At 51.5% G+C, this 230,686-nt stretch carries 177 protein-coding genes and 4 pseudogenes (2 of these 181 only partly in view); 61 read left to right on the top strand and 120 right to left on the bottom strand.

What is annotated here, in order from left to right; genetic code table 11:
• From ACX1C1_RS11000 to ACX1C1_RS10980, 5 genes are all read right to left on the bottom strand, one after another.
• Nucleotides 1–576, bottom strand: the start of a protein-coding gene (locus ACX1C1_RS11000; RefSeq protein WP_458957114.1) for an aryl-sulfate sulfotransferase. It extends 873 nt beyond the left edge of the window; the window shows 576 of its 1,449 coding nt (coding positions 1–576); the start codon lies at nt 574–576; its stop codon lies beyond the left edge, outside the window.
• A 244-nt stretch (nt 577–820) separates the two neighbouring features.
• Nucleotides 821–1,246, bottom strand: a complete 426-nt coding sequence (locus tag ACX1C1_RS10995; RefSeq protein ID WP_458957113.1) for a DUF6157 family protein — start codon at nt 1,244–1,246, stop codon at nt 821–823.
• Nucleotides 1,247–1,261: 15 nt separating this feature from the next.
• On the bottom strand, nt 1,262–1,570 hold the full coding sequence (locus ACX1C1_RS10990; RefSeq protein ID WP_458957112.1) for a putative quinol monooxygenase: 309 nt from the start codon (nt 1,568–1,570) through the stop codon (nt 1,262–1,264).
• Nucleotides 1,567–2,565, bottom strand: coding sequence for a helix-turn-helix transcriptional regulator (locus tag ACX1C1_RS10985; protein ID WP_458957111.1), 999 nt, complete (start codon nt 2,563–2,565; stop codon nt 1,567–1,569). Before ACX1C1_RS10985 ends, ACX1C1_RS10990 begins: the two co-directional genes overlap by 4 nt.
• Nucleotides 2,566–2,739: 174 nt before the next feature.
• The gene (locus tag ACX1C1_RS10980; protein ID WP_458957110.1) at nt 2,740–3,477 is read right to left on the bottom strand and encodes an SDR family NAD(P)-dependent oxidoreductase; all 738 of its coding nucleotides are present in this window, start codon (nt 3,475–3,477) and stop codon (nt 2,740–2,742) included.
• Nucleotides 3,478–3,648: 171 nt separating this feature from the next.
• Here ACX1C1_RS10980 and ACX1C1_RS10975 point away from each other — a divergent pair, with 171 nt between their 5' ends.
• Nucleotides 3,649–4,266, top strand: a complete 618-nt coding sequence (locus ACX1C1_RS10975; protein WP_458957109.1) for a TetR/AcrR family transcriptional regulator — start codon at nt 3,649–3,651, stop codon at nt 4,264–4,266.
• Between the two features lie 71 nt (nt 4,267–4,337).
• On the opposite strand, the gene ACX1C1_RS10970 is transcribed toward ACX1C1_RS10975, so the two are convergent.
• Nucleotides 4,338–6,077, bottom strand: a complete 1,740-nt coding sequence (locus tag ACX1C1_RS10970) for an ABC-F family ATP-binding cassette domain-containing protein (protein WP_458957108.1) — start codon at nt 6,075–6,077, stop codon at nt 4,338–4,340.
• A gap of 241 nt (nt 6,078–6,318) precedes the next feature.
• Nucleotides 6,319–7,185, bottom strand: a complete 867-nt coding sequence (locus ACX1C1_RS10965) for a helix-turn-helix transcriptional regulator (RefSeq protein WP_458957107.1) — start codon at nt 7,183–7,185, stop codon at nt 6,319–6,321.
• 171 nt (nt 7,186–7,356) lie between these two features.
• Between ACX1C1_RS10965 and ACX1C1_RS10960 the strand changes: the two genes are divergently transcribed.
• Nucleotides 7,357–9,030 (top strand): DUF4091 domain-containing protein, encoded by a 1,674-nt coding sequence (locus ACX1C1_RS10960; protein WP_458957106.1) that lies wholly within the window; start codon nt 7,357–7,359, stop codon nt 9,028–9,030.
• Between the two features lie 126 nt (nt 9,031–9,156).
• Here the strand turns inward: ACX1C1_RS10960 and ACX1C1_RS10955 are convergent, their stop codons facing one another.
• The 26 genes from ACX1C1_RS10955 to ACX1C1_RS10830 all read right to left on the bottom strand — a co-directional run bounded on the left by ACX1C1_RS10955 (nt 9,157) and on the right by ACX1C1_RS10830 (nt 59,901).
• Entirely contained in the window at nt 9,157–10,146 is a 990-nt protein-coding gene (locus tag ACX1C1_RS10955; RefSeq protein WP_458957105.1) for a hydroxyacid dehydrogenase, read from the bottom strand.
• Nucleotides 10,143–11,189 carry an alpha/beta hydrolase gene (locus ACX1C1_RS10950; protein ID WP_458957104.1) on the bottom strand — a complete coding sequence of 349 codons (1,047 nt, stop codon included), beginning with the start codon at nt 11,187–11,189 and terminating at the stop codon, nt 10,143–10,145. The genes ACX1C1_RS10955 and ACX1C1_RS10950 overlap by 4 nt, the downstream gene beginning before the upstream one ends.
• A gap of 83 nt (nt 11,190–11,272) precedes the next feature.
• Nucleotides 11,273–17,869, bottom strand: a complete 6,597-nt coding sequence (locus ACX1C1_RS10945; RefSeq protein WP_458957103.1) for a X2-like carbohydrate binding domain-containing protein — start codon at nt 17,867–17,869, stop codon at nt 11,273–11,275.
• Nucleotides 17,870–17,915: 46 nt separating this feature from the next.
• Complete coding sequence (locus ACX1C1_RS10940; RefSeq protein WP_458957102.1) at nt 17,916–19,226, bottom strand: Gfo/Idh/MocA family protein; 1,311 nt, start codon at nt 19,224–19,226, stop codon at nt 17,916–17,918.
• A gap of 28 nt (nt 19,227–19,254) precedes the next feature.
• A complete protein-coding gene (locus ACX1C1_RS10935; protein ID WP_458957101.1) occupies nt 19,255–20,127 on the bottom strand; it encodes a carbohydrate ABC transporter permease in 873 nt (290 codons plus the stop codon).
• Entirely contained in the window at nt 20,121–21,104 is a 984-nt protein-coding gene (locus ACX1C1_RS10930) for an ABC transporter permease (RefSeq protein ID WP_458957100.1), read from the bottom strand. The genes ACX1C1_RS10935 and ACX1C1_RS10930 overlap by 7 nt, the downstream gene beginning before the upstream one ends.
• Before the next feature lie 94 nt (nt 21,105–21,198).
• Nucleotides 21,199–22,734, bottom strand: a complete 1,536-nt coding sequence (locus tag ACX1C1_RS10925) for an extracellular solute-binding protein (RefSeq protein WP_458957099.1) — start codon at nt 22,732–22,734, stop codon at nt 21,199–21,201.
• Nucleotides 22,735–22,984: 250 nt separating this feature from the next.
• Complete coding sequence (locus ACX1C1_RS10920; protein WP_458957098.1) at nt 22,985–25,201, bottom strand: helix-turn-helix domain-containing protein; 2,217 nt, start codon at nt 25,199–25,201, stop codon at nt 22,985–22,987.
• Between the two features lie 220 nt (nt 25,202–25,421).
• Nucleotides 25,422–26,936 carry an S-layer homology domain-containing protein gene (locus ACX1C1_RS10915; RefSeq protein ID WP_458957097.1) on the bottom strand — a complete coding sequence of 505 codons (1,515 nt, stop codon included), beginning with the start codon at nt 26,934–26,936 and terminating at the stop codon, nt 25,422–25,424.
• A 191-nt stretch (nt 26,937–27,127) separates the two neighbouring features.
• Nucleotides 27,128–36,049 (bottom strand): S-layer homology domain-containing protein, encoded by an 8,922-nt coding sequence (locus ACX1C1_RS10910; RefSeq protein WP_458957096.1) that lies wholly within the window; start codon nt 36,047–36,049, stop codon nt 27,128–27,130.
• On the bottom strand, nt 36,046–39,930 hold the full coding sequence (locus tag ACX1C1_RS10905) for a cadherin-like beta sandwich domain-containing protein (protein ID WP_458957095.1): 3,885 nt from the start codon (nt 39,928–39,930) through the stop codon (nt 36,046–36,048). Before ACX1C1_RS10905 ends, ACX1C1_RS10910 begins: the two co-directional genes overlap by 4 nt.
• Before the next feature lie 179 nt (nt 39,931–40,109).
• On the bottom strand, nt 40,110–42,713 hold the full coding sequence (locus ACX1C1_RS10900; RefSeq protein ID WP_458957094.1) for a LuxR C-terminal-related transcriptional regulator: 2,604 nt from the start codon (nt 42,711–42,713) through the stop codon (nt 40,110–40,112).
• A gap of 230 nt (nt 42,714–42,943) precedes the next feature.
• A complete protein-coding gene (locus ACX1C1_RS10895; protein WP_458957093.1) occupies nt 42,944–43,339 on the bottom strand; it encodes a hypothetical protein in 396 nt (131 codons plus the stop codon).
• A gap of 15 nt (nt 43,340–43,354) precedes the next feature.
• Entirely contained in the window at nt 43,355–45,112 is a 1,758-nt protein-coding gene (locus ACX1C1_RS10890) for an ABC transporter ATP-binding protein (RefSeq protein WP_458957658.1), read from the bottom strand.
• Nucleotides 45,112–46,920: an ABC transporter ATP-binding protein gene (locus ACX1C1_RS10885; RefSeq protein WP_458957092.1), complete on the bottom strand. Its 1,809-nt coding sequence runs from the start codon at nt 46,918–46,920 to the stop codon at nt 45,112–45,114. The genes ACX1C1_RS10890 and ACX1C1_RS10885 overlap by 1 nt, the downstream gene beginning before the upstream one ends.
• Nucleotides 46,921–46,966: 46 nt before the next feature.
• Nucleotides 46,967–47,920 (bottom strand): ABC transporter substrate-binding protein, encoded by a 954-nt coding sequence (locus tag ACX1C1_RS10880; RefSeq protein ID WP_458957091.1) that lies wholly within the window; start codon nt 47,918–47,920, stop codon nt 46,967–46,969.
• A gap of 116 nt (nt 47,921–48,036) precedes the next feature.
• Nucleotides 48,037–49,017 (bottom strand): helix-turn-helix transcriptional regulator, encoded by a 981-nt coding sequence (locus tag ACX1C1_RS10875; RefSeq protein ID WP_458957090.1) that lies wholly within the window; start codon nt 49,015–49,017, stop codon nt 48,037–48,039.
• Between the two features lie 199 nt (nt 49,018–49,216).
• A complete protein-coding gene (locus tag ACX1C1_RS10870) occupies nt 49,217–49,954 on the bottom strand; it encodes a tyrosine-protein phosphatase (protein ID WP_458957089.1) in 738 nt (245 codons plus the stop codon).
• Complete coding sequence (locus ACX1C1_RS10865; RefSeq protein WP_458957088.1) at nt 49,954–50,790, bottom strand: carbohydrate ABC transporter permease; 837 nt, start codon at nt 50,788–50,790, stop codon at nt 49,954–49,956. Before ACX1C1_RS10865 ends, ACX1C1_RS10870 begins: the two co-directional genes overlap by 1 nt.
• A gap of 18 nt (nt 50,791–50,808) precedes the next feature.
• The gene (locus ACX1C1_RS10860) at nt 50,809–51,774 is read right to left on the bottom strand and encodes a carbohydrate ABC transporter permease (RefSeq protein WP_458957087.1); all 966 of its coding nucleotides are present in this window, start codon (nt 51,772–51,774) and stop codon (nt 50,809–50,811) included.
• Nucleotides 51,771–53,147, bottom strand: a complete 1,377-nt coding sequence (locus tag ACX1C1_RS10855; RefSeq protein ID WP_458957086.1) for an ABC transporter substrate-binding protein — start codon at nt 53,145–53,147, stop codon at nt 51,771–51,773. Before ACX1C1_RS10855 ends, ACX1C1_RS10860 begins: the two co-directional genes overlap by 4 nt.
• 79 nt (nt 53,148–53,226) lie before the next feature.
• Nucleotides 53,227–54,051 (bottom strand): metallophosphoesterase, encoded by an 825-nt coding sequence (locus ACX1C1_RS10850; RefSeq protein ID WP_458957085.1) that lies wholly within the window; start codon nt 54,049–54,051, stop codon nt 53,227–53,229.
• Complete coding sequence (locus tag ACX1C1_RS10845; protein ID WP_458957084.1) at nt 54,048–55,049, bottom strand: metallophosphoesterase family protein; 1,002 nt, start codon at nt 55,047–55,049, stop codon at nt 54,048–54,050. Before ACX1C1_RS10845 ends, ACX1C1_RS10850 begins: the two co-directional genes overlap by 4 nt.
• Before the next feature lie 257 nt (nt 55,050–55,306).
• The gene (locus ACX1C1_RS10840; RefSeq protein WP_458957083.1) at nt 55,307–55,954 is read right to left on the bottom strand and encodes a GntR family transcriptional regulator; all 648 of its coding nucleotides are present in this window, start codon (nt 55,952–55,954) and stop codon (nt 55,307–55,309) included.
• 295 nt (nt 55,955–56,249) lie between these two features.
• Complete coding sequence (locus ACX1C1_RS10835; RefSeq protein ID WP_458957082.1) at nt 56,250–56,918, bottom strand: DNA alkylation repair protein; 669 nt, start codon at nt 56,916–56,918, stop codon at nt 56,250–56,252.
• An 82-nt stretch (nt 56,919–57,000) separates the two neighbouring features.
• Nucleotides 57,001–59,901 (bottom strand): S8 family serine peptidase, encoded by a 2,901-nt coding sequence (locus ACX1C1_RS10830; protein WP_458957081.1) that lies wholly within the window; start codon nt 59,899–59,901, stop codon nt 57,001–57,003.
• A gap of 914 nt (nt 59,902–60,815) precedes the next feature.
• On the opposite strand from ACX1C1_RS10830, the gene ACX1C1_RS10825 reads away from it, so the two are divergent.
• Nucleotides 60,816–61,730: an immunoglobulin-like domain-containing protein gene (locus tag ACX1C1_RS10825; RefSeq protein ID WP_458957080.1), complete on the top strand. Its 915-nt coding sequence runs from the start codon at nt 60,816–60,818 to the stop codon at nt 61,728–61,730.
• 265 nt (nt 61,731–61,995) lie between these two features.
• On the opposite strand, the gene ACX1C1_RS10820 is transcribed toward ACX1C1_RS10825, so the two are convergent.
• The 3 genes from ACX1C1_RS10820 to ACX1C1_RS10810 form a co-directional block, all read right to left on the bottom strand.
• The gene (locus ACX1C1_RS10820; protein ID WP_458957079.1) at nt 61,996–62,409 is read right to left on the bottom strand and encodes a DUF1801 domain-containing protein; all 414 of its coding nucleotides are present in this window, start codon (nt 62,407–62,409) and stop codon (nt 61,996–61,998) included.
• Nucleotides 62,410–62,420: 11 nt separating this feature from the next.
• A complete protein-coding gene (locus ACX1C1_RS10815) occupies nt 62,421–63,002 on the bottom strand; it encodes a GyrI-like domain-containing protein (protein ID WP_458957078.1) in 582 nt (193 codons plus the stop codon).
• 64 nt (nt 63,003–63,066) lie between these two features.
• Nucleotides 63,067–64,020, bottom strand: coding sequence for a helix-turn-helix transcriptional regulator (locus ACX1C1_RS10810; protein ID WP_458957077.1), 954 nt, complete (start codon nt 64,018–64,020; stop codon nt 63,067–63,069).
• A 337-nt stretch (nt 64,021–64,357) separates the two neighbouring features.
• Between ACX1C1_RS10810 and ACX1C1_RS10805 the strand changes: the two genes are divergently transcribed.
• A complete protein-coding gene (locus ACX1C1_RS10805; RefSeq protein ID WP_458957076.1) occupies nt 64,358–65,815 on the top strand; it encodes an S-layer homology domain-containing protein in 1,458 nt (485 codons plus the stop codon).
• A gap of 157 nt (nt 65,816–65,972) precedes the next feature.
• Here the strand turns inward: ACX1C1_RS10805 and ACX1C1_RS10800 are convergent, their stop codons facing one another.
• A complete protein-coding gene (locus ACX1C1_RS10800; RefSeq protein ID WP_458957075.1) occupies nt 65,973–66,062 on the bottom strand; it encodes a putative holin-like toxin in 90 nt (29 codons plus the stop codon).
• 124 nt (nt 66,063–66,186) lie between these two features.
• On the opposite strand from ACX1C1_RS10800, the gene ACX1C1_RS10795 reads away from it, so the two are divergent.
• On the top strand, nt 66,187–67,203 hold the full coding sequence (locus tag ACX1C1_RS10795; protein WP_458957074.1) for a DUF4303 domain-containing protein: 1,017 nt from the start codon (nt 66,187–66,189) through the stop codon (nt 67,201–67,203).
• 990 nt (nt 67,204–68,193) lie between these two features.
• On the opposite strand, the gene ACX1C1_RS10790 is transcribed toward ACX1C1_RS10795, so the two are convergent.
• Complete coding sequence (locus ACX1C1_RS10790) at nt 68,194–68,301, bottom strand: putative holin-like toxin (RefSeq protein ID WP_262679856.1); 108 nt, start codon at nt 68,299–68,301, stop codon at nt 68,194–68,196.
• Nucleotides 68,302–68,524: 223 nt separating this feature from the next.
• Here ACX1C1_RS10790 and ACX1C1_RS10785 point away from each other — a divergent pair.
• Nucleotides 68,525–70,080 (top strand): annotated as a pseudogene (locus ACX1C1_RS10785) (IS3 family transposase).
• Nucleotides 70,081–70,585: 505 nt separating this feature from the next.
• On the opposite strand, the gene ACX1C1_RS10780 reads toward ACX1C1_RS10785, so the two are convergent.
• Nucleotides 70,586–72,085, bottom strand: coding sequence for a hypothetical protein (locus ACX1C1_RS10780; RefSeq protein ID WP_458957073.1), 1,500 nt, complete (start codon nt 72,083–72,085; stop codon nt 70,586–70,588).
• A gap of 5 nt (nt 72,086–72,090) precedes the next feature.
• Nucleotides 72,091–73,158 carry a nucleoid-associated protein gene (locus ACX1C1_RS10775; RefSeq protein WP_458957072.1) on the bottom strand — a complete coding sequence of 356 codons (1,068 nt, stop codon included), beginning with the start codon at nt 73,156–73,158 and terminating at the stop codon, nt 72,091–72,093.
• Nucleotides 73,159–73,257: 99 nt separating this feature from the next.
• Here ACX1C1_RS10775 and ACX1C1_RS10770 point away from each other — a divergent pair, with 99 nt between their 5' ends.
• The 4 genes and pseudogenes from ACX1C1_RS10770 (at nt 73,258) to ACX1C1_RS10755 (ending at nt 76,121) form a co-directional block, all read left to right on the top strand.
• A complete protein-coding gene (locus ACX1C1_RS10770) occupies nt 73,258–73,449 on the top strand; it encodes a hypothetical protein (RefSeq protein ID WP_458957071.1) in 192 nt (63 codons plus the stop codon).
• A 281-nt stretch (nt 73,450–73,730) separates the two neighbouring features.
• Nucleotides 73,731–73,875: pseudogene (locus tag ACX1C1_RS10765) on the top strand (tyrosine-type recombinase/integrase); the annotation flags it as partial.
• Between the two features lie 267 nt (nt 73,876–74,142).
• Nucleotides 74,143–74,994: a hypothetical protein gene (locus ACX1C1_RS10760; RefSeq protein WP_458957070.1), complete on the top strand. Its 852-nt coding sequence runs from the start codon at nt 74,143–74,145 to the stop codon at nt 74,992–74,994.
• 146 nt (nt 74,995–75,140) lie between these two features.
• On the top strand, nt 75,141–76,121 hold the full coding sequence (locus tag ACX1C1_RS10755) for a hypothetical protein (RefSeq protein WP_458957069.1): 981 nt from the start codon (nt 75,141–75,143) through the stop codon (nt 76,119–76,121).
• 306 nt (nt 76,122–76,427) lie between these two features.
• Here ACX1C1_RS10755 and ACX1C1_RS10750 read toward each other — a convergent pair whose 3' ends face one another.
• Nucleotides 76,428–77,288, bottom strand: coding sequence for a sulfurtransferase (locus ACX1C1_RS10750; RefSeq protein WP_458957068.1), 861 nt, complete (start codon nt 77,286–77,288; stop codon nt 76,428–76,430).
• 609 nt (nt 77,289–77,897) lie between these two features.
• On the opposite strand from ACX1C1_RS10750, the gene ACX1C1_RS10745 reads away from it, so the two are divergent.
• Nucleotides 77,898–79,397, top strand: a complete 1,500-nt coding sequence (locus ACX1C1_RS10745) for a lytic polysaccharide monooxygenase (RefSeq protein WP_458957067.1) — start codon at nt 77,898–77,900, stop codon at nt 79,395–79,397.
• A gap of 123 nt (nt 79,398–79,520) precedes the next feature.
• Here the strand turns inward: ACX1C1_RS10745 and ACX1C1_RS10740 are convergent, their stop codons facing one another.
• The 5 genes from ACX1C1_RS10740 to ACX1C1_RS10720 form a co-directional block, all read right to left on the bottom strand.
• Nucleotides 79,521–80,522, bottom strand: coding sequence for an ABC transporter substrate-binding protein (locus tag ACX1C1_RS10740; RefSeq protein WP_458957066.1), 1,002 nt, complete (start codon nt 80,520–80,522; stop codon nt 79,521–79,523).
• A gap of 100 nt (nt 80,523–80,622) precedes the next feature.
• The gene (locus ACX1C1_RS10735; RefSeq protein ID WP_458957065.1) at nt 80,623–81,564 is read right to left on the bottom strand and encodes an ABC transporter substrate-binding protein; all 942 of its coding nucleotides are present in this window, start codon (nt 81,562–81,564) and stop codon (nt 80,623–80,625) included.
• A gap of 6 nt (nt 81,565–81,570) precedes the next feature.
• On the bottom strand, nt 81,571–81,843 hold the full coding sequence (locus tag ACX1C1_RS10730; RefSeq protein WP_458957064.1) for a helix-turn-helix transcriptional regulator: 273 nt from the start codon (nt 81,841–81,843) through the stop codon (nt 81,571–81,573).
• 99 nt (nt 81,844–81,942) lie between these two features.
• On the bottom strand, nt 81,943–82,239 hold the full coding sequence (locus tag ACX1C1_RS10725) for a hypothetical protein (protein ID WP_458957063.1): 297 nt from the start codon (nt 82,237–82,239) through the stop codon (nt 81,943–81,945).
• A gap of 33 nt (nt 82,240–82,272) precedes the next feature.
• Nucleotides 82,273–82,914, bottom strand: coding sequence for a DUF2306 domain-containing protein (locus ACX1C1_RS10720; protein ID WP_458957062.1), 642 nt, complete (start codon nt 82,912–82,914; stop codon nt 82,273–82,275).
• Between the two features lie 159 nt (nt 82,915–83,073).
• On the opposite strand from ACX1C1_RS10720, the gene ACX1C1_RS10715 reads away from it, so the two are divergent.
• Nucleotides 83,074–83,667, top strand: a complete 594-nt coding sequence (locus tag ACX1C1_RS10715) for a Crp/Fnr family transcriptional regulator (protein ID WP_458957061.1) — start codon at nt 83,074–83,076, stop codon at nt 83,665–83,667.
• Between the two features lie 68 nt (nt 83,668–83,735).
• Here ACX1C1_RS10715 and ACX1C1_RS10710 read toward each other — a convergent pair whose 3' ends face one another.
• Genes ACX1C1_RS10710 through ACX1C1_RS10695 form a run of 4 tightly spaced genes read right to left on the bottom strand, consistent with a single transcriptional unit; the run spans nt 83,736 to nt 87,161 of the window.
• Entirely contained in the window at nt 83,736–84,974 is a 1,239-nt protein-coding gene (locus tag ACX1C1_RS10710) for a molybdopterin-dependent oxidoreductase (RefSeq protein ID WP_458957060.1), read from the bottom strand.
• Nucleotides 84,975–85,007: 33 nt separating this feature from the next.
• Nucleotides 85,008–86,102, bottom strand: a complete 1,095-nt coding sequence (locus ACX1C1_RS10705; RefSeq protein ID WP_458957059.1) for a sensor histidine kinase — start codon at nt 86,100–86,102, stop codon at nt 85,008–85,010.
• Nucleotides 86,099–86,818, bottom strand: a complete 720-nt coding sequence (locus ACX1C1_RS10700; protein WP_458957058.1) for a response regulator transcription factor — start codon at nt 86,816–86,818, stop codon at nt 86,099–86,101. The genes ACX1C1_RS10705 and ACX1C1_RS10700 overlap by 4 nt, the downstream gene beginning before the upstream one ends.
• A gap of 55 nt (nt 86,819–86,873) precedes the next feature.
• Complete coding sequence (locus tag ACX1C1_RS10695) at nt 86,874–87,161, bottom strand: hypothetical protein (protein ID WP_458957057.1); 288 nt, start codon at nt 87,159–87,161, stop codon at nt 86,874–86,876.
• Between the two features lie 266 nt (nt 87,162–87,427).
• Here ACX1C1_RS10695 and ACX1C1_RS10690 point away from each other — a divergent pair, with 266 nt between their 5' ends.
• The 3 genes from ACX1C1_RS10690 to ACX1C1_RS10680 all read left to right on the top strand — a co-directional run bounded on the left by ACX1C1_RS10690 (nt 87,428) and on the right by ACX1C1_RS10680 (nt 89,688).
• Nucleotides 87,428–87,634: a helix-turn-helix transcriptional regulator gene (locus ACX1C1_RS10690; protein ID WP_458957056.1), complete on the top strand. Its 207-nt coding sequence runs from the start codon at nt 87,428–87,430 to the stop codon at nt 87,632–87,634.
• A complete protein-coding gene (locus ACX1C1_RS10685; RefSeq protein ID WP_458957055.1) occupies nt 87,631–88,062 on the top strand; it encodes a hypothetical protein in 432 nt (143 codons plus the stop codon). Before ACX1C1_RS10690 ends, ACX1C1_RS10685 begins: the two co-directional genes overlap by 4 nt.
• Before the next feature lie 174 nt (nt 88,063–88,236).
• Entirely contained in the window at nt 88,237–89,688 is a 1,452-nt protein-coding gene (locus tag ACX1C1_RS10680) for an IS1182 family transposase (protein ID WP_458953948.1), read from the top strand.
• A gap of 182 nt (nt 89,689–89,870) precedes the next feature.
• Here ACX1C1_RS10680 and map read toward each other — a convergent pair whose 3' ends face one another.
• The 5 genes from map to ACX1C1_RS10655 all read right to left on the bottom strand — a co-directional run bounded on the left by map (nt 89,871) and on the right by ACX1C1_RS10655 (nt 94,972).
• Complete coding sequence (gene map / locus ACX1C1_RS10675; protein ID WP_458957054.1) at nt 89,871–90,623, bottom strand: type I methionyl aminopeptidase; 753 nt, start codon at nt 90,621–90,623, stop codon at nt 89,871–89,873.
• A 224-nt stretch (nt 90,624–90,847) separates the two neighbouring features.
• A complete protein-coding gene (locus ACX1C1_RS10670) occupies nt 90,848–91,882 on the bottom strand; it encodes an ABC transporter substrate-binding protein (RefSeq protein ID WP_458957053.1) in 1,035 nt (344 codons plus the stop codon).
• Nucleotides 91,883–92,062: 180 nt separating this feature from the next.
• Entirely contained in the window at nt 92,063–92,896 is an 834-nt protein-coding gene (locus ACX1C1_RS10665) for a helix-turn-helix transcriptional regulator (protein ID WP_458957052.1), read from the bottom strand.
• Nucleotides 92,897–92,911: 15 nt separating this feature from the next.
• Nucleotides 92,912–93,946, bottom strand: coding sequence for a FecCD family ABC transporter permease (locus ACX1C1_RS10660; RefSeq protein ID WP_458957051.1), 1,035 nt, complete (start codon nt 93,944–93,946; stop codon nt 92,912–92,914).
• Nucleotides 93,947–94,972: a FecCD family ABC transporter permease gene (locus ACX1C1_RS10655; protein ID WP_458957050.1), complete on the bottom strand. Its 1,026-nt coding sequence runs from the start codon at nt 94,970–94,972 to the stop codon at nt 93,947–93,949.
• Nucleotides 94,973–94,976: 4 nt separating this feature from the next.
• Between ACX1C1_RS10655 and ACX1C1_RS10650 the strand changes: the two genes are divergently transcribed.
• A complete protein-coding gene (locus ACX1C1_RS10650) occupies nt 94,977–95,240 on the top strand; it encodes a hypothetical protein (protein WP_458957049.1) in 264 nt (87 codons plus the stop codon).
• Nucleotides 95,241–95,607: 367 nt separating this feature from the next.
• Here ACX1C1_RS10650 and ACX1C1_RS10645 read toward each other — a convergent pair whose 3' ends face one another.
• The 8 genes from ACX1C1_RS10645 to ACX1C1_RS10610 all read right to left on the bottom strand — a co-directional run bounded on the left by ACX1C1_RS10645 (nt 95,608) and on the right by ACX1C1_RS10610 (nt 106,834).
• Nucleotides 95,608–95,796: a hypothetical protein gene (locus tag ACX1C1_RS10645; RefSeq protein WP_458957048.1), complete on the bottom strand. Its 189-nt coding sequence runs from the start codon at nt 95,794–95,796 to the stop codon at nt 95,608–95,610.
• Nucleotides 95,797–95,977: 181 nt separating this feature from the next.
• Nucleotides 95,978–96,154 (bottom strand): hypothetical protein, encoded by a 177-nt coding sequence (locus tag ACX1C1_RS10640; RefSeq protein ID WP_458957047.1) that lies wholly within the window; start codon nt 96,152–96,154, stop codon nt 95,978–95,980.
• A 171-nt stretch (nt 96,155–96,325) separates the two neighbouring features.
• Complete coding sequence (locus ACX1C1_RS10635) at nt 96,326–96,754, bottom strand: PaaI family thioesterase (protein WP_458957046.1); 429 nt, start codon at nt 96,752–96,754, stop codon at nt 96,326–96,328.
• A 6-nt stretch (nt 96,755–96,760) separates the two neighbouring features.
• Nucleotides 96,761–98,674, bottom strand: a complete 1,914-nt coding sequence (locus tag ACX1C1_RS10630; RefSeq protein ID WP_458957657.1) for a long-chain-fatty-acid--CoA ligase — start codon at nt 98,672–98,674, stop codon at nt 96,761–96,763.
• A 279-nt stretch (nt 98,675–98,953) separates the two neighbouring features.
• Nucleotides 98,954–100,756 (bottom strand): acyl-CoA dehydrogenase family protein, encoded by a 1,803-nt coding sequence (locus tag ACX1C1_RS10625; RefSeq protein ID WP_458957045.1) that lies wholly within the window; start codon nt 100,754–100,756, stop codon nt 98,954–98,956.
• A gap of 87 nt (nt 100,757–100,843) precedes the next feature.
• Nucleotides 100,844–102,073 (bottom strand): acetyl-CoA C-acyltransferase, encoded by a 1,230-nt coding sequence (locus ACX1C1_RS10620; protein WP_458957044.1) that lies wholly within the window; start codon nt 102,071–102,073, stop codon nt 100,844–100,846.
• 56 nt (nt 102,074–102,129) lie between these two features.
• Nucleotides 102,130–104,592 (bottom strand): 3-hydroxyacyl-CoA dehydrogenase/enoyl-CoA hydratase family protein, encoded by a 2,463-nt coding sequence (locus ACX1C1_RS10615; RefSeq protein ID WP_458957043.1) that lies wholly within the window; start codon nt 104,590–104,592, stop codon nt 102,130–102,132.
• Between the two features lie 37 nt (nt 104,593–104,629).
• Entirely contained in the window at nt 104,630–106,834 is a 2,205-nt protein-coding gene (locus ACX1C1_RS10610; protein WP_458957656.1) for a (Fe-S)-binding protein, read from the bottom strand.
• 458 nt (nt 106,835–107,292) lie between these two features.
• On the opposite strand from ACX1C1_RS10610, the gene ACX1C1_RS10605 reads away from it, so the two are divergent.
• Both ACX1C1_RS10605 and ACX1C1_RS10600 read left to right on the top strand, forming a co-directional pair.
• A complete protein-coding gene (locus ACX1C1_RS10605; protein WP_458957042.1) occupies nt 107,293–108,123 on the top strand; it encodes an electron transfer flavoprotein subunit beta/FixA family protein in 831 nt (276 codons plus the stop codon).
• A gap of 199 nt (nt 108,124–108,322) precedes the next feature.
• Nucleotides 108,323–109,318, top strand: a complete 996-nt coding sequence (locus ACX1C1_RS10600) for an electron transfer flavoprotein subunit alpha/FixB family protein (protein ID WP_458957041.1) — start codon at nt 108,323–108,325, stop codon at nt 109,316–109,318.
• Between the two features lie 272 nt (nt 109,319–109,590).
• Here ACX1C1_RS10600 and ACX1C1_RS10595 read toward each other — a convergent pair whose 3' ends face one another.
• Together ACX1C1_RS10595 and ACX1C1_RS10590 are read right to left on the bottom strand one after the other, a co-directional pair.
• Nucleotides 109,591–110,268, bottom strand: coding sequence for an SOS response-associated peptidase (locus tag ACX1C1_RS10595; protein ID WP_458957040.1), 678 nt, complete (start codon nt 110,266–110,268; stop codon nt 109,591–109,593).
• Between the two features lie 162 nt (nt 110,269–110,430).
• A complete protein-coding gene (locus ACX1C1_RS10590) occupies nt 110,431–111,282 on the bottom strand; it encodes an AraC family transcriptional regulator (protein WP_458957039.1) in 852 nt (283 codons plus the stop codon).
• 151 nt (nt 111,283–111,433) lie between these two features.
• On the opposite strand from ACX1C1_RS10590, the gene ACX1C1_RS10585 reads away from it, so the two are divergent.
• Entirely contained in the window at nt 111,434–111,808 is a 375-nt protein-coding gene (locus tag ACX1C1_RS10585) for a DMT family transporter (RefSeq protein ID WP_458957038.1), read from the top strand.
• Nucleotides 111,805–112,100: pseudogene (locus tag ACX1C1_RS10580) on the top strand (DMT family transporter). Before ACX1C1_RS10585 ends, ACX1C1_RS10580 begins: the two are co-directional and overlap by 4 nt.
• Nucleotides 112,101–112,126: 26 nt before the next feature.
• On the opposite strand, the gene ACX1C1_RS10575 reads toward ACX1C1_RS10580, so the two are convergent.
• The 3 genes from ACX1C1_RS10575 to ACX1C1_RS10565 are packed head-to-tail and all read right to left on the bottom strand — an operon-like array spanning nt 112,127 to nt 114,122.
• Nucleotides 112,127–112,849, bottom strand: coding sequence for a hypothetical protein (locus ACX1C1_RS10575; RefSeq protein ID WP_458957037.1), 723 nt, complete (start codon nt 112,847–112,849; stop codon nt 112,127–112,129).
• Nucleotides 112,837–113,286 carry a flavodoxin gene (locus ACX1C1_RS10570; protein ID WP_458957036.1) on the bottom strand — a complete coding sequence of 150 codons (450 nt, stop codon included), beginning with the start codon at nt 113,284–113,286 and terminating at the stop codon, nt 112,837–112,839. Before ACX1C1_RS10570 ends, ACX1C1_RS10575 begins: the two co-directional genes overlap by 13 nt.
• Nucleotides 113,287–113,321: 35 nt before the next feature.
• Nucleotides 113,322–114,122, bottom strand: a complete 801-nt coding sequence (locus tag ACX1C1_RS10565; RefSeq protein WP_458957035.1) for a hypothetical protein — start codon at nt 114,120–114,122, stop codon at nt 113,322–113,324.
• Between the two features lie 218 nt (nt 114,123–114,340).
• Between ACX1C1_RS10565 and ACX1C1_RS10560 the strand changes: the two genes are divergently transcribed.
• The 3 genes from ACX1C1_RS10560 (at nt 114,341) to ACX1C1_RS10550 (ending at nt 126,928) form a co-directional block, all read left to right on the top strand.
• Entirely contained in the window at nt 114,341–116,710 is a 2,370-nt protein-coding gene (locus ACX1C1_RS10560; protein WP_458957034.1) for an exosporium glycoprotein BclB-related protein, read from the top strand.
• A 555-nt stretch (nt 116,711–117,265) separates the two neighbouring features.
• Nucleotides 117,266–120,844, top strand: coding sequence for a beta strand repeat-containing protein (locus ACX1C1_RS10555; RefSeq protein ID WP_458957033.1), 3,579 nt, complete (start codon nt 117,266–117,268; stop codon nt 120,842–120,844).
• Between the two features lie 168 nt (nt 120,845–121,012).
• Nucleotides 121,013–126,928 (top strand): hypothetical protein, encoded by a 5,916-nt coding sequence (locus ACX1C1_RS10550; RefSeq protein WP_458957032.1) that lies wholly within the window; start codon nt 121,013–121,015, stop codon nt 126,926–126,928.
• A gap of 154 nt (nt 126,929–127,082) precedes the next feature.
• Here the strand turns inward: ACX1C1_RS10550 and ACX1C1_RS10545 are convergent, their stop codons facing one another.
• On the bottom strand, nt 127,083–127,631 hold the full coding sequence (locus ACX1C1_RS10545) for a hypothetical protein (protein ID WP_458957031.1): 549 nt from the start codon (nt 127,629–127,631) through the stop codon (nt 127,083–127,085).
• A 109-nt stretch (nt 127,632–127,740) separates the two neighbouring features.
• On the opposite strand from ACX1C1_RS10545, the gene ilvA reads away from it, so the two are divergent.
• Nucleotides 127,741–129,003: a threonine ammonia-lyase IlvA gene (gene ilvA / locus ACX1C1_RS10540; protein ID WP_458957030.1), complete on the top strand. Its 1,263-nt coding sequence runs from the start codon at nt 127,741–127,743 to the stop codon at nt 129,001–129,003.
• A 295-nt stretch (nt 129,004–129,298) separates the two neighbouring features.
• Here the strand turns inward: ilvA and ACX1C1_RS10535 are convergent, their stop codons facing one another.
• Complete coding sequence (locus ACX1C1_RS10535; RefSeq protein WP_458957029.1) at nt 129,299–130,276, bottom strand: aldo/keto reductase; 978 nt, start codon at nt 130,274–130,276, stop codon at nt 129,299–129,301.
• A gap of 128 nt (nt 130,277–130,404) precedes the next feature.
• Here ACX1C1_RS10535 and ACX1C1_RS10530 point away from each other — a divergent pair, with 128 nt between their 5' ends.
• The 6 genes from ACX1C1_RS10530 to ACX1C1_RS10505 all read left to right on the top strand — a co-directional run bounded on the left by ACX1C1_RS10530 (nt 130,405) and on the right by ACX1C1_RS10505 (nt 134,368).
• Nucleotides 130,405–131,622 (top strand): MGDG synthase family glycosyltransferase, encoded by a 1,218-nt coding sequence (locus ACX1C1_RS10530; RefSeq protein ID WP_458957028.1) that lies wholly within the window; start codon nt 130,405–130,407, stop codon nt 131,620–131,622.
• A 20-nt stretch (nt 131,623–131,642) separates the two neighbouring features.
• Nucleotides 131,643–132,818: an MFS transporter gene (locus ACX1C1_RS10525; RefSeq protein ID WP_458957027.1), complete on the top strand. Its 1,176-nt coding sequence runs from the start codon at nt 131,643–131,645 to the stop codon at nt 132,816–132,818.
• Nucleotides 132,815–133,432: a TVP38/TMEM64 family protein gene (locus ACX1C1_RS10520; RefSeq protein ID WP_458957026.1), complete on the top strand. Its 618-nt coding sequence runs from the start codon at nt 132,815–132,817 to the stop codon at nt 133,430–133,432. Before ACX1C1_RS10525 ends, ACX1C1_RS10520 begins: the two co-directional genes overlap by 4 nt.
• A 13-nt stretch (nt 133,433–133,445) precedes the next feature.
• Nucleotides 133,446–133,760: a zinc ribbon domain-containing protein gene (locus ACX1C1_RS10515; RefSeq protein WP_458957025.1), complete on the top strand. Its 315-nt coding sequence runs from the start codon at nt 133,446–133,448 to the stop codon at nt 133,758–133,760.
• Between the two features lie 110 nt (nt 133,761–133,870).
• The gene (locus tag ACX1C1_RS10510) at nt 133,871–134,014 is read left to right on the top strand and encodes a hypothetical protein (protein WP_458957024.1); all 144 of its coding nucleotides are present in this window, start codon (nt 133,871–133,873) and stop codon (nt 134,012–134,014) included.
• Between the two features lie 60 nt (nt 134,015–134,074).
• A complete protein-coding gene (locus ACX1C1_RS10505; RefSeq protein WP_458957023.1) occupies nt 134,075–134,368 on the top strand; it encodes a transposase in 294 nt (97 codons plus the stop codon).
• Between the two features lie 58 nt (nt 134,369–134,426).
• On the opposite strand, the gene ACX1C1_RS10500 is transcribed toward ACX1C1_RS10505, so the two are convergent.
• Together ACX1C1_RS10500 and ACX1C1_RS10495 are read right to left on the bottom strand one after the other, a co-directional pair.
• The gene (locus ACX1C1_RS10500; protein ID WP_458957022.1) at nt 134,427–135,554 is read right to left on the bottom strand and encodes a DNA alkylation repair protein; all 1,128 of its coding nucleotides are present in this window, start codon (nt 135,552–135,554) and stop codon (nt 134,427–134,429) included.
• A 113-nt stretch (nt 135,555–135,667) separates the two neighbouring features.
• A complete protein-coding gene (locus tag ACX1C1_RS10495; RefSeq protein WP_458957021.1) occupies nt 135,668–137,428 on the bottom strand; it encodes an ATP-binding protein in 1,761 nt (586 codons plus the stop codon).
• 201 nt (nt 137,429–137,629) lie between these two features.
• Between ACX1C1_RS10495 and mscL the strand changes: the two genes are divergently transcribed.
• Nucleotides 137,630–138,091: a large-conductance mechanosensitive channel protein MscL gene (mscL, locus tag ACX1C1_RS10490; protein WP_458957020.1), complete on the top strand. Its 462-nt coding sequence runs from the start codon at nt 137,630–137,632 to the stop codon at nt 138,089–138,091.
• Nucleotides 138,084–138,728, top strand: coding sequence for an NUDIX hydrolase (locus ACX1C1_RS10485; RefSeq protein WP_458957019.1), 645 nt, complete (start codon nt 138,084–138,086; stop codon nt 138,726–138,728). The genes mscL and ACX1C1_RS10485 overlap by 8 nt, the downstream gene beginning before the upstream one ends.
• A 92-nt stretch (nt 138,729–138,820) precedes the next feature.
• Here the strand turns inward: ACX1C1_RS10485 and ACX1C1_RS10480 are convergent, their stop codons facing one another.
• On the bottom strand, nt 138,821–139,222 hold the full coding sequence (locus ACX1C1_RS10480) for a hypothetical protein (RefSeq protein WP_458957018.1): 402 nt from the start codon (nt 139,220–139,222) through the stop codon (nt 138,821–138,823).
• Between the two features lie 189 nt (nt 139,223–139,411).
• The gene (locus tag ACX1C1_RS10475; protein WP_458957017.1) at nt 139,412–139,888 is read right to left on the bottom strand and encodes a hypothetical protein; all 477 of its coding nucleotides are present in this window, start codon (nt 139,886–139,888) and stop codon (nt 139,412–139,414) included.
• A gap of 442 nt (nt 139,889–140,330) precedes the next feature.
• On the opposite strand from ACX1C1_RS10475, the gene ACX1C1_RS10470 reads away from it, so the two are divergent.
• The 4 genes and pseudogenes from ACX1C1_RS10470 to ACX1C1_RS10455 all read left to right on the top strand — a co-directional run bounded on the left by ACX1C1_RS10470 (nt 140,331) and on the right by ACX1C1_RS10455 (nt 144,148).
• Nucleotides 140,331–141,098, top strand: a complete 768-nt coding sequence (locus ACX1C1_RS10470; protein WP_458957016.1) for a hypothetical protein — start codon at nt 140,331–140,333, stop codon at nt 141,096–141,098.
• A 159-nt stretch (nt 141,099–141,257) separates the two neighbouring features.
• Nucleotides 141,258–142,259 (top strand): annotated as a pseudogene (locus ACX1C1_RS10465) (ISNCY family transposase); the annotation flags it as partial.
• 233 nt (nt 142,260–142,492) lie between these two features.
• Nucleotides 142,493–143,389, top strand: coding sequence for a manganese catalase family protein (locus ACX1C1_RS10460; RefSeq protein WP_458957015.1), 897 nt, complete (start codon nt 142,493–142,495; stop codon nt 143,387–143,389).
• A gap of 129 nt (nt 143,390–143,518) precedes the next feature.
• A complete protein-coding gene (locus ACX1C1_RS10455) occupies nt 143,519–144,148 on the top strand; it encodes a TraX family protein (RefSeq protein WP_458957014.1) in 630 nt (209 codons plus the stop codon).
• A 29-nt stretch (nt 144,149–144,177) separates the two neighbouring features.
• Here the strand turns inward: ACX1C1_RS10455 and ACX1C1_RS10450 are convergent, their stop codons facing one another.
• A complete protein-coding gene (locus tag ACX1C1_RS10450) occupies nt 144,178–145,041 on the bottom strand; it encodes a serine/threonine protein kinase (RefSeq protein WP_458957013.1) in 864 nt (287 codons plus the stop codon).
• A 170-nt stretch (nt 145,042–145,211) separates the two neighbouring features.
• On the opposite strand from ACX1C1_RS10450, the gene ACX1C1_RS10445 reads away from it, so the two are divergent.
• Both ACX1C1_RS10445 and ACX1C1_RS10440 read left to right on the top strand, forming a co-directional pair.
• Nucleotides 145,212–145,565: a hypothetical protein gene (locus tag ACX1C1_RS10445; protein WP_458957012.1), complete on the top strand. Its 354-nt coding sequence runs from the start codon at nt 145,212–145,214 to the stop codon at nt 145,563–145,565.
• A gap of 161 nt (nt 145,566–145,726) precedes the next feature.
• A complete protein-coding gene (locus tag ACX1C1_RS10440) occupies nt 145,727–145,945 on the top strand; it encodes a hypothetical protein (protein WP_458957011.1) in 219 nt (72 codons plus the stop codon).
• A gap of 123 nt (nt 145,946–146,068) precedes the next feature.
• Here the strand turns inward: ACX1C1_RS10440 and ACX1C1_RS10435 are convergent, their stop codons facing one another.
• The 5 genes from ACX1C1_RS10435 to ACX1C1_RS10415 form a co-directional block, all read right to left on the bottom strand.
• Nucleotides 146,069–147,448, bottom strand: coding sequence for a putative bifunctional diguanylate cyclase/phosphodiesterase (locus tag ACX1C1_RS10435; protein ID WP_458957010.1), 1,380 nt, complete (start codon nt 147,446–147,448; stop codon nt 146,069–146,071).
• A 218-nt stretch (nt 147,449–147,666) separates the two neighbouring features.
• The gene (locus tag ACX1C1_RS10430) at nt 147,667–148,389 is read right to left on the bottom strand and encodes a response regulator transcription factor (RefSeq protein ID WP_458957009.1); all 723 of its coding nucleotides are present in this window, start codon (nt 148,387–148,389) and stop codon (nt 147,667–147,669) included.
• Between the two features lie 92 nt (nt 148,390–148,481).
• Entirely contained in the window at nt 148,482–152,348 is a 3,867-nt protein-coding gene (locus ACX1C1_RS10425) for a response regulator (RefSeq protein ID WP_458957655.1), read from the bottom strand.
• Between the two features lie 38 nt (nt 152,349–152,386).
• The gene (locus tag ACX1C1_RS10420) at nt 152,387–153,841 is read right to left on the bottom strand and encodes an HD-GYP domain-containing protein (RefSeq protein WP_458957008.1); all 1,455 of its coding nucleotides are present in this window, start codon (nt 153,839–153,841) and stop codon (nt 152,387–152,389) included.
• A 37-nt stretch (nt 153,842–153,878) separates the two neighbouring features.
• Entirely contained in the window at nt 153,879–155,897 is a 2,019-nt protein-coding gene (locus tag ACX1C1_RS10415) for a putative bifunctional diguanylate cyclase/phosphodiesterase (protein ID WP_458957007.1), read from the bottom strand.
• A 170-nt stretch (nt 155,898–156,067) separates the two neighbouring features.
• On the opposite strand from ACX1C1_RS10415, the gene ACX1C1_RS10410 reads away from it, so the two are divergent.
• Together ACX1C1_RS10410 and ACX1C1_RS10405 are read left to right on the top strand one after the other, a co-directional pair.
• Nucleotides 156,068–157,234, top strand: a complete 1,167-nt coding sequence (locus tag ACX1C1_RS10410; RefSeq protein ID WP_458957006.1) for a peptidylprolyl isomerase — start codon at nt 156,068–156,070, stop codon at nt 157,232–157,234.
• A gap of 191 nt (nt 157,235–157,425) precedes the next feature.
• Nucleotides 157,426–158,298 carry an aldose epimerase family protein gene (locus ACX1C1_RS10405; RefSeq protein ID WP_458957005.1) on the top strand — a complete coding sequence of 291 codons (873 nt, stop codon included), beginning with the start codon at nt 157,426–157,428 and terminating at the stop codon, nt 158,296–158,298.
• Between the two features lie 129 nt (nt 158,299–158,427).
• Here ACX1C1_RS10405 and deoC read toward each other — a convergent pair whose 3' ends face one another.
• Complete coding sequence (gene deoC, locus ACX1C1_RS10400) at nt 158,428–159,117, bottom strand: deoxyribose-phosphate aldolase (protein ID WP_458957004.1); 690 nt, start codon at nt 159,115–159,117, stop codon at nt 158,428–158,430.
• Between the two features lie 198 nt (nt 159,118–159,315).
• Here deoC and ACX1C1_RS10395 point away from each other — a divergent pair, with 198 nt between their 5' ends.
• Nucleotides 159,316–160,143, top strand: a complete 828-nt coding sequence (locus ACX1C1_RS10395) for a purine-nucleoside phosphorylase (protein WP_458957003.1) — start codon at nt 159,316–159,318, stop codon at nt 160,141–160,143.
• 95 nt (nt 160,144–160,238) lie between these two features.
• On the opposite strand, the gene ACX1C1_RS10390 is transcribed toward ACX1C1_RS10395, so the two are convergent.
• Together ACX1C1_RS10390 and ACX1C1_RS10385 are read right to left on the bottom strand one after the other, a co-directional pair.
• Entirely contained in the window at nt 160,239–161,306 is a 1,068-nt protein-coding gene (locus ACX1C1_RS10390) for a Gfo/Idh/MocA family protein (protein WP_458957002.1), read from the bottom strand.
• A 19-nt stretch (nt 161,307–161,325) separates the two neighbouring features.
• Nucleotides 161,326–162,102 (bottom strand): sugar phosphate isomerase/epimerase family protein, encoded by a 777-nt coding sequence (locus tag ACX1C1_RS10385; RefSeq protein WP_458957001.1) that lies wholly within the window; start codon nt 162,100–162,102, stop codon nt 161,326–161,328.
• 147 nt (nt 162,103–162,249) lie between these two features.
• On the opposite strand from ACX1C1_RS10385, the gene ACX1C1_RS10380 reads away from it, so the two are divergent.
• From ACX1C1_RS10380 to ACX1C1_RS10370, 3 genes are all read left to right on the top strand, one after another.
• Nucleotides 162,250–163,110: a helix-turn-helix transcriptional regulator gene (locus ACX1C1_RS10380; protein WP_458957000.1), complete on the top strand. Its 861-nt coding sequence runs from the start codon at nt 162,250–162,252 to the stop codon at nt 163,108–163,110.
• Between the two features lie 765 nt (nt 163,111–163,875).
• Nucleotides 163,876–164,367, top strand: a complete 492-nt coding sequence (locus tag ACX1C1_RS10375) for a cation:proton antiporter regulatory subunit (RefSeq protein ID WP_458956999.1) — start codon at nt 163,876–163,878, stop codon at nt 164,365–164,367.
• Nucleotides 164,368–164,369: 2 nt separating this feature from the next.
• Nucleotides 164,370–165,602: a cation:proton antiporter gene (locus tag ACX1C1_RS10370; protein WP_458956998.1), complete on the top strand. Its 1,233-nt coding sequence runs from the start codon at nt 164,370–164,372 to the stop codon at nt 165,600–165,602.
• 169 nt (nt 165,603–165,771) lie between these two features.
• Here ACX1C1_RS10370 and ACX1C1_RS10365 read toward each other — a convergent pair whose 3' ends face one another.
• From ACX1C1_RS10365 to ACX1C1_RS10345, 5 genes are all read right to left on the bottom strand, one after another.
• Nucleotides 165,772–167,487, bottom strand: coding sequence for an ABC transporter ATP-binding protein (locus tag ACX1C1_RS10365; protein ID WP_458956997.1), 1,716 nt, complete (start codon nt 167,485–167,487; stop codon nt 165,772–165,774).
• A gap of 104 nt (nt 167,488–167,591) precedes the next feature.
• Complete coding sequence (gene fdhD / locus ACX1C1_RS10360) at nt 167,592–168,359, bottom strand: formate dehydrogenase accessory sulfurtransferase FdhD (RefSeq protein WP_458957654.1); 768 nt, start codon at nt 168,357–168,359, stop codon at nt 167,592–167,594.
• A 111-nt stretch (nt 168,360–168,470) separates the two neighbouring features.
• Complete coding sequence (locus ACX1C1_RS10355; RefSeq protein ID WP_458956996.1) at nt 168,471–170,831, bottom strand: FdhF/YdeP family oxidoreductase; 2,361 nt, start codon at nt 170,829–170,831, stop codon at nt 168,471–168,473.
• Between the two features lie 138 nt (nt 170,832–170,969).
• Nucleotides 170,970–171,473, bottom strand: a complete 504-nt coding sequence (infC, locus tag ACX1C1_RS10350; protein ID WP_458956995.1) for a translation initiation factor IF-3 — start codon at nt 171,471–171,473, stop codon at nt 170,970–170,972.
• A gap of 35 nt (nt 171,474–171,508) precedes the next feature.
• The gene (locus ACX1C1_RS10345) at nt 171,509–172,897 is read right to left on the bottom strand and encodes an MATE family efflux transporter (protein WP_458956994.1); all 1,389 of its coding nucleotides are present in this window, start codon (nt 172,895–172,897) and stop codon (nt 171,509–171,511) included.
• Nucleotides 172,898–173,043: 146 nt separating this feature from the next.
• On the opposite strand from ACX1C1_RS10345, the gene ACX1C1_RS10340 reads away from it, so the two are divergent.
• Entirely contained in the window at nt 173,044–173,934 is an 891-nt protein-coding gene (locus ACX1C1_RS10340) for a helix-turn-helix transcriptional regulator (RefSeq protein WP_458956993.1), read from the top strand.
• Nucleotides 173,935–174,077: 143 nt separating this feature from the next.
• On the opposite strand, the gene nasC is transcribed toward ACX1C1_RS10340, so the two are convergent.
• From nasC to ACX1C1_RS10280, 12 genes are all read right to left on the bottom strand, one after another.
• Nucleotides 174,078–176,195: an assimilatory nitrate reductase catalytic subunit NasC gene (nasC, locus tag ACX1C1_RS10335; protein WP_458956992.1), complete on the bottom strand. Its 2,118-nt coding sequence runs from the start codon at nt 176,193–176,195 to the stop codon at nt 174,078–174,080.
• Nucleotides 176,188–178,389 (bottom strand): nitrite reductase large subunit NirB, encoded by a 2,202-nt coding sequence (gene nirB, locus ACX1C1_RS10330; protein ID WP_458956991.1) that lies wholly within the window; start codon nt 178,387–178,389, stop codon nt 176,188–176,190. Before nirB ends, nasC begins: the two co-directional genes overlap by 8 nt.
• Before the next feature lie 156 nt (nt 178,390–178,545).
• Nucleotides 178,546–179,715, bottom strand: a complete 1,170-nt coding sequence (locus ACX1C1_RS10325; RefSeq protein WP_458956990.1) for a mannitol-1-phosphate 5-dehydrogenase — start codon at nt 179,713–179,715, stop codon at nt 178,546–178,548.
• A 140-nt stretch (nt 179,716–179,855) separates the two neighbouring features.
• Complete coding sequence (locus tag ACX1C1_RS10320) at nt 179,856–180,521, bottom strand: HAD family hydrolase (RefSeq protein ID WP_458956989.1); 666 nt, start codon at nt 180,519–180,521, stop codon at nt 179,856–179,858.
• Between the two features lie 328 nt (nt 180,522–180,849).
• On the bottom strand, nt 180,850–182,316 hold the full coding sequence (locus ACX1C1_RS10315) for an MFS transporter (RefSeq protein ID WP_458957653.1): 1,467 nt from the start codon (nt 182,314–182,316) through the stop codon (nt 180,850–180,852).
• Nucleotides 182,317–182,444: 128 nt separating this feature from the next.
• A complete protein-coding gene (locus tag ACX1C1_RS10310; protein ID WP_458956988.1) occupies nt 182,445–183,125 on the bottom strand; it encodes a hypothetical protein in 681 nt (226 codons plus the stop codon).
• Nucleotides 183,118–184,275, bottom strand: a complete 1,158-nt coding sequence (locus ACX1C1_RS10305; protein ID WP_458956987.1) for a hypothetical protein — start codon at nt 184,273–184,275, stop codon at nt 183,118–183,120. The genes ACX1C1_RS10310 and ACX1C1_RS10305 overlap by 8 nt, the downstream gene beginning before the upstream one ends.
• A 15-nt stretch (nt 184,276–184,290) precedes the next feature.
• Nucleotides 184,291–184,917, bottom strand: coding sequence for a YhbD family protein (locus ACX1C1_RS10300; protein ID WP_458956986.1), 627 nt, complete (start codon nt 184,915–184,917; stop codon nt 184,291–184,293).
• A gap of 869 nt (nt 184,918–185,786) precedes the next feature.
• Nucleotides 185,787–186,860, bottom strand: coding sequence for an ABC transporter substrate-binding protein (locus tag ACX1C1_RS10295; protein WP_458956985.1), 1,074 nt, complete (start codon nt 186,858–186,860; stop codon nt 185,787–185,789).
• On the bottom strand, nt 186,857–187,663 hold the full coding sequence (locus tag ACX1C1_RS10290; protein WP_458956984.1) for an ABC transporter permease: 807 nt from the start codon (nt 187,661–187,663) through the stop codon (nt 186,857–186,859). The genes ACX1C1_RS10295 and ACX1C1_RS10290 overlap by 4 nt, the downstream gene beginning before the upstream one ends.
• The gene (locus ACX1C1_RS10285; protein ID WP_458956983.1) at nt 187,650–188,468 is read right to left on the bottom strand and encodes an ABC transporter permease; all 819 of its coding nucleotides are present in this window, start codon (nt 188,466–188,468) and stop codon (nt 187,650–187,652) included. Before ACX1C1_RS10285 ends, ACX1C1_RS10290 begins: the two co-directional genes overlap by 14 nt.
• Before the next feature lies 1 nt (nt 188,469).
• Nucleotides 188,470–189,636 (bottom strand): ABC transporter ATP-binding protein, encoded by a 1,167-nt coding sequence (locus ACX1C1_RS10280; RefSeq protein ID WP_458956982.1) that lies wholly within the window; start codon nt 189,634–189,636, stop codon nt 188,470–188,472.
• Between the two features lie 267 nt (nt 189,637–189,903).
• Here ACX1C1_RS10280 and ACX1C1_RS10275 point away from each other — a divergent pair, with 267 nt between their 5' ends.
• Nucleotides 189,904–190,611, top strand: coding sequence for a Dph6-related ATP pyrophosphatase (locus ACX1C1_RS10275; RefSeq protein WP_458956981.1), 708 nt, complete (start codon nt 189,904–189,906; stop codon nt 190,609–190,611).
• Nucleotides 190,612–190,728: 117 nt separating this feature from the next.
• Here the strand turns inward: ACX1C1_RS10275 and ACX1C1_RS10270 are convergent, their stop codons facing one another.
• Together ACX1C1_RS10270 and ACX1C1_RS10265 are read right to left on the bottom strand one after the other, a co-directional pair.
• Nucleotides 190,729–192,750, bottom strand: a complete 2,022-nt coding sequence (locus ACX1C1_RS10270; RefSeq protein WP_458956980.1) for a YhgE/Pip family protein — start codon at nt 192,748–192,750, stop codon at nt 190,729–190,731.
• A 151-nt stretch (nt 192,751–192,901) separates the two neighbouring features.
• Nucleotides 192,902–193,477 (bottom strand): TetR/AcrR family transcriptional regulator, encoded by a 576-nt coding sequence (locus ACX1C1_RS10265; protein WP_458956979.1) that lies wholly within the window; start codon nt 193,475–193,477, stop codon nt 192,902–192,904.
• A gap of 167 nt (nt 193,478–193,644) precedes the next feature.
• Here ACX1C1_RS10265 and ytxJ point away from each other — a divergent pair, with 167 nt between their 5' ends.
• Both ytxJ and ACX1C1_RS10255 read left to right on the top strand, forming a co-directional pair.
• Complete coding sequence (gene ytxJ, locus ACX1C1_RS10260) at nt 193,645–193,983, top strand: bacillithiol system redox-active protein YtxJ (protein WP_458956978.1); 339 nt, start codon at nt 193,645–193,647, stop codon at nt 193,981–193,983.
• A gap of 281 nt (nt 193,984–194,264) precedes the next feature.
• Nucleotides 194,265–195,515: an S-layer homology domain-containing protein gene (locus tag ACX1C1_RS10255; protein ID WP_458956977.1), complete on the top strand. Its 1,251-nt coding sequence runs from the start codon at nt 194,265–194,267 to the stop codon at nt 195,513–195,515.
• Between the two features lie 111 nt (nt 195,516–195,626).
• Here the strand turns inward: ACX1C1_RS10255 and ACX1C1_RS10250 are convergent, their stop codons facing one another.
• Nucleotides 195,627–196,424, bottom strand: coding sequence for a YheC/YheD family protein (locus ACX1C1_RS10250; protein WP_458956976.1), 798 nt, complete (start codon nt 196,422–196,424; stop codon nt 195,627–195,629).
• 180 nt (nt 196,425–196,604) lie between these two features.
• On the opposite strand from ACX1C1_RS10250, the gene ACX1C1_RS10245 reads away from it, so the two are divergent.
• From ACX1C1_RS10245 to ACX1C1_RS10225, 5 genes are all read left to right on the top strand, one after another.
• The gene (locus tag ACX1C1_RS10245; RefSeq protein ID WP_458956975.1) at nt 196,605–197,861 is read left to right on the top strand and encodes a phenylacetate--CoA ligase family protein; all 1,257 of its coding nucleotides are present in this window, start codon (nt 196,605–196,607) and stop codon (nt 197,859–197,861) included.
• Nucleotides 197,862–197,892: 31 nt separating this feature from the next.
• Nucleotides 197,893–198,846 (top strand): 2,3-diaminopropionate biosynthesis protein SbnA, encoded by a 954-nt coding sequence (gene sbnA / locus ACX1C1_RS10240; RefSeq protein WP_458956974.1) that lies wholly within the window; start codon nt 197,893–197,895, stop codon nt 198,844–198,846.
• 24 nt (nt 198,847–198,870) lie between these two features.
• Entirely contained in the window at nt 198,871–199,851 is a 981-nt protein-coding gene (locus tag ACX1C1_RS10235) for a 2,3-diaminopropionate biosynthesis protein SbnB (RefSeq protein WP_458956973.1), read from the top strand.
• Nucleotides 199,852–199,934: 83 nt separating this feature from the next.
• Nucleotides 199,935–200,399: a MarR family winged helix-turn-helix transcriptional regulator gene (locus tag ACX1C1_RS10230; RefSeq protein ID WP_458956972.1), complete on the top strand. Its 465-nt coding sequence runs from the start codon at nt 199,935–199,937 to the stop codon at nt 200,397–200,399.
• A gap of 90 nt (nt 200,400–200,489) precedes the next feature.
• Nucleotides 200,490–201,239: a peptidylprolyl isomerase gene (locus ACX1C1_RS10225; protein ID WP_458956971.1), complete on the top strand. Its 750-nt coding sequence runs from the start codon at nt 200,490–200,492 to the stop codon at nt 201,237–201,239.
• 238 nt (nt 201,240–201,477) lie between these two features.
• Here ACX1C1_RS10225 and ACX1C1_RS10220 read toward each other — a convergent pair whose 3' ends face one another.
• Nucleotides 201,478–202,251 (bottom strand): protein-glutamine gamma-glutamyltransferase, encoded by a 774-nt coding sequence (locus tag ACX1C1_RS10220; RefSeq protein WP_458956970.1) that lies wholly within the window; start codon nt 202,249–202,251, stop codon nt 201,478–201,480.
• A 466-nt stretch (nt 202,252–202,717) separates the two neighbouring features.
• Nucleotides 202,718–203,509: a Cof-type HAD-IIB family hydrolase gene (locus ACX1C1_RS10215; protein ID WP_458956969.1), complete on the bottom strand. Its 792-nt coding sequence runs from the start codon at nt 203,507–203,509 to the stop codon at nt 202,718–202,720.
• 315 nt (nt 203,510–203,824) lie between these two features.
• Here ACX1C1_RS10215 and ACX1C1_RS10210 point away from each other — a divergent pair, with 315 nt between their 5' ends.
• A complete protein-coding gene (locus tag ACX1C1_RS10210; RefSeq protein WP_458956968.1) occupies nt 203,825–204,652 on the top strand; it encodes a hypothetical protein in 828 nt (275 codons plus the stop codon).
• Nucleotides 204,653–204,734: 82 nt separating this feature from the next.
• On the opposite strand, the gene ACX1C1_RS10205 is transcribed toward ACX1C1_RS10210, so the two are convergent.
• Complete coding sequence (locus tag ACX1C1_RS10205; protein WP_458956967.1) at nt 204,735–205,133, bottom strand: hypothetical protein; 399 nt, start codon at nt 205,131–205,133, stop codon at nt 204,735–204,737.
• Nucleotides 205,134–205,430: 297 nt separating this feature from the next.
• On the opposite strand from ACX1C1_RS10205, the gene ACX1C1_RS10200 reads away from it, so the two are divergent.
• From ACX1C1_RS10200 to hflX, 3 genes are all read left to right on the top strand, one after another.
• Nucleotides 205,431–205,751 (top strand): winged helix-turn-helix transcriptional regulator, encoded by a 321-nt coding sequence (locus tag ACX1C1_RS10200; protein WP_458957652.1) that lies wholly within the window; start codon nt 205,431–205,433, stop codon nt 205,749–205,751.
• A gap of 180 nt (nt 205,752–205,931) precedes the next feature.
• Nucleotides 205,932–206,063, top strand: coding sequence for a hypothetical protein (locus tag ACX1C1_RS10195; RefSeq protein WP_458956966.1), 132 nt, complete (start codon nt 205,932–205,934; stop codon nt 206,061–206,063).
• Nucleotides 206,064–206,183: 120 nt separating this feature from the next.
• A complete protein-coding gene (gene hflX / locus ACX1C1_RS10190; protein WP_458956965.1) occupies nt 206,184–207,470 on the top strand; it encodes a GTPase HflX in 1,287 nt (428 codons plus the stop codon).
• Between the two features lie 110 nt (nt 207,471–207,580).
• On the opposite strand, the gene ACX1C1_RS10185 is transcribed toward hflX, so the two are convergent.
• The 3 genes from ACX1C1_RS10185 to ACX1C1_RS10175 form a co-directional block, all read right to left on the bottom strand.
• The gene (locus ACX1C1_RS10185) at nt 207,581–208,420 is read right to left on the bottom strand and encodes a carbohydrate ABC transporter permease (protein ID WP_458956964.1); all 840 of its coding nucleotides are present in this window, start codon (nt 208,418–208,420) and stop codon (nt 207,581–207,583) included.
• Entirely contained in the window at nt 208,417–209,304 is an 888-nt protein-coding gene (locus ACX1C1_RS10180) for a carbohydrate ABC transporter permease (RefSeq protein WP_458956963.1), read from the bottom strand. The genes ACX1C1_RS10185 and ACX1C1_RS10180 overlap by 4 nt, the downstream gene beginning before the upstream one ends.
• 65 nt (nt 209,305–209,369) lie before the next feature.
• Nucleotides 209,370–210,776 (bottom strand): ABC transporter substrate-binding protein, encoded by a 1,407-nt coding sequence (locus ACX1C1_RS10175; protein WP_458956962.1) that lies wholly within the window; start codon nt 210,774–210,776, stop codon nt 209,370–209,372.
• Nucleotides 210,777–210,985: 209 nt separating this feature from the next.
• On the opposite strand from ACX1C1_RS10175, the gene ACX1C1_RS10170 reads away from it, so the two are divergent.
• Nucleotides 210,986–212,728 carry a cache domain-containing sensor histidine kinase gene (locus ACX1C1_RS10170; RefSeq protein WP_458956961.1) on the top strand — a complete coding sequence of 581 codons (1,743 nt, stop codon included), beginning with the start codon at nt 210,986–210,988 and terminating at the stop codon, nt 212,726–212,728.
• Nucleotides 212,721–214,349, top strand: a complete 1,629-nt coding sequence (locus tag ACX1C1_RS10165; protein ID WP_458956960.1) for a response regulator — start codon at nt 212,721–212,723, stop codon at nt 214,347–214,349. Before ACX1C1_RS10170 ends, ACX1C1_RS10165 begins: the two co-directional genes overlap by 8 nt.
• A gap of 121 nt (nt 214,350–214,470) precedes the next feature.
• Here ACX1C1_RS10165 and ACX1C1_RS10160 read toward each other — a convergent pair whose 3' ends face one another.
• The 7 genes from ACX1C1_RS10160 to ACX1C1_RS10130 all read right to left on the bottom strand — a co-directional run bounded on the left by ACX1C1_RS10160 (nt 214,471) and on the right by ACX1C1_RS10130 (nt 223,671).
• Nucleotides 214,471–215,457: an ABC transporter permease gene (locus tag ACX1C1_RS10160; RefSeq protein ID WP_458956959.1), complete on the bottom strand. Its 987-nt coding sequence runs from the start codon at nt 215,455–215,457 to the stop codon at nt 214,471–214,473.
• Nucleotides 215,454–216,950 (bottom strand): sugar ABC transporter ATP-binding protein, encoded by a 1,497-nt coding sequence (locus tag ACX1C1_RS10155; protein ID WP_458957651.1) that lies wholly within the window; start codon nt 216,948–216,950, stop codon nt 215,454–215,456. The genes ACX1C1_RS10160 and ACX1C1_RS10155 overlap by 4 nt, the downstream gene beginning before the upstream one ends.
• 181 nt (nt 216,951–217,131) lie before the next feature.
• Nucleotides 217,132–218,238, bottom strand: a complete 1,107-nt coding sequence (locus tag ACX1C1_RS10150) for a sugar ABC transporter substrate-binding protein (RefSeq protein ID WP_458956958.1) — start codon at nt 218,236–218,238, stop codon at nt 217,132–217,134.
• A gap of 102 nt (nt 218,239–218,340) precedes the next feature.
• Nucleotides 218,341–219,603, bottom strand: a complete 1,263-nt coding sequence (locus tag ACX1C1_RS10145) for an ATP-binding protein (protein WP_458956957.1) — start codon at nt 219,601–219,603, stop codon at nt 218,341–218,343.
• 332 nt (nt 219,604–219,935) lie between these two features.
• On the bottom strand, nt 219,936–221,567 hold the full coding sequence (locus ACX1C1_RS10140) for a sensor domain-containing diguanylate cyclase (RefSeq protein ID WP_458956956.1): 1,632 nt from the start codon (nt 221,565–221,567) through the stop codon (nt 219,936–219,938).
• 277 nt (nt 221,568–221,844) lie between these two features.
• Nucleotides 221,845–222,765 (bottom strand): aldo/keto reductase, encoded by a 921-nt coding sequence (locus ACX1C1_RS10135; protein WP_458956955.1) that lies wholly within the window; start codon nt 222,763–222,765, stop codon nt 221,845–221,847.
• Between the two features lie 78 nt (nt 222,766–222,843).
• The gene (locus ACX1C1_RS10130) at nt 222,844–223,671 is read right to left on the bottom strand and encodes a helix-turn-helix domain-containing protein (RefSeq protein ID WP_458956954.1); all 828 of its coding nucleotides are present in this window, start codon (nt 223,669–223,671) and stop codon (nt 222,844–222,846) included.
• A gap of 177 nt (nt 223,672–223,848) precedes the next feature.
• Between ACX1C1_RS10130 and ACX1C1_RS10125 the strand changes: the two genes are divergently transcribed.
• Both ACX1C1_RS10125 and ACX1C1_RS10120 read left to right on the top strand, forming a co-directional pair.
• Nucleotides 223,849–225,171, top strand: coding sequence for an alpha-L-fucosidase (locus tag ACX1C1_RS10125; protein WP_458956953.1), 1,323 nt, complete (start codon nt 223,849–223,851; stop codon nt 225,169–225,171).
• Between the two features lie 109 nt (nt 225,172–225,280).
• Nucleotides 225,281–225,739 (top strand): CHRD domain-containing protein, encoded by a 459-nt coding sequence (locus ACX1C1_RS10120; RefSeq protein WP_458956952.1) that lies wholly within the window; start codon nt 225,281–225,283, stop codon nt 225,737–225,739.
• A gap of 150 nt (nt 225,740–225,889) precedes the next feature.
• Here the strand turns inward: ACX1C1_RS10120 and ACX1C1_RS10115 are convergent, their stop codons facing one another.
• The 4 genes from ACX1C1_RS10115 to glpK form a co-directional block, all read right to left on the bottom strand.
• Complete coding sequence (locus ACX1C1_RS10115; protein ID WP_458956951.1) at nt 225,890–226,579, bottom strand: AIM24 family protein; 690 nt, start codon at nt 226,577–226,579, stop codon at nt 225,890–225,892.
• Nucleotides 226,576–227,163 (bottom strand): hypothetical protein, encoded by a 588-nt coding sequence (locus tag ACX1C1_RS10110; RefSeq protein WP_458956950.1) that lies wholly within the window; start codon nt 227,161–227,163, stop codon nt 226,576–226,578. Before ACX1C1_RS10110 ends, ACX1C1_RS10115 begins: the two co-directional genes overlap by 4 nt.
• 114 nt (nt 227,164–227,277) lie before the next feature.
• Nucleotides 227,278–229,011 (bottom strand): glycerol-3-phosphate dehydrogenase/oxidase, encoded by a 1,734-nt coding sequence (locus ACX1C1_RS10105; RefSeq protein WP_458957650.1) that lies wholly within the window; start codon nt 229,009–229,011, stop codon nt 227,278–227,280.
• 206 nt (nt 229,012–229,217) lie between these two features.
• Nucleotides 229,218–230,686, bottom strand: partial view of a glycerol kinase GlpK gene (glpK, locus tag ACX1C1_RS10100; RefSeq protein ID WP_458956949.1) — the 3' portion only. 25 nt of this gene lie beyond the right edge of the window; only the last 1,469 of its 1,494 coding nucleotides appear in the window; its start codon lies off the right edge, out of view; its stop codon occupies nt 229,218–229,220.

The following is a 230,686-nucleotide window of genomic DNA, read 5'->3' as shown; positions in this document are numbered from 1 at the left end:
TTTTGCCGCTTCGTCGAAGCCTAGCTCCTCGAAGTGATCACTGACCGCCCACTCCCAAATGATGTTGCCTTCCCAATCCACCTCGATGATCGTATCGTCCAGCAGCACTTTATCCGAGATTTCCGGCTTGAGTACGTTTTTGTGCGCGAGGATCAGCGTTTTACCGCCATTTGTTTGGGGCTCCTGGCCAGGCGCATAATAGCCAACCGGATTGCCCTCTCGTTGATGATCATGATGCGCGCGCGCCATCCATTGCGGCTCATACCCGGGGTCATTCACAAGCTCGTATTGATTGAATCGCCATACGACGTTGCCATCCCAGTCGACCTGTACCACATCCGCTTCGTCCTGGAAGCCGTATCTCGGGTCACGCTCTTTGGTACTGCCTGTTACGAAGCCGCCAGGAAGAATTTTGCTCGGAAAGCCGCGGAGCCCTTCCCATAAATGAACCTCTTTGCCGTTCATGTCGATCAACAGCGAGCCTACATCGCTCACATTGAATATTGTGTAGCCGCTCCAAGCCTTTTCAGGCAAATATACCGTCGCTCCAGTTGGATAAATTGTCGGGTGTCCCATGTTCATGTCTCCTTTTTAGGCCGTTAACAAAAAAAGACCACAACGATCCCAAGAAACGGGATTACATTGCGGCCTTTGGTTTTCCAATCGGCTTATGAATTCCTTTAACGCTAATTGAATGAGCGCTAAGAAGATATAAACCGATATTAAACCCATTATTCCAACCTGTCAAGTATGATTTTAAAATTGACTAGTATATCCTACTTTCTCCTAAAGCCGTAGCACTCGGAAGCCATACGTGCACTCACTTCTTCTTGTTTCGCATGGCGGCAAGCAGCCTCAGGTTGCCGCTATATCCTTCCACGAAACGACTATATTCCGGGGACTCCATTGGCACGATCGCGAGTTTTCCCTCTGCATTGAAATGGATGCCCCATCCGTATTTTTTTGGGAGCATTGACGCTCTCAAACATGGCTTCGGCTTCATAAAAAACGCTTCTCGAATCAGAGTTCCCCTCTCGGCTAACTCCTTCTCCGGAATGTTTTTGTGCTGGATGTACACAGCGTACAGAAGCTCCTCTTGGGTATAGCCATACGGGTTATTCACAACTAAATCAAACTCGATGCCCGGCATCGTTTTCCCGTTTTTCTTGTCCGGGGGCCTTGTTCCGATCTCTGATGGGCAATCCGCGGCAACGGTAATAAACGTATCATAGTAATTCCATTCCATCTTCATCCCTCCCCATTAATTAAACCCTTTTCCTCCAAGCGGTCGAACCTTTATCGCGCTCGCCCCCGCGATCAAATGACGGCAGCGCCCGATCAGCTCAAGCACCTTTTCGTTTTTCAAAGATGCGGCATGCGCTTCCTTGCTTTCCCACAGCTCCGTAATCCAGAGATCGTTAGGCTCGTCCTCGGCCGCATGGAGGATATAATAAATGCAGCCCTCCATATCATTTAGTGTCGTGCTGGATTCCAGCATCATCTCCGCAAGCTCTTCCCTTTTTCCTTCATGCGCCGTTAATTTGCCGAACATGGCATATTTGCTCATCATTGATCTTCCTTTCTACTTGTGATCGTTGATAACATGGCTTCATAATGCGTTAACATTCGAGAGCTGGTCTCTACCATTCGCCCCACGAGCAGCTCTGACTCGATCTGCAAGGCTGTACTGTACGGCATCAATAAATAAGGGATGTAAGTCTGGAGCATAGAATGCTCTAAACGGAACACGGCCTCCTCAGGCTGACGCTCCACAAGTGCATGTCCTAACAACCAGTGCTGACACAACTCGTTTAGAACCCGCTCCTTCCCCTTGATCCTGACAGTCTCGAGCTTTGCCGATCCCATGGGATTGGGAAGCAGCTGCTGGAGCAAATAATCCTTGGCCGAGAACTCCACCGGACGAACAAACTGTCCATCGGTCTCCCGCAACGTACGAATGCGGTCCACTCGAAAATTCCGCAGTTCCTCCCGGTATCCGCAATATCCTACCGTGTACCAGCTCCCTTTCCAATACACAATGCCATAAGGGTTGAATAGCCGCAGCTTCGGGAGTTCTCCCTTGCCCCGGTCATATTCCATTTCCAGCGTTTTTCCCTGTCCGGCCGCAGCCTCCAGCGTTTGCAGATAGGTTTGTAACTTGCCGTTCACTTGCGGATAGATGACAGATAGGACAGTACGATGGCGCTTTAGCAGATCCAGTTGCTTCTCGTTTGTGTATCGCATTATTTTGTCCATCGCGCGGGTTAATTCATCGTCGTAAGGATACCCTGATTCCTTAGCAAATATCGTGGCATGAAGCAACGCCTTCTGTTCCTCCATATCGAAGAATAGCGGAGAATCGGCAAACCCGCTCAGGATGCTATAACCTCCGTTAGGCCCCGAATCGGCAATGATGGGAACTCCGCTGACGCAGAGAGAATCTATGCAGCGATAAACGGTCCGCACGTGTATCTCAAGCTCTTCCGCTAGCTGCTTAGCAGTCATTCGCTTGCCTGAGCGAAGCATCCAGAGTATGGATAACATGTTGTCCGATTTCGTCATCATCTAAGCCTTCTTTCCGAGAAACGTACCGAATAATTTCCAATCTCATATTGAGTATAATCCTATAACCCTGACAAATACAGTCAGTCATTTCAACTTTTTCGGAGATGCAAAAAAGCCCCCATTATTATTAGAATGGGGACCTTTATATTAAAGACCTGCTTGCAGCTAGCTAGCTTACTGAGCCGTATATCCACCGTCGACAATCAAGCTATTACCAGTCATAAACGAAGAATCCTCACAAGCCATAAATAGGACGGCTTTGGCCATTTCTTCTGCTTTGCCAAGGCGTTTCATCGGAGTCATTGTAGCAAGTACTTCTTTACTTTCTTCTGGAATAATTGGTGTATCGATGAATCCTGGGCATAATGAGTTCACGCGGATATTTTGTTCTGCATATTCCAGAGCAAGTGAACGAGTCAAATTAATGACGCCGCCTTTAGCTGCATTGTAAGCTGCTGAGCCTGGCGATCCTACCCAGCCGTACATAGATGCCGTGTTGACGATTGTTCCTCCGCCTGCCTTCAACATCTCGCGGATCGCTTCACGCGCTACCAAGAATACACCATCCAAATCAACGTTTACCGTATTGCGCCACTCGCTGTACGCCAAATCATGCGATGGATGAACCCTGCCAATGCCTGCATTGTTGAATACTACGTCAACTTTACCGAACGCTTCAATCGTTTGTTTGAAGATGTTTGCCACTTCTTCTTCACTTGTAATATTAGCTTTGACAAATAATGCTTCCGCATTAAGCTCTTTCAGTTCACGCTCGAAAGCTTTTCCCTTTTCTTCATTCAAATCAACAAGAACCACTTTGGCGCCTTCCGAAACAAATAATCGAGCAGTAGCTGCTCCGATTCCGGATGCTCCGCCAGTAATCACAGCTACCTTGTTCTCTAGTTTGCCCATCGTTATTTCCTCCAGTACATTATTTGTATAAGCTACAACCACTAGCGATTGTGCTATTATGTTCATAATTTAATTGTACAATTCTATGCCATGTTAACAATCATCAATAAAATATGAAATGTCTTTCTAGTAGACATTTGGGTTCAAAATGTCCTGTAAGGAGGTTAATCGATGAGTACCGACAACAACGACAAAGTCGCATCATCTCAAAGACGAGATCGAACCAATAATCATTTGAAAGCGGCACTGATTAAAATCATTAAAGAAAAGGGTTATCATTCGGTAACTGTAAAAGATATCGTTGATTGCGCCGCATATAACCGAAGCACCTTCTATGTACACTACCAAGATAAAATTAAACTCGCCGATGAGCTGCTGACTTCCATGCTTCAAGGATTGGAGGCTGCCGTAGGCGAACCCTATGTTCACGGGCAAAAAATGTACGCAGAAAAATTAAAGGCGCCATCCTTTAATATCATTAACTATATTTATGAACACCGGGATTTTTTCGAGCTTATCAAATACGAAGATACGTTACCTGGACTGCACAGGGAATTCCCGCAAACGATCCTAAAGATCTACAAGGAACAATTTATTTTCGAAACAATTAATAACATTCCCGTTAATATGGATTACTTTACACGATATACGGCGTACGGCTTTTATGGGCTTATTCTCAATTGGATCCGCAATGATTTCAAAGAATCTCAAGAGCAATTCATCCAAGAAGTAATCGATTTAACCAAAACGCACATGTACTCCTTTAAGTATGTAGGGAAATATAACTGAGGCTTGTACACGCAAAAAAAGCCTCGCAAATGGAGGCTTTTCATCCTTTTATAGGCTTGCAGCATTCTGCTCTAAAGTAACTTAATCAGCGCTTCCAGCTTCTCGACCCAGACCTTTGCTAGTTCAAAATTCGTTTCTTTTAAGGCTAATTCTATTTTCATTTCGAGCTCTTTTTTATATTGTTCCGTTTCCAAATAGTCTTTATTAAAATGACTTGCATAAATCATTTCTTTAAACGTATGCATGCTCATTTTTTTGATCTTCTTATCTCCGATGATCAACACATAATCCATACTATTTACTACGGTGTAGAAATCATGCGATATCATAATAATCGCACCTTTATATTCTTCGATCGCTTTTTCCAGTGCGATTTGGGAATAGGTGTCGAGATGGCTTGTCGGCTCATCAAGAAGCAATACGTTTGCTTTGCTGGCAGAAATTTTCGCCAATTGGAGCGTGTTTTTTTCTCCACCAGACAAAGAGCCAATCTTTTGATCAACGATTTCGCCTTCAAAGCCATAGTTCGATAGATAGGATCGAGCCTCATCATACGTTTTGAATCCCGCATCCATAAATTCTTCCAGGATGGTGTTCGAATCCTTCAACATTTCGCCTTGGAGCTGCGATAAATACGCCACTTTTGCATCTGGATGGATTGTAATGGAAGGGTGGTTATTTTTGTAAATGTCACGAAGTAAAGTCGTTTTCCCTGTGCCATTGGGCCCGATAATCGCTACTTTATCCATTGATTTAATCGTAAAGTTAACATTGTCCAGCAGTAGCTCGTCAAAGGCCACACGATAATTGCTTACTTTAACAACCGTGGTGTCCTGAAGCTCATTTTCACTGCCAAAACGAATATTAGGTTGTTTAATTGCCACAAAAGGTGCTTTGAGTCTACGCGCTTCCAATCTTTCTTGGAACCTCACTCTAGCCTTTAATGCTTTGCCTCTGGAAGCTTCTGAATTATAGGTGGCGATGACTCTAAGCTGATTAATGATCTGATCGTTTCGCTCAATTTCTTCTTCTTCGGCGACCGTAATTTCTTGCAGCTCAACCTTCGTCTGAAGCAAGGAGAAATTATAATCGATATATCGCCCGTCAAACTCTTGAATCTCCGTGTCTTCAAGATGGATGATTTTGTTGAAGCAATGATTCAATAGATAGCGGTTGTGCGTAACGACGAGCAGGATTCCTTTGTGCGCATTGATCAGGTTTTTAAGCGCATTAAGGTTTTCAAAGTCTAGGAATACATCCGGTTCGTCCATAATCAAGACGTCTGGGCTGCTTAGCATTTCCTTCATCACTTGAATAAGCTTGAATTCCCCGCCACTGAGGTCGGATAGCTTACTATCTCTTAGCTTCATGAGGTCTGCTACGTTTAGTTTCTTATTTATGCTGCTTTCGAAATCAGCCCCGCCGATTGTATCAAATGTGTCTAAAGCAACTTGATACTTCTCTAACAACTCATCCATGTCGGATGCAGTTTCCATTTCCGTGCAGATAGCTGTAATTTCATTTTGTACCTTTATAAATTCTTCCCCGATATATTCAAAAACGGTAGTATCCTTTGTTATATCGAATTGCGGGAACTGACTTACATGCCTGATGTTGCATGACGGCTCGATCTCTAACTTACCCTTGAACAAATATCGTTCGGGATCCATCAGTATATCAATCAATGTACTTTTCCCGCTGCCGCTTGTTCCTATAAAAGCACAATGCTGCCCCTCTTCAAGCGTAAATGAAATGTTCGTGTATAGATCCTTTTGCGGAAATCCGAAGGATAGATGATCAACTTTTATCATAGTTTGACCTTTCTGTATAACCATAATGGTGGGGAATTTGGATTGTTCAACAGCACATACAATTTGTGTATACCGATGTAAGATTAACACTGATTACTACCAACTTCAATGGGGTCAAATTTTCCATGGAAACTGCAGCAATTTAAGCGAAACAGGCCGGCAGTCCTCGCTATTAAAGCGGTAACTTCCGGCCTTCTATTGGTTACTCTCTTCAACCGACTAAGAAACGTATTTCCTGCACCTACTCCAAAAAAATCGTATCGAATGGATACGCCTGTTTATCCGTCCGGAATTCGCTCGGCGATAGCCCCAGGTACGACTTAAAGGTCTTGCCGAAATAACTAGGACTTTCGAAGCCACATTGCCGTCCGACCTCGCGTACATCCAGTCCCGTCGTCCTCAGCAGATTAACCGCTGTCTCGATTCGGCGTCGGCGCAAATATTCAAGCGGCGATATCGCCTCGTTCTTGCGGAATAATCGGCACAAATATTCGCCGGACACGCCGCAATGATCGGCAATTTCAGTCAGCGACACAGGCTGCGCCACATGCTCCTTCATGAACAGCTTCGCCTTGCCCGCGATGGAAACTGATTGGACCTGAGCGGGAAGGCCGGCATCCGGCAGTAGCAGCGCAAGGATGAAACGATATAACCGCACTGACAATTCAGTCGGCTCAGTTAGCTGCTCCTCGGATACTCCACGGTACAGCTCCCAGAAGCGATCAAGCGCGGGCGAAGAATCGCGAAGCGAGATAATCGGTCCTTTCCTCTCATGGATGCGATCCCACATTCGAATCGCATCTTCCCCTTTGGCGTTCAGCCAAATAAACTCCCAAGGCCGCTTGGTGGAGTCGTCGTAATAATAATGAAACGTACTCGGAACTTTGACGGCAAACCCCATGCCGGGCAACAATCGATGCGTCTGGCCGTCCAGGTCGATCCTACCCTCGCCGCTTAACGTGAACTGGAACACAACATGCCCGTTGTCGAGGCGCGAGTGCCCTTCGTGGCCATAATTCGGCGAATCGGTATACTGCCAGCCGATGGTATCCAGCAATAAGTCAGGTATGGCTTCTGTATAACGAAAGGCGTAGGCACCTTGCTTCATCGCCGTAACCTCCTCCATGATTCCTTCGATAATGCATAGTTCCGTCCATTATGATCCTTGCCGGGGGATAGGTCAATATCGTTATACTAAGGCTAATATATTTGGATTGTCGGCAGGCGCACACAGTTGATAAGATGAAGCCATTATAGAGCAAAAAGGAGACTGTCTATCATGCCCGTTGGTTCGCCCGCATTCGAAATTCGCAGCCTAAGCTCCCTCACCAAGGTGTTCATTGACCAAGAGCTGCACGATCCCGAGGTCAATAGCGGTACATCGTTATGGAACGAGGTCTATTCGTTCCAGATCGCCTACCGTTCCCACGAGACGCTCAAGAATATACGAATTTCCGTTCAGTCCGATTGGTCACCGTTTATAACATTGCGCACGGTAGGCCATGCTCCCTCGGAGCTTCCGACCTATCCGAATCCCGACGCGGGCTACCTCCGGACAACGCCAGGCCTCTACCCTGACATACTCGTTCCGCTAGAGGAAGGCGCTCACGCCGTTGCGGGACAGTGGCGATCCGTCTGGGTAACGGTCGACCTGCCGCCTATGGCGCAATCCGGCTCCGCGGGGGGGCGCGTTTCCTCTTCGATCACGCTTTCGTTTGCTGCTCAGGACGGCAGGGCGCTTGGCGAGGCGCTTCATACACTCAACGTGCTTCCTGCTGAGCTGCCGCCCCAGAAGCTGCTACATACGCAATGGTTTCATAGCGACTGCATCGCCACGCAATACGGCGTTGAGGTGTTCAGCGAGGAGCACTGGCGATTAATCGAAGCGTACGCGAGCAATGCATACCGCCACGGAATCAACCTGCTGCTCACGCCGCTGTTCACGCCCCCGCTGGATACCGCCATCGGCCATGAACGTCCGACCGTCCAGTTGGTCGCCGTGGAGCAGTTCGGAGACGGCGCGTACCGCTTCGATTTCAGCCTTCTCGACCGCTGGGTGGACATGTGCGGCAGAATCGGCATTCGCCATTTCGAATTCTCGCATCTGTTCACGCAATGGGGCGCCAAACACGCGCCCAAAATCATGGCCAAAGTAAACGGCGAAGACAAGCGGATTTTCGGCTGGGACACCGATGCGGCTGGCGGCGAGTACCGCTCTTTCCTGGATCAGTTCCTGCCCGAGCTTGTCACTTTCATTCGGACGCGCGGCATAGAAAAACAAGTGTACTTCCACATCTCCGACGAGCCGCTGATGGAGCATATGGACAACTATCGCCAAGCGAGCGAAATATTGAAAAAACACTTGCACGAGTTCCCGTTCCTCGACGCATTGTCGAATTACGAATTTTATAAGCATGGGCTTGTCGATATCGCGATCCCGTCCAATGACCATATCGAGGACTTTATCGAGCAGAAGATTGATCCGCTGTGGACCTATTACTGCTGCGCCCAGAGTGACAAAGTATCCAATCGTTTCTTCAGCTTGCCTTCCTATCGCAATCGAATCATCGGCCTGCAATTCTACAAATTCGGCGTGAAAGGCTTCTTGCATTGGGGCTTCAATTTCTGGTACAGCCAGTATTCGGCGAAGGCGATCAACCCGTACTTGGTGACCGATGCGGACGTCGCTTTCCCGTCTGGCGATGCCTTTGCCGTCTACCCGGGCGCTGACGGACCGGTAGATTCGCTGCGCTGGGAAGTGTTCCGCGAAGGCCTGCAAGACTTGAGAGCATTGGAGCTGCTAGAATCCCTGACGGGCAAGGAGCACGCGATGGCATTGATCGAAGAAGGTTTGGTAGAGCCGATCGCCTTCAATCGTTATCCCCACGGTGCCGATTGGCTGCTCGATCGCCGAGCACGCATCAACGCCGCGATCGCGGAAGCAATGGCTTAAGTAATAGGCGTATCCACGATCATACCGTCTGCACAAAGAAACCGTTCCCTGACGTCTGTGGCAAGCTTGCCGCCATAGACCAAGGAACGGTTTTCTGTTGCGCCCAATTGGTTGTCGCCCTGCTCTCTAAGCCATTCGGTGAAGCGCCGACAGATCGACCTCGCCTTGGAGTCGCTCTCCCTGAGTGAACAGCTCCAGCTCTCGCGTAATATAGCCGCCAATCCGGTACAAGCCGTTATTGACCGCGCCCGCGATATGCGGGATCAAGGTCAAGTTGGGGAGTGAGCGGAACGGATGATCCAAGGCTGGCGGTTCCGGCTCCGTCACGTCTAGGCACGCCCATAATCTGCCCAGCCGCAGCTCGGCGACCAGCGCGTCCTCGTCGATCAGCGAACCTCTCGCCGTATTGATGATGATGGCGTCGTCCTTCATGAGCCGCAGCGTCCGCTCGTTTATTAAGTGTTTGGTTTCGGGAATCGACGGAGCGTGTATGGAAACGACGTCGGATTCCTTTAGCAGCTCGTCTAACTCGACTTTAACAGCTCCGAGCTCCGATACCGACTCATCGGATAGGTAAGGATCGTAGACGAGAATACGAACGTCGAATTGCTTCAGCAGCCTGATCAGATGCCTGCCCGACAGTCCCGCTCCTATAATTCCGATATTCAGCCCGTACAGCTCGCGTATCGACTTGTTGTTGGGCTCCCACTCCCCCGCGCGCGTGTCGCGGGCGAGCTGCCAGATATTCTTGAGCGATACGATGGCAAGCCCCAGTGCGGTTTCGGCTACGCCTTGCGCTAGCGCATCGTTAGCGCTGCACACCCGTATCCCCCGCTCCTGCACGGCCGGGCTCAGCACGGGCTTGACCGAACCCGCCGCGTAAGCGACCAGCTTCAGGTCAGGACAACGATTGAGCAGACTCTCCTCCAGCCGGGGGCTCCCCCACGTGTTAATGACGATGTCTGCTCCCTCGATGATCGCTTCGGCGTCTTCGGCCGTGAGCCTATCGTAGCCCTCGAACACTCTCAGCGTGCCCAGCCGCTTCAGCCGTTCGATATGTTCGGGCTTGAATAGGCGGTCCGTAAGTCCCTTATCCTGCATCATGACGATGTTCATGACTGCCCTTCCCCCTTTGGCTTGAGCCAGCTATCCAGGAACGAATAGGCCAGCTCCCTCATTTCCACCGGGAAGTCGTGCCCGCCCGTCCCAATGTACGAACGGAATCGGTCTTCTTTGCCCAGCAGGCGATACAGCTTCGCTAGCTCCAGCATCCCTTCCGCGACGGACTTCCAATGCGGGAAAATGTGGTCTTGCTGTCCAGCATAATGAAAGGACGGAGTCGGCGCGCACAAGGCAACAATTTCATGAAACTCGAACGGTATCAGATCCAGCGCCAGGTCTTCCGACACTTTGGGGATATGCGTATAAGGATAACTGCGGTAACCCCAATGATCCGGCGAAGGATCTCCCGTGAACGGGCTGAAGCCGCAGCTGGAGACGAAAGCCTTGATTCTGTTATCCAGACCGGCCAGGAAATAAGCGTTGTACCCGCCGAACGAATGGCCGATCGCACCAATAGCCTCCGAATCGACTTCGTCAAGCGAGCACAGCACGTCGATTCCTTGCATATGGTCTAACGCGTTTTTGGCTACCGTGGACCATTCTGGATAAAGCTCGTAGAATGGCCCGCTATGGAAGGCGGGGCGGTCCGGATAGACTCGTTCTCCCGCCGTGAGCGCGTCAGGAGCCAGCACGACGTAACCGCGCTGCACGAGCTCCCATCCATATTGGCGATTCGGTCGACCTTCCTCCGTTGCGATGTCTTCCTTGCCTTCTTCGGTCGTCGGATGAAGCCCCATGACGGCCGGATATCCCCCGGACGGACGAGGAAACAGCGCGGCGTCCGGAATTAAGAGATACGCGGTTATCGTATCGTTGTAAGCCGAATCGTAGGAGACGTGAAGCCTCGTATGACCGGGCTGTTCGCTCCGGGACAAGATACGTAGATTCACAGGCTCACGCTCGGGAAGCTCCCCGATATAATTCAGCCAGACCCGGCGGATGCCGACCTGCTTCCGGTTCCATTCTTCCGCATTCTCTATTCCATCAAGCAACGGCGGGATTCCATCCCGGTTCAGTTGCGATAATGCGTAGCCCATATGGGATTTCCCTCCTCGTACAGAATCATGAAGGCCTTCTCCGAGGGAGAAAGCCTTCCTTGTGCTTCTATTAGATTCTTCTATTAGATTAAATCTGACTTGATCAGCAGATTTCTGACCATGACGGCAACTTCGGCCCGCGTGATATATGCTTTCGGATCCAGCATGTTGCCGTCCCGACCGTTCACGATACCTGCAAGCAGCGTATCGGCCACGGCCGCTTTCGCCCATTCGGCTACGCTATTCGCATCACCGTATTGGGCCAGCAGTCCGTCTCCGTCCTGCCCTTGCACGTTGTCCTTCAGGCCGCTTACGGCCATCGCCTTGGCGATAATCGTCATAGCCTGCTCGCGCGTAATCTTGTCGTTCGGACGGAAGGTGCCGTCGTCGAAGCCGTTGATCAGACCATAAGCCGACGCCGTTTGAACCTCCCGGTTAAACCAATCTTCCTCTCTCACGTCGCTGAACGGAGCTTTGCCGCTCTCCAGCCTCAGACCCAAGCCGCGAACCACGATCGCCGCGAATTGCGCGCGGGTCATGTCCAGGTTCGGTCTGAACGTTCCGTCCTCGAAGCCGTTCACGATCATTCTCGAGCCTATGTCGTTCACGGTATCCTTGGACCAATGCGTGGCCGCGTCGGCGAATTGGAGCGCATGGGACACGACGGAGTAGATGCTGTTCGTCCGGCTGTTGATGACGGCGAAATATTGTCCGTCAATCTCTACGACTTTGGTCGGTACGTGGCGCACCGTGCCATCCGGTTCAACGACGACGCCCGTCGTAATCCGGTTTGGATCGATGCCGTCCGGGATGGCGATTCTGCGCTCGACGTACGAGCCGAATGTGTTTACTTCCACCGTCCGATCGCCGCTTGTTGCCCGAACGGTAAACTCCAGAGCCGGAACAACCAGCGTGAAGTTCCCGTTCAAAGAGGCTTCGTCGACAAGCTGCAATGTTGCCGGCTTCGGCTTGGCGACTTCGATTTGGATATTCAGATCATTCAATTGCTTGACGCCCAATTGATCGGCGATGTCATCCAAATCGAGATCCTTAGCCGGCAGCGAGAAGACCGCGCCTCCGGATTGAAGCTCGATCACCGCTTGTCGGTCCGCCAGCTGTTGGAGCGTACGTCCATCAAGCTCCCCGATTTTCACGTCCGAGCTCTCTCCGAACGCCAGCGGAATGACGATTCCGTTGCCTGCGGACCCCAGAATTTGTTCCACGATCTCTTCATCAACGGTCAGAGTCGTAACCGACTGACCAGCCTGCTGGGAGTTCGTAACTTTGCCAGCATTCTGGATCTTGCCGTCCACCACGATTCCGGTCGTCGGAGCCGGTGTCGGTGTCGGTGTCGGTGTCGGTGTCGGTGTCGGTGTCGTGTCGCTCACCGTAATCGCCAGCATAGCAGGGCTGCCAGCGCTGAAGTTGAACGTCAGCGTCGTTGTGCCTACCGCCTGCGCAGCCAGGTACTCTTTCTTGATCGTGACCGTCTCGCCGTCAACTGTGTATTCGTTGCCTTCGGTCAGCGTCGTCGCCCCGTTGGCAATGCTGCTAAGCGTATTGCCATTCAGCTCTACCGTGGCGGATACGTCGGCCGAGTTAGCAACGTTCTTATCGAACGATTCCTCAACAGGGTCGATGACGCTATCTCTCAGTGTGGAGTCAATAACCGCGATCTTCAGCGTTTTTGCGCTTCTTTCGAAGTTAAGCGTCAACGTCGTCGTGCCTACCGGCAGCAATGCCAAGTACTCCTTAGCGATCGTCAACGTCGAGTCGTTCAACGAGTAGTCGGTGCCGGAGATCAATGTCTCCGCTCCGTTCTTGATGTTGACCAGCGAGTTGCTGTTCAGTGTCAATTCAGTCGCTACATCCTGATAATGCCCGGCGCTTGTATCTTCCGCGTTCTTATCGAAAGTAGCCGTATTCGCGCTAAGCGTCGGCGGCGTTTGATAAAATGTCATATAATCATACGTGAACTTGCCGGTAAACCGTTGCGAGATCATGCGGAACATCTCTAGTCCGTTCGAAGCGCTGTTAAGGAACGGAACATCAGTAGTCCGAATGGTGCCGGATGCATGATCGACCGTGGCACCGGCTTCAGAACCCGCATAGCCGCGCAGCGAATCCGCCTGCACCGTCAAGTCGTACTTCTTGGTCGCGAAATCGATATCGAAGCGAATCGATACCCATTCGTCCTCTGGCTGCGTATACATCCCGTATTCCGTCAACCTCGGAGTTCTCATAACTCCGCTTTCCATTCTCTGGAATCCCAGACCGCCATCCGAGAGTCCAACGAAGCCCGCGAACGCTGCGCCGTTGCCAGCAAGGTCGATCGTGTAGTTGCCGCTTGGGTGATCGACACGCGAGAACTTCATTTTCGTCTCAACGGTTACTTTTCCGCCTGTGCCGTATGGGGCCATTTCCCTCCAAATACGGGGGCCCGCGATATAAGCGTCATTCGGGTCTACCCAGTTATCCAAGGCTTCCAGGCCGTTGCCTCCCAAATCGGTTAGGGGCACGATCTTCACGGAGTTAATGTCGTTCCGCAGTTGAACGGTCCAACCGTTCCCGTTCCCAACATTTCCTTCCGCCCATTGGTCGAATCCTTCGTACACCGCTTTGGTATCTGCCGCTAGCGGCAGAGTGACCGTAATCTCAGGATTGTCGATCGAAACGTTGTCGTATTCGTCTACCGCCTCGATGCGGAACGTATAAGTGCTGCCCGCCGTCAGACCGGTTACGTCATACATAGCAACGTTTGACTTACCCGCCAGAACAGGCTCCGCGCCTCCTAGACGATGGATCCGGTATTCTTTGATTTGGCCGACATCCGTTGCGGGCTCCCAGGCCAAACGGGCCGCGTTCGTGAACAACAGCTCGGCACGCAAAGCAGGATTACCCCACTGTGGCGGCACTTGGTCAGCCAGACTGACTGTCAGGTGACTCGCCTGCGGCTGCGCGTTAGACATGTTGTCGCTCGTGTCTATCGCCCGTACGCTGATAGTATAGGCACCCCCCGTCGCAAGACCGGTAATCGTCGCAGAGTTAACCGGAGACGTCATCTTGCGCACGCCGTCGACATATACGACGTACTCCTTGATTGCCTCATTGTCAGTAGCAGGCAACCAGTTGACGGTCACCGAATCGTCGGTTTGCGATACCAGCGAGATTGATCCGGGTACTGAAGGACGAATCTCGTCGCTCTTCACCTCGACGAGACCGATCCAGTCGAGATTCATGCCGGCATTCTGATGCCACATCGTCAATTCAATCGGACCTGCTGGCAGCTGTTGACCCGTCTTGACCCGCACCGCTCGCCAGAGCGAGTGATCCGCTCCAAAGTCGGTCGTCGGAGCCGCCTCGAAGTAGTTCAGCTCGCTGCCGAGCTGGAGGTACCTGACGATCTTTTCACGAGGCCCTCCAGATGGAATCCAGCCCCCCACGTACTTGAGCACCAAATCGTACGTGCCGGTCTTCGGCACGTTCAGCTTCCACTTCATCCATTGGCCGACTTGATCCCAGTCAGATACGCCCGTGCCATTGGACAAGAACGGCCTTGTGGTATAGATGGTAGGAGCTTTGCCGCCCCATTGCGTGAAGGTTTCTGCTTCCTGCCATTCCATAGCCCACGTCGATTGGACTGCGCCATGATCGTCGATGACCTCGGATGCCAGCGGGTCACCGGTGCCGACGCTTTTGAGTTTCAATATACCCGAATTTCCCTTCAAAAGAATGGGCGCATTAGCTTCAAGAAGACCGCTGTTAATGCTGCCGTGCTTCCGGAACGAAAGGCCGGCCGGCGCCTCAAGCACCTGATAGAAATTCGATTCGTTCGTCAGACTTCCCCAAGCAACGCTGTCGCCTTCAAAATCGCGGTACGCCTTCAGCGTCACTTCCCCGGGAACGCCGTCGATTTCCGTCTCAAGCGTTACATCCGGGAGGGGGCCTGTAGCTGGAGCATCGTTCAGCTTGAAGTTACGCTGCCCCTTCTCCACTTGCAACGTTAGCGTGTTGCCCGAGGTCGTCCAATGGACCCCTTCATTGTTCATCGCAGTTGCCACATCGCCGCCAAGCGGGATGTCGACTTCGCTGTCGCTGTCACGCAACGCCGTAACGCCAGTCGCGTTCAGTACGACTTCTGCATCAGCTTGCGCCGATACGGACAGCAGCTTGTCGCCGAAGGCAACCGTCGCGCGCTGATCGCTCTCCACGACTGTTGTGCCGTTCTTCGCCAAGCTTACGCCGTCGACGAGCAACACGGAGTCGCCTTTGACCGCCGCGGCTGCACCGTCGAACGTAACTCCGTCCGCGGTAGTGATCGTGCCACTGTTCGCCGTACGGACATACACCTTCGTACCATCGTCGAACGTCAAACGTACGTAGGTGCCGAAGTCTTCGGATTCCACGTTCTCCGCTTCCGTGCCGCGTTTGTGCGGCTCCATCGTCGCGACCAGCTTGGCCGCGCTCGTCTTAGGAGTCACGAATGAAGCATGAAGCTGTTTTCTGCCCGTGAAGCTTCCGCCGGGAGCCACTTCCGTGCCTACCGCGTTCAGGTAACGGTTCTCAAGCGTCGTAGTGAGAGAGTCCGCCTGCGATCCGTGGAATCTGACCTCAAGCTCCCCGTCTCCCTTGGCGACTGTCGCTCCCTTGCCATCCTCGTGGAAGTCGAGCTGCTCGTCGGTGTGCAGGTTCCACTCGAAGGACGAACCGCCCGCGGCCGGCGATGCGAGATCGTCGATCACGACGTACATCGAAGGACGCACGTAGAGAATATGCCGCACCGCTTTACTCAGCCCGCCGTTATAAGCGGCCGTCGCGTCGCCGCTGACGGCGTCGAAGTCGGCATGGGTGACAAAGCCGAGAATGTTGCCGTCGGAGTCGATGCTGTTGGTTTGCTGGCCCTTGCGGCCGTCGTACGTAATCGCGTTAGCGGAGAACGTTTGTTTGGCAAACCCCGCGTGATGCACGCTGTCGTAGTAATCGTAATGTCCGGCCTTAACGGCCAGCGGCTCGCCAAAGGCATGGATGATAAAGCTGTTCTGGTCCGCGTTGCTGTGACTGTAACTGCCGTAAGGACTGGAGCGGAAATACAGAGATGTGCGGTCCGTATCCCATAGCTCCGAATGCATGGCAGTAACACCGGTCACGGGGAACCACTTGCCTTTGGCCAGATCGACCGGCGGCATGGATCCGAGCGTTTCGTCTCCGTAGAAGTATTCCGTCAAGCCGAACTGAGGCGATGCCCCGATCGCTTCCCCTTCCCACTTCAGTCTTTGGTCATCATACATCTGAGACAGACGGTTCAGCAGATTCACACTCGTCCAGCCCGGCGTGTAGTGGCTGTCGTTCCCGAAGACGCCCGTCGGGCTGCCGTGTGGGAACATATAAAGCGGATACATGCCCTCGTTCCGCGAGAATGCTTTCTGGTACAGGTCGATCGCGCCCGCGCTAAGCAGAACGTCCATCAGCTCCTTGTTGGAGCCGGACGACCACTGCCAGTAGCCCGTTCCCTGCGACCAGGATCCGTCCTCGCCGCCCCATGGCGGAAGCATGTTGATGTAGGCCGGCACCGTGGCCTCGAACCAATCTTCCGCTTCCGGAATCTCGTGCATCATGATGGTGGAGATAAGGCCGATGTAGCCGAAGATCGTCCAGCCATGGGAGTCGTACGGATGCCGGTTGATCGGCTGCGTAATGACGAATTTGTTGACCAGCGTCGTCGTACGGTCCTTGACCATCGTCTCGACCGCCTCTTTCTCGGTCTCGCTGAGCAGATCGTAGACCCAGTCGTAGACGATCGCCGATCGATACGCGATCGCGCGGTGAACCTGGTCCTGGATTTCGAATTTCGTCGATCCCATATCATCCCAGGAAGCTATGCTCAGCAGTTGAGTCTTGGCGCTTTGGCCGAAAATGTCTTCATCTGTGAGCAGGTAGATGAACGCCGTCTCCATCATGCGGGCCAGCGCCCCGTCGACATAGCCGCGAAGCACGCCTTGCGCGGCTACGAATTCCGGCGAGGTGGTCGGAACGCCGGATCCCTCCATGTACGGGAAGGTCGGCTCAGCCGCCGGCGGGTTCTGATAGGTGCCCATGACCGAGGTTCTAATCCGGTTGTAGACCGTCTGGCTGTTGCCCGACAGTTTCAAATCCCGGAAAGCCTGCAGATCGTCGGGGTTGGTCCATACACGCGGATGATCGACATCGATTTTATCCATCAAATCGTCTAACGCCGGTACCGGGAAAGGCACCGCATCCGTTGTAATCCGGAACTTGCGGGCCGTGCTCCAGCCCGACCAGCCCGAGCCATTCTCGTACCGGACCTGCCAGTACCAGATGCCCGAACCGAACACTTCCGGGAAGTTATAGAAGTTCTCCTTCACGTCCGTTTTTTCAAGCAAGCCATTCGTCATGGCCGCATCGCGGGCCACGCGAACATGATAGTTCGTGGCGCCGCTAATGTACGGCCAGCTGAAGTCCGGCGGATTCTGGGTCGTGACCAGCGAATCCGTAGGTCGGAAAGGCATTTGATCGCCTCGGAGCACTGCGGCCGGCCAGTCCGAATCAGCCGCTGCAGCCCGCTCAGTCGTTGCTCCGGGCCATATATTCAGGCATCCAATTAGCATAACCAGCGCCATAACGGCCGCCACCTGCTTGTTTACTCGTTTGAATCTAGTCATCGTATCATCCATCCCCTAATCCGCTTGAATTGGAATGCGCTTGCACTTAGACTTGACGAGCCAGTTGTAATAACTCCTCCATATACAATCCGATGTCCACGGTCGTTCCTTCCAGCCTGGACTTCTCGGCCGCGAACGCCATTACGTGGCTCTGGACGGATACGGAAGCCGAAGACAAGCTTTCCCCGCTGCCTTCCCCGCGCACGAGCTGAGAGAAGTCCCGCATGATGCCCCGGTCTCCTCCGCCGTGGCCGTGGCCGCTCGGTATCAGCTCGATCGTCTCCGTACGGCCGGACTTGAATTCCGTAATTTCGATAAGTCCTTTGCCCATATGCGCCCGAAGCTGGGCTTTCGTGCCCATCAGCTTGAGCGTCCGTCCTCCGTCCGTCGTGAAGGCGGACATGGTGAACGTGGCGGAGATGCCGCCCTCGAACTCCATGGCGATGACCTGATGGTCCACCACGTCGTTGTCGCAACGGTAGACGCAGCGTCCGTAAGGCCCTCGCTTCAGAGCTTCCAGCACGGCTTCATTGCTTGTATCGTTACTAACCGCTCCCCGCAGGACGGATGCGTCCCCGTTGCCGAGGTAGATGTCCGGCGCGTAATACGCGCACTCGTCCCGGACGGGACAACCGTCGAGGCAATAGAGCGGCGCCCCTTCCGGCGCGTTCGCCTCGTTAAAGTGGGTAAGCCCGCCGAAGGACGACAGCTTGACGCAATCCGCGCCAGCCATGAAGACCAGCATGTCGAGATCGTGGCAGCTCTTGGCCAGGATCATCGGGTTCGATTCCGCCGCCTTCCGCCAGTGGCCACGCACGAAGCTGTGCGCGTGATGCCAATAGCCTACGTTCTCGATCATGTCGATCGACATCAGCTTGCCGATTCTTCCATCGGTAAGCAACTTCTTGATTTCCGTGAAAAACGGGGTATACCGCAATACGTGGCAGATGGCGAACACGCGGTCATGCTTCGCCGCGTGCTCCGCAAGCAGCACGCATTCAAGCGGGTCGTGCGACATGGGCTTCTCCAGCAGGACGTGATAGCCTAGCTCAAGCGCCCGGATCGCAGGCTCGAAGTGCATACGGTCCTGCGTGCAGATGAGAACGGCGTCCGCTTGCTGCGGCAAGGAGAGGAAGTGTTCCCAATCCGTAAACCGGTTCTCGGCGCTTATGCCGTGAAGATCGGCGAATGCGTTCCTTCTGACGTCGTCCGGCTCCGCCACGGCTGTTATGCTCAGCTCATTGGGGAAGTCCAGGGCGTACTGGGCATATTCCTTGCCTCTTCCGCCCGCTCCGATCACGACGGCTGTAATTTGTTTCAATGTGATTGCCCCCTTGCAAATAAAATCCACAAACATTTATTTATCCTTGCATCTCTACGCGTGCTTAGCCTTTCAGAGAGCCCAACATAGCTCCTTGCTCGAAGTGCTTCTGAATGAACGGATACAGGATAATGACGGGCAGGCAGCCCAGTAGAATGACGGCGTACTTTAAAGATTCCAGAATAACCTTCTGCCCCGACCCGGTCGTTGTCTCCAGTACGTCACCGGCTTGACCGACGACGACGAGATTACGAATGACAAGTTGCAGCGGGAACAAATCCTGATCCCGTAGCAGCAACAGAGCTGAGGAGAAGCTATTCCAAATCTCCACCGTGTAGAAGAGACCGATCGTCATCAGCACCGGTTTGGACAGCGGAAGAACGATATTCGTGAGCACGCTGAAATCGTTTAAGCCGTCGACGCGGCCCGACTCCTCGATTTCCTTGGGTATATTTTGGAAGAAGGTGCGCATGACGATCAGATTGTACGTATTGATGGCATTAGGCAGCACCATGGCCCATATTGTATCCACGAGCCCGTATGACCGAGCGACCAGATAGAACGGGATCATGCCGCCGAAGAACATGATCGTGAAGACGATCATTAATGTAATCCCCTTGCCAAACACGAGTCCTCTTCTCGACAGCGAATAGGCGCCAAGGATCGTAAGAGTCATGGAGATGACTCCGCCTAGCAAGACGTACATAATCGTATTGCGGTAACCTCTCCACAACCGGTCATCCTCGAACACGGCGGTCATGGCGTCCCACTGCAATCCTCTCGGCCAGAAGCCAACTGCGTTGCGCACGACGTATTCGGGCGAGCTTAACGCAACCGAAGCCATATGCACGAACGGGAACAGACAGACAAAACCTACGAACGCTAACAGCAAAAAGTTAATGACGTCAAATATTCCGATTTTCCTTATGTTTACCATAGGCTTGTTTCACCTATCTTACGTGCGACTTTATTGGCGGACAATACGAAGATTAGGGCAATGATGGCCATGGAAAGGTCGATCGCGGAAGCGTAACTGAAGCCGCCTCCCAATATGCCGATCCGGTACACGTAGGTCGAGATGATATCAGCCGTTTCCAAGTTGGCGGAGTTGCCGAGCAGGAACGCCTTGTCGAAGCCTACCTCTAGGATGCCGCCGATCTGCAGAATGAACAGAATGACGATCGCCGGAATAATGCCTGGAATCGTGACGTGCAGCGTCTGCTTCCATCTGTTCGCTCCATCGATCTTAGCCGCTTCGTACAGCTGCGGGTCGATGGCCGAAAGAGCCGCGAGGAAAATAATCGTCCCGAAGCCGACCGATTGCCAGATATCCGACGCGATGAAGATGGTTCGGAACCATTCGGCCTTCTGCAAGAAGAAGACAGGCTCGAAGCCGAAGGATTGAATAACTTTGTTGATCCATCCCGTGCTCGGCGACAACAGCATGATCATAATGCTGGACACGACGACCGAGGATAGGAAATACGGCATGTAGCTCAAGGTCTGGATGAAACGTCTGTAGCGCTTCCAGCGCATCTCGTAGAACAGAATGGCCAAGATGATTGGCGCCGGGAACGCGAACAGGAACTTATAGAAACCAAGCAGTATTGTATTGCGGATGATGATCCAGGCGTCCGGATTCTCGATAAATACCTTGTAATGCTTCAGCCCAACCCAGTCGCTTTCCCACAAGCCTTTGAACAGATTGTAATCCTTGAAGGAAACGATGATACCGAACATCGGCACATACCTGAACAAGATATAGTGAAGCAGGACAGGGACGAGCAGCAGCAAGTACACCCGGTCTCGCTTGATCCGGCGCAGGATCGAGTGTTTATGGATGGCTGCTTCTCCCGGATGCAGCGTGTCTGCCCGGTCTTGTTTGTTCCGGGAGCTGACCGATTTTATTTTCATGGCTGCTTATTCCTCCTGAAGTCTGAGATTGTCCGTAAAGGTAGCGCAGGGCCTCACGCGCTTACCTTGCGTGCGGCCCTGCTGCTCCCCGCGATTACTTCGCGTTGGCGATTTGACGGTCAAGCGCCGTTTGGTACACCGCGCGGATTTTTTCCAGGTCGTGGCTCTCAAGCTCTTTCACGAAAGCTTCCCACTCGGTGAGCGGACGGTCGCCAAAGATAAATCTTGTAACTTCGCCCGTCCAGAATTTCCAGATCTGATCGTTGGACGTCGTGATGGAAGCCGCTTCGTCGGCTGTCAGTACCGGACGCGTATAAGCGATCGGGAACCGGTATTTCGGTGCTTCCACATACGCCTCTTGCTCCTCTTCTTTTACGAGAGCAAGCCAAGCTTCGAAGTCGAACCAACCGTAAGTAGCCGCCGTTTGAATACCGGAGAGGATGCGCATATCGTTTGGTTCTTTATAGTTGTCGTTGAATTTGCGTTTGCCGTCTACGATCGTATACGTTTCGCCTTCCTTGCCCCAGCTCTGGATGTCCTTGCCCTTCTCGGAGAAGATGTAATCCAGGTAACGGAGCGATGCGTCAAGGTTCTCCGTCGTTGATGCCACTGCAAGTCCGTAGCTTTCGGAACCGCCGCGTGGCAGGTATGGCTTGTCGCCGGCGCCGATCGGAGGAGCCATGAACTCGAGGTTTCCTTCCGGCAGTTGGCCGTTCATGATTTCGATTTGGCCGATAAATTGAGCCGTAACGAACGATTTGTTGGTCGCCATGAATTGCGTCCAAGCTTTATAGTCCATCGTCAGCCAGTCAGGTGGCATAAGGCCGTCCTTGAGGAACTTGTTCAGCCATTCCACCATCGTCTTGGCATTCGGATTCTGCAGGCCGAACGTGATTTTCGTAGGGTCGGCAGGGTCCGGGTAGAACTCCGGATAGAAGCCGAACGATGGACCGAACGTGTCAAGCGTGCTTAGTCCGTGGCGGAACATGAACGGATAGCTGTCCGGATACAGCTCTTTCAGCTGCTTGGACACATTATAGAGCTCTTCCCAAGTCGTTGGAGCTGTCAGATTATGTTCTTTAAAGATGTCTTCGCGGTAGAACCAGACCATCTGGCTGGACTCGCCCGCGCCATCGTTGATAATGCTGAAGATTTCGCCAGAAGGAGCAAGTACGCGCTCTTTCACTTCCGGCTTCGCGTCTAGGTAAGCCTTCACATTAGGCATTTTGTCCATGTGTTCGGAGAGATTGATAAAGGCGCCTTGCGGTCCGAACTTTTGAACATCGGCAGGGAATACGGACAGAATGTCGGGCATGTCCCCGGAGGATACGGCCAGTGCCAGCGATTCCGGGCCTGTCGCAAGCTCTTGCTCGACTGTGATGTTCGTTTCTTCTTTTACCCACTTCCATACGCCCCAATCGTCTTTCGGCGGCCATGCGGTGTTGTTCTCCGTCAGAATGCGGATCGTAGCCGCTTCCGCTTGAGGAGCTGCCGTCGCTTCTGCTGTCGCCGTTCCCTCCGCTCCCGTCGATGCGCTTGGTGACGTATTGTTGTTGCCCCCGTTGCCGCTGCATGCGCTAATCAATAGAGAGAGCGCTGCTAAAGTCCAGATAACCTTTTTTCTCTTCATGTCTGCTTCCCCGTCCTTTTTAATTAGGATGAAATGAAACCGGCGTCCGTTTCTGTGCTGCCGATAACACTTACTCACACTTTAGGCCCCGGCAATGGACAGCGTAAATAAGCGGATGTGGAGGAAACTTTACGATATCTCGAATAGTTGAAAAAACGTAAAGGTTTCCGTAAAAAAGCCAACTTTAAAGATTCGTAAATGCCGAAAACGGCGCCGTTACAGGGTTTGTAGCCCCGTCACGGCGCCGTCTTCAGTTCGGACGGTTATGCTCGCTCTTGCGATATTCGCTGGGACTCAGTCCCGTATACTTCTTGAACATCCGGTTAAAGGACGTAATATTCCGGTAGCCAACCGCTTCGGCCACCTCCTGAATCTTCGACCTTGTGTTCAGCAGAAGCTCTGACGCCTTCCGGATCCGCGTCTCGTTAACATACTCGATAAAGTTCGAGCCCGTCTTGTCTTTGAAGTAGGTGGACAGATAGCCGCTGCTTAGATTCAGCTTCTCGGCGAGAGCGTCCAAGTAGATTTCTTCAGCCAAATGATCGCCAACGTAATCCAATACGAAGGAAGTAATAGGATCCTTGGGCGCCTCGGACTTGGCCCGGACGGCGTCCGCGGCCCGCACTGTCCAATCGAGCAATAACGTTTCAAGCTCATGGACCGTTACACAGCCGGCGATGTGCTCCTCCGGCTTGTCCGGCAGCGCGTCCGCTCCGGCTTGCCCGGCGATCTCCGAAACGGTAATCCGCAGCTGGTCGACCACCGATTCGGCGAATCGGAACCAAGCAACTGCAGGTACATCCTTATCCTGAAAGTCCGAAAAGTGCCGCTCTAGCAATCCTTGGAGAACGTCGGCGTTTCCTTCACGAAGGTTCGCACGGAACTGAACCAGCTGTTCCTTGGGGAACGCGACGGTCGCCGTGCCGACGGGCAATGAAGTTACGATTTGGGTTTCGTCCGTCAATTTGCGGAGGAGACTCATCTCCTTCACTTCCTTGTAAGCCTCGCTGAACTGACCGGAGTGCTCGTACACCGACGTTACGGCAATCGTAATGGCGCCACTTTCCCGGTCGTGATCGAGCACGCTCTTAATCTCGTTCAACGAGTGCCGCAGCTCATGCTCCCCATCGATGAATACGAGACTCAGAATCTGATTGTACTCGATTTGGAACGTGATCGCGTCGGGAAACGTCCGGTTCAGCTTGTCCTCGATAAAGACCTTCATATAATAGAGCCAGCTCTGGAAGGACCCTTGCGGCCATGCCGCTTTGGGTCTTTCGACGACGTGGTGCAAGACGAATACGTAAGGCTTTCCTTGAAAATCGAGCTTGGCCAAATCCTGCTCCTTATTCCTGATATCTTTCAAATGGTTGATAAACGCCCATTGGCGGGTCAGGCGCTGCTTGTCCCTGAGCTGATTGCCGATCATGTCGAACTCCTGAATGCTGGAGCGGTAGATCTCCTCGTCCCCGGTTCCGCGAATCGATTCGACGAGTCGCTGGAACGGATTGTTAATCTTGGTCGCCAGCAAGAAGGCAATCATTACGCTGATCACAAGAACCGCCAATATGACTGCGATCATCGTGGCGTTCATTCTCGCCTGCGAGGCAAGTTCCGCTGCCGGCAGCCGGTGCAGATAAGTCATGCCGCTATCGTTCGCGCGCATATGGAAGTAATAGTGTCCGTCCTTGATGAACTCGTTCTCCCCGTCCTTGAGCAGCTTATCAACTGACGGGTAGGACGAAGACGCTATTCGGTTATACAGCAATTCCCCCTGATTCGAATAGACGACGAGGTCCTCGGTCGACGTCTGATGGTATGCCGCGAACATTTTTTTGGCATTAAGGAAGACGATCATATAGAAATCCTGGTTGGCCGACTGCTTGAACACGATGGGTATATATTCGCCGACAGAATCTTGCCTCCCTTGATACACGCTCATGTAGAACGTGTCCGCGGGCAATATCCGGTTAGTATACGATTCTTCGAACTGTCGATCCCAGAACGCTCTGGAATAACGATCGCTCGTCAGAAAGTAATCGAACATCGTATCGGGTTTCGTGCTTGTGCCCTTTTCGATGACGAATTGATTACTCTTGGAGTAAAAGACGATGTTATCGATAAACAAGTTAGGGTCTGACACCCAAGTCAGAATATCGCTGATGATGGCGGGAAAATCGGAGTATTGCGGCGCACGCTGCAGCTGCTGCACACGATCCGTATAATAGAACAAATACATTTGGGACTTGATGATGTCGAAGTGATTCTCGTAGTTTTCCATCGTATTGCGCAGCATGAGCGTATTGTACTTGACGATTTCCTGCCTGACGCTCTTCTGGGATTCGGAGACGGCATACATCGTCACCCCCGCGAGCAGCATAATGATGCACAGGAACCCCGCGACCAAACGGAGGAATAGTGAACCGGATTTTAATCGAAAGTATCGCAATGGATTAAACTTGTTCATACGAATCCTGTCCTTCTGTCCGAATAGCGGCCCCCGCATCGGTACTATAGTTTATATCTCTATGGTAGCGACTTTTGTCGACAATGACAATGTCATATAACTGTAAATCGGTTGTTTTTGCAATGCCAAAAAAGCCGCGGTAGGCGGCTTTGGCTAGGCAGTCATCGCTATTGAAGCGGTAACTGCCGATCTTCTACTAGATTATTTTTCCAGCCGATAATCAGTTCACTTTATTAATGACTCCGGGTGGGGATACAAAAGCTTCATAGGCTCGCTTGACCAGAACGATCGCCTGCTCGCGTGTCGTGCTGCCTAGCGGATCGATCCGATTGCCCCCGACGCCTCCCATAATCTTGGCATTAACGGCGAAGCGAACCCCCTCTTGAGCCCAAGCTGCAATCTGCTTGTCGTCGGCGAAGGCGGCGCCGGCGCTTGTGTCCAGCGCTTTGCCGGGCAAGGCTGCTTGTATGGCGCGCATAAGCATGACGCAAATCTGTTGACGGGAGATTGCCGCTGATGGGGAGAACTGGTTGGCCGAAGTCCCTTGAACAATACCAAGTGCGCTAGCTTTGAGCACATCGGCATTGGCCGTGTCGGTGAAGGGATTTGACGCGCTCGGGACCGCTGGAGACCCGCTCAGCTTCTCGTAGAGCTTAACCGCGACGGATGCGAAGTCCTCGCGCGTAATCTGCGCGGTATAACGTCCTATCACCGCCTCCGTTGTCAATTGCAACCGGTAAGCATCGGCGATCTCGGACTTGGCCCAGCTGCTTGCGCCTGCCAATTGTTCTTCGGTAATTCCAGGAGTCGACGGCGTCGTGATCGGAGGTGTTGTGATCGGAGGCGTCGGATTCTCGATCGTCTCGGCGTCTTTTATGATATTCAGTAAGTAAGGAGGCACATCCTTCAGCACGATAATATCCAGAAAAGGTAACGTACCTGTTGACTTTTTCGCGCTCTTGGCGAGTCGTGTTACGCTTCCTGGCTGTAATTCGACCGGAATACGGTATTGATCGATGACTGGTCTGATCGTATACACATAATACGTATCCGGTTCAGTCTCCTTATCCACATAACTTAACGGACCCACACTTTCCTTCGTATCTCTGACGTAGAAGAGGCGGTTACTGCCTTTCCCCCCCGCTCGTTCAATCTGATAATACGATTCCATATTGGAGTTATCGTTCCATGCCAGGGTGATTGAAGTATCCCTGTTAGCTGTAATCACGACATCGCTCGGCCCGCCCGGCTGCAAGACGGGGATCCCTTTGGAGACCGCGGAAGGATAACTTCTCGCCCCTATAAACGGATTATAGGTCGTTTCGATCTTAAAAATGGCAGACGTGATAAGAGGGTCAAGCGGTACCGTGAAGGAACCATAGTGCTCGGTAAAACTATTGTAACTGTAACTCTCTGAACTCGTAACACGGGCATCCGGCAATGGGATCCAAGTGACCCCATTATCGTTAGAATACGAGAGCGTGAACCGCTCAAGATCGGTCCCCACGGCGGAATCGTCGCGAATCGCAAACGTTGCGGTTTCTCCGCCAAGAACCGGACCTTTGTCGTTCCATGTATCAAGCGTGTTATCAAATACATTGCTGAAAATTTTGAGCAGCTGAAGATTTACGATAGCATGGGCATGCTGCGCCGGTATTGCGGCAAAGGTAAGAGCCAACGCCACAAAAATTACAATAAATCGATATGCCCCCGCAAGAGTTCGTTTTGGATTCACTGCGTAACTCCCCCATTTCCATCAGGATGAATGCAACAAAATCACATTCATTGTAAAAGCTTCGCGCTCGCAATGATAGTATACGAAAGGTGTATGTTCGTAAACGCAAGCGTACCTCGCAGCTCATCACACAAAAAACGGAGCAACGACGATTCGCTCGTCATGCTCCGTATATTGTACTTCCTTTATCATTACTTCCCGTCGCCTTGTCGATCAATCAACCGCATGAACATGACCACGAGTTCCGCGCGCGATGCACTAGAAGCCGGCTGGAACGTTGCATCCGGATACCCGTTGATTATGCCATTGGAAGAGAGGATCGCGACACTATTGCTGGCCCACGACGGAATTATATCCCCGAACGTCTTGTTGTTGCCTGCCTCCTCTATCAGCAGGTAAGCGTTCTGAAGCAATACAGCCAGTTCTGCACGCGTAATGAAGGATGCTCCGTTGACATAAAGCTTGCCTTGATGCTCCCTGCCCGCTATTAGCCCGTTCACATATGCAGCGGCAATGTACGGCCGACTCCACAGGGCAAGCTCGTTCCAATCGGCAAAGTGCGCGGCCGCCGCGGCCAAATCGGCTTGCTTGCCGACTGCCAGGTTCCGAGCTCTGACCAGCATCGCAATCGCTTCATCTCTTCTCGCAGGGCTGTTCGGATCGAATCGATCCGACGTCCGGCCGGATACAATGCCAAGCTTGTAGGCTCGATTGATGTCTGCTTCGGCCCAAGCCGCTTCGTCATGCACGTCCTTAAACGTCATATCCGTTCCAGTTCCGCCGTCCGTCGAGCCGCCGGTTTCGCCGCCATCCGTTGGTGGAGTACCTTCCGTTCCATCATCTGGATCCGTGCCTCCGTCCGTCGAGCCGTCGGTTTCGTCGCCATCTGTTGGCGGAGGGCCCTCCGTTCCATCATCCGGATCCGTGCTTGGTCCTGGGTCAGTAGGCTCGCTGACTTTGACAATCGAGACATCATCCTGCGCAACATTGCCCAAGGAATCGCTAGCTGTAACGGTACTGTAGGCTTGCGTAACGGAGTCAAGTACGGCGCTCAGCGTAAATCTGCCTTCATCGTCCGCCGTCGTACGATTCCCCAGATCATCCATCACAGACGCGTAAGGTATCGTGCTGCCCACGATTTGATACTGCCCTTCTGAGTTGGCGACAATCTTGCCATCCGTTCCCGTTTCAACGAACAAAGCAGGCGGGAGGCTGTTGTAGTGGACGGCCAAACTGCTCTCCGACTCGTCGCCTTGACCATTCTCTGCAACAATTCGCAGCATGGTCGACCCCGCGTCTCCATCTACGGTTATCGGTATGGAAACCTGGTTCTCATCTTCTTCGCTGGCATAGACCTGAACGAACCTTGGCATATTGGTCGTCTCATCGATGGTTCCATCGCTTTGCCATACGGTAAATCTGGTGTCCAAATCTTGCGTCTGTCCGTCCTCCGCGTTCAAGTAAGTCGTCGCGACGTCCAGCGTAAAGTCGCCGCCTACCGTAAGCACATTTCCAAGCATCGAATCACTGGTCATAATGCCCGTACTAGACTTGACGTGGATAACAGGAGACTTGATCATCGGAACGACGACAGTATCTGTCACCGTAGTCGGACCGTATATATACGTCGAGTTCCGCTCCGCATCATCACCATAGGCGAACGGGGTGAAGGCTAGCTTGTAGCTGCTGCCTGGCTCGATTCCGCCGAATTTGAGACGGAATCGTCCATCCACTTCGTCGTCAGCCGCGATTTGATATTCAATAGGTCTTCCTGCATGCGCAACGCTATTACCCGTCGGAATGCCGTCACTGCCGATCTCATCCGTATACGTCAATGGTGACATAACGGCATTGCCCTCTGCATCGTACAACCGAACGAGATAACCGTCCGCATCTGAGACAGCGCCCCACTCCGCTTGAATTGTTCCATTGCCGCCTGCAATTGCGGTTACGGCGCTTATGGAGCCAGGAGCGAGCGGATTCATGACATCCATCGCCTGCTTCGCATTCAGGCTTGCATACGGAATCGACTTGGATGCGTCTGACTTCGGCTTCCCGATCAATGTCACCCTTGCGTAATACTCACCGCTTTGCAAATTGTTCAAATTTTGCTCCGTCAACGTATAGCTGCCGGATGCCGCTTGGTCCGTCACATCCGTGGTATCCACAACTGAAGTATGAACGAGTACACCCGCGCTTCTGGCGTTCGGATCGTCGCCGTTGTCCGTCGATAGTCGGACTTCTACTTCATAGTCTTCCGTCGCAATATCCAGTCCCGACAGATCCCAGCTTACCTTGTGCGTTCCATCCTCGTAGGAAGTACCTGCAATTGTTGGAATTGGCGCAATGGCAATCACTGAACTGTCGAACGGTTCATCCGATGTTATCGTCCAATCGCCCTCCAAGTTTTCGAGTCGAAGCATAATGGTGTTCTCAGACATCACTGCTGCATTCGCGTTCGGGTCATTGTAATAAGGCGTTCCGTCTTCAAGCGTCTCCGGATACGTCAAGCCGTAAGGGTTGCCGCTCGGATCCAAAATGCGAAGATTGTCCGGATCTGCGGATACAAGCACGGCGTACTCCTCCGTCAAGCCCTCCAGGAACGTTACAGTATGCTCGGTTCCATCGATGTTCGTCGATATGGATGGCGTATTCGCAAGTGATCTGAGTCTATCATTGGAATCTCCGCTCGACGCGACGATCCGTATGTTGGAGAAGGCATTGATCTGTCCGACCGCCGCTCCATGCTCGTCGAACACGGTCTGTCCGGCTGGTCCCATCTGAGACGGAGCCAAGCTGCGGCGTCCAACGCCGATTGAACCGCTGCCGAACGAATAATTTACCTTTAATCCAAAGCCAAGAATGCTGAACGACGCGTAAGCGTTCGTATTGCTAAGCCCGACGTTTTGGTCCATCAGCGTGTACGGTCCGATCGAGAACACGCCCACATCGATCTCCGGCACCTGAAGTCTGCCGTACAACTGTCCATTGAGGTTAAAGCCGTCGTTTCTGTAATACGTCAAGTTGGCGCTGCCGCCAGCCAGTATAACCGAGAAGTTCTTCAAGATATTGGCCGCAATCTCCATCTGATACGAGACAGACGTGTTCGTCACATAAATGCCGGCTTGGAATTTATCGAAGATCTCCATCTTAAGCAGTGTAGGGTTGCCGGACAAAGTAATCCGGGAAGGCCCGATGGCGAGCTCCACATCATTAAATTCCAGCAGGCCGGCTCCCGGAATGAGACTTCCAACTTCGAAATCGCCCGTAAGCAGAATCAAGATCGGCGCAATGCCCTTATAGTTGCCGCTTATCGTATCCGCTAGACCAGAGACGCCCCCGCCGACCCTTGTCAGCTTCGCGATTGGCGTCATCGGCGTTACCGGAATCCCGCTCCCTAATCCGACAACGATCTTGATGGTGTCGGGGATGAATCGACCGGTCGAGCTGTCCGTCTTCAGGCTTAAGTTCGACGCAAAATTCGCTAGCTTGGCGTCTACATCAAACGCAACGCCATATTGGCCGTTGAACGTATCGATCGAGCCCTCCGCGTTGCCGTTAATGCCGAACCCGCCGAGCAGTTTCTTCGATAGCTCCGTGCCCGGTGTGAAGGAACCGTTCGCGACTACGCCTTGATAGCTTAAATTCCCTTGACCATCCATACCGTATTGAAGGCGATCGATATTGAGATCAATTCCTACCGTACTGCTGCCAGGCAATGCCATGCCGAAATATAATCTTCCATCGAAGATGACAGAGTTGCCTAGCAGTGTCGCCCCTGTAACGCCGGCCTGCATGCCGTTGCCGACAACCATCAGCTTGTTCTGGTTGTTAATAAAGATCTCAATGTTGCGTTTCGACGGATCCACTAGGTCCCCGTCCTCGTCCCTTGCATATTCGGGTATATACGCGATGCCTTTATCCAATCTAATCGAGCCGTCGGATGTCGTCATAATGTTGAAGGAGCCCGCGGTCATCCTGACTTGCACCATGGTCAACCTAACTGTGCCGTCCAGATCATCACGCACTTTGAGGGAGCTTCCCGTGTTAGGGAGATAGGCCGTCAGACCGCCATTCATGATCGACGTGCCTTCGAACACGTATTCACCTCTGTTGTCTACGTTCGCTTTGAAGTCGCCTTTGATCGTCAGACTCGGAATACGATCGCCCAATTGCTGCTTCAAGTCCTTCTCGCTATCGGACACCACGATAGAATGATTAAATGCGCTATCCGAAACAATCGCCATATAACCGAACTTGGTGTGCTTCAAGCTCTCCGTTGCCGGGATCGTAACGGATCGCTGAACACCGTTGCTGGATACGTAATACGTCACGTCCATCGTGCGGGACAACATATTATATGGCACTTGGATCGCCAGGGAGGTCGCAGTTACATCCGTTACGGTAGCGGCTACCGTCGGATTCGGCGATGTCCCGATGAATACTTGTCCCTGACCATTCATATTTGTTCCGTATACGTTAATCGTCTTAAATAGATCCTTCAATCTCGAGTTAGGCGAGATCGAAGCTATATTTCTGAGCTTTGCTCCACCTGCCGAGCCGCCTGCGGCAGGAGAGTTCGTATCGATCGCATCGTATAATAATTCGATTAGATCGATATTATTTTTCGTGACCGCCGGACAAGTATAGACGCTCTTCGTCTGATCCTGAGGGTCCGACTTCACATATGTGCATGCCTGTACGGTCTTATTGCCCAACCGATCTCGGAATCGGACAATCGGCTTGTAGATCTTGTTTGTATCGCTTGGCGGAGCGAAGCTGAACGTAATCGGCTCGTTCAAGCCCGCTCTGGCTGGATAGCTCGAGAATTGCTCCGTGTTTGCCGTCGTTATCGGTATTGAGAAACTCTCGAACAGTGCGATGACCTGCAGCGTCGCGTCGGCCGTCAGCACCGCATTAGATGCGTATGGCGTCAGTCCGACAAGCATTCTGGAGTCATAAGGATTAGCCGGCTGCACCTGTCTAACCAGGGAACGCGAGCCTCCAATCACGCGGTACACTTGTACGCTCGCCAAGTATTTCGCCTGATCCTTGTTCACAATCTCCGCGTTAATCGTATCACCAGGATAATACTCCTCGAGATCTACCTTCATTTCCGCATTTGCATTCGTAGAAATCGCAGTCTCAACCTTGTTTGACACAATCTTCTGTACCATTACCGTCACGTTAGCATCAGTGAATGGCATCACGAATGAATATGTGCCGTCGCCGACCGATGTTACCGGTAAAGAAACATTGAGCAGATCGGAACGAACAGCTACTCCGGTCACTTTGTACATTCGACGGTTATAATCGCCCGGATTGACGGTAATAATTGCTCCGGAATAGTCGCTCGCCTGCGTCCTTGCGGTCGCCTGCACGAACTGCGGTCCTCCCGTCAGCGTCGGCGTTATGACGCCAGGTATCGTCGCTTGCACCGCAATATGATGCGCGGCCTTCCCATCCGTTGAGGTCACCGACAAGAAGATCGGCTCGCTAGGCATAGCGAAGGTATAACCGAATTGGTAGTTGGTCGTGTCGAACAGCGTGTTCGTCACAGATGTCGTTTGGGATGTATCCTTGCCCACAATCTGCACGCCCGCCGGAATTAATCCGCTGGACGATGTCTGCAGCCGCAGCCAATCTCCCGTTCTGAAATAATAATAATTGCCGTATTCGTATGGATAACCGCTTCCCAGGTTGGTATACAAATATTCGATCGTTGGGTTGCTAAAGCCCAGTAGATTACGAATATCAATTCGCCGGGCGGTATCGGTGTTGACCGTAATTGTAATCCCTCTGTCCGACATCGATGCGTTGCGTTCGATATTAATCTTCAGACTCCAGGGATGATTCTGAGCAACGCCTGTCGATACTCGCTCCACGCTCATTGGCACAATGTTGCCTGCTCCGTCTCTAACCTGGATACCCGTCACCATCACGGCGGCAAGCGGCGCGGATGGATTGGCAGCATCGATGGATTCGTTAACGAGCGTAATGCTGTAATCATTTTCGGCGGAGACGATGAGCCCCTGCGTAGGAATCAGCGTATTGCCCGAATAGGCTTTGAGGTCGGTCCTGTTGCTCATGTTGATTTTGACCGTATCGATCTTGGCAGTCGCCGGCCAGCTTACGATGATCGTTAACGTATCGTTAGCGCGAACCGTTGTCGTTACTAGTGCCGAGAATGTGCCTGTACCCAGGTTCGCGATGGCAATTGAACTGTACGCCTCCGCCGTCGCATCGAATTGATAGTTTGTCGAGGCGGTCAGCACATACATCGTCTTATAACTCTTCCCAATACCGTAAACTCCGCTTGCCGGCTGGTACGTGTCGCCGTTATCGCCGGACCAGGTAATGCTCGAGGAAGCATGGTCGAACCTATTGGTTCCGTTCGATTGATCCGCCCCCGTAATAGGGGCCGATGTTCCGATGGAAATATCCGCCGGGACGATCTTCGCCGCTCCCGTAGCCGGCCATATGACCACGATTGTTAATGTATCGTTCGATGTAATTGTTGTAGTTACCGCCGCAGAGAATGTGCCAGCGCCGAGATTGACGATACGGCCTGACAGATCTCTTGCTCCGTTCTTCTCGTAAACGCCAGCAGCCGAATCGAATCTGTAGCCGGTCATGGCTGTCAACTCGTATTTGGTTCGATAGACAGCAGATGCTTCGTAAGTACCGCCTGCTGCCGCAAAGGAGGCACCGCCATCGCTGGACCAAGTGACGTTCCCTGTCGCATGCGCGAATGTATGGGTTCCGCTGACCTGAGCTTCACCAGTCACAGGCGCGATCGTGCCGATTGAGATGTCTGTCCCCGTGATTGTAGCCGCCTCAGTCGCCGCCCAAGTAACCTCGATCGTAAGCGTATCGTTAGCCTCTGTCTCCGCGGATACCTCCGCGCTTGTTACCACTCCGCCCTCGTTCTGCACGTTGATCGAATGGTACGCATTAATCGCGGAATCAAACGTATAACCGGCATTCGCTGTCAGCACGTATTTGGTTCTGTAGACCGTAATCGGTGCAAATGCGCCGCTTGCCGCTCCATATGTGAGACCGCCGTCGCCCGACCAAGCGACGCTAACGGTCGTATTCGGGAACGTATTGACTCCATCGACCATCATCGCATTCGTTACCGGAGCAGTCGTCCCGATCACGATGGAGCCCGCGGTAATCGTTGCCAGTGCAGTAGAAGACCAAGTAACGGTGATTGTCAATGTGTCTCCTGATGTACTCGTCGTCGTTGCTGCCGCATAGACGGTGCCGTCTCCCAGATTCGGGATCGTGATAGAGTCGTAGGCTCCAGCCGTTAGATCGAATACATATCCTTCATCCGCCGTCAGCACATACTTGGTCTTGTACACCTTGCCAGGCGCGAACGTTCCGCTTGCCGCAGCATAGGACAAGCCATTGTCACTGGACCATGTCACGTTAGCCGAGATATGCGCGAAACCGTTCGTTCCGTTCGCGATGCTCGCCCCTGTGACAGGAGCGACCGTGCCGATCGACAACGTAGACGCTTCAATCGTCGTGAACGGCTCTGCAGCGGTCTGCGGCCAAGAGATGATGATCGTCATCGTTTCATTTGACGTTCCCGATACGACCGCGGTATACGTTCCTGATCCGAGATTTGTAATGCGGCTCGCAAGCGACTTGGCTCCACCGGCTTCGTAAACGCCTGTGGCGGAATCGAAATAATAGCCTGTGCCCGCCGTAATGACATACTTCGTCTTGTAGCCCGTTTCAAAATCATAGGAGCCGCTCGCCGGATTAAAGGTCGCGCCACCGTCTGCAGACCAGCCGATTTCGGCCGACCCGTGGCCGAACATATTGACGCCGTTCGCCATCGCCGCCTCCGCGACTGGCGCCGGCGTGCCGATGGAGATGCCGCTTGGCAGGAGGAGCCCTGTTTGCGGCCAAGTGATCTTAACATACATCTCTTCGCCTTCGTAGCCGTCGTATACTTGGAACGTGCCCGATCCGAGATTCGTAATGCGGCTCGACAAATCTCTGGATCCGCCTTTGCTATAAGCGGTTCTAGAGTCGAATTTATAACCGTTCTCCGCCTGAAGGGCATATTCGACCGTATACGTCTTTCCTGAAACGAAAGAATCTCCTTCATCCATAAGTACATTAGGAGACACTTGGTACCACTCCGCATACATGACCGTCGCGTGGTTGAACACGTTTGTTCCGTTGGCAACGACGCCGGATGGCGTCGGGGCCAAAGTGCCGATCGTCAGATCGGAGGCTCCGATGATGGTCTGACCCGATCCCGCGCCGGTCATATCCCACCCTACCACAACGGTCAAGGTATCGCTCGGACGTGTTACCGTCGAGACCGACGCCCCGGCCAGCATGCCCGTACCCAGATTCGATATGCGTCCTGCTAACGACTTGGCACCGTCCTTGTAGATTCCAGGTGTCGTATCGAAGGCGTATCCCGCGTTCGAGGTAATTATATATTTCGTGTAATAATAGGTATTCGCCACGAATGTCCCGCCTGCCGGACCAAAAACAGCTCCATTGTCGGACCAGGTCATAACGGCCGTAGCTTTGTTGAACGTATTCGCGCCGTCCGCGATCGTCGCGCCCGTTGCCGGAGCGATTGTTCCGATCGAAATGTCGAGGGCCTCAATCGTCGCGTTCGGCCATGTGACCACAATCGTTAATGTATCGTTGAGCGTGAACCCTTGGCTTACGGTCGCGGTAAACGTTCCCGTCCCCAAGCCCGCGATTCTGCCTGTTATATCTTTTGCGCCGTTTCGCTCGTATACGCCGGAAGCCGGATCAAATACGTGACTGGAGCCAGCCATCAGCACATATTTGGTGCGATAGACCGTACTTTGCGCGAAAGCACCGCTCGCTGCGGCATATGTCGTTCCGTCCGTAGACCACTTGACGTCCGTAACCGTCCCTCCGCCGAATGTAACCGTCCCGTCCACGATATTCGCCCCATTGACTGGAGCCGCCGTGCCGATCGTAATATCCGTCGCTTCGACTACCGCCTCTGCCATCGCCATCGCCGGCATCATCGTCACGAGGAGGGCTATTGTCAGAATGACGGCTACGAGCTTGTGTGCCACTCTGTTACTGGAATCGGTTTTCATGTTCTCCCTCCTTCATTTGCCCATTGCAGATTGACGTTGCGGCATACGGACAGCATACGAAGAATCATGGCCACTGCCTGTTCGCGTGTCGTGTTCACCTCTGGAAGGAACTTGCCATTACCCTCGCCGTTCAACACATCTGCGCCAGCAAGCTGTTCGATCCACGGACGTGCCCAGCTCTCGGTCGTATCCGAGAATGGAGTATTGCCGGTAGACTCATCAAAGATGATGAGTCGTGCCAGAACCGCCGAAGCCTCAGCTCGGGAGATGGGCTGATCCGGCTCGAAGAGAAACCCGCCAATGCCCTCTACGACGCCAGCGGCGGTCAACGCTTGAATCGCTCCTTCTGCCCAGTGCCCCTTCGTATCCGAATAAGGCATGTCCACACCGCTACCCTCATCGAGATGCAAAGCATTTGCGACCATAACCGCGAACTCGGCGCGTGTAACCGCGTCGCTTCCATGGAATTTACCGTCGCCTCTTCCCTTTACGATCCCTAATCTCTGAGCAATTTGAATCGCTTGGAAGCTCCAATTACTTTCCTCAACATCCGCAAACGGCTTGTACACGGTTGTTTCAAGCGCGGCGAACGAAGCTTCTTTTACTTTAAGCGCATTCGCAATCTTCTCGTTTAACATGGGTCCCGGAGTTTGCGGAGCTGTTGCTTCCCCGTTTTCTCTCGTCACCGTTACCGTGTAAGTCTTGGTGGCTCCATCCTCAGCCGTTACCGTAACCGATAAGACATTGACTCCGTTCTTCAGACTAATTGCGCCTGAAGTCACGCCACTCGCCACGAAAGTGCCATTCACTCTCACTGTTGCCGCTTGATGGCTGACGAAAGGCTTGATCGATAGGCTGCCTACGCTGTTCTCCACGCTTACAGCGTAACTTGTCGTACCCGATGCGAATACCGGATTTAGGGTGCCGCTAGATAATGTCAGGCCGATCAAGTCGGCATTACCGCTCTTGCTGACGCCGCTAGTCGGAGCCGCAGCTCGCATTACCGTCACGGTGTAGCTTGCCGTTGTCGTGCCGTCTTGCGCCGTTACCACAACCGGGATCTCGTTCTCGCCTACGCTCAGGTTAATAGCTTCCGATTCAGTACCTCCCGTGACGGACGCTCCGTCTACCGTCACCGTCGAATGGCTGTCGGTGGTCGCCGGAGTTATCGTTAAACTACTTACGTTATTCGCCACTTGCGCCGTGTAATTGAACGTCCCGGATGCAAACGCAGGACTTAGGTCGCCGTCCGACAAGACCAGTCCGCTCAAGCTCGCATTGTCACTTGGCGCTCGCGTTACCGTCACGGTGTAGCTTGCCGTTGTCGCGCCGTCTTGCGCCGTTACCACAACCGGGATCTCGTTCTCGCCTACGCTCAGGTTAATAGCTTCCGATTCCGTACCTCCCGTGACGGACGCTCCGTCTACCGTCACCGTCGAATGGCTGTCGGTGGTCGTCGGAGTTATCGTTAAACTACTTACGTTATTCGCCACTTGCGCCGTGTAATTGAACGTCCCGGATGCAAACGCAGGACTTAGGTCGCCGTCCGACAAGACCAGTCCGCTCAAGCTCGCATTGTCACTTGGCGCTCGCGTTACCGTCACGGTGTAGCTTGCCGTTGTCGTGCCGTCTTGCGCCGTTACCACAACTGGGATCTCGATATCGCCTACGCTCAAGTTAATGGCTGCCGATGCCATGCCACTCGCGACGGACGCTCCGTCTACCGTCACCGTCGCATGACTCTCGCTGGTCGTCGGCGTAATCGTCAGACTGCTCACGTTATTCGCCACTTGCGCCGTGTAATTGAACGTCCCGGATGCAAACGCAGTATCCAGGCCGCCGTTCGACAAGATCAGTCCGCTCAAGCTCGCATTGTCACTTGGCGCTCGCGTTACCGTCACGGTGTAGCTTGCCGTTGTCGTGCCGTCTTGCGCCGTTGCCACAACCGGGATCTCGTTCTCGCCTACGCTCAAGTTAATGGCTGCCGATGCCGCACCTCTCGCGACAGTCGTTCCATTTACCTTAACCGTCGCATGGCTGTCGGTGGTCGTCGGAGTTATCGTTAAACTACTCACGTTATTCGCCACTTGCGCCGTGTAATTGAACGTCTCGGATGCAAACGCAGTATCCAGGCCGCCGCTCGACAAGGCCAGGCCGCTCAAGCTAGCATCGTCGTTCAACTCTCTTGTTACGAATAAGGTGTAACTGGTGTTCGTTATCGTGTCCGGGGCGATTATCTTAATATCGATGATATTGAGCCCCCTGATCAAGTCGATGGAATCCCCGGGATCATATCGCCCGAGTGCTCCATTTACCTCCAACTCGATCCAAACCTCCGCCTCTTCTTCGATAGGCGTCGGCGTCACCGTAATACTGCTCACATCACGCCCTACCGAAAACCAATATCCATGCTCGTTCGAATCGAAATCTATGCTCCCGCTTGAGAGCGTTATTCCGCTCAATAGCGTATTGTTAGAAGCTCTTATTATCGTCAATGAGTACGTCTTCGTTGTACCATCCGGCGCCGTCACCTCGATTTCAATCGGGGGATTGCTCCCTAAGCTCAAGTTAATCGCGCTCGATGCCGAACCGCTTGCCAGGGAAACGCCATCGACCGTTACAGTGGCATTAGAATCACTCACCGTCGGCGTAATCGTCACGCTGCTCGTGCTGAGCAAGGCGGCCACGCGAACATTTGTCGTTCTTATGTCTGCAAGGACCGAAACAATGCCATTGGAAATACTCAATTCCCCCAAATTCGCATTGTTTGACGGACCAATTCTACGAATTCGATTGTTACTGCTGTCCGCAATGTGCAGCCAACCGTCCGAATTGATTGCCAGACCTTGCGGGTTCGCTACGGCTGCCGAAACTGCCAATCCTCCGTCTCCCCCGTAGATAGGCGATGTAATTCCCGCAATTGTCGTAACTACACCCGACGTATCAATCTTTTTAATCGTAGAATACAAGTATTCCGATACGTACAGATTCCCGGCACTGTCGAATGCAAGACCCGTTGGGTAACCCATATAAGACGATGAGGCCAGTTCGCCCTCCATTGTATAGCCCTGCGACCCTTGGCCCAGCACCGTGCTAATTATTCCTGACGTATCGATCTTCCGAATGCTAAAGTTGCCCGTATCCGATATATATAGATTATCGCTGCCGTCAAAAGCCAGGTAGCTCGGGCGATTCAACCGAGCATTGATTGCTGCTCCCCCGTTTCCCGAATAGCCGTAGCTCCCCGTCCCGGCAATCGTTTCAATGATCCCCGAGTTATTTATTTTTCGTATCTTATGCGTTCCGCCTTCAGCGAAAAACAGATTTCCTGCGCTATCGAAAGCAAGCCCTGTTGGGTAGCTCAGTTCAGCCTCAGCAGCATCTCCTCCATCTCCTGAAGAACCGACGATTCCCGTACCTGCAAACGTAGTAATCGTCCCATGTGTATCTACTTTTCTAATTCGACTGTCCATCGTATCCGCAATATACAGATTGCCGCTGCTGTCTAAAGCCACGCTGGTCGGATATCTCAATTGGGCCGAAGTCGCAGCACCTCCGTCCCCGGAATACGACTCGACTCCATCCCCCGCCACCGTTGTTATTATCCCTGTAAGCTTATCCACCTTCCGAACCCTGCTGGCTGTCGGTTCCGCTATATATAGATTACCGGCGCTATCGATAGCGATTCCTTCCGGACCTTTTACAGCTGCCGCTGCAGCCGCCCCCCCGTCTCCGTTGGAAGCCGCATCACCCGTACCCGCCAATGTATAGATATAGTCGCCGCTTGCCGCATGCAGCGGTTCCGTCCCCCATACAAGCAAGGAAGTCGTCACCATCGCCAAAGTTAATATAGAAGCCGTAATCCGTTTCCAAACTCGCATTCCATTGCCCCCCCAATTGGATATACCAATCATAATTTTATAAAAAAGGCGATATGTACACATCTATAGAAAGTTATAGATTGGCAAAAAAACACCTTATTTGTCGAAAGAAACCTCACTCTTGACGCAAAAAAAGGCATGACTCTCTCGAAGAAGAGTCCATGCCTCATCGCTTACATTTAGTCAAACCATCGAAGCTCCCTTGCCTTGTTGATCGCTTGTACTCTCGTACGAACGTTCAGCTTCTCGTAGATATTGTTGGCATGACTCTTAACGGTTCCTTCCGTAATATCCCGATCCATAGCAATCTGCTTGTTGGACATCCCTTCTGCCATGAGCAAGACGATTTCCTTCTCGCGATTCGTCAGCCGTTCGATCTGCCGCTTTGTTATAGGCTGTGCCGCTTTCGGAATTGGCACTTCCATCTCCTGCTCTGCAGGCTGCAAAGCCAGTAGGAGACTACTCGCATAGTCCAGCAGCACAGCATCCTTGGTAGGTGAGTGGTTGCTTCGCCGCTCGTCCAGATATACGGCTAACATCTCCGCCATAACGCCGCCTTCGTCCACGAAGCTGCGAACGAACCTTTGCGGCCAAGCTAGGCGAAGAGCGTCTTCCAGCACATCCATCGCCGTTTTCCTTTGCCCAGTGCGATAATGCGTCACACTTTGCAGAATAACCATTCTGATGACATCCCGAAGACGGTCCTCCCTCCGGAAGAGCTCCGAGAGCCTTCCAGACAACAGCAACGCCTCATCCGTTCGCCCGCATGCGGCGAGCACTCTGGCAAAAGCCGCGTATTCGGTTGTCCCGTTCAACGATAATTCGTCCGACGTGGTCATGCCGCAGCGCTCCAGCCAATCTGCCGCCTCACGCAAGGAGCCTTGCCGTATGGCTAGGCAAGCTTGCTCCGCTTCGATTTTGCTCAGAAAAAGCACATAATCCGGAGATTCAATCCGCACCTTCAGCAGTTCCAGCAGCTCTGCGGCACGTCCAGAGTGACCCAATGCTTGCTGGATCCGCGAAGCGCTGACGTACATTTGCAGCATGCTGCGCGTATTCGGGGGCACTACATAGGGAAGAAGTACATGGCTGATGCAGCGCTCTGCTTCCTCCAGCCGATTCCATTCATACAGCAGCTTGCTGTAGGAAGCTTGAAGACGTCCGACAAAAGGATGCTCCTTTTTGTTACTCCATCGATTGATCCATTTCAACAAAAACTCGGCGGCGCCATGATAGTCGTTAATGAACGACAAATGATCATCGAACTCCTCATAGCCGTTATACCGGTTGTCCCCAATATTTTGCAAGAAGCTGCCTTCCGGCGCAAATCGCTCAACCAGCTCAAAGTATTCGGTAACCTTAGTGAGATCCTTTTTGAAATAACTCGAAGTCGCGCATAGGTAGTAGAAGTTGCCCATAAGCTCTTTCCACTCCGCTTCTTCCATCGTTGCTCGCAACGCTTCATAACGGGCTTTGGCCTCCTCGATCTTGACCGAGGCTTTGTCCCACTGCCGGATTCCGATCAGAAGAAGCAGATAGAACATTTCGACCATGGGACGCTTAGCCAGGAAGCTCTCCGGCATCTGCAGGATCCACCTGCTAAGCGCAGCAAATTTCTTATGCAAAAAAGCTTGCAGATTGTTTTCGATGACCCGAACAACGTCATCATACTGCTTTCCTTGCAGATAATGTTCGGCCGCTTCTTCTTCGAAGCCGTGGTTCTCCAGCCAGCGAGCCGCATGGACATGTGTTTGTTCCCAGTGCTTCGGCTTTGTTTGAAGGAACATACGACGCATAAAATCAGACATGAGGTGGTGATAACGGTACCACCGCCTTTGGTCGTCCAATGGAGTAATAAATAAGTTCAACTGTTCCAATCGCTCCAGCTGTTCCTGAGCGTTCGACTTTCCCGTCACAGCTTCACACAAGGAATGATCGAAACGGGATAAGATGGAGGTTTGAAGCATGAATGCTCGGAGATCCTCCTCCAAATGAAGATATACCTCTTCCAGCAGATAGTCGGAAATGCGATATTGGTGACCGCCGAATTGTCGGATAGTTGCTGCGATATTGTCACTCTGCTTCAGAGAGATGGCCGCGAGCTGAAGTCCGCTGATCCACCCTTCCGTCTGCTTATGCAGCTCTGAGAGCTGTTCTCTAGTCAGTGTTAAACCTGCCGTTTCCCGGAAGAATGCTAGCTCTTCTTCAGGACGAAACTGCATATCCTGAACCGTAATCAGCCACATTTCTCCTTTGGCCTGCAGTCTTGCGAATGGGATAGGCGGATCGGTACGGCTAGCGATGTACAAATGAATATGAGATGGCAAATAGTCTATCAAATAATGAAAGGAATTCTGTATCGCAGGCAGCTCGATACAATGAAAGTCGTCCAGTACGATCACGAGCTCGCCGGGCAGACGATTCAATTCGTTCAGGATGGCTGCAACCGCAGGCTCTGGACATACGAATGATGCCGTCGTCCCCTTACCTATAAGCGGCAAAACCTTCTGCGCGAAGCCAGGCGCCTTATCCTCGATGGAAGAGATCATATAGGTCCAGAACGACAACCATTCATCATCCCCCTTATCCAGCGATACCCAGGCTACTGGAGCGCCGCTCTCTCTGGCCCACTCGCTTAATAGTGTTGTCTTGCCGTAACCTGCCGATGCGGAGATCCATGTCAGCTTGGTATGAAGTCCCTCATCAAGCTTCTGTATCAACCTCGGCCTTGGCACAGAGGCATGTCGTTTATGTGGGATGTAAAGTTTCGTCTGTACAATCAATGGAAACCCTCCATAATCAGGACTGATTTCTTTTTCTCTTCATGGCTAAATTCGACAAAATTCTCTATAATCCTTCATTTATAGGGCTAATCTATTACTTAAGTCCTACAAAAAAAGAACCGCTGATCTTCAAAATGAGTTTCGAAGAGGTTCATACCGCACAAAAAACAGAGCAGCAGCTTATTTCTAGCCGCGCTCTGTATTCTGCTTCATATTCGTTTGCTTAAGAATTATGATTTCATCGCTAAATGCTTATTCAACCATACTTCCGCTTCGCCAACTTGCCCAAAAGCTTGACCTGGGCAGCCATACATTTTCTTAGTCGATACCGCTGTCACCGGCTTATACAGCAACAAGAGCTTAGTAGCGGGAAAAACAACAGCGATACCCGCGCAATAATCCGTGATCCTCCCCTTGTTCGCTTTGCACCAGTCCATATAATAACGAGCTGTCTCTTTATCCGGCCTTGAGGATTGCTCGGAGGGTTGGACTAGCACGATTCCAAAAGACGATTTGCGAGCGAGGTAGGATTCCCACTGACCAATATAGGCATCAACATCTGCCCGACCGAATGTTTCCCCCATCTCAATTTGGACAAGCGGCCAATTGCGGTCCGTGAATTTCATTGCTGTGAACTCCCTTCAATGATCAACTGCCTTATATAAAGATGAAATCTTCCAACCCTCGGCTTGCTGCTGTAGCCTCCATAATCGTGCGTATACCTTGTCGCTCGCTAGCAGCTCGTCATGCTGTCCCTGCTCTTCGACCGTATTCTTATCCAACACGATAATGTTCGTGGCATTCTTTATCGTTTTCAACCGATGAGCAATTGCAATAACCGTTCTTCCGTTAACTAACCGACTAATCGCCTGTTGAATTTGCTGCTCATTCTCTGGGTCCAACGAAGCCGTCGCTTCATCCAGCAGCACGATCGGAGCATCCTTGAGAATGGCTTGGGCAATCGATATACGCTGCTTCTCACCGCCCGACAACGTGCTTCCGCCCTCGCCAACCAAGGTTTCGTATCCGTTCGGGAGCTTCATAATAAAATCATGGCAGCATGCCTGCTTCGCCGCCTCCTCGATCTCCTGCTGTGTGGCCCCGCTTCTCCCGATGCGAATATTGTTCGCAATCGTATCCTGGAATAGATAGACATCCTGGAACACCATGGACACCTTCTGAAGCAAAGCATCCGGGTCCATTTCCTTCACATCCTCCCCGCCTAACAGCACTCTGCCTTGATCGGGATCATAGAACCGTGTAATGAGACGCAGGATGGTCGTCTTGCCGCTTCCGGACGGTCCAACTAGCGCGGTGAATGAACCAACAGGCATACGTACATTGATCTTTTTCAGCACCTCTTTGCTTTGATAGCCAAAGGAAACATCCTTGAACACAATATCATGAGCATTCGGGGGCTGTTTGTCTCCCGGCATGATCGGCTGCTCCATTAACGCTACGATCCGTTCTCCAGCCTGCTCGTTATATTTGAAGTTTGCATAGTTAACCAGCGCGCTCGTTAGCGGATCGAATATGCGCGTCCCGATCAGCAGGAACGTAAGAAGCACAAGCAGATCAAGGGTACCGCCAAGCAGCAATTGCACTCCGACCATGATCATGACGGTCAGTCCTGCACGGATAATAGCGATTGCGCTAATAACGATAGGTCCAAGCCTCCCCTCAATGCGGATGCTATGTTTCATCAGCTCCTTAAAGGAGCCTTCCAGCCGACTGAACTTCTCTCCGGTCAAATGATACGACTTGATAACCCGAATCCCGTTCAAATATTCTTGCAAACGATTGACCGCATTAAGCTTTGCCCGCATATGATCAGCGCCAAGCTTCCGCTGAATACCCGAAGTAAGCATTAGGAGCAGTACACCAATAGGGAATGCAACGAACAATGCCAACGCCATGCGCCAATCCAGCCAAGCTAATCCTGCCAGCGCAATCAACGGCATCACTAATGCGCCGAACATTTGCGGTACGAGGTGGGAAATCCCATGCTCGACTAACGTAAAGTCTCCCATCATCATACTGGCCAGGTCTCCCGGATCTCGTTTATTGAGAAAGCCTAATGGCAATCTGCGCAAATGCTCCGCAAGCCGAGCTCTTCCCGAAGCTGCTGCTTCGAATGCGCTTCGGTACTGTGCCCGAAAGGCCAGTCGTTCCAGGGCGAAGGACAACAGCAAGGAGGCTCCCATCCCACCGCATACCCACCACAGCCCAGCGGTATTTAGCGGTGTTCCCGGATGAAGAAATGGCTCGAATATGAATTGCGCCGCCAGCACTAATAAGGCGAATGGCAGGATGCCAGCAAGATTGGCAAACGACGTATACATGACCGGCTTAATCAGCATTCGTGGATTTCCCCCGGTAATATTGCGCAGCATTCTCATCATCTCTTCACTTCCTCTCGGTTGCTTAGAGCCATCTCCCATTGATCCGCATCCGTGTAGGCTCGCCACATTCTGGCATACAACCCGTTAAGCGCAAGCAGAGCTTGATGCTTCCCGGACTCTAGCAGCATTCCTTCGTTGAATACAAGGATTTGATTGGCGTCGGTAATAGTCTGCAGTCGATGGGCAATGACCAGCACCGTCTTACCTCTCATTAATTCCCCAATAGCAAGCTGCATTTCGTATTCATTCTCAGGATCAGCGAAGGCCGTAGCTTCGTCTAGCACCAGAATCGGACTATTCTTCAGAATCGCACGCGCAACGGCAATCCGTTGCTCTTCGCCACCGGATAAGTACACGCCGCCTTCCCCGATTAATGTTTCATAGCCATTCGGAAGCGCACTAATGAACCCATGGCATTGCGCTGCCCGCGCAGCTGCGATGACCTCTTCTTGAGAAGCATCCGGTCTACCTACGGCAATATTATGGTAGACCGAGTCATAGAACAGGAAGGTGTCTTGGAAGACAAAGGCTACCGTATTCATCAGCTCGTCAGTGGCAATGTCTCTCACATCCACTCCGCCAATCCGAATCGCCCCCTCTTGCACATCCCAGAAACGAGGAACGAGATTCGCAATAGTCGATTTTCCGGCGCCAGAAGGACCAACCATCGCAGTAACCTCCCCTTGTCTGGCGATAAACGATACAGCTGACAACGCTTTGCGATCGCTGCCTTCACCATCATAAGAAAAGGTAACTCCATCGAACGTCACTTCATATTGCTTAGGCTTCTGTGGCTTCGCCGCTTCCGCAACCGGCTGCTCGGCGAAAATCAGATCAATCCGTTTCACACCTTCATCAATATCGCGAATGGATGACAGCAAATGCATAATCTTATACATCGGAGCGGATATTCCGGGTGCCATAATCAAGAAGAAAAGCAATACAGATGCGAAAGCGATACTATCCGTATCGCGGCTTAGGAGAAAAACGCCGACAGGCAGGACGAAGGTCGCAATGGAACCAAGTACGATTTTGAATAGCAAATAGCCGTTCTGAAATTGATCGGTATTTTTGATGCAATAATCACGATAATCGACCATGTCGGCATAAAATTTCCGAAACGAATAAACCGATTGACCAAAAACTTTAACCGACGGCATGCCTCTTACATACTGCACGGCAGAGCTGTTCATCCGCTCTAAGGAATCATAGTACTTCTTGATGTTCTCCCCTCTCTCCGGCCCGCTAGTCATCATGATCTGCAGCACGAAGCCAAGCACATTCGGCACCATACAAGCGAGCGCGAGCCATACATTCAAATAGAGCATCACGCCGATCATAAGTACGACTTTAACCAATACCTGAATGAGATCGGGCAATTGATGAGCGATGAAGCTTTCTATTTTCTCGACGTTCTGCTCGAGCGTCTTCTTAACGGCACCTGTCGAGGTGCGATTGAGCCATCCGAGCGGAAGCTTGCCAATTCTCTCCGATAGCTTCACCCGCAAGCCGTACAATATGCGGAACGCCGCGATATGAGCCGTTAAGCCGCTGATGTACAGTAATAATAAAGCCGCAAGCATGGCAATAAGAGCGATAATCCCCCAGCGAATCATCAGTCCCTTGTCGACCTGGGTTAAATCAGCGGCATGAACTAATAATTCGCGCAGAATCATATAGACAGCTGTGTAAGGGACTAGCATCGCGACGGCGCTAATTGCTCCTGATAAACCTGCAGCAACAAGCAAACCGCGTTTCTCTCCGGCAATTTGCATCAATCGGGCGATACCTGTTTGCCGAGCCATCGACAACACTCCTTCTCTTGTCTGATCCAGGGTTCCTCCATCAAAGTTACGGTGTCCCTACAATTAGCTCGTAAAAGGTATCCAGTAGCTTCAGCTTACCTGACGTTGTGAAGGCCTCTGCATATTGCACCTCATTGGCCAAGCGATAAACATTGCCGTTACGCACAGCCTTCAAGCTTTTCCACACATCGCTGTTATCCAGTTCATCTACGATTAAGTCGGAGTAGAGCAAAATAATATGATCAGGATCAATCGTCGTAATACCCTCTAGCTGAATGCTGGTTCCCCAGCCCTCTTTCGGCGTTCCTTCAGCGATTGGCAATTTAACATCATTAAACAAAATATCGCCAACGCCTGCATTGGCGTAAATACGGTAGCCCATTGGACCTGTTTCGATCACGCCAAACGTTTCATCCTTCGTCTTGGCAACAATTTGATCATGCAGATCCGCAGCCTTTGCGTCGTATGCCGCAAACCATTTCTCTACGTCTGCTTCCCGATTGAAGATTTCTCCGATATGCTGGAACCTTACACGCCAATCGGTCGATAAAGCATCATCCTTCACAACAACTGTCGGAGCGATCTTGGCTACCTGCTCATTGATCGTGGCTTGGCGGCTGTTCGTTAGAATTAAGTCTGGATTAACCGAAGCCAGCTTCTCCAAATTAACTTTGCCTTCTATATAGTAGCCAACAGGGATCGCATCCTTGTTCAGTTGCTCTAGAATGATCGAATCAATCTGATTGTTGTCTTGTGGATTCGTATTTGCCGTCGCTACCGGCTGAATGTTAAGAATCAACAGCTCTGCCGTTGATCCAGAAATATCGGCAATGCGCAGCGGCTTGTTCGGAATGGTAATTGTTGCCCCGGTGGCATCCACCACATCTCGGGTTGCCGCTTCTTCCGCTGCGTTCCCATTGCCGTTGTTTACCGCGCATCCTGTCACCAATGCCATAACCACAATAAGTATTGTCATTACATATAACCTGCGTCTGTTCACTTGCTTCTCTCCTCTGATTTTTGCTTTTTGAATGATATTCATTCTCAATGAAAAGAATAACAAAAATCCGCCTCGGTTCGCTAACCGCAGACGGATAAAATTAACGTTATAAGGATTTATTCATACACGCGCATCCAATCACTTGGATTCATGCCATATTTTTGGCGGAAAGCCGTGCTGAAATGACTGAGATTCGAATAGCCGATCGTCCATGCGACTTGACTTACATTCCATTTACCTTCACGCAGCAGCTCCAATGCCCGCTCCATTCGCGCCTCGCGCAATACGCCGAATACCGTGTTGCCAAACAACTCCTTAAAGCCCCTCTTCAGTTTAAAATCATTAATCCCTACTATCTGAGCAAGCTCCAGCAAGGTAGGCGGTTTATCCATCCGATCCAATAAAATGCTCTTCGCTTGCTTAAGCCTTTCGATATCCCCCTTGCGTAATCCTGTCTTCTGCTTTCGGGTGACTAAGTCATGCATGAACATGGAGAATAGCTCCATTACTTTGCCTTCCATATATAAATTTTGCAACGCGCCATGATAGCGGCATTGCTGCATTTGCCCAATAATTTTGTTCATATCCGCATTCATTTGACCCTGATAGCTCTTGAAATGATCCGTTCCCAGAAAATGAGCATAGTTAAGCTCAGAATGGCCTTCGCCATGCATACCCATATAGCTGTCGAACATGGAGCTCGTCATCGTAATACTGCTGGAACGATAATGCTGATCGGGTGTGAACAGCGTCTCCACCTCTAACGTCTTAATAAAGGAGAGCGTGATCTGCTCAGGCAGAATCGACAGAGAGCTGCCATTAACGAGAGATTCCGTCACGCCTTGCGAGCAAACATTCAGCTCGATTACTGGCGCATTCGAGATATGCCGCTCGGTTCTTCTGGTATGTACCTGCCAATCGGAGGTGCAGTATCTCAATCCCGGCTGCAGCTTCTGAGTCGTAAAGCGTCCTCGCCCGATTTCATTAGAGAGCAGCATGAAATTTTCATTGGACAACGGGTTCCCCGCCTCCGTGGTTACTAACCCCCGGAGTTCACGATAACCGTCATGAAATTGTTCGAACTCGCTCTTCTGCATCGTCGCATCCCCCTGATATTTCAACAGATAATTGATAATAATTATCACTGAAATCTATTATAAACAAAACGCTGCGAGAATACAGTCTTCTAGTGAAATTCCAGAAAAAAACATCATCCTGTTGGCTCGTTCTCAGCCAACAAGATGATGTTTTCCTCAACACCTATATCGATACTTGCCGTCTTTTCACCGCCGATGCTTACGCATGCAGCAGCTTACGTTTAATCGAAGTCACCGCTTCGGCGCTTAAGCCGATATGAGCCAAATAGCTCTCCGCTCCGCCGAACTTGGCATGCAGGTGGTCGAGCATCTGCTCCATGTTGCTCGGCGCGCTGCCTAGGAACAGCTCGTAGGTCTCCGCCGGAACCTGCTCCGGACGGTCCCCGCGCAGCTCATGCATGATCGGCGCGAGATTGATCTCGGTCTCCGCGTAATCCGCTACGATCACCGAGCGCTCTACTCCCGCCAAGTCCAGCAGCAGCGCCGCAACCACGCCGGTGCGGTCTTTGCCCGCCGTGCAATGGAACAGCACGCTTCCCTCTGCTTGCGAGATTAATGCAAAAACTTCCTGAAGCAACGGACCACATTCATCCAGCATGTTGACATACATGTCGCCTAAGCTGCGAATATTGACTCTCGTTGTTGTTGCCGGATTAATCAAGCTAATATTGTAATAGCTGGCCCGCTCCGAGCTCTCGAACACGTTGCGTTTGGCTGCCAGCTCCATCGCATGACGCAAATCGATAATCATCGTTACGCCAGATGCGATGATGGTATCCTGATCGCTCTCCGTCAGGCGATGCAGTCCGTCGGCACGCAGGAAGCGACCCTTTTGAATAGTAAGTCCTTCGCCCGCCTCATAACCGCCGATATCTCTTACATTACATGCTCCGTCCAGCTTCAGAAGACGTATATGATTTTCGGTAGACATAGTCATTATTTGAGCCCGCCCTTTACAAAGGAATCGATAATTTGCCGTTGTAGAATAAGATAAATGATAAGAACAGGCAGACTTGCGATCGTCGTGGCTGCCATCAGCGCTCCCCACATATTGCCCTCTGACGAGATAAACATTTGCAATCCCTTTTGAATCGTCGTATTCTCAAGCTTCGTTGTGACAAGGAGCGGCCAGAAATAATCGTTCCAGGAGGTGATGAACAACAATATACCGATGGAAGCGACTGCAGCCTTCAAATTCGGCAATATCGTGCGCCATAACACGCCCCAGTCGGATGCCCCGTCCAGTCTCGCTGCCTCGATCAACGTTTTGGGATACGATTTGAATGCATTATATAGTTGCAGTACTGCGAATGCCGATGCAATATTAGGTACGATCAGCCCCGCCAAATGATCTCGCCACCCAAAACCGCTAATGGCTACATAGTTCGGGATCATAATGACCTGGAACGGCACCAGCCAGGTTAACGCAATTAACCCGTATATCAAGCTGCTGCCTTTAAACTCCCAACGCGTAAACGCATAAGCCGCCAGTATGCTCGTCCCAAGCTGCAGCACCGTTTGAAGAATGGCTACAAGCATGGAGTTCGCCAGCATACGATCCATCGGAATCGCGTTCCACGCCTGCACATAGTTGTCAAACGTAATGCGAAGCGGAACCAAGCTGGAGGAGAACACGTCGCTCTCCGGCTTGAGAGAGGTTGCAATCATCCAATAAATCGGGAATACTGCGAGAAGCGCGAGTGCAATCAATAACGTATGTTTTGCCCCTGCAGCCGCATAGGAGCCCGCTTTGCGTTGGATCAGCTTTTCCATTTCTGTTGCCCCTCCTTTCTAGTTGTCGAAGAACGACAGCTTCATCGTTAATCTCATAAATAACCATGCGAGTACGCCGAATCCAAGGAAAAAAACAACGGCCGCAGCTGAGCTCGCCCCGATGTTAAACGACTGGAAGCCGTATGTCCAAAGCAAGTAATAAATGTTTGTAGTCGTATTAAACGGGCCGCCTTGCGTAAGCACATTAATATACGAGAAGCTCCACTCGGATGCGAACAGCGTGCTCATCATAGCCATGAACAGGATCGTCGGAGACAATAACGGCAATATAATATGCCAGATGATCTGGAACCAGTTGGCGCGGTCGATCTTCGCAGCTTCGATATATTCTTTGTTAATGCCTGTGAGCGCCGCCGAAAAGATAAGCGTACTGAAGCCAATCAGCTTCCATCCGGTAATAAAGGTGATCGACCAAATCGCCCAGCTCTCATCTGTAAAAAACCGTATAGGCTCGGATAGATGGAACCAATCGACGAGCGTGTGGTTCAAGATGCCATTGGTTGGATGCATAATCCAGCGCCATACGGACGAGACGGCTACAGGCGCCATAATCATGGGCAAAAAGATCAGCGCCCGATAGAAGCCGCTTGCCCTTTTGCCGATATTATCGGTTGCGATTGCAATAATAAGCGGAATAATCAACGCGAACGGAATGACGCCCAGCGTGTAGATTAACGTATTCCACAGTGCAATGCCCATCTCCGGGAGTCCCGTCAAATTCGTGAAGTTATCAAAACCTACGAATTTCTTCGGTGATGTCGGAAGCAAATTCCATTGGTAGAAGCTTAGCTCAAACGTCTGCAGCAATGGCTTGTAAATCCAATAGCCGATTGAGATAAGCGCCGGCAGCAGATACATATAGGGCTTGACCCGGCCAAGCCGGAGCAGGAACGACCCCCGTTCCTTGCTCTTCGGCTTTGCTTTGGTGGCAGGCCGGGCTGCGCCTACCGCTTCGTAACTCATTGGACCAACGCCTGAGCGCGTTTTTGCGCATCCTGCATAATGGAAGCTACGTCACTATCGGTCACAATCGCTTTGGATACCGCATCATTTAAGATGGTTTCAATCTGCTTCCAATTCGCTCCCGGATACGATACCCATGGCTGCAGCGACTCGAGCTGCTCCAGATTCGGTTTGATAAGCGGGTTCTCATCGACCCATGCCTTCAAGTAGTTCGGGTCGTCTACAATTGCCGGACGAAGCGGCAAGTAGCCGATCTCCGAAGTAATGATCGTATAACCGCGCTCGCTCGTCACAAACTTCAGAAACTCCCATGCCGCTTGCTGCTTCGCCTTATCGTCCGTAAGAACAAACAGGGCGCTGCCGGAGTTGATCGGCGTCGTAGGTTTGTCGCCAAACGAAGGCATCTTGGCTGTCATCAGCTCCCAGCCTCCCGCTTCGGAAGCGGCGACAAACGAGCTTTGCAGGGCGCTTGTGAAGAGCAGCATACCAAGCTTGCCTTGGGAGAATGCCTCCATGGCTTCACCATCGTTAAGCTTGCTGTTCGCCCCGCTCTTAATCAGGTCTTGCCACATCTCGACGGCTCCGATCGCTTCGGGTTCGCCGAACTGAATCGTCTTGCGATCCTCGGACAACACCTTGCCGCCGTTGCTGCCGATCAATGCCTGAATAATCCAGTCGGCGCCGACCGCTCCGCCTACATGTGCGCCGATCTCACCGGTTTTCTCGCCGATTTTCAAGCCGTACTCCTTCACTTGCTCCCATGTCGTTGGAGGTGCTGCCGGGTCCAGCCCCGCTTCTTCGAACAGCTTGGCATTGTAGAACAGTACCGGCGTACTGAATGTGAACGGCAGTCCGTACGTTTTGCCATTTAATTGACCAAGCTTCAAGCCGTTAGGCGAGAACCCTTCGAAGTTGCTTGCGAATTCATCGGCTGGCACAATATCCTCCAGCGGCTTGGCTCCGAAATTGTTGACGGCAAAATCAAGACCGTCGAATGTCAGCTGCGCGATATCCGGCGCCGTGCCCGCTACGATGTCGGCCTGTACCTTGGCGTTAATATCGGCCGAAGAAATCGGCACCGCATCGATCTTAATGTTAGGATTCGCCGCCTCAAATTCCTGGATCAACTTTTCCGTGCCCGGAATTTGGCTTGCGATGGCTAAGTTGTAGCTATAGAAGCTCAGCGTCACTTGCTCGTTTGATCCAACTTTTTCCCCATTTGAGGAATTGGATGCTGAGCCAGCCGCCGCTCCCGTGCCAGAGCCGCTAGTATTTACTGCATTCCCATCATTGCCTGAGTTACCGCAAGCCGCTGCCAATACGGACATTGCAACTAGTGTTGCCGCTGCAGCCTTTTTCTTAATAAATGCCATTAACGATCTCTCCTTATAGCCTACTGGCTATGAATATATAGATAGTTGAAACACCATCGGCAAGCTGGCAGCTTGTCCGTTAGGCATGCGCGTGAGCCGCATCCATTTTCCATTCGAAAATAATCGTTTGTTCGCCTGCCATCGGCATCGGATGAACAATCATCTGGCCGCTCTTCACAAGCACCAAATTGAACCCGCTATTGTCGATAAACTTCATGCTGTCATTGCTAGTCGGCTCGATGCCGAAAGCCACTCCCGTTGCCGCTGCGCTCGGCACGCCTTGGAAAACGCCGATATTATTGCAGTGAATATGGCCCGACAACAAACCGATCACGTCGCTGCCCGCGATAACCTTGGCAAGATCCTGCGGATTTTCGAGCAGATGGCTGTCCATAAGAGGCGTTATCGTCGGAAGTACGGGGTGATGGTGGACGATAATTGTACCTAACGGAGCTGGCGTTGACAGCACGCCGCTAAGCCAATCCAACTGCTCTCTGTCGAGTCGTCCCGCATTGGTGCCTGGTACTTGCGTATTGAGCACGACCATTCGCAGCCCGTCTTCCATAACTTCATAATAGTAAGACTCTTCGGATGGCTGATCTCCCAGATACCCTTCGCGGAAGCACGGACGGGAGTCGTGATTGCCAAGCGCAACATGGATCGGCACGCCTAACTTCATCTGCTCCTCGTCCAAGATTTGGCGGAGATGGCGGTAATCCGCAGTGTCGCCGTCCTGTGTCAGATCACCGCTGATGACGACAAAAGCCGGTTTTTGGGTCAGCTTGCCAAGCTCGGCGAACGCTTCACGCAGCTTCTTCGTCGCATCCATGGAGAACAGCGGGTTTTTATCCGGAACGTTAATGTGTGTATCTGTCAGATGAGCGAATAAGATTGGGTTTGTCATACTTTTGCCTCCTCGACATGCGCTTTGGGTTTGTACGCTCCAATGTCTTGCACGCCATCCAAATGAATCACCCGATAAGTTGGTTTGCCGTCACGAACGTTTACCCACACGAACAGGTTGTCGCATTCGGGTCCGTTGCCATGCCCATGTCCACCCGTTCTGCCAAGCTGGATGCGCTCGCCGTTTCCTTCAACCGAGTACTCCATTGCGTGCAGATGTCCGGCGAATACGGTATGCGGACGTCCGTCCAACATATTCATCAGCTTCGCGTAACGCTCATCCGTCGATTTCCAGCCCGGCTTGTGCATGCTGACGAAAGTCCACTTGGCGTCTCGGTTTTCCGCAAGCACTCGCTCAGCGAAAGCAAGCTGCTCCTCGCCGAACGCAAGGTCGATGCGACCCATTTCCTTCAACTGCTCAGGCGACATGCGGGTAATGATGTCCTGGACAAATGTTTTCATATGATCATCCGCGTGATCCGGATCATTTTGTACGTTGAATGTCGCTTTTTTGATAATATCCACAAATTCATCGGACAGCTCGGTTGGCGGATCCTCCGAATTCAACATCAAGAAGAGAGCGTCTCCCGCGCGGAATGCGTAATACTCGAAGCCTTTACGATCGCGCCATACATCCAGCATGACACGGTTGCCGTAATCATGGTTGCCGACGACATGGAAGAAAGGAAGTCCTGTCGCCTCGATTTTTGTATCGATATCATCCCATTCGGCCACAGCGTCCTCGGCGTTTCTCCAATACCCTTCGATCAGATCACCGACCGATACAACGAAGTCCGGCTTCAAGTCCGCAACAACCTCGAGCGCCTTCTCGAACACGCCTGCCGTAGCCATTCCGCAGCGGTCACCTAGTACCACAAACGAAAAATCTCCCGTTTCCAGCTCCGGCAGCTTGCCGAACCATGGACGCTTGTCCGTTTCGAATATAGCATCGTCATACCAAATTTCACCTGATTTGCGGTTCCCTTGAACGTTAGACATAACTTTCTCTCCTCTCGCTATTTAAACTTGACTGTTCTGCTTGCCTACTTGGGCGAATCTCTTGGCTTACTTTCTCTGTTCGAGTTCAGTATGCAGGTTGTATGTAAGTGGATTGTTATCATGGTCTAAATGATATGTAAAAGAGCATGTTCGTTTTTACAATACGTAAATAGGATGGATTCCATCGCCAAATGACTCCGACAAAACAGAAAAACCTTCCAATCCACTGCGTGGTGGATGGAAGGTTCCTTGTTTGACTAGATGACGCCGATCAGCATCAGCTTCTGCGTCGTATACTGATAGTTCTCTTCGATTGCCGCTTTCGCGGCATCATAATCGCTCAGCAGCAGCGCTTGATGGATTTTGACATTCATGACGCTCGCCCACTGAGGCTTCAGCTGCGGGAACTGCTTGCGGAACGTCACCATCCGGCAGATGAACTTGCCCCGATAGGAATCCAGCACTTTCAGCATATGATCATTGCCGCCAGCCTTCAGAATCGTCTCTATGCACATGAGCGAATTATTGTAATAGGCTAGAAAATCGCCCTCCTCGCGGGCAACATCCTGACGCTTCAAGTAAAACGCTAGCGCGTTCAGGTCAAAGCTAATCTCGATTTGCTTAGCCCGCTCCAGAACGAACAGCTGCATCGAAACGAGCACTTCAAGCATTTGGCTAAATTGGCGAAACGATATCTCTTTGACCAACACGCCTCTGCCCTTAAAGCTCTCGACAAGTCCTTCTTGCTCCAGCATCCCAATCGCGGCGCGAATCGGGGTCCGGCTCATGCCAAGCTCCCCGGCCAGCTCATTCTCGGACAGCAGAACGCCCGGCATCACATCAGCACGCACAATTCTGTCCTTAATAATCGTATAAGCATCTGTTTCCAGTGATGACGCTCGCATACTCCCCATTCCTTTTCAATTCATATGGCATACATGCTAGCAAATTCCTCCTCTAATAGACAGTAAAGTTATTGTAAATTTCCGTGCGATTGAACAAATATTAACTCCTTATGGACCCTGTATTTCTTGCCTCGACGCGAAGAAGTACATCGCCGTAGAAGCGATGTACTCCCGTTTAGATACTACGCTGTTGCTTAATCCTCTTCGGCATTCGGCATCCCCACTGGAGGCTGCAATGATGCTGTCCGCATACCACGCCGAATCGTTGACGTCGTCGTGCACGACTCAGTCTGTACTATGAGTTATTTCGCTTATTAACTTCCATCTCAATGAATTCCGGCAAATAATTGGGCGTACAGCCCCTTGATACCATGTCACCTTTATAAAGACCCGTTTTCTCGCCAATTCTAATACAACGTGCTCGATTCTCTTGATCATAAACGCCAATCCAGCCTGCGGTGAAATTCATAGCCCACTGAACTTCCGGTTCTTCCTGGGCAATATTAGCTTCAATTGCAGCAAGTAAATCTGCGGTGTTATCAGGGGGAGTTTGTCCGGTCCATCTCAATCGCGCTTGATAATACCAGAAAACTCTCCTTTGAAGAGCAGAAGAGCTGTTTTCCCATGACTCCATCCATGCAATTGTTTTCTTGTCTTTGGTGAGCTGGTTAGCCATTAGCCAATCCATTATGTTATTTCGCTCGTCAAATGTATGAATCTGCATGTCCTTATCCAGCTTATCCAGCACTTCTTGTGAAAGAAGTTTTTTGTCCATAATTAACGTCGCTAACAGTCTGGGCAGAACTTCTTCCGTTGACCAAAGCTCCATAGCTAGTTCGTGATCTACTTTAATGTCCTTCGCGATCTTACGTAAATCGCCTAGTTTAGTATTATTATTAATCTGCGATAGAATGTGTTCTGCTTTCGAAGAGCGTTTCATTTCCGCGCTTTTATTCTTATCCATTAGACACAGCTCCTTTATTACAGCATTCTTTCCTTGGCGCGATCTAATTACGATCGAGCGTCCGAGTGTCAGCATACCGTCTCTAATTATTAATATACACCGAATTGAGGACGGGGTCCCACAGAACATCTGCCCCGAATGCTTCGCCTACGAATCGCAATGGCACAAACGTCCTATCCCCTTTGAGTTGGGCCGTTACATCCAAATTCACCTTTTGCCCATTAACGATTGCAACGGATTGGTCGATTATCAACTCAATGTCGCGACCGTTGCCAAACGCGTTAATTTTTCTCGCGGATGGGTCCCACTTGATGCTTGCTCCAAGCGCTTCGAAGATTGCCCTGAAAGGCACAAGCACCCTGCCTAATTCGTTAACAGGCGGCTGCTCATAGGATTGCAGCTCGCCGTTCAGAAACACCCGTATATCATCGACCTCTTCGATCTCGATTTTACCGTCCCAAACGACCAACTCCAGCTGATACTGGGCTGTCCCGCCAATTCGATCCGAAGCTCGAATGAGTATGGGATGGGTTCCCAATTTATCGGCGTCGTAGTATAAAGTGTCGTTGTAAATGTAACCATGGGAAGTTTCATAATACAAAGAGTCCCCATCCGAATCTTTAAATAACGTATTTAAATCGAGTGATACCTTATTGTATTGAAGCACCTTCTGGCGATCAGTTGCCTTTATCGCTTGAGGCGGATGATTGTTTCCTGCATGATGAACGAATTCCCCATTTTTCACCGTTACTTTATGTTCATTATTTATTAAGGGATATTCCTCAGCAAACTCGGGATCGTACAAGTCATCCACGTACAAAATATACTGCCCATCCGGAACGTTGCCATGAAACCGGAAACCGTTCTGACTATCGATCGCGGTACGAATTTCCACTCCCCCCGACACCGGCTTTAGCACGGCTTCCGGATTCTCGAATGTAATCTCGGACAGCGGCTGCTCTAAAGCATTATAAAGAGCCGCTTGTCCGAATGTGGGCGAATAATTCAGTTCTTCAACGGTTGGCGGGCCGAACTGATAGAAGTAGTCTCGCGCATTGGCAATCAAAGAGTTTCCATAACGATCGTTTATATTCAGGAATCCGGAGAGCTGTTGCGTGTAATCTAGCTTCACGTTGACATTCAGTTCGCCGCCGAATCGAAACTCGTAGTTTTGGCCGTTGTCGATATGAATATCACGATACATGTATACATCTTTACTTACGATATATTGATTATTTTGATCATATTTTTTAATCGATCTTTGAAACAATACTCTATAGTTATTGGCAATTAAGTATGTGGCGTTCTTTCCTTCGTTCAACATAATGCCGCTAGTCAGATGTTCAACTATATTTAGCTGTTGGAAGCTGATAGATGCTTGATCATCATCAAATCTCCCCTGGCTGACACCATTGCCGGCTGGATTGATGCCCTTAGGTCCATATGTATTCACAATTGCGGAATTGGATTGATTAATGGAAAGTTTATTGGATCCGATTCCCGCCAAGACATAATCTCCCTGAAAACCATATGATCCCATGACAACCTGATGCATCCCGCGATCAATATAAAAGGTTGCGGCAGCTCCTAGTTCGTGAGTTTTCCCGCCTGTTGTAATGACTCGTTCTCCATCAATAGATGCAATAACAATCGAGCCATAGTAGCCATTGTACTCGCCTGGCAAGTTATTAGAGAATTCTACGCTCTGCAGATCTTCTGGCCGAAGAATGATCTTTCCTGGATTCAGCACCTCTCTAATGTAGACAGGCATTTCCAGATTGTCCATATCATTGACGACTGCAATGATTTTATCGTATTTCTGGCTCAAATCCTGAAAATCCAGATTCGTGCGCACGCGGCTGTAATTTTTTGTATAGAGCCATCCGAGCTCAAAACTAATGTTTTGTTTGATGCCATATAACTCGACATGAAAATTCTCCACTTTATTGTTGCTGAGGTCGAAGGCTTCAAAGTGTGTATTAAACGTGACAACTTGCACCGATTGTTGTTGATACGCCTTTCGCCCACCTTTATCTGTAATTTCTACCGATAAATCGTAGACTCCCTCAGAGATACCCTCGAGACTAATGCTTTCTGTCTGGAAGCCGTCGCTTCGAATAGGTTTGCTCGAGATAACGCGATCGCCTAATTTAATGATCGCTTGGTTGCCGATCAAGCCCTTCGAATAATATTTAACGGATATTTGATCGGCAAGAGCGAATGTGGTCAGTGGGCTGATTAGTTTAAACGTTTCTTCATCATGTACATAACCGCCCAACTGAACGATTCCTTCACCGAATGACCGATCCCAGCCTTGCAGTCCCAAATCGTCGCTATATCTGCGAATCGTGCGTTCCATCTCAGAAGGAGACAACGTAGGTGACTCTAACTTTATTAATGCCGCGGCCGCGGATATATGCGGAGCAGCCATAGATGTACCGTTTAGCGCACCATATTCGTTGTCTGGCAAAGAACTGACAATGTTAACGCCAGGTGCAGCGATATCTACCGAGTCCCCATAATTAGAGAAAGATGCCAGATCGTCTTCTTGATTGGATGCCGATACGACAATGATTTCCTGTTTCATAGCAGGGAAATAATGAATAGTATCCGTACTATCGTTCCCGGCAGCGGCTACAACCAGCACATTGTGGGAGAGGGCGTAGTCAATTGCTTTATCCATAAAGCCTGAGTACCCAATCCCACCTAAGCTTAGGTTAATGATATCGGCACCATGCTCAACAGCGTACACAATTCCTCGGGCAATCGTAAAGTCCTCCCCCGTACCATCGTCATCAAGTACCCGAATAGGCATAATTTTAACCTGTTCAGGTGTGCCGTCGACAACAATTCCGCTTACATGAGTTCCATGTATATGAGCAGATTGAGGATTAGCTTGATCCGCAACGAAGTCGTATCCGGGAACAACACGGCCTGACAACATGGGATGATTAACGTCGACACCGGAATCTACCACTGCCACGATAACATTATCTTTCGATTGAGATAGACCCCCCTGCATCTCAAGGAGCCCAGATCTCGTCGTGCCCCAGGATTTCGGATTTTCTCCTGCTTTTATGGCCGTGGCATGACGCAAGTAATTGGGCTGAACAACAATCAACTCTTTAGCATCGTGATAATATTCAAGAACGGGGCGCTTGTGCAAATCAATTGCCTTAGCTGGCAGTCTAAATCCACTATCCACGTCTAAAGGATTTTCGGGAAGTTGAGGGTAAATGTCTCGTAGGATTCGAAGACTCACTGCCTCATAGGTATAAGTGCTTTGATTCGAATTCAGAAACTTAACAATGACTTCTCCATTTGTCAAAGGAGTCGGGGTCAGATGAGAAGATTCATTGCTCCCACCTGATTCGCTAGAAGCGTAATTCCCTCCTATTATAGAGGTTAAAAGAAAAACAACGAGGATGCTGACTCCAAATTTGCGCACAATGCACACCTTCTTACTATAGATATTGGTAACTAGAGACACTATATTATATTAAATTCACCTTCGAATTATATCATTTCTTGGATATTTTTCATATAATTAAATAATTTTTGGGATAAATGGACGGTTATCCTGAATTGCGAAAGTAACACATAAGTGCTTACAGAGTGCGAGAGTTGACTCCTTATTGACTTCCACGATACTGAACTCAACGAAAAGAAGTTCATACTGATATACAGCTCTTGGCTCTTACTCTTCGCCAGTTGCTACAGGGTTCTGCGGGTTAGAAATCCAATCACTCAAGCTATCAGCTATGTTCTTGACTCTAACCATTTCCTATTAATTAGGTTTCCTTTACCTAATCAGAATCACTTCCGTTATTTACCACGAAACCTATTCTAGCTTCCTTCCGTCTTTAGAGTAACACACAAAGATTGCGAGCTGATCGTATGAAACAGATAGCTGCCACGCTCTTCATTGGGCTGTGCCTAACAGGCTGCGCCCCCGGTGGGAGCTCCATTCACAACCCGCACAACTTCGAGGAAACGCATGATGCTGAAGGCATTTCGCTGCAGTTGCAGCCGTCGCCAGAAGGCAACTATGAGCTCCAATGGCCGACCCGGGAAGTCTTCGAGAGAATCGGACAGCCCTACCAATCAGGCGACACGCTACGGGCGTTGTCCCCTAGTCAGTTCGATAACCATGCTCCCGAAATCACTTATGCCTTCCATTCCGCGCCGATGGAAGACCAGGGGCTCTACTTCCAGCAGTTCCCGACGAACCAAAAGATTCGAACCACGCTGACCGAGGTTGACGCGGATCTTAAACCCCTTGGCGATCTTGCGCCCAATGTACTTATGTTGTCGGCCGATCCTAGAAATAACAAGGATATCGTTCGCAAGTTTCCTTTTCGCATGGAGACCGTCATGCCCGAGACATCAGATGCGCTGTTTATCCTGCTTACCGAACTGGTTGATCAGGATGGTTCCGTATCGGACTCCATCGCGCAGGTCTTTTACATACCGGGCAAAGTCATCCATGCGGAGCTTTCAACGGATAAGCGAGTCTATTCGCCCGGCGATGAGCTGCAGTTGAAGACAGTTAACCATGGACCGACGAACCTGTCTCATCACGGGAAGTTGTATGATCTGGAGAAGCAAAACCCTGATGGCTGGGAGCGGATAAACGAACCTCCAACAGCAATGACGCTTGAGGTGTATTTACCGATTCCGGTCGGCGAATACACGCAAAACATTACGCTCCCCGAGGATCTTCAACCCGGGGCTTATCGGATCATCAAACGCGTAGGAGCGGATCTCACCCAATACAGAACGGATCTATCGGCTGCTTTCGAGATCCAATAGTAAGAGGTAATATCCAAATCGAGATTACCAATCTTCGGCCTATTAAGGCTCCTTGTTGACTCTGTGGCATAAAAAAACATCACCATGGCGCACAGGTACCATGGCGATGTTTTCGTGTTTTGCTTACGATTAAGCCTTACTAGGCTCTTCTTCTTCCCCCACCGCAACCGAATTACCCTCATACGAGATCCAATCGCACCAGCTGTCGATTATGCACTGAAAGTGGTTGCATTAAATCCATAAGTACACTCCTTATGTACCTTCATTACAATCCAAGCATTGGAAGTTGTTTTCGGGAATGATAAGTAAGAGACAATAAAATGCATTGTTTTAATTCAGCTATCGGTATTTCCTCGTTATCACCGAAAACAATTGCCCGATTGCCGTCAAAGGTGAATATATCACTAAAAACTTCCTTGAATGTAGCAACAAGCTTTGTGTTGCAGTTGAAATACATTGCATACTGCTGTGGAGTTGACTCTTTCCAAGCTATTCTAATCGTGCTTCCACGTTTTGCTGCATAGCTAGGCTCCCCCCATTTCAGGGTCTCTTCCAGTTGATCAAGGCCTTCTATTTCTAATGCTGTGTCCAGAATCAATTGGCGTAGAAACAACAATCTATGCTGTATATGGTTTGGATAATGCGCGAACACGGCTGCTACTTTAGCATTTTCGATCATTCCAATGATGATCAGTCCTTTATTGCGATATATATTTCCGCTTGCCCGTCGTTCGGATCGATATTAGGGCCATAATACTCAAAATCACCTGTGAATGCTCTGACATTACCAAGCTGCTTGGACCATTGCCAAATATCGGACCAAGCCCGTTGCACTACCTCAATAATCGGTCCTCGTTCCGTGACGAATACCGCGTATTTCGCAGAGGGAACTGTGAATGTAGATATGGGTTCAGGATAGTGGCCCTGCATATTGTCCCCGACATGTAAGCCGACCATCACTTCATATTGTCCGGCATCGCCTGCTTCATAATCGAAGTAACAGCTATAATGGCCCGGTTGTTGCTGGTGAGGGGCCAGTTGCTCGCCAATATGTTGTGAGTAGAATTGTTCAAACAATTTGCCAATTTTGCCTTCGCCGCTTAATTCGGCCGCATTTGTCGTAACGATGCTAATTCCTGCGAGCGTGAACGATGGACGCTCCTCGAAACGGGTAGGCTCGATTGTTATGCGATTTGTCTCGTCAGCGGGCAACGAACTTTCAGATGGAGTCGCATTGTTCAGTGCCATCGACTTGATTTCGTTCTGTTTCATCCTTCATCATTCTCCTTATAGTTGAATGAGTTTAGTATAAAACATCTAACTAGACAACTATCTGTCATGTTTCCTTATCCAATCTATATATTTTTGCAGCTTGTTCTGCACGACTAGCGATGATCTGACGCAGACCAGGAGGCTCTAGCACTTCTGCATGATGGCCCAAGCCGAGAATGAATCTGTACAACCATTCATCTTCCGGATATGACTTTCTCACTTGGCAGCTACCGTCATCTAATGGCAATAGCTCCTCTATGCCGAACCATTCTTCTGCTAGATGACGAGAGTCAGCACGGAAACGCAATACGAATTCCGTCGACTTTGCCTGATTCCCTGGACTCTGACCAGTTACACCCTCTTGCATGAGGAAATCTCTTCGAACAAATGTCCTCTCCGGAACGATTACCAGCTCTTTCATTCTTTTGAGCTTGAACAGCCGAAATTGTTCTTTGGACTGGCAATAGGCCTTCAGATACCATTGTCTTCCTTTCATAATGAGCATATGCGGCTCTACAATTCTGTGCGTTACCTGACCTTCGGCATTGGAATAGTTGAATCCCGCTATTCGGCAGCTATCTACCGCTTCTTCTAACAGCTGTAGTTTAGGACGCAGCCTCTCGTTGCCATCCCAAGGAGAATAGTCAATCAGCACTCGGTTGGTCTTATGTTGGAATTCCTCCGAGTATTGGAGTGGAACAACGCTATTGATTTTCTCCATAAGCTGTCGATGCTGCTCGTTACCATATGAGGTGGATATACTTTTTAAGGCGGTGACTATGGCAGCGAGCTCATCGTTGGTCAGCACGTTGCGGTCCAATCGATATCCTTCTGCCAGTCCGATCCCTCCATTCGTTCCCTGATAGGTGACGATGGGGATACCAGCCACATTAATAGCATCGATATCCCGGTATATCGTCCGTACAGACACCTCGAACCGTTCTGCGAGCTCCTTGGCCTGCACCATACGACGATTCAGCAGTAAAATAATGATGGATAAAAGTCTTTCCAGTTTCATCGTATGTATCCTCCATCAATGTGATTGATTTTTATTGCGCACACTTATCGAATATATAATAAAACGAAATAAGGAGCCGTGCGACCAACACGACTCCTTGGCACAAGAGACCGCTTCAAGCGGTCGTCTTCGGGTACGAAATCTACATGACAGAAAGAGACCGTACTCCTCCTTGCAGCGGGGCGGTCAATTTTTGTTGGTTAATTAATGCAATGATGCCCTTCGTCGAGAGGTTGCCGAACACCCTTGCAAGCCGTTCTATGTACTTGTAAAATTATAGCATGATTATAAGAGGCGGCGTGGGAAACTTTGTACTCAAACGAGGATGGGTGTTGGAATGGTTAATAGATCGCGTCATTGGATGTTTGCACTGTTGCTGGCTGTCATGCTCATGATCCCCTTTAGTGGGGCGTCGGCAGCAGATGGACAACTGAAGTATGAATTTGATCGAATTGATGTTGTGTACGCCGCGGAGTTCACTGTCTATCCACAAATCGCTTATGCCGACCATTGGTTAACATCTCTAGCCGACGGCCCGGACAAGCCGATTCAGATCTTGTATGGTATTGTTCATTTGTACACCGGCGATCAATATATAGAAGAGCAATTCATCAGCATGACCGGAGAAGTCAGCTCAGAGCGCTTCTTAAGCGACACGATATACAACGAATTTTATGACGAGTCCTATATTACCAAAAAACAAACGTCTATTCGATTCTGGTCGGGCAAGAAGCTGGACGGCAATACGGTCGTAAAGGATTTAAATCAGTGGATGAAGGAGGTTACCCTCGTCCAATCCTTCAATCCGAACGGCGCATTGACGGGCTATCAACTTCGTGGTTTTTTCACACCTGACAATCTATCACCGCAGAACAACTACGGTATCCTGTACACCTCTGATCCCGCTTCCCTCCTCCATGCTGGAGAATTGAACGGAGTAGAGGTTGAAACTAAGCTGGAGGCGCCGACAGACGAGAATCCGATTGCAGAAGAAATGCAGCCAGGTGTGACTAATCCGGAAGAAACGAATCCAGACTCGGCAATGCCAGAAAGTACGAATGAACAACCGAAGCAACCACAAGTGGATAAGTCCGCCAAAGAAGTATCCATTCTGTCTGCCACTGCCTCCACGTATTCCAGCAATACGTTAAAAGCGGATATACTAAAGCAACTTGGCCTATTCACAGGAACAAATAACGGCTATCAGCTGGGAGATTCTTTTATTCGCTCGCAAGGAGTGGTCATGCTCCTTCGCCTCTCCGGTGAAGCTGATGAGGCCGCCAAAGCAAATCTGAAACCTACCTTCACCGATGTGAACAGCACGAACTGGGCTGCGAACGAGATCGCTTACGCCGTCAGCAAAGGTTATGTGAAGGGCATCGGGAATGGCGAATTTGCACCAGATAGAATAATGACAGGAAAAGAGTTTCTAACCCTGATTAATCGGTTGTTAGGTTATCCCCATGCTGCCCCTTCCAATGTAGAGGAGCTTTCGTGGAATAATGGGCTGCTCACCGCAGATTCAGCAGCGCGCCTAGCGAATGCGCAGCCTTTCTTGCGTGGTGATATGGTCGAAGTCGTATATGCAGCATTACAGACGAAGCTGTCTGGCAGCTCCAGCACACTGCTAAGTACGCTCGTTGAAGACAAAGGGGCCATCAGCGCCGAGCTTGCCGTTGCAAGCGGACTGTATACCAAATCAAACGAGCCTCTCTACTACATTCCGAAGCCAGGCAGCGATCCGATGGATTCGATCGAGCAGGCGATTCGGCAGAGGCTTGGACAGCACCTCTAAGAACCTTCTATTGTATGCATAAAACTCTGAAGCTATAATAAAACTGAAGAAGGAGTCGTGTGCTAACACGACTCCCGGCAGCACAGTAGACCGCTTCAAAGGCGGTCGGCTTCGGTGAAACGATCAGAAATAGACCGCTACCTTGCAGGGGGGTGGTCTATTTCTTTTGGTTAATCGCTGCGAGTATGGCGACAACCAGCGTCAGCAGCGCCACAATTAGCGCCTCAAAACCGATCATCAACGTCAAGGCATCTTTAACCTTCAGGGATATCCCCCCCCCTTCGTCGAGTGAGAACCACTTAAAAGAAGGAGATTCTATTAAAGACAAGGAATATTTTAGCATGTTAAATAGAATATAGGAGGATACAGAATTGAGCTCTTATGATGTGCATATTGGCAAGTTAATCAGTGAGAAACGTGAGTTGGAGGGAAATGGGATCTATCTGATCTGTACTCCCGAAAAGGAAATTTTAGAAGTAAGTACACACAGACCCGAAAATGGAGTATTTATCAGCTCCAAAGACATAGAGGACGCCCTGTACGACTTTTGCAGATCTGCTATAGAAGATTATATCCTGGAAGGCAACAACAAGGATGTCTACACCTTTTCCATTTATACAGACACCTATTACGGCAGCTATGTGATTTACATCAACAATATGGCCTCGTTAAACCAAAGTGTGGATGAAAACTATGCCAGCTACCAAAATAAATATCTAGAAACGGGTTATGAACATTATAACCAGAGCCGCGAGCAGCTCTATAATCAATATAAGTACGGTGAGGGCGACTACCACTTTATGTATGAAGAAATGCCGGAGCGTCTTGAAAAGTGGCTGAATATTTTCAGTCGCATCAGTCAGGAGGAACCAGAGTATCTGGATATCGATCAAAATTATATTTTCGAGAAAACAATCGTCGACTCCCAGCTTTTCCTGATTGCCATCGATGTTATTCATCGCTTGCAAGACGATTTGAAACAATTGGATCAGACAAGTGACTTTATTGCATATGTCTCCGCGGCTGATGGCGTCGGTGGTAACTTACTGACCGATAGCCAATTGATTCGGAGATGTGTAAGTGAGGATCAAATGTATCGCGCTATCCCGCAAATGAAAGATAAAGACATGGTTTATATGTCTGTCGTTGCAGCAGTCAAGCAGAAGGCCCTTCACGAACAAGTTCAGCATTGGATCAACGTTATTGAAGAAGGAGAATTTGGTAAGGACAATATACGTAGTTTCTGGAAAACTGATTATGAAGCTTATGAGCCATTAGTAGTGCTCGGCCAAATGGCAGTACCTTACATTCAAGAGAATATGAACAGAGACCTCAAGGCTGAAACGAAATATATTCTTGAGATGGTATTAGCTGATTTGAAAAACTAAATCAATTTCATATTTCCTATATTCTTATTGTAAAAACTCAATTGCCCGCTTTCATCATCATGCACAAATCGATCAAAGGTCGGTGAGAGGAAAAGGGACAGAGCCCCATGGTCGAATGCGGGATTACGCGATATTTCTTGTTAAACTGTTGATTCCATGTTGATTAATTGTCTAGAAGGTTCTAATCATTGAATCCGTGACATAAAAAATACATCGTCAGGGCGCGCAAGCGCCATGGCGATGTATTCCTAATGTACATCCTATTATGCCTTGTAAGGCTATTCTTCATCTCCGGTAGCGATAGGATTCTCGCCATACGAAATCCAATCGCTCTAGCTGTAATAGCTGCAAGTGGATGGATACCGAATACATTTAAAAATGGGACCCTGTAGTGTGTAAGTGATCCTTCTGCTTCTGTATACTTCCCAAGTGCACATGAAACTTCCCCGACAATCCGTCCGAACTCCTCAGCATGGTGCACCTCAGTTAATTCTGGAGCGTGACCTTTAAGAAAAGATACCATAGCACCTAATGTTCCATCTGAAAATCTTACATAATTATCCCCACTGCTTGTCCGGATCAATACAGGCACTTGAAATGAAAGGTTTTGATGACTCAAATACGTTGTGATTTTTGATTTGAGTTCAATACCAGAGATACTTTTGGTAAATCGATTATAGAATCAAATGATATATTTTCGTTCATAAATGTTAATAATCTTCGTCAAATTTGTCAGGCCAAAGGGAACTGGTGCATCATATCCTCCGTTCCTAAGTCAGTGGCAACATGTAAGTGATTTCTATTGCGCCACACTTATCGAATATGCGTATAAACGATCATCGTATTGCATGTATATATCCACGCCGTTATAATAAAACTAAAGAAGGAGCCGTGCGACCAACACGACTCCGACGGCACAGTAGACCGCTTCAAAGGCGGTCGGCTTCAGTTAACTAGTCGAGAGTAGACCGTAACCTTGCAGTGGGCGGTCTATTTTTGTTGATTAAATATTGCTATGATGGCAACAACCAACGTCAGCAGCGCTACAATTAACGCTCCAAAACCGATCATCAACGTCAAAGCATCTTTAACCTCCATGGGCATCCCTCCCTTCAACGAGAGGTAGCCGACCACCCTTGCAAGCCGTTCCACGTGCATGTCTAATTATAGCATAATTTGTAAGTGGTGAAGTGAAGAAAATGCTGCTCCTCATTTTCTAAACTGTTGATTTGATGTTGATTAATCACCCCCTCTGTCAGAATAGTTGTCGTAACCCCTATCTCAAAGTATAGTGGGAATAACGAGAACGAGGTGGATGAGAGTGAACCAGAAAAGTCAGGAATTAAAGCAGAGTATCTTACAACGGATGTTGCCACCCAATAATGAATCTGTTAGTAAGTTAGTCAGAGAGACGGGTATATCTGAAACCACGTTGTACAAGTGGAGGAACGCGGCGAAAGCCCAGGGAACAATTATGCCAGCAGGTGCATCTACAGAGCGATGGAGCACGATGGATAAGTTCACCATCGTGGTGGAAACAGCAGCATTAAGTGAGATTGAGATGGCCGAATACTGTCGTGCCAAAGGGTTATTCGTAGAACAAGTAGAAGCATGGCGCGATGCGTGTATGCAAGCTAACGGAGGAGTTACTGCTCACTCCAACCAGTTGCAGAAGGAACTACGTGCGAAAGAACAAGAGAACAAAGCGTTAAGCCGTGAGCTGAAGCGCAAAGAGGCAGCACTCGCCGAGACAGCCGCCTTATTGGTGTTGCGAAAAAAGGCCCAAGCGATTTGGGGGGACAACGAGGACGAATGATCCGTGCCTCAGATCGCGAGCAAGCTCTTACACTGATTGGGGAAGCCGTCGGTGCTGGTGCAAGAGAAGCAGCTGCTTGTCTAGAGCTCGGACTGACTCAGCGGACGTTGCAACGCTGGCGCAAGGAAGGCGGAACCGTAGACGGACGTCCTCAAGCCAAACGACCAATTCCCTCGAACAAGTTAAGCGAAGCGGAAGAACATCAGGTACTGGACGTTCTTCAGCAACCCCAGTACAGGAGCCTGCCGCCAAGCCAAATTGTGCCTGCGCTGGCCGACGAAGGGACATACATCGCCTCTGAATCTAGCTTTTATCGAATCATGCACAAGCATAACCAACAACACCATCGCGGGCGCAGCAAGAAGCGATCTCCTAAACCGATTACAAGCCATGCTGCATCTGGACCGAATGAGGTATGGATGTGGGATATTACGTGGTTGCCAGGACCTGTGAAGGGGTTGTTCTTCTACCTTTATCTCATACTAGATTTATACAGCCGTAAAATTGTAGGATGGGAGATTTGGGAAGAAGAGTCTGCGGAGCATGCCAGTCAACTGATTCGTCGCACGGTCATTCGTGAGCAATGCGTAATCCGACAACAGCCACTCGTGCTTCACTCGGATAACGGAAGCCCAATGAAGGGAGCCACGTTACTCGAGACGCTATACAGTTTAGGTATCACGCCTTCCCGTAGCCGACCGCGCGTTAGTAACGACAACCCTTATGCAGAATCGATTTTCCGCACCTGCAAGTACCGCCCTGATTATCCTACGAAGGGCTTCAGTGACCTAACAGAGACCCGTGTCTGGGTCAGACAGTTTGCTAGCTGGTACAACGATGAGCATCGTCATAGCGGACTGAATTTCATCACCCCGAGCCAGCGACATAAAGGACTGGCAGACGATGTGTTTAAAAAACGCAAAGAAGTATACGAAGCCGCAAAAGCCAAGAAGCCGAGTCGTTGGTCTGGCGAAGTGCGTGACTGGAGCTTGGAAGATGAAGTCTGGCTCAATCCTGAAAAAGCGACGCTTATTCAGGCTGCGCAAAAATCGCTATCTTGACAGCATACTGTTTTTTGAGAAATAGCGACAACTATCTTGACAAACACCGCCTTTTCCGCAAGCTCAATCATATCTCCTTCGCATCCAGCAAATCTATTTGGATATCTTCATATTCCTGGCTGTACAGAACCCAAGAGCAAATGCTTACAAAAAATGAAATGTAACAGGAGTGCTAACTATTCCGTGATGCGTAATGAAACCTTAAAGTCTTCGCTATTCAAAGTGGAACTAACTTTAATTGAGGCTTGACTTAAATCTTGACAATAATGAATGTCAGTTCTAATATAATACTAAGCAAATATTTGTTTACGGAAGCACCGTTCAAACGAGCATGATCACTATGCTCGTTTGAATGGTGCTTATTTTTTTGTGAAAGGAGACAATAAAAAAACAGTATACCTGTATCGTATGTGGACACCATATTCAGAAATGTAGGTTTCTCCATTAATGATTTTTTTGAGTAAAACTGCATAAGAGAAGCTGCTCATAAATTGAGAAGCTTCTCTTATGTGAAAATTTCTATTAACTTGTTGATATAAGGTTTGATTAGTGAATACAAACTGCCAAGCACACCATGTAGATTTAAGCCAAGAATAATTGTAGCTAAGCTAATTCCAATGCTCGGCCAGACAGTCCAGTGAAGGTATTTCCTGAAAATGCTGGTTTGTTTCTCAATACTTTTTCCTGTTATTTTATCGATACGATCTTCAAGGAAAATTTTTTTATAGTCTACAACTCGATTGTTATACACTTCTATAATTGCCTTCTTATTAGCATTAGCAAGTGAACTGTAGTAAATAGTAAGAGCTATCGAAAAGAAGCTGTAAGCATATAGAATCCAAGGGATAAATGCTTGGTTATCTGGTTTGTTAAAGCCAATAACGGCAGTGATTGCAGTTGCGAGCAATCCGAATAGGTTTTTTGTTACAATATCCGTTAGTCCAGTTATTTGCTTACTAATTTCATTTGAAGTTGCCCTGATGAAATCTTCAACCTGCTTTCTCTCGTCTAGATAGGATTTCACACTCTTTTGTATATAAACCCGATAATTCTCCATTATCATTTCATGAATTTCTGATATATTGCTTAACAGCGGTTCTAGGTCAGAATTATTTTCTTCCTTAATATGAAGATTGATTATATTTTGAGTTAATCCAATCTTATCTGCCGTTTTCTCGCTATACACCCATTCGTATAGAGAATACATTTTTTCCATTTGCTCTTTCTTTGTCGCCCCCGGTGCAAGTAAGTTGAATTTAGTTTGTTTTAGTCCAGAAAATGTTGATTGATAAATTTGTTTCTCATCCAAAAACTCAGTATTTAGAGCTGTGAAAGCAACACACAATGTGATAGCCTTTATATTCAATAAGTTGCTAATTTCGTTTTGAGGACCATCATTGAAAAAATATGAATTTGGCGGTGATTGCAAACTCAATTCACGATTCCACCGAATGTTTTCGTTGCGTTCTTTAATTATCTTTTTATTGGTTTTGAACTTATTTTCAGAATCCTCAAACGGAAATTCAAGAGTTCTCATATCACCTATTGCTATAAAATCGTTTTTCACTATTTCTGTAAATCCATCTTGATCATAAATTATAATGTAAGTAGGTTGCGTAGACTTATTAAATATCGTTTGTTCCAAAAGGGCAAAATTCATAGTTATAATAGCTTGTGTTAGTAAATTAGCTTTGGAAAAAATAAGTACATTGTATTGGTCAAAAATTTGAAACGGAATCAAATTCGTTTTTTTAATTTCAATTTTCACTTCAACAAATTCATTACATAAATCAAGTGTTCCAGATAGAAATGATTTCTCTGATGGCATTGACAAAATAGGCTGATCAGAAATATGGAGAGAGAAACCGCAATTTAATGCTAGAGAAATTTCAGTAATATCGGATTCAACCAACTCATTGTGGAGTTGGTTGGAATAAACCACATTATTGAAGGTTTCATCATAATGAATGAATCCTTTTGATTTGATTATTTGAAGCCATTCCATAAGAATCAGTCCATTTTTTTTATTTTCAGTCCCTTTATGGTAATATCGGCCACTTCTTCTCCTGAGGCATTTCTCCGTCTTGTTAATACAAATTTGTCAGAATCATTGTAAACAGCCGGGTCAATCTCAAGCTTAGCCCCTTCAAGAGATATCTGTCTTCTTCTTGCGTAAATCTGGGCAATATCTTGGGATTTAACAAACTCAGCACGTCTCACACCATTTCTTTCAAACTCTGCAATTAAAGAATCCATATACAGTTTTCTTTCAGCTTCAGGTAGATCTTCGCTAAATTGTGATTCAACAAATTGGGTAATGTTTATGTTTTCAGTATTAACGACTAAATTGACTGCATTATCGTATATAGATTGTTTTTTCTCAGGAGTTATTGCTGCCGTTTCAACAAACGCTCTAACACCTTTAATAAAGCCAGTGGTGTTAGTTTTGGAATCATCAATCAGTTCGACATTAAGGAACTTCTTTTGAAAGAATTGAGAAATGTCTGCTTCATCTGATTTGCTTTTCTGTCTATCTAAAATTATTAATTGGTACTCATCGCTAGTTCGTTTAATAAAAGCAGCTTTTTGCAATTTTGAGCCTAGCTGAGGCCAACCACTGCCTAACTTTTTTATACCGATGTATCTTCCATTAGGGGTATCAGTCGCCTCAGAGATGTAGTTATCCTTATAATCTAACTTAAGTAAACAAATGTACTCAGTACCATTGCAGTTAGCCAGGCAAATTGCAACATCAGCCGCTGATATTGTTTTATTACTCATTGCATTGAAGAGTAATCTCGCTAAGTTCTTCGACCCGGAGACAAATTGATGTTGTGTATCATCAAGAATTTTGTAGCTCTCCGTTAGTACTTGATTTATATCTGAATCAGAAAAATTAGCGTAACGAATTCTTCCGTCCTCAAAACCACTTTTTGTGTGGGTCTCAAGAACATTTCTTAATTCTTCGTCCATATTTAATGAAATATCGGAAAGATCTAATCCTGAGTTGAGTTCTTTTTGATTATCAAGACGGTGTATCATTGCTGAGTGAATTCGAAGTCGCTCCACCTTCAACATATATTTGAGTTTTCCCCTTTCTTTAGCAACATGCGCTGAGAATAAATTTTATGAATTGAAGTACAATAGAAAATGATTATAAAGGACGGTGAAAACGCCATGAGACTATTCAAAGTATTTATTGAGCATGATGATACTTGGAAAGAATTCGGGACATTTAAAGCCAGTGATGGCGAGATGGCTCTAGAACTTGCTCGCTCGTCAAAAAATGATCTTTTAAAAATCTATTCATTCACAGAGGAAGAATTACCATTTGTGAATATGGAGTATGAAGAGCTTGCCAATACCTAATATACCAGAATTTCCTACTTGGCACTATTGTTTTTTAGTACTTAAGACCTGCCAAATAACATAATGAATCCCCTCACTAAACTGTGAGGGGATTCATTATGTTGTCCGAGCTATATAAACGTACAGAGTAGACTTCTCATAACCCTGTTAAGGAAACACTGTTATAAAATTGCGCTAAATACAACGGAAGCCCACGGCTGTCTCAGGTCACGCAAACCAAGTTCGGATGCCCTGTAAACCCCTACTACTTTGAATCTCGTTGGCTAGACATGCTGCGTAAATCTGGATTGCCTCACATTCGCTACTATGATCTCCGTCATACCCACGCCAGCTTATTGATATTAAAGGGTATTAACCCTAAAATTGTGAGCGAGAGGCTTGGTCACTCCTCCGTTGGCATCACTTTGGATCGCTACTCGCATACGTATGGCGTGGACTATAGAGCAGCCGTTGAACTTAATAGTCTACTTGAGGAGAAGAAACTACCCGTGTTGAATACTTAAACATATTAATATCGTGTACAGACAAGAGCCGGAACCAATTATATTGTGGTTCCGTCTCTTTGTATTATTCTATATTCAATCGAAAAAAGCCATGCTATAGTAATAGAAAAATGTAGAAAACATGGGCATTATGGGATTCCATGTGTCTAGTACTTATAATCAAGAAAGCAATAAATTTAGGAGGATATGAATGTCATCGCCTGAGATAAAAAAACAAGTAGAAGATTATGTGGAATGGCAGTGTAGAGGTAAAGCAAAGGTCATACATTCGAAGCCAGAACAAACATACAATGAGTTGGGTTTTGAAGTCACCATATGGAATGTAAAGACCGATAATGATGGGGCATGGTGGGTTGCCCAAGGCGATCTTCCAATGAACCTATATCCTCAAGACCATGCATATTATTTCGTAACTGATGAAGTATTTTCTTTTCATCTAGGTATTATGCTCCGCATGATGAACGATGAAGCGAATAAACCTGAGAACACTATCCACAACATCGCAAGCGGGACTGAAATTTCTATTAATATAAAACGAAAACTGGTTATAGCTTCTCAAAAGCTTCAGGAAGCAGTGGAAATTGAAGAGATACAAGCTATAGGTGTAACATGTAGGGAGACACTTATTGAGCTTATTAATCATTTGTTTACATTGGATGATTTTGAAGGACAAGATGACTTCAAAAAGTCAGATGTGAAAAACAGAGGATCTTTGGTAATCGAGAAGTATCTTACTGGTTCTGAGAATTCTGATCTACGTAAGCATTTAAGAAACGTATTAAACGGGGCCTGGGACTTATCAAATTCTCTTACCCATTCTTCTTCAAAAACCGTTTATGACGCCTCCATCTGTTTAACTATGACAACGGCTGCGGTTTCTGTATTTGAAGACTTACTGAACAAACATGACGATATCTTTTCTGGAATTCGTTGTAATAACTGTGGCAGTAAGCAGTTGACTATAGCTGAAAATGACGAGACAAAGGATCATCTAATCATTTGTGATAATTGTAGGCATGCGCGTATTAAAGAAGATAAATAGCCACTGAATACGTTATTCGTCAACCTGTTTAGCGAATATTCCTTGCTTTGAGATTAAGTTTTAAAATATCCATACCGAGCCCAAAGCAATTATCCACGGAGGGGATTATCATCAACAAAATACGCAAATATTCAACAGAATTTGGTTTGAACGTTTATACCTCTTACAAAACTATCATTCCTGTTGAGCATCTAGATAAGGTATCAAACGATGCACGGTATCATTTATATTGCATTTTAAGTACAACACGGACCTTCTTTGATGTTCAGAGCCTGCAAATCGATGCTGACGGAATTGAATGCAGAATAAAACAGATTATCGATAATAAGGAAGTATACTATAAATCTGAAAAGTTCGTACTACTCAATGGGATTGATCATACATTGATTAGTTATAATCACAAATACCCTTATGATAAGATTGACTTTTCCATTCCATCGGATTTATTGGACGAATACTATGAAAAACATAAAGATTTTATCGGCGTGTCAAAAGAAGAAATGAAAGATTTTCTTAGCCACCCTTTTGATGCCCAATTCATACTGAATAATTATCTCCAAAAACATGGGATACCTCAAGAGATGGAAGTACTGTACGTCGGTAAGGCTTACGGTAAAAATGGGAATCGCTTAGCACAAGATCGTTTATCATCACACTCTACATTGCAAAAAATTTTAACTGATTATTATAGCAACCATCAAGATAAAAGGATCTACATATTATTACTGGAAATGGAACCTATTCTAAATACGTTTATGGATGGGATATCAGAAGAATTTGAAAAAAGTGAACAGGAAAGTGAGGCGCATTTACAAAATGTCCTGCAGAATCCCCCAATTTACGAACAAGTAATCAACATCACAGAGGCTGCCATTATAAACTTCTTTAAACCGCATTATAATGAAAAGTTTATTGATAATTTCCCTCTTGATAGTCACCAAAGTTATCGACAGTACTATGATCTGGACTACAATGCACTGACTGTTGAAATTGATATGGAGTTTAATTATTCCCCTCAAATGATTCTAATGTCAGAGCATAATAAAATCACTTGTGTCTGGGACTCTATAGAATTTAACCTTTTTAATGATCCTAACAGAAAAAGCATGTACGATATTTTCAATTAAATCAATCATAATCAACGTTGACCTTAAGTTGAATAACAAATGGTCATGATTTCCTTGTTGATTTACAACTGGTTGGCCGGTACGCCCTCTCCAGAAGAGAGGGCGTACCGGCCTTCTTTGTGTGTACAGCGGCGAGGACGTACGAGCGAGGGGGCTGTAAGACGGATGCAAACAGACGCTCGGTCCGAAGCTTTATGAAAATGTGTTCAGAGATCAAGCGTTGATTCCGTGTTGACTTCGAGCATAAAAAATACATCGCCTAAGGCACGGAGCCTACATGGCGATGTATTCATCAACAAACCACTATTATGCGTCTCTTTGTTCTTCCTCGTCCCCAACAGCGATCGGATTCTCGCTATACGAAATCCAATCGCTCCAGCTCCCCGCATACAGACGCACCTTGGTAAAGCCCGCTTCCTGCAGGGCGATCACGTTCGGCGTCGCCGTTACGCCTGAGCCGCAGTAGACGATCAGCTCGCGGTCGCGATCCAAGTCGGCGAAACGCGCCTCTTGTCCCGCCGCGCCCTTCCAGGCGCCGGACTCTCCGAGGCCGTCCTTCCAGAAGCGGTTAATCGCGCCTGAAATATGGCCTGCCGCCTTGTCGAGCGGCTCGACCTCGCCGCGATAGCGAGGCGCTTCGCGCGAGTCGATCAGTGTGACGCGTTCGTCGCCGAGCAGCTCCTTCACTTCGTCCATCTCAACCAGCATCGTATGCTGGACCTCCGCCAAATATTTCGACGGAATCAGCACCTTTTGGTCGGATGACACCGGGAAGCCCGCGTTCGCCCATGCCGTGAAGCCTTCGTCCATGACATACACTTGGTCGTGACCAAGATACTTGAGCAGCCACCACAGACGGGAGGCCATCGCCCCGCCTTGATCGTCGTAAGCGACAACGCGCGATTCGTTGCTGATGCCCACGCGGCTCAACGCGACCGTAAGATCGAAGATGTCCGGCAACGGATGCCGGCCGCCATGACCGCTCTCTTCGACCGGCGCGGACAAGTCCTTTTCCAAATCCAAATATACGGCCCCCGGGATATGCGACGCTTCGTACTGCTCGCGGCCCGCGTCGGGCTTTCCCATTACGAATCTGCAATCCACGATGACGACGTCCGCTTCGTACACGCGGGCCAGCACCCATTTGGTCGATACGATATTTTTCATGTTCCATTCCGCCTTCCCTAACGTTCATGCGTCTTATTATAACGGAAACAAGCTCATTGCCGAAAGTCCATTTCCTTAACATCGAACGCAGCGGACAATGAAGCATATCCATTTCCACTATTAAAAATGATTGCCCTCGACACATCCGTTAATTAGTTCATTTCTCCCGACGTCGATTAGTACAATAGAACCTCTTCCATCAGGGAATCGATATTTTTGCAAAGAATGCAAATGACGATCGAAATATTTTTACAGGCGTCCATGATCATAATATCCGAACGGCAATTCCCAAACTAAGCGGCTCTAACCTTCAAAATTAGGCATGCCTGCTCTATAGAATACGGTCATTAGATTAATTAGAACTATTTTATAACTATTTTGGAGTAACGTTTTTATTAACACATTTTTCTATATTAGGTTACTTATGTAGCGAAAAAAAAGATATTTTAGTATCATTGTCACATTTTACCCCTCATATATATCCTTAATTTTTACAAACAAACAGAGTTAGAGAAACATAATCACCAGTTCTTTTGCATCTGGCATCCATGAAATGGAATGATTATGATCGGTAAAGGTTACCAATTACAAAAAACGAGGAGAATCGACATGACGATGACGCACCAAACCTTGCGAGGCAAACTCGCGATGACGTTTTGTTTGATCGTGTTCGGCCTGATTTGCGCGCTAGCCATAGCGGACAAGGCATCCGCCCACGGCTACATGACATCTCCAGCCAGCCGCTCGCTGCTCTGCAGTCAAGCGGAGAACCAAAATTGCGGAGCCATTCAATACGAACCTCAGAGCGTAGAAGGAATCGGTGGCTTCCCCGCTTCGGGGCCTGCCGACGGCAAGCTTGCGGGAGCCGGCCATTATGCGGAATTGGATCAACAGTCCGCCAATCGTTGGAAGAAGGTCGATTTGAAGGGCGGCTCCAATACGTTTACTTGGACGCTCACGGCGAATCACATAACGGAGAAATGGGATTACTACATCACGAAGATCGGCTGGGACCCGAGTAAACCTCTGACCCGCGATCAGCTAGAATCGAAGCCCTTCTGCACGATCGACGGGGGCAATAAGCAGCCGAGCAAATCCGTCTCTCATACCTGCAACGTGCCGACGGACCGGACTGGCTATCATATTATTCTAGGCGTGTGGGAAATCGGCGATACCGTGAACGCCTTCTATCAGGCGGTGGACGTCAACCTGTCGCAAGGCGGGACTACCCCTCCACCCGTGGCGACGGAGCCGCCAAGTGTTCCCGACGACGTATGGTGCTCCGGACATACGGACAGCAGCATTACGATGTCTTGGTCAGCTTCCACATCTGCCGACGGCATTAACCATTACGAAGTAATCCGTGACGGCAAAGTGATCGGAACTTCGAAGGGCTTATCGTACACGGATAATGGACTACCGGCGAATACGACCTATTCGTATGCGGTGGCTGCGATCGATCAGAGCGGCAGACGTTCCGCGGCCAGCCTTCCGGTATCGGCCAACACGCTACCGGTCTTGACGCCGGCGCCGGATACTTCCGCTCCGACGAGACCTGCCGGCCTTCGAGCCGGCAACGTAACGGATAAGACCGCCGCGCTCTCATGGACGGCCGCTTCGGATAATATCGGCGTGACGAAGTACGAGGTTTATCGCGACGGCAAACTTATCGGGACGACGACCTCGACGGCCTATTCGGAAAGCGGGTTATCGGCCTCGACGTCTTATTCCTATACCGTCGTCGCCCTTGATGCGGCGAACAACCGCTCGGCGGCAAGCGCTGCGCTGGCCCTTACGACGAAGGCTGCACCGGTCGCGCCTCCAACGAATCCGACGACCGCGTGGGACGGGACGAAAGTGTATGTGGCCGGCGATATCGTCAGCTACAACGGCATCGAGTACAAAGCAAGCTGGTGGACGCAGAACGAACGACCGGACAGCTCAGACGTTTGGAAGCCAGTCTCCGGTTCGGCCGCGCAATCATGGAACGGCACGAAAGCCTATAACGGTGGCGATATCGTCGTCTACGAAGGACATACGTACAAGGCGAAGTGGTGGACCAAAGGTGACAAGCCCGGCCAAGCTGGCGTTTGGACGCTGATCGCTTAACCCTGCTTGTAGTCGGGCGGATGTAGTATGTGACTTGTAGTACATCCCCCGGTAGAAAGCGGGAAAGCAACGCACCTCAAACGAAAAGAAGCGTGCCGCCTTGGCACGCTTCTTCTCATCCAGCTATTCCTTCACGATCGTCTTCAGCACTTCGTCCACAACCAGCGAGTTGCTGATCGGTCCATTGCCCCGCCAGATGGCCGGCATGCCGATGTGCACGTTGCCCGCTTTAACAGCCGGCAGATCGGCGAAGAGCGGATTCTGCTTCAGCTCTTCGACTTTCGCCATGGCATCGATCTCTACGTTACCCGTATCCGGTTCGATGATAATGTAGTCCGCATCAGCCAGCTCCGGAATAAGCTCCAACGAAATCTCGGCGGAGCCGTGTTTCTCTACCAATGCAGGCTTAGCAAGTCCAAGCCCCGTATCCCCGTACAGATTGTCCTTGCGATCCTCGCTCAGCGTCCAAAGCGTCTTGCCGACATAGATCAGAGCCAGCTTGGGATCCGCTCCCGCTACTTCTTCTATCTTGGCTCTCGCCTCTGCGACCTTCGCATCATATTCTGCCAGCTTCTGCTCGGCAACGTCCTTGCGGCCGACGATATCGCCGATCTGCACAAGTACGTCACGCCAGCTTCCAGCCCACGCATTGGCAAAGGAATACGTAGGTGCCACGTTCTTGAACGCGTCATATTGCGCCGCTCCAGCATCATAACCGATGATGATCAGCTCGGGATCATAGCTAAGGGCTACTTCCGGCGTCAGACCCGGCGAGAACGCGATCTCTGGAGCATTGCCCATCCATTCGTCGAGATAGTCGTACGGATATTTGACTTGAGGCACAACGTCAAGCGCTGCGAGAAAATCCTCTAATCCCGTAGCGATAATACGCTCCGGCTTTGCCGGAATTTCCAACTCGTGACCAAGCTCGTCCGTCAACTTTCTAGGTTCGCTGGCCTTCTCTGGTTCCGGCGTTGCCGTAGCTGTAGCCGTGGCGGTTGCTTCTGCCGTATTGGTCGCCTCGGACCCTGCATTCTCTTGTCCATTGTCGTTCGACCCGCACGCGGACAATACCGCTATCATCATCATTACTGCCAGTAAGAGCAGCAGGTGCCGCTTCTTCATGTTGTTCATCTTCCCTCTCTGATATTAATAATTATTCTCATTTACATTATACAGACCGCCCTTATAGGCGGCTATGGAGATAATTCCGATAATGAGATGGTCATAATTCCGAAAATAAAGAAGGTGCCAACTCCAATATCCGCTGATGGGCAAAAGCCGAGTACTCGAACCAAGGCGCCAGCGGGACCCGGTGAACACGCCCCATCCTAACGGCCCTGAGACTTCTCCAGAGCTCAGATTGCTGCAGTGCCCGCCATCTGGCTTGGGCGATCGCATCCTCCCCTACGGATACGACGATGCGAGCCGCATCGTACACCGCAAGCTCCTCCGGGGCGATGGACCTGATGCTGGCTTCCTGCATGCCGGATACCAATCCAAGATCGTGAAATAACACATCCGCCAGATTGCGGCTGCCGAACAGTATATAGTCAGACTCTGTAATGAGAAGCGGAAGGATCGTATCGTCCTTAACCGCATCGCGTACACCTTCCTTCGTCTGCCGCACCATGTGGTCATAGCCCTCCAGCCAGCGGTCCGCAACGGGGCGGCGGGAGACGATGTCGGCGATTTCGCCGAGCTGCAGGCGCCAATCGGAGCGGCACCAGTCGATGATTCGTGTGTCCGCGATTTGTTTCAGATTCGACCGTTCCCACTCCTGAATATAATCGGCGCCGATTATGAGATCGGGTTTCGTGCCGACCAGCACCCGTTCATTGGCCTCCCACACCTTCCTGCGATCATGCGAATCGTCTTGCAGCAGGTAGTCGACGGAAACATTTGTGCGTTCTTGCGGGCTTCTCGTCCAATCCGGATCCAACGCGGCGGACTGCGGCATAATTTGCAACGCGAGCAATTGCCCCGTAATGGGATAATTATAAGAGGCGATTCTCATATGCTGCCCCTTCATGTAGAGCGTCGGAGACAGCCCCGTGTTATGCTTGAATTTTTTGCTAAAATACAGTTCGTCCGAGTAACCAACCTCTCTCGATATCTGCTTAATGCTGGCCCCCTCACGGAGCATCTTGGTCTTCGCTTTCTCCATTCGTACCTAGTTCAGATATTTGATGGGGCTCTGGCCGTACAGCTCTCCAAACAATGTAATATAATATTTGGGATTGATATGCGCCGATGCGGACAGCTCCTCCGCCGTGATCGGCTCACCATAATGCTCATCCATATACTGCTTGGTGCGGCGCACCGCCTCCAACGTTCCGATAGACTCATCCGGTTGCGATTGCCCAAGAAGAACATACATCAGCTCCAAAAAAGCCGCCGTCGCGCCAAAACGTCCTACTGGACCGCCGCTAGTCCATCGCTCCATAACCGTTCCGCATAATTGCGGCACCTTCCCGTGGCGCAGGCAGGCAAGCTCCCCATGCCGATATGCCGAGCGGTCGCTCTCGTCCTCAGGCAGGCTGAATCAGAAACCAATGATTTCCGCGGTGCCTCTCGTCTCGTGAAACTCGGATTCCCGATGCGGCGCCAGCAGGAATATGCTGCCCGGACGAAAAGCCCTGCTGCTGAAGCCATCGTAAAATTGCCCCTCGCCGGTCACAACGAAAGCTAGTCGATGCCACTCTCCCGTGGATTCGCCCAATACCACTGCAGTCACCTTCTCCACGCGCACAAGCTGTGGCATTCCCATGGTACCCCCACAATTGGATTGAGGTTCTATAACGATCTGCATTCCATTAACCGCTGCTGCCTTATCGCTCATATGCGTGCCTTCTTCCCGACCTTTTCCTTTCTTTTATTTTAATTGAAAATCATTATCAATTCCATATATAATACGAAATAACAACCATTCTGCAATTAACAGATTCGGCACCCAGCATAACCAAGCGATGATGGTATAGCTGGTTGTGAAATTTTCGTCGCCCCATAAGGCAACAAACAAACCGAGCCACAGTCGAAGCGTGACCGCCGCTAATGTCAGCGCATAGTTACGAATCATCCAGCGCCGATGTTCCGCTATACGCCTCGAACGTATCGTTTGAACCGCACGCGCAGCCGTATAGAGCCAGCAAATGGCTAAGCCCAGGAACCCAAGTGTTGCAACCATGCCCCCTGTCGCCTCGAAAGCAAGATAGATTCCGGACAATCCGCCTAATCCTACGCCAACGACATAGATACGTCCCATTATGCGATGCCGATTGGGGTAGCGATTACGGATCGAAGTCAACAGATTGAACGGACCAAGCACAAGAGCCGCCACACTTCCGGCAATATGCACATATAAGACGGCATCCCAGAACCTCGAAAGCATCGCCTCTTCTAGCTTTTGCATGACAAAACCCGCATTCCAGACACCTATAACAACGTATTGCACAATCGCATAACCCGCTACCAGCATTGCAAGCACCGTCATGATGTACCAGCTTTTTGTTCTCATCCCGCACTCTCCTCATGTTCACCAATATTCTCCATACACCGGTCGCCGAATATGATATGGTAAATATAAGCAATAACCTTACACCTATTATAAGGAGTGCCAAGAACGGTCTCCTTAACAAAGGTTAATGACAATAATTCTAGGAGAGGAGTTTAGAGCATGAACGAACTTCTAGCGCAAACGTTGACACAAGCCATGCTTCGTTTCACAGAAATTCCGGAGCAAGAGCTTCTATACTTCCAGGATCAACTCAAGTGGAAAAAGGTAAAAAAGGGGCATTTTCTCATACATAGCGGAGATCATTGCGAGCATGTTTATTTCTGCGGCGAGGGATTGCTGAAGATGTTTTACGAAAACGAGGAGGGCTCCGAGCATATCAAAAGTTTTGTGACAGGAGGTCACTTTTTCACGGATTATCGTGCTTATTTAACAAATGAGCTTGCCTTTGTATCCATTCAGGCGATCGAAGACTCTATGTGCGCTTCCATCTTCAAAGCGGCCATTGAGCAGCTTTATGCACGACATACATGCTGGGAGCGCTTTGGCCGCAAGCTTGCCGAAGCGCTCTTTGTCGCCAAGTCACGCAAGGAGCGCGAAATGGTGGAGCTATCTGCCGAAGAAAGGTATATCCTCTTGCTGGAGCAGTTTCCCGGTCTCGAGCAGCGTGTGCCTCAATACCAGATTGCCGCTTTCCTCGCGATCAATCCGGTTTCCCTGAGCAGAATTCGCAACAAGCTCAAAGCGAAGTTGTAAGGTGACAACGAAATTTGTTACGGCATCTGCCTTACACCAAATGCCTCCCGGCACCCTTTTGCAAGAAGCTACACCCACGCCTCGTTTGCATAACCTCGCTTTTCCCAGTAGCCGATATGTTCCCCTTCGATGAGCTCGATTCGGTTAAGCCACTTAACCGACTTATACGCATACATTTTAGGCATGATGAGCCGCACCGGGCCCCCGAGATCACTAGGGATCGGCTTACCGTCATGCATGACAGCGATCATCGCATCATCATTTGCGAGCTGCTCCAGCGTTATGCCGCTTGTATAGACGCCATCACCGGAATAAAAAATCGCTGACATCGCTTTTCCTTTAGCCCCTGCCATGGCTAACATGTCTTTAACGGGAATGCCTTCCCACGTATTTTTGTAAACCGACCAGCCCGTTACACAATGAAAGTCGCTTACCTGCACCGAGCGCTTCAACTTCACGAATGTCTCCCAATTCCACTCCATCGGCTTGTCTACAAGACCGTCGATTCTGAACGACCAATTATTATTGTTGAAAGAAGGAATCGGAGTCACCGTATATACTCTAAATCGTCCCTGTGCGCCTCCGCCCATTGGCGGCGAAGATGCCGGCATTGGCATCGGGGTTGGCATTAACCGATTGGCGTCGTTTTCGAGCAGCAGCTCCATATTGCCGCTTCCGCCTGAGGCGCCAAAGGAATCTCCCAACCATTTGATGAAGGACGGTCCGATCGTGACGGCCAAGCCTACTCCGATCGCGCTGCGAATGAAGGCTCTGCGCGTATATAGCGGCTGCGGCGCTGCCGGATGGAGCGGCTCTTCTTTACGGGGAGCGGATCTCACTGATCGTCGGCTTGGATCCTTGAGCCATTTGGCTCTGGTAATGGAGTGGTAGATAATGTACGGCAAACCGATCCAGGTCAATGCATCATGCGCAACGAGAGCGGCATTGGAGACAGCGGGACCAACAAGCTTAAATTGCCATAACAATAAACCGGACAGCAGCCATCCGAACAAAAATGCGAGCACAACAAGCACATTCGCTTTTTGACCTCGCTTGCCGCGCAGCTGTTTCCAGTGTTTTCCCGCCAAGACAAGGTAATATGCGATGGGCAATACCGATACAATACCAACAATGACATGGAACTCTTTTAGCCAAACTCTCGCTTCGCCTAACACGCCTCTCCAAAACCCGCCAAGCAGCACGAGCCCAGACAACGCCAGCAGAACGACGATCCACCCATTCCAGGCATGAATGGAAACGAGCTTTTTCCCGTAGCCTTTTCGAAGCTTTTGCAATAGCTTGTTCATGTTTGGGTCTCTCCTCTCGAATTCCGCAATCGTCTATGCGCCGCGCACTGTAAACCAAAACAAGCTCCCATGTCCTGTAGGCGGCTGCTCTACCCCAATCTGTCCTCCATGCTGCTGAACAAGCAGTTTTGCGATGGACAGGCCTAATCCTGTGCCTCCTCCTTCACGGCGACGCGCACGATCTATGCGATAAAAACGTTCAAATACGTTCTCGCGTTCTTCTTCCGGAATGCCAGGCCCTTCGTCGGATACGCTCACCCGAATCCATCCATCCTTTAATTTCGCAGCTTGCACAACAATCATCCCGCCATTCGGCGAATAACGGATTGCATTTTCGATCAAGTTTTGCAGTACTCGCAGAAGCGCTCGACTTGTCATGTTAACTTGAAGCGCCTGCTCCGGCATCTTCACATTAATCTGCACCTTCTTGGCGCTAAGCTGAGGCGTGAATCTGGAAAGCAGCTCGACTAGCAACTGATCAACATATACACCTTCGATTTGCTCAATACCGAAACCTATGTTTGATTTCATTTTCGAATCCCAACTATCCAGTCTGTCACCGGCATGGTTCGATGCGTCCAGCGTCGAGAATTCGAATACATCCTGAATCAGCTCGCCAAGCCTAATCGATTCGGACCTAATCGTAGCTATATATTGACGAAATGATTCGTCATCCCGAGTGACGCCGTCTTCTATCGCTTCGGCATAAGACTGTATGGAAGCAAGCGGCGTGCGCAAATCGTGAGCAATGTTGGCAACCAGCTCCCGCTGAGCTTTTTCCGCTGCTTTGATTTGGGCAAAGCTTCGCTCTAAATTTGCTCCCATGACATTAAATTGCTCGGCAAGCTCTTTAAACTCGGTCAGTCCCGAATCCGCCACTCGCGCATCAAGCTTTCCCGAAGAGACTTGTGCCGCGCCGTCTCTCATCCGCCTGACACCAGCTTCAAGCGGCCGTACAAGCAAAAAATGCAGACCCGCCGACAGAACGCCTGCTCCGATCGTGGCGGCTCCAAGCCAAATCAGCTGTTGTTTCGTAACCAGCATATATTGAAAGAACACAAACAGCAGCACGATAATAACCGCAATACTGATACAGTTTGCCAGGAGCAAGTATGTTCTCAGCTTCATACAGATGCACCGCCAACACAAACATCCAGCTTATATCCGATTCCCCATACTGTTTTAATATAGGTCGGATCCGATGGATTAGGCTCTACTTTTTCCCTCAATCTGCGAATATGCACAGTAACCGTGCTTGTGTCACCGTCGTAGGCCATATCCCAAATCGCATTCAAAAGCTGACTGCGGGAAAATACCTTTCCAGGATACGTTGCCAGAAGCTCCAGCAAGTCAAACTCCTTAGCGGTAAGCTCTACTTCCATTCCCGAAACCAACACTTTTCGTTGATCGGGTACGATCATTAAGCCATTGTAAATCATCTGCTTGGCGCCTTTTAAATCAACGCTGCTTTTTGTATGTAATCCCGTTCTTCTTAAAATATTGCGAATGCGTAGAACCAGCTCTCTCGGACTAAACGGCTTGGTCATATAATCGTCCGCACCAATTGTCAGACCCAGCAAGCGATCACTTTCTTCGCCGCGCGCCGTCAGCATAATAATCGGCGTATCCCCTTCTCTTCTCACCTCATCGCAAACGCCAAGTCCATCCAGCTTAGGCATCATAAGATCCAGCACAAGCAAATCAGGCTTAACCTCACGCCACAAAGAGAGTGCTTCTTCCCCGTCGGCGGCTGCCCAAACCTCGTATCCTTCGCGCTCCAGATAACGTTTGCACACATCTGTAATATTCTGTTCATCATCCGCAACGACGATTCGAGCAGCCATCCGATCACCTCTTCTACCTGTATACCGTTACAACGCTACATCTTCGATTAAACTTTTACATCCCGGATTTCATATCCGAATTTGCAGGCTCCATTTTTTCAGTTTCTTCCATCATATCATTAGATTCCATCATTTCGTCTGTTTCCATCATATCGCCCGATTCCATCATATCATCCGATTCCATCATTTCGTCTGTTTCCATCATGTTTTCAGACTCCATCTGATCTTCGTGATTCATGTTGTCGTTCATCATATCATTTGCGTTTTCCGCATTGCATGCACCTAGCACCAGCATCGCCCCGAGCAGCATTGTACCCCACATCCACTTTTTGCTGTTGATCATTGGTTATCATCCTCCCCATAGTCATGGCCGCTTGGCCTGCGAACTATATGATAAGAGGAAAAGCTAACCTTCCAAGAACGATTGTATTGCCATTGTATTAGATAAATCTTACGAAAGCATTACGTGGAATCGACTAGTCCAATCGGCAACTCTATACAACCATATTACAGTCAGTCTGTATATCATGGAAAGTTCACTTTACATTTAAACACTTAGACGTTATACTGCGTATATGGAAAGTTAGCTTTCCTTACGAGGAGGAACGTATGAACAACCGTCTAGAAGAAATCCGCAAGCAACGTGGCATCAAACAAGAAGAACTAGCAAGTGCGCTAGAAGTATCCAGACAAACGATCGGCTCGCTCGAAAATGGTCGATACAACCCGTCCATCCTTTTGGCGTTCAAGATTGCTCGTTATTTCGGTATGAGTATCGAAGAAATCTTTATTTACGAGGAGGACGAACAGATATGAATAAAGTGATTGGTTATTACCTTTTGACTCTAATAGGCGTGGCATTGTTCGCAGGAAGTGTTTATTTCATCAAAACCATCGAAGATCCGGAAGGTGCGCTGCAGTCGTTGCCTTATCTCTGCTTCGGACTTGGTTGTGTCATGTTCGGCCACGGGATCGGAGAGATCGTCGTCCGACACGCGATGAACAAGAATCCCGCTGCAGCGAAGCAGCTGGTGATCGACAAAAATGACGAACGTAATTTGGCAATTACCAATCGGGCAAAGGCGAAAGCCTTCGATATGATGACTTTTGTGTTCGGCGCCTTGATTTTAGGCATTTCCTTAATGGGTATTGAGCTTATTGTGTTATTGCAACTCGTTTTTGCCTATCTGTTTGTCCTTGGCTACAATTCGTTTTACCGCTACAAGTACTACAAAGAGATGTAGGTTGATAAACAAGGTGAAATACTTATAACTGCTTAGAATTTCAAAAAAAGCCTCCGGCAAGCGAGGCCACTGAAAAAGTTCTTTAATTAAAAACAAGGTGTTCTTCCACATATAAGAGGAAGAGCATCTTGTTTTCTTGTATAATAGGGGTAACCAAAACAGGCGGTGACCCAGATGATTTCAAATCAACAAAGCTTAAATCTTAGTCCATATATGGGCATATACGATATCGTTGTCCCAAAAGACAATATGCTCCGACAGATTAATGACCTTGTCGATTTCTCTTTTATTCATGAAGAGTTAGAAGTGAATTATTGCTTAGACAATGGTCGAAATGCTGTTCCCCCTATTCGGATGTTTAAATATTTGTTATTGAAATCCATCTTTGATTTTTCAGATGTAGATGTCGTAGAGCGTTCGAAATATGACATGTCCTTTAAATATTTTCTGGATATGGCCCCGGAAGACGCGGTTATCAATCCCAGTTCATTAACGAAGTTTCGCAAGCTACGCTTGAAAGACATTAATCTGCTCGACATGCTAATTCAGAAAACAGTGGAAATCGCTCTGGAGAAGGAACTCATTAAAAGCAAATCAATCATCGTAGACGCGACACACACAAAAGCAAGATATAATCAGCAATCGCCGAAGGAATTCCTAATAGAAAAATCAAAATTACTTCGCAAAGCTGTCTACCAAATCGACGAATCGATGAAAGAGAAATTCCCGCCCAAAACAACGACAAACGACATAGCCGATGAGTTGGCGTATTGTCAAAAAGTGATTGAGGCTGTTGAAAAGGAAGAAGCCATCAGCCACTATCCAAAGGTTCAAGAAAAGTTGAACTACTTGAAAGAAATCGTAGCGGATCACAATGAACAACTGCAACGCTCAAACGACACGGATGCACGTGTAGGACACAAAACAGCGGACTCCTCTTTCTTTGGTTACAAAACACATATCGCCATGAACGAGGAGCGAATCATTACTGCTGCGATCATCACGACAGGCGAAAAGAACGATGGAAAGCAATTACAAACGTTAATTGAGAAAAGTATCGAAACGGGGATGGAGATTGATACTGTAATTGGGGACACCGCTTATTCAGAAAAGGATAATATTCAGTATGCCAATGAAAACGAACTTAAATTGGTATCCAAATTAAACCCTATGATCTCAGATGGCGCTCGTCGTAAAGAGGACGAATTTGATTTCAATAAGGATGCAGGCATGTACGTGTGCAAAGCAGGACACCTGGCCATTCGCAAGGCAAGAACAGGTACAAAAAATGTAGCAAAAAACCAAGTCAATACTTTTTATTTTGATATAAGCAAATGCCAGCAATGTCCCTTCAAAGAAGGCTGCTATAAAGAAGGAGCAAAGACAAAGACCTATTCGGTTAGCATTAAATCAGCCGAACACAGTGGTCAAAAGCTCTTTCAGGAAAGTGACTATTTCAAGGAAAAAGCAAAAGAACGCTATAAAATTGAAGCAAAGAATAGTGAACTGAAACATAGACACGGGTATGATGTAGCTGAGACCTCGGGTCTATTAGGTATGGAAATGCAAGGTGCAGTCGCGATATTCACAGTCAATGTGAAGCGAATATTGAAGTTAATGAAGTGAAATAGAATTGGCATACCAAAGAAACAAAGGCTAATTCTCATTCATAACGAATGGAATTAGCCTTTGTTTTGTGTAGTGCCATACTTGAGCATGTATAAGCCACAGATTTTCAGTGGCCTCCGGCAAGCCGGAGGCTTCTTGCATTCATTCCTTTGCAACGATTGTATGAGCCATATGACGACTCAATCCCAGCGCGTAAGGATGATCGGTCCATCCTTTCTAATGGCCACCGTATGCTCGAATTGCGCCGTCCATGCGCCATCGACCGTTCTAGCCGCCCAGCCATTGCGGGCATAGTAGATTTCCGGTCTACCCGAAGTAATGATCGGCTCGATGGTGATGACCATGCCTTCCTCCAGCTTAACGCCTTGCCCCGGCGGTCCCTGATGCTCCACATCGGGAAATTCGTGAATATCGCGGCCGATGCCATGTCCGACAAACATCGGAATAACCTGGCAGCCCTCCCTCTCGGCCAACGTCTGCACCGCATAACCGATATCCCCAATGTAGTTGCCTGGCAGCGCTTGCTTGATCCCTTCGAACATCGCTTGTTTGGCAACGCGAAGCAGTCTCTCCGTCGCTGACGAGGACTTGCCGACAATGTAGGTCCAAGCCGAATCAGCCTTCCACCCGTCTAAATCCGCAACCATATCTATCGTTACGATATCTCCCGATTCCAGCGGCTCCGCATCCGGGAAGCCATGGCATGCCACATCGTTAATCGATGCGCATGTTGCGTATGGATATCCTTTGAACCCTTTTTGAGCGGGAACCGCTCCTCTGTCGAGCATGAAACGCTCTACGAATCGATCAATTTCAAGCGTCGTCACTCCCGGCGCAAGACGCTTCGACAACGCTTTGTGACACGCCGCCACGATTCTGCCAGCCATGCGTATCCCCCGAATATTCTCCTTCGTCTTTAATTCCACCGCCATTCGCGCTGCCTCCTTCTACTGTATAATCATGAGTAATCTAGCGTATATGCTTACCCTATTCGTACATATGTCAACTCATTCCCATTACCCATGGCAAAGATGTGAAACAATGAACAAACCTCTTGAAACATCGACCAGATTATGCGGGGAGAGGTCCATTCGCAATTAAAAAGACGCCCTCTCCCTATTAGGGAAGAAGGCGTCTTGGATTACGTTTGTCGTTTTTATTGCTTCGTCAGCTCTTCAACTACTGTGTCGATGCCATAGCTTTGACCGATTGGTCCGTAGCCCATGCCAAGCACTCCATTAAAGCCGTATACATGACCGTTCTTGACAGCTTTCAGTTGTTTCCATACTTCGTTTGTTTCCCACTCATCGGAAATAGCGGCCATTTCAGGGTTGTCGTAGTTAAAGTATCCTAGGAAGAGATGATCCGGGTTTAACGCGGCAAGCCCCTCTAGCGACATCTCTGCACCCTCCAGCATAATGGGATCATCCGGTCCCTTTAGGCCAATACCATTATCATAATACGGTGTGAGCGTCTTGGTTCCGCCCAGATAAGCGACAGTATCACGAATTTGCAAGAATGCTACGCCGCCTTCGACGGAAGCAAGCTTTTCTTTCGCAGCCTTTTTCTTTTCTTCGAATGCAGTGATGAATGTCGAAGCTACATCCTCTTGGCCCAGAATCTCGCCGAATTTGGTCACGAGTGCCGGCCAGTTCGTCCATACGTCAGTCTGCGCTTCATCTATCACGACAGTCGTCGCGATTTTCTCCAGCTGATCCGTTACTTCGGCGTTAATCGCGTTACCCGCAATGATGAGATCCGGTGCGTACTCCAGCAGCATCTCCATATTAACGGTCGTGTTCTCGCCTACAACCGCGACCTCTCCGATTTTGTCAACGAACGGCTTGTAGTTCTCCGAGTCCAGCGAAGAATTTTCTTTGGTGAACGGCAGTGCCAATCCCAATGTCTTCAGGTCGAACAACAAGATCGATTCGATATAACCCCAATGAACAACAGCGACGCGCTCCGGCTTCTTCTCGATGACAATGCTGCCATTAGCCGCCTCGATCGTACGAGGATAACCACCCTCTTCTTGGACAGCCTCGCTCGTAGGCGATGGGCTAGGAGCTTCGCTTGCTGCTCCTCCGTTATTATTTTTTCCCGCATTGCCTGAGCAAGCGCTCAAGAACAGGACCAGTACCAGCAACCCCATCATCAAGACACTGCGCGAATTATTAGTCTTACTAAACATGATAAACATCCTCTCTTCTGTCACCCTTTTTGAACGATAACGATTCTCATTCACAAATGTAACAGTACCATCCCCCGAGCAGGATGAGAATAGAGAAATTCCCGTTCGCGGGATGGACTATTGTCCACTAGGATGATCATTATGCCGATTAACATTTCATTCCATCAAAATGAAACCTCGTTAATGATCCTGTTCCCGGCCGGTTATTCCGACTTGGCTGGGGGCGACTCCCTTATATTTTTTGAATAATCTGCTGAAATAATACGGATCCGAGTACCCCACGCTTCGAGCCACTGCCGACACAGAAAACTGTTTCGTCTGCAGCCATTCTTGCGCCTTGTTCATACGATAATGGATCAGAAAATCGATGGGGCCCGTTCCCGTATATTTCGTAAACAGATGCGAGAAGTACTTCGATTTCAGCTTATAACGCTCCGCTAAGCTTGGCAGTGTGATGGGATCCATAAAGTGCGACTGGATATACTGGATCGCATCTTCGATAACAGGATAACTTTCCTTATTCTGCCCATGCCGTTCCGACTGCAGAATCTTTGCAACGATTTGGTAGTAGAGCGACTTCTTCTCGAGCAGTCCCATGTAATCGGGCGTGGCAGCCGCTTGAACCAATTGATCGACGAGCTGCAGCAGCTCCGGATCGAGCACTGTGTGCAGCAAATGAATGTGCCGCACACCATCATACGAGCTTCCCTCGTGCCCAACCGGCAGATAATGTACGAGGCAGTACGTAAAGTTTTTTTCGCCTACTACGATCTCAAGATGCCTCCCGGCACCGCCCATCAGCACATTCCCTGGAGTAAGCGAGTACCGTTCCCCATCATCGAATATAAATTCCGCTTCGCCCTCAAGCGCTATAATAAGCCCGCACTTGGCGGTAGGCTTGTCCATGTGACCGCCATAAACCAGGTTGCCTTCCAGTTGCGTACGGAAAACGCCGAACAGCTCTAGCGAAGTATCCGCAAAATATTTGGCCAATTCCTCGTACGCATACGCCATAATGCCTTTTGCCCCCTAGTCTCTCGTCCTGGTCATCAAATACAAGAAGTACGGCGCCCCGATAACAGCCGTTACAATGCCTGTCGGAATTTCGCTAGGCTGCATGATCGAGCGTCCGATGGTGTCGGCCGTCAACACGAGCAGCGCGCCCAGAAGGGCAGATGCAGGCAGCAGACCTTGATGCTTCGGACCGACCAATCTCCTGGCGAGATGCGGTGCGATCAGACCAACAAAACCGATGCCGCCGCTTACGGCAACACATGACGCCGCAAGCGCAACCCCTGCAGCGAGCAGCTTAAATTGCTCCCGCGATACATGCGCGCCAAGTCCGCGAGCTGTCGCATCGCTTAAGTTAAGCACGTTCATCGTCTGTGCTTTCATGAAGACATAAGGCATCAAAATGAGTATCCACGGCAACAACGCCAGTACGAATTTCCAGTTCGTCCCCCAGATCGAACCTGCCAGCCATGTCGCAACCATTTGGTACTTCTCCGGGTTAAGACGCAACGTCAGTACAATCATTGCTGCGCTAATACCAGCCGCAACGGCAACACCTGTCAGTATGAGACGGGTTGGCTTAATGCCTTCGTGTTTCTTGTAGGACAGAACAAAGATTAGCAGCGCCGTCAATCCGGCTCCTCCGAACGCAAGCAGCGGCAGGAAAAACACGGGCACATTAGCCGTCGTAGGAAAATATGAAACATACAGCATGACGACAAGTCCCGCACCTGCGTTAATGCCCAGGATGCCCGGATCAGCGAGGCCATTGCGCGAAATGCCTTGCATAATACAGCCGGACAGCGCAAGCCCCGCTCCGATCAGCATCGAGATAACAATACGAGGAAGCCTGAATTCGAATAAAACAAGCTCCTGACGAGCTGTGCCTTGCCCGAACATCGTCATGAAGAGATCTCTAGGCGTCAGCTTGATGACGCCGGTATTCATGCTAATAATAAAGGCTGTGAGAATAAGTATGGAAACGACGCTTAATACGAGAATCGAACGTTTTTTTCTTCTTTTTTCGATGGAGTCCGCAGTAATGGTATGCATCTACAACTCCCTCCTTTCCTTGCGCGCCAGATAGAGGAAGAACGGTACGCCGATCAGTGCGATCAGTGCTCCGACAGGTGTCTCCTCCGGTGGATTGACCATACGAGCGCCGATATCTGCGAAGAGGACAAGCAACGCGCCAAGAATGGCCGAGCAAGGAATAATCCAGCGATAGTCTACCCCTACCAGCTTACGAGTCAAGTGAGGAATAATCAGACCAACGAAACCAACTGCGCCTACTACCGCTACCGCCGAGCCGGCCAGAATAAGTACAACAACGGAACAAACCGCTTTGACTAATTGAGTCCGTTGACCAAGACCTCGCGCGATATCCTCGCCGAGGCTTAGCATCGTTACGGAACGGGATATAATGATCGCCACGACCAGCGCCCCAGCTACCCATGGGGCCATAACTTGCAGCTGTTCCCATCTGGTTCCCGCAACGCCCCCTGCATACCAGAATGCGATGTCTTGCCCGATCTTGAAGTACAGGGCAATGCCCTCGCTCAACGCGCTAAGCAATGCGCTTAATGCAGCGCCCGCCAAGATTAGCCTCGCTGGCGACAGTCCGCCTTTGGCAAGCGCCCCGATGCCATAAACCAACCCAGCGCCAAGCGCCGCTCCCAGGAACGAGAACAAGATAATCGTCATGAAAGGCATGCCAGGGAAGAAAGCGAAACAGATCGCGAGCATGAAGCCGGCTCCTGAGTTAATACCAAGCAAGCCTGAATCGGCAAGCGGATTTCGTGTCATGCCTTGCATGATCGCACCCGCCACCGCGAAACTCGCACCGACCAGCGCCCCGCCTAATACACGCGGAAGGCGAAGCTCCCAAATAATCTGATGATCCGTCAACTCTGGATTGAAATGGAAGATCGCTTCCCAAACAACCTTGAAGGAGATGTCAGCCGCTCCAAGATTGATGGAAAGAAACAGTCCGAGAACCAATGCGATCAGCCCCCCGAACAACACGACTGAAGCTGCTAATGGACGGCTCCTAATCGGCGTGGATGCGAAAGATGCCACAATCGTGCCGGCATTAGACGTTCCATCGGTGCTGGTGGTGTTGCCGGTGATGTTGCTGGTGATGTTGCTGGTGATGTTGCTGGTGGTGTTGCTGGTGGTGTTGCCGACTTGCTGTGACGGTGTGCTTGCTTCTTGCGACGATGTGCCGCTTGCGCCAGCTTTTGGTCCTTCTGCATCCCGTTTCGATGAAATAATCGACATGATTTCCGCTACCTTCTTATCTTTTATTGATATTGATATTGATTCTCAATTACAAATGAAATTATAGAGGATATAGTTACCGATTGCAATGGAAACTTGCTTGCACAACGGTTTCCTCCGTTACCGATAGAGATTCTATGGCACGCGACGCCGCCGCTCTCGGGCAGCATCGCCATCACTGGCAGCGATCATGACGCTATGCATGCTCCCACTATTTTCCGCTGCAGCAGCTATTCATATTCCTATGCTATAGCATACATGAATCGCCGCTCGAAGCTCGAAGCAAATTGATACAAGCTACTCGAATGCACGTATCCGTAGGCTCCTCCTTACTCTCCCATCCCCGCCATACCGTATATCCCAAACTTCAAATAAAAAAAGCTCTGTCGCCCGTCCTGCAAAACGGGTAACAAAGCTTTAGCATCATTGTGTACTCAACCGACCGAGGAGTTTAGTCTGCCCATCTCATCTTCGACAAGGGAAGTCAACTCATCCTCATATCCACCTGTGATACGATATTTGCGAATGTAATCCTTCACAAACTTACGTGGGTCCTTGGGTTGGAAAATTCTCGTTAGTTCTTTCAGGCTTTCCTTGACTTCATTCTGGCTATGTTTCGCCATGAAATCTCCTCCCTTATACGATGGATGGTCGTCCTAAACAGTATTATCCGAGAACGTATGCGGCTCTTACACCGCAAGAACCCCCTTCGGTGCAGGCTAACTCCATGGCCAATGAGTCACAATGTTTTCATTTTTCTTACTATTATATCATTTTACCCACAATTATGAAAGTGAACAAACATTAACCCTTTGTATGTTTTTGTTCGGTATCTGCTCCTTGCTCGGCTAAGGAGGCATCATCTACGGATTGGTCCTCAGCCAATTTCTCCCTCCGGTACATCCGCAAATACGCCACTACGCCAGTTACTCCGACTGCGATACCGAATGCCAACAAGGCCAACGTTACCCAATCCTCCATTACGCCTCCACCTCCGATCCTACTTCAAATATCGGCGTTTTTCGCCGGTTCCTGTATGGACATATTGCACAATTTTTATTCCATATATTTGCTTTAATTATATCTAAATCAACAATCAGTAGCAACTAGCGCAGGCGTCCATTCGTCCGCGAAAGGGAGCCCCTTTCACGATTAAATCAACCGATATGCGCCGCTGCCCCATGCGAGAATTTGCCCTTCTTCATCCACGACCGTTGCCTGTAGCGTAATCGTTCGACCCGAACGATGAATCAGAACAGACGAACACGTCAGGGTCCCTCCCCTCGCGCTAGCCAGGAAATGTGTGTTCATATTAGCCGTTACTGTTCTTTCGTTGCTCTCTGCAAGCATGACAAGGAGTCCCATCGCGTTATCCATCATCGACATCAGCACGCCGCCATGCACAATGCCAAGCAGATTGAGATGAGTCGGCTCGATCGCCAGACTGATCGTCGTTTTGCCGCCGTCAGCCTCTACGACCTTGCAACCGAGCCTCCCCCAGAACGTTTTCTCGGCCCGCTCCGCAAGCAAACGCCAACGCTCGGCCTCCTCTGCCTGCTGCGCGTACCCTTCATCCTTCATTGCGATTTATTCCTCCTTCGCGGTCTCCCTCTGCTCGTTCTCCTCTTCGACGAGCTTGCGTCTCAGCACTTTGCCGATCATCGTCTTTGGAAGCGTTTCCCGAAACGCATAATGATGCGGCACCTTATAAGAAGCCAGTCGGTCTCTGCACCACCTGTCAAGTTGACTGCGCGAAACATGCCAGCCTTCCTTCAACACGATAAATGCTTTAACCGTCTCGCCTCGATACTCGTCTTTGATGCCGACGACAGCCGCTTCCCTGACCGCAGGATGCTCGAACAGCGCCTCCTCCACCTCACGCGGATAGACATTAAAGCCACTAGCAATGATGATATCCTTAATCCGGTCCATAATTGTAAAATAACCCTCTCCGTCCATCGTCGCCAAATCGCCGGTATGCAGCCATCCGTCCCTGAGCGTTGCGGCCGTCTCCTCGGGTCGATTCCAATAGCCCTTCATCACTTGCGGTCCGCGGACGATAAGCTCACCCATCTCGCCCGTTTGCAGCCGGCGGCCCGTTGCTGGATCCACGATGGCCACTTCCGTATCCGGGAAGGGGAGTCCGATCGTGCCGATTTTTCGTTTGCCCCAGATGGGATTGCAATGCGTAACAGGTGATGCTTCCGTCAGTCCATAGCCCTCTACCAGCCTGCCCCCCGTCAACGACTCGAACTGCTCTTGCACCTCAAGCGGCAATGCCGCCGAACCGCTGATACAGACGTTAATAGAGGAGAGATCGATCTTCGCGGCGTTCGCGTGGTTGATCAATGCCACATACATCGTAGGAGCGCCGGGAAAAATTGTCGGTTTCTCCGAGCTGATCGTCTTCAATACCGTATCCACTTCAAAACGCGGAAGCAAGACGAGCATCCCCGCCTTCAACACCGTCATATTCATGAGTACCGTCAGGCCGAACACATGAAACAGCGGCAACGCTGCAAGAAACTTTTCTTTGCCATCCTCCGCCTTGTAGCACCAGGCCGACGTCTGGATCGAGTTGGATACGAAGTTGCTGTGCGTCAGCATGACACCTTTAGCTGTACCCGTTGTGCCGCCGGTATATTGCAAAGCGGCGATCTCATCGCCACTTGCAAGTGGCGGCAGCTCAACGGAAGGCGCACGACCGGATAGTAGTTTTTTGTACGCTAGCACGCCATGTCGTCCGTACGGGATGTCGTTCTTAAAACCTTCCTTGCGCTGCTTGATGGGATAAAGCATATTTTTCGGGAATGGAAGACCATCGGCAATCGACGTGATAATGACATGACGGAGCCCCGGTATCGGACCCTCCTCCGGTTTGTCGCCTCGAACGCGTGACAGTCTGCCGTATAACAAATCCACAGTAATAATAGCTTGTGCACCGCTATCCTTAAGCTGATGCTCCAGCTCTCGCTCAACGTACAGCGGGTTCGTCTGCACAACGATCGCCCCGGCCAGCAGCACGCCATAATATGCAACGACAGCCTGCGGACAGTTAGGCAGCATAATGGCGACACGATCACCTTTGCCCACGCCAAGCACGACAAGCTCGCTTGCAAGCCGTATAGCTGCGGTATGGAGCTCGCGGTAGGTCATTGTTTTGCCCAGGAAGTGGAGAACCTTATTGTCGGGGTAACGGCTCACCGCATCCAACAGGAACTGTGCAATACTCTGATCGGGATACTTGAGGGAATGCGGCACTTCACTTGGATAGCTGCTCAGCCAGGGACGAGTTAGCGGCGGCTCTTCGGCAGCAGGGCTTCCGGGATTTCCAGCAGCGCTGTCATTTTCGTCAGAGACTGCTCCCGCTGCCTCCGCAACATGGTCTACCACGTCGGAGTCGTCCGCATCCTCCCTATCCGGAGCCACAGCTCCATCTGCAGCCCCTTCCCCCGCTGCGTCTTCGTCATGCTCCAGCGCATCCGGCGAATCCAGGAACATGGCTGTTTCGTCCTCGGAATCCGCAGCAGCTAGAACTGACGAATTCTCCTCAGCCCCAGACTCTGCAACGTCCCGATCCCTCCCAATCTCCCCAGACTCGGAAGATTGGGCTGCCGCGATACGCCCTTCCTCGGCGTCCTTATGTGCTTCCGGCTCGGCGGGCATAGCTTCTGCCTGAACGTCTTCGGCATGGGCTGCGACGCTTGAATCTTCGTTCGGCAATGAATCCTGTGATAGCGGGTTTTCTGGTCTATGCTGTTCCATCGCTGCATTCCCCCTCTACACGACATAATGCTCACTGCGAATCACATGGGCCGCTATCCCTCTCTTGAGTGCGATCGTATCCGAGAGCGGCGCCCGCATCAGCTTCTTCAATACTGACAGCTGCATCTGCAGCCCATCGCCACGCTCCAGCGCAGAGAGTGCAGTCTTGGCAAGCGACTCGACATTCTCCATCGCTTCCTGCACGAACACCTCCGTCATATCCAGCGCAAGTTGCAGTGCCTCCGACTTCGCTCCCCGGCTCCCAGACAGAAGCATCTTCTTCGTTCGGAGCAATACACTTTCCATGGCGAAGGTTTGAATCATCAAATCCGCTAATACGCACAGCACCTCCTGCTCCTGATCAAGCTTCAAGCCAAGCTTCTGAACGGCGAGTCCTCCAATCGCGAGAAACGCCTTTTTGGCTTGTGCCACACGATAGGTTTCCTTGTCCAGCGGCTCCGAGAATGCCGGCACCGGCATCGGCTGCATAAGCTCCCCCATCAGTGCCTGCGTCTTCTCCATAAGAGGCAGCTCGCCTTTCATTGCTTTTTTGAGCAGTGTTCCGGGGATAAGCATACGATTGATCTCATTTGTCCCTTCAAAAATCCGGTTAATCCGCGAATCCCGATAAATCCGCTCAACCTTGTACTCGCGAATATAGCCGTAACCGCCATGAATCTGCACGCCTTCGTCGATGACGAAATCCAGCGCTTCCGATGCGAACACCTTTAGAATGGAGCATTCGATTGCATATTCGCTGATCGCTTTGACAGCGCGCGAGCCTGCATCGCCATACGTCCCTCCTTCCTGCGCTTCCAGCCCGCCGAGCGTAGAATCGATGTAGCCGGCGATTCGGTAGACCATACTTTCGAGCACAAACGTACGAATGTTCATGTCCGCCAGCTTGGCGCCGATCAGCGGGTACTTCGATAGCTCGCGGCCGAACTGCTTCCGCGTGTTCGCATAGGCCGAAGCAAGCTCGATCGATTCCTTCGACGAGCCCAGGCATGCCGCTCCCAGCTTGAATCGCCCGATGTTGAGAATATTGAAGGCGATCAGATGGCCTTTGCCAATATCCCCGAGCACGTTCTCGACCGGAACATGGACATCTTCGAAGAAGAGCGGGCAGGTCGAAGAGCCCTTGATGCCCATCTTATGCTCCTCCGGACCGATACTGAACCCTGCCATCTCCCGTTCCACGATGAATGCGGTAAATTTATCGCCATCCACCTTGGCATAGACGATGAACACATCCGCGAAGCCGGCATTCGTAATGTAGAGCTTGGAGCCATTAAGCACATAGAAATTGCCGTCCTCCGTCAACTTCGCTGTCGTCCTGGCGCCTAGCGCGTCGGAACCCGAAGCTGGTTCGGTCAAACAATAAGCGGCAATCCGGCTGCCCGACGCGAGATCAGGGAGATACCTTTCCTTCTGCTCCTGTGTGCCAAAAAAAACGATAGGCAACGTCCCGATTCCCGTATGGGCGCCGACCGACAGCGCGAACGACGACGCTCTCGCCATCGTCTCCGCAAGCAGCGTCGTGCTTACCTTGTCGAGTCCGATGCCGCCATATTGCTCCGGCACATCCGCGCCGAGCAACCCAAGCTCTCCCGCTTTGCGCATGAGCTGAACCGTCAGCTCGTAGTTCAGACCTTCGATCTCCGCATCCCTCGGCAGCAGCTCCGTCTCCAGAAATTGCTCCGCTGCCTGCGACATCATCCGCTGCTCCTCTGAGAAATCCTCCGGCGTCACGATCGAAACCGGGTCACTCTCCTCTACGACGAATCGTCCGCCGAAACGTATCGCTCCCGTCGCCACGTTCGCATTCCTCCTTTGTCGTTACCAGACTTTCTTGCCTAAGCGACCTCAAGAAACGTCTACTCGCCATTTCCATGCATGTTGCTCCTACGGATACACCTCAATGACTCCCGCCGCGCCCATGCCGCCACCTATGCACATCGTGACGACGCCGATACCGCCGCCTCTACGCCTGAGCTCGTGGATCAGCGACACGGTTAGTTTCGTGCCGGTGCATCCAAGCGGATGACCAAGCGCAATCGCACCACCGTTCACATTCACACGATCCGGGTCGAGTCCCAGCTCCCTAATAATCGGCACGCATTGCGCAGCAAACGCCTCATTAAGCTCGAACAGATCGACTTGTTCCTTCGTAATGCCAGCCTGCTTCAGCGCCTTCGGCACCGCTTCGATCGGTCCAATGCCCATCACTTCCGGAGCAACGCCGGCCACAGCAAAGCTTCGGAACGTTGCCAGCGGTCTCACACCCAGCTCTTCTGCCCTCTCCCGGCTCATGACGATTACCGCAGCCGCCCCGTCACTCATTTGGGAAGCGTTGCCCGCCGTAACGGTCCCTTCCCTCGCGAAGGACGGCTTGAGCGGCGCGAGTGTTTGTGGCGTCGTCTCTGGTCGTACACCTTCATCGACGCTGAACACAAACGTTTTCTCCCAAGGCCGGCCAGCATCGTTGGTCCCGGATCTCGTGGCTGTAACTGGAACAATCTCTTCCTCGAATCTTCCTTCCGCGATGGCCGCAGCGGCTTTCCTATGACTGGCGGCAGCGAATGCATCCTGCTCCTCACGCGTCACACCGTAGCGGCGTGCCACCTCCTCGGCTGTATGCCCCATCCCCATGTATACCTCAGGCATCGTGTTCACGATATCGGGATGCGGCGACAAGCGGAAGCCGCTCATCGGTACGTGGCTCATGCTTTCGACGCCGCCAGCGGCAACAACATCCGCCTCGCCCAGACGAATTCGCTCGGCTGCATACGCGATGGATTGCAGCCCCGATGCGCAGAAGCGGTTGATAGTCACCGCCGGAGTCGTGACGGGCAGACCGGCATACAGCGAGAGGATGCGCGCCATGTTGAGCCCCTGCTCCCCTTCCGGCATCGCGCAGCCGATAATAACGTCCTCTATCGCCGCTTCGCCCAGCTGTGGCACCCGTGCCAGCGCCCCCTGCAGCGCAGCCTTGCCTAGGTCCTCCGCCCGCGTCTCCGCGAGGCTTCCTTTATTCGCTTTGCCCACTGCCGTCCTCGCAGCTGCCACGATAACCGCATCTCGCCCCGTCTTCGGGAACGGTGACGCCGGCAACGATTGTTCAGCACTCATCATCAACACTCCTTTCGATCGACTTGTTAGTGGTTAGCAGCTCACTCATGTAGGGCCGGCTAGTTCCGCAGCGGCTTGCCTTTGGTCAGCATGTGACTCATCCGCTCCTGCGTCTTGCTTTCGCCGCACAGACTGAGGAAAGCCTCGCACTCCAGGTCGAGCAAATATTGCTCGCTCACCCTCGCGCCTTGGCGCACATCTCCTCCTGCAAGCACATGCGCTAGCTTACCGGCGATACGTGCATCGTGTTCGCTGATATGGCCGGAGAGCCGCATGCCTTGCACCCCCATGGCAAGCACTGCCTTGCCCTCCCGGCCAGCAACAGCCACTCTCTCCTCCAAGGGCGCCGTGTAACCCGCACGATCCAGCTCCAACACCAGTCGCTTTGCTTCGGCAATGCGAGCATCCTGACGCACGAGCACGCGATCCTGAGGTCGAAGCAGCCCCAACTTGATGGCATCGTGACCGCTCGTGGATGTTTTGGCCAGCGCGATCGTCTCGAATAGCGCATTGACATGCGGCTGCAAATCACCCGGAGTTGCCCCGCTTTTGCCTGCTGTCAAAGACGAAAGCCCCGCCCTCTGCATCGCCAGATTCGCTGCCTCCTTACAGCCGCCGCCTGCCGGAATAAGTCCGACTCCCGTCTCAACCAGTCCGAAATACGTCTCCGGCGAGAGGACAATCGCATCCGCAGGCAGACACGTCTCAACACCGCCGCCGAGCGTCATGCGATGCGGGGCTGCTACGACTGGCCGATCCAGCCGTTTCAACCTAAGCATGCTGTCCTGGAAGAAACGAATAATGTCCTCGACCTCTTCCCACTCGCCAGCCTGCGCCTCCATCAACAGCAGCATCAAATTGGCTCCTACACAGAAATTACGGCCTTCGTTCGCAAGCACAAGCCCCCGCCAATTGCGCGACACCTCCGCGGAGCTCTGCCGGATTGCAGACAGAATATCTCCGCCGATCGCGTTGTTAGGAGAATGAAATTCAAGACAGACGACATCGTCGCCGATATCGATCAAGCTTGCGCCGGATGTTCCAAGCACCGTCCGCCCGTTTTCTTTGAGCGCTGCAAGCGAGATTACGTCCTGTTCCCGCTGCTCCTCCTTCACTCCCCCGGTCGAAACGTAGAATCGTTGTTGTTCCGTGGTATGGTAGAACGATGTATGTCCTTCTGCGAGCAGGGTCTCTACCCACTCCGGAATGATATCCCCCTCCTCACGCATCCGCGCCACGGACGACGGCAGACCGATTGCATCCCACAGCTCGAATGGACCAAGCTCCCAGTTAAAGCCCCACTTCATCGCGCGGTCGATATCGACGACCGACTCCGCGATGACTCCTACTTGCGCCGCCGAATAAAGCAGCGTCCGTTTCACGGTCGACCACGCGAACTGGGCGTAACGATCTTGCGGGTTAGAGCCGATCAACGCCTTCGCTTTCGCCGCGGCCCCCTTCGCTGCTTTGGCTGCATCGATTATTGGCGAGGACACCTTCACCTGCGGACCGTATTCCAGCGTCCCGAAACGCAGCGATTCGATACGGCTGCGCCCGTCCGCGTCCTTTCGCTTGCGGTAGAAGCCGGAGCCGCTTTTCTCCCCCAGCCGCCCGGTTGCTACCAATTCCTCGAGCACCTTCGGTCTGGCGAACGTCTCTCTCTCCGCGCTGTCCCTACTGCGTTCCCTCACGTTGTCGACGACATGCAGCAGCGTATCGAGGCCAACAAGATCCAGCATCCGGAACGTTGCCGTCTTCGGTCGTCCCATCGCGGGACCGGTGAGCGCATCCGCTTCTTCGACCGTCAGTCCGAAACGTATCGTATCCGCCAGCGTGACGAGCATGCCGTATGTGCCAATCCGGTTCGCAATAAAATTAGGTGTATCCCTTGCCACGACAACACCTTTGCCCAGCCGGTTCACACAGAGCTCGCCCAGCAGCTCCGTCACCTCGGGAGCCGTATCCTCCGTCGGCACGATCTCGACGAGCTTCATGTAACGAGGCGGGTTGAAGAAGTGAGTCGCTGCAAAATGCTCGCGAAACTCCTTGCTTCTTCCCTCAGCCATCGCGGCTACAGACAACCCTGACGTGTTCGTCGTGACCAGCGTTCCCGGTCTTCGGGCCGATTCGATTGCCGCAAGCACCTCTCGTTTGACATCGAGCCTCTCAACGACCGCCTCCACGATCCAATCGGTATCGCCGAGAAGCGAAAGATCATCGGTCAGATTGCCTGGACTGATCCGGGACATCCATGCCGCGTCATATAACGGGGCAGGCTGACTTCTAGCCAACCCAGCGACCGCTCCTGCTGCTAACCGATTGCGAACAGCGGGATCCTGCAGCGTGAGCCCCTTCCGCTCCTCCGCTTCCGTCAGCGATTGCGGCACAACATCAAGCAGCAGCACCCGCATGCCGGCATTGGCAAGATGAGCGGCAATCCCCGCCCCCATCACCCCCGAGCCGATAACGGCTGCGGATCGTACGGATGCCGCCGTTCTTCTTCTAGTCGGTGTAATCGACATCGCTTGTTTTCACCTTCCTCTGTGGATGTTTGACCTGCTACTCTCCAAACACGCTCTCTGCGAGCAGCTCCGCCACGTCTCTCGCTTCTACCTCCTCGTCTGCGGATAGGAACCGCAACCCATCCTCCATCATCGTGAGGCAATACGGACAGGCTGAGCTGATGACGGACGGCTTCACTTCGAGCGCCTGCGCCGTCCTTGCGTAGTTAACCCGCGTGCCGGAGTGTTCCTCCATCCACATCAGACCGCCTCCCGCTCCGCAGCACATCCCTTGCGCGCCCGACCGCTCCATCTCCTTCACGGTAATTCCAGGTATAGCTCTCAGTAGGCTTCGCGGCGCTTCAAACGAGTTGTTGTATCGGCCAAGGTAACAAGAGTCATGGATCGTCACTTGCTCCTCCACCGCGAAGGAAGTCCGCAGCTTTCGCTCGGCGACCAGTCTGGCCAATAACTCTGTATGATGCTCTACTCGCACCTCGGAGGACAAACCGAAGTCCGGGTATTCGTTCTTGAACGTGTTAAAGGTATGCGGGCATACCGTCACGATATGACCGACGCCGTATTTCGCGAAGGTCGCGATGTTTTCTCTGCACAGCTCTTGGAACAGCAGCTCGTTGCCGATCCGTCTTGCCGTATCGCCGGAGCTCTTCTCTTCGTTGCCAAGCGTAGCGAAGTCGATGCCCGCATGGGCGAGCAACCGGATGACGTCGAATAATACCTTGCGGCTTCTCGTATCGTACGCCCCCATGGAGCCTGCCCAGATCAGGAGCGAAGGAAGCTTCTCGCCGCGTTGCTTGCGTTCCGACATCGTATCCACCTTGATGCCGGTGCGGCTGTAACATTCTTCGATCCACGCCGCCCGCTCCGTCCGCGGAAGCCCCCATGGATTGCTCTGCCGTTCAATATTCTGAAGCGCACGCTGTCCGTCGTTCGGAAGTTTGCCTTCCATCAGCACGAGATATCTCCTCATGTCGATAATTTTGTCCACATGCTCGTTACCGACCGGACACTGCTCCTCGCAGTTCCTGCACGTGGTGCAAGCCCACAGCTCATCCTCCGTAATGACATCTCCGATGAGCTCCAGCTCTTCGGCGTTTGCCCCTTCGCGCTTGCTCCACCCCGCCTTCTGCACCTCCATCGTCGGTGCGATGTTCGTCTTGTACGCAGCAAGAGGCTCGGCTTCGCTGCCCTGCTGCTCCCAGTCCGGCATCACAGCCCCCATGACATGCGCGGCTGGCTCCGCATGACGGTACACGAGGCTGCCAGGCAGCCACGGTGACTTCGATGTAATCGAAGCTCCTTTCTCAGTCAGATGATCCCGAAGTTTGACAATGAGATGCATCGGCGACAGCAGCTTGCCCGTTCCGGATGCCGGACACACATTCGTGCAGCGTCCGCATTCGACGCAAGCGTATAGATCCAGCATTTGCTTCTGGGTAAAATGTTCAATTTTCCCCGCGCCGAACGACTCCGCATCCTCGTTCTCCAGATCGAGCGGAACCAGCCTTCCCGGCGGGGTATTGCGGCGGAACCAGATATTAACGGGAGCCGTGATGAGGTGAAAATGTTTGGACTGCGGCACATACACCAAGAAGCTGAGCAAGATTACCAGATGCAGCCACCAAAATAATTCAAACCCTGCATGCGCAAGCCAGTCTCCGCGTTCGACCGCTCTGGCCAGAACCTCCGATAGCGGTCCGCTGATTGGCGCATATACTTCTGCTACAACATGTGTGACAGACAATCTCTCGAAGGCGAGCGACAGCATGATGGAGAGCATCAGCCCCCCGATGAACCAGAGCACGATGGAAGGCTTTAGATCTCTTTTGAGCCGGGGCAGCTTCTCGCCGTATCGCCTGTACCCCCCATAGATAACGGCCAGAAACACCATGCCAACCGTCACCTCTTGCAGCCAAGAGAACGGGCCGTAGAATGGGATCGGCAACGCCTCGCCTCCGTTCAGCCCTTTCCAGATGAGATCGAGCGCACCGAATTGCAGCATGATAAAGCCGTAAAAATACACCAGATGCATCACGCCGCTCCGCCAGTCGTTCAGCAAGCGCCGATGGCGGAGCATCTCGCTTCCGAGACCCGTCTTGCCGCTGGCTTTCGAAGGACGATGCCGCTCAAACACGGTCGGTACGCCTAACCTCATGTAGCCGATCCTCCGCCAAATAACCGCTGCGAACATCCAGACCGCCGCTGCTGCCAGCATCGCGAACAGCAGCCATCTGACCCACATCGTGAACGTTCCGCCTTCCGCCTGGGCAGCCGCCAATAGGCTCACCTCCGCAGCCACGCCGTTATGCCCTGCAGCAATAGGGACCGTCGTCCATAGCCATGCCACTGGTCAGCCCTCCCTTGTTAACCGCGTCAATCCGCCGCCCTTCATCTGCCAAGGTGAAACGGTTGGTGCTGCCATCAGCACCGCAGCGCGTTTCATGCCAAGACATATAGGTCAAGCATGCAAAAGCAATACTCCCCTACATTGGCACTTCTCTTCATTGGGACAAGCTTGTGAAGCGCTTACATTTTTATCCGCGGTGCTCCATTTATATGAACGGCAGGCGGCGAACATGCTCATTTCGCCATGGGATCACAGGGTCTAAAGCGGGAGCTAACATCATATGGTAGCACTGATGGACAGTGGCTCGCGGCAGGCTGGGCAAGATCAAATCCAAGCTCACAAGGGAGGCAGCTATGGAAACTATCGTAGTGTTGCTCAAACAAACCTTCGACACCGAAGAACGAATAACCGTCACCCCGCAAGGCGTCGACGAACGGGATGCCAAGCTGGTCATTAACCCTTATGACGAATATGCTCTCGAGGAAGCACTGCGGCTAAAAGAGCGCTCCGGCGGCAACATCATTGTCGTTACTTGCGGTCCCGAGCGTTCGCAGGAGGCGCTTCGCACGGCGCTTGCCGTCGGTGCGGACGAAGCCATTCGCATCGATTCTGCCGGGCTTGACGGCGACAGCTATGCTTTATCCGCCGCGCTGGCAGCCGCAATCGCGCCGCTCGCACCCGATCTGCTGCTCGCCGGGCTGTTCGCGGTGGACAGCGGCTCCGGCAGCGTCGCTCTTCAGGTCGCCGAGCGGCTAGGTCTGCCCCATGCTTCGGCGGCCGTCAAGCTCACCGTCGGCAGCGCGTCAGAGCTGGGCGTTCCGCCGGTTAACGGCGCGGCATGGTATGCCCTTGTGGAGCGCGATGTCGAAGGCGACACGGAGACCGTCGCCTTGCCGTTGCCTGCGCTCATAACGGCACAGCAAGGACTTAACGAGCCGCGATACCCGTCGCTGCCGGGCATCATGAAGGCCAAGCGCAAGCCGCTTCGGGTTGTCGCGGCAGGCGAGCTTGGGCTGGGCGGGAGCGCAAGTGACGAAGGCGGAGTCAACACACTGGTGCGCACGCGCCGGACAACGCTCACCCCTCCCGCGCCCCGCGCCGTAGGCAAGCGTATTGGAGGTGCAGCGACAGAGCAAGCCGCCGGTCTCGTGAAGTTGCTGCAAGATGAGGCTAAAGTGTTATAACTAGGTAACCTCCCCACGCTCACGTCTCGCTTGCTTAGCAAGCGTATTGGGTGGTGGAGCTAGCTGGCAGTATCGAGAAGCAGGTTAATCTAGCTAACAAGATTTATTGAAATTGGATGTCAACTTTCGATGGGCATAGCAGATGGAACGGCTATAGCAAAGGTTCGGAGATATTTTTTTCTGAGAGGAGTTACAAGATATGAGCAGAACAGTACTCATTTATGCGGAGCGACGTGATGGGGCACTAAGGCGAGTTGCATTCGAAGCGCTTGGAGCAGCTAAACTTCTAGCTGGAGACGACGGCAGTGTGCATGCCGTTATCGCTTGCTCAGGAGGCGCTGCCGAGGATGCCGCTGCCTTAATTGACCGCGGAGCAGATGTTGTGCACATCGCCGATGATCCCTCGCTGCTCGGCTATACACCTGAGACATACGCCGCCGTAATTGGTGCTGCAATGTCTACCGTTCAGCCAGATGTCCTCCTGCTCGGCCATACAGCCATAGGGCGCGAGATAGCGCCGCGCGTTGCCGCGGCATATGGCGCTGGCCACATCGCTGATGTCATCGCGATCGAGCCAGCCGATGGCGGCGAAGTAGGCTTCGTTCGCCCGCTCTACGCCGGCAAGGCGTTCGAGCGGCGCGTCTTCGAGCCGGGGCACCCGTGGATCGTCACGGTGCGCCCGAACAATCTCCCGCCGGCGGAACCGCTGGACGCCGGCGGTAGAGGCGGCACGGTCGCCGTGCTCGCTTATGCGGCGCCGCCGCTCTTGACGGCAGTGCGCGGCGTAGTCCGCCGCACTGCCGGAGGCATTGACCTCGCCGAAGCCGACATTGTCGTGTCGGGCGGCAGGGGCGTGCGCAGCGCGGCGGGCTTTGAGCCGCTGCAAGCACTGGCTGCGGCGCTCGGCGGCGCGGTCGGCGCTTCGCGCGCCGCTTGCGACGCCGGTTATTGCGACTATGCCATGCAGATTGGGCAAACCGGCAAAGTCGTGACGCCGCAGCTTTACATCGCCTGCGGCATCAGCGGCGCCATTCAGCATCTGGCTGGAATGAGTCAGTCGCGCACAATCGTCGCGATCAACAAGGATCCCGATGCGCCAATCTTCAGTATCGCCGATTACGGAATCGTCGGCGATCTGTTCGAAGTCGTGCCTCTGCTCACCTCTGAAGTACTTCGTACGCGCTCAGCCAGCTAAAACATTGCTCATTTGGTAAGTAAGAGATACGTAATACGCATATAATGATGGTGATGATGATGGTGATGGTGATGGTGATGGTGATGAGCGGATAGTAACAAGCTGATAGAAAAACAATAGAAACACAAAGAGGTCGAGCCTCTGCAAAGTTGATGAAGTCAACTTACAGAGGCTCGACCTCTTTGTTCTCATTATTTAATCTTGGCTGCAGCCATTATGTCGTTCTCAACGACATATCGACCTCATATAACCGCCCTCACTCTCGCCTACGCTTAAGCGAAATCCGGCATCCGGATTTCCAAGACGCAATCCGGCGCTTCGTACCAGTCATCGCGTACTGCGTTGGTGACAGGATAGGAACGCATCAGGTAACCATCCATCGCTTCCAAATGTTTGCGGAGCTTGCTGAACTCCTTAATCTTAGGGTTCAGCCAATCCTCCATTCCCTCTTCGTCAAGGATGACTGGGACGCGAGGCTGCCACACGGACATGGATCCCGAGGCTGCCGCTGTCACCATCGTAAAGGCGCGCACTTCTTCCCTTCCATTGACGTGGCGCCAGCAATCGAAGATGCCCGCAATGCCCATCAGCGGCTGGTTCGGCACGATGGTATGCATAACGCGCGGGTCGCGTTCCTGTCCGAATGTCTTCTGGCCGTAGAAGCCGCTGCAAGGGATGATGCAACGTTGTCTGCGCAGCATCCGATCCAAAAACGGCTTTTCCGCTAACGTCATATGATCCGTATTCACCGAATCCTTCGCCCAGAACGGGAACAATCCCCACCGGGCATCCTGCAGGACACGTTGATCATGTCTGTCGTTCATAATAATGGTTACGTCTTGCGTCGGCGTAATGTTGAAGCGGCCTTTATGCCCCTTCATATTTTTGTTTACTGTGAATTTGTCCATCAATTCGCCAATCTCCGCCGTTAACGAAAACCGTTCAATCATCGCAATCGCTCCTTCTCTGGTTGCATCGGATTATTGATTACAGTTTTCGTTATGAAGTTGGAAATTATACGAAACGCAGGTAATTAACTACACGCACATTATTCTCCATAAACCATTCATCCCATTAGTCTTCTAACTGTTTAAGCACATAGGCGCAACTGTTTAGGCGGTAAAACGTTTACGAAATTTTAGCGGCGGCATACCGGTATGTGCGGCGAACAGCCTTGAGAAATGAGGCGTCTGCCTGAAGCCTGTTTCTTCCGCAATACGTGCGATCGTCCAATCTGTCTTGATCAGCAGCAATTTGGCTTGATCGAGCCTGTAATACAACAAATATTGTTGCGGCGTGCAACCGAACACTTCAGTCATGCAACGCGTGATATAGTTCGTATGAAGATCCAGCACCTCGCTCAGCATCCCGTTGCTGATGGTGCTCCTGTAATTCAGCTTCAAATAAGCCGCGGCTCGTTCCGCGATGGATACCGCCGCTTTGGCCGCGTCGGAACGCCAGCCTTCGTCCATCATCTGCAGCAGATGAAGGAACCGTTGCTGCCGATCCCAGAATGCCCCATGGGACGAACTTTTGGCGGCTTCGTGCAGCTGCGAGAATATTAACTTCGCTTCGTCGGGGTAGCTGAGCTTCATCCGTTTGGGCAGCCGAATCGCATAGGTATAATAATCTCCACGCAGCGTCCCCGGTTGATTCGCGTCCGTCTCCTCCCAGGCGCCGGCCGCCTGAAAGTGTACCCAGTCAAACACGGTCACCTCACTGCAAGGTTTATAGGAGTAATGCCAGCGGTCCGGCCTCAGAATAAGCGCGTCACCAGGCGTGAGTGTCCATTTGTTGTTATCTTCGGCGACATATAGCGTTCCCTCGTTGACAAAAAGCATATCAAAAACACCTAGGTTCGTCCGATTGGGATGTTCGTCACCAGGCTGGTATGTTGTGCGATTGGATTCGATAAAAAAAGGCAAAGGCGGCGAACGAAACGTAACTAATAAATCGTCTGACAAAAAATCTCCCCCAGCATGACAACGTTGATGTGAGTGCTTTATCCTATTGTAATGGGCTGCTGCTGAATCAACAATGAGTATTTTCGTACGAAGTATCGGCTTACTCTTCTCACGACTACTGAAATTGATTTAGGAAGGAGCGATCGCTCTCATGAATGAACCACTCCCAGAGCAAACGATAGATAAAGGCCAGTCTCTGACCAAAAACCGTGCATGGCTATACGTCGCGATCGGTGGAGCGTTAGAAATTATTTGGGCAATGGGCTTCAAATACGAAGCCGTGCCATCCCTGCTTGTGCTAGCTTCCCTGCTGCTAAGCTTCGATCTAATTATAAGGGCTGCCAAGGTACTGCCGGTGGGCACGGTCTATGCCGTATTCGCAGGGATTGGGACAATCGGAACCGTCATCGTCGTCGAAGCCATAATGGAAGGCGCTATCAGCTATGCCAGGGTTGGCATTATTGGACTGCTGCTATTGTTTATTATCGGGCTAAAGCTAAGCGGAGGAGGGAATGAAACCAAATGAATGAAGCATGGATATTTAATCGGGGAGTCATTGGCATTAAACGAGTTGCCGAAAAAAATAATTGGACCAACAATATCATCCTAATCGGCGGTTTCATCGTCAGCTTTCAATTGTTGCTCGGGGCACTCGAAACCATCTCCCCTCAACCGCCTATGCGGTATGGACGGGGATCGGCAACGTAGGCGCCGCGGTCATCGGTATGACGTTCTTCAAAGAACCGAAGAGCCTGCTGCGCATCATCTGCACCGCAGGCGTCATTGGCTGCGTCGTGGGACTCAAACTGGTAGATTAATCGATATTCCCGTATTCTAGCGCCACTTAGGAAATCGGAACGGCAATGGCAGCTGCAGGCCCTACGTTACTGCTTCCCAGCATGGACTTCACGAGACGCATATAATCCATAGACTGCTGCCACTTCGCACCATCCGGTTTCCAGCTCAATCGTTTGCCGCTAAGCGGCATAATGGCTTCGATCCGCGAAGGCAGATGACCGAATGCGGTCATCCCGAATACAACCGTCATATGGAAATACAGCTCCATTGCTTCGAGATTATCATCAACAACAAGCTTCTGGACGATATAGTCTCCCTTGTTCGCCTCTGGCATGATGATGAGGTGAAATCGCTGTGACAATTCCATATCCAGCTCCTCCACATAGACCATAAATGTCTCGAATCGGGTCATTAATGTGCCATTACAAGGCTCATCTACAAAAAACTTCTGGAGGTTGGTAATCATTTGCTGCCTCGTCTGCAAGAAATGCTCCGGGGAGTTAAATCGATAATGGCGATTCGTAAACCGGCGCATACATGAGGTTTCTACATCCGCATACGTCCTCTCGCTCGCGGGGATGAGACAAAGGTCGCCTACCGCAAGACAAGCGGAATGAAGCGCAAGCTGTGTCCAGTTGTCCTCCTGCCTCTCTCTACCCCATCCATAGCGAGTCCTCGCGCCATCCCGCGCAATCGAGCTTGCACCTCTTATGATCTGCTCGATTTTGCCGTCTTCGATACGTACGAGCGGCGGCATCAGCTTTTGCACAATACACCTGCCACTAATGATCCTAATCGCTTGCCTTCTTCCTTCTCCTCGTCTGACGCGTTGTATTCGAACTTTAGGCCTGGGCATACAATCTTAGCTCCCAGCTCGGACAGCTTATTCTCGATCAAATCCACCGCGCCGCAATAGACAGGATAGCTCGTGTCACCTGAACCAAATGCAGCGGCTTGCTTACCGGACAGATCCAGTCCGTCCATGTCTTCGAAGAAATCAAGGAACTCATCCGGCAGCTCGCCATCACCCCAAGTGTAAGCGCCGATAATAATTCCGTCGTATTCGAGCAGATCAGCAGCTTTGGCATCGTAAGCTTCCTTGCAGATGACTTCAAACCCCGATTCCTTCGCACCTTGGGCGATCGATTCCGCCATCTCTTCAGTATTGCCTGTCAAACTTGTGTAGAGCACGATGACTTTCGGCATTGCCTCCGCTCCTCTCCTATCTCAACAATCATTCTCTACCAATCAATCGATTGAACGCCTTGGAACAAGGTTGCCATATAGAGCTTCTCGCCTTGTACATCGACATCCGTTACGGGATAACCTACCTTGACGGAGATCAGCAGCAGCCGATCCGACACGTAGGCTAACGAATACAAACCTTGATCCGTGCAGACAAACACATCCCTGCCCTTGCTCGTTACGGAGAAAATAAATTTGCCTCCGAACGAAATCCGGTCGAACCGTCCTTTTTTATCCCCGACAAGCAGCTCTCCCTGATCACTTGCACCAATGAGATGCCCCTGAAACACCGCCAGACTGCATACCCGCCGATTAAGCTCAAATTCAGCCCACTCATCCATGAAGCGGTCATATAAGGAGATGCCGGACTCATGTCCGACAATGACATATTGAGGAAGATTAATGAAATCATAAATTCGTTTGCCTTCGCATGCGAGCAAGCCCCACTGGCTTCCTGTACGCATCCAGAGTCCGTTATCCGTTGCCGCATACTGCGCACCGCCAATATTACGATACTGGTGACACGGCAATGTCAAACCGTCGTTCTCCCAATACTCGCCCATCCATTCAAACAATCCTTGGTTCGTGCAGGCATGTAACAGCTCATGTTGAAACTGAAGTCGATGAATACATGCCGTGTCCGGCAGACCCTCATCGAGCTTGCCCCAGTTGGAATTTCCGTCTATTTCATATACACCATATCCAACAGAGCCCGCATATACGCCGTATGGGGTTGCCTTCACCGACGAGAATGGGAACAACAGCCAGTTCCATGGCTTCTGGGTATCCGTTCGCATTGTTTAGCGTCTCCTTAACAGTGATAATGATTATCAATTTCTTATATATGATAACGATTCTCAATTATTTTGTCAATGCCTGGATAAGTCTGAATCTGAACGGCGGACTTGCTGACTTACGCCCATTTTTCGAAAAATGGTTACTCGCCTACACAATATAGCCCCTGAACCCAGTCACCCACGCCCATCGATTCGTAAGATGGATAAACAACTAGGAGGTGCTTACCCTGAAAGAATCTTCGAAGAGGAAACGTCGTTCCGTCAAAAAACAACTTGTATTCGTAAGCCGATACAGCGGCGGGAAGTCCCCAAAACATACGCATAAAAGAAAAAAAAGAATTATTGTAAAAACATCAGGCGGCGGACACTGCCACCACGGTGATCTCGTCGGACCAACGGGACCAACAGGACCAACAGGCGCGACAGGCGAGATTGGGCCAACAGGACCGCAGGGTGATCGAGGGAAAAAAGGCGATGACGGCGATCGCGGCAAACGCGGCCGTACAGGCGACACTGGTCCGACAGGACCTGCTGGACCGACAGGCTCAACAGGCGCTACCGGACCAGCAGGCGGTCCTCCGGGTCCTACCGGCAATACCGGTGCCACGGGCGCTCAGGGACCGATTGGACCGCAAGGTCCGCAAGGCACTCAGGGAGCTATTGGTCCACAAGGTCCGCAAGGCATCCAGGGTGATGCCGGTCCACAAGGTCCGCAAGGCGCGGTTGGACCCCAAGGTCCTCAGGGGCCACAGGGACCTCAGGGGCCTCAAGGCAATGCCGGACCGGTAGGCGCACAAGGACCGCAAGGACTCCAAGGAGCTACTGGTTCTACGGGCGCCACAGGCGCAGCCGGCGCACAAGGACCGGCCGGTCCACAAGGTCCTCAGGGCTTCCAGGGCGTCACCGGTGCAACAGGTACAACGGGGGCGACAGGCGCAACCGGGCAGCAGGGTCCTATCGGACCGCAAGGTCCGCAAGGCGAAGCTGGACCGCAAGGCTCTGAAGGGCTCCAAGGACCAGCGGGTCCTCAAGGCCCGCAAGGCGCGCAAGGTCCAATTGGCGCCACAGGCGCGGACGGTGCCGCTGGCGCGACCGGCGCGACGGGTGCCACGGGCGCGGACGGCGCTGCTGGCGCGACTGGCGCCACAGGTGCCACGGGTGCGGATGGCGCCGCTGGCGCGACGGGCGCAGACGGCGCCGCTGGCGCGACGGGCGCGGATGGCGCTGCTGGTGCGACTGGCGCCGCTGGTGCGACTGGCGCCACGGGTGCCACGGGCGCGGACGGCGCCGCTGGCGCGACGGGTGCCACAGGTGCCACGGGCGCGGACGGCGCCGCTGGCGCGACGGGCGCGGATGGCGCTGCTGGTGCGACTGGCGCCGCTGGTGCGACTGGCGCCACGGGTGCCACGGGCGCGGACGGCGCCGCTGGCGCGACGGGTGCCACAGGTGCCACGGGCGCGGACGGCGCTGCTGGTGCGACTGGCGCCACAGGTGCCACGGGCGCGGACGGCGCCGCTGGCGCGACGGGTGCCACAGGTGCCACGGGCGCGGATGGCGCCGCTGGTGCGACTGGCGCCACTGGTGCCACAGGTGCGGACGGCGCTGCTGGTGCGACTGGCGCCACAGGTGCCACGGGCGCGGACGGCGCCGCTGGTGCGACTGGCGCCACGGGCGCGGATGGCGCGGATGGCGCGGATGGCGCGACTGGCGCCACAGGTGCCACAGGTGCGGACGGCGCCGCTGGCGCGACTGGTGCCACGGGCGCGGATGGCGCGACTGGCGCCACGGGTGCGGACGGCGCGACTGGCGCGACGGGTGCGGACGGCGCGACTGGCGCCACGGGTGCGGACGGCGCGGACGGCGCGACTGGTGCAACTGGCGCCACGGGCGCGGATGGCGCCACGGGCGCGGATGGCGCGGATGGCGCGACTGGCGCAACTGGCGCCACGGGCGCGGATGGCGCGGATGGCGCGACTGGCGCCACAGGTGCAGACGGAACGACTGGTGCGACTGGCGCCACGGGTGCCACAGGCGCGGACGGCGCGACTGGTGCTACAGGCGCCACAGGTGCAGGTGCAATTATCCCCTATGCATCCGGACTCCCGATTGTGCTCACATCCGTGTTAACTGGTTTGGCAGATACTGTAGGTTTGGTTGGGTTTGGATCCAGCGCACCAACTGCCTTACTTCTAGGCAATACGTTAGACTTAACTGGCGCAGCTGGAACATTGCTGAATTTCGCATTCTCTGTTCCTCGTGACGGGACGATTACCTCCATTGCAGCCTTCTTCAGCACGACCGCTGCCCTATCGCTAGTTGGTTCAACGATAACCGTCCACGCTCAGTTATTTAGCTCTACAACACCAAACAATACGTTTACGTCAATACCGGGGACGGATGCGATCCTATCTCCTCAACTCTCAGGCATCGTCACTATTGGCCAAATTACTGATGCGCTCGTAACTGGACTTGCGATACCTGTAACAGCCGGAACCCGCTTAATCCTAGCTTTCTACATTACTGCCAGTGGCATCAGCCTCGCCAATGTAGTAGCAGGATACGGTAGCGCAGGAATCACGATAGATTAATGTAAACATCTTTAAAAAAGTAACAGGCCAGTTCATCGGAATTGGCTTGTTACTTTTTTTATTATTTTTTCAAGATTATTATGGTTCTGCATTCGAATGGCAGTTATCATCTCACCCATTTCCAAAGCATACACTCTCAATTCTCTTAAAACATTGCCTACTTGTAGCTGTCCAATTCATAACTTTGGTGCTTATACTTTTACAACTAACCAGGGTATAGTGGTCTACAAGTATTGCAAATTCAATGAAATGTACATTCATCCATTTTTATACAAGTGCATGAGTCTACCAGCTAACGTACACACCAGTATGCGAATCTCCTCGTAATATGGAGAAGATTATAAGGAGGTGTTCCAACTGGATAAGTCATCAAAGAAAACTAGACTCATCAAACTAGTAAATAAACGATCCAAAATAACAAAGAGTCCCAAAAGCATTCACACCAGCTCCTCTTACAAACACGGTAAAAAGAAGAAATGTTGTAAAAAGAAAGTTTGCGGTTGCAAGAAAAAAGGGCACAGAAGAATTACCGTTATCAAAAGATGCAGGGGGCCTGTGGGGCCAACGGGGCCGACTGGACCGACTGGACCACAAGGCGAACGCGGACCTCGTGGACACAAAGGAGATGACGGACCTCGCGGACGTGATGGTGCTACTGGAGCTACTGGATCAACAGGAGCTACAGGCGCTACCGGACCGGCGGGTGCTACTGGATCAGCGGGTGCTACGGGCGCTACTGGATCACCAGGAGCTACGGGCGCTACCGGACCGGCGGGTGCTACTGGATCAGCGGGTGCTACGGGCGCTACTGGATCACCAGGAGCTACTGGCGCTACCGGACCGGCGGGTGCTACTGGATCAGCGGGTGCTACGGGCGCTACTGGATCATCAGGAGCTACGGGCGCTACCGGACCGGCGGGTGCTACGGGCGCTACTGGACCTGCTGGACCTGCCGGTGCTGACGGAGCTACAGGCGCTACCGGACCTGCTGGACCTGCCGGTGCTGACGGCGCAACAGGAGCAACGGGACCTACTGGACCTGCTGGCACTGACGGTGCTACGGGCGCCACTGGACCTGCTGGCGCTGACGGGGCTACGGGCGCCACTGGACCTGCTGGCGCTGACGGGGCAACTGGCGCCACTGGACCTGCTGGCGCTGACGGGGCGACTGGCGCCACTGGACCTGCTGGCGCTGACGGGGCAACTGGCGCCACTGGACCTGCTGGCGCTGACGGGGCGACTGGCGCCACTGGACCTGCTGGCGCTGACGGGGCGACTGGCGCCACTGGACCTGCTGGCGCTGACGGGGCAACTGGCGCCACTGGACCTGCTGGCGCTGACGGGGCAACTGGCGCCACTGGACCTGCTGGCGCTGACGGGGCGACTGGCGCCACTGGACCTGCTGGCGCTGACGGGGCGACTGGCGCCACTGGACCTGCTGGCGCTGACGGGGCGACTGGCGCCACTGGACCTGCTGGCGCTGACGGAGCGACTGGCGCCACTGGACCTGCTGGCGCTGACGGGGCAACTGGCGCCGATGGTGCTACTGGACCGACTGGTGCTGATGGTGCGACGGGCGCCACTGGTGCCGATGGTGCGACTGGACCTACGGGCGCTGACGGTGCGACAGGCGCCACTGGCGCCGATGGCACTGATGGTGCCACAGGAGCCACGGGGGCCACTGGACCTGCTGGACCAGCGGGAGCTGATGGTGCAACGGGACCGACTGGTCCTACTGGCACAATAGAAGGTGTTCTCTTCAACGTAATAGGTGAAGTTGGAGCGGCTACCGTTGAGGTTGGCGAAAACCTTATTTTCGAATCTGACACCCTTGATATAACAGTTACCCAAGGTTCTGCAATAGTACGCATTGAGAATACTCTTAGCGGAATTACTGGACCGACGGGCGCTACTGGTCCTACCGGCGCTGACGGCGTAACTGGACCAACTGGCGCAACTGGGGCTACCGGAGCTGACGGTGCTACTGGAACTACGGGTGCCGACGGCGCGACTGGGGCCACTGGCGCTGATGGCGCAACTGGACCTACTGGTGCGACTGGGGCCACCGGAGCTGACGGTGCTACTGGACCTACGGGCGCCGATGGCGCAACAGGTGCCACTGGCGCAACAGGTGCCACTGGCGCTGACGGCGTAACTGGACCAACTGGCGCAACTGGGGCTACCGGAGCTGACGGGGCTACTGGAACTACGGGCGCCGATGGCGCAACAGGTGCCACGGGTGCCGACGGCGCGACTGGGGCTACCGGAGCTGACGGGGCTACCGGAACTACGGGCGCCGATGGCGCAACAGGTGCCACGGGTGCTGACGGCGCTACAGGTGCCACTGGCGCTGATGGCGCAACCGGACCTACCGGACCGACGGGCGCCGACGGCGCGACAGGAGCCACGGGTGCCGATGGCGCGACAGGTGCCACTGGTGCTGACGGCGTAACTGGACCTACGGGCGCGACTGGGGCTACCGGAGCTGACGGTGCTACTGGACCTACGGGCGCCGATGGTGCTACAGGTGCCACGGGTGCTGATGGTGCTACAGGTGCCACGGGTGCTGACGGCATAACTGGACCTACGGGCGCGACTGGGGCTACCGGAGCTGACGGTGCTACTGGACCTACGGGCGCCGATGGTGCTACAGGTGCCACGGGTGCTGACGGCGCGACTGGAGCCACAGGTGCTGACGGCGCGACTGGAGCCACAGGTGCTGACGGCGCTACAGGTGCCACTGGCGCTGATGGCGCAACCGGACCTACCGGACCTACTGGACCGACAGGTGCCACGGGTGCTGACGGCGTAACTGGTCCAACTGGCGCAACTGGGGCTACCGGAGCTGACGGTGCTACTGGACCTACGGGTGCTGACGGCGCTACAGGTGCCACTGGCGCTGATGGCGCAACCGGACCTACCGGACCGACGGGCGCCGACGGCGCGACTGGAGCCACGGGTGCCGATGGCGCTACAGGTGCCACTGGTGCTGACGGTGCGACAGGTGCCACTGGCGCCGATGGCGCAACCGGACCTACTGGACCGACAGGCGCCGACGGCGCGACTGGAGCCACGGGTGCCGACGGTGCTACAGGTGCCACGGGTGCAGACGGTGCTACAGGTGCCACGGGTGCAGACGGCGCGACAGGTGCCACTGGCGCTGATGGCGCAACCGGACCGACGGGCGCCGACGGCGCGACTGGAGCCACGGGTGCCGATGGCGCGACAGGTGCCACTGGCGCCGATGGCGCAACCGGACCTACTGGACCGACAGGCGCCGACGGCGCGACAGGCGCCGACGGCGCGACTGGAGCCACGGGTGCCGACGGTGCTACAGGTGCCACGGGTGCAGACGGCGCGACAGGTGCCACTGGCGCTGATGGCGCAACCGGACCGACGGGCGCCGACGGCGCGACTGGAGCCACGGGCGCCGACGGCGCGACTGGAGCCACGGGTGCCGATGGCGCGACAGGTGCCACTGGCGCCGATGGCGCAACCGGACCTACTGGACCGACAGGCGCCGACGGCGCGACTGGGGCCACTGGTGCTGACGGTGCGACAGGTGCCGACGGTGCAACTGGCCCTACCGGACCGACAGGGGCTGATGGTGCAACGGGACCTACCGGACCAACAGGGCCTACGGGAGATAGTGTCGGAGAAAATGGCTTCTCCGCATCTCGTTCAGCTGCTTCTATTTCTGCAAGTGGGCAACTTGCTGGATGGGTTACGACTTCCCCACCTTATTATAGCGATCCTTCATTCGATGCTACTACTGGAACATTCACTGCTCCGGCAACGGGAAGATACTCGATAAAAGCTACAATAACTTATATGACTACAGCTGCCGTTTCGATTTCTTTAGGAGCCGGTATCAATCCAGCCTTCACCGTAACAAATATCACTACAGCGACTAACATGATTTCCGGATTGTTCCCATTACTAAACGTCAACGTAGCGCTGGTCCTCACGCTCAGAACTGTACTAGGCAACGGTACTGTGACACTTTCCGGTGATGTCGAGCTGACTGCTGGTGACTTAGTAGGTTTGTTCTACCTCTCAGACGGCCTGACACTTACTCTAGATTTAGGAGGAACCGAAGCTCCAGTAACTTGGTCAATTCATCAAATCGCATAATCCGCTTTATCTCAAACAAGCTCGGCAATGGAATCCATTGCCGAGCTTTTTAAGTGAAGCAAGTGGGCTCTCCCCTCTTCTTCCTATGTTCTTACTGCAAAAAATGTTCCCACTCTATCTCGACCAACATACACTGATTGGGCTAGTAATTATTGGGGTGAAGCGGACATGAGTCGGACGAAATTCAATAAGGTCTGCTGCTCGACAACTATACTTAACAAGTTACGCAGACAACAACTTGGGCGAAAAGAGGTTAATAAGAACTGCCCAAAAGCTTCTAAAAAATGCTGCATTGTCGGGCCGACAGGAGCAACAGGACCGACTGGTCCTACAGGATCTGCTGGAATAAAAGGAAAAAAAGGAAAATCCGGCGCAACTGGTGGAACCGGCCCCACGGGGCCTACCGGCTCTGATGGTGCGACGGGGATCACTGGACCAACGGGCGCTGATGGTCCAACTGGTGCGACTGGACCTACTGGATCAACAGGTGTCGATGGCCCAACAGGCGCGACAGGGCTCACTGGCGCTGATGGTGCTACCGGCGTGACGGGGCCTTCCGGACCGACAGGTGCCGATGGCGCGACCGGTGCTACTGGACTGATGGGTGTCGACGGTGCGACCGGACCGACGGGACCCACCGGGCCAACTGGCGCTGATGGCGCTACCGGGCCCACTGGACCAACAGGCGCCGCTGGCGCTACCGGTGCTACTGGACCGACGGGTGTCGACGGAGCAACTGGAGCTACCGGGCCCACTGGACCAACAGGCGCCGATGGTGCGACCGGAGCTACTGGACCAACAGGCGCTGACGGCGCGACCGGTGCTACCGGACCAACAGGCGCTGATGGCGCTACCGGTGCTACTGGTCCGACAGGCGCCGATGGCGCTACCGGTGCTACTGGACCAACAGGCGCTGATGGCGCTACCGGTGCTACTGGTCCGACAGGCGCCGATGGCGCTACCGGTGCTACTGGACCGACGGGCGCTGACGGTGCGACCGGTGCTACTGGACCGACAGGTGCCGATGGCGCTACCGGTGCTACTGGACCGACGGGCGCTGACGGCGCTACCGGTGCTACTGGACCGACGGGCGCCGATGGTGCTACCGGTGCTACTGGACCGACAGGTGCCGATGGTGCGACCGGTCCCACTGGACCAACAGGCGCCGATGGTGCAACCGGAGCGACCGGTTCTACTGGACCGACAGGTGCCGATGGCGCTACCGGAGCTGCTGGACCAACAGGCGCTGACGGCGCGACCGGTGCTACTGGTCCGACAGGTGCCAACGGCGCTACCGGCGCCACAGGTCCCACCGGACCAACTGGCGCTGATGGCGCTACCGGTGCTACTGGACCGTCGGGTGTCGACGGAGCAACTGGAGCTACCGGGCCCACTGGACCAACAGGCGCCGATGGTGCGACCGGAGCTACTGGACCAACAGGCGCTGACGGCGCGACCGGTGCTACCGGACCAACAGGCGCTGATGGCGCTACCGGTGCTACTGGTCCGACAGGCGCCGATGGCGCTACCGGTGCTACTGGACCAACAGGCGCTGATGGCGCTACCGGTGCTACTGGTCCGACAGGCGCCGATGGCGCTACCGGTGCTACTGGACCAACAGGCGCTGATGGCGCTACCGGTGCTACTGGTCCGACAGGCGCCGATGGCGCTACCGGTGCTACTGGACCAACAGGCGCTGATGGCGCTACCGGTGCTACTGGTCCGACAGGCGCCGATGGCGCTACCGGTGCTACTGGACCGACGGGCGCCGATGGTACTACCGGTGCTACTGGACCGACAGGTGCCGATGGTGCGACCGGAGCTGCTGGACCAACAGGCGCTGACGGCGCGACCGGTGCTACTGGTCCGACAGGTGCCAACGGCGCTACCGGCGCCACAGGTCCCACCGGACCAACTGGCGCTGATGGCGCTACCGGTGCTACTGGACCGTCGGGTGTCGACGGAGCAACTGGAGCTACCGGGCCCACTGGAGCTACCGGGCCCACTGGACCAACAGGCGCCGATGGTGCGACCGGAGCTACTGGACCAACAGGCGCTGACGGCGCGACCGGTGCTACTGGTCCGACAGGTGCCGATGGCGCTACCGGTGCTACTGGACCAACAGGCGCTGACGGTGCGACCGGTGCTACTGGACCGACAGGTGCCGATGGCGCGACCGGTACTACTGGAATGACGGGTGTCGACGGTGCGACCGGCGCCACAGGTCCCACCGGACCAACAGGCGCTGATGGCGCTACCGGTACTATTGGACCGACAGGCGCTGATGGCGCGACCGGTGCTACCGGACCGACGGGCGCCGATGGCGCGACCGGTCCCACCGGACCAACAGGCGCCGATGGCGCGACCGGTGCTACTGGTCCAACAGGTGCCGATGGCGTGACCGGTGCTACCGGACCGACGGGCGCCGATGGCGCGACCGGTCCCACCGGACCAACAGGCGCCGATGGCGCTACCGGTCCCACCGGACCAACAGGCGCCGATGGCGCGACCGGTGCTACTGGACCGACAGGTTTCAATGGCGCTACCGGTGCAACTGGACCGACAGGTGCCGATGGCGCAACCGGTCCCACTGGACCAACAGGCGCTGACGGCGCGACCGGTGCTACTGGTCCGACAGGTGCCGATGGCGCTACCGGCGCCACAGGTCCCACCGGACCAACGGGCGCCGATGGCGCGACCAGTGCTACTGGTCCGACGGGCGCCGATGGCGCGACCGGTGCTACTGGACCGACAGGTGCCGATGGCGCGACCGGTTCTACTGGACCAACGGGCGCCGATGGCGCGACCGGTGCTACCGGGCCAACAGGCGCCGATGGTGCAACCGGAGCGACCGGGCCCACTGGACCAACAGGCGCTGACGGTGCAACCGGAGCGACCGGGCCCACTGGACCAACAGGCGCTGACGGTGCTACTGGTCCGACAGGTGCCGATGGCGCGACCGGTGCTACTGGACTGACGGGTGTCGACGGTGCGACCGGCGCCACAGGTCCCACCGGACCAACAGGCGCCGATGGTGCGACCGGTGCTACTGGACCGACGGGCGCCGATGGTGCAACCGGAGCGACCGGTTCTACTGGACCAACAGGTTCCGATGGCGCAACCGGTGCTACTGGACCAACAGGCGCCGATGGCGCGACCGGTGCTACTGGTCCGACGGGCGCTGATGGCGCTACCGGTGCTACTGGTCCGACAGGTGCCGATGGTGCGACCGGTCCCACTGGACCAACTGGCGTTGATGGCACGACCGGTGCTACTGGACCGTCGGGTGTCGACGGAGCGACCGGGCCCACTGGACCAACAGGCGCCGATGGTGCGACCGGAGCTACTGGACCAACAGGCGCTGACGGCGCGACCGGTGCTACTGGTCCGACAGGTGCCAACGGCGCTACCGGTGCTACTGGACCAACAGGCGCTGACGGTGCGACCGGTGCTACTGGACCGACAGGTGCCGATGGTGCGACCGGTCCCACTGGACCAACAGGCGCCGATGGTGCAACCGGAGCGACCGGTTCTACTGGACCGACGGGCGCTGACGGTGCGACCGGTGCTACTGGACCGACAGGTGCCGATGGCGCGACCGGTGCTACTGGTCCGACAGGCGCCGATGGCGCTACCGGTGCTACTGGACCGACGGGCGCCGATGGTACTACCGGTGCTACTGGACCGACAGGTGCCGATGGTGCGACCGGAGCTGCTGGACCAACAGGCGCTGACGGCGCGACCGGTGCTACTGGTCCGACAGGTGCCAACGGCGCTACCGGCGCCACAGGTCCCACCGGACCAACTGGCGCTGATGGCGCTACCGGTGCTACTGGACCGTCGGGTGTCGACGGAGCAACTGGAGCTACCGGGCCCACTGGAGCTACCGGGCCCACTGGACCAACAGGCGCCGATGGTGCGACCGGAGCTACTGGACCAACAGGCGCTGACGGCGCGACCGGTGCTACTGGTCCGACAGGTGCCGATGGCGCTACCGGTGCTACTGGACCAACGGGCGCCGATGGCGCGACCGGTGCTACCGGGCCAACAGGCGCCGATGGTGCAACCGGAGCGACCGGGCCCACTGGACCAACAGGCGCTGACGGCGCGACCGGTGCTGACGGCGCAACCGGCGCTGATGGCACGACCGGTTCTACTGGTCCGACAGGTGCCGATGGCGCGACCGGGCCCACTGGACCAACAGGCGCCGATGGTGCGACCGGTGCTACTGGTCCGACAGGTGCCGATGGCGCGACCGGGCCCACTGGACCAACAGGCGCCGATGGTGCGACCGGTGCTACTGGTCCAACAGGTGCCGATGGCGCGACCGGTTCTACTGGACCGACGGGTGCCGATGGCGCGACCGGTGCTACTGGACCGACGGGCGCCGATGGCGTGACCGGTGCTACTGGACCGACAGGTACCGATGGCGCGACCGGAGCTGCTGGACCAACAGGCGCTGACGGCGCGACCGGTGCTACTGGTCCGACAGGTGCCAACGGCGCTACCAGCGCCACAGGTCCTACCGGACCGACGGGCGTCGATGGTGCGACGGGGCCCACCGGGCCAACTGGCGCTGATGGCGCTACTGGTCCGACGGGCGCTGATGGCGCGACCGGTGCTACTGGTCCGACAGGTGCCGATGGCGCGACCGGCGCCACAGGTCCCACCGGACCAACGGGCGCCGATGGCGCGACCAGTGCTACTGGTCCGACGGGCGCCGATGGCGCGACCGGTTCTACTGGACCGACAGGTGCCGATGGCGCGACCGGTGCTACCGGACCAACAGGCGCTGATGGCGCAACCGGTCCCACTGGACCAACAGGCGCTGACGGCGCGACCGGTGCTACTGGTCCGACAGGTGCCGATGGCGCTACCGGCGCCACAGGTCCCACCGGACCAACGGGCGCCGATGGCGCGACCAGTGCTACTGGTCCGACGGGCGCCGATGGTGCGACCGGTCCCACCGGACCAACAGGCGCCGATGGCGCGACCGGTTCTACTGGACCGACGGGCGCCGATGGCGCTACCGGTGCTACCGGACCAACAGGCGCCGATGGTGCAACCGGAGCGACCGGGCCCACTGGACCAACAGGCGCTGACGGTGCTACTGGTCCGACAGGTGCCGATGGCGCGACCGGTGCTACTGGACTGACGGGTGTCGACGGTGCGACCGGCGCCACAGGTCCCACCGGACCAACAGGCGCCGATGGTGCGACCGGTGCTACTGGACCGACGGGCGCCGATGGTGCAACCGGAGCGACCGGTTCTACTGGACCAACAGGTTCCGATGGCGCAACCGGTGCTACTGGACCAACAGGCGCCGATGGCGCGACCGGTGCTACTGGTCCGACGGGCGCTGATGGCGCTACCGGTGCTACTGGTCCGACAGGTGCCGATGGTGCGACCGGTCCCACTGGACCAACAGGCGCCGATGGCGCGACCGGTGCTACTGGTCCGACGGGCGCCGATGGCGCAACCGGCTCGACCGGTCCCACCGGACCAACGGGCGCCGATGGTGCTACCGGCCCGACGGGGCCTACCGGAACAACAGGTGCGACGGGTGCGACGGGTGCGACGGGCGCAACTGGTCCCAACTTTGCCACTAATGGATTTTCAGGACGTATCAACGCACTTACATTAAACACTACTGGGCAATTGACAAACTGGTCGACGGCAAGCCCGTATATCAGCAACGCCAACTTTAATGCAACCACAGGCGTCTACACTGTTCCAACGACTGGTAGATATTCGATTAAAGCAACTATAAATTATTCTACTGCCGCCACCATTACAGTTCAGCTTGGCGCTGGAATTATTCCCGCGTTTACTGTCAGAAGAATAACGCCGAGTACAACAGATTTGATCACCGGCATTTTCCCGGTCCTTAACGTCAGCATTGCATTGTTACTTACGCTTCGCACGATTCTTGGAAGCAGCTCTATCACCCTCGCAGGAGACGTTACGCTTAACGCAAATGATCAAATCGGTCTGTTCTATGAGGCTAATGGATTAACGATCAGCCTCTCCCTCGGCGGCGGCAGCAGCCAAGGGATCGTATGGTCCATTCACCAGCTTTCCTAATTCCATCGCCAAAAACCAAACAAATCAAACCCTCTCGACATCCAAGATTTCGAGAGGGTTTGATTTGTTTTCATTTGATTCCAATTCATTTGACTTCATTTCACTTAATTTGGTTTAAATGCTCATTCACACATGCTTCGCAAAACGAACAAGTCTAAAAAGGCATACTTAGCTTAAACTTAACGGTGACCGATTCACCTTGGAATCGCACTTCGCTTACCTGCACCAAATCTCCTGTCGGCAGATCCAGGTCAAACACGTACGTATCCAGCATATCAAGCGGGAGCTCTATCCCTTTCACCTTTAACGATTGCGGTCTAAGCGCCAGATTAGGATCCTGCCACTCCAGCTGATATTCTGCACGGACAGCCATCGGCACGAGATCGCGATAGGTAATGTTCATATTGGCGACCAGCCGATCTCCATCCAGATCGAACGAAGCACCATCCACGACAACATGGTCGTTTATGTTGGGATCGAGATTTTTTTTGATCAAGTTATTTATATCAACTTCAGTAAGTACAAGCTCCGGCTTCAGTTGCTTGACCATATCCGTGGCCTTCTGACGCACATCTATATTCTGATAGGATAAGTCCAGCTTCTCGTCAGGCGCAATATATGATAGCAGCCACCACAAACCGCCGGCAATAAGCAACAGCAGTAAGAGGAGAAGCCCCATTAGTCTCTTCAATGCTTTTCCCAATATTCCTCTCCCCTCTCTCTCGAACTATCACCCACGTCCATGAACAAAAGTGTTATAATGATTCTCAACTATGAACTAATTATAAGCTAGAAGGAAGGTTCCGTTCGTTATGAGCACTCAATCGTTGCAACGCATTGGTCTGGAGGAAATCGTGCAAGCGCACATGCATCTGAAGGATGTGGTCGTCCGCACGCCCTTACAATATAATCGCGTCTTGTCCGAGAGATTCGGCTGTCAGGTTTGGCTTAAGCGCGAGGATCTCCAAATTGTCCGTTCGTTCAAAATAAGAGGAGCCTACCATCTCATGCGCTCCCTGCCTCCCGAAGACCTCGCCAAAGGTGTCGTTTGCGCCAGCGCAGGCAATCATGCACAAGGCGTTGCCTACTCCTGTCAGACACTTGGTATTCCCGGCAAAATTTATATGCCTAGCACTACCCCACGGCAAAAAGTGAAACAAGTTTCCTTCTTCGGCGGTGATCAGGTCGAAGTCATTCTAACAGGCGACACCTTCGATGACGCTTATGCAGAAGCTATTGAAGAGAGCAAACGAAGCGGCATGGCGTTTATCCACCCCTTCGACGATCGCAAAATCATCGCAGGAAACGGCACCGTCGGCCAAGAGCTGATGGAGAAGGCAGACGCTGCTCCTGATTTCATCTTTGTTACGGTGGGCGGCGGCGGTCTGGCTGCGGGAGTAGCCTCCTATATCAAAATCGTCTCTCCCTCCACCCAAATCATCGGAGTCGAGCCCGAAGGCGCTCCTTCATTACGTGTCTCTCTTGATGCCGGAGAAGTTATCCCCTTGGAGCAGATCGACAAATTCGTGGACGGCGCTGCCGTCAAGCGAATAGGCGATCTGACATTCGCGATATGCCGCGACTTGTTGGATGATGTGATCACCGTGCCGGAAGGCAAAGTATGTACGACCATGCTGGATCTATACAACGAAAATGCCATCGTAGCCGAGCCTGCCGGGGCTCTGCCCATTGCAGCACTTGAGGCATACCGCGACCAGATCGCTGGCAAAAACGTTGTATGTGTTGTGAGCGGCGGAAATAACGACGTCGATCGCATGCAGGAGATCAAGGAACGTTCGCTTATTTACGAAGGCTTCAAACATTATTTCATGGTGAGCTTCCCGCAGCGTGCAGGCGCATTGCGCGAATTTCTGGATCAGGTGCTTGGGCCAAACGACGATATTACCCGCTTCGAATATACCAAAAAGTCAAACAAGGACAATGGCCCTGCTCTCGTTGGCATCGAGCTCAAACATCGTGAAGACTACAATCCTCTCATCGAGCGTATGTCCAAAAAAGGCTTTCAGTTTCTCGAGTTGAACAAAGATCCGGTCCTGTTCAACCTGCTTATTTGAACTTGCGATCGCGCTATGACCACGTTATCCTTCATAGTTGCTCCGAATTGAAACTCTCGGATCACAATGATGGGAGACGTGGTTATTTATTAGCATCACGCAACCCAACCTTACGCCCAAACGTATGTGAAATTCTACATACAATGCCCCTCGACCCAAGCACCCGGCCCAAACGTATGTAGAATTCTACATACAATGCCCCTCGAGCCAACCATACCGCCCCAACGTATGTGAAATTCTACATACAATGCCCCTCGACCATCATAGGATGTAAATCTTCACATCCAATCCCCGCTTACCAAGCATACGCCTTAGGCGCTTCTCCACCTGGACCGGGGAAAATCTCGTCGATCCGCGCCAAGGTTGCCTCATCCAGCTCCAACTCTACCGCCCTGAGTGAACGATTGAATTGATCCAAGGTTCGTACGCCTATGATCGGCGCTGTCACAGCCGGGTTCGAGAGCAGCCACGCGAGTGATACCAGATCCTCGGGTTCGCCTAACTCATCGCACAGCTTTGCGTACTCTTCGAGTTGCTTGCTGTGTTTGTCTACCCGCTTCTGATCCCCGCTCCTGCGACCGCCTTCCTTACGGCGATGGTTACCTGCGAGCAAACCTCCATCCAGCGGACTCCAAGGAATAACGCCTAGACCAAGCGCCTGGGATGCCGGCAATACTTCCAGCTCTGGCAGCCTGCACAACAAATTGTATTTGTGCTGCTCGGATACAAGCCCTAACACGCCTCTTGCCTTCGCTTCACCCTGTGCGACAGCAATATCCCATCCGGCAAAGTTGCTGGCGCCAACGTATCCGATCTTCCCTTGCTGCTGCGCCGTGCCGAACGCGCTCCATAGCTCGCTCCAATTCACGTTACGATCGACGTGGTGCATCTGGTAGAGCTCGATATGATCCGTCTGAAGCCGCTTAAGAGAGCCTTCGAGGTGTCGACGTATTTTGTAGGCGGATAAGCCTTGATCTCTGTTAGGACCGTCATACAAATCATGCATGTCGCCATACACTTTAGTAGCCAGCACCGTACGTTCTCTGCGACCCCCACCTTGCTTAAACCACTTGCCGATGATCTCTTCCGTACGACCTGCGTTTTCACCCCAGCCGTAGATGTTAGCGGTATCCAGAAAGTTGATTCCCGCATCCAGCGCGGCATCCATAATGCTGAAGGCTTCCTTCTCCTCGGTGTCGACGCCAAAGTTCATCGTTCCCAAGCACAGTCGGCTCACACGCAAGCCGGAACGGCCCAAATAAGCATACTTCATCCATCATCGCTCCTTCTCCATAGATCATCACTTTCTAAAGTAAGTATACAAAAAATAAATAAAGGATCCAAACTGCGTTCACTCACCAATAACATTCAGTTAATAGAATGGGATCAGGAGGTGTGCCCATGTTTTATGTATCCAATTCCCCACAGCCTAAACTATTGATCCTGTACGCTTCGTACGGCGAAGGGCATGTCCAAGCAGCGAGAGCCCTGCAAAGCGCCTTGGAGCGGCTTGGCAACAATCGAACCGTTCTTTGTGACTTAATGGCCGAATCACATCCTTGGCTTAGCGGGATGACCCGCAGATTCTATCAAAGCAGCTACACGCATATGCCCTATTTGTACGGGTGGATGTATGATGTGACCAAACCAATGAAACCTAATTCCTTATTCGGCAGCTGGCTGCATTCTTTTGGTCGTCATAAGATACGTCAAGTATTGATGGAAGAACGACCGGATGCCGTCATCTATACATTCCCGCTTTATGGGATGCCGCCAGCTTTCAAGAGAGAGCAGCTTTCACGTACCATCCCGTCTTATGCCGTCATAACAGACTTTGATCTGCATCGAAGATGGGTTCATCCTTATATAGATCGTTATTATGTAGCGACCGAGGATCTCAGCAACGAGCTGCGAGCGCTCGGGATCCCCGCCCAAAGTGTGCTTACCAGCGGTATCCCCTTAAAGCCAGGGTTCCAGCAGACTGCAGCTACACGTGAGCTGTATGACCATTACGGAATCGATCCTGCCAAAAAGGTTGTACTGATCATGACAGGCGCCCAAGGCGTCATGCCGGATGTGCCTCATCTTATCGATAGGCTGTTACAGCATTCCGATCTGCAGCTTGCCGTTGTATGCGGGAAGAACCAACGACTTCGTGAAGAGCTGAAGGATCAGTTCCCTGAGCAACGTACGAATGGACAATTGCATATTTTCGGCTATCTGCATGCCATCCATGAACTCATGTCGATATCCGACTGCTTAGTCACGAAGCCGGGCGGCATTACACTAGCCGAAGCGATTGCGACCGGTCTCCCTACCTTCGTCTATCGTCCCGTCCCCGGGCAAGAGAAACAAAATGCTCTCTATCTCGCTTCCAAAGGAGCCGCCTTTATCAAGAAGGATGCCGCTGCTCTGGCTGCAGCTGTACAAGAGCTGCTCTCAAGCCCCCAGAAGCTTGAGCTGTGTCGGACTAACATACGGCAGCTTCAAATCTCTTCGGCCTCAGCACCGAACTCCCATGGCAATTATTCGATATATGCGGGGGGTAGTGCGGCTGAATCCATTATTTTGGATATAATATCCAATATAGGTATAATGAAACGTACCTCTATTTTCTAGTCCGCAAAGGAGTCCTTACGGTGTCTATTCAGTCCAAACATTGGTTCGGGGCGGAGATGCGCCTCATTTCGGTTGTCATGTTCATCGTTGAATTTGTTCGTGGTGCCGTATTGGTTAGCCTGCTCCCCATCTATGGGGCAAATTCGCTAGGTCTGTCGCCCGATGTCATTGGCGCGGCCATCTCCGCTCACTATATTACGGATACCATCCTTAAGATTGCGATCGGATATTTGTTAGATCGATTCTCCGCGCGTCTCGTGGTACAGGTCAGTCTGATTATAGCGCTTGCCGGCGTTTATGTGCTTCAGTTCGCGGACGTGCCGTGGATGTTCATCGGTGCTGCCGCCATCTACGGGATCGGCATGTCACCTATATGGATTGTTTGTTTAACCAAGGTAACCGAGGAGCATCGAGCTACGCAGATGGGTTTTCTGTATACCATCTGGTTGTTTGGTCTAGGCAGCGGACCTATCGTCTGCAATATTCTTCTCGACTATAGTTCATCGCTGACTTACCTCCTGCTCGTGTTGCTTTCGGTGCTGGCCTGCCTCCTCTCCTTCTTTATGCGGAAACAGGATTCGCTGCCCAGTACAACACGTATCCCGCTGAAGCGGCAAGTTGTCGTGCTCAAAGATAGATTGTTCAAGATGCGACTGCTGTTACCGGGCATGATTCTGCAGACGATGGCCGCCAGCATGCTCATTCCAATCTTGCCCAACTTCGCAAGCGATGAGCTGGGACTAAGCGGTGCCCAATATTCGATCCTCCTCACAGCAGGCGGTTTATTTGCCGTTGGCGGTATGATTCCAATGGGCAAGCTATCGGACAGGCTAGGCGGAGGACGCTGGTTTCTGGTCATCGGCTTCGGGGCATTTGCCGCTGGCTTATATATCTTGGCATGGGGTCTGTCGTTCTGGTATTGTTTAGGTATCGCGGTCATTCTGGGTCTGTCATACGCAACCATATTGCCAACTTGGAACGCATTGCTGGCCTCATACGTACCTCCTAAACAAGAGGGCGTTGGCTGGGGGCTCTTGTCCACATTCGAAGGGATAGGCGTTATGATCGGTCCCCTTGTCGGCGGTGTGCTCGCGTTATGGGGCGGCGAATCGGCTGTGTTCTGGACAAGCGCCGTTATCTTTGCGCTTATCGGAATATTTTATGCTTCATTGAAGGGGATTGGGGCTAAATCATGAGTTCTTTGAGCACTTGGCAAGACTGGATTAACCATCTTAAGAATATGGATATCGACAGTATTCAGCGCACGCTCGAAAGTTATTCGCAATTCGGGCCTCTGCCCGGTCTTTTACTTCCGTTTATCGAATCTTTCCTGCCTTTCCTGCCACTGATTCTGATTGTCGCCGCGAACGCCAACATTTATGGACTTGGATTCGGCTTCTTATTCTCCTGGATTGGGGTTACTGCTGGCGCCATTTGTGTATTCCTGATTTGTCGTGCGCTAGGCAAAAACGTCAAAGACAGACTCATGAGGCGTTTCCCGAAATCTGCTCGTTTCTTTAATTGGATCGAACGACGCGGCTTTACACCTTTGTTTTTGCTTGCCTGTTTCCCGTTCACGCCATCCATCATCATTACAGTCGTATCCGGACTAAGCCGCGTACCATTCCATACGTTCTTGCTCGCCACCATCATGGGCAAAGCGGTTATGATCTTCTGCATCTCGCTCATCAGCTTCGATATCGGCAATCTCGTCGATGAGCCATGGCGCATCTTTGTCTCTATAACAGCAGTGCTGGTCATGTGGTTCGGGGGCAAAAGTCTCGAAAGCCGTTATCAGGTGAACGGATAAGGCAGGTGATGAGATGAACTGGATCGACATCGGGGCAACAACGCTTGTATTGCTGCTCGCTGGTGCGTTAATTAGCGCCATGTTCTTGATCATCCGTGTTGCCTCTGGCGACTCGGACAGCTCCAAGACGGTAAGGGATATGGTCGAGACGTTGTTCGGCACGCCTGCTCACCTGCGGAGCGGCACGGACAACTCGGATGAGCCATCTGCAGCTCAAGCGACCAACAAATCCTCCTCCGCTTCGTTCTCTGAACCCTGTCCCGCTTGCGGTGATACGGTCACCGAACGGGATGTTGTTTGTCCTTCTTGTGAACTCCGTCTCCTCTAGCTTGCATCCACGCACGCAACAAGCATTCATACATTGACACCTTCTGTGGCACACTAATGCCGATCTTCCTTGGGCAGATCATATTTCCTGACGAAGAAAGGGCGATATTGATGTCCGGCAAGCAACCATCGCATCTACAGAAAGCAGCAAGCAAAGCTCAGTCTCTGGCGGATCAGGGTGCTGCGAGCAAAAAAAAATCGCGTGAGCTCCAATCTGAGGCAGATCAAGCCGCAGTAACCAAACATGGCTTGTAGATTGTCGAGTGTACGTAATTGTGCAGCAATCCAACATGTTCCGCATAGGGGGATTACAACATGACGAACGAGAACAAGCATCAGCACCGTATGGAACCGATCTCCGGTGAACCTGTCGAGACGGATGGCGTCTATCGGAACGAATGGGGACGTGACGAACAACTGGAGCGCGGCGATGTATTTCCTGCCGATCCGATGTTGGGATCGACAGAGTGGAAGCAAGTCGAGCTTGAGTTCGATAATCATCATGCAGGCAAGACAGATCCGCGTCTCGTTCCGCATGACGATGATGATGATCCGGAGGCTCATATGCAGCATCCAAGACGACATACCAGCAGCAACAAACAAAGATAACAGAATGGCGGCGCCAGGGAGCATGTTCTCCCGCGGCGCCGCCATTTTTATTTGTATATTATGGGACGAATGAATCTGCTACCAACAACTCGCTCCTAGCGACTTCTACACCGTTGACCCACAACGTAACCGTGTGATTGCCCGCATAATGTTTGCGAGTGGTTAGATCGGCGAAGCGATGTGTACGCGTTCCTTCTATCCTCTTGCCTGAATCGAAGTATCGATCCGATAGCAGAAACCGTTTCAGCGACGTACTGCCTGATGACTTCACGAAATCAATGCCGTATTCGATACGCAGTTTCAGCGGTTGACCTTCTTCTGTCTCAACAGGCGTATAAGAGAAGCGCAGCTCTACGTCTTCGCCAATCGCTAATGAAGGACGAGACAGCTCGAGCGATGCATCTGTAACTAGAGGCTTAGCATCCTTACCTGTGTCTGCGTAGCCGAAAAGCTCCATAACAGCGGGCTCCGCTCGTTTGATCAGTGTACGGCATGCGTGCCTGACTATCCAATCGGTGCGTTCGTTATCTCCCTTCCACCTCTTGGCGATCTCGATGACCAACTCAGGATGATCCTTCACAATATCGTTGAGATGATTGGCAACACTCTTGCGCACATATAGAGACGTGTCCGCTTTCAGTCGTTCCAAGATTGGCAGCACAGGCGAAGGATCCCGCTTGAACATCGGCAAAGCCTGCGCCCATGGCAACCGCGGTCGCGATCCTTCGCTGGCTAACCTTCTGACATGCTCGCTTGGATGCTCCGCCCAGATAAGCAACTGCGTGACCATCTCTTCCGGTTGCTCCAGAATAAAGGGTCGTACAGCGAATTCTGCAGAAGAACGCTGCGTGAACCGCTCCAACGCTTCCATGGAATGATGGAAGTCGCCTTCTCCCCTGCCATACACTTCAACGAAGTCAGGGAAAAATAAATAAGGAAAACCAACGCAAGCCTCATCAACGAGATAAAGAACATCAAGTGCTTGGCGGTAATTATCCGGCAGTACTGCGCCGAGCGATTCTGTAATTCTGCGAGTTCTAGCCTTTAGTTCCAAGGCCTCCCAGTCACCAGCTCTCGTCAATCCGAGAAATTGTGCCTGATCGAATGCCGGCCATGCCTCGAACATCCGCTTTGCGAACTGCTCCAAGAACAGGCCATTATAGATTTCCTTCAACGGTTCTGCCATTGCGCTATTACCCCTATCCCGATCCCCAAAAAGAGATCGTATGTTCTTATATGATATAGGTATATCATAGCGCCATTACTTTCGCAAGCCGTCTACTTTAGCTTACTTTCGTCTTACATGTCCCCGTCCGGAACTTGTGACGCATGCAGCCGCATTCTAAGCGTCGTTCCGATGCCTAATTCGCTTTCGATCTCGATTTCACCATCATGATTGTTAACAATCTTATAGGTCACAAGCAGACCAAGCCCTGTTCCTTTCTCCTTTGTCGAATAGAAGGGTTGTCCAAGCTTCGAGAGCTGCTCCTTCGTCAGACCGATGCCGTCGTCTGCTACACTTACTTGCAGGAAGCGGCTTCCCTCCTGCTTGAGCTCGATGATAAGATGTCCGCCATCCGGCATCGCTTCGATTGCATTCTTGATGACGTTAATGAATGCTTGTTTCAACTGAAGCGATATGCCGAGCACCCATGCGTGCTCCTTCATGATCCGATGTTGAATCCACACACGATGCGCAGCTGCCTGCGCGCCGATCGCAGCTGAACACTCGCTCAGCAGCTCTTTGAGGTTAATCGGCTTAAGTTCAATCGCTTGCGGTCTGGACAACATGAGCAGCTCGGACACGACACTTTCGATGCGGGACAGATCCTCTTTCATGATGGGCAAGAATTGCGTTTCTCTCACCTTTCCAGATGCGATCAACTGAATAAATCCTTTTAACGAGGTTAATGGATTACGAATCTCATGCGCAACGCCAGCAGCAAGCTCGCCTGCAATCGAGAGCTTCTCTGCATTAATGTAGAGCTGCTCCTTGCGCCTGCGCTCCGTAATATCGCGAATGATCACTTGTTCCGCTTGCTTGCCATTATAGTTTGTTCGCATGCGAACCATCTCGGTCAGAATAAACCTGCCCTTCAGCGTATGCCAGTGCAGCTCGATCATCCGCCACCCGCTACCCGATTGATCCGGCTCCTGATCCAGCCATGTTTGCATCTCGATATGATTGCTGCTATGAAGCATGGAGAAGATGCAGCGACCGAGCAGCTCTCTCTCATTCTCGGCTTCGAATAGTCGAAATCCGGATGGATTGAGAAATTCCCACTTGCCGTCCACGATGATCGCGATCGTATCGGTTGAATTATCAACGAGAAGTTTATATCGCTCGTCCATTTGATTGTATTTTTTGAGCCCTAGCCAAGTTGTATAGGAGAATGTAATCATAAGAACAACCATAACGCCCAGTATGAATGCAAGCAGCATGAGGTAGTGATTGAGTCTATCAAATGTCATCATAAAGCGATACTCGATGGTGAGCGCGTTCATACCGATCGCATGTAAGATCATGCTGCTGATCCCGACAGAGATACTGGCAGCTGCATACCGCCATTGCGACTTGTGGCGAAGCAGGATAAACGCGAAGTAACATCCAACAAAGCTGACAAGGACGGAATAGAAAAACAATGGCATATCGAGCTCGACACGGTGGATGGAGTAGCCGAACATCGAAATATAATATAAAGACACAACGCCTGCAGACATGAGGCCAGCAGATGCAGCTTCGACTAAACGAGGAGGTAGCTGGCTTGTTTGAAAACATCTCAACGATAAGGCTGCCAGACATGTTGTTGTGGAGAAATGAAGCATAATCGTCCATTCCAACTGCAACATGAAGTTTGAAGCCAGTAGGAATACGACATGCATCGTCCATAATCCGAGCGTAAAGACGAGTGCGGGTCCTATGAAGCTGGAGAGGGAAACTAGCAAGCTGCCGGATTTCCACTTCCACTCCATATGGAAGGTTACATACGTTGCGAAGGTGATAAGAAAGAGAGAGAGCAGCAGAAAGGAAGGACTCCCGAACTGAAACAGTTGATTCATCGCGCTCCTCCAGGCATTAATAGTGCAACACATATTAGTAAAGTTCGACATTTTTAGGAAATTTCCTCTTCGAAAAACACGAATTCTGTCGCTTCTGCGCCAAATGCGATCCTTTTTTTCTTGATCTCGACTTATAGCAATGCTAGATTGGGTATACAATAGACAATAATAGATTGTATATCGGAATTGGAGGAGTCTTCTATGAAGATTGTAAAAGAATTTAAAGAATTTGCGATGCGCGGCAACGTCATCGATCTTGCGGTCGGTGTTATTATCGGCGGCGCGTTCGGCAAGATCGTCACATCGCTCGTCAATGATATTATTATGCCCCCAATTGGGCGCATACTGGGAGGCGTCAACTTCAAGGATTTGAAGATCGCTTTGGTCGATGTTGCAACGTATGATGGCAAGCCGGAAGAGCTCCCGTATATCAAATACGGCCAATTCATCAACGTCCTGCTCGACTTTATCATCGTCGCCTTCTGTATCTTCCTGCTCGTCAAAGGTATCAACGCGCTGCGCCGCATCAAAGAAGAGCCTAAGGCAGCGCCTGCCGCCCCTACAGAGAAGGAATGCCCATACTGCTTGTCCCAGGTGCCGATCAAAGCCACGCGCTGCAAGCACTGCACCTCCCATCTAGACGAGTCCGCCGCCAATGCCTGAGGAACGATTCGACATCTATGATGAAGCCATGAATCACATCGGCACAGCTACTCGGTCAGAGACGCATGCGAACGGCTACTGGCATCGGTCCTTTCATTGTTGGTTAATCCGCAGCGAAGGCGATCGCCGTTTCGTCCGATTCCAGAAGCGGCAACAGACGAAGGACACCAATCCGGATCGTTATGACATTACTGCAGCGGGTCATCTATCTGCCGGGGAGACGGTGCGTGATGCTGTTCGTGAGATCGAAGAAGAGCTTGGTATAACCGCCAAATTCGAGGAGCTTATTCCACTGGGACAAATTCGCGAGGAAGCGAGCGGAACCGTCCGGGGTAAACATATTATCGACCGGGAAGTTAGCGATGAGTTTGCGCTCGATTGCGACATGCCGTTATCCGAACTCAAGCTTCAGCCAGAGGAAGTCGCCGGTGTCTACGAAGCCGATCTCCCCGGTATGCTTGCCCTCTTCAGCGGCGAGCTGGATTGGCTTGAGGTACGCGGAGCTGAGCTCTCGGATGATGGTTCAGCGTTAACACCATGTATACAAGTAGTTAGGGCCAACGAATTCGTCCCTCGAAACGGCAGCTATTATATCGATACGATGCGAATGCTATTACGCTTGTCTGCAAGAAGTTGAAGCGATGGTGCAAGGTGAAAAAACACATAAATTCATAGAATTCAAATAAGGAGAGGCTGCTGCGGCAGCCTCTCCTTATTCGTTGATATAATTTAGTAGAAACCGTTACCGAATCCTCCGCAGCCACAACCATGACCGCGATCAAATGCATTCCTGACACAAATATCAAAGGTAACAATAGCCGCTCCCGCTCTACCAAATCCGCAAGCTACCTTCACGCAATCATGGCCTGGTCTCTTGAAAAAACAAACGGTACGGCAATCGGATGTCAACAGACGGTTAACCGCTCTCGCGTCGCAATGACGGATAGCCGCAACCAGTTTCCTGGCGTTGCTGCGCTTGCGAAGCTTGCCGAACGTATTGCTGAGCTCGCGCCCTGCCTCTTGCACGCCGGCTACAGCCCTTCCGCGACGATGCCTGTGGCCGTGATGGGACACGCCTCCCACAAACTCTCCTCTACCACAGCAGCTGCTTACTTCCACTCGATCGGACATATAAACCCTCCTCTCTATCACGCTTACACTAGTATATGCGTGACGAGCTAGCCCGCTTGGGTAGATTCGAAGAGTCATTCGCGTAAATAAATCTTATTAGCTGCACACACGCTATTATCTAACCTACCGAAAGCATTTGGGATGCTGATAGCGAATTCATTTTCGAAGCCTACATCATGCCAAGCTCATTTAATTTATCTTTTGAATTTCATAACTCGGCTCGACATCGATATTGATACCGACATAATTTCCGCTTTTCACTTCCAAAGTATATTTATGATCGACTTCGACGTTTTTCACCGCTGGATCGCTTATTGTTCCAATAACAATTGTAATCTCATCATTCGATGACAATAAGTATTCGATTGTACATTGATTGCAAGTAAAGTAAGGCATTCGATGATTCCATTCGAAACCTTGTTTCGTTCTGAACACGCTAGATATTGAAATTGCATGATCTTCAAGATTTTTAAAAACTACAACTGTCTCGTCGTTAATGTTTTCTTTGTCCAACAAAACACCGTTCACTTCTTTTAATCCTTTGTCAATCGACTCGTCTTCAGATACATAAAACAACTTTTGGTTAGATGATGCATCACATGAAACCAAAACTAAAAAAAATAACATGACTAGGTTAAACATCATCAATCCATCTCTCAAAGCCATATTTCAACGCCTCCTAATTGAACATTAAAAGAATTGGCTCTTATATTTAACTTTTGGGACCTATCGAACGTTTTAAGAATCGCTGCAAATAAAGATCTGAAACCTCACCTACACTTCACTACGCATCATGGTGGTGACTCAGGAAAGTCTTCATGAAGAAGAATCGCCACTTCGCTGTGGAGTGAAGTGTAGCCGCATCCGAACTGTTACTCTAATAATGATTTACTTCGCGATTTGAATCAGCCGTATGCTCAGCAAACGACGTTTTTCTTTGTAAGATTTAGCACTAATGGTCACTGCCTGGTCACTATATTGGAATATAAGTTTAGGATGAGTGACATAACGGATCCAAAAAAATACTTAAATACAAATGTTTACAAAAAATGGTCTTTATACTATATTTGTATTGTATCACAAAAAAAGGGTTTCGGGAGGGAATGGAATGAGAAAATTTTTGGTTTTGGTAATTGTTCTATTGCTTACATTTTCAAGCACGATCTATGCAAGTAATGAATCAAACGAAGTACCTACAACTGAGGGCATCATAGGAATCTACGACAAAGAGTTAGGCGGAACTATTGTTGCAGTTTATACTGTTGGTTCAGATGGTAGTTTAGTAGAAAAGCCACTAAGTCAATATGCTAAAGAAATTAAAGAAAATGTTGTACCATATGAATATCAAACTCCAAGACTGAATTCTCTTTTAGAGCAAATAGGAGCGTCTTCAAAACCTGTAGTGTCGTTAATGCCTTATGACTTCTACTACTACGAATATATTGAATCATCCACTTCAAATTATACTGCCGCTACACGAAGAGTAAGTGATGATTTCACCTGTACTTATAATCCAAATGGTTGCCCTCTTGCAATTGGCTTTTCTACTACTACTACAAGTGCTTTTTCCTCGAATGTCAATGTACAAGCCAAAAAAGATGCGGTCACTGCAGGAATTACTTTCGGGTATACTTATTCAAGTGCCAGCGCAACAAGTACAACATTTACTGATCTGGTACCTCAAGGAAAGACTGGTTATGTTGGCTTCCAGCCATATATGAAACAGAGCCAAGGGACATTAAAATATTGGCATCAATGGGGTAGCAATACCACTTTAGTAAGTTCTGAGAATGCATCAGTTTCAGTTCCACGAACTTATTCTACTGGTGGAAACACTTATACACTTGGGAATTACCTAATCGTTCTTACTAATTAAGAAACACAAATATCACGGTAGTGCGACATTTGGGCCATCCAATGACATTAAAATCTAGATACAAAATGACGCGGGTTCGGAGATCTCCGAATCCGCGTCATTTTGGTGTAAATGAAATGCTGATGAAGGGAATTGAACCCCCGACCTACGCATTACGAGTGCGATGCTCTACCCCTGAGCTACATGGATGAGAAGATCAATGTCAGCAGCGTAAGTGTGCGGCTTATTCTTCTCGCTAAGGGACTGAAGTCATCGAAGCAGCGACGACGCAACAAAGCTCATCAACCCCTCAAGTGCGCGCTCAAGCTGGAATGCTCTGGAAAACCGACACGACCCCGTTTGCTTGGTTGGAAGATCGCTCCCCGGTGTTTGCCCTTCACGCCAACATCGACGACGCGACAGGCATCGTGACCGGTGCCGTGTTTATGCCCACTGAATGCCGAGAGGGATATTCGCTCGTGATGATGCAGGGCATCAAAAAGCATGGTGTGCCGCTCGGGCTATAGCGACCGTCACACGATCTTTCGCTCACCCAACGAGAAGCTCACTTTGGAACAAGAGCTTGCCGGCATGACGAATCCTCCCTCCCACTTTGGTAAGGCGATGCACGAGCTCGGCATCGAACATATCACAGCAATCACGCCGCAACCCAAGGGGCGTGTAGAACGCCTGTGGTTGACCTTGCAGAATCGCCTCGTCATCGAACTGCGGTTGCTAGGCATTAGCACGATCGAGGAAGTTAACAAGGTTCTACCTAAACTAATCGCCAAACACAACAAACAGTTTGCGGTGGCCCCTGCTTCCTCTAATCTAGCGTATCGTAAACTGGAGAAAGGTGTTCAATTGGAGCATATCTTTACAATTCGCGAGTATAGCAAGTTAGGAACGGGAAAGACATTATCGTATGGCGGCACGATCTATACCTTTTCCAAAACTACTCATGGACGATGGGATGCCAAAACGGTTGTCGAAGTCCGTGAGACATTGCGTGGCGAAGTGTTCGTCTGGCATAACGGAGAGGCACTGGCGCTCAAGTAAACACAAAAGCCGACCCCAACGCTAGAGAATAAAAAGAAAAAGGCGGGTGCTGCGAAGCCACGCAAATCCGCCGACGATCATCCTTGTAGAAGGACATATCGAATACAACAAAACCAACCCTAGAGTACCACATTACATAGCCAAATCCAAGCCACCTGACGGTGGCTTCAAAAAACAACAGGGGTGACATTTTCACTGAGCAATTAGGGTGACATTATCTCAGACAATTGATAGACTTTTCCGTATTTTTTGGCTCAGGCTCGGAAACGCCACTCCTGAGTCGGTATGTCGACAAGCGCTCCGGCATACGTATTAGTAATCTCTATCAATAACACAAGAAAGCGGTGATCGCCCTCATGTTTTTCCGTCAGAACAAGCTTCAGATCGAGCTTCCCCCATCCCCTTATGCGGATCCCAATGCGGCTGCGGCTGTACAAGAACTGCTCGGCGGCAAGTTCGGGGAGATGTCCACGCTGAACAACTATATGTACCAATCCTTTAACTTCCGCAACAAACAAAAGCTGAAGCCATTCTACGATCTTGTCTCCAGCATAACGGCCGAAGAGCTTGGCCACGTCGAGCTCGTATCCGCAGCCATCAATATGGTGCTGGCAGGCACCACAGCACCAGGAGATCCGGATTCAACACCGCTTAGACCCGGTCTGGACAAACGGAATAGCTATTTCTTTATCAGCACGGCCCAAACTTCGTTAGCCGGCGACTCTATGGGCAACGCATGGCGCGGCGATTACGTGTTCAATAGCGGCAATCTTGTGCTTGATCTGCTCCATAACTTCTTCTTGGAGTGCGGGGCCCGTACACATAAGATGCGTGTGTATGAGATGACCGATAATCCTACCGCTCGTGCTATGATCGGCTACTTGCTCGTACGCGGCGGCGTTCATGTCTTGGCTTACGCCAAGGCACTGGAGATCGCTACAGGCGTGGATATGAAAAAGTTGATACCGATCCCGAACCTTAGCAACGATCACTTCGAGACAGCACGCAAATACGAAGCAATGGGACTTGGCAACAAGCTCTACACGTTCAGCCCTCAAGATTACAAGGATGTCGTTCTGATCTGGAACGGACAGAATCCACAAACCGGAGCCAAGCTGGAAGTCATTCAAGGTGCGCCGGAGGGTGGTCCGATGTTTGATCTGGACGCTTCCCCCGAAGAGTTCGCGCCTGGGATCTCGGAAGAAGATTTCCTCGAGATCGCTGCGAGGCTCAAGAAAAACGCGGGGCTGTAACCGCCTTTCCCCTTGCGTCTTACATCCTAGCATACTCCTGCTCCACGCCTTGGCAAATATCCCTTCGCGGCAGGCTATGTTATACTAAACCTGCTAACATCCATTACTCTAGCGAAGGTGATTTCCATTATGCAATGGCTAGCCATGCTTACCATGCTCATTGATCATATTGGCGCCGTATGGTTTCCGGAAGACTCTACTCTCCGAATCATCGGCAGACTAGCATTTCCGCTCTACGCTTATGCAATTGTCATCGGCTACTTCCGAACAAGGAATTTGAACCATTACCTAATAAGGATGGCGGGGCTGGCCTGCTTGTCGCAAATTCCCTATATGCTTGCCTTTCAAGTCTGGGAGGTCAACGCAATCGCATCGTTGTTTGTCTGCTTGCTTATGTTGACGCTGCTCGATCGTTATAAGGACAATCGACCGCTACTCGTATTGCTTATCGCTGCTGCCGTAGCGCTGCTTGAGCTTATTCCGTTTGATTATGGCGCCTATGCGCTGCTGCTTGTTTTCATCTATCGTTATGCGAAACCGGCGAATGTGGTCTGGCTGCATCTCGTGCTCAACGTAACAATGGTATTCGCCAAGGGCTGGATCATCCAACTATTCAGTCTGTTTGCCAGCATCCTGATTATCTATCTTCCCGTGTTCTTGCGCACATTGGATCGCGTGCAAGTCCCGCGTTTGTTATGGCGGAGCTTCTATCCGCTCCATCTAGCGTTGATAGCCGTAGGCGTCCACTTACTGACTTAACTTCATTAGCTGCCGCAGCTAACCTACTGTCACATATCCTCGTCCAACTTTTCGAGCAACTCGTCAAGCTCACGCTCACACTCTTCGGTCGAGTGCCATGCGGACTCATCATTCAACAACTTACGAAGATAAAGCCGGACGCGGTCAGGGAGCTCCAGCTCTTCTTCCCAGCTCTGCTCACCTTGCTCCTCTCCCGCTTCATATCCGGCATACATGATAAAGAGAAACAAATGCCCAAGACCGAACCAGTCGCTAGATGGATGCGGGCCCCGCATACGATGTTTGATCGCGCCCGCGCTCCCCGTGAGCAGGTAGCTGTCTTCGCCTAATGCCTTGCGAAGCTCCTCGGGGAGTTTCTCCCCTATCGCGCAGGAGAGTCCGAGATCAATCAATCGCGGCAGACCATCCGATAGAATAACATTCGGAATCCGGACGTCACGATGAACGTAACCGGCGGCATGCAATTGTTTCAGCGGCTGCATAAGCTGTTTAAGAATCATTAGCCCTTCTCTTACGGAGAAGGTTTGATTATTCTCATAGATGGCATACTCTAAGTTATAGCCCTCGATATACTCCATGATTAGACCTTCCTGTTTGCCATCTGTCACATAATTCAAAGGCTTAGGAATCTGCGGGTGCCAGACCGCCTGCATGATTCGATATTCTCTTCGCAAGAGCTCAATGCCGATGTTGCCCTTGCTAGGTTTGTTCCGCTTTAGGAGTACGACCTTTCCGCTCATTAGGTCTCTGCAAGCATATGCTTGGCCGTAGCTGCCCATACCAAGAAATGTTTCGACCCTGTATCGTTTGCCCCATGCTTTGCCCGGCTGCAGCGGATAATCCTTGAATTCGGTTATGAATTCGGTCCACCTTGTCTTTAAGCTTTTGCGCATGCCATCAACTCCTGTTCTATTAGCTTATCGCCCGCTGCCATCAATGTCGAGGGACAACATCTATGAAGATAAAAGTCTAGTTAGGCAAAGCGCGGAGAAACCTCCCTTCGTAATTGACGTATACATGGTTAAGCTATTCTATTACCCGATTACATGAAGGAGGAAATAAAATGTTAAGACGTATTCTGCATTCCCTCACCGGACGTCACGGACATGGTTACCACCACTACAGCAGCAGTGATTTCAAGAAAGGCTACTATCCGCCGCCTCATTACCCGCCATACCCGAATCAACATGGCCATCACCACGGGCCGCCTCATTACCCGCCTAACCAGCATCATGGGCAACCGCCATACCCGAACGGTCATTATCCCGGACCGCCGCCGCACCCTAACGCACATGGACAATATCCGGGGCAACCGCCGTATCCCAATCAGCCGCCTCATTACCCGCATCCTCCAAGATATAACCATCATTACGGACACGGTTACTATAAGAAAAAATGGAAATACAGCAGTTCGTAGGACCTGCATTGTCGAATGATGGCATAACATTTTGTTACATTGGAATTAAAAAATGTTAGGAAACTATGAGCAAAGTAAACAAACTTCTCACGACAGTTTCATAAGAGGCTAATCTGTTCTCGGTATAATGGGAAAAACGCAAATCGGAGGTGCATGACATTATGATGCGAGTCCTAACCTTCAAGAATCGTTCAGTCCCTGTCTATTACCCTAACGAACAATCGGCATCTGTAGAGCTGCTTCACCATAAATTGTACGAGATGGAACTGGACTTCGATTTCAGGAAAAAGTGGAAACGGATCAAGTCGGTTGAGATGGTGCGCGATGTCGCCATCTTCCAGTATAACGACGGTACCAAGCTTTACCTTGAAGTGAGTTGAATTGTACAAACGAAAAACCTTTCAACCGAACGTATTTCGGTTTGAAAGGTTTTTTCATTGAGCTAATCGAATTCATAGCGCTCGCATTGCGATTCATTAAAAAAGAAAAAACCATGCTCCCCGTTAGGACGGACAACATGGCACATATTCATCAGCATTTCGATCGCACACATCATCTTGCTCGTCTAATGACTCTTCACTGTCTACTGAAGACATTCCACGAAACATCGTCGTATCCATAACGGTTGGCTCCATGGGTCGACCGAGCAAGTAGCCCTGCACATAATCGCAGCCCCAAGCCTTCAACATTTCATATTGTGCTTCGTATTCCACGCCTTCGGCCACCACTTCAATACCAAGCTTCTGGACGAGTCCAATGATGGATTCCACGATGTGGCGCTCTGGGCCTCCTAAGTCGAGCTTTTCTATGAAGCTTTTGTCGATCTTCAAACTATGGATTGGCAACTGCTTTAAGTTGCTAAAGGAGGAGTAACCCGTACCGAAATCATCAAGCGCAAGACGTACGCCAGCGGCTCGCAGCCGGCTCAGCGCTGCAAGTGCCACATCCGAGGTGTGAAAGAGAAAATGTTCTGTAATCTCAAGTTCGATGGCGGACGGCTCCAGCCGATGTTCCTCCAGCACAACCAACACCGTCGACGTAAACGTCGGATCCTGGAGCTGCAGCGGTGAGATGTTAATGGACATCCGCATATCGCTAAGACCATACCGGCGTATTTGGGCCAGCATCTTGCAGCTTTCTCGCAGCACCCATTCCCCAATGGGAAGAATTAGACCGTTATGCTCGGCAATCGGAATAAATTCATTCGGCGAAATCATGCCGAGCTCAGGGTGATTCCAACGAATAAGAGCCTCCAGCCCTCTCAACCTTCCGTCCATCAATCTATAGATGGGCTGATACGTCAGGTGGAATTGTCGCTGATACAAAGCCGGTCTCAGTCCTGTTTCGATGGCGATGCGACGGTCCATACGTATCGAATCTTCCGATTGATAGAAGGATACGCGGTTGCCTCCCATATCCTTCGAAGTCTGAAGTGCCGATTCCGCCCTGCAGATCAGCGTATCGCTCGTGAGACCGTCTTGCGGGTAGTAGCACGCACCAATGCTGGCCATGAGATAAAGCTCAGTGCCATTCTCAATGACAGGACATTCTACAGCATATTTGATCGTATCTACCGCTTGCCAGCACAGATTCTTATCTTCGGGTTCTTGCAAGATGTACAGAAATGAATGGCTGCCCCAATTGCAAAGTACCGGGGGATTAGAGCCTGATAGCAGCCTGCCCGTTTCCTCCAGTCTGCCCATCATCATTTTGAGCACCGAATTACTAAACTCTGCGCCTTTTGTATCAACCACGCGATAGAACCGATCAAATTCTACAATAGCGACCAATAATCGGTTGCCTCCCGCACGCGCCAGCTGAAGACTAAGCTCGACTAACGCATAGGCATCTTTCCTGGTCAACAATTGTGTAGAACTTCCCATTTACATTCACCCCTTATTATCCACGCACCTAATTTCCATTACGACCATAGTCTCATAGATATATTAGAAATATACGGAAATACATTTTAGAAGTTTGTTAGAAAACCAAGCTTTCTCCCAATACAAATACAAAGAACCGCCGCATTGGGTCATGGCTGACCTAATACGGCGGTTCTTGCGCCGATCGATAGAGAGGTATTGTCCAAACCATTACAATCTCAGTTCACGGCCTGTGCCGAGTACTTGTAGCCAAACCCCCACACGGTGCGGATAAGCTTCGGTTCCCTGGGATTAAGTTCGATCTTCTTTCGCAGATTAACGATATGTACATCGATGGCCCGATCCGTCACGAATGAGTCGAATCCGCGAATGGCGTTAATTAATTCTTCTCGGCTAAACACCTTCCCGGGGTGCGCCAAGAACAGCTTCATTAATTCGTACTCCGAGAATGTCGTCTCTACTAGTTGTCCTCGCACTAACAACAGCCTTCTCTCGACATCCAGCTGAATCAGTTCCTCGGCAGCTGTGGAAAGCAGCTCTGTTGCTGCAGCGATCACGGTTGCCGCTTCTCCGTAGATGACGTTGGAACGACGAATCAGCGCCTCTACACGAGCAGTGAGTTCATGCATACTAAAGGGCTTGCACAAGTAGTCATCCGCCCCAGACTTTAACGCCTGCACCCTCTCGGACACTTCGCTCTTCATTGACAGAATCATAATCGGTACGGTGGAAGTCTTGCGAACTTCCATACATACCTCGATTCCGTCCAAATCGGGCAGAATTAAGTCCAACAGAATGAGATCAGGCATGAAGCTGGAGGCAAGCTGCAACCCCTTGTCGCCGCGAAACGCCTGACTGACTTGGTAGCCTTCTTCAGTCAAATACATAGAAATCATATTGCTCATCATTACGTCATCTTCAATAACCAATACTTTATACATCGGCGTCACCCTTAATCCATTGAAGATTCGTGTCTTAGTAATTCTACTATACATGACAGCGGCCTAACGAACAACAGATTGTTAGAAAAATGTTAGATGATTCTGTCGAATTGTTGTCCGGCCTCTCGCAATCCTCGAAGCAGAATCGCTAGCTTCTCTTCCAATTGGATGACTGCATCGTCTAATTGTTTTTTGTTCATGTTATTATCTTTCATCCGAGCGCCCACTTCATCCACGGCAGCCCCCAGTTCCGATGCCGACAAATACCCTGCCGCGCCTTTGAGCGTATGAAGCATACGGAGTGCCTTATCCCTCTCGGACATCTTAAGCGCGAGACGCAGCTGATCCGCAAATCTCTCGTAATCCTGACGGAACTGCTCGATCATATGGCGCAAGATCGGCAGCTTGCCGTTTACCCTCTCCAGCGCGCTCTCTACATCCATCCCCACGACTGGCCCAAGCGAAATTGCTGTCGAATCCGCAGAGATCGACTTCCGCTCCTGCCATGGCGATCGTCTGTCCTCATGAGCAAGCTTCTCTTGTCCGTTTTCCGCCAGCTCCTTCTGCTCCAACCAGTAGGCTACCGTTTCTTGCAAGCGCTCCACGGAGAGCGGCTTCGTCATTACATCATTCATCCCGAGCTTCAAGTATCGCTCATGATCCTTTTTCATGACATTGGCCGTAACAGCGATAACGGGAATCGAAGCGAACTTCTCCTTGCTCCTCATAATCTTAACGACCTCCGTGCCATCCATCTCCGGCATATGAATATCCATAAGTACGAGATCCCAGCTTCCTCGCTCCAGCTTATCGAGCGCCTCACGCCCATTCTCCGCCAGTTGGACTTCATAACCCGCGTCCTTAAGCATCTCGAGAGCAACCATCTGATTAATAATATTATCTTCAGCCAACAGAATTTTCGCTGTACTCCGTCGCTGCTTGACTGGCTCGTTCACTTTCCCCTGACCGGGCGTTTGAAGTTTCATCGTCGCTTGCTCCGTCGCATCCTTAAACGCCTTAAGAAGCGCCGTGCGCGTGGCAGGCTTCGCCAATATGGCGGCTGGTCGATTATCATAAGGCAGCTGCAATAGCTCATCCCTGCCAAAGGTCGTTGTGAGCGCCACTACCGGAACATCAAGCTGTGTAGCCACCTCGTGCATATCCAGCCAGGTGTCGGTGCCGAACATATCCGGCATCTCCATGTCTGTCAGCAGAATATGCGGACGCGCGCCTTCCCCAACGATTCGCAGCCTCTCGAACATCGTCTGCCAGCTTCTAAACACGATAGTCGTTAGGCCCATGCCCTCCAACAGCGTCGCCCAATGCTCGCGCATCCGCTTATTGTCTTCCAGTATCCATACCGTTTGTTCGATCGAGAACGGCTGCTTACGATCCGCTCCATCGATTCGATCCGGGTCGATATCGAATGGCAATGAAAAGTAGAACCGGCTGCCGATTCCTTCTTCGCTGGACACGGATAAGGTCCCGCCCATAAGCTTGACGAGATTCTGCGAGATGACAAGCCCAAGCCCTGTCCCGCCAAACTTCCGCGTCGTAGAACTGTCCGCTTGGGTAAACGGTTGAAATAACCGATCCACTTGATCCTTACTCATGCCGATACCCGTATCCGTGATGACGAAACGGATCCACATCTGGCCCTCCGATTCTTCCTCCGCTTGCAGCTCCAGCTTAACGAGGCCTTTGCCGGTAAATTTAATTGCATTCATACACAAATTCAGCAGCACTTGCTCAAGCCGCAAGGAATCCCCGATCAGCGTCTGAGGCAGACGTTCCGGTGTATGGATCATAAATTCGAATTGTTCCTTGCCGCCAAGGAATACGCTTAACTGGATTGCGATCCGATTGAGCAACTCCTCCGGCTTGAACGGGAAGCTCTCGACTTCGACTCTGCCTGCTTCGATCTTGGAGAAATCGAGCACGTCATTGATAATACGCAGCAGGGATTCGGAGGACAGATGCATCTTATCGACATAATCCTTCTGAACAACCGATAACTCCGTCTTCCGCATCAGTCCGCTAAGTCCGATAATTCCGTTAAGCGGAGTTCTGATTTCGTGGCTCATTAGGGCAAGGAAGCTGCTCTTTGCCTTATTAGCCTCTTCCGCAGCGAGCGTCGTACGGACGAGCTCCTCCTGCACCAACCTCTGCTCGGATGTATCCCTGGCGATACAAGAGAAAAATTTCTCGCCCGTACTTTCATCCTCATGCAAGACAAGCATCATCGACACGTACAATAATTCACCGTTTGCCCGCTTCATCTGCAGGTTGCCATTCCAGAAGCCCATCTCGATGGCCTGTTGTCTGCCTTCCATTAATTGATCGTGCATAGAAGGATCGACATACATCCTGGCCAGCGGAACCAGCCGATCATCTTCTGGCACGCCAAGCAAGGTTCTGCCCGTTCGATTGATATATACGATACGACCTTCCATATCGATGGATGCGATCAGGTCCTGCGCGGATTCTACGATATTAAGCAGCCGATTACGAGCGTTCTCTACATTCTTTCTGTCGGAGTTATCTCGAACCATACCAACAACGCCGGTAAATTTGCCCGACCGATCTCTGAGGCCATTGGAGCTGTGCACGGTCGGTATCCGTGTACCGTCCTTATGAACGAACGTCCACTCTCGCTCATAAGAGAATTGCACTTCCCTAAGCGCGCGGAATACATCGAGACCTGCCCTGACTTCGTAACCTAGCTTTGAAGTTAAGAGCTCCGCCTCGCGTTCAATCTCTTCCATATCCATAAACAAGAGAGGAGTCGCATGACCGGCAAGCTCTTCTGTTTTGTAACCGAGCATCTCTTCTGCCGTACGGTTCAAATAAGTGACACGGTATTGATCGTCAAGGACGATGAAACCATATTGATTCTGGTTAATGATCGCGCTCAACCTGTCGAACATCTCTTGCAAATGCTCCATCATTCCGTTGACGGAATGCGCGAGCTTCCCAATCTCATCAAATTGCGATGTGTCCAGATGCTCTGCTTCGAGCTGCCCCTCCGCCGCTTGCTCCGTCACGCTTAAGATTCGCTCCAGCCGCTTGACGATCTTCTCGAAGTACAAATAGAAGAAGATACCGATAATCATCTCCGATATCGCAATCGTCGTTACGGTGCGCCACAGAATAGGCGTTAGCATCTCTTCCATCTTGGAGACCGGTTCAGACATCGCGATCCGCCATGGCGTCCCCTGCACCTTGGAATAAAACACCATGTACGCCTCGCCTGATTCATTCATGTTAGCTCTGCCTTCATTCTTGACTAACATGTCATGCGAAATTGCCGCAAGTACTGGATCTTGGTTAATGGACACCGATTGCTCCAAGGAACCTTTGGAAGAAAAGATGATATCCCCTTCGTCATTATAGAATCGTACCGAATTGGTATCTTGAGTGAAATCAAAAAATTTGGTAACAGACGTAAAAGGAATCGACGCATAAATAACGCCAACGATATCGGTCCCGCTCCCATAAACGGGAACGGCTATATAGGATTGCTGGACAAGCGAGTATTCAGGCTTGAATGGATCTGTTATCGTGACCGTTCCTTGCATCGCCGCAGCAAAAAAAGCTTCGCCGCTCATATCACGGTCTGTCCCATCGCTGCGTACGGCAATACCGCTTGTATCAATAAAGCCGATTGTATGATAGGCGAAACCGCTTCGCACCAGCTCCCGCTGGAAATAGGTTCTCCTCTCAGACGATGAGCCGTAACGGACAACATCCGTACGGCTCATCACCATGACCTCCGCACGGCGGATATCAAGCCAAGCTTCGATTGAATCAGCCTGCCCGCTCAGCTGGCTGCCGATCTTATCCATCTCCGAGCGAAGCATCGTTTTCTTAACCGCCGAATAATTGCCGACTCCGGCAATCAGCAAAGGAATTAAGGAGATGAGCACGATAAAGATCATCCCTTTGGTTCTGAGCGACATTTTGTTCACAAGGATCATCCCTCCGGTGTTCATTCCTGTTAGCCCGTTTGTTCATGCGAATTCGAATCCAGCTTGAGACCAACACTGCTGCTAAGCGTATCCCGGAAAAAGTTCTGTTGTTCCTGGGCAAGCTTCTCCCATGCCTCTATGCAGCGGGGATCGAAATGCCTTCCGCTTTCTCTCAGCATGATCACCATTGCTTCTTCGTGAGACATCGCCTTTCTGTATGAACGCGACGAGGTCAATGCGTCATATACATCTGCCACAGCCGTTATCCGCGCGACTAACGGAATTTCTTCTCCCGCAAGCCGATCCGGATAACCGCTGCCATTCCACTTCTCGTGATGCGACCGGATCACCGCAAGTTCGTCGATCATGAATCCAAGCCGCTTGCACATGTCATACCCCGATACGGGATGCGTTTCGATTACAGTACGCTCTTCGTCCGAGAGTTTGCCCGGTTTGTTAAGAATCCCATCCGGAATGGATAGCTTCCCAATATCGTGAACAAGTCCACCTTGCGCGATCGCGCGGAGCTTGGACAACGATAGTCCGAGCTCTTCGCCAAGCTTTAGCGCATACATTGCTACTCTGTAGTTGTGGCCTGCTGTATAAGCATCTTTAGCTTCCGTCGCAATGACGAGCTCCTTGACGCTAGACGAGATATATGTACGGATCCAATCCTCCGGATTGGCGCGGAACAGTCTTCTAATCGAAGTCGTCAACGACCCTGTGCTTAGATGGTCCTTAACAATACCAATCACCATAACGATGACGGATGCCAGCAGCAGGAAATGATACAGCCACCAGCTCGCCTTCCAGGTTTGTCCGGTAACCATAATCAACTGTGCACCTAACATCCAACCGGTACTGTATGCGATAGCAAGCTGCAGCGGCAGCCTCGATGCCACATAAGTCTGGAGATTACGATAAATCGTCCAGCCATTTAACAGGAAGATTATGCAGGTCACTCCCCACATTCGGACCGTATCCTTCAGCATGAGGATATGGGTAACACCCGGATCCCGCCAGAGAAGCAGACCAAGCACCAACAACAGCACTACCCATGCAGGGAGCAACAAACGCTGATACTTGGCAAGAAACCTTACAAAAAGATGGTCGCCCGAAATCGAGCACATCCACAACCAGAAAGCCGCGAGCAATGTGCTGAATTGAGCTGCGTGGCTGGCAATAGACGGGTGATGCATGAGGAAGCCAGGTGTAGACAAGCCATGTAAAATAAACATCCCGGCAAGCGAGACATAGGCCAGGGACAGGAAGCTGACCTTAATATTGCGGATCCGCGTCGCCACAATTCCGACCGCAACGGCCACGCCGAGTGCGAGTGCAGAAACTAGGCTAACGATGTAGAAATGTCCATCGGGCGTCTTAAACATCCCGTCATACGGCGTTAGCCGAATACCGAAAAAAAAGACCAGCGGGAAGATTAGCCAAAAGGCTAACCACGCAAACACTTTCCTATCCTTCTTCACAGTGTTCCTCCTAAGGTGTCATGATCAAAAGCATAACTTAAGTCGTTAAACCTGCGATCCATATGTCCACTTCGTCCTTTGACATCGGACGTTGGATGTAATAACCCTGTATAATGCTGCAGCCGGCGCTTCGGAGATATTCGAGCTGATCCTCCGTTTCGACGCCTTCTGCAATGAGCTCAATATCAAGCTGCTTGGCCAGCATTATGATCGTCCCGACGATCGCGCGTTTCGATGGCGATTGGTAATCTTGCATATACAATCGATCAATCTTCAGTGTCTGGAACGAAATTCGATCGATTGAACCTAGGAAGGAGAATCCCGATCCGAAATTATCCATGGATACTCGAACGCCTAGCTTCTGCAACGGCGCTAGCTGCTCCTCCGCCTCCGTTGCATAATATTTAATCGTAGATTCCGTAATTTCTAGCTCCATTAGATGAGGTTCGATTCCGGAATTCGCAAACGCTGCATCGATCATCTCCTGCAGGCTGCGGCTCTCGAAGATATGAGAGGATAAATTAACAGAAACGCCTAATTTGACCCCTTGCTTGTCGTTCCATGCCATACAATCTTTGCAGGCTTGCTCCATCACCCATCTTGTCATAGGAATAATAAGTCCTGTCTCTTCTGCCACAGGAATAAATTCATCCGGCGGGATAAAACCAAGCACAGGATGCTGCCATCGCAGGAGCGCCTCGAAGCCAATCGGCTTCTTGAACGCATCGTTCCACTTTGGTTGATAATGGATCGTGAATTGCTGCTGGATTAGCGCGGTACGAAGACCCTTCTCGATCTCCATGCGACGGGACAATCGAATCGCAATCTCATCGTTATAGGTACAATATTGGTTTTTGCCTAGACTCTTAGCGTAATAAAGCGCGGTATCAGCCGCCTTGAGTAATGTATTTCGATTCGTCCCATGCTGCGGTGCGTAACTAATTCCGATACTGACCGTGATATACAACTCGTTGCCCTCCAGCCAATAAGGCCTGCGCAGTTCCTCCAACAGTTGAGTTGCCAAAGTCTCCACATGCTGCTGCTTCAGATCGCTGATCAGCATGAGAAACTCATCTCCCCCAAGCCGGAAGACCGTTCTGCCGCGGCTTACGAATTGTTTCAGTCTCTCTGCTACCTCTTGTACCAACAAATCTCCCATATCGTGTCCTAATGTATCGTTAATCAGCTTGAATTGATCGAGATCGATATAAAGGATGGAGCTGGTATCACCTGGATTGAGCTTTTCTTCGAACAGTTGATTCATTGCGTGCCTATTGGGCAAACTGGTCAATGCATCGTTGTAAGCCATCTGCTTAAGCGTGCGTCGCTCTCTAAATAATGAAATCCAAATGATTAACACCAAAACAAACATGACAAGGAATATAGAAAATAATATATTTGGATTTATTGCTGCTATCTCACTTTCGCCTCCCGGTTCCGCCGGAGTTTCGTGCCAGAATTCGGTGGCCTTCATTCCGGTGTAATGCATGCCCGTTACCGCTATGCCCATCAAGAACGCGGCAACGCACTTATACATATTGCTTAATGCATGTTTCTTGAATTTGATAAACAGATATAACGCCGCATAAGAAGCGACAATCGCAATCATGAATGACAATACCCGCAGGAAAGGATCATACGTCAATTTCGTGACATCCATCACCATCGAGCGAATTGCTGTTTCATGCATGGAGACGATACCCGCGCCCAAAATTAAACCGCCTATCGCGATCTTAAGCCGAGTCGTCTTCTTGCCCAAAGTTACATAGAAGGCCAGTATACAAGCCACAATACTAATGAATAAGGACAAGTAAATCAGTGGCATCTCATATGTCACGGTCATCTCCATGTGAAAGGCGATCATGCCGATAAAATGCATGATCCAAATGCCGCATCCCAATATATTACCGGATACGAGCAGCCAGCCGAGTCGTGCTTTGCCATTTGAATGGGATGAACGATAGACCAATTTAATCGCGGAATATGACGTAATGAGAACGATGACAAAGGAAACGAATACGATCCACCCGATATAACTTTCATCTATATGAATCAAGAGATCCCTCCCCTTGTCAGCAATTGTCGTTTTTATTCTAACATTAGATTTGCTCGACATGAATAGCCGATATGGGAAACGATCAGGTTTTTTTATTTAGGATTAAGGTTTTTCGTACAGGCTTTTGGTATAGTAGGTGAAGAATTGCAAATTGAAGGGAGTTATTAAGAATGAGCAGTCACGACGAAACGCGTCCAAACGAGAAGAAAACAGATATCGGCGCGGAAAAAGAAGAACGTTATACGTACGAACAAGAAGAAGCGGAAGCGCTTGCCGAGGATCGTTCGGACGAGGAGTTGTACGAAGAGGAAGGCGATGACGCACGCAAACAAACAGCGGCAGCTGCTGCTGTCGCTCCTGCGGCCATCCAAGCTTCGACACCTGCGACACAATCCTCCAAAAAAGGCGGGGCACTTGGATGGATCGTATTGTCCGCGGTGCTCGTAGTGGCACTGATCGTCGTACTCATCAAGCCGCCGTTCGGCGGCAATAATGATGCTGTAGCGACAGTGAACGGAACGGACATTACAAAGGATCAGCTTTATGATCTGCTCGTAAACGCAAACGGCAAAGCCGCGCTCGATAACCTCATCGTAGAGAATCTGGTGGAGCAAGAAATGTCCGCAAGCAACATCGCGTTCTCCGATCAGGACGTTACGGACGAGATGGAAGCATTGAAACTTCAATTCGGTACAGAAGAAGCCTTCCAAGCCGCTTTGACTCAGAACGGTTACACAGAAGAGGCTCTTCGCCAAGATATGAAGTTGTCTGCTATGATTCGTAAGGCTTTGGAAGCCAAGACCGACGTAACGGACGAGGAAGTTCAAGCCTACTTCGACGAAAATAAAGCGATGCTCGGAGGTTCTGCTGAGCAAGTGCGTGCCTCCCACATCCTAGTCGATACTAAGGAAGAAGCGGATGCCATTCTAGCCGATCTTAAGGCCGGCGCGGACTTTGCTGAAACAGCCACAGCCAAATCGAAGGACGGTTCTGCAGCAAATGGCGGCGACCTTGACTTCTTCAGCCGCGGCCAAATGGTTGCTGAGTTCGAAGAAGCAGCATTCGCGCTTGGAGTCGGCGGAATCTCCGAAGTCGTGAAGAGCGAATTCGGCTACCACATCATTAAGAAAACGGATTACAAAGCTGCTGTAGAGCCGAACTTCGAAGAGAAAAAGGCCGCAATCCGTACGCTGCTTATCGGGCAAGAGGCTCGTACGCAATCCGACGCATGGATTACTGAGCTTCGTGGAAAAGCAAAAATCACGAATACGCTCGAAGAAGAAGCGCCAGCCGCTTCCGATGCTCCTGCAGCATCCGACGCACCTGCAGCTGAATAGAATTTCATAAAAGTGCGTGAACAACCTCTATAAGAGGTTGTTCACGCACTATAAGGCGATGTCCCCGAAGCAAGAGTTTTCTCGGGAGGCATCGCCTTTTTGATGAATGCTGGACCAAACTCTCGTCCTTTACTCCTGCGCTGCTTTCATGCACAATGTAAGAACAAATTAATTTGCTGGAGGTTATCACGATGTCGCAACATACGGTATCCACTTATCAGGATACGTTCGAGATTTATGAACTTCAAGAAGCCGCTTCGAATTCTCGTATTCTGGTATGTCCGGAGCGCGGTGGAATCGTCATTGGTTGTCAGCTGCATGGCGAGGAGCTCTTCTATCTCGACAAATCCACGCTTGATAATCCCGCCGCTAATATCCGGGGCGGCAATCCAATCCTATTCCCGATCTGCGGGTCGCTCGAGAACTCGACCTATCAATGGGAAGACCGTACCTATCATATAGGGCAGCACGGGGTCGCCCGCAATATGGCTTGGGAAGTGATCGGCACCTCGGAAGACGGAGAAGCATCGCTCACACTCCGTATACGCGCGAACGAAAGCACGCTTGAAGCATTCCCTTTCGACTTCGAGCTAATCTTTACCTACGCGCTAGTTGATGGCGAACTGCATACTCGCCAGCAATATCGTCATCTCGGCCAGGACGGTCCTATGCCCTTCTATGCCGGCTTCCACCCTTATTTCGCTATCGAGGGAAGCAAGGACATCGCCTACGATACTGATGCAACCCGCTACATCGATTACAATGACAATGTAATCAAGCCGTATACCGGAGCCGTTGATCTGGAGCCTATGAAGGAATCGTTCTGTCTGCTCGATGCCAAGCGCAGCGACATCTCGTTCCCTAACGGCCGCGGCAGCCGCGTGCGTCTGACATACGATCCAATCTTCAAATATGTTGTGATCTGGACGCTTAAGGATCGCCCCTTCGTCTGTGTGGAGCCGTGGATGGCCCAGCCGCTCGAATTAAACCGCGGCGAAGAGCTCGTACTGCTGCAAGCCGGCGAGACCCTGGGCGCCAACATGATAATTAGCGTAGAACGCTAAATATCCTCTCTGCTATTGGGTCAAACCAAGACAAGCCTCCGCTCCCCTTGTAGGGGACGGAGGCTTGTCTGTTGTTCTATCTTCCTGCCGATTGTTACAACAGGCCGTGAGGTTGCATGTGCAGTCGAATCAGTAACCCTCGCCTTTGCCGCCGGATACAATAGCAATGCTAGAGCTAGCGCCAATACGCGTAGCGCCGGCAGCAATCATCGTAAGCGCGGTCTCCAGATCACGAACGCCGCCAGATGCTTTTACTCCCAAATCGGGTCCCACTGTCTTGCGCATAAGCGCGATATCCTCTTCCGTAGCCCCACCTTTACCAAAGCCCGTCGACGTCTTGACGAAGTCAGCGCCCGCTTTTACACATAGCTCGCAAGCGAGTATCTTCTCCTCATTCGTCAGCAAACCTGTCTCCAGAATCACTTTAAGCGGTGCTTTGCCTTTGCACGCTGCTACAACACCTTCTATATCACGTAAGACATTTTCCGTGTCCTTCGACTTCAGCAAGCCGATATTAAGCACCATATCCACTTCAGTCGCGCCATCGGCAATCGCCTGCCCAGCTTCGAACGCCTTCGAGGCCGTACTAGTCGCGCCTAGAGGGAAACCAACGACAGTCGTCACGCCCACTCCGCTGCCTTCGAGCAGCTTTGCAGCCAGCGGCACCCATCCTGCGTTCACGCATACCGTCGCAAATTTGTATTCACGCGCTTCTGCGCAGATGGTTTCGATCTCGCTCTTGGTGGCATCGGCTTTCAATATGGTATGATCGATCATCGCAGCCACTTGGGCGGATGACAGTTGATCGTTATTCGTCATGTGTGCACGCCTCCGATTACGGAATTTGTAAGCTATACGTACCCATTATACGAAGCTTTAGGACAAACAACAACTTGTCCATTCGCATCATACTACCGCTCAGGTTTACTTTGACCTGTCCAATAGGCTATTATTGGAGGGATTCGGCGATAGGCCGGAAGAAAAGTCCTACATGCTAAACAAGGGAGATGCTAGTGAATGGAAAATATGTTGTCCAAAATAAAAGAAGCCGCCTCCTATATCGAAAGCAAACTTGAAACCAAACCGCAGATTGGTCTGATCCTTGGCTCCGGTCTCGGCGTTATGGCTGACGAAGTAGAGAATGCCATCGTTATCCCCTACAGTGATATCCCGCACTTCCCTGTCTCCACAGTTGAAGGACATTCCGGGGATCTCGTCATTGGCGATCTAGAGGGCAAGAAGGTCCTCGTCATGAAGGGACGCTTCCATTATTACGAAGGGTATTCGATGAAGGAGGTCGTCTTCCCTGTCTATGTCATGAAGGAACTCGGTATTGAAACGCTGCTCGTTACCAATGCTGCAGGCGGCATGAACCGCGAGTTCGCGGCAGGCGATCTCATGCTCATCACCGACCACATTAATCATACAGGGAGCAATCCATTGATCGGCGAGAATGTGGCAGAGCTCGGTCCGCGTTTCCCGGATATGTCCCAAGCCTACAACAGGGAGCTACGCGCCATCGTCGCCTCTCAGGCCGAAACGCTTGGCATTAAGCTGCAGCGCGGTGTATATGTCGGCATCTCCGGCCCTACATACTGCACGCCAGCCGAATTGACCATGATGGCCCGCTGGGGCGCAGATGCTGTGGGCATGTCCACCGTGCCTGAAGTAACGTCCGCGAACTATTGCGGAATGAGAGCCGTTGGCATCACATGCATCACGGACATGGCGATTGGCGACGAGCTTGAGCCGTTGACCCATGAGCAGGTCGTTAAGGTCGCTAATGAGACGCGTCCGAAATTCATCTCGCTCGTAAAGGCGTCCGTCCGCGCATTTTCGGTTTAGTCGAACAAAACCTCTTACCAGGCGATTTCCGGTTGTGCCGGATTTCACCGAGTAAGAGGTTTTTTGTTGTTCTCGCTCAAATTTATCCCGAATGACTACAGACGGACTTCCTTGCCTGTTGCCGCTGATTCGTAGATCGCGCTCAAAATTTTGATCATGTCTACACCTTGCTCAGGTGAAATCGTTGGTTCCGCGCGGCCTTGCAGACAATCCACGTAGTGTTTAATGTTTTCTGTATGAATCTTTACATGTTCGGCGCCTTTGATGACTGGCACCATATCGGTTAATTGTCCCGCTGATTCGGAGTGTACGGTCAGCTTGCCGTTACGCAAGGTTGCCCCTGCTTTCGTGCCCCGCAGTTCAACAAAATTCATCTCTTCTCCGATATTCGAAGCCCAGCTGAATTCAATCTGCAATGTCGCGCCGTTATCGAAACGGATGAAACCTGTCGCCAAGTCCTCAACGTCAAATGTACCGTCATCCTGGCGATCTCCGAACGAGCTATGAACCGAATCCGCGATGGAATCGTTAGCGAATTTCGTATATTGAGCGCCTGTGACCGAGATCGGCTTCGGATTACCCATAATCCATGTAGCCAAGTCAATAAAGTGAACGCCAAGATCAATCAATGGTCCGCCGCCAGAAAGCTCTTTGGTTGTAAACCAACCGCCTTTGCCCGGAATGCCGCGTCTGCGAATCCAACCGCAACGACCTGTATAAATTTCTCCCATGCTGCCTTCGTCAGCCAAACGTTTCAGGAATTGTGAATTTGGATTAAAACGGTTATTACGCATCACCATCAGGAGCTTGCCCGAAGCAGCAGCCGCGTCGGCCATCTTCTGAGCTTCGTCCGGGTTAACCGCATCCGGCTTCTCGCAGAAAACGTTAAAGCCAGCCTCGAGACCGGCAATCGCGATCTCGGAGTGATACAGATTAGGTGTACAAATGTCGATGACATCAATCTCGCCGTCGCGAAGCATATCACGGTAATCCGTATACACGCGCTCTACGCCCAGTTGATCCGCTACTTCTTGCGCGCGATCCCCTCGAACGTCACACACGGCTACGATTTCCGCTTCCGGATGCTCGATCCAAGCTTCCATATGTGCCGCTTTAAAGATCCCTCCGACTCCGACCGCGCCTACTCTTATTTTTGTGCTCATGGATATGTCTCCCTTATAATTATGATTGTGTTGGGGTTGCACGCTGCTCTATCAATGCTAATAAATTGTTATAGCTTGTCGTTATGCATTCTATCGGATCCGTCTTGCACACATCCTGCTCCACAACATACCACTCAACGCCGTTGTTCTCGCCCCATTCGATAATGGGAGCAAAAGCGAGCAAACCTTCGCCAACCGGCGCATACGTTCCTTCTTCGTCGTCCGTCATGTCCTTCAGGTGAACGATTGGCATTCTGCCACTATAAGGCTCAAAGTATGTAACAGGATCGTGACCTGCTTTCTTGAGCCAGTACACATCGAGCTCGGCCAGAATATCGTTATCGGAAACCGGCTCCAGCAGGTATGCCAACGCATCCATACCACTTACCTCGGTCTCAAACTCGAATGCATGATTATGATAGCTGACTCGGATGCCGCGTTCAGCCAATTTCCCAGCAGCCGCGTTCAGAGCGGCTCTAACTCCTTTATAACCTTCTTCGTTACGAAGCTCATGTGCGATGGCCGGGCATATGACGTCAATCGTGCCAAGCGCCTCTGCTGCGTCAGCTAGCTCATTCGTATGTTCAACAACTTCGCTCAAAGACACATGCAGTCCTGCTGCCTTCATCCCTGTTTCGTCTAGAATCGATTTAAGCGCTTTCGGATCGTGACCATGAAATCCGGCGAATTGCACGCCCGCATATCCGATTTGACTTATTTCACGTAATACTGTTGGAAAGTCCTTTGCGCATTCTTCGCGTAACGTATATAATTGCACGGCTATTTTCTCTTTCACTCTCTCAGACTCCTTCCGAATTCAATTACACCAAGTATAATGAGATAAAATTAGGAAGTGAATATCCAATTCTCCGCTTGTTGACTTATTTTGCAACTGATACAATTGTAGTCACATTCTTCTTTGCGTGAAAGGAAGGTTGCCTCCATGAATCCCAATGGCTGGACCATTCTTTATTCTGCCGGTTATTCGCGCCATGTTGTACCGTTCCAGAGCTATATGAAACAAGATCATGCCGACAACCGAGTGCTGATTCGTTTGCAGGTAGCCGGACGATGCCGCATCTCCCTAAATGGCGTGTGGCATCCTATTGAATCAGGCGACTTGATGATCCGCAGGCCGGGACAGGAATACAGGCTGCTCATTGATTCAGAAATCGCCGAAGAGGACGGCAGTGCTATGACCGCCGCCATAGAAAGCGTAGATTACTTTCTCTCCTGCGGAGGGGATTGGATCCAGAGCTGGATAGAACGAAGCAAGATACCGGGCATCATTCGTCTCAATCAGACGGATGAATTACAATCGCTCTGGCGTAAGTTGGTTTATGAGCGACGCAATCTGCATGAGGATAACTCAGAGATGATCGACGCCTTGGTCAAGGTGCTGCTTCTCTCCATTGATCAGCACGCGCAAAAGGCGGCATATTCGTCCAGACCGGAGCAATACATCCCTTATCAGATGAAACGATATCTGGAGAAACATGCTACCGAGCCTCTCAAGCTTGATCAAGTGGCCCTGCGTTTCGGTATCAGCGTTTCGACAGCCTCCCATCTGTTCAAACAAACCTTTGGTCAACCGCCAATGCGATATGTTGTAGATATCCGGCTATCGCTGGCGTCCGAGAGACTCCTGCATAGCGATATGAACCTGGAGGATATCGCCGAGGCCTGCGGCTTCAGAAGTTATCCTTACTTTAGCCGCGCATTCCGGTCGCGCTACCTTGTCAGCCCAAGTGAATTCCGGGCACAGAACGACCCGCTTACCTCACACCTGCCAATGACGACATGATCACAAATCGGAAACATTCTCCTAGTGTCTCCCAGTTTATGTTCGCCCCACGGTAGGCTATAATGGATCTATGTGTGTTCTTCACGCTACAAGGTGAAACGGCTATCGCCGTCTTTGGCGGCGCAGCGCGTTTCATTCCGAGAATTCTAAGCTCAGATAAGATGCAAAAACTTATAAATTCTTAGAATTCAAGGTGAAACGGCTATCGCCGTCTTTGGCGGCGCAGCGCGTTTCATTCCGAGAATTCTAAGCTCAGATAAGATGCAAAAACTTATAAATTCTTAGAATTTAACATAACCGGGTGCCCCGGATTGCATCAGAGAGGAGGCCTAGAGATGTTCCGTTCGATAACGACCAAGGATGGCCAGCAACGACAATTACATCCGCTATCGCTGCTTCTATTGTTTGCGCTGCTCATTACTGCATCATTAGCTTATCAAGCCGGCAACAACTACGAGCTCACAGCCGGCATGAACAAGTCATCCCATAAGCACGTCTCTCATGCCTCCCACTCAACCAATCCCGGCAAACATCCGAATGATACAAATGCTGTTGTGCCCAACAGCCCGAGCGTCCTGGCTGCAGCTGTCAGCCTGCTAATTATATATAGACTCGCAGCGCATGGCGCTATCTTCAGAACACCTTTCCGACAGCGCCTCAAATCACGACTTTTGTTGCCGCTTAAATTCTCGAGCATGTATGTGGACTCCTTATATCCATCCTACCCGTTACACGGTCTAACTAGATACCAAGGAGGAAAACAACATGAATATCAGAGAATCGGATTTGCCGGGCATCGGCAAGAAGTATCAAATTATGACGCGCAGCGGCGACAAATTTGTAGTCATCATACATGATGATGGGCGCCGCGAGCTCTACCACTTTGACTATGAGGACCCGGACGACAGCATCTCCATGGTGACACTGGAGGATGAAGAAGCACGCCAAATCGCCGCTATTATCGGCGGCATGACCTACAAACCAAAGGCGCTTGAGACCATCGAGGTCGCGCTTGATGATCTGACGATCGAATGGTTCAAGGTAGAGTCTGGCGCTTCCTGTATCGGTCTGACGATTGGAGAGGCAGACATCCGACAAACTACAGGCACAACGATTATTGCGGCTGTAGAAAAGGATGCGAAACACATTAATCCGGGTCCGGATTATCGATTCAAGGCGGACACCACGTTAATCGTAGCCGGCGAGCGCGGGCAGCTTAAGCTGCTTAAGGCGATGCTGCAGACCGGGAGTCGATAACGATGGATCACATGGTGCTTGAGATCGGCTTAGCCGTCATATTGATTGCCCTAGTCGGATTGTTGGCTGCGAAGATACGTTTCTCCGTAATCCCTTTTTACATTCTGATCGGGATGGCAGTCGGGCCCCATGCTCCAGTTATAGGCGTATTGGACTTTACGTTTGTCCACAGCGCGGAGACTATCCATTTTTTGGGTAGACTCGGGGTTCTATTTCTGCTTTTCTATCTCGGTTTAGAATTTTCCGTCGGCCGGCTCATCAAGTCGGGCAAAAATATCGCCGTCGGCGGAACGATTTATATTTCCATCAACTTCACACTCGGCTTGATATACGGTTTCGCGACAGGGTTCTCATTCTCCGAAACCATGGTGCTCGCGGGTATTACGACCATCTCCTCCAGCGCCATCGTTGCCAAGGTGCTTGTTGACCTCAAGCGGACGGCCAACTCCGAGACGGAGATGATTCTTGGCATTATTATGTACGAGGACATCTTCCTCGCTGTATATCTCTCCGTACTGTCGGGACTTGTACTCAGCGATCAATCATCGCTTGGCGGCGTACTTTTGTCTGCTTCCTATGCTTTGGGCTTTATGCTGTTATTCCTCATTATCGGACGGAAAGCCGCTCCGCTATTGAACAAAATGCTCGATATTCGATCGAACGAGCTGTTCATTCTCCTCATCTTCGGCCTGTTATTCTTTGTTGCAGGAATAGGTGAAACGATTCACGTAGCGGAAGCGATCGGCGCGCTGCTATTCGGTCTAGTGCTGGCAGAAACCAATCACATGAAACGGATCGAGCATCTCATCTTGCCGTTCCGCGACTTCTTCGGCGCATTGTTCTTCTTCAGCTTCGGTCTTACGATCGAACCGGCCAAGCTTGGCGGCGCGGTATGGCTTGCAATCGGCGCGGTGGCCGTTACCTTATTCGGCAACTTCCTAGCGGGTATGCTCGCAGGCAAGAGCGCGGGCTTATCACCGAAAGCTTCATCCAATATCGGACTAACCATCGTCTCACGCGGCGAATTCTCTATTATCGTCGCGAACGTCGGGATTGCTGCCAACCTGGATGAAAAAATTCAACCTTTCGCTGCGCTTTACGTGCTTATTTTGGCCATTCTCGGACCCTTGCTCACCAAAGAATCCAAGCTCATCTTTAGCGGGCTTAATAAAATCTTCAGGTGGGAAAAGGCCAAACCAAACAAGGAACGGAAACGTCAGCCAGCAGGAGGTTAATGCCTCTAGCCTTGTCAGGGTGACGAATCGAAGCTTGATTAACAAAGGGCGGTGCCAGGGATAATCCCTGCACCGCCCTTTGTGATTGATGGTCTATAGCAGCCTTCACGCTTACAACATGCTCGTTCCGGGACAGGCCTGAGCATCTCGCAAGGCCATCCGGCAATCGTTATTTGCCAAATTGCGCGTGGTGCAAACGGCTGTAGATGCCGCCCGCTGCCACGAGATCCTCGTGGCGTCCTTGCTCGCTGATGCCGTCTTCGGTGACGACGATAATACGATCCGCATTCTTGATCGTAGCCAGTCTGTGTGCGATGACAAGCGTAGTACGACCAACGGACAATTCGGACAGCGACTGCTGGATCGCTTGCTCCGTTTCGGTATCAAGCGCCGACGTCGCTTCGTCGAGAATGAGGATCGGCGGGTTCTTGAGGAACATCCGCGCGATAGCGAGCCGCTGTTTCTGACCTCCGGACAGCTTGACGCCTCGTTCGCCGACGACTGTCGCAAGTCCATCCGGAAGCGATTCAATGAACGCTTCGAGCCTAGCGCGACGCGCTGCCTCCATAATATCGGCATCACTTGCTCCAAGCTTGCCGTACGCGATATTCTCACGGATCGTACCCGCGAACAAGAACACGTCCTGCTGGACGAGGCCGATGCTTCGGCGCAGCGACTCCAGCTTCAGATCGCGAATGTCGTGTCCATCGACGGATATGCTGCCCTCTGTAATTTCGTAGAAACGAGGCAGCAGGCTGCAGAGTGTTGTTTTGCCAGCGCCTGAAGGACCCACAAATGCGATCGTCTCCCCCGCCCTGATCGACAAGTTAATGCCATCAAGCACCTTCGCTTCGCCCTCGTAGCCGAAAGTAACATCCTTGTAGCTGATATCGCCGTGCAGGCGGTCAACCTCTCGTGCATTCGGACGATCCGCAACATCCGGCTCCGTATCCATCAGCTCCACATAACGCTTGAAGCCCGCGATTCCCTTCGGATAACTCTCGATAACGGCATTAATTTTTTCGATTGGCTTAAAGAAGATGTTAGTCAGCAGCACAAAGGTAAGGAAGGCACCGTGGGTCATCCCGTCCGTAAGCACGTAATAGGAACCCGCAATGAGCACGAACAGTGAAACAATTCGCATGAGCATATACGAAATGGATGCGTTCATGCCAATGATTTTGTAAGAAATGAGCTTCGCCTCACGGAAACGCAGGTTATTGCCCTTGAACAGCTTCCCTTCGTGCTTCTCGTTCGCGAACGCTTGAACCACGCGAATACCTCCGACTGTGTCTTCAACGCGAGCATTAAAATCCGCCATGTCGCTAAAGAGGCGATTAGCGGCTTTCGTCATCCGACCGTTGAAGTACAACACCAGCCAGATGATGATCGGCACGATCACAAAGGTCATAATCGCGAGCATCGGGTGAATGTACAGCATGATGCCGAACGCCCCAACCAGCGTCATCGCCGCGATAAACATATCCTCCGGTCCATGATGCGCCACCTCGCCGATCTCGAACAGATCGTTGGTGAGGCGCGAGATGAGATGACCCGTCTTCGTATTGTCGAAGAAACGGAACGACAGCTTCTGCACATGATCGAATAATGCGCGTCGCATATCCGTCTCGATGTTGATACCCAGCATATGGCCCCAATAGGTGACGATATAGCTGAGCAAGGTATTTATAATGTAAATCAATAACAGCACCGCGCTCGCGGTGACGATCATGCCCCAGTTCTTATCCGGCAGCAGCGTTTCGACGACATAACCTACCGCAAGCGGGAAGCCTAGCTCCAATACAGCAAGCAGCACCGCGCAAAAGAAATCCAGGAAAAACAGCTTCTTGTATGGCTTATAGTACGAGAAAAAACGACGCAGCATGGTAATCTCCTGTTCTTCTGTATTGAATCCTCCGTCCATGGCTGGCGCCTGTAGCGGGGTTCCTCTTCTAGCATTTTGAACCCCGCAGGTGCAGACTGTCAAGATTATCTACTCTTTATAATCAAACGTTCCCGGTGCGTATATACGCTCATTCGTCTGCCGCGGATAAAACCGATGCAAGTAATGCCCAGCTCCTCAGCCAGCTTCAGCGCAAGATCAGTTGGCGCCGACTTGCTGAGCAGGAGCCCGCAGCCCATCTTGGCTGCCTTAAGCACCACCTCCGACGACAACCTGCCGCTAAATGCGATTAGCTTATCCGACATGCGTACCTTATGCAGCAAACAATGCCCGTACAGCTTATCGAGCGCGTTATGCCTGCCAATATCCGTTCGAATCTCGAGCAGTTCATCGGCGGAGCATAATGCCGCGTTGTGGACACCGCCCGTGCTGACAAAGTCCACTGAATCCTCTTGCAGCTTCGCCATCAGCGACCAGCACTGTTCTGCACTGATCGTCATGCGGCTCATAATCGTTCGCGCCGTTAACATATCGCCGTTATAATAAAATTGTCTGCCCTTCCCGCAGCAAGAACCGATAAACCGTCTGGAGGAGCGATCGCGCCCAATCGCCGGTTCACCTTCCAACGTGACATACGCGAATCCCCGCTCCAAATCGAGCGACAGCTTCTCGACCTGTGTTGACACTCTGATTGCTCCTTCCGATGCGAGAAAGCCGTATACCAGCTCCTTCAGATGGGTCGGCGAACAGACCAGCGTGCCAAATTCCTCTTGGTTCAACATGACGGTCAGCGCAAATTCGGAAGCAATCTCGTCTTCCACTTCGCTGTATACGCCATCTTCTCCGACCCGCATCGCGGACCAAGTCGTTCGATTGCCCCGTCCTTCTTCATCGCGTCCGTCACCGCTTAGTGTACCTCCATCATGCCCCGTCACACCGACCATACTCCATCCCTCCACTGATGCCTATTCCGGTATATCGATATCGAGCTCCTCGACCCTTCTCTCAACATACTTTGTATCTTTGAGCGAGTGGAAGGTATCAGCCCTCTCCACAGCGACAGAAGCGTTGTAATCCGGTATTCCGGCCAATGGTTCGTACTGACCGGAGGCGAACAATATATTGCCCTCCGGCCAGAACAACTCGATATTGCCCGGCGCCACCGGCGCGAGCTTGGCTCTGCCATGAAACACACCGCCTCTGTTGTAGACAACAATCGCTTCACCGTCCCTGACGGACAATCCATCGGCATCCTCAGGATGGATAAGCACATCATAACGAGCCGCTCCATTAAAGCTATCCTTCTCTCCATAGATCATGGAGTTGAACTGCTTGCCCCTGCGAGTCGTGGCACAAAAGCGTCCTTCCGCCTTGCGCAGCTCCGGAAGCCGCACAGCAAACAGCCTTGCTTTGCCGTTCGGAGTCGGGCATTCTCCGTCCTCGCACAACCATGCGCCGCCCCATTGGAAGACGTCGCCGCGTTTCGCGAGCTGCTCGATACCGCGATAATAAGGCACTGCTCTCGCAATTTCCGCCCTGATCGCAGCGGCATCCGGAAACCTTACGGATGATACCGCTGCTCCCTCCGGACGGATCCGCGCAGCTAACTCGCCGAAGATGTCCCACTCGGCACGCGCTTCACCGATTCGGGGACCTTCGATCTCCGGCGAATAATACACCATTCGTTCCGTCGAAGTAGAAGTGCCGCCGCCCAGTTGCTCGTATCTCGTCATCGCAGGCAGCAGAATTACCGCTTCCGCCGCATCAAGCAAGGCTGAGCTGTTGAGCACGATATCCTGATGAACGCGCAGCTCCACCGCCTCCAGACTACATAAGACGGCATCCGGCTCCGGCATCGTCTCGAGGAAATTGCCGCCCGATGTGTAGAACAGCTTGAGCTTCCGTTCATTGTCCTCCGGCAGCAACGCGTTCTCCAGCGACACGCCGACGATATCGCCTTGCCAATCCGGAAGCTCAAAGCCCCACAACGCGGCGAGTCGCTTGGCATCACCGGCTGCAAATTCGCCTCCCGGCAAGCTGAACGGATCTGCTCCCATCTCGCCAGAGCCCTGTACCCCGCTATGCCCGCGAATCGGCATAAGCCCGCAATGCTCCCGGCCCAGAAAACCGCGCAGCAGCGCGAGATTAGCAACCTGCGTAATGTTGTCCGTCCCGAATCGATGCTGCGTCAACCCCATACTCCATACGAACACACCGGATCTTGCCGCCGCCAGCATCGCAGCGAATTCCTCCATTCGTGTTCTCGTTAAGCCGGAGGAGGATTCCAGCATCTCCCACGACTGTTCCATCACATGTGCTTTCAATTCTTCGTATCCATGTACATGCCGTTCTATGAACGCAAGATCAATTGCCGATCCCGGTTTGCGCTCCTCCATCTCAAACCATACCTTCATGACGCCATGCATAAATGCGATATCTCCGCCGATATTCACCTGATAGAAATCATCTGCAAGCTTCGTTCCGAATAGCGCCGACTCTGGAATCGAAGGAATCCAATAACCGTCCATCGCGGGCTCCCGGTAAGGATTGATGACGATAATCCGCGTACCTTGCCGCTTCGCCGCATACATATATTTGGTCGATACAGGCTGATTCCCGGCAGCAACACTGCCCCAGAACACGAGCACGTCGGTGCCGATCCAATCCTTATAGCTGCAGGTAGAAGCGCCTACGCCGATGGTTCGCTTTAGCGCCGTCTTGGAAGGGGAGTGGCAAATACGGGATGCGTTGTCGATATTGTTGGTGCCGATCCACCTTGCCGCTTTCGCCGCCGCATAATAGGTTTCATTGGTTATTCCACGTCCGGTGAGATAGAATGCGATCGACTTGGGATCCAGAGTCCTCGCCTTTGCTGCAATATGCGAAAGCGCCTCGTCCCACGTCAGCCTTCGGAACCTGGACTCCCCACGAGCCCGAATCATGGGATAAGGAAGACGCCCTAGCTCTCTCAGCTCCGCGCTGCTGAGCTTGCGCAATTGTTCAATGTCCGCGTGCAGGAGCTCAGTCGGTATCGCCTTCATCGTGTTCAATCGCAGCACATTCAGCCGCGTCGTACAGATATGCGGTCCGGCAAGCGTCTGGTCATACAGTCCAGATACCCCTAAAGCGCAGCCATCGCAGACACCTTGCGTCAGAATTCTGTAAGCGTATACAAGATTGTCCCGATTTCTCCATGCCGCTTTGATCGTATCCCGAATGTGATGCGGCTTCGTGAGACCTAGCCCGAATGGCCGCTTGCTGACCCACAGCTTGGAATCCGGCCATACAGACAGCTTCGTCCTTCCAGTGTGCAACGTTTTCCCCATCCTCGCATCCTCCACAACGTCTAGATTGGTATACAAAAAGGACCGTCCTAATCGAATGTTGTCCACGGATACTCGCTCCTTCATTCTTGACGGTCCTTATGTTCGTTGAGCTTGCTTCCAGATCATTTCTCTTGAACTTTAACGCACCGGCAGCAGCTCTACCGCCGCTTGCTTGCCGCTGAGCTGAATGCCGGTCGCCTTCTTACCGCTAGCCGTGAGGTCCGCGATCAGCCGCTCCAATAACGCCTTCGCTTTGGGCCCCTCTTTGCCGGAGATGCGCACAACAAGCAAGACGCGATTGCCTGATTCCAACAGCTTAGCGGCTTGTCTTTGCTTCGTGTCGTAATCATGTTCTTCTATGTCCGGTGTTAGACGCAGCTCTTTGACCTTGCCCGCAGTCTCCTTCAAGCGGCTCTCCTTCTTCTCCTGATCACGCTCTGCTTTCGCGGCTCCGCGAGGCGCCAGCTTGCAGGGAGGAGGGCTGCTCATAAGCGATGTACACACGAGATCCGCTTTCGCTTCCTTGGCGAGCGCGAGCGCCTCTTCGCGTGATACGACGCCGATTACTTCCCCATCCACTCCGGTCAGCAGCACCTCGGAGCTTTTTATTTGTTCGTTCATCAACAGTTTATTAGCCGTCACTTCATTCATTCCTCTCCGGTCAGCCTATGTCGCCATTATACGTCAACGATGCCGGTTTGACGAATACCAGTGACGGTCGCCTTCTCGGACATGTCGCCGCCTGCTTCCCGGAGCTTCTTCTTGCCCCTCCAACGCAGGAAGGAGAGCGTCCCGCGAATGTATTCGTCCATGATCATCGCGACGTATATACCGGTCAATCCCCAGCCGAGACCAATGCCGAACCAATAAGATACGCCAGTAGCTACAATCGACAACGAGCCAAGAGAAATCCACATGGTGAATCTGGTGTCCCCTACCGCGTTCAAGGCGTTCTGCAGCGCCATATTAATCATTTTGCCTGGCTGAAGTATAATGTTAAGCCCCAACAGAGAAACCCCGAAAGCAATGATGGTGGGATCATCCGTAAACAAGCCCAGCACCGGCTTGCCTATTATATAAACCACGACTGCGTTAACCAACACGAGTGCCAAGCCGATCCCCAGCGCGCGATACGAAGTCCGATAGGCCTCCTTCATCTGACCGGCCCCGAACAAGTGGGCAACCTGGATCTGAAGCGCAAGGGCAATTGAGTACCCCAGCATGAAACAAAAGGATTCCAACGTGTTCATATACGTGCGAGCCGCCAGCTCCGACACCCCGATGATCGCAATATAAGAGAAGATCGCCATCTGCGAGAACACCCAGCATGACATATTAACGCCTAACGGCCAACCAATTCGAATTACCTCACCGAACAGCCCCCGATCGAACAACTTCAAGTCGCGGAAGGCAATGCGGCGTTCGAAGGTGTGCAAGAACATGTACAGCAACACGATCACGGCAAGAAAACGGCAGATAACCGTGGACAGCGCGACGCCGAGCAGCCCCCACTTCGGGAAGCCCCACGCGCCAAAAATAAACGCATAATTCAGCGCTACATGCACCACATTCATCCCGATCGCGATGTACATCGGGCCTTTCGTATTGCCCGTATTGCGGATCGAAGTGCTAAGTGCCGACATCAGCGCGACCAATACCATCCCGCCGCCGACGATCGATACATACGTTTCGGCCAAAGGCAGCAACTCGCCCGGCAACTGTAACATCGAAGAAATCTCTTTGGGGAACACATAGAGGACGATACTGACAACCAGCCCGATCGCGCCGCTAACCGTGAGCGACATAATGCCGATCTTCCTCGCATCTTCCGCTCTCTTGGCCCCCAGCTTCTGAGCAATAAGTATGCCGGCGCCGCTTGCAATTGTCACAAACAACGTCGTCACCGCCGAAAATAATTGATTCGAAAACCCGACGACGGCAACCGCGTCATCCGATATTCGGCTGACCATCAGCGTATCCGCCGCCCCAAGCAGAAATTGCAGGAATAACTCGGTAAAAATCGGCCATGCGAGCACCCACAACGTTAATTTCTTCGTACTTGTCACTGTTTCCAGACCTCCTGAAGGAGCTCCGCTCGCCCCGTCTGTCATGCTATTTCTCTCTGCATTATAGATGGTATACTGAAAAAAAGGATTCAATTTTTCAACCCAAACTTTCACTATTCCAACCTGCGAAGGAGTGTTTGTCTCCTATGAGCATGATCGAGCTAACCCTTCCTCCCTTGCCGCACTACATTATCGGAGGACACGCCATTATGCCGCCGGGGCGCAAACATCCGGGGCGCAGGTCGATCGGCGTATTCGATCTGATTCTCGTGATCAAGGGGTGTCTCTATATCAATGAAGAGGATCGTCATTATCAGCTTCGCCGAGGACATATGCTGGTGCTGCGTCCGGATGCTGAACATGATTCCAATCGCGCTTGCGAGGAGCATACCGAATATTATTGGGTTCACTTCCACACCCAAGGTCAGTGGTCCATTACAAATGTCGAAGAATCGTTCGGTCCCGCCCGCCTTCACGATTCTGCAGAGCCGATACCGGTCCACGAACAATTCTCGCCAAGGACGTTTATCAAGCGATTGCCTCAATATGCGCAAATCACCAACTTAACCGAGCTCGAGAACAAGCTTCAGCAGCTAGCAGTCATGAGTATTAGTGACCATATCCACGGCGTCCGCTGGAAGCAGCAGCTGTTGTTCCAAGAGGTCATCGACCTGCTCTCCGCTTCTGTCGAAGCGAGATCGCCGACTCCAGCTCTCGCTTGCGCCGAACAGGCCGCATCCTATTTGCGGCACCATTACCGCGATGACATAACGGCAAAGTCGCTCGGCGAGGCTATCAACTTCCACCCTGTGTACATCGCAAGGTGCATGCAACGCGAATTCGGCTGTGCGCCGTTTGACTACTTGCTGCGATTCCGCATCCAACAAGCCAAGCTGCTGCTCCTGCAGACTGACTTGTCCGTCTCGCGTATAGCCGAGGAGGTTGGTTTCAATCAATCAGCCTATTTCGCCACCTGCTTCGCGAGGTTCGAAGGATTGTCTCCGCGTCAATTCCGCCAGCGATTCTCGTTGACATAAGAGAGGGAAACGATACTCGCGACAACCTCCCCCCCTTCACACAAAATACCGCCCTCCAGATCGGCCAATGAAGCTCCGACTTGGTGGACGGTATTTTCTACGAACGGCTATTCTGCATGATACGTTCCGCGTTCCTGCTAATCTTAATATAACGGCTCCACACGCACGGCGCACACCTTGAAGCCAGGCATCCGGCATGTCGGATCGAGCGCTTGATGCGTCAGCTTGTTGACGCTTTGCGTATCGCCCCAGTGCATGGGCACGAACACGGTGTCTTGACGAATTGTCGCCGAGTAGCGGCTCCGCAGGACGATGCTGCCGCGGCGGGTCGTCGCCGTCACGAGCTCTCCGTCGCCGATTCTCAGCTTGCGCGCGGTCGCCGGATGCAGCTCCACGAACGATTCGACGTCTCGCGACGCAAGCGACGGGCTGCGGCGGGTCTGCACGCCAGTCAAGTAATGGGTCAGCACCCTGCCAGTAGTGAGATACAGCGGATACTCCTCATCCGTCATTTCCTTGGGGAAATGATTCGCCACCGTAACCATCTCGGCTTTGCCATCCGCATGGGCGAAACGCTCCTCGAACAATCGTCTGTCACCGGGATGATCCTCGGCTGGACATGGCCAATATACACCCTCTTCGCGCCGGAGCCGATCATACGTAATCCCGTAATAATCAGCAATGCCGCCCTTGCTGGCCAGACGCAGCTCTTCGAAAATATCCTCCGACTTCTCGTAGTTAAACCAGCGTCCTCTGCCTAAGCGCTCCGCTATACCGCATAGTACCTGCCAGTCATGTCGCGCTTCGCCCGGTGCAGGACGCATCGCCTCGCGAAGCAGCACGCGACCTTCCAGGTTCGTCATTGTGCCTTCATTCTCGAGATAGGCTGTCACCGGCAGCAACAGATCCGCCATCCTTCCCGTTTCCGAGACAAACATGTCCGCCACAACAAGAAAATCCAGTTTCTCGAGCCCTTCCTCTACAAAATTGGCGTTGGGATTGGACACAACGGGATTGGAGCCCATTACGAACAAAGTGCGGATCTCTCTCGCATGAACCTTCTCCATCATCTCGTAGGCGGAGACGCCTTTACCCGGCAGCTCCTCCGGGTCGATCCCCCAAATGCCTGCTACGTACGCTCTATGCTCCGGATTGTCGATCATGCGATAGCCGGGCAACTGGTCCGCCTTCTGGCCATGCTCGCGTCCGCCTTGACCGTTGGCCTGACCCGTCACCGCGCCATATCCGCAGCCTGCACGCCCTATTTTCCCCGTTGCCAGCACCAGATTCAATAGATTACGAACCGACATGTAACCGTCTGTCTGCTGCTCGACGCCTCTTGCCGTGAACACCATACCCGTCGGCGCTTCGCCAAACGCTTGGGCCGCCTTCCGAATTTCATCCTCGCTCACGCCCGACATCTCAGCGATCTCTGCCATATCCATGCTAGCCAGATGGCGCTCCACATCCTCGAACCCTCTCGTACGGTTCGCAATGAAGGCCTTGTCGCTGAGCCCCGCTTCCAGAACCGCCTTGAGCATTCCGTTGGTTAACGCCGCATCCATACCAGGCTTCACCTTCAGATGGAGGTCTGCAAGCTTCGCCGTCGCCGTCTCGCGCGGGTCAATGACGATCAGGTAGGCGCCATTCTCCTTCGCCCTTGTAAAATAAGGCATAAGCGTTGGCTGGCATTCGGCTATATTGGTACCAGACAATAGGATACACTTCGCCAGCGGGATATCCGCCAGCGCGTTCGTCAGACCGCGGTCGATCCCGAACGTTTTGTTGCCGGCAGATGCCGCCGCCGACATACAGAAACGTCCGTTGTAGTCTATATATTTGGACTGCAGAGCTATTCGTGTAAACTTCCCTAGCAAATAAGCAGACTCGTTCGTAAGCGAACCCCCGCCGTACACCCCGATGCTGTCGCGACCGTATTGCTGCTGCGCGCTGGCGAATCGCTCCGTGATCATGTTATATGCTTCTTCCCACGAAATGCGGATCAGCTTGCCGTTTTTCCTCGCCATAGGATGCAGGAGACGATCTCCAGTCAGCGCATGCTGATAAGCGTTCATTCCCTTCACGCAGAGACGTCCTTCGGAAGCGGCATTGGGCAGCGCCGTTATCGTGTAGGCAGCTTCCCCTGCACCGTTGCGTTCTTCGACAACCTGCATTTTGCATTGCACGCTGCAGAACGGGCACTGGGTCTTCATAACGAATTGCGAATTGCCATTCTCCGTCTTTTCCATTACGCTATTCATCTCCTAGCACCCCCGCCGTTTCGTTCTCCGGCACGAGGCCGATCGATGTAGCTATCCGCAGCTCTGCCAACAGCAGATGACGGCTGGATAGATGAAGCAGGCGCTCGCGAACATGCACAACCCCGAGCTCGGTGAGCCAATCCCCTACCGATTGTCCATAATTCGCGGACATCCGATACCATTGCAGCAATGCGAGACCAATATCCAGTGCGTCTTCGTCTTCGAGCTGCGAGAGCAGCAGCTCTCCGGTCCGTACGACAGCGCCATTGCCCGCTCCCGCGGTGCGCCGCCCGTCACTACCGCCAGCATACAGCTCCCAGCCGCCAGGCGCTCCTGCGAAGCCCAGCTCCTTGGCAAGCGAACCCGCAAGATGCAACGGACTCGCGGATACACCGATTGCGATATTGGTCGGGAACGGAACTCCTGCCAGCTCTAAGCGCAAGGATGTGCTTAGCGCCGCGGAATCCCCGAGCACATTACGTTCGACCGCCAGCCCGCTTGAAGCCTCGAAGATTTCGGCCGAACCTTCTCCTGAAATTCCCGTTGCGTGCCATGCCCCTCTCTCTGTAAGCGCAAGGTTAACGCCAGCCAAAGCTGCATAGTATCGGACGGCAGGTTTACAAGCTCCGCATCCTCCAGATGTCCGCCAGCCCAAACGTTTCAGCGATTGCTGGAGCGTATCCGCACGTACTGCGCCATCCGGAGCAGGAGCTGTCGCATGCATCATTTCTCTAAGCTCTTCGTGACTCATGTCGGTGCAGTCGCATACCGGCTGCTTCTTCTCGCCTTCGGAGGCTCCGTTCTCCAGGACGTAAGCAAGGATCGCTTCTACCGTAGGCTTGCAGCCTCCACAAGAGCTCGAAGCCCTTGTGCAATCGCGAACCTCGGGCAGCGTGCGCAGTCCCTGCTCGCACACGGCCTTTTCGATTGCGCCTTTCGTGACGCCGTTGCAAGAGCAGACTGTCTCTGAAGAAGGCATTGCCGCTACATACGACTCACCAGCAGCTGCGCCCGTTGCTTCTTGCTCCAGTACAGACACATCCGCTCCGGTCTGGATATAGCGGAGCAGCTGATTCCCTTGCGACGTATCGCCGAACAGAACGGCACCGGCAATACGGCTGCCGACAACCGTTATTTTGCTATACGTACGCTTCAAACCGTCATACCGCATAAGCGATGCGGTTTCCTCCGTCTCCTTGATCTCCCCTGCGGAGAACACATCGACCCCGGATACCTTCAGCTGCGAATACAACGTCGAGCCTCCGTAACCGGCGGTTTCCTGCCCGCAAATGACCTTCGCGAGCACCTTGCCTTGCTCGTACAATGGAGCGACAAGTCCGTAAGTGATGCCGCGATGCTCTGCACACTCTCCTACCGCATAGACGCCCGGCACGCTCGTCTCCATACGATCGTTCACGATGATCGCCCGGTTCGTCTCCACACCGCTGGATATCGCCAATTTAATATTGGGCCGGATACCTACAGCGAATACGACCAGATCCGCTTCGACACGCGATCCGTCTTTGAATTGAAGGCCTTCGACTCGTTTTCTGCCTAGAATACGCTCCGATTGTTTCTCGAGCAAGAATCGCATGCCTTGACTCTCAAGCTCCTTACGCAGCATCTCCGAGGCTGTCCGGTCAAGCTGCCTCTCCATAATATAGTTATGAATATGGACGACCGACACGTCCATTCCTAGATTAAGCAATCCTCTTGCCGCCTCAAGACCAAGTAATCCGCCGCCGATTACGACTGCACGTTTCATGGTCGAAGAAGCCTTAATCATCGCGTTACAATCCTTAATATCCCGGAACGCCAGTACGCCCGGTTTGTCCGCCCCTGGCAATGGCAGCATAAACGGGTTTGATCCCGTAGCAAGAATCAGCTTATCGTAGACCACTTCGCGACCGGCAGAGGTCCTCACGCTCCGGCTGGTCGTATCAATGGCGATTGCTTCTTCTCCCTTATACAGCGTAATACCGTTCTCGTCATACCAAGACTGCGCGTTAATTGTAATATCCTCGATCGAGGTATTACCTTGTAGAACCTTTGATAGCAGGATACGGTTATAGTTGGTATGCGGTTCGCTGCCGATAATCGTAATGTCGAACAGATCCGGTGCTAACGAAAGTATTTCTTCAACGCACCTTACGCCTGCCATGCCGTTCCCAATCAGAACGAGTCTGCTCTTCATGGATGCACACTCCCCACATCGTAGATATAGTAACAACAAGTGTTATATATACCCCGATATCACACTATCCCATCTATAATGTTAAATAACGTGACGCATATATATTCTAACTTTAAGGGATAGGGGAGGAAATGACAATAGTTACGTCATAATTGTTTACACAATTACCGGCGAATAACGATGTTTGAGCAAATGATATTCTTGCGCGATGGATTGATGGATAGCATGCCTATGCGGAATACCCATGAATTGGGTAATCACTTCGTCGACGCCTTTCAAACGGAGAGCTTTCTGTAAAGTGACTGCTTCGGGGTCACGTTCGTAATCAAACAAAAGTGCGGCGGCAATAGCTGAAGTGAGATGCGGAATCGCAAGTCCCAGCTTATGGGCCTGCAATGCCGGTCGTACCAGCCTATCGTTAAGCGACAGCTTGCGGAGCGGCGAGCGCCCCACGCGAGTTACTTCGTCCTTGAGCTTAGGATTAGTGAATCGCGCGATGATCTTATCAATATAACGGCTATGCTTCTCCTCGTCCCAATCGTATTTGGCTGTCAGGAGGCTGCCCGTTTCATTCATCGCATCAACGACCTTGCCGCGAACGTTATTGTCGCTCATCGCTTCCTGTATGGTGTCATACCCTTCCAGATATCCGTGATAAGCCGCGACTGCATGGCCCGTATTAACGGTGAATAGCTTACGCTCGATATACGGCTCTAACGCATCGACGTACTTTACACCTTTAATATCCGGGAAGCCCTCCAGCATCTCCGAGGCGTCGATTACCCATTCGTAATACGACTCCACCGTCACTTGAAGCGGATCCTCGTGATCCTGTGCCGGCACGATCCGATCAACCGCCGTGTTAGGAAACGCCACATAAGAAGCCAGGTCGCCATGCAGCCTCTTCGGCAAATACTCGAGCACTTTTTGTTTCAACAACGAGCTGCCCGCCATCGCATTCTCACATGCAATAATATGAAGCGGCTTCTTGTCTCCACGTTCCAGCTTAAGTGCGATACCTTCGGCAATCGATTCGGCAATCTGTCCGAAGGAGGCGATGCCAACAGCCGTAGTCACCAGATTGGATTCGGCAATCGCTTCAGCAACCGCAGTTCTACTCTTGGTATGAATGGCTTTCACGTTGTGTACAAACTTGGAGTCCTTGTCTCCGCCAGCAAACACGACCCGGTACTTCCCCTTCTGCGTAATGAGTTGCACCTGTTTCTCGTTCCGAGCGGCAAACGTTATCTCGAAACCCGATTGCGACAGCAATAATCCGATAAACCCTCTCCCGATATTGCCCGCTCCAAAGTGTAATGCTTTCATCGCCATTCCCCCTCTAAAATGTCATCCATCCTTCATTATATAGTGTGAATATTTCGACTATTTGTATGATGATCGATCCTGCCGGCTAGGGACGGCGGTCATTCGCACCTGCCGGCCCCTGCCTTTATCCAAGCACTATGTTATGCGAACACACCCGCCGTCAATCGTTTAAAGTCGAAGTCCATCAGTGACTCTGCATGATAACAGCGGTCTGATGGTTCAAATGGCAGCAATTTCGTTAACGTGTTAGGCACGATTACGCAATGCATCCCCGCGGCGACTGCCGCTCGCGAGCCGTTGGGAGAATCTTCGATTGCAATCGCCTCGTCCGCCCGCACTCCTAGTGCTTCCAGCGCACTGAGGTACAGCTCAGGGTCAGGCTTCACCTTGCTTACATCGTCAGCCGTGCGAATGACCTCAAAGTATTCGCGAATACCAAGCTGATCCATATACTTATCAATCCAAGCACGCTCCGAGCTGGTCGCCAGACCGATCCGCAGCCCCGCTTCCTTCGCCATTTGCAAATATTCGCGGATGCCGGTGCGCACCTCTTCTCTATCCATCCTCGCCGAATGATCGGCACGAATCTTTGTGCGGAATGCAGCCTTATCGATCGGCAGGCCCAAATCCGTCGCCAAATATTCGTACGGGTTGAACACATGCAGGCTGGTGCCCAGACATTGCGAATATTGCTCAACTCCAAGTTCTACTCCATGCTCCAGATAAGCATCCCTGAAGGCATAATACCATGCCGTCTCCGTATCGATGATCGTCCCGTCAAAATCAAAAATAATCGCTTTAATCAAATGTTATTTCCCCTTTCCGCTTCATTCGCGTTAATTATGTTAACAAAACCGTAACACGTATAAATTGTAACCGTCAAGGTTAAACGCCCGCCTACAAGCGCTTTCAGAGGGTTGTCCTCCAGCCTTTGGAAATTGCCATGATCCCTTGCCCCCTCTGCCATCCCGCCTTTTTCTGAAAACGTTCTCATTTTTCAGAAAATTTTTTTTTGATTAAGAGCCTCCGCTGCACCAAGGACGCAAAAAAAATCCGCCTAGTCATGAAGTAAGCCAAGCTGGCTTCACTTCGACTAAACGGACTTCGAGCATCGATGGAGCTTGTATTTATGGATTAATGACCACCTGTATGAGCATGCTCGCCTTCTGCAACGGCCGAGGGATCCAGCTTGCTCCTGCCCATAAAGAACGATCCGAGCAGAGCAAGAGCAGCAGGGACAATGGCAATCATGAACGTAAAGGTGATCGATGAAGATAGCTCATGCGTGATCGTGTCTAGAACCGCTGGCGGCATCTCCGCACGTTTCTCCGGTGTGAGCAGCTCTCGCGGATCTCCTGCGACAGGTCCGCCACCGCTGCCGGCGAATGCATCGGTCATGCGGCTGGTGAAGCTATTGCTTTGCAGAATGCCGAAGATTGTAATCCCGACCGTCATGCCCAGCGAACGAATAAAGTTGAGCGTAGAGCTCGCGGTGCCACGCTGGCGAATGGATACGCCATGGATGGCAGCATTGCTAAGTACGGAGAAGGACGCCCCAATACCAAGACCAAGCATAATCATATACAACGTAACCTGCAATCTGCTTGACTCAGGCGACAGCGTAGTGACGAGAATCGTACCGACAACAAGCAAGGCAAGCGTCGGAATCATCACGTTCCGATACGGGATTCTGGTCATCAGAGCTCCGCCCAGCGATGCCGTTACTACAGAACCAAGCATCATCGGCAGCAGCACGAGTCCCGAATTGGTCGCCGTCCCGCCAAGAACGCCTTGGATAAAGATCGGGATATAGACCGATGCCACGATAAACGCCGCACCGCTAAAGAACGCGACAATGATGCTTGTCGAATACAGCCGATTCTTGAACAACGAATACGAAATAATCGGCTCCTTGGCCTTCGTTTCGACATAGAGGAATATGGCCAGCAGCAGCGCGCAAGCCGCGAACATGCCGATGATTTGCCAGGAATCCCAAGCATACGTCTTGCCGCCCAGTTCAAGCGCGAACATCAACGCCACGACCGCACCGATCAAGGTAGCAGCCCCGGTCCAATCGATCGGCTGTTTGGAGTGCTCCAGCGACTCCTTGTAGAAGAACGCGATCATACAGAACGAGATCACGCCGAGAGGGAGATTAATGTAGAATATCCATTCCCATGCGATATGATCGGTAATATATGCGCCTAGCAGCGGACCAAAGATACTCGACATACCGAATACCGCTCCGAACAATCCGCCCAGCTTGCCGCGCGATTCGAGAGGTACGGCGTCGAACATAATGGTGAATGATGTCGGCACCATCGCTCCTGCGCCAATCCCCTGAATAGCACGATATAGCGATAATTCTTCGATCGACGTAGCCGTACCGCATAACGCCGAACCGATCATGAATACGATAATTCCAAATATGAAGAATCGTTTTCTGCCGTACATATCCGACAGCTTGCCGAAAATCGGCATCCCCGCCATCTCAGCGACCATATAAGCCGAGGTCACCCAAACAAATTTGTCTAATCCCCCGAGCTCGCCGACAATGTTCCCCATTGCCGTTGCAACGATCGTATTGTCCATCGATGCCATGAGTATGCCAAGCAGGAGACCTGCGATGACAATTCCAATATTTTTGTTTTTTGCCGTAGTGGCCACAATTAACGCAACCTTTCCTTTTACCTAATCTAATTCATAGTGTATCCATCGCGCTCCGAACATTATAACTGGCTGGCAAGCCCAACGCTAGATTTTTCGTGAACGTGCAGACTGTCCCGATAATCTACTCTTCCGACCACGCAGCCTGGACCGATCTTCACCTTGGCACCTCTGATGATATCCGCACGAGTCCATTCTACGTATACCTCATCTCCCTCGATTAACGAAGCCTCGAGCGCTGTAATAGTAGTCCTGCTGTGTTTCAGCACTTCTTTAAACTTTCCACCTCTGCTCTTTCGAACGATAATGGAGCCTCCCACAATCTCTTTGACACGAGAGGGGCCATACATCCGAAGCCTAGCCTGGCCTGCATTAACACCTTGCTCCGACTCGAGGACTCCTCTAATATCCAGTTTCTCGACTTCTATGAAACCACCAGAGCACAATCGACCTGACAAGGCGACCTTCTCGCCTCGTACGTCTCCATCAACAACAACATCCCCCACGCCGGAGCAATTGCCATAACGCAGTTGTCCACTTATGTTCAGTTCTCCCGTCAGCTTCATCTTTGCCGCCTCCAAATTTCCATGAACAGATGCGGATCCTGTCAACGAGAGTTGTCGGCAAGACACATGACCTCCAAACTTGGCTTCACCGGTAATACGAAGCTTGGCGAAGTGCCCGCCGGCGGACTCGGATGTGCCGAGCAGACGTAAATCATGCTGCTTGGGCTTGTCATCCACCGTACTTCTCCCCTTTCTCGACAATCCCTTCGGGATGTACCGTCAGTGATGTTCTATACTCCACTTTGCCGATTCTGCATCCTTTGCCTATTACGATCTGCCCACCGCGCACGACATCAGCATGGGTATATTCGAGCCTTACGATGTCCCCTTCGATCAGCTCCGCATCCAATCGCGACTCAGCATTAGGCACAACCCAGTTCCAAAGCCAGCCCCATCTGCTGTCATCCAATCGCCTTACGATCACCGTTTCACCGCCGATCTCGCGGATCTTGCTTGTTTTGTGCGCCAACCCAATTTCTATCGTTCCCGCGTTCAGAAGCCCTCCTGTTTTCACAGCGCCGCGACTAATGAAGGTCTCCGCCTCGATATCGCCGCCCGCAGTAAGCAGTCCGTCGAGCTTCATGCTGTCACATACGATACGCCCTCCGATCTTGCACATGCCGTCCACATACATCCGCCGTACAATCGTATCGCCATCCACGGTTACCTTACCCTCGCATCGCATCTCGGGAGCATATACACTTCCATAGACATGCGACACACCGCTTGCCCGCATTCCATATGCGGCACTTAGATGTCCAAATACCTTAGTCACACCATCTATCTGCACATTCCCATATTCGCCGCCAGCCGCTTTGCCGAGTCCGCTCAATGTCATATTAGGCAGCCCCATTTTGTGCTCACCACTTAGCTTTACTGACACATTTTCATCTGCGCGTACACTCAGCGTTTTAGGCACATTTTCATCTGCGCGTACACTCAGCGTTTTAGGCACATTTTCATCTGCGCGTACACTCAGCGTTTCAGGCACATTTACACCTCCACCTACGTTAGTCGCATTTATGGTTCCGCTCGATAATATATTGGGCGCTTTTCCCTTCAGCTCACCAATACGATTTGCAGGCATAGCTTCTGGCACTTCGCTCGGATTCAATTCTGGCAGCTGTTGCAAACGCCTATTTTCTTGATCGAGACTGATGCCAGTTAAGTTTTGCACAACTGCGTGGTTACAACTATTAATGTCAGCATTAAGCAGACTATCCGATACGCCGTCACTCATGTCAGACTCTAGTTGGCTGTCTGTTGACTCACTTTGATTGTCACTTATCGTTGTCCCACCTATTTGCTCGCCGTGCTTCGTTTCCACACCATCTCCTCCTTCTTAAACCTGCAACTTGCTTTTAAGCTGCTCAATGGTTTCATGCATACTCAGCCTCCTTACAACCTTAACACCTTTATCAAAGTAAAGGGCTGCCTCCGACGATACAAGGGCAAACGAAGCAACGCCCATCTTGCGAATGAAAACAAGATCACATGGGTCACCTTTAAACCTCGAATAATGTTCTTCCAGCACCATCCGCAATGCCCCGCCTTCATCCAGTCCCATCTCACCAGTGCGCAGCATTAACTCAAGGGCAAATAAATTCAACATTTTATCGAAAGAGTAAAGAACCGCTGCAGCATCTTCATCCATGTATCGTTGCGCTACAATCGTCGAAACAATGTTTCGTTCAATCATCTCAACACAATTTAAACTGACATTAATAGGACCGCTTGCAAGCTGATCGGCAAGCTCATCAAGAGATAAGTCATCCTTGAGATGTAGTATTTTATCAATTCTGGCTAGTATAAGATCCTTAGGGAAAAACGTCTCCTGCCCCGTAAAAGCAGACTTTCTAATAAACCAATCCTCAGGAATCAGTCCTTTTCTCTTCCAGCGGTACAATTGTCCGTACGAAATCCCCGTCGTCTCAAGCAACTCTTTTTTTGATATGAGCTCTTTCTCCACATCTGCACCTCACTTCCGTGTAAACCATCGTAACATAACATTGTTACGCAGTAAAGAGTTGCAATAAAAAGTTGATTAAATGTGTGGGGACATGAGGCGTATGGGGGCGTGTGTGCGAGGGGCGTCTGGTTCGTGGGGACATGATGGTGTGGATGTACGAGTTGGAATGATGAGGATTGGTCGTGAGAGTATGGAATGAGGAGTGGAGGAATTATCGCGTGGTCGTGAGAGTACGAAATGAGGCGTGAAGGAATTATCGTATGGTCGTGAGAGTATGGAATGAGGCGTGAAGGAATTATCGTGTGGTCGTGAGAGTATGGAATGAGGCGTGTAATCGTGTGAATGGGTTGGTTAAACTTCTCAAATGTCGACTCCTTTCTCTCAATGATGTCCCTATTCGCCTGATGGATTTATGCTCTTAACACACATTCCGCTGTTTTTCTTACTACGTCCAGTCCACTCCACTAAACCAAGTTGAGCCCCAAACGCCGATATCACTCAATTGTGTGTTAAATTCTACATACGTTGGGGACTCAAACGTGGATCGACGCACATTGTATGTAGAATTTCACATACGTTGGGGACTCGAACGTGGATCGACGCACATTGTATGTAGAATTTCACATACGTTGGGGACTCAAACGTGGATCGACGCACATTGTATGTAGAATTTTACATACGTTGAGGGCTCAAGCGTCGATCGACGCACAATGTATGTAGAATTTCACATACGTTGAGGGCTCAAGCGTCGATCGACGCACAATGTATGTAGAATTTTACATACGTTGAGCTGGCGGGACGTTCGGCCCGCTTGCGCGCTGACGCTTACGGCGCTGGCCGACCTCTCCCAACGCCCCGCCTCGCGCTTCCTACTTCCGATGCATCTTAAACTCCAAGAACAGCTCGTTGTAATGCGACAGCATACGCGGACCTAGGTTGTCGTAAACCTCTAGACGCTCCGTCAGCGCTTTGTCCGGGTAGAAGCGCTCATCGCCGGAGATATCTTCTGGCAGCAAGAATAGCGCCTCCTTGTTAGGCGTCGAGTAGCCGACGTATTCGGTGTTCTGCGCCGAAACCTCCGGATCCAGCATGAAGTTGATGAATGCGTGAGCGCCCTCCAGGTTGCTCGCTGTCTTCGGAATGACCATGTTGTCGAACCACAGGTTCGAGCCTTCTTGCGGAACGACGTAATCCAACTCCTCGTTCTCGTCCATAATTTCGGAGGCATCGCCGGACCATACGAGACCCGCCGCAGCTTCTTCGTTCGCGATCAGCATCTTGATCTCATCGCCCACGATGGCCTTAACGTTCGGTGTCAGCTCCGACAGCTTCGCCAGCGCTTCCTGCAGATGCTTCTCATTCGTATCGTTGAGCGAATAGCCTAGACTATTAAGCCCCATGCCCATGACCTCCCGAGCCCCGTCCAGCAAGAACACGTTGTTACGCAAGCTCTCGTCCCACAGATCGCTCCAGCTGTCAAAGGTCAGATCGCCCACCATCGAAGGGTTATAAATAATGCCGACCGTTCCCCAGAAATATGGAACGGAATACGCATTATCCGGATCAAACGACAAATTCATAAAATCCGGGTCGATATGCGTGAGGTTCGGAAGCTTCGAATGGTCCAGCTTCAGCAGCAGTCCATCCTCCTTCATTTTGCTGATGGCGTACTCGGACGGAACGGCCACGTCGAACGTTGTGCCGCCCTGCTTGATCTTGGTCATCATCGCTTCGTTGGAGTCAAACGTCTGATAGATGACTTTAATGCCGCTCTCCTCCTCAAACCGCTCGATCAGCTCGGGGTCGATGTAGTCCCCCCAGTTGTAGATGGTAAGCGTGTTGCCGCCTGTGTAGCCTTCGCTTGAATTCAGTGCAGATACCGCGTACATGAGACCGAAGGCGACAATGAACACAATCAGGAAAACCTGAACTAATCCTTTCATATGCGCCCCTCCCTCGAAGCCGGACGGTTCGCTCTCCGGTTAATGAAGTAGTATCCGATGACCAGCAGCACGGTGAACATAAATATTAGTGTCGACAACGCATTGATGGATAACGATACGCCTTGTCTCGCACGCGAGTAGATCTCCACCGACAACGTTGAGAAACCGTTGCCCGTCACGAAAAACGTCACGGCAAAGTCGTCGAGCGAATACGTTAATGCCATAAAAAATCCAGCGAATATGCCAGGTTTGATATATGGCAAAATGACACGCGTCAACACTTCCCATGAGCTGGCGCCAAGATCGCGTGCGGCGTCGATCAAGGTCCCGCTCATCTCTTGCAGCTTCGGCAGCACCATAATGACGACAATCGGAATACTGAACGCGATATGCGACAGCAGCACGGAGACAAATCCAAGCTGAATGCCAGCAATCGTGAACAGGATGAGGAAGCTCGCACCAATGATGACATCCGGGCTTACGATCAGTACATTATTAAGCGTCAGCAGCGTGCCTTTTGGCCGGTTGCTTCGGATGTAATGGATGGCAATGGCTCCGAGCACGCCAATAATGGTCGAGATCGCCGCGGACAGCAGCGCGATAACAAACGTATTCAACACGATGATAAGCAGCCTTGTGTCTTGGAACACTTCGCCGTAGAACTCCCACGTAAACCCTTCGAACTCCCGCATGGAGCCGCCGCTGTTGAACGAATAAAACATCAAATAGAAGATCGGCGCGTACAAGATGGCAAACACGACGATCAGATACAGGTTCGAGAGCTTGCTGTTATTTCCTCGCAATGTCGATCAGCCCTCGCTTTCGATTCCCGGTCAGCAGCATAAGCAGCGCCATGGCAATAATCAAGAATACCGCGATCGTCGCGCCCATGCCCCAATCCTGCGTCACGAGAAAATGCTGCTCAATTGCCGTTCCGAGCGTAATAACCCGGTTGCCAGCGATCAGTCGCGTAATCATGAACAGTGACATCGCCGGAATAAATACAGCCATGCAGCCCGCCTTAACACCATCTAGTGTAAGCGGGAAGATCACGCGACGGAACGTCATCCAGGACGATGCGCCCAGATCGCGTGCGGCGTAGACGAGTGTTGGGTTCATTTTCTCCAGGGCATTAAAGATAGGCAGCACCATAAACGGGATAAAGATGTATACCGAAACAAACACAAAGCTGAAATCCGTAAACAACAGCTGCTTGGTCCCAATGCCAGTCAGCTCCAGCACTGCGTTAACGAAACCGTATGTACCGAACAAGCCGATAAATGCATACGCCTTAAGCAGCAGATTGATCCAGCTTGGCAAAATAATAAGCAGCAGCCATAACCCTTTATGCTTGGTGCGCGTTAGCAGATAAGCCGTAGGATATGCAACCAACAGCGAGAACAACGTAATCAGGAACGCATACCAGAAGGAGCTGAACGTCATCTTGAGATAGACCGGCGTAAAAAACTTCTCATAATTGCTCAGCGTGAAGTCGCCCTCTACGTTAAAGAACGAATAATAGACAATCAGCAGAATCGGCGCCGCCACAAACAGGACGATCCAGAGCAAATATGGGACAAGATACAGATTGCGTGCCTTCGCATCCATCTTAGCGCCCACCGCCTTGTCCGGCGCTGCCGCCAGCCTTCGCCGCTGGCGCCCCAGTCACAGCTTCATCTTCTTCTTCGTCGTACGACTCCAGCCTCCGGTCAAACTCCTCCTCCGTCTCGCCAAGTCGCATGACATGAATCGCTTCCGGCTCGAATGTAAGACCGATGCGCTCGCCCACCGTCGCCTTGCGTGTGGAGTGTACGAGCCACTCATTGCCTGCGTCGTCGTAGGTGCTGATCTCGTAGTGCACACCTCGGAACAATTGCGTATCCACGCGAACGAGCAGCTTACCCCGCTCCGGCGTAGTGATTTCCAGATCCTCCGGACGGATGACAATATCAACAGTCTCGCCATCATGAAGCCCCTGGTCGACGCACTCGAACGAATGACCGGCGAATTCCACCTCGAAGTCGCGAAGCATCCGTCCCTTCACGATATTGGATTCCCCGATAAAATCGGCGACGAAACGGTTGATTGGCTCATCGTAGATATCCGTCGGCGTGCCCGATTGCTGGATCGTCCCTTGATTCAGGACGAATATTTCATCCGACATCGCGAGTGCCTCCTCTTGATCATGCGTGACGAAAATAAAAGTGATTCCGAGCCTGCGCTGCAGCTCCCGCAGCTCATATTGCATCTCCGTACGCAGCTTCAGATCTAACGCGGAAAGCGGTTCGTCCAGCAGCAAAATCTGCGGTTCGTTGACAATGGCGCGTGCAATCGCAACGCGTTGCCGCTGCCCGCCGGACATCTCTGTAATTTCACGATTCTCATATCCGCTGAGGTTAACGAACTTCAGCGCTTCCTTTACCTTCGCTGAGATGGCATCCCCTTTCATACGTTTGATGCGCAGACCAAACGCAACGTTCTCGAACACGTTCAGATGAGGGAACAGCGCGTAATCCTGAAATACTGTATTTACTTGGCGTTCATTGGCCGGAACTCGATTAATGATTTTGCCATCGAATGTAATATTGCCGCTTGTAGGCTCCGTGAATCCTGCGATAAGTCGAAGAATCGTTGTTTTGCCACAGCCGGACGGACCTAGCAACGTATAGAACTTGCCCCGCTCGATCTCGAAGCTAACATCCTTCAGTACCGCAGGATCGCTGCCGCTATATTGTTTCGTAACCCCTTCGAAGCGAATAATCGGCTTCTTATCCATCCTTCAACCCCCTATAAATCCCTTATGTATATGGCCTGAGCACCATACAACTAGACTCATGCTCCATTTAAAATCAATGTGATTTTACGACATTCCATGGAATGTGCAATATACGTGTATGATCAGATTCACAAAAAATCAACTTAACTTGGCAAATGACAATAGTACTCATACTATTTCACTCGCTGCAGCTCGTTATCCAGAAGAATGTTATTCGTGGTAGACTGTCAACATATCAACATCATGCGAATAAAGGAGAGACACGGATTGACAGTCGCAAAAACATGGCAAACAGACGCGCATCACACAAAATTCGTCGCATCATACAGCGGAGGCAAAGACAGCTCGCTAGCGCTGCACATGGCCATGCAGAGCGGAGAAGCGATCGGGCTTATCGTCATGCTGGAGGAAAAGGGAGAGCGCTCACGTTCGCACGGCATGCCGCCAAAGATCATCGCCGCGCAAGCCGAATCCATCGGATTGCCCGTATTGTCCGCCGCCGCTACATGGGATGATTATGAAACCGCGTTCGTTAGGCTACTCAATCAGGCGCGAGAGCTTGGTGCCGAAGCACTCGTGACAGGTGATCTGGATATGCCGGAAGAAGGCTGCTGGCATGATAAAGTAACACAGATGGCAGGCCTTGCGCTAGGCATGCCCCTGTGGCGGATGGATCACCGCCGCTCCGTGGATAGCTTTATCGATCAAGGCTTTGTCGCAGTCGTCGTGACCGTTAATCTGACATCAGGGATGACGGAAGTGGATCTGGGAAGAAGCATAACCCGCGAATTCGTCGAAGAGCTTGTTGAACGAGGTATAGACCCTTGCGGGGAAGGCGGCGAATTCCATACGACCGTGCTTGATGGCCCGATCTTCCGCAAGCCAATACCCGTGCGCAAACTCTCGATCGTGAAGGATGGCGATTATGCCTTCTTGCCTCTTGAGCTTGACGAGGCGGCTTGGGGCATCCATTAGAATGCTGCCACACTAGCGACTAAGACATCAAATCAAAGACCATCTCCTCTTCCACGAGGGGATGGTCTTTGTGATTCACTGTTCAACCATGAATGTTCCCATCATCATCGCGTTTGCTTATACAACCGAATCTCCCACGGTCTCCTCGTTCCGACGACGAAGCAGCATGAAAAACGCGAGCGACAGAACCGCAAAGGCAGCTGCGAAGATAATGAGAACCCCAGCGTCGCCCCACATGCGGCTCACATAGCCGCTGGAGATGACATCGCGGAAGCCCGCGACCGAATAAGTCATTGGCAGCCAAGGCGCGATGCCTTGCAGCCAGTTCGGAATGAGCTCAACCGGGTAGGTGCCGGATGAAGTCGTCAGCTGCAGGATTAGAATGATAATCGCGACGAATCGTCCCGGATTGCCCATTGTTGCCACAAGGAACTGGATGATCATCATATACGTTATGCTGGTAACGATCGAGAACAAGATGAAGTCAGCTACGTTCTGCACCTCCAGCCCTAATGCGAACAACAGGACGGAATCGACAATGAGTGCCTGTATTGCGCCAATGACGATAAGCGTCATCGCCTTGCTCCAGAACCAGCTCCAGCCATTCTGCGGTCTGATCACGGGTTCGCGAACAGAATATACAATCGTGATCAATAGCGCTCCTACGTACAACCCCAGCGACAAGAAGTAAGGCGCCAATCCCGTACCGTAGTTAGGAACATCGGTTAACCGTTCCACATCTAGCTGGATTGGCTCTGCGAACATACTTGCTTTCTCGTCTGTGAGCGTCAGATCCGATGTTTGGGAAGACGCATCGCTCAGCTTAGTAGACAGCTCTTGCGTACCGCCCTCCAACTCGGTTAGTCCCGAAGTCATTTGGACCGCTCCGCTCTCCAGCTGTTTCGTGCCGCTAGACAACTCCTGAACGGAGCTATTGAGCGTGGATAATCCGGCAGCAAGCTCGCCGGCTCCACCCGACAACGCATTAGCGCCTTCGGATAACTTGGCTGCGCCGTTATGCGCCTCTCCTAACTTTTGTTCCAGCGTTCCTGTCCCTGCTGCGAGTGTATCTATTCCCTGCTTCAAGCTGCCAGCTCCAGCTTCCAACTGCTTCTGTCCAGCCGCCGACTGCTCGGCCCCAGTCGCAATCCCTTCGCTAGCCGCAAGAAGCGCTTGGTACGATGGATCGGACGCTGCCTCCGGATGAGCCTGCGCCCAAGCAGCCAGTCCCTCGGCCAAACCAGCCGCGCCGTCGCTAAGCTGTTCGGCACCAGCTGTGGAGGCAGACAGCCCATCGACAAGCTGACCTGCACCCTCTTGTGCAGCGCTCGCTCCGGCTGCAACCTTGCCGCCCGCAGTCTCAAGCTGACTAAGCCCGCCGGACAGCTCATTCGTCCCGGCAGCCAGCTCTTGGCTGCCGCTCACGAGCTTCCCTCCGGCAGCATCCAGCTTGGCGGCGCCGTCCTGAAGACCTGCCGTACCGCTTACCAGCTTGCCAAGGTTCGAAGCTAATAGCTCCGAGCCCGATCGGGCTTCGCTTGTTCCATCGGCGATTTTGCCTGCGCCTTCGCTTGCTGCTGCGATTCCGTCTGCCGCTTCCTCTAGCTGCTCGAACACGGTACGTGTATAAGCTTCCGTTACTTCTTTGTTCAGCGAGCTCTTCATCGTTTCCACAGCCGAATTGCCGATCTGCCCCGCCAGGAAGTTGGTGCTGTCATTCCGAAGATAGATGAGCTTAGCCGGATTCGGCTCCTCCGATGTCAACGTCGTTGTTCTCTCCGAGAAATCGGACGGGATTTCAATCGCCATATAATACGTTTTGTCCCGCATGCCTTGCAGCGCATCTTCCTTACTCACGAACGCCCAGTCGAATTTCTTATTATCCTTTAGTTCTTCCGCAAAATCTTGACCGATATGCATCATCTCGCCTTCGAACTCGAACCCTTGATCTGAGTTCACAACCGCGACAGGCAGCTCCTCCAGCTTGCCATATGGATCCCAGAAGGCGCCGAGAAACATTGCTGTATACATAAGCGGAATCGTCAATACGCCGGCTACAGGAATGAGCACTTTAGGGTTACGTGTAATGGCTCCAAGCTCTGCTCCGAATTGTTTTAAGCCGCTCCATTTCAATTTCATATCAACCATCTCCTTGGTGTAGATCGAATTGACCATTTTCGAATTATGGTCATTTTTGCCCTATAGAAAACCTCTATCGAGATCGTTCGAAGTCGAACGCTCCTCGCTTAGAGGTGGATGTTATCGCCATTAATCATTTCTATTTACGATGTTAAATGTTAGCCAGGCCATGCTCCAAATAAAATCTTAGCTGCTTCGCGACCACTTTTTTGCCCAGCGGCTCATGCGTCTTCTTCCACTCAACGGTGAGCGCCATATACAGCTTGAGCATCACAAATGCCGTCATCTCGGAGTTGCACGGCTTGATCTCGCCCTTGTCGACCGAGATGCGCACCCAATCGGCGATATAGCCCACAACGGCACGTTCGATCTGATTGATTCCTTCGACCGCCATTGGCGTTCCGATCTCTCGTACCTCTTGGGACAGCTTCAGCGCCAGCTCATGCTCCTCGCGGAAATCCCACAATCTCTCTAACGTGATGTACAGGTTATCAAAAAAAGGAAGAGCAGGGTCGATCGCGCCCTCCGCCACCACTTTCATCTCGCCCAACATTCGGGTCATAATATGACCGAACAGCTCTTCTTTATTGGAGAAAAACGTATAGATCGTTCCTTTGCCTACGTTCGCAATCTTGGACACGCCGTCCATCGTCGTCGCCTTATATCCAAATAAGGAAAAAGACTTGGTCGCCGCTTCAACAATCAATTGATTCCGGTCCATTGCCAAATTCGACACCTCCCACATGATTTCCCTTCGACGGAATGACCAAAATAGATAATCGGTCATTTGTTCAATGGATCTATCTTAGCACAGCTGATTTGTTTCCGCAACAGCAGAAGCGGTATAATGAGGACAAGTTAACGAATCCACTAAGACATAAGGAGCGAACCTCTATGACATACCAAGAAATCACTACACAAGAGCAATGGTCCACACATTTCGAGCAATCGAATTCCCGCCCGCTTGTTGTCTTTAAACACAGTACAACTTGCCCCGTGAGCGCCAATGCCTATGAGGAATTCAACAATTATCTCAATGACAAACCGCGGAGCGACGTCGATTATGTGCTCGTCAAAGTGATCGAGTCCCGCCCCATCTCCAACCAAATTGCCGAAGATACCGGAGTGAAACACGAGTCGCCGCAAATCATCTATATCGATAAACAAGCCAAAGTATGGTCCGCAACACACTGGTCCGTCACGAAGGCTCATATCAGCGCTGTATTGGACTAATCCCTCCACAAATAGTCTGCAGACATCCAACCACGGTACCAGGACCTCCGCGCAAGCCCACTCTTGCGCGGAGGTCTATTTGTCTTATCTCCCCCTCTAGAATCGTGACGTTTCGCTCATACCCTCATGATAGACTTCCCTTCATTTCCCATGCTGAAAGATTCATACCCAGCAGTCCCTTGCCCTATAACAGGTTGCATCAATCTGCCCATTCTAAATAACCAATAGATGTGGTTAGCTAAATATTGTCGGAATACATCGATTTAGGAGGAATTATCCCTATGAAACGAATATTGAGTTTATGGATCGGATTAGCCTTTATTACGGCATCGATCGTGCCCGCTTCCGCATACGAACGCGCCTCCGCTGCCGTGTCCTCGATCTCCTTCCATGATATTGGCTCCCATTGGGCTAGAAATACGATTCAAACCATGGTGACAAGAGGTATTCTGGACGGTTATCCGGATGGGTCTTTTAGACCGGAAGAGCCTGTGCAAGTCGATCAATTCGTCAAAATGCTCATCCTGTCCTACTCCGAGCTTCATCCGAATGGCTCGCGCAGTTGGAACGGAAATTTCCTGAGCTCGCTGAGTCCGGAGAACCAGGCCATTGTGAAGCAGGATTATCGTTACTTCAGCTTCTTGCCTAATACCATTGGTTATTGGGCCAAAGATTTTATCGATATTGCCAGCGATCTTCATTTCCTCAATAAAAGTCGATATAGCGACTTCCAGGCAGATATGACGCGCGAGAACGTAGCCGAGATTATCTATTACACGCTGCAAGAAACCGAGTTCCTGGAGGACGGCCAGTTCGGACAGAAGATGGCGGCCGCTTACGGCGATATAACTAGCGCTTCGGAACGCGAGCAACGTTTCATTGCGGAGACACTTGTGAAAGGGATTATGGAAGGATACCCGAATGGCTTCTTCGGCGTGGGCGAAAAAGTTACGCGGGCGCAAGCGCTCGTGATTCTGAACCGGCTGACGAATGAGGAGTCACGCATCCAAATCGAGGTTTCACCGGATAAGCTGGAGCGGCTTGTGCCGACGCAAGGCGGCGGCAACAAAATTGTCGTCTTCCCGGACAAGCGGATGTGGGATATGTACGAATCGCTTGATGCAATCGGAGAGCTCCGCGGTGCCAATCATGATCTCTATGAGACGACGCTGAGGCTGTACAAGGATCAATCGGAGAAGGATCAAGTTCAGATCTCCTCCCCATCGGCTTCGAGCTCCGTACAGGAGGAAGCTGCGATCTGGCTGGATCCCGGATACAATACATACGGCATCACGATCAGACTCAGGGAAGGGGCGATTGCCCGGAACCAAGAGGTCGTAGAGCAATTCGCCAACGGTTTGTTCGGTTATAATGCTTATGCATTCAAAGAGTTGTTCGGCGCCGTCTGCGCCAAAGTGACCGCCGGTCAAGCCGTTACGACCACATACAGCCTTATCGGCGGAGACGCTGTTAACGTACTAGTGAACCAAGCGACCAAAACCGTCATCTTCACCGTCGCTGCCAAGAAATAATGAGTACTCGGTCGCCGATGACCGTGGTAGATAAACAAAACCAAACAGGCATCCACCTTCGACGTTACGACGAAGGCAGGATGCCTGTTTCCTTTAGGCTGCGCCTCCTGCTTAGAGCACACTCCGTGCTTTGTTGCAATTAAGCTTGTAGCTAACGCCGTATTGCTTGCCGTAGTGAATAATCCGCCGAAGCATCGTCTGATCCTGAAGGATCGCGAATGGACAATGGTCCGGTGTCGTATTCACCTCCAGAATCCAAGGACGAAGCTGGCGATCGATCGCAATGTCCAGCCCAATCTCCACTAGCCCTGGGTAGCGCGTCTTCATTCGTCTGATCGTCTGGACACCGATACGCTCTACATGCGCAATCAGTGCATCCCGCTGACCAAAGCCCGCATGAGGCTGCAGCACCTGCGTTGCTGGGAGAATCGTACCGCCTTGGCTCCCGTTGGTCACGATTTTGCCCGGATAAGCGACTCTCGCAACCGTCCCTGTCGCTTCGTAGCCGCCGTTTGGCGACTTCTGCACGACGATCCGGAGATCGAACGCTCTACCGTCGAATTTCAATAGATGAATACCTCTCTGCACGAGATAAGACCTTCCGCCCGTATCTCGTCTGATTGCGTCATAGAAAGCGTCATAGGTTCCGAAGCTGCGTTTCTTGCCGCCTAATTGATAAGCATAGCCTCCGCCAAGCTCCCTCTCTACCCGCATGACGCCTTTTCCCAATGAACCGCGAACCGGCTTCACATACACCATCCCGTAGCTTTGCAGCATGGACGCTAGCGCAGCACGACTTAATATTTTCGTATGGGGCACATAGGCACGCAGGCCCTTGTCCCCTAGCAGCACATTCGTTTTCGCCCATTTGTCGGAGATCCGATACCTTCTTTTTTTGCCCGATTTCACCCTGACACAAGGCCTCCTCTATCCTAATCTAGACGGTTGTCTCTATCAATACTTTGCCTCTTATTACTATACGGCGCCGCATGCGGACGCGCCTTAGGCCGCTGTCGTCATAACCGAACATTCGGCCGCAGGGCACATATGCTTTAGGAGAAAGCAAAAGACCGATCAGGAGGTTGCAGAATGTCCCACAGCCCGCAACCATTAATGAAACATCTGCATGCCATTGCACGATTTCACCCATGGTACGCCGATCTGCTGGAGAAAGCCGGCATCTCCCTATCATCCGGAGACTCGTCCGACTATTCATTGCTGCGGAAGCTGCCTCTCATGACAGCAGCACTGCTCGAACAGCATTATTACACAGGGGACTCTCGATCAGAGCCTGAGCTATCCGTCTATCGAACATCGGGCACTTCTACCGGCATCCGCAAGGCTATCTATTATTCTCCCGACGACGACCTTCGATATATGTCAGCCAAACAATGCAGCTTCGAGCAGTGGCTCGAACTTATGAAAGATACAGAGAAGCCGATTCGCCGGGCACTTGCCGATCTTGGCACTGGCCATGCGGCAAGCACCGCCCTGCGCATCTTTGCGAACATGGGGCTGGAGGCTGAGGCGATCTCCTTCTCTGCGCCAGTCCAGGAACATGTCGACAAGCTCCGCCGCTATCAACCGGATCTCCTGTACACGATGCCTTCTCTGCTGGAATCGATTGCAGACGCATGGCCCGCCGGGTCGCCATTCGGAGTACGCAAGATACTATTGGTCGGCGAGATGGCATCGCGCGAGTGGCAGCTCAGCATGGCGGCAAGGCTTGGGCTTGCTCCTAGGGACCTGCTCGATACGTACGGCTCCATTGAGGTCGGGGCCATTGCTGCCTATTCGCATGAACTAGGGCGTTACGTTCTCGCGGACGGCATCTTAGGCGAAACGTTACCCGCCGAAGAAATAAGCGATGCATTCGAGCCGCTCGCGCCGAACGAAGGTGTTCTGGTGCTCACATCGCTCAGCCGTCAGCTGTTCCCCGTCATTCGTTTCGTGACGTATGACGTCGTACGCGACTTCGAGATGATTGTAATAGATGGCGTTCCGCGCGGCACCTTCTCCTGTATCGCCAAACGGATTGGGCATGAGCTCAAGCATGGCGAGAAAATCAGTCTCTATGATATCGAAGAAGCCGTGCATCAAGTGCTTCAGGATGCCGCCATCCGCGTGGCTGTGAGTAACAATGTGCTCAAGCTGCACATTCGGAGTGCCGAGCTGCTTCTGCATCCCGCCAAAGCACTGGATGTGCAAATTCAGGTAGAACAGCGCATTCCCGATATCGGCATGATGATTCAGGGCGGGCTGCTGCAAAGCATTGAGATCATTCCTGCCGATGAACACCATCCGCTTCCCGGGGGCTCGGTAAAAGCCAAAAAAATATATGTATAATGGTCGAAGCATGAAAGGGATTGGTGCTGCCATGAAGGATAATTGGTTAAGCAAGATCGGCGGAACGCCGCTCGTCCGCCTGTCCAGATTGTTCCCCGAGCAACGGGGCATTCAAGTATTCGCCAAGCTTGAGCTCATGAACCCCACCGGCAGCGCCAAGGACCGTCCCGCCTTGCGAATATTGGAGCGCGCCTTAGAAGACGGCCGTATCGGAGCCGGGTCCGTCGTGATCGAATCCAGCTCGGGCAATATGGCGATCAGCATGGCGGCGATCTGTCAGTTACTTGGGATGCGCTTCATCTGCGTCATCGATCCGCGCACCGCGAAACAAAACATTGGCATCATGAAGGCATACGGCGCCCAGGTTTCTTATGTAGCCGATCCGGATCCGGCAACAGGCGAATATTTGCCTGCACGGCTCTCCAGGGTGCAAGAGCTGCTCTCCATGACACCGAACAGCTTCTGGCCCAATCAATACGGCAACCCGGATAATTATGCAGCTCACCGTGACGGCACGATGTCAGAGATCGCGAGTGAGCTCGGCCACATCGATTACGTATTCGGAGGAGTCAGCACATGCGGCACAATGCGCGGCTGCTACGATTATATTCGTTCGAACGGATTAACAACTCGCATTGTCGCAGTGGATGCGGCTGGCAGCGTTATCTTGGGAGGCGATAAGGGGCCGCGCATATTCCCGGGACTCGGCGCAGGCATCATCCCTCCTTTTGCAAGGGATCGGTTTATGGACCATTCCATGTATGTCACCGACCGCCAGATGGCAATCGCTTGCCGGGAGCTGGCGGCAACGGAAGCCCTGCTAGCCGGGCCATCGTCTGGCGCGGTCATACACGCATTACAATCGATGTTCGAAACCATCCCGGATCATAGTGTGTGCGTTGTCATTCTGCATGATCGAGGCGAACGTTATTTGGACACCGTCTTTAATGACGAATGGATGACAGCTGCGTTTGGAGAAGATTAATGGATAGAGAGGAATAGATACAAGATGCTGTATATGGGAGAGGAACATCTGCGGGAAGTCGGCGAATCGTGGAGCAAATGGGTCGACCGGATCCAAGAAACCGTACGGATCATGGACCAAGGCGACTATGCCCAGCCGCTAAAGCCTTATCTGAGATACGGCGATCCCGCTAATCGTATCATTGCCATGCCAGCCTATATCGGCGGCTCTGTCGGAGTCGCCGGTCTCAAGTGGATCGCAAGCTTCCCAGGCAACCGTTCACTCGGACTGCCAAGAGCGCATAGCGTGACGATCCTTAACGATGCGTCGACGGGCGCGCCTAGAGCCATCCTTCATACCGCACTCGTCAGCGCGGTCCGGACAGCTGCAGTCAGCGGGCTCATGCTGCGAGAGTGGCTGGGACGCAAGCTGTCAGACCCTACGTGCGAACAATCCCAGCAGAGGCTGCGAATCGGCATCATCGGGCTTGGTCCGATCGGGCGGATGCACCTGTCCATGTGCCAGAGCTTATTCGCGGAGCATATCGAACACATCATGTTGTACGATATTCAAGGGATCAAGGAGCAAGACCTAGACGACTCACGATATCGAATCGCCGGGAGCTGGCAAGAGCTGTACACGAACTGCAATGTCATCATTACATGTACGGTAAGTCCTGAGCGATACATTAATATCCCCCCTGCTCCCGGAACGTTGCTGCTGGATGTATCGCTGCGCGACTATTGTCTGGAAGCGATACAAGGTATTCGCTCCGTTGTTGTGGATGATTGGAACGAAGTATGCCGGGAGAACACGGACATTGAGCTTCTTCATCTACATGCCGGTTTGACGGAGAACGGCGCAGTTACGCTGCGTGACGTCATATGCCGAGGTGCCTTGGATCGTCTTTCGCCACGCGAACCTTTGTTGTTCTGCCCGATGGGGATGGCAACGTTCGATGTTGCAATCGCAGATTGGTATGTCGACATGGGCAAGGGACGCGGCATTGGAATTTCACTATCTTGACACCTTCGAGACATACGCCTATATTTAATTTAGCTCAATTTAATTGTGGTTATATTTGATATCGACGTCTTGGAGGACGAACAATGAATCCCATTGAACATATGAAACTGGATAACCAAATCTGCTTCTCTATCTACGCAAGCTCGCGCGAAATTACAAAGCTGTATCGCCCCCTTTTGCAAGAACTAGGGCTGACCTATACGCAATACGTCACCATGCTCGCTCTGTGGGAGCAGGATAACGCAACCGTCAGTGAGCTTGGCAATCGGCTTTATCTGGACTCCGGCACCCTGACTCCACTCCTCAAAAAGCTGGAGTCCGCCGGCTTGGTGACGCGCACACGGGACAAAAACGATGAAAGAAGCGTCATTGTCACATTGACCTCAGAAGGAGAAGCACTCCGGGAGAAAGCCATCGACATTCCAACCAAGCTGGCTTGCCGACTGGATGCCACTCCGGAGGAAAGCATGATCTTGCTTGCGCAAATGCATGAGCTCCTTGACCGCGTGAAACGTTATTCGCTGCAAGAGGATCATCACGAAGATTAAGGTTGTCCCTTGGGAATTATTCGCAATCCCCGCTCTCCCTGTGCTAATATGGGACTTGGATATGAAGCACAAGGAGGGTTATTTACGATTATGAACGGTATAACAAGAAGACATTATCGCCATCCGCTGCTCCTGCTTGCGCTGGCCTTATTCTTGATCGCGGCGGGCTGCGGCGTCGATCAAGGCAAGCCGGAGAACGGTCAAGGCGCAGGTGGCGGCGGACAAGCTGCGGCTACGGCTACACCAGCTCCTACGCCGTCTCCATCTCCTACACCGACGGAGGCCCCGCAAGCCGAAGGACCCGAGCTGCTCGGACCGGAGAAACATCCCGAAGTCACGATCGAGCTCAGCAACGGCAAGCTAATCAAGATCGAGCTTTATCCCGAGGTTGCACCTAACACGGTCAATAACTTCGTGTCTCTCGTGCAGCAAGGATTCTACGACGGCGTGATCTTCCACCGCGTTATCCCAGGCTTTATGATTCAGGGCGGCGACCCCGAAGGTACGGGGATGGGCGGACCGGGATATTCGATCCCAGGCGAATTTACCGAGAACGGCTTCGACAACAAGCTGAAGCATACCCGCGGCGTCATCTCCATGGCCCGTACCAATGCGCCTAACTCGGCAGGCTCTCAAATCTTTATCATGGTAGAGGATGCCCCTTCACTGGATAACAAGTATGCATCGTTCGGCGCTGTTATCGAGGGCATCGAAGCAGCCGATGAGATCGTAGCGCAGGATCGCGACTCCAGTGACAAGCCGCTCGACCCGATCTCCATGAAAAAGGTAACCGTCGATACCAAGGGCATGACCTTTGAGCCGCCGGTCAAAACCGAGTAAGCCGAGGCTACACTCGCGCGCTTGCTCGCGCGAACTACGTTTAAATCGAGCATAAGCGCTTCACCCGAGTAGCTGCCTTTTGGGCTTAACAAGGGTCTTCTCCAGCAACGAATGGTTGTTTTGGACGAAGGCCCTTTTCTGTTGGAACGATTTCCGTGCATACAAGAAAACAAAAAGGCTTCCCCAGAAGTCTCTTAGACTTTGGAGAAGCCACACTCCTAGCTAACAACCCACTCGCCTAACCCTGGGTCAACAACTCCGCTTCATCTTCGCGGTAGACAAGCCTGCGTACATATTCGAAGTCCGGCGTAATAATCAAATTATCCAGATAGGCCGAAGTCATACTACCCGGCATTCTCGCCCGGTTAAGCTTCTCAATGATTTCTTCCCCGGAGCCAATGCCGATGCCATGGCCAAAGTACAAATTATCATCAAGCTTAATGACGTTCTCGCCTTGCCATTCCGGCGTCGAGCGGTCGTAGTCCGGATTCTTGAAATACATCGCATCGCCATGATAGGTCTCATTCAGATTGTAAGTCGCGTTAAGCCGCAGATCGCGGTCCGACTCCCAACTGAACAAGTACAAATTACGAAAGTGGCGGTTAAAGGCTGCATCACCGATTGCGTCGAGTACGCCTTTATACATAATTATGATAATGGCGACCGCACATTCGAAGCCGTACAACTGGCCGTTTGTAAAGATGTCGTTTAATGCGACAGAAGGCGGGACGTTTGGCTTCAGCAGAAAACCGCCCTCCGGCGTACGCATCCAATATTGTTCATTACAACGCGAATTGCTAAAGGTTGCGAAGCTCACGCCGCTTGCATACATCGCCTTAGCCGCCTCCACGATATGTGTCCGCATCTTAAGCTCGAAGATCAACGATTCAAGCGTTGGATAAGTATACATCATCGGGCTGGCCATCTTCCTCGCCAAGGTTTTTTTCTCCAGTGTCGTCAGCATCCGCGGCGGTATCGCGCCCGGATTGCTTCCGTCCGAAATTACGATCACATTGTACCCCCCAAACCAGAAATATGGATTAGGTTATATTACGTGACCCCGCCCTGATTGGTGAGACATATGGATGTTCAAAAGCACGCTTCCCATTACGAAGTTTTTCAAGTAGTCAATTCGACATCGAATATTGAATGCAACCGAGCCTTCCGATTCTCACGTAGCGCTGCTACGCTCCGATTCTCAGTCTCTAGTTGCCTCCAATCTTCTCGGTACTGAGAACCGTACTTTTGAACTTTTGATTATATGGATGTTCAAAAGCACGCTTCCCATTACGATGTGTTTCAAGTAGTCAATACGACGTCGAATATTGAATGCAACCGAGCCTTCCGATTCTCACGTAGCGCTGCTACGCTCCGATTCTCAGTCTCTAGTTGCCTCCAATCTTCTCGGTACTGAGAACCGTACTTTTGAACTTTTGATTATCTTGATGTTCAAAAGTACGCTTCCCATTACGAAGTTTTTAAGCGACTTCTATAGGTTGCAGCAAGCCCGCCTGGATCAGACCATTGCGAATGCCCTTCTCGTCCACATGCGTTGTTACGAAATCGGCATACGGCAGCAGCTCCGGGTTGGAATTGCCCATAGCAACGCCGAACCCGACATAGTCGAGCATCTCCTTATCGTTCAGCCCGTCTCCGAAAGCGGCAGCATCCGCAGCCGTTAGCCCAAGCTTCTCCAGCAGCGCCGCGATTCCCTGCGCCTTCGAACCGCCAGCAGGCAGAACATCCATCGCCGCACGATGCCAGCGAATCAGCGTGAAGTCGTTCTTCAGCTCCTCGTATAGATGCTCCTCATGGCTCTCGCAATGCAAGAACACCTGGAAGATATCGTCCGTGCGCCAGAACTCCGGATTAAATCCAGGCAGATCTACCTTAAGCGACAGTACCGACTCTTCTATAAAGGGGTGATTCTCTCGATCCGAGCAGAACGTATGCTCACCCTCAAATACGAGTCCGTGATTATGCGAGGCAGCAAGCTCTACCAATCTTCCGAGCTCATTCTTGCCAATCTCTCTGCGGTACAACGGCTGGCCTTGATAAACAACGTAACCGCCATTCAAACAAACGTACGAGTCGATCCCAAGCTGCTCCGCAAGCGGCTTAATGAAGTATGGCGCCCTGCCCGTCGCGATGACCGGCTCCACACCAAGCTCCTTGAGCTCGCGAAGCGCGTCAACCGTATCCTGCGGGATGACCTTTTCCTCATTGACCAACGTCCCATCGATATCAAAGAAGACAATTTTATAGCTCATAAGACCAAAACTCCTATCCGTTTTCCTTCTAGTATAAAGAATAGGAGTCATTCCCGCTAGCTTTCCCTGCCAACCAAAGTTTAACGTTTTGCCCGTTTCGGCGAATGTGTTCAAGTTACTTATAATCTTTCTCACTTCATTAACGTCTGTTGACCCGCCCCCTGGGCATGAGGTATAGTAAGGGAAAATATAGTTCGGACAAGCGGGAAGCACCCGCAAGGATTGACGGATACCGTCGCCTTGCGGGTGCTTTTTTTGTGTGTACATAGGTGCACGATCTCGTAAGTCCCGAACTCAAATTCAGGAGGGATCATCATGGGTTTTCGTTATTTGAAGAGGTTGTTGGGGCTGGCGAGTATGACAGTACTGCTGACATTAGCTTTGTCCGGTACAGCAACGGCTGCAGCGTTCGAATTCACACCCACAGCCAAAGCCGCTTTCGACAAAATGCTTGCCGGAGCCGCCAGCTCTGTCTCGCATTCACTTAAGAAGCAGCACGCCGATCTGCAGGCACTGCAGAAACAGGATGCCGAGTGGGATACCAAGATCAGCACGCTCCATTATCAGAACGAGGAGTTCGAGAATAAGCTGCGCAAGGCAATCCGCGAAATCGATGCCGTCAAAATCAAGGCGCTGGAAGCCGCCTCCGCAGCACTTAAGAAGCAGAACGAGCCATTATTCAAGCTATATGAATCCCAGAGATCCCAGCTTTCGCTTGCCCGATCATTAAAGAATAAAGAATTGATCTCATTCTTAAACATGCAAGTTGAAATAACCAAAGCCGCCGTGCAAGCTGCCAAAAATAAACAAAGCAGCAAAGATGCCGCGCTCAAGCAAGCGAAAGCCGACGCCAGTGCCAAGATGAAGCTCATTCGCGACATGTTAGGAGCTATCGAAACGGCGGAATCAAGAATCAAGACTTTTAAATCGACGGCCAGCACGTATAAAAGTTTGTTTACGACCGAGTCCAAGGTCCTTGGTGCAGCGGTACGAAGCGGCGACACCAACACAACCGCCGCCTCCTTTATACGAATGATCGCTTATCAGCGTCAAATGATCGTACAGAAAATGAACATTCATACGTATGAAGGCGTAATCGCCTCCACAATCGCACAAGCGGATAAGAAGCTCCGCAGCTTCTAACTACTTCACATCGGGCAGGTTCAAAAGAAACCCTCATCCAAAACGAAAAGCCGCGATTGATATCTCGCGGCCTCTCGTTCATTTACATATTCGACTTGCCGAAGCGCTTGGCTGCCCACAAGATGATTTCGATGACAATCCCCGCGACAAACCCCGCTATGGACATAAACATAAACATAATAAAACCAATCAGATCGCCCCAGCCCGTCAAATCCTGGCTTTTGATTGCCATATAGAGAACTCCTGCAAGAAATCCGATCGTAGAGAGCAGCCATATCCATTTGGCCCCGAACCAGCCAGCTACTGCCACAACTACCGATACAACGACGGCCAGTAGCACCAACATTAAAGCATTCATGAGATTCCAATCCTGACCGATGATACCGAATCTAACTGTGAGCAATGAGGCGCTCAGCAACAAAGCCGATACCCCCGCTATTCCCCACCATTTGGATTGACCGCTACCCGGAAGCCAACGCATGGAAGCACTCTCCTTATCTCCTCGCCGCATTGTAATCGCGCTTATACTTACAGACGCCGAACGATCGCCAAAGGTTTCGTATACTCCGCTCCTGAACCCCCTGTACTCTTCTGGATGCTAGGGAAATCTTCCCCTTTTCTGTATGCGTCTTCAGGACTATAATAGAACAAAGGAAACAATGAGCGTAATCATTGTCGGTACGTTCTTTTGCAGGAATATAGGTCAACTATTGAGAAAACGTATACAATCCTATATTTCGTAGGAAGGGTGAATGTCTTGGCAGAGAAACATGGACAAATGTGCGTGAAGTTCGAGAAAGCGGTTGGGATACTCAGCAAACGTTGGGTCGCGCTGATCATATATAGTTTGTTGCCCGGACCTGGGCGCTTCTCCGACATCGAACATCAATTGCCAAGTCTAAGCGGCAAGGTGCTGTCGGATCGGCTGAGAGAACTGGAAGCTTGCGGATTAATTCGCCGTGATGTCTATCCGGAGATGCCCGTACGCATCGAATATTCTCTGACGGACAAGGGCCTTGCGCTGTCACCGCTATTAGCGAATATTAGCGAATGGGCCGAGCAGTGGATTGATCCGGATGAAGTACAGCAGCAACAATAATCGTCTATAATCGTTTCGTTGGTTGATCGTTCCCTCGTCCATGTGCTACACTGTTCTCATTCCAAGGAACGGAGGGTTTCGTGTGATAGATTACATCCGAGTTAGGTCTTTGCGCGGCTAATTGCAAAGTACGTTTACGCTCTGCCCGTACGGCAGAGGACTCAGGATAGGTCTGTCCACATGAACCCATGTAACCCGCTGCAGCCGATTATCGGCGGCGATCGCTTCCGATCGTCACGGATTGTCTTGCCACACGCTCGTCTCTTGATGCTCTCTTCGCGGAGCCATGCGGGCGAAGCATGTCCCGGCTAAGTCGTCCAACTGCACGCGTGGACCCGCCATTCCTCTTTCCTCAGGTCGAATATCATCGGGCACGGGCAGATATGCCTGTGTTTTTTTGTACCCATAACCAAACCGGAGGGTGATATATAAATGATGGAACAAGAACAACCCAAACAAAAAGCAATAATTGTAGGTGTCGAGCTCAAGAAAGGCTCTGACTTCGAATACGCTATGATGGAGCTTCGCAACCTGGCTGACGCCTGTTATATCGAGGTTGTAGACCAACTCAGCCAGAAGGCAGACCGCATTAACCCGTCGCATTACATCGGTACGGGCAAGATTCAGGAGCTTCGCGCCTTGATGGAGGCGCACGAATGTGAGCTCGTGATCTTCAACGACGAGTTGTCCCCTTCCCAGATTCGCAATCTGGAATCCGAGCTTCAATGTACGGTAATTGACCGTACGATTCTGATTCTGGACATCTTCGCCGAACGTGCCAAAACGCGGGAAGCGCAGCTGCAAGTGGAAGTCGCCAGACTACAATATTCACTGCCGCGTCTTGTCGGACTTCGTGCTTCCCTCGGTCGCCAAGGCGGCGGCTCTGGCCTCAAGAACAGAGGCGCAGGCGAAACAAAGCTCGAGCTCGACCGCAGGCGGATCGAAGAACGAATTACGGCATTGCAGGCAGAGCTGGAGAAGCTGGTCATGACGCGCCAGAACCAGCGCAAGCAGCGCAAGAAAAACGAGATGCCCGTCGTCTGTCTCGTCGGCTATACCAATACCGGCAAGTCCAGCCTAATGAATGCGCTGCTGGAGACCTACGACCCCGAAACAACGAAGCAAGTATTCGCCAAAGACATGCTCTTCGCCACGCTGGAGACGTCCGTTCGAAGCATTGAGCTTCCGGACAACAAGTCCTTCCTGCTGACGGATACGGTTGGATTCGTGAGCCAGCTGCCCCATCACCTCATCAAGGCATTCCGCTCCACGCTTGAAGAAGTGACCGAGGCCGACTTACTCATCCATGTTGTCGACTATGCTCACGAAGATTACGAGCAGCTGGTCGCCGTCACAAACGATACGTTGCACGAGCTCGGTACCGAGGGCATCACAACGATCTACGCCTACAACAAATGTGATCTCACCGATCACCCCTACCCGCACAAGTCGGGCAACTCGGTTTATATGTCCGTCAAAGAAGGAAAAGGTCTTGACGAGCTTATCGAGGTCGTACGCTCGCACATCTTCGCGAACTATGTGAAGAAGGACATCTTGATCCCGTTCAACCAAGGACGTCTCGTCTCATACTTCAACGAACATGCCAATGTCCTCTCGACCACTTACGAAGAAGAAGGCACTCGTATGCTGGTAGAATGTACACTTGCCGACTACGAACGGTTCAGACAGGACTTCGTCGAGGTGGGCGCCGAGAGCTAGACTGGACTGATGGGGCTGACTTTTTCGTGAAATAGATCTGACCAAATGGTAGAGGGTGCCATCCAATATGGAGGCACCCTCTACCATTTTGTTTGTGTTTGCCAGGAACCTTACCCTTTAATCGCCCCGGCCGTGATGCCGCTGTTGATCTGATCGCTGAACAACACGTAAGCGATTATCGATGGCAAGGCTATAATCGACATGACTGCGAATTGAGCGCCGTAATTGGAGGCATATTCGCCGGTGAATCGCATGAGCGCGAATGGCAACGTACTCCATTCATCCGTAGAGATGTACGTGATGGCGAGTACGAATTCATTCCAGCAGCCGATGAACGCGAGAATCATAACCGTCATGATCGCCGGCTTGAGGATCGGCAACACAATTCGGAAGATGATGCCGAACAACCCCAGTCCGTCCATGACTGCCGCTTCTTCCAACGATCTTGGGATACTGCGAATATATCCGGAGATGATCAGCATACTCACCGGAATCGAGAAGCCCGCATAAGGCAAGATGAGTACAAGCGAGCTGTTCAGCATATTCAACTCATTGAATAACACGAAGTTCGGCAGCAATGTCGCATGAAACGGTATAATAATGCCGATCAGAATGATGCTCATGAAGAAGCCCTTAAGCTTCCAGGTCATTCTGCTGAAGGCGTAGCCCATCATCACGGAGGTGACGACGATGATGGCGATGGAGAATGCGGTAATGAGCAAGCTGTTCTTGAACAGCCTAGCGATTTCCGCATTCACGAACGCATCGCGATAGTTATTCCATTGGAACGGCGAAGGCCACTTCAAGATGTCCGTACTGTAGAACTCGCCGCTCTTCAGCAAGGAGAAGTTCAACATCCACACGAGCGGGAATAATTCGAACGCGCAGAACAAGACAAGCACGGCAATAAGGATCGACCGCCTAATGCGGAACATAACCGTCTGGTTCAATATTGATCATCCTCCTTCCTGAACATCGAACTGAACGTCCATGCCGCCAATAAGCAGACGATAACGAAGATGACCGAGATCGCATTCGAATAACCGAATAAGCTTTCGCCGAAGCCTTTCACATAGAGATAAGTTCCGATGAAATGCGTACTTCCTCCTGGGCCGCCTCCGGTCATGATCAAGACGGTCTCTAGTTGTTTGAACCCTGCAATGATCGCCAGAAGCATATTAATCCTGATGATGGGAACCAGCAGAGGCAATATCATATATCGAATCATCTGCTTGTTATTCGCGCCGTCTAGTTCTGCGGCTTCGTAGAGCTCTCCCGGAATCCCCTTGACCCCGGTGTAATAGATCAAGAAGCAGTAACCGAATCCATGCCATACGATAACTAGAATAATGCAAATGATCGCAGTCTGAGGATCTCCGAGCCAATCGTGCTTCCAGCTACCAAGTCCTGCTATGTCTAGCCCATGGTTGAGCAGACCCGTCGTCGTCGAGAAGACATTGACCCACAGCTGCGATGTAATGAAGCTCGAGATGATGGATGGGATGAATATAATCGTGCGAAGCACGCCTTCCCATTTGCCCGCTTTGGTCACAAGAATAGCCGTCAATATACCTATTGGATGTTGGATGATGAGAAACGCAAGCACAAGCCAACACGCATTCAATAAGGATTTCCAGAAAAAAGGGTCATCGAAAAAAATCTCTTTGTAATTGCGCCAACCGACGAAATTATAGCTTGGCGTCCAAGCATCCCAATCCGTAAAGCTATAATAGAAGCTGACTACTATCGGAAGCAGCACGACGAACAAGAATAAGGCCATGCCAGGCGCAACCAATAAGAATACCATCTTGCGGTCTTGCAGCATCTTCTGCATAACTTACCTTCCTATCTGCCAAGAGCAGGCGGAGACTGTTCTGTCGCCGCCTGTTCCGCTACGCTTTATTGGGACATCTCCGCTTGTTCCGCATTGCTCTTGGCTACGATCTCGTCCATGGATTCGGCGAATTGCTCCGGCGTAACCTTCATAGCTTCCAGCTGCTGAATCAGGTTCTGGAACTCCTTGGACATGGATGGCGTCGTCAACTGATCGGTTAAGTATCCGCTGAACGTTGTGGCATTTTTCAGGATGTTCGTGATGTCGTTTTGAACCGGCGTCTCTTGGCCGGTCAAGAACGCATCATACTTTTGAGCTGGGAACGTGATGCCATTCTGCCAGACGAACTTCGGCCAGTTCTCCGGTTGGAAGAAGAACTTGATCAGATCCTTCGCCGCTTCACGGTTTTTGGACTTGTTCGATACGGCCAACCCTCCGCCGTACCATACGTTGAGCTCTGCTTGCGTGCCCTTACCCTTCTCATTGGCTGGAAATGCAAACGCACCGATATTGTCACGTACCTCTGGCGGGAAGTTGGTGTCCGTCGGCATACTCATCTCCCATTGCCCCATCATGAACATGGCTGCTTTCCCCTGTCCGAACAAGTTCCTCGCCGTACCATAGTCTTGGTTGAGGAAGCCATCTCCGAAGATGCCCGCCTTAATCATCGATTGGATGTCGGTTGCCGCCTGCACGACTTCGGAGCCTTTGTAAGTACCTTTGCCTGCGAAGATATCTTTCGTCAGATCGAATCCGCCGGTTTGCCGCGCCAGCACCGTATCATACCACATGACCGAAGACCACGCCGCTCGGCCCTGCATCGCGATTGGCACAATATCTTTGGCCTTTAGCTTTTCTACGATTTCCATTAACTCGCCTTGAGTCTGAGGAACTTCCAAGCCGTTATCCGCGAATATTTTTTTGTTGTAGTAGATGAACCAGAAGTCCATGAATCCGGGTACGCCGTAGATCTTGCCATTCTTCGTGAAGCCATCGAACGCGCCATCAACGAAGCCGCTGTCCTTGAAGTCGTCCCACGATAATTCTGCCAATGCGTCGTTGCTGATCAGCGGCGTAAGCGAGCTATTGTTGCCCCATACCGAGAACATATCCGGGAGCTGATTGGATGCATTATAGATCTTCAGCTTTTGTCCGTATTGTTCCGTGGCGAGCGCCTCGACCTTAATCGTGACGTTCGGATGCAGCTTCATGTATTCCGCGTAGATATGGTCCTCTGCTTTGCCTTGTCCCGTCATGCGGTCTGGCGCATTCGTGAACACTTTTAATTCAATCGGTTCAAGGTTCTCAGGCGAAGGCGCTGCTGATTCAGCTGCCGATGGCGAAGCAGACGAATTGCTTGCGTCGTCATTTGATGGTGAGCTTGCAGTGTTATTATCTTTGTTGCTTGCGCATGCGCTCATTGTTGCTGCAAGTACGACCGATAGTGCGATCAATCCTAACTTTTTACTCATGGTCCAACCCCTCCTCTTGAATGTACAGACAACAGAATTCTCATCTGCAAATCGATTATATGATGGCGCTATCATCCACGACATGGCGTAATTTTGGATTTTCATGTCTGTTTTTTTGAGTCTTGCATAATATACAATTCTACCAAGGAATTGCAATCGGGACATCGAATTAATAGAAAATCACATTACGAGATGGCAGGTAGATAACTATGCTACGATTGCGATACCGGAATTTACCCCTTCGATATAAGTTGGTTTTGTGGTTCAGTCCCCTCTTCCTGTTCACGATCGGCTCCATCGGCGCTTACTCGTATAATGTTGCTTCCGAGCAAATCTTCGAGCGTCAGACGATCGAGCAGAACCACATTGTCTCGACCACCGTTACAGATCTGGATTATATCGCCCAAGACGCGATCGATACTTCGAACTTTTTATACTTAAGGACCGAGATACAACAGCTGTTCCGAGCCAAAGAAGAGATCGATTACGACGCTTCCAAGCTAGCGTTCGGTATGATTAGCAGCGCGATGATTACAAGGCAATTTTTTCAATCGCTCATCCTCTACTCGAACTATCTAGAGCCTATCGAATTCGACAAACGAGGAAATACGAGTGCCTTGCCTATGGAAGAGTTTAAACGAACCATCATCTACAAACGTGCATTCGCTCAACCGGACATACCGACTTGGGCGATCGACACCGGACAATTGCACGTCTTTCAAGGCGAATCCAACAATACGATTATTTTTGCCCGGGTACTGAAGAGCGACCTCAACTTGCGTCCGTTAGGCATAATCGTCATCGGCTTTGACGAGCTCGACCTGCGCCGAAGCTATGCTTCCCCTGTCGTTAACGGCCGTGAAGTCATTATAGTAAACCCTGACGGCGAGGTACTCTCCGATTCGCAAGGAAAGTGGCTAGGCCGGCAATGGTCTACGCTTCCCTACGCCCAGGAAAACAATCAGAGCAAACTGCTCATTACCGAGTCCGTCTCCAATCTGACGGGTTGGCGAGTCATTGCCTTGCAATCGAGAGATCAATTACTATCGGAGGTTAATCGGATCAATACCGTTACGCTCTACGCGATGGCGGTTATGTTCTTGGTCGCCCTGGCTTTCTCATGGATAATTGCTTCATTTATCTCCAAGCCGCTCAAGAACATCGTCCTCTCGATGCAGAAGTTTCAGAAGGGTGACTTCATGCAGAGCGTGACTCCGCGCGGACATGATGAACTCGGATTGCTGGGATATGGCTATAACAACATGGTCAAGAAGACCAAGCAGTTGATCGACGAGGTCTATACGTTCCGATTAGAGCAACGGGAGGCAGAGCTTAAGCTGCTCCAGTCTCAGATTAATCCGCACTTTCTGTACAACACGCTGAATACGATGGCTTGGAAGATGGAGCAAAGACATGAGCACGAATCAAGCGAGATGGTCTATGCGTTGTCCAGCATGTTCCAGATCAGCCTTAGCGACGGCAAAGACATGATTACGCTGCAAGAGGAATTCGTGTTCATCACGAGCTATCTATTTCTACAGAAAATGCGCGCTCCCCGACTTCATTATGAAATATCGTTAGATGAAACTCTGCGCAACGTTACGTTGCTGAAGCTTATCGTCCAGCCATTCGTCGAGAACGCCGTCATTCACGGCATCGAACCGCTCGGCGGAGAAGGACTCGTTCAAGTGTCTGCGAGCGTCCATGGGGACGTATGTATCATTAAAGTGACAGATAACGGTGTGGGTATCCCAGCCGATCGACTGGCTGAATTGAAGAGCATTGAAAGGACATCGATTAAGGACAGAAGCGGATTCGCGCTATGGAACGTCCAAGAGCGTCTGCGTCTCTATTACGGACAGGCGGCAACGATCGACATCGAGAGCGAAGTCGACTTCGGTACGCGCATTTCGATTACCATTCCGCTTGAGGGGAGCGTTGCAAATGTATAAGTTATTCATCGCAGAAGACGAATCGACCATTCGGAACGGGTTAATGACGATGATCAAGTGGGAGGAGCTCGGCGTTCATGTGTGCGGGGATGCGGCTAATGGGGTTGAAGCACTTGAACGCATGCAGCACGTTCAGCCGGACTTGCTGCTGCTCGACATCCGCATGCCCTTCATGAACGGTCTCGAGTTGCTGAAGGCGCTTCAAGATAACGAGCGGTGCCCAGTTGCGATTATTCTGACCGGGTATAACGAATTCGACTATGCCCAGCAAGCGATCAAGCTGGGGGCGTTCGACTATCTCGTCAAGCCTTGTCGGCCATCAGAGGTCCGCGATGTCGTGTCGCGAGCGATCAAGATGCTGGACACCAAGCAGGACCAAGAACAACACGTACATCATATTCAACGATTATGGCGACAGGGCAATCCCATTGTGATCTCGCATCAGCTTGGTTCGTGGCTTCGTTCTCCCAAGTCCCCTTGGGAGAATCGCCATTCGATCGCTCGCTCTATTAATATGAGGATCCACCTAGACCAGTTGCAGGTGGCTGTGTTCCGTAATGACTCCAAGTCGCTGCAGGAGCTGGACTACGGTCCGACAGACGTCGAGCTTGTAAGGTACGCGGCATTGAACATTATCGAGGAACTGTTCGCAACAGTGCTCGCTATGCAAGCGGAAGTCATTCGCCATCACGAAGACATTGTCGTTCTCTTCAATCCAGCGCGCGAGGATAAGCCTGAGGAGCTAAGAAATCATCTTGAGCGGGTACAGAGTAACCTTCAGTCATACTTACGCCTGTCCTTCAGTATCGGGGTAAGCGGTCACCTGACGTCCATTGATGATATTCATTCATCCTATAGAGAAGCTCTCGCTGCGCTGGACGATCGATTCTTCTATGGGGAAGGCGGGATCTACGTATACGACGAGACATCCCACAACCAACAGCACGATTCAACGTTTGTGCTGATCGACTCTCTCCGCCGCACGGAAGTCTCCGTTCTCGAAGCCGTTCACGGTTACAGGTTCCAAGAAGCGCTGGAACAGCTGGATATGTGGTTCCAGCTACTCCGCACCAACCCGACGCTAAGCCGTTCGTTCATCCAGTTGCAGGCGATCACGCTTGCCACGAAGCTGATCGAGATGATGCATGAACAAGACATGGATGCGGATTCGGACGCGGGACGTTCGGATGGGCTGCTTGCTCTGTACGAGGCGTTACCTCAGCTAGAGACGATAGATGAACTGGTGGGTCTAATGTCCAACCTATTGCACCAGCTCGTGCTAGGATTGAGCCGACGCAAACCGCGTCACCGCACAATCGAGCAGATGACTCGGATGATCGAGGAACAGCTCACCGACCATCTGTCTCTTGCTCAATACGCCGAACGGTTATTCGTCAACGCTTCCTATCTGTCCTCGTTATTCAAGCAAGAGATGGGCATTAACTTCGTCGATTACATTCACCAGAAACGGATTGAGAGAGCCAAGCTGCTGCTCAAGGATCAGTCGCTCAAGATACAAGAAATCGCTTATGCGGTCGGCTATACGGACGAAACCCATTTCTCCAAGACATTCAAAAAGTGGACGGGGTATTCCCCATCACAATTCGTGAAATCGAAATGAACAAACACGGTTGCATCAAGCTCAGAGAACACTCAAAAGCCCCGATTCCGTAAGGAATTGGGGCTTCAATGGATTCAGACACTCTTTCGATCGAATAACATCCCTCTCAAGCAGAGGAATCTTAATGTTTCCGTTTATAATACGTGATACCCAGCGCGAGCGCCAGCACGGAGCCTTTGACGATATCCATGGCGTAATACGGCACGGACAACATGATAAGCCCGTTGGAGAGGATGCCGATCAGCACCGCGCCTACAAATGTGCCAAAAGCGTTCGGTTTGCCCGCGCCAAGCACGGAATAACCAATAAACGCTGCAGCAACGGCATCCATCAAATAAGGTGAGCCAGAATTGACCTCCGCCGTCATGACACGCGCACCGAGAATAATGCCGCCGATCCCCGCGAACATGGCAGAGATCAGATAAGCCGCTAGCCGATATTTGCTCACTGCAATGCCGGAAAGCTTGGCAGCCTCCGGGTTGCCGCCGATCATATACATATAACGGCCGTGCTTCGTGTAAGTCAGGAACAGATGGACAACGAGCACTACAAGAAGCATGATGACTATAATCCAGGGCACCTTGCCCAGTGCGCCGAAGATATCCGGAATTTCACCCGTTGCATAATCGCCGTTGGGTAGAATCATGTTCTCCGAAATGGTAGCTCCGCGCGTATACGTCAGCGCCACTCCCTGGAATACGAACATCGTCGCCAGTGTCATCAGCATATCCTGAATCTTAAAGTTAATGACGAGAAACGCGTTGACCAGTCCCACGAGCAAACAGAAAATAATCGTAACGATCAGACTGACGCCAATCTGTCCGCCGTGCCATACGAAGATGGAGATGACCAGCGCATTGGCCAGCGATGCCGTAGAACCGACCGAAAGGTCGAAGCCGCCGACCGCAAGCGAAACCGTTAATCCCGTTGCGATAATCGTAACGATAGAGATGGTGCGCAAAATATTAATAATGTTCGTATAGTTCAAGAAGTTGTCTGTCATCGTACCAAACACCGCGATCAGGATCACGATCGTCAATAAAGTTCCGTATTTGTATAGAAGCTCAAAAGCGTTGCCCGATCCCCGCTTCGTTCCGGCTGCGTTCATGTTCGTAATCCTCCAGTGCTGTATAACATCATTTCTTCTTCGTTCGTATCGGCTGTCGTCAATTCACGGACGATCGCTCCATCATACATCACGTACATCCGATCGGTAATGCCGATGATCTCGGACAATTCACTTGAAGCATATAGGATACACTTGCCACGGGCTGCCAGCTCCGCCACCAGCTCATAGATGTCGCGTTTCGCGCCGACATCAACGCCCTTGGTCGGTTCATCGAACAGATAAACCTCCGCATCAGCCAGAAGCCACTTGCCAATCGCGATCTTCTGCTGATTGCCTCCTGAGAGATTGCGGACGAACGATTTGGTAGTCGGCGTCTTCACGCCAAGACTGCGAACAATGGAGTCTGCTGCAATCTTCTCCTTGGCACGGCTAAGCCAAGAACCGAGACCTTTTGTTGCGTACCGTGACAAGTTAACCACTGTCAGATTCGTACCTACGGTCTCGTCCACGAATACGCCTTCCCTGCGTCTCTCTTCTGGCACAAGCGCTAATCCGTTCCGAACGGCCTTATGCGGATTATTGGCCGCGATCCGTTTGCCTCCGAGACGGAGCTCACCGGCAGCTGTTTCAGAAGCTCCGAATAAGGCTCGACAAAGCTCCGTTTTGCCGGCTCCAACGAGTCCCGCGATGCCTACAATTTCTCCGCTGCGTATGTTCAGCGAGACATTGTTGACTTTGCCCCCATCGTTCATGCCAATCGCTTCGAACGCAATGTCGCCGATTTGACTGACCCTGCTAGGAAACTGCCCTTCCAGCTTCGCTCCGAGCATATGTTCAATCACTTGCTCTTGAGTCAGCTTTGCGATCTCATCCGCGACAACCAACATACCGTCGCGCATGATCGTAATGTCGTCACATATTTCGTAGAGCTCCGGAAGTCGATGCGAGATGAAGATAATCCCAACTCCCTCCGACTTCAACAGTCTGACCAAACGGAACAATATCTCGGTTTCGCTGCTGCTCAGCGGAGCGGTAGGCTCGTCCAGCACCAAGAAGCGGCACTCCATGGATAACGAGCGGGCAATCAGCACCATCTGCTTCTCTGCCAGCGTCAACTCACTTACTAGCTTTTTGGTCGGGATTGTTATCTGCAGCCGATTCATAACCTTCTGCGCCGCAGTGTGGAGCTCCCTCCACTTGATGAAATGTTTGCCTTTCATGCCGCGCACGGTATTCTCCAACATAATGTTTTCTGCCACGCTCAAATTAGGAATCAGTGCGGTATCGACTTCTTGATAGACGATCCCGATGCCCAAATCCTTGGCCGTCCTAGGATTACGAATGTCCGCTCGTGCACCATCAATGAAGATGTCGCCCGTATAATGGTCATAGGCACCGGACAATACCTTCATTAAGGTAGACTTGCCAGCGCCATTAGCGCCTATCAAGGCATGCGATCTCCCAGACCTGGCGGCGAAATTCACATTTTTAAGCGCATGCACACCGGGGAAGGAGATCGAAATGTCCTTCATTTCCAGTCCGCCTGTATGTTTGTTCGTGTTCGTCACGCGCTTCGCCTTCTCTCCGAACAGGATAGAGCGCCCCTATCCGATGGATAAGAGCGCCGAATGTCATAGCTATGAGTATACCATATTGCACAGTATGCCTAAACGAGATTGTTCCAAAACTTCGTTTGGATAACAATCACTCTCATTACTTGCCGTTTGCCGCCTTCAGATCCTTCATCCAACCTTCTTCGAAAGCATCGGAAGTGCCCCAACCTGGGATGATCTCTGCGAGCGATACCATGTTAACCGCTTTGTCGGATTTCGCAAGCGCCTCTTGTGTGATCAATGCAGCGTCAAGATCGTAGTTGGCCGGCGTTTCTTCGCCAGCGAGCTTCTTAGCAGCAATACGAATGTTAACCGCGCCGATCAGCTTCGGATCAACTGCTGCAGTTGCAGCCCAAGGGCTTTCTTGTTCTTGCATGACTTGAAGATCGGCGTTCGATACGTCGATACCATAGATCTTCACTTCCGTGCGTCCCGCTTCGATCAATGCGCGTGCGGCACCGATTGCGAAGGCATCCCAAGTTGCGAAGATAGCATCCAGCTCGCCTTTTGGATATTGGGTCAACATCGCCGCGACAGCGTTTTGAGTATCAACGGATGTGTTATCGTTCGCAACGCCAAACCGGCCGATCTCCTTAATACCCGGGTTATTCTTAAGAACTTCTTGGTATACAGCGTTACGACGAACCATTGGAGGGAAGCCGTCTACCCACAGGTATACGATATTAGCTTCAGGACCATGTACTTTCACAAGCTCGTCCAGTGCATATTGAGCGAGCGCTTCGTCCTTCTGAGCTGTTAACGTAACGCCTTCAATTGCTGCCAGGTCGCCAGTAGAGTCGAATGCCACTACCTCAATCCCTTTGTCGCGCAGCTTTTTCGCCGCATCTACAGCAGCCGGGTTATCAGCATGCGACAAGATAACGGCATCCAGATCCTCTTCGGCCGCTTGCTCGATCGCATCAAGGAACTTCGCCGTGTCGCCATCCGCCGAGAACGTATCTACTTTGAAACCAAGCGCTTCGCCTTCTTGCTTCGCACCTGCCAAGAATTGTGCTGTGTGATCGTCTCCGCCTATCTTGCGGATAACTTTAATGTTAATTTCGCCCTTGTCCTTGAGGGCAGCCGGCACGCTCTCTACCTCTTCTATGGAGCCGCCTGATTTTCCATTATTCACGCCGCAGCCTGTTGCCGCAATTACTATGACAAGCAGCAATGCAAGCAACGCTTGTGGTTTTTTGATCTTCATCCGTTTTTCTCTCCCCTAAGAAACTTGTATATTAATCTTAATACAAGTTATCCTATCGGATTTAATCGGTCACGTCAATCCTTTTTCGCTAATTTTGTCAAATCATGTCGGAAAATTTTTGAATTTAATAACAAATTCCGTCCCTTTATTAAGCTCACTCTCAATATGTATGCTTCCGCCCATCTTCTTCACGATATTAAAAGAAACCATCGTCCCAAGTCCGGTTCCTTTGTCTTTGGTCGAATAATACGGTGTCCCTAGACGTCTAACCTGCTCGGGGGACATGCCGATGCCATTATCTGCGATTCTGATATGTGAGTAATCTCCATGTTTCTCAACAGCTAGGGTTAACTCCCCTCCATCCGGCATCGCTTCGATCGCATTTTTGCCGATGTTAAGGAGTGCCTGCCTGAACTTGTTTTTATCTCCCATCGCGACGAGCCTGCTCTCCTCGAAGAAGGCAGCCTGCAGATTAATGTTGTTAAGATTCGCAAAGTTGGATAACAAGTTGAACATATAACTAAGCTCGGTATTGAGATCAATTTCTTCGATATGCTCGGGATCGGTACGCGCCAGCGACAGATAGTCTGCAATAATCTGCTCAGCCCGGTCGAGCTCTGCGAAACATATGCCCTTGTACTGTTCCTTCTTCTCTGATGACAACTCCATTGTACCAAGAAGGTGGATAAATCCCCTGACAGCCGTGAGCGGATTTCGGATTTCGTGCGCGACGGAGGCGGCAATTTCGCTGACGAGCTTCATCCGCTCAGTATTGACGATTTCCTCTTGTATTTGGCTGTACCGTCTCATAAATTCGATCAAATATATACCAATTGCCACGATCAAGCTTTGGAACAAATAAGTAGCCAAAGTATCAATGGCATTGTCGATGAGGATATAGAGTCGATCCTGCATCGCCAAAGTTAAAGCAATCGCCATCAATTTAATAAACGCGCATGTAACTACTGCAATCACAATCCGAAAGCCCAGCGATGCTTTCGGGAACAGCTTGATTGCCTTCCATGCTACGATAAAGCTCGACAGCAGCGCGAGCGTATAATAAAACATATCAGGAGCTCCTGACACGAACCTTACTATTAGTATGACACCATACAAAACAAGCGAAACGACCCAGCCTCCATATAACGATCCAATGACCAGCGGTACGGAGCGAAAATCGTATGATAACCCGTTAATGTAAACAGGGAAACTCATCGTTGCCACAAGCGCGGCTGTACAAAGCAGCAACAAAAAGAACCGATAGGTCGTCACGTTGTCCTTAAGCCTATGCAAATACGGATATAACACAAACGGGGAAGAAATAATCAAGACATTAAACAAAAAATCCTTGAGAAAGAGCAACATATCTTAGGTCCCCTTCTGCTTGAATCTCCGTATATTTGGCATGTCTTTAATATAGCATATAAAACTTGCTCTATTGATATTTTTTCAACCTTTCCCGACTTATGGTGGAAATCGGGCATTCCAGCCATGTGACACACTCCGTGTTGCTAAGCTCGTTGGTGCATCTTCGACAACAATATTTACATGCTACATCATTCGCATCACAGCAACCAATTGGAGTACCTTTTTCACTTTTTCTTTGTCTTTGTGATGAAGGAAGGAAAGAGGCTACGCGTGGCTTGGTGTGATCGTTACTAAAAAAAAGCGCCCGAAGGCGCTTCTATAGCGGAACGTTAAGCCAATATATGCTCTGCGAAGGTAAGCTGGTTTTTCCCTTTGCTCTTGGAGGCATATAGCGCCTCGTCGGCATCTCTCAGCAGCGTGGGAATATCGCGCCCCTCTTGCGGCCACAACGCGATCCCGATGCTGCAGCTTACGCCCATTCGCTGCCCTTCGATGTCGAATGGCTTGCGGATCGACTCCAGCACCCGACTCGCTACGCCTTCTGCTTCTCGCTCAGCATCGTCCGCTGGGACCGAGAGGATCATCACAAATTCGTCTCCGCCCATCCGGAACAAATAATCGCCGTTTCGCGAATTCGCAGCAAGTCTCGAAGCGACCTCCTGTAGCAGCACGTCTCCTACTGCATGGCCATATGTGTCATTAACGGCCTTAAAGCCATCAAGATCCATATACATAAACGCCAAGCCTCCACCCCGTTCTTCGGCCTGACGTACAGCTCGTTGAACAACAACCTCCATTGCAGAACGGTTCAACAGTCCGGTCAGCTTGTCGTGATGCGCTTTGTCCTCCATCCGGATCAGCTCCGACTTTTGTTCAGTTAACTCCGCGATCAACACGCTCAGCGAGCTGGACAAAATCTCGATATCCTTGATGCCCCGGGCGAACGGAATTTCTGCTTCTTCCCCTCTTCTAAGCTTATTGGCTGCTTCCGAAATCAGGGATAACGGCTTCGATACCTTGCGAGCAAGCAGCCATCCAATTAGTCCGCAGGCTATTGCAATCGCTACGCCAAGCGCAATCATAAAGACGATGAGATCTCGAACCGGCGCGAACGCTACATCCACCGGTTGCCTGATGACAATCTGCCATCCAAGACCGGGATAATTGCCGTAACCAACACCTTGTGCGAAGCCGGTCAAATATTGTTTGCCATCCGGCCAACGCTGCACGGACCATTCGTTGGCCGTCTCATTTTGTCCTAAGTCCAGGAGATTGATTTGCTGACCAATCATCTCGCTCGGGCCCGACAATATGGCGTTGTCCTTCCCGCTGAGCACCATGACGTCCATTTGACGATGGCGCGAGTCCTGGAACGATGCTAGGACAGAACGTTGCACCTCCTGTGACCACTCCCAGCTGAGATGAGCCGCCAGAACGCCCGTAAGCACTCCCGCATCGTCAAATAAAGGCGTGCTGATATCTACGAATTTGAGAGGCTCGCCAGACGGATTAGGAAGCAGCTTGGATAGCAGCACGGCATTATGCACATCTCCGACAAACGGTTTATCGAGCGCCTCCAAATAGACAGGGCGGTCCGCGATATTTTCGCCGCGCAGAATATCTCCAGTCGCCGCTTTCACATTACCCTCGGCATCTAGCAATCCGACCCAGGAGAATGCCGGGATGTTTTCTTGCAGATCGCCTAGCAGGCGGTTAGCCTCCTGCAAATTCCCCGTCTTCCTAAAGACGTCCAGCGTGCCAAACAACAAAATCTCGTTATATCTCGACCACATGTATCGATCCAGCTTGTCCCCCATACCATGCGAGATAGAGGAAAGTGATTCCCCGATTTCCCGCTCCAGGGACGTTTTTGTTCTTTGACCATAGATGATCGAGACCGAGGCAATGACAATAACTATAATGAGCGCAAATGATAACGCGAAATAGGTACTAAGCTTCAATGTTCTTTTCCTTTCTGTAATGCATAATGAAGATTTATGTCCAAACATGTCGATTCAGGTATTATTCAGCAGTATTATAGACCAAATGAAAGGGGATTGGAAGATAAAATTCACTCTATTTGGAAATTTAGAAGCCGTTGATCAAGACGGTTTTCGTTCAATCCTTATGTAAAAAACAAAAAGCCGAGTCCCTCTCCGTTTGGATGGGAATTCGGCTATGGCGATAACGTTCAAACATTGATCTTGATCAAAATAATGCGCCGCCGCTTCTCAGATCTTAGCTCACAACGTCCTGCGGATGCGGCTCCGTCAATAGATCCGCCGCTTTAGCGTTCGCCTCGACCTGCGCCGGATCTTTGCAGCCTGGGATCACGGTCGTCACCGCTGGATGGCCTAGACACCAAGCAAGCGCCCAGCTTGCCATATCTACGCCGGACGGCACCTCCTCGCGGCCAATTCGTTCGACCTCCAGCAGCTTCAACCTTGTTGCTTCGGCATCATGCCGATGGCGGACATCATTGCCCGCGAACACCGCGCCCGGTTTGTATTTGCCGCTTAGATAACCGCTCGCGAGAGGAACGCGTGCAAGCACGCCAAGGTCTTGCGCCTGGCACGAAGGGAATACGCGCTGCTCCGGCTGGCGGTCTAGCCGGTTATAGACAACCTGGATCGCTTTCGCCCCAACCTTGGCTGATGCTTCCGTCTGATGCAGATTGTCATTATTGCCGATCGATGTACCGAGAAAACGGATTTTGCCCGCTTCACGCTGCTTGTCCAGTACCGTCCATAGCTCATCGTTGTCGAACGCGGCATCCGGACCGGAATGGAATTGATAGAGGTCGATATAGTCTGTACGCAGCGACTTGAGCGACGCATCCAGCTGCGTCACGACTTCATCGCCTTTAAATGCGTCAGTCCGCGAAAACAAATCGTGGAAGTGATGCCCGAACTTCGTAGCAATGATCCATTGCTCGCGATTACGGCGGCTCATATAGTCGCCGATCAATTTTTCGGATAGATGGTCACCGTAACATTCTGCCGTATCGATTAGATTAATGCCGAGCTCTTGCCCTTTATCCAGGATGGCATCCGCTTCCGCTTGTGTGTACTCTCTGCCCCATTCGCCGCCGAATTGCCATGTACCTATGCCGATAACCGACACTTGAAGCTCCGTGCCGCCAAGTCTTCTATATAACATATCGAGTCCTCCTTCAATTCGCAAGATACTCTCATTATAACCCTCGGGCTCGCTCAATTGAAAATCCAGTCAGCCACGTTACACGTTCAGCCGGTATTCCGAGGGGCTAAACCCAACCTCCCTGCGGAACGTCTTCGAGAAGTAGTTCGCGTCGTCAAATCCAGTGGCGGCAGCTACCTCTTTGACGCTCTGGGAGGTCGTCTTCAGAATATGTTTCGCATGCTCCATCCGTTTGCGGCTCACATATTTCAGCGGCGGCATACCGAAGTGGCGCTTAAAATATTTGCTGAAATAGTTGGGATGCAGATGCAGCACCTCCGCAAGCTCCTCAAGCGTCATCTCCTGATCCAGATGATCGTCCACGTATTGTCTAATAAGCAACAATCGCTCCATCTCCTGGCTTTGGCTTTGACGGATACGAGGCGGCTTCTCCTCCATCAAGAGGGACAGAATCTGCAGCAGCATCGCCTTCTCCTTGAGCCTTGCAGCTATGGACGGATCACTATGCGCATCCACCAGCTCGCGGAACAGCCCTTCTATCACGCCTTGGTCCATACCCTCGTAGCAATACGGCATATCCAGCCACTGAAAAACGTCCGTCTGACCCGTAATGGCGGTAAAATGGCACCAATATTTATAGTAAGGTCGACGATCATTGATCGCCGAGAACGATTGCAGCTTATGTCCAGGCAGCAGAATAAGCTGTCCCGGCTCCGGGTACAGTTCATGGCCATCGACCTTAATCCAGCCTTCACCCTCTATTATGAAATAAAGCTTGTTATGCTGCGGCACATAATCCATCTCCCGCCAGCCCGACCAGCATTGTGTCAGCCGCGCTTCAAGAACCTCAACTTGCATGTTCAACACCATATCCCGCGCGGCGCCGCCGGCATCCATTCGGTTCATGCTGCACCTCCACAAATTCAACCATCCGAGAAACTTCAACTTCGTGCCTGCGACACCCTGCATGAGGACCGCTTTTAAAGTTATTTTTGTACCCATCATAGTTATAAACGTATATGTCTATTCTATCATAACCTTGCTAGACTGATGCTGAGCAAAACTCTTATGGAGGCGAGACACATGAGCACAGGTCAACAATTGATTCAGGAGCGGACAGAGCGCACGCAATGGTTCCTGCAAGACCGATTCGGTATGTTTATCCACTGGGGACTATATGCGATTCCCGCGCGCGGCGAATGGATACGCAGCTACGAGCAAATATCAGTAGAAGATTACGAGCCCTACTTCGAAGAATTCGATCCGGTGGCATACGATCCGCGTTCATGGGCAAAGGCAGCCAAGCAAGCCGGTATGAAATATGCAGTGCTGACCGCCAAGCATCATGACGGCTTCTGCCTATACGACAGCCAGCTAACGGATTACAAATCGACCAACACGAAAGCGGGACGCGACCTTGTAGCCGAGTTCTTGGAGGCTTTCCGCGAGGAAGGTCTGAAGGTCGGACTCTACTACTCGCTAATCGATTGGCATCATGAAGATTACCCGGCATTCGGCGACCAGATTCATCCCATGAGGCAGAACGAACAATACAAACGGGATCCCGAAACCTTCCATCGCTATTTGACCTATATGCATGGCCAAGTCCGTGAACTGCTGACCAACTACGGCAAGCTTGACATCATGTGGTTCGACTTCTCTTACGGCGACATGAGCCACGAAACGTGGAAAGCAACCGAATTAATCGATATGATGCGTTCCCTACAGCCCCATATCATCATTGATAATCGACTCGAAGGAAGCGGCGAACACGGAGGCAGCATCTCCTCGGATAATCCTACGCCTTACGCGGGAGACTTCGCTTCTCCAGAGCAGATTATACCGCCGAACGGCATCACAGACGTAAGCGGCAACCCTATCCCATGGGAAGCATGCGTGACGCTCAACAATAACTGGGGATATACATCGGCAGACCGTGTATACAAAAGTCCGACGACCATTATTCGCAAGCTGGTGGAGTGTGTGAGCAAAAACGGCAACCTGCTCCTCAACGTCGGACCTGATGCCAGGGGCCTGATTCCGAAGGAGTCTCTCGATATTCTAGCGGAGGTCGGCGATTGGATCGCGCTTAACGGAGACAGCATCTACGGCTGCCATTCTGCAGATTTGCTTAAACCCGATTGGGGTCGTTACACGCAAAAAGATGACAAAATATACGCTCATGTTTTCGAAGAAAACATCGGTTCCATTGCGCTATCCGGTCTAGCAGGGCGAATTAAACGAGCTCGACTGCTATCGGACGGCTCCGAGCTGATTATTAGCACACCATGGAGCGCCAGAGAATTTAAGACCCACGCATTTGTCAACTTCGCGAGACCCGAGCACTATTCGTACCCGCTGCCGGACAAACGCGATACGGTAATCGAGCTCGAGCTGAACAAGTAACGAATCCCAATCTATCAAAAATTCCATTCTTGCCGCGGTACAGTTGAACAAGCTCCTCTCTCTTCCGTGCATACGATAACGTATGAACCAGGGAGGGGGGGAAACGAGTATGGCAACTTTTAGAGCAAGATTGCGTGGACGCAACGAAGTTCCGCCAGTAAATACCAATGCTTTCGGCAACGCGACATTCCGTGAAGTATTCGGACGAATTGGCAACGATGATGACAGCAGCAACAATGGTTCCGGTCGCAATCGTCGCAGACGTGTTCGCGCTCTTCAATTCCGACTGGCACTCAATAACATCCGCCGCGTGACGCAAGCGCATATCCATCTGGGTCAACCAGGCGAGAACGGCCCTGTAGTCGCATTTCTATTCGGACCGAATCGCGAAGGCGTTACGTTCAGGAGCGGCGTTATCCGCGGCACGCTTCGCAGCAGCGATCTGGTCGGTCCGCTCAGAGGACTAAACATCCGCTGGCTTATTCGCGAGATCGAACGCGGCAATGCATATGTGAATGTGCACACCGTCCGTTATCCGGATGGAGAGATTCGCGGTCAGATCCGTTAATCTCTACCTGCCGAGAAATATAGAGAATGCCATATCAAAAACATAGACATTCCTATATTTCAAAAAAAGCTGCCTCGCAGATCATCATCAGATGACCTGTCGAGACAGCTTTTGTTTTGGTTATGGGAAAGGTACATTACGCGCTTGTTTCTACTTAATATATACGCTCCCGAACGGCAGCACTTCCCGAAGGAGTCTCTTAAACCATCCTTCGTCGCTGAAGCGGCTCTCTAGCCCCGAATCTCGGGAGCCTGTCTGAATCAGAACCGGTCCCTTGCCTCGCAGTTCCCATTGTACATTCATATGCTGGCTGGCAAGTGAATTACCGTACACGGACAGCTTGATCGAAGCGGATTCCGGATACGCGACCAATGCCCCCTTGTCTACGAACAACGGTGTCTCATCATCGAGCTGAAGGACGGCCAGATCGCCAACGGACAGCAAGCCAAGCTGCCCTGGGCCGCTAAATTGAATGCGGACGAGCTCCCTCGTAATCCATGCCGTCTTCAGGCGCATAATCTTGCTCTTGAATGCCATGCCGTCCGAGAGGAACGCTACATGGCGAAAGTCGAACAGCAAGCTCCCGCCCTCCGGTATATCAACCGGCACAAGCGAATATCCTGCCGGCAAACCCATTACAAATGACGCTGGACCTTGCAAGCGCGAACGAATCCACTTTTTCTTGCGAAAGGCTCCGCCGAGGTCCATAAATTTATCTTCCCGTTGTCTAGGCGTTCCACTGAAAGCAATGATGGATCTTGGATGCAGCACCTGGAGAGCATCCTCTTGGCTTAGCTCGACGCGTACATGCCCCAGCGGTGAAGGCGCTACAATGTTCATGGCAGCGTCACTCCACGACCCTCTTGTGCATGCTGCCTTTGATCTCGACCTTGTCTGCGCCAAGTCAAGTATCGCCAAATCCGGACGGAAATCGCATATACAGCAATCAGCGCTACGACGACACCAACAGCGACTGCCGCCTTCTGAAAGGCAGACTGACGGTTCTGCTCCAGCTCGTCCATCTGTGCAACGAGGCGTTCGTTCTCCTGCGCAAGCAACTCGTTGCGCTCGCGATACGTCTCATTGCTTTGCTCCAGCTCCTCTTGCCTCTGCAGCAGCTCTTCGGCTTGGCGGCGAGACTCTTCCAGCTGTCCCTCCACCGCTTTGATGCTCGCATCATAGGATTCCTTGAGCTCTTCCAACCGTTCAGGCGTTTCATAGATATCTTTGATTCGATCGAACACACCTGCGTTTGCCGTCTTTGCCGCCGATGCGGCCGAAAGGATGAATATGATTATTGCTGTAAACAACAGTCTGCTAGGTCTCATGCTATCACCCGCCTCTATCGATCTGGCTAGCCGCATGTCCGCGCTATTGGGTTCCGCATACTTGCGAAGCCGCCAATCCGCGAATTCCGGCATCATTCGCCGACATTCTGCCTCAATATCTATCAGTTTATCATAGATTAAGAGGATCATGTCGAAATACGTCCCAACTCACAATCGGTTCCGTATCCCAGATCGAATGGCTATAACAAGTTATTTCTTCGACTTCGATGAGTAGGACGGAGTCGTTGCTTCCCGAATCGCTGTATCGAGATCAGCGATATAACGAGCCTTCTGCTCCTTGCTCCAGCCGAGCTCCGATTCCATAGCGCCTATGACCTGATCCTTCCATGCACGCACTTCATTAATCCGGAAGAACAGATCGCCAGTACGCCGGATGAAGAAGTCGGCGGGGGTCACTGTCATCTCGTGCTGCATCGCATATTGAAGCATAGCGGCCATATAAAGGGGCAAGCCGTAATAGCTGGCAAGTTCTTTAGCCTTTGGCGCATCCTCGAAGATCCCCTTGACGTTAGAGCCGTAACGTCTTGCCAGATAGGCTGCATCCTCCTTGCCGAATCCGAATGTTGCACCATCTCTCACGGCTCCCGCCACAAAGGAGTCGAATTGCTCCGATCCTCCGACATCTCCGCCAGACATCGGAATAAATTGCGTTTGACTTGCTCCGATCCTTATGGACTGATCTGCGCCTCTCATGAGGGATACAACCTTGTCGACCACCGTCTCCGCCATCTTGCGATACCCTGTAAGCTTGCCCCCCGCTATCGAAAGTAATCCAGATTCCGACACAAATAATTCATCACGTCTGGATACCTCCGAAGGCGACTTACCCTCCTGCTGGATGAGCGGTCTAAGCCCTGCCCAGCTGGATTCTACATCGTCAGCTGTCAGTCTAAGCTGCGGGAACATGCCGTTAGCGGCTGTCAGCAGGTAATCACGATCCTCAACCGTCGTAACCGGATGAGCCGTATCTCCGCTGTAGTTTGTATCCGTCGTTCCGAAATACGTCTTGCCGTCACGCGGAATCGCGAAGACCATTCGACCATCGGGAGTGTCGAAGTACACAGCTTGACGAAGCGGGAATCTGCCGCTGTCGAATACCAAGTGGACGCCCTTGGTCAGTCTCAGTGTCTTGCCTCGCTTCGAGCCGTCCATCTCGCGAACGTCGTCAACCCAAGGGCCCGCCGCATTAATAACATACTTCGCCGATAGGTTATATGTGGACTCCTCGATGGAATCCCGCACCACCGCGCCGCATACCGTTCCGTTACTATCGTAACGCAGCTTTTCGGCTTTTACATAATTGACCGCGAGCGCACCAGACTCCACAGCTTTCTTCATCACTTCGATCGTCAACCTTGCGTCGTCCGTACGATATTCTACGTAGTAGCCTCCGCCCTTCATGCCATCCCGCTTCAGCAGCGGCTCCTTCGCGAGCGTATCGCTGGAGCTCAGCATCTTGCGTCGCTCCCCGCGCTTAACTCCCGCAAGGAAGTCGTACACGCGAAGACCAATCGAAGTCGAAAACTTGCCAAACGTGCCGCCCTTATACAGCGGCAGCAGCATCCATTCCGGCGTCGTCACATGCGGTCCGTTCTCATATACGATCGCCCGTTCTTTGCCGACCTCGGCAACGACTCCAATCTCCAATTGTTTCAAGTACCTAAGACCGCCATGCACCAGCTTAGTCGAGCGGCTTGATGTGCCTGCAGCAAAGTCCTGCATCTCCACCAGCCCTACCTTGAGACCCCGTGATGCCGCATCCAGAGCGATACCCGCTCCAGTAATTCCTCCACCGATGACAAGAACATCGAGCTTGCCCGCTTCCATCGCGCTGAGCACGCCATCACGATTCGCAGCACCAAACTTCACCTTGTCCATCACCTCACCGTTCTGTCCCATACGATCTATGTTTTCTTTTTTCATCATCATGTTATTTTCCTCCGTTCTCTCTCATGTATACGTTATGTTTATCATTACCCCGATGTCCAAAACAAAAAGAAAAAACCGCCTAGACTGCTCCCCTTCCCACACAGGAAAGGCAAGCAGCCCAAACGGTTTCTCCAAATCTCCGACCTTTATTAACTTACCCCCACTATACCACGGGTTAACGTGAAGCACAACCCAAAGGTTTAGCTTTCGCAGAACGCCATTGCCGCCCGAACAGCGCGCTTCCAGCCGTCGTACAGCTCTCCCCTGCGCTCTTCATCCATCTCCGGCTGGAACACGCGATCGACTTGACGCAGCTCTGCGATCTCCGCTTTATCCTTCCAGTAACCTACAGCAAGACCTGCCAAATATGCCGCGCCTAACGCTGTTGATTCCAGCGCCTGCGGTCTTTCGACAGGAACGCCGAGCAGATCGCTCTGGAACTGCATCAGCAATCCGTTCGCTACCGCGCCACCATCGACTGCAAGCGTCTCTAGCCGCAGACCGGCCTCTTCTTCCATCACGGACAGCACGTCCTTCGTCTGATAGGCAAGCGACTCTAATACGGCACGCACAAAGTGCGCCTTAGTCGTTCCCCGCGTCAAACCAAACACCGAGCCTCGTACGTCACTATTCCAATACGGCGTACCAAGTCCGACGAAAGCAGGTACGACGTAGACGCCATCCGTTCCGCTTACGCTTGCTGCGAGTCCTTCTGTCTCTGAAGCCGAATCGATAAGCTCCAGTCCGTCGCGGAGCCATTGAATCGCTGCGCCAGCTACAAATACGCTGCCCTCGAGCGCGTATTCCAGCTTGCCGTCTACCTCCCAGGCAATCGTCGTCAACAGCCCCTTCTCCGACAGGATCGCTTTCTCGCCAGTGTTCATGAGCATGAAGCAGCCCGTACCGTACGTATTTTTCGTTGCGCCTTTCTCGAAAGCATTCTGTCCGAACAACGCAGCCTGCTGATCGCCCGCCGCTCCGGCAATCGGAACGGATGAACCAAGAATCGATTCGTCGACGTAACCGTAAATTTCAGAGCTTGATTTGACCTCCGGCAATAACGATGCCGGCACGTCCAGAATACGCATCAGCTCATCGTCCCATTGACGCTCGATAATATTAAACAGCAGCGTCCGCGAAGCATTGGACACATCGGTTACATGTGCCTTGCCTCCGGTCAGCTGCCAGATCAGCCATGTTTCGATCGTTCCGAATAGCAGCTCCCCGCGCAAGGCGCGCTCACGCGCACCTTCTACTTGCTCGAGCAGCCATGCGATTTTGGTACCGGAGAAATAAGCATCGATCAGCAGGCCCGTCCGAGCATGAATATCGCTGCCATGTCCATCCGACTTAAGTCGATCGCAGATCTGTGCCGATTGGCGCGATTGCCATACGATCGCATGATGGATCGGCTCTCCCGTCACCTTGTCCCAGACGACAGTCGTCTCGCGCTGATTCGTAATGCCGATGCCTGCTATCTGCTCCGGCTTGACCCCGGCTTCTGCCAGAACGCCTCTCATCACACGTTTCGTCGACTCCCAAATATCCTTGGCATCCGCTTCTACAGCCCCCGGCGCTGGATAATGGAGCTGCAGCTCCTCTCTTGCGATACCCGCGATTCTCCCATTACGATTCACAAGCAGCGCCCTTGTGCTGGTTGTCCCTTGAT

The sequence above is a fragment of the Paenibacillus sp. strain BS8-2 genome, from assembly GCF_054483835.1.
This window is presented reverse-complemented; position numbering and strand designations above follow the sequence as displayed.

Bases quoted from the DNA above. Each gene is read 5' to 3' on its own strand.
- ACX1C1_RS10125 (WP_458956953.1), top strand. From the start codon at position 223,849: ATGAGCACAGGTCAACAATTGATTCAGGAGCGGACAGAGCGCACGCAA.
- ACX1C1_RS10740 (WP_458957066.1), bottom strand. From the start codon at position 80,522: ATGAAGAAGCGGCACCTGCTGCTCTTACTGGCAGTAATGATGATGATA.
- ACX1C1_RS10365 (WP_458956997.1), bottom strand. From the start codon at position 167,487: ATGCTGCGTCGTTTTTTCTCGTACTATAAGCCATACAAGAAGCTGTTT.
- deoC (WP_458957004.1), bottom strand. From the start codon at position 159,117: ATGACGAATAACGATCAACTGTCATCCGCCCAAGTGGCTGCGATGATC.
- ACX1C1_RS10170 (WP_458956961.1), top strand. From the start codon at position 210,986: ATGCTACGATTGCGATACCGGAATTTACCCCTTCGATATAAGTTGGTT.
- ACX1C1_RS10355 (WP_458956996.1), bottom strand. From the start codon at position 170,831: ATGGGGAAAACGTTGCACACTGGAAGGACGAAGCTGTCTGTATGGCCG.
- ACX1C1_RS10645 (WP_458957048.1), bottom strand. From the start codon at position 95,796: ATGGCGAAACATAGCCAGAATGAAGTCAAGGAAAGCCTGAAAGAACTA.
- ACX1C1_RS10895 (WP_458957093.1), bottom strand. From the start codon at position 43,339: ATGAAATTCACGGACCGCAATTGGCCGCTTGTCCAAATTGAGATGGGG.
- ACX1C1_RS10455 (WP_458957014.1), top strand. From the start codon at position 143,519: ATGCAATGGCTAGCCATGCTTACCATGCTCATTGATCATATTGGCGCC.
- ACX1C1_RS10245 (WP_458956975.1), top strand. From the start codon at position 196,605: ATGTCCCACAGCCCGCAACCATTAATGAAACATCTGCATGCCATTGCA.
- ACX1C1_RS10370 (WP_458956998.1), top strand. From the start codon at position 164,370: ATGGATCACATGGTGCTTGAGATCGGCTTAGCCGTCATATTGATTGCC.
- ACX1C1_RS10175 (WP_458956962.1), bottom strand. From the start codon at position 210,776: ATGAGTAAAAAGTTAGGATTGATCGCACTATCGGTCGTACTTGCAGCA.
- ACX1C1_RS10285 (WP_458956983.1), bottom strand. From the start codon at position 188,468: ATGGATGCGAAGGCACGCAATCTGTATCTTGTCCCATATTTGCTCTGG.
- ACX1C1_RS10840 (WP_458957083.1), bottom strand. From the start codon at position 55,954: ATGCGAGCGTCATCACTGGAAACAGATGCTTATACGATTATTAAGGAC.
- ACX1C1_RS10480 (WP_458957018.1), bottom strand. From the start codon at position 139,222: ATGTCCGATCGAGTGGAAGTAAGCAGCTGCTGTGGTAGAGGAGAGTTT.
- ACX1C1_RS10270 (WP_458956980.1), bottom strand. From the start codon at position 192,750: ATGAAATTGAAATGGAGCGGCTTAAAACAATTCGGAGCAGAGCTTGGA.
- ACX1C1_RS10410 (WP_458957006.1), top strand. From the start codon at position 156,068: ATGAGCAGTCACGACGAAACGCGTCCAAACGAGAAGAAAACAGATATC.
- ACX1C1_RS10700 (WP_458957058.1), bottom strand. From the start codon at position 86,818: ATGGCTGCTCGAATCGTCGTTGCGGATGATGAACAGAATATTACAGAT.
- ACX1C1_RS10205 (WP_458956967.1), bottom strand. From the start codon at position 205,133: ATGCGTTGGCTTCCGGGTAGCGGTCAATCCAAATGGTGGGGAATAGCG.
- ACX1C1_RS10225 (WP_458956971.1), top strand. From the start codon at position 200,490: ATGAACGGTATAACAAGAAGACATTATCGCCATCCGCTGCTCCTGCTT.
- ACX1C1_RS10280 (WP_458956982.1), bottom strand. From the start codon at position 189,636: ATGGATAAGAAGCCGATTATTCGCTTCGAAGGGGTTACGAAACAATAT.
- ACX1C1_RS10295 (WP_458956985.1), bottom strand. From the start codon at position 186,860: ATGAAAGGATTAGTTCAGGTTTTCCTGATTGTGTTCATTGTCGCCTTC.
- ACX1C1_RS10780 (WP_458957073.1), bottom strand. From the start codon at position 72,085: ATGGAATGGCTTCAAATAATCAAATCAAAAGGATTCATTCATTATGAT.
- ACX1C1_RS10955 (WP_458957105.1), bottom strand. From the start codon at position 10,146: ATGAACATCGTCATGATGCAGGATAAGGGACTTACGGACCGCCTATTC.
- ACX1C1_RS10610 (WP_458957656.1), bottom strand. From the start codon at position 106,834: ATGTGGGTCAGATGGCTGCTGTTCGCGATGCTGGCAGCAGCGGCGGTC.
- ACX1C1_RS10605 (WP_458957042.1), top strand. From the start codon at position 107,293: ATGGAAACTATCGTAGTGTTGCTCAAACAAACCTTCGACACCGAAGAA.
- ACX1C1_RS10635 (WP_458957046.1), bottom strand. From the start codon at position 96,754: ATGAAGGATGAAGGGTACGCGCAGCAGGCAGAGGAGGCCGAGCGTTGG.
- ACX1C1_RS10855 (WP_458957086.1), bottom strand. From the start codon at position 53,147: ATGGCATTTATTAAGAAAAAGGCTGCAGCGGCAACACTAGTTGCAATG.
- ACX1C1_RS10910 (WP_458957096.1), bottom strand. From the start codon at position 36,049: ATGAAAACCGATTCCAGTAACAGAGTGGCACACAAGCTCGTAGCCGTC.
- ACX1C1_RS10110 (WP_458956950.1), bottom strand. From the start codon at position 227,163: ATGATGCCGGAATTCGCGGATTGGCGGCTTCGCAAGTATGCGGAACCC.
- ACX1C1_RS10685 (WP_458957055.1), top strand. From the start codon at position 87,631: ATGAATAAAGTGATTGGTTATTACCTTTTGACTCTAATAGGCGTGGCA.
- ACX1C1_RS10905 (WP_458957095.1), bottom strand. From the start codon at position 39,930: ATGCGAGTTTGGAAACGGATTACGGCTTCTATATTAACTTTGGCGATG.
- ACX1C1_RS10445 (WP_458957012.1), top strand. From the start codon at position 145,212: ATGTTAAGACGTATTCTGCATTCCCTCACCGGACGTCACGGACATGGT.
- ACX1C1_RS10850 (WP_458957085.1), bottom strand. From the start codon at position 54,051: ATGACAAACCCAATCTTATTCGCTCATCTGACAGATACACACATTAAC.
- ACX1C1_RS10255 (WP_458956977.1), top strand. From the start codon at position 194,265: ATGAAACGAATATTGAGTTTATGGATCGGATTAGCCTTTATTACGGCA.
- ACX1C1_RS10865 (WP_458957088.1), bottom strand. From the start codon at position 50,790: ATGGAAAAGCTGATCCAACGCAAAGCGGGCTCCTATGCGGCTGCAGGG.
- ACX1C1_RS10845 (WP_458957084.1), bottom strand. From the start codon at position 55,049: ATGTCTAACGTTCAAGGGAACCGCAAATCAGGTGAAATTTGGTATGAC.
- ACX1C1_RS10600 (WP_458957041.1), top strand. From the start codon at position 108,323: ATGAGCAGAACAGTACTCATTTATGCGGAGCGACGTGATGGGGCACTA.
- ACX1C1_RS10965 (WP_458957107.1), bottom strand. From the start codon at position 7,185: ATGAAGCAAGGTGCCTACGCCTTTCGTTATACAGAAGCCATACCTGAC.
- ACX1C1_RS10970 (WP_458957108.1), bottom strand. From the start codon at position 6,077: ATGATAAAAGTTGATCATCTATCCTTCGGATTTCCGCAAAAGGATCTA.
- ACX1C1_RS10960 (WP_458957106.1), top strand. From the start codon at position 7,357: ATGCCCGTTGGTTCGCCCGCATTCGAAATTCGCAGCCTAAGCTCCCTC.
- ACX1C1_RS10135 (WP_458956955.1), bottom strand. From the start codon at position 222,765: ATGTTATATAGAAGACTTGGCGGCACGGAGCTTCAAGTGTCGGTTATC.
- ACX1C1_RS10395 (WP_458957003.1), top strand. From the start codon at position 159,316: ATGGAAAATATGTTGTCCAAAATAAAAGAAGCCGCCTCCTATATCGAA.
- ACX1C1_RS10510 (WP_458957024.1), top strand. From the start codon at position 133,871: ATGTCCGGCAAGCAACCATCGCATCTACAGAAAGCAGCAAGCAAAGCT.
- ACX1C1_RS10640 (WP_458957047.1), bottom strand. From the start codon at position 96,154: ATGGAGGATTGGGTAACGTTGGCCTTGTTGGCATTCGGTATCGCAGTC.
- ACX1C1_RS10530 (WP_458957028.1), top strand. From the start codon at position 130,405: ATGTTTTATGTATCCAATTCCCCACAGCCTAAACTATTGATCCTGTAC.
- ACX1C1_RS10520 (WP_458957026.1), top strand. From the start codon at position 132,815: ATGAGTTCTTTGAGCACTTGGCAAGACTGGATTAACCATCTTAAGAAT.
- ACX1C1_RS10825 (WP_458957080.1), top strand. From the start codon at position 60,816: ATGAAACAGATAGCTGCCACGCTCTTCATTGGGCTGTGCCTAACAGGC.
- ACX1C1_RS10615 (WP_458957043.1), bottom strand. From the start codon at position 104,592: ATGTCGATTACACCGACTAGAAGAAGAACGGCGGCATCCGTACGATCC.
- hflX (WP_458956965.1), top strand. From the start codon at position 206,184: ATGATGGAACAAGAACAACCCAAACAAAAAGCAATAATTGTAGGTGTC.
- ACX1C1_RS10745 (WP_458957067.1), top strand. From the start codon at position 77,898: ATGACGATGACGCACCAAACCTTGCGAGGCAAACTCGCGATGACGTTT.
- ACX1C1_RS10325 (WP_458956990.1), bottom strand. From the start codon at position 179,715: ATGAAAGCATTACACTTTGGAGCGGGCAATATCGGGAGAGGGTTTATC.
- ACX1C1_RS10550 (WP_458957032.1), top strand. From the start codon at position 121,013: ATGAGTCGGACGAAATTCAATAAGGTCTGCTGCTCGACAACTATACTT.
- ACX1C1_RS10165 (WP_458956960.1), top strand. From the start codon at position 212,721: ATGTATAAGTTATTCATCGCAGAAGACGAATCGACCATTCGGAACGGG.
- ACX1C1_RS10505 (WP_458957023.1), top strand. From the start codon at position 134,075: ATGACGAACGAGAACAAGCATCAGCACCGTATGGAACCGATCTCCGGT.
- ACX1C1_RS10145 (WP_458956957.1), bottom strand. From the start codon at position 219,603: ATGTTGCTCTTTCTCAAGGATTTTTTGTTTAATGTCTTGATTATTTCT.
- ACX1C1_RS10990 (WP_458957112.1), bottom strand. From the start codon at position 1,570: ATGATGAGCAAATATGCCATGTTCGGCAAATTAACGGCGCATGAAGGA.
- ACX1C1_RS10115 (WP_458956951.1), bottom strand. From the start codon at position 226,579: ATGAACATTGTAGCGCCTTCACCGCTGGGGCATGTACGCGTCGAGCTA.
- ACX1C1_RS10945 (WP_458957103.1), bottom strand. From the start codon at position 17,869: ATGACTAGATTCAAACGAGTAAACAAGCAGGTGGCGGCCGTTATGGCG.
- fdhD (WP_458957654.1), bottom strand. From the start codon at position 168,359: ATGCGGGTCGGAGAAGATGGCGTATACAGCGAAGTGGAAGACGAGATT.
- ACX1C1_RS10570 (WP_458957036.1), bottom strand. From the start codon at position 113,286: ATGCCGAAAGTCATCGTGCTCTACACAAGTTTGACAGGCAATACTGAA.
- ACX1C1_RS10935 (WP_458957101.1), bottom strand. From the start codon at position 20,127: ATGGTAAACATAAGGAAAATCGGAATATTTGACGTCATTAACTTTTTG.
- ACX1C1_RS10705 (WP_458957059.1), bottom strand. From the start codon at position 86,102: ATGAAGCTGAGAACATACTTGCTCCTGGCAAACTGTATCAGTATTGCG.
- ACX1C1_RS10565 (WP_458957035.1), bottom strand. From the start codon at position 114,122: ATGCGAACGGATACCCAGAAGCCATGGAACTGGCTGTTGTTCCCATTC.
- ACX1C1_RS10160 (WP_458956959.1), bottom strand. From the start codon at position 215,457: ATGAACGCAGCCGGAACGAAGCGGGGATCGGGCAACGCTTTTGAGCTT.
- ACX1C1_RS10870 (WP_458957089.1), bottom strand. From the start codon at position 49,954: ATGACTATGTCTACCGAAAATCATATACGTCTTCTGAAGCTGGACGGA.
- ACX1C1_RS10405 (WP_458957005.1), top strand. From the start codon at position 157,426: ATGTCGCAACATACGGTATCCACTTATCAGGATACGTTCGAGATTTAT.
- ACX1C1_RS10380 (WP_458957000.1), top strand. From the start codon at position 162,250: ATGAATCCCAATGGCTGGACCATTCTTTATTCTGCCGGTTATTCGCGC.
- ACX1C1_RS10500 (WP_458957022.1), bottom strand. From the start codon at position 135,554: ATGGCAGAACCGTTGAAGGAAATCTATAATGGCCTGTTCTTGGAGCAG.
- ACX1C1_RS10460 (WP_458957015.1), top strand. From the start codon at position 142,493: ATGTTTTTCCGTCAGAACAAGCTTCAGATCGAGCTTCCCCCATCCCCT.
- ACX1C1_RS10835 (WP_458957082.1), bottom strand. From the start codon at position 56,918: ATGGATAAGAATAAAAGCGCGGAAATGAAACGCTCTTCGAAAGCAGAA.
- ACX1C1_RS10425 (WP_458957655.1), bottom strand. From the start codon at position 152,348: ATGTCGCTCAGAACCAAAGGGATGATCTTTATCGTGCTCATCTCCTTA.
- ACX1C1_RS10535 (WP_458957029.1), bottom strand. From the start codon at position 130,276: ATGAAGTATGCTTATTTGGGCCGTTCCGGCTTGCGTGTGAGCCGACTG.
- sbnA (WP_458956974.1), top strand. From the start codon at position 197,893: ATGAAGGATAATTGGTTAAGCAAGATCGGCGGAACGCCGCTCGTCCGC.
- ACX1C1_RS10120 (WP_458956952.1), top strand. From the start codon at position 225,281: ATGGCAACTTTTAGAGCAAGATTGCGTGGACGCAACGAAGTTCCGCCA.
- ACX1C1_RS10790 (WP_262679856.1), bottom strand. From the start codon at position 68,301: ATGGAGGTTAAAGATGCTTTGACGTTGATGATCGGTTTTGGAGCGTTA.
- ACX1C1_RS10805 (WP_458957076.1), top strand. From the start codon at position 64,358: ATGGTTAATAGATCGCGTCATTGGATGTTTGCACTGTTGCTGGCTGTC.
- ACX1C1_RS10925 (WP_458957099.1), bottom strand. From the start codon at position 22,734: ATGAAGAGAAAAAAGGTTATCTGGACTTTAGCAGCGCTCTCTCTATTG.
- ACX1C1_RS10985 (WP_458957111.1), bottom strand. From the start codon at position 2,565: ATGATGACGAAATCGGACAACATGTTATCCATACTCTGGATGCTTCGC.
- ACX1C1_RS10735 (WP_458957065.1), bottom strand. From the start codon at position 81,564: ATGGAGAAAGCGAAGACCAAGATGCTCCGTGAGGGGGCCAGCATTAAG.
- ACX1C1_RS10180 (WP_458956963.1), bottom strand. From the start codon at position 209,304: ATGCAGAAGATGCTGCAAGACCGCAAGATGGTATTCTTATTGGTTGCG.
- ACX1C1_RS10670 (WP_458957053.1), bottom strand. From the start codon at position 91,882: ATGTTTAGTAAGACTAATAATTCGCGCAGTGTCTTGATGATGGGGTTG.
- ACX1C1_RS10820 (WP_458957079.1), bottom strand. From the start codon at position 62,409: ATGATCGAAAATGCTAAAGTAGCAGCCGTGTTCGCGCATTATCCAAAC.
- ACX1C1_RS10515 (WP_458957025.1), top strand. From the start codon at position 133,446: ATGAACTGGATCGACATCGGGGCAACAACGCTTGTATTGCTGCTCGCT.
- ACX1C1_RS10695 (WP_458957057.1), bottom strand. From the start codon at position 87,161: ATGATCAACAGCAAAAAGTGGATGTGGGGTACAATGCTGCTCGGGGCG.
- ACX1C1_RS10920 (WP_458957098.1), bottom strand. From the start codon at position 25,201: ATGAACAAGTTTAATCCATTGCGATACTTTCGATTAAAATCCGGTTCA.
- ACX1C1_RS10720 (WP_458957062.1), bottom strand. From the start codon at position 82,914: ATGAGAACAAAAAGCTGGTACATCATGACGGTGCTTGCAATGCTGGTA.
- ACX1C1_RS10150 (WP_458956958.1), bottom strand. From the start codon at position 218,238: ATGAAGATCAAAAAACCACAAGCGTTGCTTGCATTGCTGCTTGTCATA.
- ACX1C1_RS10810 (WP_458957077.1), bottom strand. From the start codon at position 64,020: ATGAAACTGGAAAGACTTTTATCCATCATTATTTTACTGCTGAATCGT.
- ACX1C1_RS10470 (WP_458957016.1), top strand. From the start codon at position 140,331: ATGAGAAAATTTTTGGTTTTGGTAATTGTTCTATTGCTTACATTTTCA.
- ACX1C1_RS10450 (WP_458957013.1), bottom strand. From the start codon at position 145,041: ATGCGCAAAAGCTTAAAGACAAGGTGGACCGAATTCATAACCGAATTC.
- ACX1C1_RS10930 (WP_458957100.1), bottom strand. From the start codon at position 21,104: ATGAAAATAAAATCGGTCAGCTCCCGGAACAAACAAGACCGGGCAGAC.
- ACX1C1_RS10775 (WP_458957072.1), bottom strand. From the start codon at position 73,158: ATGTTGAAGGTGGAGCGACTTCGAATTCACTCAGCAATGATACACCGT.
- ACX1C1_RS10375 (WP_458956999.1), top strand. From the start codon at position 163,876: ATGAATATCAGAGAATCGGATTTGCCGGGCATCGGCAAGAAGTATCAA.
- ACX1C1_RS10495 (WP_458957021.1), bottom strand. From the start codon at position 137,428: ATGAATCAACTGTTTCAGTTCGGGAGTCCTTCCTTTCTGCTGCTCTCT.
- ACX1C1_RS10885 (WP_458957092.1), bottom strand. From the start codon at position 46,920: ATGGCTCGGCAAACAGGTATCGCCCGATTGATGCAAATTGCCGGAGAG.
- ACX1C1_RS10995 (WP_458957113.1), bottom strand. From the start codon at position 1,246: ATGGAATGGAATTACTATGATACGTTTATTACCGTTGCCGCGGATTGC.
- ACX1C1_RS10315 (WP_458957653.1), bottom strand. From the start codon at position 182,316: ATGGCATCGATGGACAATACGATCGTTGCAACGGCAATGGGGAACATT.
- ACX1C1_RS10235 (WP_458956973.1), top strand. From the start codon at position 198,871: ATGCTGTATATGGGAGAGGAACATCTGCGGGAAGTCGGCGAATCGTGG.
- ACX1C1_RS10630 (WP_458957657.1), bottom strand. From the start codon at position 98,674: ATGTTCCTGGATTCGCCGGATGCGCTGGAGCATGACGAAGACGCAGCG.
- ACX1C1_RS10730 (WP_458957064.1), bottom strand. From the start codon at position 81,843: ATGGAGCGATGGACTAGCGGCGGTCCAGTAGGACGTTTTGGCGCGACG.
- ACX1C1_RS10435 (WP_458957010.1), bottom strand. From the start codon at position 147,448: ATGGGAAGTTCTACACAATTGTTGACCAGGAAAGATGCCTATGCGTTA.
- ACX1C1_RS10890 (WP_458957658.1), bottom strand. From the start codon at position 45,112: ATGAGAATGCTGCGCAATATTACCGGGGGAAATCCACGAATGCTGATT.
- ACX1C1_RS10950 (WP_458957104.1), bottom strand. From the start codon at position 11,189: ATGGGCTACGCATTATCGCAACTGAACCGGGATGGAATCCCGCCGTTG.
- ACX1C1_RS10690 (WP_458957056.1), top strand. From the start codon at position 87,428: ATGAACAACCGTCTAGAAGAAATCCGCAAGCAACGTGGCATCAAACAA.
- ACX1C1_RS10195 (WP_458956966.1), top strand. From the start codon at position 205,932: ATGAACCCATGTAACCCGCTGCAGCCGATTATCGGCGGCGATCGCTTC.
- map (WP_458957054.1), bottom strand. From the start codon at position 90,623: ATGGCGGTGGAATTAAAGACGAAGGAGAATATTCGGGGGATACGCATG.
- ACX1C1_RS10620 (WP_458957044.1), bottom strand. From the start codon at position 102,073: ATGATGAGTGCTGAACAATCGTTGCCGGCGTCACCGTTCCCGAAGACG.
- nasC (WP_458956992.1), bottom strand. From the start codon at position 176,195: ATGAATAGCGTAATGGAAAAGACGGAGAATGGCAATTCGCAATTCGTT.
- ACX1C1_RS10725 (WP_458957063.1), bottom strand. From the start codon at position 82,239: ATGAGCGATAAGGCAGCAGCGGTTAATGGAATGCAGATCGTTATAGAA.
- ACX1C1_RS10390 (WP_458957002.1), bottom strand. From the start codon at position 161,306: ATGAGCACAAAAATAAGAGTAGGCGCGGTCGGAGTCGGAGGGATCTTT.
- ACX1C1_RS10475 (WP_458957017.1), bottom strand. From the start codon at position 139,888: ATGGCTTTGAGAGATGGATTGATGATGTTTAACCTAGTCATGTTATTT.
- ACX1C1_RS10430 (WP_458957009.1), bottom strand. From the start codon at position 148,389: ATGTATAAAGTATTGGTTATTGAAGATGACGTAATGATGAGCAATATG.
- ACX1C1_RS10680 (WP_458953948.1), top strand. From the start codon at position 88,237: ATGATTTCAAATCAACAAAGCTTAAATCTTAGTCCATATATGGGCATA.
- ACX1C1_RS10155 (WP_458957651.1), bottom strand. From the start codon at position 216,950: ATGAAGGACATTTCGATCTCCTTCCCCGGTGTGCATGCGCTTAAAAAT.
- ACX1C1_RS10750 (WP_458957068.1), bottom strand. From the start codon at position 77,288: ATGAAAAATATCGTATCGACCAAATGGGTGCTGGCCCGCGTGTACGAA.
- ACX1C1_RS10440 (WP_458957011.1), top strand. From the start codon at position 145,727: ATGATGCGAGTCCTAACCTTCAAGAATCGTTCAGTCCCTGTCTATTAC.
- ytxJ (WP_458956978.1), top strand. From the start codon at position 193,645: ATGACATACCAAGAAATCACTACACAAGAGCAATGGTCCACACATTTC.
- ACX1C1_RS10770 (WP_458957071.1), top strand. From the start codon at position 73,258: ATGAGACTATTCAAAGTATTTATTGAGCATGATGATACTTGGAAAGAA.
- ACX1C1_RS10130 (WP_458956954.1), bottom strand. From the start codon at position 223,671: ATGAACCGAATGGATGCCGGCGGCGCCGCGCGGGATATGGTGTTGAAC.
- ACX1C1_RS10215 (WP_458956969.1), bottom strand. From the start codon at position 203,509: ATGAGCTATAAAATTGTCTTCTTTGATATCGATGGGACGTTGGTCAAT.
- ACX1C1_RS10815 (WP_458957078.1), bottom strand. From the start codon at position 63,002: ATGAAACAGAACGAAATCAAGTCGATGGCACTGAACAATGCGACTCCA.
- ACX1C1_RS10340 (WP_458956993.1), top strand. From the start codon at position 173,044: ATGAGCATGATCGAGCTAACCCTTCCTCCCTTGCCGCACTACATTATC.
- ACX1C1_RS10200 (WP_458957652.1), top strand. From the start codon at position 205,431: ATGTGCGTGAAGTTCGAGAAAGCGGTTGGGATACTCAGCAAACGTTGG.
- ACX1C1_RS10210 (WP_458956968.1), top strand. From the start codon at position 203,825: ATGGGTTTTCGTTATTTGAAGAGGTTGTTGGGGCTGGCGAGTATGACA.
- ACX1C1_RS10485 (WP_458957019.1), top strand. From the start codon at position 138,084: ATGCCTGAGGAACGATTCGACATCTATGATGAAGCCATGAATCACATC.
- ACX1C1_RS10860 (WP_458957087.1), bottom strand. From the start codon at position 51,774: ATGAGTTACGAAGCGGTAGGCGCAGCCCGGCCTGCCACCAAAGCAAAG.
- ACX1C1_RS10980 (WP_458957110.1), bottom strand. From the start codon at position 3,477: ATGGGCAAACTAGAGAACAAGGTAGCTGTGATTACTGGCGGAGCATCC.
- ACX1C1_RS10940 (WP_458957102.1), bottom strand. From the start codon at position 19,226: ATGTTTGTGGATTTTATTTGCAAGGGGGCAATCACATTGAAACAAATT.
- ACX1C1_RS10230 (WP_458956972.1), top strand. From the start codon at position 199,935: ATGAATCCCATTGAACATATGAAACTGGATAACCAAATCTGCTTCTCT.
- nirB (WP_458956991.1), bottom strand. From the start codon at position 178,389: ATGAAGAGCAGACTCGTTCTGATTGGGAACGGCATGGCAGGCGTAAGG.
- ACX1C1_RS10875 (WP_458957090.1), bottom strand. From the start codon at position 49,017: ATGCAGAAGAGCGAGTTCGAACAATTTCATGACGGTTATCGTGAACTC.
- ACX1C1_RS10715 (WP_458957061.1), top strand. From the start codon at position 83,074: ATGAACGAACTTCTAGCGCAAACGTTGACACAAGCCATGCTTCGTTTC.
- ACX1C1_RS10105 (WP_458957650.1), bottom strand. From the start codon at position 229,011: ATGAAAAAAGAAAACATAGATCGTATGGGACAGAACGGTGAGGTGATG.
- ACX1C1_RS10975 (WP_458957109.1), top strand. From the start codon at position 3,649: ATGAGTACCGACAACAACGACAAAGTCGCATCATCTCAAAGACGAGAT.
- ACX1C1_RS10760 (WP_458957070.1), top strand. From the start codon at position 74,143: ATGTCATCGCCTGAGATAAAAAAACAAGTAGAAGATTATGTGGAATGG.
- ACX1C1_RS10585 (WP_458957038.1), top strand. From the start codon at position 111,434: ATGAATGAACCACTCCCAGAGCAAACGATAGATAAAGGCCAGTCTCTG.
- ilvA (WP_458957030.1), top strand. From the start codon at position 127,741: ATGAGCACTCAATCGTTGCAACGCATTGGTCTGGAGGAAATCGTGCAA.
- ACX1C1_RS10710 (WP_458957060.1), bottom strand. From the start codon at position 84,974: ATGAACAAGCTATTGCAAAAGCTTCGAAAAGGCTACGGGAAAAAGCTC.
- mscL (WP_458957020.1), top strand. From the start codon at position 137,630: ATGAAGATTGTAAAAGAATTTAAAGAATTTGCGATGCGCGGCAACGTC.
- ACX1C1_RS10665 (WP_458957052.1), bottom strand. From the start codon at position 92,896: ATGGCGTATGCGTACGAGGAATTGGCCAAATATTTTGCGGATACTTCG.
- ACX1C1_RS10595 (WP_458957040.1), bottom strand. From the start codon at position 110,268: ATGATTGAACGGTTTTCGTTAACGGCGGAGATTGGCGAATTGATGGAC.
- ACX1C1_RS10660 (WP_458957051.1), bottom strand. From the start codon at position 93,946: ATGCATACCATTACTGCGGACTCCATCGAAAAAAGAAGAAAAAAACGT.